Here is a 230686-nt window from a genome sequence, read left to right as displayed (position 1 = left end):
CTTCTTGCAGCCAGGGTCCTTGCAGTTCTCCGGTGCTCAGATTGAGGCGCACTTGCCCCCGTAAGCCCGAACGCCCACTATGCTACACCCCGCGTAATGGACTCTGGTTTGACATTTCATCTCTCCTCTGCGTATACTTTGGCTAGCATTACTTCTAAGAAGGAGCAGTATGGGCAGCCCTGGCATGATGTAACAACCGAGCTATTCGCCTGTGAAGAGGATAGCAAATTCATGTCGCCACAACTCACTACGCGCAGAAGCGCAGGTGAGTCTCTACCCATACGTGCTTTTTGATTCAGGAAGGAATGTTACTCCATGTCTTTACTCTTGCATCTCCCGCAGGATGTGCTTGCCAGGCTCAAGTCCGATCCCACTATACCCGCTACCGTACCCACGCTTCTAGATGCCCTACTGCTCAGCATCCAGCAGATGCTTGGGCAAAACCTTGTCGGCCTCTACCTGCGCGGCTCCCTGGCAATGGGCGATTTTGATCCCCTGGCCAGCGACGTTGACTTCTTCGCAGTCACCGAGCATCTGCTTACAGAGGCGGAGTTCACTGACCTAACCACTATGCATGATACGCTTGCAAGGCTGCCCAATCCATACGCGGTGCACCTTGAGGGAGCCTACATTCCCCGCGTCTCAGTCCGACGTTTCACCCTGGGCGAGCGGCTCCCAACGCTCTACCGCCAGGAGCGTCTAAGATGGTTTGAGCATGACTACAACTGGGTGCTTGAACGCCGGGTTGTGCGAGAGCACGGCTTGACGCTCTACGGTCCCGCACCCACAACACTTATCGACCCTGTGTCAACCAATGAACTGCGTGAGGCTGTGCGCTCAAGAATGCCCGAGTGGCTGCGCTGGGCCAACCAGGCTGACGATCCCGATTGGCAGCTCCACCTGGGGCAGAAGGCCTACGTCATCCAAACCATGTGCCGTGCCCTCTGTACGCTTGCCACAGGCACGCTACCCAGCAAGCCGCAGGCCGTTGCCTGGGCTCTTGCGACCCTGCCCGAACCCTGGCGCAGCACCGTTGTGCGTTCACAGGCCTGGCACGGCAAGCAAACGTTCGATGTATCTCTCAATCCCGAGATACAGCGTTTCATCCGCATGGCCGCGTCTCAGGCCTGACTAGTAAAAACACAGCCTTAATGGTATATTTGTCTAAGGCAACGCTGTTTTCAGATAAATATACTCAAAGCGGCTTGTGAAGGGGAATAACTATTGTAAACCTTCCAGGCCGCTTATCGCTAACTATGCAGCCTGCTTTACACTTTGATTACATTCAGGCATTTATTTATGCTTCTCTATTGTCCATATTTATTTGTTAGGGACAACGATCATGATGCACGACATGGATAAAACCATCGCTAGCCTGCTTGAAGCACTCTCTTTTAGCCCCAATAATATGCGCTTAAAAAAACATGTTGCTGAATTGCTTCAACAGGCAGGCAGGAATGAAGAGGCCCTTCAGCAGTGGCAGGAGATTTTCCAACAGACTGAAGATCCCGAATGCTTAGTCTATTTGGGGACAATCTACTATCAGCTGGAAAATTTTTCTCGCGCTAAAGAGATGCTGACACAGACGCTCTCGACGCGCCCGGCGGCCGACGTTTATCTTATGCTTTCCAGGACCTGTTTCGCTCTAGCCGAATACCAGCAAGCTGGCAACTACTATTTAGAGGCACTTGATCGGGACGCGAGCCTTGAAGACACAGAATACCAGCAGAAGCTAGCGAGCAAGAATGTGAAGGTCCCGCAAAAACTAGGTATTGATGGTGACGGGGGCGCTGGCATGCAGGATGATGCGCTGGAGCGGCCCAGAGTCTCATTTAAGGATGTGGGGGGATTGGAGGAGCTAAAAGAGAATATCAAGATGAACATCATCTACCCCTTCCAGAATCCCAGCCTCTTCAAAACGTTCGGCAAAAAGGTTGGTGGTGGCATCCTACTGTACGGGCCTCCGGGATGTGGCAAAACCTTTCTTGCCAGGGCCACCGCCGGCGAGTGCAACGCCAGATTCATCAACATCGCCATAGATGATATTCTCGATATGTACATCGGCAATAGTGAGAAGAACCTGCACGCGGTCTTTGAACTGGCGCGTAAACACACGCCCGCGATCATTTTTATTGATGAACTGGACGCGCTTGGTGGAAGCCGCCAGCAGATGCGCTATCAAAATAACCGTATGCTCACCAACCAGCTCTTGAGCGAGCTTGACGGTGTCGAGTCTGACAATAGCGAGATCCTGGTGCTGGGCGCAACCAATAGCCCCTGGTTCGTCGACTCCTCGCTCCGCCGACCTGGTCGCTTTGATCGCGTACTCTTCGTTCCACCACCCGATCTACAAGCTCGCGTCGAAATCTTACAGTTGCATCTAAAAGATAAACCTCTAGAGGCGCTCGACTACGTTAAACTCGCGAAAGGGATGGAGAAATTCTCTGGCGCGGATATCAAAGCGGTATGCGATGCCGCAGCGGATATCGCCATTACGAATGCCATGAAGACTGGCAAGGTCCGCCCTCTCTCTATGGATGACATGCTGAGTGCGTTGAAGAAAGTCAGGCCTTCAACTCTGGAGTGGCTACAAACTGCCAAAAACCACGCGACCTATAGTAACGCTGGGGGCGCCTATGATGATATTCTCGATTATTTTCAGCGCCACAAATAAGAGGGAGCAACCTCTATGCCTGTTAGTCAAAAAGTTCTCCGTGATACCCGGGCTATGGGCGACGATCACAAACGGGCTAACTATGCCATACAGGTGCGTCGCTATGATCTCGCCATTGAGATTATGCAGCGTGTGCTTAGCTCCCAGCCCGAAAATAGCGTGGCATTTTTCGTAATCGGTCGCGCTTATACATTGAAAAAAGATCGTATCAGGGCAGAAGAAGCACTGCGCGAATCGCTACGCCTGGATGCCAGTGCCTACTATGTGCATATGCTTTATGGCTCGGTACTCTCGGAAATGGGAAGTGAACATCATGCCAGGGCGGAAGAGGAACTGCTTACTGCGCTGAGTCTAGATCCATCCAGCCCAAATGCCCATCATGCCTATGCAGGTTTTCTGTTCAATCATAAGAAAGATACCGCGCAGGCAAAAGTACACTGTTATGAGGCACTGAAGCATAAACCCTCTGATGTAAGCTATCACTGGTTATTGGGACATATCTTTCAGAAAGAGGGCAGCATAGAGCAGGCGGAGCAGCAGTTTCTGCATGCCTTGAGCCTGGATCCAGAGAACGCCGTTATTCATAACAGCTATGGCGCGCTTTTGTTTAACCAGAAGCAACGCCCCAAAGAGGCCTTTGAGCACTTTAAGATAGCAATTCTGCAAGCGCCAGATTCGCCAGAGTACCGCAGGAACTTCTTGCTTGCCTTGAAAACCAAGCAGAAATTCTACTGGCTCTACTGGCATCATGCCTTGCTACGCAAAAAACTGGGGAGGTTCTACCTTCTCATAAGGCTGACTCTTCTCATAACAGTGTATGTTTGTTGGGTAATGTCCCACAATTTCATACCAGCCCTGCTTCCGGTCGCAAATGTGCTCTTCTGGTCCATGATTCTTGTAAGTGCCTACTTCTTTTTAGCTAATCCGCTCTTCAATCTGTTTTTCAAACGAGGCTGGCTGAAATAGCGCAAGATTTGGCGTTTGGAGTATGCGAGTCAACTATCATAGGGAGGTTTGGCGATGTGGCGATGACGAAAATCCACCTGGATACCGACATTGGAGGAGATATGGACGATGTCTGCGCCCTGGCCATGCTCTTGCGCTGGCCTGATCTTGACATCACAGGTGTGACAACTGTCTCCGATGATCGGGGGCGGCGGGCTGGGTATGTCGACTATATGCTGAAGCTAGCGGGAAGAAATGGTATTCCCGTGGCCGCTGGGGCCGATGTCGCAGGCGGCTATTATCGCTATATACCGGGCTATCCGCCAGAAGAGGAGAATTGGCCCGAACCCATTACGCCCCGTCCAGGTCCGCTGGACGAGGCCCTGGCTCTCCTCAAGCATAGTATTGAACAGGGCGTGATCATCGTTGCCATTGGTCCCTACACCAACCTGGCACTGCTCGATAAGCAATATCCAGGCATACTACGCCAGGCCAACCTCTTTCTCATGGGTGGCTACATCTTTGATCCGCCAGCCGCCTACCCCCAGTTTGCCAGGGAGGACGACTACAATATCCAGTTGGATATCGCCTCGGCGCGCTACGTCCTAAAGCACTCCAACCCAACGTTAATCCCGCTCACTGTCACATGCCAGACCGCCTTGAGGCGAGCGTATCTGCCCGGACTTGCCCAGGCTGGCCCGTTGGGACAACTTATCGTGCGCCAGGCCGAGGTATGCGCAAAGTATGAGCACCATGAACAGACTCATGGACAGCGCAGCCCCGGACTGCCCAGTGATATCATCAACTTCCTGCACGACCCCCTGGCCTGTGCCATCGCCCTCGGCTGGAGCCAGGGCATCGAGTTTGAGACCATACCGTTCTCCGACACTTGGACAAATATGGACAAGCCACATTCACCCGGATCGGTTCCTGCTTCACCGAGGGCAGTTTCACTGAACCATCTCACGACGGATCAGCCAGAGCTGCCCTCTCCGACAGGCGTTTCACCCTTCCCGAGGAACTCCCAGTAGGGACCTGGCTGGCCGCTCAGATACAAGATCGCCAGCGCTGCCAGGTTCAGCGCGGCATTGAGGTCACGATCGATCACCAGCCCACAGGCCGGATGCTCGCAGACATAGATGCGCTCTGAAAGGTCTATCTCTTCTTTGATATGGTTGCAGCCAGAGCACAGTTTGGTGGAAGCAAACCAGCGATCTGCCCACAGCAGGTTTTCTCCTTGCCAGAACGTTTTGTAGCCCATTTGCCGCTTGAACTCGCCTAATCCGACATCGCTGATTGCCAGAGCCAGCTTGTGGTTCTGTGCGCATCCCTGCCACATGGAGGTCTTCAAGCACGACCACGGCAGGACGCCTCTGGGCATCCGAGATGCGAGCCTGGCGCAGCAGTTTTTTCATCTGCTTGGCTTTGACCTTGTTCGCATTGGTTTTCGGCAGGGGCTCTGGGGGCGGCTTCTTCTTCGATCGCTTGCCACGCTTTGGCTTCACCTTGGCTTTCGGCTCTGGCAACGTAGCAGCAATCTCAGCTTTGCGGATTTCACGTTCTTCTGGAGGAAGTTGGGCGCGGGTGAGCTGGCTTGTGCCTTTGTGGAGAGCATCCTCGCGCACATAAGCGACGCGGGCATACTTGCGCGCTACTTTTTGACGGGCTTTGGCGCGGTTCTTGCTCCCTTTCTGTTTCCGGGAGAGCCAGCGATGCAGCCGCTTGATCCGCTTGAGTTCGGATGTGAGGGCTTTGGGGTTGGCAATGGCACGCCCATCGGAGCATTGGGCCAGGGTTTTGATCCCGGTATCTACGCCGATCGGCGGACCAGCTGCCTGTGGGGGATCGGGCACCTGCTCACTCACCTGCACCGAGACAAACCAGCGCCCTGCCTTTTCACTGACCGTGGCCGAGAGCACAGCGACGCCGCCGGTAGGCAAATAGCCACACTCGTGCAGGCGCAGCCGTCCGAAGCGCGGCAGTTCAATGGCTTGCTCGTAAATATGAATACTGCCTGTCATCCGGAAACTGCCCACTCCTTTCCGCTTGGTTTTCGGCTTGGGGAACCCCGGCTTGCCCCTCCACTTGCCTTCTTTCTTGAGGTCACAGCGGCGGAAAAAGTTCCTGTAGGCTTGATCCAGATCGCGTAACGCCTCCTGCGGCGCGGCTTTTGACACCTCGTACATCCAGGGAATCTCGGTTTGCTTGAGCGCGTTCAATTCCCGGTGCAGTTCCATCGCACTGATCCAGCGTTTCTCCTGTTGATAGACCTCTTGCTTGCGTCTGAGCCCCCAATTCCAGGACCAGCGCGCTGCGCCTGCATGCTGTTTGCAGAGGGTGATTTGTTGGTGATTGAGATCTAATTGCGTGCGATAGCCGCGTGTAATCAGCATCGATCCGGTCCTGCCTGCATCTTAAGAACGCCTCATCAAACGCACTCCTCGGTCCGCTCCTCTTTCATGAGAGATTCCACGCACTGCTTGATGCGTTCGGCTCTGTGCCGAGAGCCGCGCCTGCCGTACATCCGGGCCGCCATACTGGTCATGAGGCTGACAACGTCATCAACGAGATCGTCCTGCGTCTCATGGGGAAAGATGGCTTCGATGCGGCGTCCCTGGGCTTCGAGCAGCGTTGTGAGATACCACCACCCAAAACGGGTGCCACGATCGCGGTGTTCGACAAGAATGGTGCCAATACTTGGGTCGGCCAGCAGCTTGAGGAATTTCGGGCGGTTGTCGTTGAGGCCCGATGCAATTTCGACGACTTCTTTGGCCACTGGGTAGCCACGGGCCGCCGCGTAGTTGCGCAGGTGTTGCACCTGGCGCTCGAGATCGCTTTTTTGATCAGCAGAGGACACGCGCGCATACAAGGCGATGCGCCCCGTCTCTGGCTTCTCCGCCACCGGATCGCGCACGATCACCGTCCCTGTGGGCGTTTGGTAGGCATCGAGCGTCCCGGCTTTATACCACCGCCAGGCGGTTTTATAGGTGACTCCAGCTTTTTTGGCATACTGACTTAACTTCATGTCCATAGATTACCATGAAATATCCATATTAGTCAATGTGCTCTAAAATATTTTTAACCCCTCAAATTCGAAACAAGAGATGGCTGGCTCTACGAGCTCCCCGATAGCAATGGGAAGCCCACACGCCTGGTCACCAGAATTGATGGCAACGCCTTCAACGACTATTGGCATATGCGGCTACTATTTCGGGGAATTTTTCAACGACCAGTTTGCCGATCATGCTGCCTTGCTCCAAGGGTAGCATGGGCCTTGCGCAGGTTGGCGGCGTTGATGGGCGAGAGACGCTGGGTGAGGGTGGTCTTGATCTCGCCCGCGTCGACCAGGCCCGCCACGGTATCGAGGATATGGTGTTGCTCGATCATGTCTGCGGTCTGGAAGCGGGGACGGGTGAACATGAGCTCCCAGGCGAAGGTTGCACTCTTGCACTCTACAGAGAACACGATCCAGAAGCGCAAACCGTATGCCTGTGCAAATGAGCAAAACGCCTTTACAAACTAAACTCTGAGGACCTCCAGGGCATTTCCTGGAAAGTCCATGTGTTGCCATCGGGATCGCTGAAGGCCGCGTACTTAATCCCTTGATCATGCTCATCAACCTCGCCTACTTCGACGCCTCGGCTAATGAGCGCTTCGCGAGCCTTGTAGACGTCCCCAACGACCAGGTGCAGACCCCTGAGCGAACCAGGCTGCATTTTAATACCATCGAGGCCGGTACTCAGAACAATCGAGCAAGCCGATCCAGGTGGTGTGAGTTGGACTATTCTAACTGTTTCAGTCGGCCGGATATCCAAGTCCGCGTGAAATCCTACCTTTTCAACATAGAAAGCCTTGGCACGATCAATGTCGGTAACGGGTACTGGCACAAGCTCTAGTTTCATATCCATTGTTTATTGCCTCTTTCCATTTAGCCCCCTGGCATTTTGATTACCAGGGGGAGTTTGCTTTTCTTTCTTTAAGAAGGGCAAGAGTCAGGCGGCCTTGAAATAGGACCGACGACCGTAGAAGATGAAGATGGCGAGCAGGCCCACCACCAGCGGGAGCAGGGCAGAGACGACATCGCCCCCCATAAGCGTTATCACCGTAGCCCCTATCATGATGATTACCAGCCCGGAAGCAGCCAGTGGGGTTAAGAAAGGTTTGATACGCAGGAGGAGAGGCAGGATAAGGCCAAGCGCTCCAGCGACTTCAGCCACGCCGATGAACCGGATAAAGAGGCCAGGCAGCGGTACGCTCATCTGTGAGGTCATCATCTCAATTGGCATGAGCAACTTCATACTGCCAGCAAAGAGAAAGATCAGCGCGAGCAGTGCCTGAACACTCCAGAGCGTGGTGAGCATAACCTTGTTCTGACGTTTCCCCTGGGTATTATTTTCGCTTAACACCTGAAGGCTTGCGACATTGTTCATCTTGATGCTCCTTTATTTCTCGCTATTTACTTGCCCATTTACTTGCAATTTGCAAGTGCAGGTACTATACTATTCCAAAGTCAGGTTCTAAAAGCGGAAATAATCAGCGTATCAATTTTGGCCCTGGTGGATACGGTTTTCGGATACCTGGTAGGTGGTGAGGTGGAGGACGGCAGCCTGTGGCTGCCATCCTCCACCTCACCACCTACCAGGGCGAGCGCCGCGGGCGGGAGTATTAACATGAAACATAAACATCACAGGCGTTCAGACTGCCCCATCAACTTCGCCCTGGAAGTTCTCGGCGATCCCTGGTCGCTCTTGATTATTCGCGATATTGTCTATTTTGGGAAGAAAACCTATACGGAGTTTCTGGCCTCAGAAGAGGGGATCGCGACCAACATTCTCGCCAGCCGCCTGGCCCACCTGGAGCAGCAGGGTATTCTTCTCAAACGGCCTCATCCCACGAACGAGCGCAAAGAGATGTATGCCTTGACGGAGAAGGGCCTGGACTTGATTCCGCTCCTAGTGGAGATGGCCAACTGGAGCGCCGAGCATGATCCCCAGACTGGCGCGCCACCAGACTGGATCGCACTCATGAAGGCCAAACGCGAGCAGATGCTTCCCTTGATCCGCGAAACCGTGCAACAGGGGAGAGCCGTCTTCGCAGGCCCCGACAGCCTGGTCAGCCAGCTTCAATAGAAATGTTTTTTTAGATAGAGAAATGTTTACGTACTGGCTTACTCGCCAGGTGTGTGGCCCGCTACAGATGCGAGTTGTCGAATGAGCAGATGCCTGGGTGTAAGCATAAGTGCGCGGTCACGAAGCCAGCAGGCGAATGGATGCTCCCATTGCCCTATAATCCCGATCTGGCGCGAACGGATGACGACCATATTGGTGCGCTTCAAGCGCTTCTGCTGGTAGACATATAACGCTTCTGCAATAGATTGGGTGTGCTGTAAGCCCTGGGCGAGAACAAAAGCGTCTTCGAGTGCCTGGCAGGCACCCTGGCCCATATTCGGCGTCATCGCGTGCGCCGCGTCTCCGAGCAGGACTACACGCCCTTCGCTCCAATGAGAGAGAGGCTTGAGATCATAAATGTCGTTGCGCAGGATCTCCTCCACAGACGTCTCCTCGATAAGCGTTGTGATGGCTGGATGCCAGCCTTTAAACATTGCCAACAACTCTTCTCTCCGTCCCTCTGGTGCCTCTGTCGCGTTCTCTGGAGCATTGCAGGACGCAAACCAGTAGACACGCTCCCTGCTCAAAGGGACAATACCGAAGCGCAGGCCCCGTCCCCAGAACTCTCCAATCATTTGAGGAACAGCAGCAGCGACACCACGCCAGGCCGTATAGCCTGCATAGCGCTGTATGCTCTGTGGGAAGAGCTGTTGAAGGATAGATGAATGAATGCCATCGGCGCCAATCAGCAGGTGGCCTCGTACCTGTTGTCCATCCGCAAAAGAGACGGTGACGCCATTCTCATCCTGTTCGAAGGCGACGAATCTCGCGCCTAGTTGGAGCGCATCTGATCCCACCTTTTCGCGCAACGCCGCCTGGAACTCTGCGCGATGGATCACAATGGTTGGCGCGCCCAATTTATCCTCAATCTCCGCTGGCGAGAGCGGAGCCAGGAGCTTTCCCTGAGCAGAGTAGAAGCCACTCATAGCCGTTTCAGGTAGACCAAGGTCACGCAACATCTCATCCAGGCCAAGCCTCTGTAAAACCTTCACCGCATTGGGCCAGAGCGTGAGTCCCGCTCCCACGTCCCTGACCTCGCTGGCACGCTCAAACACGCGCACAGAAAAACCAGCTTGCTGGAGCGCCAGCGCCGTCGCCAGGCCTCCGATCCCAGCTCCAATGATCAGGATTGGCAGGCCCTTATCTCTTGTCATCACTATGCTTTTTCATCCTTCCTTCACGGGCAGCATACTCTAGATTTGTAGCGCAAACGCCTAGCGAAGGGTCGTCAGTCACTAGACAGGTATCTCTTCCTCTGTTATCCTGTATTGGCGTCTAAAGCGTCATCAATCGCTGATGTTCTGCATCCCTGCCACTAAGAGAGATGGAAGGAGCCGCTCCATCAATGGATCTATCGCCAGCCTTCTTTGACCTCCAGCTACATTTTGCTGACACCGTTGTCCAGGTAAGCAACCTTAATTTCGAGGAAGCCCTGCTTCACTATACCAATCTCTACCTGCAGTTTGTTGGGCGCTCCTTTGATCCACTTCACCCAATCTGGCAGGCCTATCTTACTGGTCTGCGCAAGGCTCCGGAGAGAGCCATGTGGACCTACTCTTTTTATCAACGCACCAGAGAGCCCCACACTCCATTCCCTTATGGGTGCTTTCGCTACAGTTACCTTCCAGAGGAAAACACAATTCGCTATCACTTTGCAAGTGCAGACACCTCCGATTCTGGCCCGTTGAGCAAGGACAGGATGCCTATTCGGTTACAGGAATTGAAAATGATGTTCACCGAGATCAAGAAACAGTACGGGGATACACCTCTCGTGCGAGGCAATTCGTGGCTCTACAATATCGATGCCTACAAGCGGTTGTTCCCGGCACACTATACGCAAGCGATGGAAGTGGTAGACGATGAGTTCCAGTACATGTCACTCTGGGGACAGTTCTTGCGTCACGACGGCCAGGTTCATAAGTACCTTGTCGACTCTTTGCTCTCGGGTTGCCAGAAGCAGGAGACCTTAGACGGCCTTATGCATTGTTTCCCTTATCAGGTGCTCTCTCCTCAATGCCCTATTACCTCGTTTTACGATTTTTATAAGGTTTAAGCGTCTTTGTGCAAGAGGCGAGGGCATGGGGGAAAGCGCCCTTCTAAGACCACTCAAATTTTGTTGCCTAACGAGGCAAGCTGTGCTATATTTGTTGGGTTACAACTGTTAGGCAACACGATATGTCCCTTCTTTAGCTAGTGACAAGGAACGTCTATGCCCAGGTATGCCCACGCTCAACTATGCTGGTCTGAATACGCCCAGAGCTATCTCCTCTTCATTGGCGACCAGGTCAGCGAACAGACGCTCACGAGTGAGTGGCTTGAGCAAAACGCCTCCTTTGCCTTTCATAGCCGTTCAGGTATTCACTATACCGCCCGCAAGCAGCGGGTGCAACGCGGGAGCAGCTACTGGTATGCGTATCGTCGTCTGCGTGAGCGCATTGTCAAGCGCTATATCGGCAAAACAACAGACCTTACGTATGCGCGTTTAGAGGAAATCGCTCGCTTGCTAGAAGGGATGTCTGATGCGCATCAGCCTGCTTTAGAAGAGCCAGGTCAAGCGCCAGCCACGCTCCAACCGGCTCCCGTTGCAGCGTCTCCGCTCCTCTTATCCAAACTGTCTCCGCCGGGCTTGCATGCCTCTCTTCTCGACCGTTCACGCTTATTGGCACTGCTCGATGCTGGCTGCGAAGTCCCTCTCACGCTGCTCTCGGCGCCTGCTGGGTTTGGCAAGACGACCCTCGTCTCCCAATGGCTGGCGACCCAACACGCCAGCTTGCCCTTTGGCTGGATCTCTCTGGAGGCTTCTGACAATGATCTGCTGCGCTTCTGGCGCTACTTGATCGCAGCCTGCCAGGCGTTTCGAGTGGATCTGCAAGAGGTGTACAGCACCCTGGCCTCCCTGGCTCCACAGCCGCCTTTTCTCCCCTCGTCTCTGGAGACCATGCTAACTACCTTGCTCAACGCTCTGGCTCAATCGTCCACGCAAGGCATTCTGGTGCTGGAGGATTACCATGTGATTACCTCTCCGCTGATCCATGAGACGCTCTCCTTTTTCCTTGAGCATCTTCCAGCTACGCTCCATCTGATCATGATCACGCGTAGCGATCCTCCTTTCTCTCTGGTGCGCCTTCGCGCCCGCAATGCCTTGTATGAAATACGCGCGGCGGACCTGCGTTTCTCGCAGGAAGAGAGCGCGCTTCTGCTCCAACACACGCTCTCTTTCTCACTGGAGACCTCGACGATTCAGCGCCTGCATGCTCAACTAGAAGGCTGGGGGGCTGGACTCCACCTGGTAAAGCTCGCGCTTCAACGAACAAGCACGCACGCCGAGAGCGAGCAGGCGCTGGCTCACTTCCCCCTTGGGAATACCTCTCTCCAGGAATACTTTGTCTCTGAAGTGCTTGTCCTGCAAGCAGAACCAGTGCAGCAATTTCTGCTCCAGACCAGTATCCTCACCCGCCTGACCGCCTCTCTGTGCGACGCAGTAACTGTGCAAGATAACAGCCAGGAAATGCTCATGCAACTGGAACATCTTGACCTGTTTCTGGAACCGCTTCACAACGAAGGGCAATGGTATCGGTATCACGCGCTTTTCGCCGAAGCCATGCGTAATGAGGCCCGGCATCGCCTTGGTGAGGAGCAATTGCGTTATCTCTCTGCTCGTGCCTCACACTGGTATGAAACACGTGGCTATCCTGGCGAGGCTATAGATGCGGCCCTGGATGCCCAGGATTACAATCGAGCCGCTAGCTTGATCGAGCGATCCATTGGAGGGCAGACCTTCCCAGGTGAGATCCAGGAGCCTCATACCTTGTATCGCTGGTTGGAACAGCTTCCAGACGCGCATCTGGAGCAGCAACCCGTTCTCTGTTTGAGCTATGCCACAACACTATTATTTCGGAGCCCTTCATGGCTCCCCGATACCGCAACCCAGTTCTCGATTGAGAAACTCTTGCTTAGGGCAGAACATGGTTTCCGCGTGGCGAACCAGCAAGCGAAGCTTGGAGAACTGTATGCCTTTCGCGCGCTACTTGCCTTGAGACAGGGCGACATGCCAGCCGCACCACAATATGCGAAACAGGCACTGGATTGGCTGCCTCAGCTGCAAGGCAAGCAACCTATCACGCAGGGCACTCACTCTATCTGGCGCGGCCTGAGCCTGAGCATCGTGGCTGAAGAATGGATAGAGGCGGGACACTTCCCAAAGGCTCGCGCTGCCTTGCTTGAATCCCAGGCTCTGTGTGCAGCCGCGGGGAATCACTATTTCCAGCGCGTTGCCATGATTAAGCTTGCCCAGGTCTTCTTTGAGCAGGGGGAGAACCAGCAGGCCACCGCCCTGTATCGCCAGTCCCTCGCTTCAGCCAGGGAGGGCGGACCCATCTATACGCTTTGCAGTGCCTTGTATGGCCTGGCCGCCCTCTGCTACGAACACAATGAGCTGGAAAGCGCCTCGCAATATGCACAGGAAATCATAACCGTCAGTCAGTCTCAGCACCTGGTGTACTACGAGGTGCGGGCAATGTTCATCCTTGCGCGTGTGCAACAGGCACAGGGGCAGGCCGTTGTTGCCCAACAACAACTCGCGGCCCTCCTCGACAAGATACCTCTCTCCTTGCCTCTCCTCTCACAGGAGGTCCAGACGGCCCAGGCGCGTTTAGCGCTCTTCGTGGGCGACCAGATAACCATCCATCGCTGGGCGACTGGCCGCAAGCCTCAGCACATTTTCTCACAGACAATAGAGGAAGACCTACTCGTTGCCCGCTGGTTGCGCAGCCAGGGCAAACTGGAAGAGGCAGCTCACCAGCTTGAGCGCTTGCTTCTTGCGACGCAGGAGGCGCAACATACGCGCCGCATGCTTGAGGTTCAGGTCGAGATGGTGCTGGTCGTTGCCGCAAGTAAACGCAAGACCGAAGCTCTACATCTGCTACGCGAAGTACTTGCGGGGACTTTCGCCGGGAACGCTCAGCGTCTGTTCCTCGATGCTGGAGAGCAGATGGCGATCCTTTTACGCTCCCTCCTGCCCCAGGTTCACGAACAATCTTTGCTTGCCTATATTCGCACCCTTCTGAGCGCCTTTCCTACCCAGGAACAAAGTGGAACTCAAACGTTGGCATCGCCCCTGGTCGAGCCGCTCTCCCCGCAAGAAATGCGCGTCTTGCGCCTGCTCGTCCAGCAGCGTTCAAACCCAGATATCGCCAATGAACTGATTGTCTCGGTCAATACTGTTCGTACTCAGGTCCAGAGCATTTATGCCAAACTGGGCGTCCATACACGCCACGCCGCCAGCGAAGTCGCACGCGAGCTTCACCTGGTCTAATCGTCCCTCTGGCTCCTCCTCTTTTCGTGGCTGCGAATCATGCATGCAATCATCCTCACGCATGAAGCCAATTCATCCATCTAAAAGCTATGATGTGCACATCAAACAAACACATGCTTTCGGAAAGGAAGAGAAAACATCATGATAAGCGCAGCATTCCCCTATCAGAAAAAGCGGCAGCAGATTCTAGGATTAGAGATGGCATATATAGAGGAGGGTCAGGGTGATCCCATTGTCTTCCTGCATGGCAATCCCACATCGTCCTATGCCTGGCGTAATATTCTCCCCCATGTACAGGGGTTGGGGCGCGTTATTGCCCCAGACCTCATCGGCATGGGCGATTCGCAGAAGTTGCCCGAGAGTGGCCCCGATTCCTACACCTTCGTCGAGCATCGCCGCTACCTCGATGCGCTGCTTGAAGCGCTAGATATGCGCGAACGCGTCATCCTGGTTGGACATGACTGGGGCGCGGCCCTGGCCTTTGACTGGGCACGTCGCCACCCGGAAGCCGTGCGCGGCATCGCCTATATGGAAGCAGTTATCGGGACCTCCTCCTGGGATCAGATGCCAGAGATCGTCCGCTCCCGCTTCCAGGCCCTACGAGGTCCAGCAGGCGAGCAAATGGTGCTGGAGCAGAACTCCTTCATCGAGTTCAACCTGCCCGCGACCATTTTGCGCAAACTATCCGAGGAAGAGATGAACGAGTATCGTCGCCCCTTTGCTGAGCCAGGCGAGGCGCGCCGCCCCACGCTCACCTGGCCACGCCAGCTTCCTATTGAGGGCGAGCCGGCCGATGTCGCAGAGATTGTTACCGCCTCCGGTCAGTGGCTCTCCCAGAGCCTTGTCCCCAAGCTACTGATACAGGCCGTTCCAGGAACGCAAGGCTCAGATCAGACTGCGTTCAACCGCACCTGGCCCGCTCAAAGCGAGGTGAGTGTGCGTGGCCACCACACTCCCCAGGAGGACTCTCCCGACGAGATCGGGCAGGCCATCGCCTCCTGGCTTCAAAACCTGAACTAACCATCGATCACTATTGATTTATGTCAAACACACAATAAATATAGGAGAATTTTTCATGAAGACCATTCTTTGGGCAACCTTAACCGCTAATGGAAACTATGCGCAGTCCAGTCCTGAGCATCCACCCAAAATGGAGGCTCTGGGAGATTTCGCGACGCAGGCGAAAGCTGCGGGAAACTTCATTGTTGGACGACGAACATTCGAGGGCATGCAGGCAAGCGGTGGAAACCCCTTTGGTGAAGTTGACATTGTCATCGTTTCTCAGAGCGTCAAAGACATCCCCGGCGTCAAGGTCGCGGGATCGCCCCAGGAAGCCCTCAGCTATCTACAAGGGAAAGGCCATACCACAGCCCTTCTTTCGGGTGGAGCGGATCTGCACAATGCCTTTCTCGGTCAGGGACTTGTCGACGAGGTCATCTTTAACGTCGCCCCTGTAATGGAGGGCAAGGGACTCAACCTCTTGCTCGACACAGGCCACTACCAGTACCAGGATGTGCAGTTGTTGGACTGCAAACCCCTCGGAGGTGGCGTCATCCAACTGCGCTACGCCTTAGGACAAAAATAAAGCTATTCGGTGCACAGGCAGCCACTGAGGCCGCAAGATGCGGCCTCAGTGGCTGCCTGTCTTATTTGCGCAAGATTGGAGTAGTTTCAAGGGCTTTTGGTAGGTTATGATGTTGGTGAGGCTAAATATCGATGAGAAAGGAATAGATCTAAAGATGGAACACCAGGGTTTACAAAATAGTGACCTGCCAGCAGAGCTGTCTGAGCCAGCGCGCCGAGCGCTTCTTGGAGCAGGCTATAGACACCTTGGCCAGCTTACAAAGGTCAGGTCAGCGGAAATTAAACGGCTTCATGGCGTTGGGCCAAAGACGATTACGCAACTGCGTCACGCCCTTAGCCAGCTTGGTCTATCCTTCGCAGACGAGGCGAGCTAGGGACGACGCTGCTAAAGCAGCGTCGTCCCAGCCATTATGACTGCTATATAGAGCTTGGCTGATTCTGTTGAAGCTGGGCGTAGTCGACGCCGGTCAGCTCGATGGAGGCGTCCCAGAGGCGCTCGGCCGTGGGGCGGTCGTACTCGCGCTGAGCTTTGGTCTCGACGCGGGGATGACCACGCATGCTGGAGAAGCCGCCTGGTCCAACTAGCTCGCCGCCGTGGATATCGGACGAGAGGCCCGCGTAGAGCTGGGGCAGCGCTCCCATGGCTGCGGGCTGTCCCACAAACGCCCCAAATTTCTCGTAGAACCAGAGTTCAAGATTGGAGTTGCTGAGCGTGGCACTGGTCGATTGCAAATTGGTGTGCGCGTAGCCGGGATGGGCTGCGACGCTGATAGTCTCCGTGCTTGTGGCGGCGAGACGGCGCTGTAGCTCAAAGGCGAAGAGCAGGTTAGCACGTTTGCTCTGGCCATAGGCCGACCAGCGTGTATAGCCCTTCTGGCTCTGGAGATCATCCAGGTTGACACGCCCCATGGCACGTGCCATGCTGCTCGTGGTCACAACCCGGCTCTTTGGCGTGGCGAGCAGGAGTGGGAGCAGGAGGCCCGTCAGGGCGAAATGTCCCAGGTGGTTGGTGCCAAACTGCATCTCAAAGCCATCTTTGGTCTCGTGACGTGGAATGGCCATAACGCCCGCATTATTGAAGAGCAGGTCCAGTCGCTGGTGTGTCTCCAGGAAGCTAGCAGCGAACTCGCGGATGGCGGCCTGTGATGCCAGGTCGAGCTGCATAAATTTGATAGACGCATCAGGCACACTTTGAAGAACTTCTTCGCGGGCCTTCTCTCCCCGCTCAGGGTTGCGCGCGGCCAGGATGACATGCGCTCCTCTAGCTGCCAGGGCCTGCACCGTCTCCTTACCCAGGCCGCTATTGCCGCCCGTGACCAGCGCGACCTTCCCCCGCAAGTCTGGTATATCGTTTGTCGTCCACTGACTCAAGGCTTCTTCCTCCAGAATAATAGTCTTTCCTGCTTAAAATAGATAAAAGTAAATGCTTACATGGATATATCTCGGCCATATTGTATCATGCCCAATGAGCCACGTCCGCCAGGTATACCCCCAGTAGCCGCGTACATGAGTAGCAAGCTGTTACAAAACAACGTTATTTGCGAATATACTGGCGAGATCTCAAATGTGGAGTAATGCATGCATCAACCAGCCCGGGCACAAGAACAGTCAGTCGCGCTCTATCAGCGCTACGCGCCCGCCGTGTTCGCCTACCTGATATGCCAGGTTGGTTCGCGCGAGGATGCGGAAGACTTGCTACTGGAGGTATTTCTAGCGCTAGTGGAGAAAGGTTCTGCCCTACAAGAGGACGAGCATTTAGTGCGCGCCTATATCTGGTCTGTGGCGCACCACAAGGTGGCCGATCACTTCCGCCACTTTACCAGGCATCCCAGCGTTCCCCTGGCGAACGTCGAGGAGATGCTTTATGAGCGCGATGAGCAGCAGCCAGAGCAGGTCGCCCTGCGCCGCGAGGAGTACGCACAGCTCTATACGCACATGCGAGAGCTGCCAGAGCCACAGCGCGAGATTCTGCAATTGCGCTTTGGTCATGAGCTAAGTTATGGTGAGATCGCACAGATTGTCTCTAAGAGCGAGGCCGCTGTCCGCATGATTCTGCATCGTGCGCTCAAGGTCTTGCGCGGCGCCTATAGTGGGAAACAGACAGGAAGGAGCAGGTAATGTCCGACAACGAACAGGACCTCTTTGCAACTTTTGAACCTGGCGAGCATAACCTGCTCGAAGACGTACAGCGCAGCTATCTCCCCTATGCCCACGCCAACAGGGAATCGCTCTGGCGCGTCCAGGAACGCCTGGAGGCACGCTTGCAGCAGACGCAACAGGAAAAAAGAACTAGCTCCATCAAGGAGTTACCTATACAACGAAAAAGGAAAACTATCATGGATGTTTCATCGAAGAAGGCGGGATGGAGCCGCCCGACACGTATATTAAGCTCTATTGCCGCCGTGCTCATTGTCGCCGCGCTTGTTGGCGGCGCACTTCTTCTCTTTGGGCCAAAGCATCAGTCAGCAATGGTTGGCTCGAAAGCTCCTATACCAACCACCATCGCCACGCATATTCCCAATCCCAGTCCCCCCGAGGTCGGTCCTGGCGCGAGCATTATTACCTCCGCCACCACCACATCGCGTATCGATCCTAATAGCCATATCGCCCTGGACAAGCACCAAGTCTTTGCCCGTGACACCTTGTTCTATGTGACCTATAACATCTCAACGAAGAAGGACGTGGGAAAGATAGCCGTCAAGGTATTTACGAATGGTATCCAGGATAAGGAGCAAGAGACCGCTATTGAGGCGAACCAGAACAAGCATGGGTATATCAGCCTGACATATCCCGTCTCGCTCTCTGGCAAAATAGAACTCTACTGGAATGATCAACTGGCCTATCGCCTCTACTTCGCGGTGAGGTAGCCCGCTACAGTGGCCGTACGCGGCTACTCTCCGCTCTGGAGGAGTAGCCGCGTACGGCCACACTGTAGCAGCTATGGCCCAGGAGGAGGTAACGGTACTCCTGGACGTATTGGCATGGCACATACAGGACTAGAACCAGTAAGCGTCTCTAGCGAGCAAGGAAGGCTGGCAAAAATCCATAAACCCGTCGTCAGAGAGAGACACACTACCAGCAGGATGCTTGCCCATATGATGAGTGACTTTTTTCGGTATGGCTTCTTCATCAAGAGAAAGGCCACAAGGACTATAAAGCACCAGAAACACAAAGGAAAGAAACATAAAATAGCGCTCATTCCGGGGGCTTCTCCGTTGATGTATAGCATCCCTGATTGAAGCCCATCAGACAAAATACTCAAGGCATTTGCAGGGCTAAACTCATATCCATCGGAGAGAATATTAATAGCGGTATAGTAGATAACGAAGACAATGCCAACTAACGTAATAATATTTAACCAACCTGCTCCAAACCTCGCGGGTTGTCGACGAAAAATATTGGAGACGGATCCGCTAATTGGAGACTCAAGAGGTGAAATAGGAGGTTGTTCTTGCATGCATTATCCTTCTATTATATAAGTATACAAGAGAGAGGGTCATACGTAGTGCTAACACACTACAGGCTTTTTAAGCGCGCTGAATACATGTATATTATCATATCTTTTCCAACCGCTAAATCGGCTAGATATGCAACAGTAAGAAGCGAGAAGAATTCATGCCTACTATTCGCTTAGAAACTTACATTGAGGCGCCAGCGGAGCGCTGTTTTGATCTTTCGCTTAATGTTGACGCTCATAGTCATTCTGTAGACCATACCCATGAATGTCCAATCGCTGGCGTGACGACAGGAGTCATGAAGTTAGGCGATACCGTGACCTGGGAGGCCGTCCATTTCGGCATCAAACAGCATCTAACGTCAAAAATTACGGCCTATGAACGGCCTCACCGTTTTGTTGATGAGATGCTTCGAGGAGCCTTTCGGGAAATGAAGCATATTCATGAGTTTGTTCCGCAGTCCTCTGGAACACTCATGATAGATATCTTTACGTTCAGTGCCCCACTGGGCTTCCTTGGGCGCCTGGCTGAAACTCTCGTCCTCACCCGTTATATGAAAAATCTTCTCCTCTCCAGAAACAGCTATTTGAAGTCTGTTGCGGAAGCAGAATAGCCCGCTACTGGCGTACGCGGCTACTCCTCCGCCCTGGAGGAGTAGCCGCGTACGCCAGTAGCGGGCTTATGCTATACTGAGGCAGGTTGCTAGAAGTTTGATTTTTCTAACACCTACCTCACGTGAAGAAGGTTTTTGTTTATATGGATGCGACTCGCTCTCCGATCTTTGATAGCCACTTCCACATCGTTGATCCCCGCTTTCCCATGGTTGCTAATCAGGGATATCTCCCCGACACCTATCGCATCGAGGATTACCAGGCGCGTACCTCCCAATTCGATATACGCGGCGGTGCGATTGTCTCTGGTTCCTTTCAGGCCTATGACCAGGGCTATTTGTTAGAGGCGCTGCAACGCATGGGGCCAGGGTATGTAGGTGTAACCCAGCTTCTGTCTGACGTCTCTGACGAAGTTATCCTGATGCTAAATCAGGCAGGTGTGCGTGCTGTGCGCTTCAACCTGCGCCGTGGGAGCGCGGAGCAGCTCAACTGGCTGGAAGAGATGGCACATCGTATCTACAGCCTGGTGAGTTGGCATGTGGAGCTGTATATAGATTCACGCGAACTGGCCCCGCTTTCGCAGCGCCTACTGGCTCTTCCCAGGGTATGTATTGATCACCTGGGGCTCTCTCGCGATGGCTTTCAGGAACTGCTCAAGCTGGTGGAGGGCGGAGCCTATGTCAAGGCCTCCGGCTTTGGGCGCGTTGATATGGATATATCGACAGCCCTGCGCGAGATTACAAACCGCAATCCCAAAGCCCTGATTTTTGGTACCGACCTGCCCTGCCCGCGCGCCCCTCGCCCCTTCCGCGATGAGGATGTCACGCTGGTTCACGAGGCGCTTGGCGAACAACTTGCACACCAGGTATTTTACGAAAATGCGCTTGCGTTCTATCGCCCTAACGATCGTTAGTTACGTGCCACCCACAGCACGATACTGCCGCTCGCTTTGCCGCTGGTGATATGCAGGCGCCAACATCCAGGATTGGGCGAGTTGAGACTAGCATATGCCACAAATCTGAAATTAGGCTGAATATGTCATATAGAACACGAACTACTCATGGGTACAGACATGGCCCGTCTAATTTCTCAAAAGCTTCATAATTCAGACTGCTGTATGTTCGCCTATGCACTCGCGGCTGGGATGGGGTTGAGGCTGATAGCGCGCAGGTGTGCGTAAGCGCTTATAGCCTGCGACAATAAGATAGGATATGGAGGAGAGTGCGGCAATATAGAAGCTGACTGGCCAGTGCCCCACCAGAGCCAGGAGCAATCCCGCCCAGGTAAAGAGCAGCCCCAGGAGAACCGAGAGAAGCAAGGCTATCATAGGCCGATTAGTCAACTGGTGCGCGACCGCGGCAGGCACAATCAAGAGCGCGAAGACCAGCAGGACTCCCACGACCTGTACAGCCTCCGAGACCGTAATGGCGATAAGCAGGAGAAAAACGATGGAGAGCAGGCGTACTGGCACGCCCCGTGCCTGCGCGACATCGGGATCAATCGAGCTAAACATCAAGGGGCGGAAGATGGCCGCCAGAATGATCAGGGCAATGGCACCCGAGATCAGCGTCACCAGAACATCGCTCGTCGAGACGCTTAAAAGCGAGCCAAAGAGGACACCAACCGTCTGGGTTGCGTACTGGGTATACAGGTTCAAGAAGAGCACACCCAGCCCCAGGGCGAAGGAGAGCACCATCCCGGTCTCGATATCGCGACCGCGCAGGCGCTTATCAAAGATGCCCATCCCGAGGGCTGCCAGGACCGTAAAGAGGAACATACCCATGAGTGAGCTTAGCCCGAGCAGAGCCGCGCCCGTGGCCCCGGCAAAACCGACATGGGAGAGGGCGTGGCCCGCGAAGGACTGCGAGCGCAGGACCACAAAATAGCCAATAATCGCCGTAATGATGGCGACGACCGTTCCCGCCAGGAAGGCGTTACGCACAAATTCCTGGTTCTGATAGAGCTGAAACAATTGAAGTAATGCTGACATCCCGTTCCCCCCATTAATGCGATGAACCGCTAAACTGTATCTCGCCTGCGCGCTCGTCGCTTGCCAACGACTCCTCTAGAGCGTCTTCGCGCCCATGTTTCCCTAGCCAGAGCGGCGAGAGCAGGCGTACTGGCAGGTAAACCATGAAGGCCAGGGCCGTGATAAAGAAGCTCACAGGCCACGGCGTCAGAGCCGCCAGGAAGATGGCCAGCCAGGTATAGCCTACGCTCAGGAGACAAGCCAGGAGGATCGCCTTGACAGGCGAATGCACGATGCGGATGGCCGTCGCGGCAGGCCCCACTAGCAGGGTAAAAATCAGGAGGATGCCCACAACCTTGACGGAGATCGAGATGGTGATGGCAACTATAATAAGGAAGAGCACGCCCAACAGGCGTACCGGAACGCCTCGCGTCTGTGCGACTTCAGGATCGAACGAGCTAAAGAGCAGAGGTCTGAAGAGCAGGACAATGAGTGCCAGGCAGAGCAGGCAGAAGAGGACATTGGTCTGCACATCGAACTGACTGATTCCCAGAATGGTGCCGAAGAGAATGCTGTAGGCGCGTTCCGCATATCCTTTATAGAGTGAGAGGAAGAGGATGCCAAGCGCCAGGGCCAGGGTCATAATGACGCCAATGGCTACGTCCCGCTCGCGTAACTCTTTGCCCAGGAGACCAATGCCAATGCCCGAGCCAACCGTAAAGGCAAGCAGCCCGAAGATGGGATCAATCCCGAGTAAGACGGCTCCTGCGGCCCCCGCGAAACCAATATGGGAGAGCGCGTGGCCTGCAAAGGTCAGACCACGTACAACCAGGAAATACCCCACAAGCGCGGCCATGATCGCGACGCAGGTTCCAGCCAGGAAGGCATTCTGGATAAAAGCATAGGTGAATATATCAAGCATGGTTTGTAGCAGGCCCTTTCCTTGCCAACCTATCCCCAAAACTGCGCCTTCTCTACTAGCGCACGTGTAAATTGATACTGTGTATCGTTTGCTACAGCATAGCATAGAGTTCAAAACGCTGTCAACATAGTGATATCGTGTCTCAACACACCACGAGCGCCTGCAGCGCTCGCCGGGTTAGTGAATATGGTGCGTGCTGGTGGCCTGCGGCCACCAGCACGCACCATATTCACTAACCAAATTAAGGGGAATATTTGTCAGAATGTAACAAAATTGGCTTTCGTGCGACTATATAAATGAGGTGTGTTTCGCGAGGAGATGGCGAGAACTGATACTGTGGGCACTAGCTGTTCTTTGTCTATCTTCTCGATGCCCTCTTTTTCCCCTTTTACAGTAAACTACTACCAGGCCTTCTCGACACAAGGGCACAGCAAGCGGTACACTTGCTGGTATGAATGCTCGAATCTGGAAGGCGAAAGACTCTCTTTCCCACGTGGCTTGACCAATTAAGGAAGATCGCTCTTCGCCTTCCTGGGTTCCTGGAAAACGAATCATTGGAGAGTCGCGCCGTGAGCGCCGCAGTAAAAGGACCCTCTCGCCTCACCAGGAACCGTTGTTTCAGCAGGAGGACCTGCTTATGTGGTTTGCAGGAATCGATTGGGCAGACACCCATCACGACATTCTCGTCCTCGATGAACGAGGGCAAAAACTCGCCTCGTTTCGGGTCATGCACACCTCGAAAGGCCTCGACGAGCTGGCCAGCCGTCTGACAGCCATTTGTGGTCCAGAGCACAAGGCAGAACTGGCCTGCATTGTCGAGACCACTCGTGGCTTGTTGATTACCCACTTGTTGGAAGCAGGTTTTGCTGTCTATCCGGTCAATCCCAAGACGGTGGATCGTAAACGTTCGGCATCGGGAGCCAAAACGGACCAGATCGATGCGTATCTGCTGGCTAAACACGGGCGGTCGGAAATTGCTGATCTGCGGCGACTGGAACCCGATAGCCCGCTGATTGCCGAACTGAAAGCCCTGACACGCGATCAAGATGGCTTGATCCAGATGCAAACCCGCCTGGTCAATCAACTGACCGCCTGTCTCAAAGCGTACTATCCAGTTGCGCTTACTCTGTTTACCAAGGTGCAGCAACCTTCGACCTTGCACTTCTTGCTCGCCTATCCGACCCCGCAGGAGGCGATGAACGCTTCGTGTGAAGAGATTGCTGAGCTGTTGAAAAGCACTGGGTATCCAACGCCAAAGAAGACTGCGGCCTCGATTGTGCACCAGGTGCATCAGCCCCAGTTGACTGCCGATGAAGTGACGTGCAGGACCAAATCGCGTTTGTTGATTGCTCTGATCCGTCAATTGCAGCCCGTGATGGAAGAGATTGCCGCCTATGATCAGGAGATTGAGCGCCTTTTTTTGATGCATGCTGACAGTCATCTCTTTCGCACGCTGCCTCGTGCAGGCAAGCGGATTGCCCCACGACTGTTGGCTGAAATTGGGGATGACCGCTCGCGCTATCAGGATACTGCCAGTTTGCAAGCCTTGGCTGGCACCTCGCCAGTGCCTTATGAAAGTGGCAACTATGCCAAACCGCATCGGCGCTATGCCTGCATCAAACCGTTGCGCAACGTGCTGCAGCAGTTTGCCTGGCAAAGCATCCAGACCGAAGCATGGGCCAGCGAGTACTATGAGCGCAAACGTCGGGAAGGCAAAAGCCACACCGTCGCTGTCCGTGCGCTGGCTAATGTCTGGGTACGCATTCTCTTTGCGCTGTGGCTTAAAGGAGAACACTACCAGTCTGCGATCTTTGAACAAGCCAGACACCTGCATGCGCCTCGTGCAGCGTGAGTGCTCAACCAACCACAGATGAGCGAAGCGCTCCTTCTCCCAGGCAAAACAGGCGCCTGTTTTTTGCCTTTCAACTCGGCATGCCTTTTTTTGACCACGCAAGCTCAGGTGTGTCAAGGAAAGCGCAGCGGCTTGACACGCCTGAGCGGCGTGGTACACTCCTTCATGCCGTGTTGAAAGCATCGTTTTTCCTCCTGTTCTCAATTTTTGCCTTGTTTCAAATTGACCGTTTTTTGACTTGACATAGAGAGTCTTCCTTAGGAGCTACTCCTTCCTCCACAGCACTTGCGGTGCTCCGCAAGGATGGGAGTCTGTGGCGATGGCTGGCTTCGTCGGCCATCGCCACAGACTCCCATCCGACGGTTTTTATAGCAATGACGGGCAGGAAAGTTGTCCCCAAATCAGACAGTTTACCCTCTCTTTATGCTATAGTGGGGATATAGCATTTATTGATGAAATTCAGGAGGGTGAGGTGGAGCAAGAAATCCTCGCTATTTACGACGAACAGAGGCAACCCCTGGGGACACTGCCGCGGGCCGTGGTCCATCAGCAGGGACACTGGCATGAGACTTTCCATTGCTGGTTTTTTCGTCAGGAGGGCGCGCGCACGTATCTTCTCTTTCAGCGGCGGGCGGCCTCAAAGAAAGATTTTCCTCTCAAACTCGATATTACGGCCGCGGGTCACTTGCTCGCGGGCGAGACAGTCAGGGATGGGGTTCGCGAGGTCGCGGAGGAGGTGGGGATAACGGTTGCATACCATGAGTTGCTCCCTGTTGGGGTCATCCCAAGCACGGTTGAAATTGATCAGCTTATTGATCGCGAGTTTTGTCATGTCTACCTGTATCACTACCAGGCACCAACTCCACGCTTTCTCCTTCAGCAGGAAGAGGTTGCGGATATGATTGCGGTAGAATCCACACAGCTCGAAGCTCTCTTCCAGGGGAAGACCAGGGCGATTGAGGGGCGAAGTTGTCTCTACTCATTTACTGAAGGGCCGGTCGTCAAGATAGAGACACAGGATCTCTGCCCCCATCCGCCAACATACGCAAAGCAATTGATGCAAGCGCTTCATCGCTATGCAGGCTGCTAGATGCGAAACTTCTTGCCACGGATGCTCGTGCTATTGCAGGATCCTCAGACGGATCGAAGAAATAGTCCGTTAGCTCAGCAGTCGCGTCCCACATCCAGCCTGGATCTATAAGAAGGGTATAACAAGGAAAAGCCAAATACGTTAAGTATTTTTGTACTAGGGGAAGTAAGGCGTGGTAGAGGAGGACAATTCCCCTCTTTCTACCGAGAAATCCATGGTGGATAGGGATGGCATGAGAGAGCTAGCATGATCCAGGGGCCAGAACACAGAAATGAATGCGAGGGAATAATGGGCAGTTCAGATGCTTCTCAAGCACGCAATATAAAACATCCACAGTATCCACAAGAGCAGATGGTGCTTCAGGCGGAGAAAGAGCCTGCTGCCCAGGGAGTGGAAAGCGGCTCGTCACCCGAGGCAGAGACAATCCAGCAACTAGAGCAGACCCTGCTCAAAACGCGTAAACGCTTCGAGTCCTTTATCAGTGCTGCTGGGCACGAACTACGCACCCCCCTGACCACGATCAAAGGCAATGCTCAGCTTGCCCTGCGGCGCCTGGAGAAACTTCGGCGCAAGGTGGGACAACAGGAACAGATCGACGCGTCCACGCTTGGTGCTGATCTCAAACGCCTTCAGCAGCCGCTTGATTACATTGTCTACCGCGTAAACGAGCAGGACAAAATGATTAGTGATCTCCTGGATGTCTCACGCGTTCAATCGGGCAAGATCTCTATCGTCATGCGCCCCTGCAACCTGGTACAGATTGTACAGAATGCGGTTCAGAATACGCATGAGGCGGCGATGGATCGTGTAATTGACTTGACTGTGCCAGAGGAGGAGTCCCAAATTGCCATTCACGCCGACCCCGAACGTGTGGAGCAAGCCCTGAATGCCTTGCTGAGTAACGCGATGAAATACTCCATGCCAGATCGACCGATCAAAGTGATGCTGACCATAGAAGAGAGAGAGGCATCGCGCGTGGCCCAGGTCCAGGTTCAGGACTATGGCACCGGTATTCCTGCGGATGAACTGGAGAATATCTGGGATATCTCCTATCGCGTCAAAGGGGTTGAGGTGCAGGATGGCTCCTCCGTAGGTCTGGGTCTGGGCCTCTTCCTCTGTCGTGCCCTTATTGAGCGCCAGCAGGGAACAGTAGGGGTACATAGCGTACCAGGCGAGGGATCGCTTTTCTGGTTTACCTTGCCTCTGGCCCAGGAGGAAAGCTAAGCCTCCTCTATCAAAGGCCATAACATAAAACAAGGAGAAATCTATGCCGAGAGCTAGCGTTGAACCGTTGCCAATTCCCGGCCATTTTGCTGCCAGGCCCTTCTGTACCAATCAAGGGCATTTTCTGAACTTTTCTGCTTCGGAAACGGTTGAAATGGTGGCTTCTGGTCAGAGTATTAATACACGTGCCAAAGGTCGTTTTTCGATTCAGACTCTGACTCGGAACTCGGCCCTGCTGTATTTCTTTGGCATAAAAGTGTATGAGTCCCTGGATTCGGCTTATAGCACGCCTATTCGGCCCCTTGCTTCGTTCAACGCGACCGTCACATGCGAACAAGGAGTCTTCGCCTTCAAAAAGCAAAAATTTATAGGGAATGGGAATGAAAACTGGGAGGAGGATTCCTGGCCGTGCTTGCTTTACCATGCACGCTATGTATTTGAACCCGACCCGCTCTATCCACTAATCGCGAACAATCCCGCAAGCCTGCCAGAAGGACAAACGCCAGGCCCAGCCCATTACTACCGTTTGGGAGATCAACAGGAACTTACCAGGAAAGAATTGCTCGATATGGGTATCTCGCCTATTTACGAGCATTGTTTGGAAAAGTAGTCATACTTGAAAGTACTCCCTGTTTATGGATGAACAGCCTTTTGCCTGCCTGCCGGTGCCCTGGTGGATCGTTGGGACCGCAAGCGTATCATGCTGGTCTGCACCTGTTGCTTGATGTTATGCGCGCTCTTAATTGTCGTCTGTCTCGTTTTGCAGTTTCCCCTTGCCATCATGCTTGGCTGCCTCTACGTGTTATCTTTCCTGATTGGAACCTCTTCAGTCTTCTATGGCCTGGCTGAGGTGGTGGCACTCACACGCGTTGTGCCTAAAAGCCAGATTCCCCTGGCCTTGACGCAGAATGAGATTACCTATAGCGCGACAACGCTGCTCGCGCCCCCGCTGGGCAATTTTCTCTTGACTATCGGTCGTGCACTTCCCTTTCTCGCCGATGCCATCTCCTACATAGTATTACTGATCTCGTTGCTATGTATACGAACCTCTTTTCAGGAACAACGCCGCGAGGCGACGCAGGGCATCGCACGCGAGATCTTAACTGGCCTGCAATGGTTGCGCACCCATCCACTGGTCGGCTTCCTGGCCTTCTTCTCTGGTTTCCTTGAGGTGATCGTCATCCTGAATGTATTGCTCATCTCTGCCATTAGACTAGAGGCTGGTTTCCCACAAGGAATAGTAGGAGTGATTCTGGCTGGAGCCGGGATTGGTAACCTGCTTGGAAATGCGCTTGGGACGTATCTTCAACCCCGCCTTCGCTTTGGCTGGGGACTCTGCGCGGTTAGCATCGTCTTTGTACTCGCGTGGCCGTTGTATGGATTGTATACGAACCCGCTCTGGCTCGGTAGTATAGTGGCATTTCTCGCCCTCATCGATTCCGTTGCCTACCTCTTGACGGCAAGCTATCGCCTGGCTGTTGTGCCCGATGCTTTTCAGGGGCGGGTGAGTAGCCTGTATCGTCTCATTCTTTTTGGCTTTGCGTCCCTGGGACCCGCGACTATTGGCGTTGTGCTACAAGTCTATGGTATTGCTACCGCTATAAATATCATTTGGGGCGCGCTTTTCTGTTTCTCATGCGTCATCATTCTATCTCCACAAATACGACGGGCAACTTTTCCACAGGACGAAAACTCCACAAAAAATTTGTAACACCACTCCATTGCTTGAACGTGTTAGCACAGTGACCGGGACATACGACGATGTGTAATGCAGAGTGGTCACGTGCAAAGGAGAAAACTGCATGTTTTTTCACGTTCAAAAGCTGATCAATGAGATCGTTCCTGACGAGCCTGATCCCGCTGCGGCAAATGCATTGCAGGAAGGTCTGGGCGGGCAATTTGGTGAGATGCGCACGATGATGCAGTACCTCTTCCAGAGCTTTAACTTCCGCGGCAAAGCCAAACCCTACCTCGATTTGATTCAGGGAGTCGGGATAGAGGAAATTAGCCATGTGGAGTTGATTGCGACCACCATCAACCGCCTGGTAGATGGCGCGCCTGGCTACAAGACAAAAGGGGGCGCGTTCGATGCCGCGACCCAAAACATGCCTGGACACAATGGTTCCACGCCCTTAAATATGGCCCTGCACCAGGGAAATATTCACCACTTCCTGGTGGCCTCACAGGGTGCGATGCCTATTGATGCCGCGGGCAATCCCTGGTCTGGCTCATATGTCTACAATAGTGGGAATCTCACGCTCGATCTCATCTACAATTTGATGCTGGAGGCAACGGGACGTTTACAGAAATGCCGCCTCTATGAAATGACCGATAATAAAACGGCACGCTCCACCATCTCTTACCTGATTGTACGCGATCACGCGCATGAGAACGTTTACGCCAAGGCCCTGGAATCGCTGGGTATCAACTGGGGAAAAGTCCTTCCCATCCCAAACTTCGATGCCACCAAGTTTCCCGAAGTACGCACACTTATGGAGAAGGGCCTTCATAATCAGCAGTATCACTGGCGGCTTGATGGCTCTGAGATGGCCAAAGTCTTTAAGGGGCAGGCGCCCTCTGTTACTGGCGGACCACTGGAGGTACCCGAGAAACCACCTGAAGGTGTCCCTTTTACGCCTGGTCCTGAACGACCAGAAGAGTTCTCTCCTGGCCTGACACCTGAGATTATGGAACTGGTTGAGCAAGTGAGTAAGCTGAAGTAAGACAACTTCCCATCCTTTAGTATATACTAGAGACTATTCTGGCTCTGTTTGATTACAGTGATCGGGATAGTCTCTCTTTGTAAGCGGTTAACCCCATGAACAACTATCAATATACAACCCCTCCATATAGAACTATCAGGAAAGGCCTACACCATGTCAGTAGCAGAGAACAAAAAAAAGGTGCTTGCCCTCTATAAGGCTTTCAATGAAAGGGACCTGGCAGAGATAGAGCAGGTCTTCGCCGAAAGTTTTGTGGATCACTCAACGCCTGAGCAGGCAGTGGGGCCAGAAGGCGTGCGGACGTATTTTGCAATGTTATATGACGCGATTCCTGATTTGCGTATCACTATCGATGACCTGGTAGCCGAGGGCGACAGAGTTGTGATACGCACAAGCTGGCGGGGCACGTATGCCGAAAGCAAGGAAGCGGTGTATCGAAGCATGATCCAGATCTTCCATGTCGGTCAGGGGAAAATTCAGGGGGAGTGGAATGAGGGCGGAGATTTGCTCCCAAAAGATTGACATCGGTCACCTTGCAATGTATACCATAGCAAGAGATCAGTGATATTTATCTGCACTCCAAGGAGGGGCAATGACCAAACCATTATCCGTGCGTGCTCAAAGTACCGGTACCAGCACCTTTACCATTGACTCTGGCAGCAAGCATCGCATTGTTTTAAGCTCAGTAGAAGAGGATCAGGGTCCCAGCCCGATGGAGGCGCTACTTGGGGCGCTGGCTGGCTGCGCTGGCATTGGCATCCTCTCGATTCTGCGCAAGATGCGTCAGGATGTCACCCATTATGAGATCCGCGTCCATGGCGAGCGTGCCGAGCAAGATCCCAAGATATTTACCGATATTACCGTCGAGCATATCTTTACCGGCACCGGTTTGCGCCCGGAAAGCATTCAGCGCGCCATTGAGCTGGATACTACCAACTACTGCGGCGTCAATATCATGCTTGGAAAGAGTGCCGCAATCAAGCACACCTTTCAAATTCACGAGGCATCTGAGCCAGAGCCACCGCTAGTATGATGCGGGCTGGCGAGCAGGTAGAAGCGCATCACGTTGGCACTGGGCTTCCTGGTTTTATAGTATGATGCGGGCTGGCAGCCTGTGGCTGCCAGCCCGCATCATACTATAAAACCAGGGCGAGCGCCACAGGCGCGAGAAGTCAACCAGTGTGCAGATATGAACCTGTCCAAAGGGGCAAAGGCTTTCTGTCCTCTTGCACAATCCGCAGCGCATCTTTTTCAGGTACAGTACGAGCAGAGAAAACAAAGAACGTACAACTGAAAGGGAGAAGCTTAGCATGCCACATATACAAACCGCTCTAATTACGGGAGCCTCAAGGGGCCTGGGCCTGGCGTTAGCTCGCCAGCTTGCGAAAGAACAGTGGAACCTGGTGATCGATGCGCGTGGAGACGAGGCCCTGGAGGCAACTCGTCAGGAGCTTGCGCGCGAGACGCAGGTAATCGCCATCGCTGGAGATATCACAGACGCTGCGCATCGCCAGGCGCTCGCCGATGCGCTACACACAATTGGTTCTCTCGATGTCCTCGTCAACAATGCCAGCATCCTGGGACCCAGCCCTCAGCCTCAACTGTTGCAGTATCCACTTGAGACGCTGGAACAGGTCTACCGCACCAATGTCATCGCACCTCTGGCACTGCTGCAAACGCTCCAGCCTTCTTTACTGCCAGGTGCCAGGATTATCAATATCACCAGTGATGCCGCCATCGAGAATTACGCGGGCTGGGGTGGCTATGGCTCAAGCAAGGCTGCGTTGGAGCAACTCTCACATATCCTGGCGGCTGAGCAGGAAGCCTGGCGTGTCTACTGGGTCGATCCCGGCGATATGCGCACCCAGATGCACCAGGAGGCTTTCCCAGGCGAGGACATCTCTGATCGCCCGCTGCCAGAGGAGAGCGTCCCGGGCCTGCTTCAACTCATCAAGGGCGACTATCCCAGTGGTCGCTACCAGGCACGCGCCCTGCCGGGGAAGGAAGCACACTCATGACCAGCTTACCTATCCAGACAGCGTTAGACGCATCGCTTGATTTTGTGCTGCCAGCCGAGCTTGAGGCGACCAGGCCGCCTGAAGCTCGCGGCCTGGCGCGCGACGAGGTGCGCCTGATGGTCTCGTATCGCGCCAATGACCATATTCTTCATGACCGCTTCCGTGAGATAGAACACTTTCTGGAGCCAGGCGACCTGCTCGTCGTCAATACCAGTGGAACGATGAACGCCGCGCTCAGCGCGACCCGCGCGGATGGCACTCCATTGGAAGTTCACCTCTCGACACATTTGCCCGCCAATCTGTGGATCGTTGAGGTTCGCCTCAAACAAGGTGAGCGGACGTTCCCTTTCTCTGAGATGCAGGCTGGCGAACGGGTACCGCTGCCAGGAGGAGCCTCGCTGCACCTGCTCACACCATACAGCGCCGGGGAAGGGAGGCTCCAGCCCGCCAGGCAGAGGCTCTGGATTGCGACTATTGAGCTTGCCTCACCACTTCAGGAATATCTCGCGAGCTATGGCTTCCCCATTCGCTATAACTATGTGCCGGAAGCCTGGCCGCTTGAGTACTATCAGACGGTCTACGCGACAGAGTATGGAAGTGCCGAGATGCCCTCGGCGGGGCGCGCCTTTACGCCTGAACTCATCGCGCGCCTGGTTGCTCGCGGTATTCAGATTGTGCCCCTGCTGCTCCACACCGGGGTTTCCAGCCTGGAGGAGCATGAGCCGCCATATGAGGAATATTATCGTGTGCCCGTAGAAACCGCCAAATCCATAAATACTGCTCATGCTAATCATAAACGCGTCGTCGCGGTGGGCACGACGGTTGTACGCGCTTTGGAGACCGTTACGGACGTGGATGGTGTCACGCATCCGGGGGAGGGATGGACACGCCTGGTGATCACGCCACAGCGTGGGCTGCGAGCGGTCAATGCCTTGCTTACAGGCCTACATGAGCCCCGTGCCTCGCACTTGCTCATGCTCGAAGCGCTGGCCGGTCGTGAGCATTTGCGGAAGACCTATGCCGCAGCGTTGCAAGAGCAATATCTCTGGCATGAGTTCGGCGACCTGCATCTCCTACTGCCATAAGGCGGCGGGAGAGGAGTCCCACACTATGGGGGACGACATTGCGGGAGGGCTTTTTGGCTTCTCGATGCTCGGTAAAATGAAAAGAAAGTGGCATGCTAGCTACTGACATGGTCACATCAGTTTTCGAGGAATCGAGGCGTACGCAATGAAACGACAACCTCAATATATGCCAGGCGGAAATGTTCCGTCCTCCTTCGCGGCGCAGCATCCCGCGACACGCCTGCCCGCCTTTTATGCCAGGGCCGTCACGACGCCGCAGCCACGTGTCTTTGCCCAGGCCGCCGAGTATGCGCGTTGGAGCCTGGTCTGGATCCAACTCGCTCTGCTGCTGATTATTCCCGCGGCGCTGGGCCTGCTGCGTAGTGTGCTCAGGGATACCTCCAGCGGGATCGATACACGTTCAAACGTCTTCTTTGGCTTTATGGATGTCCTGACCGTGGGCGCGACCCTCGCGGCCTTTGGCCTCAAGGTCGTCTTTGTGCCACTCCTGTTCTTCGTGGGTGCGGCCTTGCAATACCTGCTGGCGCGGGCCTTTGGCGGTCATGGGCGCTTCGTCTCTCACTGCTTCGATATGCTGCTCTACCAGGTCCCGCTGACATTTATCGGCGCGCTCATTATTACCGTCTTTGTGGCACTGCACTTCTCAACACTTTTCTTCGCTCCCATTATCAGTGTCGCGCTCTTCTTCTATGGTGTCTTTGTCAACACCTCGGTTGTCATGGGCGTTCATGGGCTGAGCCGCGAAAAGTCGATTATAGCCGTGGCTATCCCCTACATCCTTGGCGTTATGGCAGTTTGTGGCCTGCTCGCCGTGCTCGCGCACTCTATCGCGAACATGCTACACATGGCCCATTAAAATTTAGCACGCAAAAATGCGCTTAAATCCGCTCTAGATGCCGGTCCAAACGCTTTTGATATGAGGTTAAAAATGCGAATCTGCTCCTTTATATAGGGATCAGATAAAAGCCATAAAAGCGTAATATATGAGTTGCTCTCTTATGGCTGCTCAGGCCGTGGCTTCGGCCTGGGCCTGGGCACAGATCAGGGCGGTCTGAATAAAGAGTTTGGCTCCTGGTGGCGCTGCATCCTGCGACTTGACCGCGAGACCGATCCGCAGATCCTGAGGGGGATTGAGTGAGAGGGCGACGACTCCCTCAAGTTTACTGGGTAGGAGTTTACGCGGCATCAAGGTAATACCCAGCCCCTCACGGACCATGGCCAGAATCGTCGCGGTATCGCTGGCCTGGTAGCGAATTTGCGATTTATACTTGTCTAGCACGAAGCCAGCTCTGCGCATCAGGTTCAGCGTGCACTGGGTCTTCTCCATCACAAAGCCCTCTTCGCGTAGCTCTTCTGGCATAAGCGTCTTGCGTGTCTGGAGATGATGTCCAGGCGGAAGTAGCACGCAGAGTTCATCAGTCGTGAGCAGCGTTCCATCAATCCCTGGCGCGGGTAGCAATACAAATCCGACGTCAATTACGCCCTGCTCGATCCAGTCTCCCACCTCGTGCATGGATCCCTCAAAGAGCACCACTTCAATGTCGGGATATGCGACGCGAAAGCGCGTCAGCATGCTAGCCAACAAACGCGGAGGAATCATCGATTCGATACTTCCCAGGCGCACCTTCCCCGCTGCCTCGCCACGCGCTACCTTTGCCTCTTGCTCAATCGCCTCGGCCTGGGCCAGGAGGAGGCGCACATGTGGAAGGATCTTTTCTCCAACACGAGAGAGCGAGACAACGCCCTTACGATTGCGCTCCAGCAGCGTCACGCCCAGCTCGCTTTCAAGCGCCGAGAGCGCGTGGCTTACCGCCGATTGTGTCAGGTTAATTGTATAGGCCGCCTCCGTGAAACTGCCCGTTTCGGCCAGGGCCACAAAACTTTGGAGCTGTGAGAAGTTCATATGTATGTCCTTCATAAGTTTATGACAAATATGATTTGCGCTCATTATACAAAATCAAGTATACTGCTGACAAGCAAGTGATGAATGATCAATCCACTTCACCATCTGGGATAGCGTGGTGTGCTGGGAGTGGGGAGTCAGTGCATACGTACCGACTCCCCACTCCCAGCACACCACGGGTGAGAGATTGAAAATAAACTATTGGAGCTATGATGGCTGAAAACATTTTATCCATACAACCTGATGAGCAGAATAATGTACTATCTACTGCTGATGCTCAAGTGGATACGCAGAAACAGGGAGAGAAGCCCTCAGCACGCATTCGGGCACGTCATGTCTTGATTCTAGGTGGGCTGGGAGCGCTGGGGCCGCTGGCGAATGATATGTATGTCCCCTCGCTTCCAGCCTTGAGCCACGATTTGTCGGCCACAACCTCGCAGGCACAGTTGACCCTGAGCGCCTTTATTCTTGGCCTGGCCCTGGGACAGATAGTCGCGGGACCCATCAGCGATGCCCGGGGCAGGCGCAGGCCCTTGCTTATCGGCATCGCCGTCTATGTGCTCACATCGCTACTCTGTGCCATTGCCCCTTCCATGGCGATCCTCATTCCCCTGCGCTTTATCCAGGGCGTAGCGGGCGCGGCTGGCGTGGCGCTGGCCCTGGCGATGGTCAGCGATCTATACAGCGGAATCGCCCAGGCGCGCTTTTTCTCCCTGCTGATGCAGATCAACGGCCTGGCTCCGATGCTCGCGCCGCTGCTTGGTGGACAACTGCTTAGAGTGACCTCCTGGCATGGCATTTTCGTCACCCTCGCACTCGCCGCCGTGTTGCTGCTCGCCGTCTCGGCGCTTGGACTTGGAGAGACACTGCCTGTCAGCCAGCGCCAGCGTGGGGGCATCACAACAACCCTGAGTGCCTTCCGTGAACTGCTAATGGACCGGCGCTTCGTAGGCTATGCCCTCTCCTGTGGCTTTGCCTTTACCGCCTGCATCATCTACATTTCTGTCTCGCCGTTTGTTTTACAGAACATCTATGAGATCTCGCCCCAGTTGTTGGGCATCATCTTCGGCATTAATGCCCTGGGTATCGTCATCATGGCCCAGGTCAATGCCAGGCTGGTTGGCCGTGTTCCCTCACAACATCTCCTGAGCTATGGTTACGCCATGATCGCCCTTGGTGGTGTGGCCCTGCTCGTGGTTGTCCTGAGCGGTATCGGGCTTATCGGCATCCTGCCAGCCTTTTTTATCCTGACCTCCAGCCTTGGTCTCATCATGCCGAACGCGACAACGCTGGCGATGGCAAATACGCGAACGGCTGGAAGTGCCGCCGCCTTGCTGGGTGTCTTGCAACTGGCGATTGGCGCGGTCGTCGCTCCCCTGGTTGGCCTCGGTGGCAGCGCGAGTGCGCTCCCAATGGCGGCCTCTATAGCAGCCTTCGCCCTGGCGACCTTGCTCACCTTCCTCCTCCTCTGCCGCCCCATCCACGCATAGTAGAAAAAAGGTAAAGGGAAGTGAAGGAGAGGGCAGCATTTTGTCCCCCTTCACTCCGGAAGATTGCACGCATGGCTGAGATATGAACCCGTTTTAAGCATACCTAATTGTTCAATTTATCCTTCTTGACAAACTAATGTGATTAGTTTAAAATATAACCACGTTAGTATAAAGGAAAAATGATTTAGCACAAGAAGGTGAGAGCAATGAAAGTTACAGCTGCGGGCAAACATCTTTATCAATTGACCCATCTGGGTAGCGTCAATTGCTACCTGGTACGTGAGGACGATGGTTTTACCTTGATCGATACATCCTGGCCTAGTAGCCAGGCCAAAGCTATCATGCAGGAAGCAGAGAAGCTGGGCCTGCCAATTGTACGCATTCTACTGACCCATGGGCACATCGACCATGTTGGCTCGCTCGATACACTCCACGCCCTGTTACCAGAGGTGCCGGTAGCTATTAGTGCTCGGGACGCTCGTCTCATGGCTGGCGACGTAAGCCTGGACCCCTCTGAGCCCGCAGGAAAGGAGCCTGGCGGCTCTAAGTGCGTAACAAAACCAACCAGTTTTTTGAAGGAAGGGGATCGGATTGGTTCGCTCGAAGTATTCTCAACGCCTGGCCATTCGCCGGGACATGTGGCCTTCCTCGATACCAGGGATAGCGCTCTGATCGCTGGCGATACCTTTCAGACACTGGGAGGGGTAGCCGTTTCGGGAACGCTCGTTCCTCTCTTTCCCCTTCCGGGCCTCTCTGATTGGCGCAAGGAGCTTTCCCTGGAGAGCGCACGCAAGCTGCTGGCACTCAAACCAGATTTGCTGGCCGTAGGTCATGGCCGCATGCTCAACAATCCCCAACCGGCGATGGAGCGAGCAATTCGCAAACTGGAAATGTCATTGGCAAAGGCGAAGGGTAAACAAGCACGTGTCGCATAGAGTGGGTTTGGATAAGGCGGCCGTGGTGGAGGCTGCGGCAAAACTGGTTGATGAGGAGGGGATAGAGGCACTTTCACTGAGCCGCCTTGCCGAGCGTCTGGGAGTGCGAACTCCTTCCTTATATAATCATATTGGAGGGCTACCTGGACTCAAGCAGGAACTCACGCGCTCATGTCTGCGCGATTTATCGGAGACCATTACACGCGCAAGCGTGGGCAAGTCACGTGCAGACGCCATCTTTGCCTTCTCTGATGCCTATCTAGCCTATGCCAGGAAGGCGCCGGGGCGCTATGCTCTTACCCAGCAAGCGCCCTCGCCATCCGACCAGGAGACCCAGGCCATCGCCAGGAAAATTATCGAGGTGATCCGAGCCATCCTCGCACCCTACAACCTGAGTGAAGAAGAGAGTATCCATGCTATTCGCAGCTTGCGCAGCATCGTACATGGCTTTATCTCTCTTGAAGCCGCCGGAGGCTTTGCCCTCCCAGTCGATCGTGACGTCAGTTTCCACTGGCTTATCAATCTATTCATTTCAGGCTTAAACGATTCTCATAAACAATAAACAGGGTTAAGGCTGAGAAATAGTATCTCTTTCACCTACTTTTAAAAGAGTAAACTGACACATAAACCAGGGCTCTGCCTGAAACTATGCTCAGGCAGAGCCCTGGTTTATGTGTCAGGCTGTCATTGGATAAATTGGTTCAACGTCATGCGCTGCTAACGCAGCGCATGACGTTGAACCAATTTATCCAAGCCTCTTTGTCTGCAGGGCGGACTGGGCATATTCCACGATGGCAGAGGCATGGCTATCATATGGGGCCCTGGCCTGGATCTTTTGTGCCAGGGTAATGCAGCGCGGAATGATATAGAGGCGGTCAGTCTCCAGCGCCTTATCAAGGGAACGCAAGGCATACTTTTGGGTCGTCTCTAAGTCTCCCAGAGCCTCATACGCGCTGGCAATATCATGGAGAGCGCTGGCATGGCGATTGCTTGAAAGCGCATTGGCGTCAATCGATGTAAGCTGTTCCAGTGCGAGGACCGGCTCTCCAACTTTTAAGAGACAATTTCCAGCAAAGGCTTTGACGCCCACTGTATTGAAATCTGTGTAATATGGATCATCGGCCTCCGCCAGGTGCGATACGTCATGGGCGATCTCAAGGGCCTGCGCAATCGAGGTCTTACACTCGTCCGCGTTCTCCTCGGTGGCGGCAATCGCGGCATTCACTATCGAGAACCAGCCTCGTATGGGATGCGCCCCGGCATACTCTCGCGCCTGGTCAAGGAGCTGGCGCGCGCCCTGGGGATTTTGCTGCCAGGTAAGATATAAGTGTCCCAGATGCCCGAGAGCTGCCCCCATCAAATATGCATCGCCGCTATACTGGGCCGAGGCTATCGAAGACTCATTCCAGGTGCGCGCCCGACCAAGCTCACGTTTTCTGCTGGTCGCCTGCCGTGCCAGCAATTGAGACTGCGCTTGAATGCGCCACAACTCGCGGCGAGATCCCTCATGGAGGGTATTCTCAAGCGCGCTTTGAATCAGAGCAATATGACCTCTCAGCCCATCCTCAATGGCGACCCCCGCGCGATGCAGGGCGCGATACTGCTGGGTAATGTGCGCCAGGTTTTCAATCGTTGACGCCGACACTTTTTGGATCTGGCCTGGCCTCTCTTGCGTGACGGCAGAAAGATAGAGTGATGCCTCAGAAGAGGTGGTAAGAGCAATCCCTGCCACCCCAAGCGCCTGGAGAAAGAAACGCCGTGAATGATTCATATCAATCTCCTCTTGTTCGAGGTTTTGCGCCGCTACTTGCATCTTCTGGATGATTGCCTGCAACATATCCAGGTCATGCACCTGTTGCCTGATCTCTGGCTCAGGCTGTGATTGGTAAGCAGTCTCGCCTCGTCTACGTTGGGGGACTAAGCCCAGCTCATCGGCTGTTTTCCCATAAAACGCGCAGAGCCGTTGTCGCGACCCTGGATTTAGCGGATACCCCTGCTCAGCGCGCAGGACGGTTCTAAAAGAGACGTTCGCGCCTTCCGCGACTTCCTGCATCGAGAGATTCAGGCTCTCACGAAGTGTGCGCAAAGCATCATTGGTGTGCATCTACTACCTACCTTCGCAATATGACTATTTCACAGTGTACTGATCGCGAGCCACATTGTCGATATAATTTCTTGAAAACAAACCCATCCATAAGTGACTGGCACAAAACTGGCACAAAACTTTCACTTGAGTGACATCGATTCTCCTTGCACTTATACGCATGTTTAATTTATATTATCACAATAAAGGCTCGCTGATTTGTGATTCTTTATGTTGACACTTTTTGAGTATCATTAGAGCGGATGTATTTACCTGCCTACCTCCTACATTTCTGATGCTACGAAAACGGGTCAAACTCAGCTTAATGCCCAAGAAGGAAACAATACTATGAAAACAATTCCCCGACGCGCTTGCTCCTGGCTGTTTTTGCTCATGCTGCTATCGCTCCTACTTGGGGCATGCGGTGGTGGTGGCAGCACAAGCCAAACCCTCCATGTATTGATAGGCTATAACACGACCTTTCATTCCCAGCAGCAGCAGTGGATGCAGCAAATCTCCAACGAGTTCCAGAAATCAACTGGTGCCACTATTGCCTGGGATACCTTTAGTGGTGCCAGCGAGGAACAGACAAAGATACAGAGTTCCATTGTCACTGGAAGCGGCCCCGATGTATTTAGTATGGGCACCACGTTTGTGCCCACTGCTCAGGCCACGAAAGGTTTCACCACCCTCACTGATCAAGACTGGCAGGCTGTAGGTGGAAAAGACAGGTTCTTCAAGCAGCAGCTTTCGATGTCTGGAATATCGCCCAGCGAGCAGATTGCCGTTCCCTGGTTAATGCGCCCTTATGCTATGGTCTACAACAAAGAGCTGTTTCAGAAGGCTGGTATTACTACTCCTCCTACGACCTGGAACGAGTTCATCCAGGACGCTCAGAAGATGACGAATCCCTCCGCTGGCGTTTATGGAACCACAATGGACCCCTCGGATTCGTACGATCCATGGAAGATCTGGTGGATGTTCGCCAAACAAATGGGTGGCAATTTTATTTCCCAGGACCTCAAGACAGCACAAATGAACTCGCCAGAAGCGGTGAACGCCGTCAAGTTCTGGTTTGACTGGGCAAATACATACAAGATAGTCGATCCAAACTCGCTGGCGTGGAAAGCAAGCAATGCCGTGCAAGCCTTCGCCAATGGCAAAGTAGGCATGCTTATTATGGTGACGCCTACGGTCTTGCCGACGCTTCAGAAGTCAGTTGTAGCCAATAAATATGCCTTCGCACCTATGCCAACTGTTCCTTATGGCATGCAGCAGATGCCAGCAAATGGCGTACCCGCCGAGACCATTGTTTCCGGTGATTCACTCGCTGTCGCCGACTATTCTAACGTGAAGGACCTGGCGTTCAAATTTATCAACCTGGTAACAGACAAAGAGCACCAGCTTCAGTGGACCAAAACCTTTGGCGATTTACCTGTGAACGTAGAAGCTGCGAACGAATTGGCAAGCAAGGACACTCAGACTGCGGCCTTTATCAAGGCAGAACAAGGGGGCACGCCCACTCCATTTACTGGCGCCTGGGCTCCACTTCAGATCTCACTGGCCGGTGTGAGCACCAAGCTGGCAAACGAGGCGGTGACAAACCGCTATGATCCATCCCATATCAAGCCACTGCTGGACCAGGCCAATCAACAAATCCAGGGCAAGTTGCACTGAGGATTGAGCCCTGCATGGAGTAGAGGAGACTCGTGCCCAGGTGCGAGTCTCATAACCCTGGGAGGTGACAAAGATGTCTATACAACCTATTTCAGAAAGAGCGCTAGCGACTCCTTTGGCACTGAGGCCTAAACGCGGTAGAAATAATGCCCCTAGCCGACGACCGTTGTGGCTTATGTGGCCAAGTATTGTATTGGTTGTCACAATCATAGGCATTCCTTTTCTGATTGCCGTATATATTAGCTTTCTGAATCTCGATCAGTATACACTGCGGAGTTGGCTTCACGCCCCGTGGGTTGGGCTTAGCAACTACATCTCAGCCCTCACCTCCGGTAATGTGATCGGAGCCTCTGCCCTGACATCTCTAGGGGTGAGTCTCGCTTTTTCCTTGCTGACGACCCTGCTCATCACACCTATTGGTATACTGGCGGCTCTGACTGTCAATACTCAGTATCGTGGCCGTACACTTATTCGCGCACTGTATCTAATTCCGTATGTGATGCCCGGGTTTGTGACCGCGCTCGTATGGCGCATGATGTTCTTGAACAGAACCGGGCTGGTTGACCGCTTTCTTGCCGCGATACATGTAGCAGATATCAACACCTACTGGTTGTTGGGGCCCAATAGTTTCTGGGCCATGGTCATTACGGATGTCTGGGCCTCGTGGGCGTTCATCTACATCATGGTTCTGGCGGGGTTGCAGTCGATCCCTCAAGAGGTCTATGAAGCCGCTGAGGTAGATGGGGCAAACTCCTGGCAGAAACTTACCAGAATTGTCTTGCCACAGCTACGCCCCCTTCTGGGGCTTGCCCTGCTGCTCTCGACGCTGCATCATTTCAACAATTTCACCTTGCCATTTGTGCTATTCGGCACGCCACCTCCTGTACAGGCCGATGTGCTGCCTCTCAATATCTATGTTTCCTCATTCCAGTCATTTGATTTTGGGATCGGTGGTGCTATGTCCGTGATTACACTCATCCTCATGCTAATTCCTGGGTTTATGTATATTCGGGCTTTACGCCTGGGAGAGGCGACAGCATCATGAGAAAACAGAGAGATGCACAGGACATCCTACCGCTGCCAGTACGCGTTGTTGTCATTGCGATCCTGCTGGCCATTGCTTTGATCCCTATAGCCTATACACTCTTGCTCTCGGTCACTCCAGATACTGAGATCAGCACTGGAAGCCTGATTCCGTCCCAATGGGCTTTTAGCAATTATATTGAGATGTGGTCTACGGTAAGCCTCGCGCAAGGCATGAGCAATAGCCTGATTATCTCGGGAATAGCAAGCGTGATTGCGGTGGCTTTGGCTGTTGGTGCCGCTTACGTCATAACCAGGTTCAAGTTTCGCGGACGCCTCATTTACCTGTACTCGCTCATTGGTCTGCAAACGGTTCCGGGTGTAATGCTCCTGCTTCCGATTTTCGTGCTGTTCTCTTCAATACAAGCGCTACTTCATTTGAAGCTCGTGGGAACATACCCAGCGGTAATTATTACCGATCTGACGTTCGCGCTCCCGTTCGCTACCTGGCTCATGGTCTCGTATCTCGGAAGCATACCGGTAGATCTCGAAGAGGCTGCCCTCGTCGACGGAGCCACAAGGTTACAGGCTCTCTGGCGCGTTATTGTACCGCTCGCTCTTCCAGGCATGGTGGTTGCCCTGGTCTTTTCCTTCCTGGCGGGTTGGAACGACGTACTCTTTGCCAGCGTACTCACGTCTCCCGAAACACGAACTATCGCCGTGCAGTTGCAAGCCTTCAGTTCGGCTCAGGAAGGCGGGGCCTTGCCTCTGTATGGCCAGTTGATGGGGGCCGCCATCGTGAGCGCCCTACCGGTGGTCATCTTATACATGGTCTTCCAGCGCTACCTGGTTGGAGGGCTGACCGCTGGCGGAGTAAAGGGATAGAAAGAGAAAGGAAGAATACAATGAAAAAAATTCGCTTTGGCATTATTGGCTGTAATGGAATCGGTCGGACACACGCAAAAGCCATCGCCAGCCTGCCCGATGCGCAACTGGTCGCAACCGCCGATATTGTTCCTGAATACGCCCAGCAGCTGGCGGACGAATTTCAGGTAAAGCCCTATAGTAGCGCGCAGGAGATGCTGGCAAACGAGGAACTCGATGTCGTCGATGTCTGCACACCCAGTGGCTATCACGGAGAAGGCGCTTGCCAGGTCATGCGTTCCGGGCGGCATGTCATTGTTGAAAAGCCGATGGATATCAAGCTGCCAATCATTGAAGAGATGCTACGAGTGCAGCGCGAGACCGGGGTAAAAATGGCCGTCATCAGCCAGCACCGCTTCGATGCCGCCTCCCAACAAGTCCATAAGCTGGTTGAGGAGCATGCTTTTGGCCGCCTGGTGCTCGGGAACGCCATTGTCCCCTGGTGGCGCTCGCAGGCCTACTACGACAGTGGCGCGTGGCGCGGCACCTGGGCGCTTGATGGTGGTGGTATCCTGATGAACCAGTGCATCCACTCGATTGACCTCTTGCAGTGGTTGATGGGGCCAGTAAAGAGCATTCAAGCGTATACGGACACGCTGGCGCATACAATGGAGACCGAAGATGTGGCGGTCGCGGTCCTGCGTTTCGCTAGTGGTGCCCTGGGAACCATCAGCGCCACCACAGCCGCCTATCCCGGCGTTGGCACCCGCGTCGAGGTCTTTGGGACCAGGGGATCCGCGATTATTGAAGACGACCAGCTAGGCTATTTGCACCTGGCCCGCGATGATAGCAAGGAGGTTGGCGCGTACGGCGTTGGCTCCAAAGAGCATGGTCGCCCCAAGGCGGAGACCGCCGCCGCGGCGGGCCAGGAACCCTCTGCGCTCTCCCTGAACAGCCATGCCTTGCAGATAGCCGATATGATGCGGGCCATTCGTGAGGATGGCACCCCGCTCGTTGATGGCTATGCCGCGAAGCATCCCGTCGAGATCATTTTGGGTATCTATGAATCGTCCCGCACACATAAGGAGGTAACGCTATAATGATTCGTCTCTCAGCCTTTGCCGACGAAATTTCACCCGATCTGGATGAGCAGATCGCCGTCCTTAGTAGCGAAAACATTCACTTCATGGAACTGCGTGGTGCCTGGAATACGAATGTGCTGGACTTCAGCGACCAGCAGTTGAAGAGCATTAAGGAGAAGCTGGATGCGCATGGTATCGGCGTTTCGAGCATCGGCTCTCCCATCGGGAAAGTCGCTATCGATAGCCCATTCGACGAACACCTGCGGCGTCTTGAGCGTGCGATTGAGGTCGCGCATGTCATGCAAACACCCTTTATCCGTATGTTCTCCTTCTACCCTCCCAAAGGGAGTGACGCCGCCAATCCACCCGCATACCGCGACGAGGTGCTAAAGCGACTACATGAAATGATCGCGCGCGCGCGCGCGGCGGACGTCGTCCTCCTCCACGAGAATGAGAAGGACATCTATGGTGACACCATCGCGCGTTGTGTCGATCTTTTCCAGAACTGTGGCGACAAAGCGTTTCGCTCAATTCTGGATCCCGCGAACTACATCCAATGCGGACAAACGCCCTATCCCAATGCCTATGAGGCGACCCGCCCCTGGCTCGACTACGTCCATGTGAAAGATGCCGACGCCGAGGGCAAGGTCACACCCGCGGGCGATGGGGCCGCGCGCTGGTCCGAACTTTTGCAGCGCCTGCGGGCCGACGGCTATGATGGCTTTCTCTCACTGGAACCTCACCTGGCCAATGCGAGCCAGTACAAGGGTTTCAGCGGACCAGATCTCTTCCGCCGCGCTTCTCAGGCCTTACAGAAAATGCTCCAGGCCATGGACTGGCAGTACGCTTAAACTTCTCCTGTAGCCGCATACCAGCCCAGGTAGCCACGTACGCCAGTAGCGGATCCGCTACTGGCGTACGCGGCTACCTGGTGGGCTGGTGCGATAATTCTTGCCTGCCTTATACTGCAAGGAGAAGGAAGAGTTGAGAGTCAGTCTTCAGAGAGAAGGGAACCCCTATGTCAAAAACACAAGCGAAACGGGTCCAGGCGTCCACAGAGATCTCCTATCTTCCGATTGAAGCGTATGGCATGATTGGAGATCTCTACACCGTGGCCCTGGTAGGGAAAAATGGCTCAATTGATTGGTGCTGTCTCCCTGATTTTGACTCTCCAAGCGTTTTTGGCGCGCTGCTCGATGCCGAAAAAGGAGGATCATTCCGTATTGCTCCTGTCGGTGAAGAGCCGTTGAGTACGAAGCAAATGTATTTCCCCGAGACAAATATCCTGATAACGCGCTTTATGACGAGCGCGGGAGTCGGCGAAGTGACCGATTTTATGCCCATCAAACGGAGAGGAAGTGAGCATCATGAGCATCACCTCATCCGCATGGTGCATATTGTACGTGGATCGCTCACCTTCCAGCTCACCTTCCGCCCCGCCTTTAACTATGCCCGAGACACGCACACGTTAGAAATGACCAAGCATGGAGCCGTCTTCCGTAGCCCCGCTTTGACGCTGGCCCTCTCCTCCTCAGTACCTCTGACCGACGATGGGCAGCAGGGCGCACTGGCAACGTTTACGCTCACCGAAGATCAATCCGCCATCTTTACCCTGGATAGCGCACGCGACCAGGATCTTCTCCCTCACCCGGTAACGCAGACAGAATATGACGTACAATTTAAGGAGACGCGGCGCTATTGGCTGCGCTGGATCAGCCAATGCCAGTATCAAGGGCGCTGGCGCGAGGCGGTCCAGCGCTCCGCCCTGGCCCTCAAGCTGCTGACGTATGCACCAACAGGCGCCATTGTGGCCGCGCCGACCACCAGCCTGCCCGAAGGCATCGGTGGCGAGCGCAACTGGGATTATCGCTTTACCTGGTTTCGTGACGCAGCCTTTACCCTGGATAGTTTGCTGGCTCTGGGCTTCACTCAGGAGGCCGAAGACTTTATGGGCTGGCTGGGCGCGCGGATACATGAGTTGCATGAGGGGGGAGAACTCCAACCCATGTATACCATCCACGGTGGACACGAGATGCCCGAAATTCATCTTGACCACCTGGAGGGATACCGCCAGAGCCGCCCGGTGAGGATTGGCAATGGCGCTGCCACACAACGCCAGCTAGACATTTATGGCGAGCTGCTAGATGTCATTTACCTCCATACGCATTATCGGGGTCCAAGTTATAAGGGCTGGCAGCAGCTCTGTCAGCAGCTCGACTGGCTGGCTCAGCACTGGCAGGAGCCGGATGAGGGCATTTGGGAGGTACGCGGTGGGACCAGATATTTCCTGCATTCGCGCCTGATGAGCTGGGTGGCCTTTGACCGCGCCCTGCGTATCGCGCGCGAGCGAGGCCTACCCGCCCCACTGGAGAAGTGGCAAGCAATCAGTATGCAAATCTATCACGAGATTATGGAAAAAGGCTGGGATGAGGAGAAAGGCAGTTTTGTGCAGTATTACGGTGGCAAGGCTGTGGATGCAAGCGCGCTGCTGCTCGCGCTGACCGGATTTCTGGATGCTCGCGATCCACGTATGGTGAAGACCATAGAATGCATTCAGCGTGAGCTCACGCATATGCCACATGTCTATCGCTATGATGTCGGCACGGCCGCCGATGACGGCTTAGCGGGCCACGAAGGAACGTTCAACATCTGTAGTTTCTGGTTGATAGAGGTTCTGGCCCAGGCTGGTCGCCTGGAAGAGGCACGCCTCTCCCTTGAACACCTGCTGTCATATGCCAATCATCTAGGCCTCTACTCCGAGGAGCTTGCCGCGACCGGCGAGGCCCTGGGCAATTTCCCCCAGGCCTTCACCCACCTGGCCCTGATCCACGCCTGCCTCAGCGTCGATGAGGCCATGAAGAAGGGAATAAGTCAGCTCTACCTCAGCCTCTAGCGATGTGTCGTTGTAAGGGAGAGCGATGAGGGATCTGGGCTGAAGTGAGAGGTTTGCAGATCCACAATCCCCCTCGTTGCTTCTCCCTCGCTTTAACAGATCAGCTTTTCTTTGCAACACAGCTGCATCCGTACATATACATCGGCCTCTAACCCCTCTGGCAGCGCAATGGTCAGGCGTTTCAGTACCTGCGTTTTATGGTTGGCCTGGCTTTGCTCTTCCAGGTGTTCCAGGCAGAATTGCAATCCCTGGGGCTGTTCGATGGACAGGCGCAAATTATGGTGTTGGCCGTGGAGGATGGCAATGGCTCCGTTGACTTCGCAGTCCAGCCAGGTAATAAAGGCTTCTTCGACCTGGTGGCTTCCCTGAGCAAACTGAAAATGGTCGTGTAGCCAGACACCACCCACCCCGGCTCCTCGCGTGATCACACACAGTTCGCGGCGGGCGCTAAGCAGATCTGGACAGGGGTAGGCTGCGGCAAATTCGAGCGCGATCCGTTTTTCTCCATCCGAGTCGCTGGCGTCCGCGCTTCCCTGGAGCGCTCCGGAGAAAGCGCGGCCAGTCCCCTGCAACAGGCCATCGATGCGTGGGACGCTGTGCCCGTAAGAATTGGCGAAAATGTTCTCGTAACGGCGCGGTCCGAAGTAGTCCCGCGAATAGAGTCCCCGGCCAGGGTCCGTCAGCAGATTTTCGCCGGCGACGTGCAGAAGGAAGCTGCCAACATCATTGTGATTGTGCTCTTCGTCGTTGTGCCCCGCTTTGACGCTCAACACAACCGGCGCCCCCTGCTCAGTTTGCGTTACCAGCCGCGCGGTCCCGCCCGCTGGCAGTCGAGTGCCCTCTGGTGGAACGCAGGCAGGCTGGCTACCGTCCCACCAGAGGATATCGCGCAGCATCATGGGCAGGCGCCAATTGTTGTCCGGGTCTTCTGGCTGGGTAAGCAGATTGAGTAGAGTTAACTCGCCAGTACGCAGCGCCAGACGCGTGATGATGCCAGGATGAAAGCCAACATATTCATCGCAGTCGGCGAAGCTGGCAAAGTTGGCGACAGAGAGTTGCATTTTCGCGGGAAAGGCCGCGATCAGCTTCAACTTCTTGCCCGCGAGCAGATCGATCTGGCCAGCACTACACGCGTACAAAAGCTCTGAGAGAGCCACAAGGTTGAACAGGCCATAATGCCAGTAGGCTACCCCCTCGCTTGAGCTGCCGTCTTCCGCAAAAGCCGTTTCCACAAAGGTGTGCAGCCCGGTGAGTGCAATTTCCAGGGCGCGCTGTATTCGCTCCGGCTCCGGCTCCAGCAGAAGGAAGGTTGCCGCGACCGAACTATTGCAAACGCCATTCCAGTTGCTCGCCCCCTGATACCAGGTATGCAGGTGAAAGAAACGCAGATACGGCTCGAAAATTCTGTGCTCAATCTCCGAGCGGACCCGCTGGCGCACCTCCTCATTAAGAGTCTCGCCGAGCAGGAGGAGAGTTTCGGCCAGCAAATAGCCCGTTTCGGCGACAAAGAGATCGATCAGATCCCGCTCATGGGCCGGAAGCACCCAGTTGCTCTCCTCACAGATGCTCCAGAGATAATCCTGTACAACCTCGCGTAAATCTGTCTGGCCGAGGAACAGACGCAGCGGCGGCGGAGAGGCGTGCCCGCTTGAGAAAATACTCGGCCTCATAGGGACTGCGCTCTCCACTCTCGCGAAATAGGCGATACGCTGTATAGGTGGTCTGCGGGATTGTCTCGATCTCGGCCAGCAGGAACTCCGTCTGCTGGAGCACACGCTGGGTTTGCGGCGCATGCTCCAGCCGCTGCCGCGCTGAACGCGCCTCCTCCACTTCAGGTAAAGCCAGACCTCGCGTGGGCAGCAGTTTTTGCAGTTGTTGTGCTGCCGCGCCGAAAATGGATGATAAAGAAGATGCCATGTGCCCTTGCCTTTCTAATCATCTGTCTGATAGGTTCCAGGAAATATGCTCATCTCTCAATCCAGCCTCTCTTCCTCTCCCAATGAGTACAGACTCTCGGCAACGGGAAGCAATCCGCCTCATCACCGTCGATTTCCCCGCTCCGCTTGATCCATACAGAGACAGAATGTTGTAGCTGGTGTGTTCGTCAATCGCGTTCCGAAGCTGCATATCCATCGCTTCCAGATGCGCATGTTTAATATATCTGGATCTCTAGAAACGCATCCTGCTCATTCCATACGGTTGATGTTCGCAGTTCCGTACAGAGCTTCTGCATTGTCGCCACCACGATCTCCCTCTCTTGATCCCACGCTCGCCGTGCTTGAAAATCTTGAATCACCGTAGGATAGAGCCGTAGCCCCCTGATCCTCTGATCCTCTACCTCCATCAGAAAAATGAAGCTAAGATCGTTGCGCTCAATAGGATCAACCGCATAATCGTCAATAAAATCACCAGCGCAATACAGAATCGGTCTCTCTTTGTACAGCTCGATTCCGCGCACTACATGACCGGAATGGCCAAAAACAATGTCAGCTCCCTGCTCGATCAAAGAATGCGCAAAGGGGACCTGCCCCGCTGGAGGGGTATAACCCCAGTTTGGTCCCCAATGAGCCGATACGATCAGCAGGTCCACCTTCTCTTTCGCTTTCCTGACGATCTCCAAGAGTTCTCCGGCCCGCTCATCCTTCAAGTCAATAGGCACATACCACACTCCGGGCAGTTCTTCAGTTGCCTCCCATTCTGACTGGTTATCCGTCAACGCGATCAGCCCCAACCTTTTCCCCTGTGCTTCCCACACCGCCACTTCGGAGGCCTCAGTCTTCTTTCGGCCAGCCCCCGCAGTGTAAATGCCAGCAGCACGCACCACTTCAAGCGTCTCAAATAATCCTTCGTAATGAAAATCAAGAGCATGATTATTGGCAAGCGACACAGCAGTAATATGAGCCGCCTTGAGGACATCTACATTTTTTGCATCTGAGCGAAAGTGAAACACTTTGGGGGTCGCTCTCCAGAACGATCCATGATCCGCCAGGGCACATTCGAGGTTACAGATGCGCACGTCTGCCTGCTGGAAAAGAGATAATGTATCCCCCCACGGATAGGTTGGAGGCTCTTCCATTAAAATCTGATTTATGAGCCGCCCCAGCATCACATCGCCAACGAAGAGAAGTCGCATATGCCTTCTCCTTCCTCGCTATGAACCATTCAATCTGCCTTGACTCTTACTGCCTTCTCTCCCTTGAATTATATATCTTGCTGTAGATAAATGTATTCAAAGATAAAATTTGTTACGTATTTGATACAATGCACGAGGTGGACCGCTTCCACCTTAAATTCTTTGGTAGACGTCTTTTGCTCTTTTGCCATGATGCTCACGCTCCTTGGTGAAGCTCTCTCTTTTCAAGTTTCCTCACTCCACAAAGGTGGGCCATGGTCAGAATTACTTGCACATTTCATTAGTACGCTTATACCCCGTTCCTCTTGTAAGTCTATTTCTGAATTTGTTGGGTCTGTGTGACATGGACGATCGTGACTTCGCTGGCCGGGATCCAAGCCTGGCGATGGGAGAAGTTGATCTCATACCACAGGGTAGTGGAGTTATCCTGCACGATGGTATACCTGATGAAATTGGTGACGACCGCACTGGAATGGACATATGAAGCTGGTAAGACCGATGTGAAAGAAGAAACGCTAGAGCAAGCTGCCGAGCTGCTCATACTTCGTCGCGATACGTTTCGGATTATTGATGGTGCAGGGCCAAGCGTCGATGACCAGGACGCATCGTCTGAACGTTCGGCACAGGCCGACCTGATTGATGAGGAAAAGGCAAGCCAGGCGCCTTCTCCAAAACCTGAGCAGGATACTTCCCACAAGGGAGTGGAAAGCCAGAAGCAACCTGTCACGCAGCCGAAATGCACCTTCCATGGGGAAGTTCCCATTGATCTCCAGCAATTTCTGGAGAGTGGCGTTCCCCTGGTTGAATGCCCCGATTGTACCAGCACCAGCGCACTTTCTCCACACAAAGGAGTCCTCCACTTTAAATCTCACAAGCGGCGCAAAACGCGCTCAACCTCAACAGAACCACGATGGGCCAGGCGCGAAATGATCTGGGCAGTAGTGAGCGAGTAACGTGTGACACAAAACATTCATTGGCAGTCCAAAGGCGATGATGAAGTCGTAACGTTTTTCAGACGATTGCACTGGTATCCTTGTTTTGTAACTGGTAAATGACCTGAAAAGTGGTTCTGTCTCACTCTTGGTGATTTAGGTTGCTTGCTTTTTTCATCAATAGATCGTTCTACATGCAGAAATCCATAGATGTAGAAGGATCTGGTGAAAATGGAAGTGAAGCAAGTCGCAGCTCTCCCAGAGAGATTAGAAGTGACAGATATTGAGATGGTTGATGGAGTGCTTACCATTATGGCAGTTTCCATACAAGCACGTCCAGCTTGCCCGCTCTGTGGAGAGCCTGCCACACGGGTTCATAGCTATTACACCCGCAAAGTCGCAGACCTTCCTTGTAGTGGACGGCAGGTCCGTTTGTTCATCCACGTGCGAAAATGCTTTTGTGATGCGCCCGACTGTGCCCGAAAAATTTTTGTAGAGCGCCTGACGCCTTTCGTTAACACCTTTGCACGAGTCACACAGCGTTTGTATCAGATCGTGCAGATTATCGGCTTGGCAACTGGAGGGAGGCTTGGCGTGCGTGTCACAGATCGTCTGGAGATACAGACCTCACGCCACACCATTCTCCGACGCATCATGGCGCTGCCTACAGAGCCAGTTGGAGCAGTTTCACAGATTGGCATTGACGACTTTGCTTTCAGGCGTGGTCGCAAATTTGGCACAATCATCGTGGATTTACGCACACATAAGGTGCTCGACGTGTTGCCAGATCGGACGGCTGACACTTCAGCCGCCTGGATGGCAACCCACCCAGAAATTGAAGTAGTGAGCCGAGATCGAGGAGGAGACTACGCTGCCGCAGCCAGGAAAGCGGTTCCAGAAGCCACGCAGACGGCAGATCGGTTTCATGTGTTGAAGAACCTTGGAGAGGCTCTGGAGGGAGTCCTCTCACGTCATCTTGCCGCTTATCGCAGAGGCCAAGCCGAGAAGTCAAGAGCCACTCCCCTCGAAACTACCCAACCTGTCAAGCCGCTGAAATCGAGTCCGAAGGCAGCCGCGCTGAGCCAGGCGAAGCGAGAGGAGCGCCTGGCTACATACGAGCAAGTCGTGGCTTTACGGAAACAGGGCTTCTCGCAGACAGCCATTGCCAACCAGGTTGGAATCGGCCATGCCACCGTTTCGCGCTGGCTGCGCAGTGATGCCTTTCCCCAACAACCACCACGTCCGCGAAAAAGCCGCCTTGATCCCTATCTCAAAGAGGTTACCAAGCGGTGGGAGGCAGGCTGTCACAACATCGCTCAGTTGCATCGGGAGTTGGTTGCTTCTGGTGTTCCCCTGACCTACAAGATTGTATACAAGCAACTGGTTCGTTACCTTCCAGAAGGGCGGAAGAATGCCCAAAGGCCCGATCAGCTTCCACGGCCTCCTGTGCTAGCACGACAAGCTGTCTTCCTGTTTCTTCGCAGACCTTCGGAACTGGAGGCCGACGAACAAGAAACGCTGGCGCTGCTCCAGTCTCTGCACACGGAGATGAAGCTGGCCTACGAGTTGGTTCAGCAATTCGCTCAGATGTTACGCACGCGCACAGGAGAACAGCTCGACGACTGGCTCGAACGGGTAAAAGCCAGTAAGATTCGCGAACTTCAGGGCTTTGTTACTGGTGTGGAACGAGACAAAGAAGCAGTGACAGCAGGGCTTACGCTTCCCCAAAACAATGGTTTGGTCGAAGGGAAAGTCAATAAGCTCAAGCTGATCAAGCGGATGATGTTCGGGAGAGCTGAATTTCCTTTGTTACGCCAGCGCGTGCTCCATGCGCTGTAACGCGCGAAGCCGGAGATCACCCCTTCCACTCGTACCGGGGTGCCGTCATGGCATATTCTCGAAGATGAATGATTTTCCCTTGGCTCACCCGTGCCAGGGATGCTCCCTCAAATCCGCCCAGGCCGCCCTCATGCCGACATTCAAAGTTCCATTCAAAGAAACAGGTCTCATCCGTGGCAAAGAAGGAAGTGATATCCCACCGCGTGACAACATTACCTGGAGCAAACCAGGAATCAATCCATCGAGCGATCATGTCGCTGCCTCTGTAGGTTGGTCCGTAGGATTCAATGATCACGCAGTCGGGATCGAGCGTGCTCAAAATTTGTTCTCGATCTGCTGTTATCCACCCTTGAACATAGGTAAGGATCAACTGGTGAGCAGTTGCATCGGGCATAGGGCCTCCTCTTAAGAAGTGTTCTCGAAAGAGCAGAGTCTTCCACGCCGTATTCTATACTGGCACAACCCCTTTGTCCAGTTCGAGCCCCAAGCAAGCGAGCTGAATCACCAAGAGTGGGCCAGATCCACTTTTCGGGGCATTTACCAGTAACACGCGCCTCACTGGACTCTGGGGAGCCAGGATGCACAAGGTTGGAAACGAGGTTTGGCCCTGAATTCAAGCGGCTTTAAACGAATTTCCGAATAGACCTAAGGAGATACATACTAGGTATTGACAACGTGTGCGAAAGTAAGTGAGAATAAGTAGATGTACGCAGTCGTACCGTTTGCCAAGCAGGTGGATGTCAGCGTGAAAACAGTGCAGCGCTGGGACCGAGAAAGCAGGCTCAAAGCCAAAGGAACGCTTTCTGGGCGTCGCTCCTCTCATGAGGTCGATCTGACCACGGCGCTCAACCTTCCGAAGCTGCCAGCCGCTCGCTGAACGATCGCCACTTGCCGGGTGTCGAGTCCTGCTCAACTGGAATTCCCGCAAAGCGGGAGAAAAGGCGCTCAAGGATGAAAACCGCGCACAAGATCCGGATGAACCCCACCCCTGAACAGGTGGAGTATCTCAAACGAGCCTGTGGCACGAGGCGGTTTGTCTACAACTGGGGACGGGAGCAGTGGGAGAAGCAGTATCAGGCGTATACAGCTGAGCAGGAAACCGTTCCCCAAGAGCAGCGCGTGCTCAAACCGCCACATGCCCTCGCACTCAAGAAGCAATTCAACCAGATCCGGGAGCAGGAGTATCCGTGGACCTATCAGGTGACGAAGTGTGTGGTGGAAGGTGCGTTCGATGACCTCAAGAAAGCGTATGACAACTTCTTTGCGGGCAGAGCGAACTACCCGCAGTACAAGAAAAAGGGGAAGTCGCACGAGTCGTTTTATCTCTCCAACGATAAATTCACCTTGGGAAGCCATTGGATCTCGATTCCCGGACTTGGCCGCTTCATCCTCGATCAGCGCCAAACGAAGAAGGACCGCGGCAAGCTCTTACGCAAACTGGGAACGGTGAACCTCGCCGAAAAACTGCGCTTCGTCGAAAAGGGGAAAGCCACCACACCCAGGAAGAAGCGCAACCAGCGCAAGCACGTCGTGTGCGAACGGGTCAAGATCCTGGGGGCGACGGTCTGCTGTGAAGCGGGGCACTGGTACGTCTCCATCCAAGGAGACATCACACGGGAGCGCCCCACAACGCCCGAAGCAGTGGTGGGGGTGGATGTGGGCGTAAAGCACGCTGCTGTGGTGAGCGATGGGCGCAGGCTTGAGAACCAAAGGCCTTTAGCGCTCCATCTCAAGAAACTCGGCAAGCTGCAACGCCAACTCAGTAAGAAAGAGAAGACGAAAGACCCGCAAACCAGGCGCACCGTGTTCAGTAAGAATTACGAGAAGCAACGACTCAAGGTCGCACGCAAGCATCAGCAGATCGCCAACATCCGGCGGGATGTCCAGCACAAGTTCACGACCGAACTGGCGCGAACCTGTGGGGCCATCGGCATCGAAGACCTCAACATCCTGGGGATGATGGCCAACCGGAAGCTCTCGCGTGCCGTGGCCGATGCCGCGATGGGGCAACTGTTGCAGTTCCTCAAGACCAAAGTGGCCAACGCCGGGGGAGAGCTCTTCATCGCCTCGCGCTGGTTCCCTTCGACCAAACGCTGTTCGTGCTGTGGGCAGGTCAAAAAGCGCATGCCGCTCAAACACCGCACCTATGAGTGCGTGGCCTGTGGGCTGGTGATCGACCGGGATCTCAATGCCGCCTTGAATTTGCTGTGGTTCGCAACAGAAGAGCTTCGCCAGCTTCACGCGTAAAGCTGGCCGTCCTGGAGAGTGGCTACCGCCGGACGTAAAATGCCTGGGGAGTTGATGTGAGACCAAAACGGGAGGGCCGATCCAAAGGTTCCCGTGCGCTGGCTATCGACGATGAAGCAGGAAGAACTGACCGCTCGGGGGTGTTTACACACGTTCGAGTATGAGAAAGGTAGCAGTATACATTGTTGCCCATAATTAAAGCTGTCACTTTTGATGCGGGAGACACCCTAATACACCTCTGGGTGCATAAGACGAGGCGTTTCGCATACTTGTGCGAACAAATTGGCATTACATTAGCACCTGATGCAGCAAAGTTGGCTGCTGTTGCCTGTGAACGCTTTTTTCAAGAGCGCTATAAGGGGCCAAGCAAGCACTTGGAATGGTGGCTAACTTACCATGTAGTTGGGCTTCAGGCTGCTGGCGTTCAAGGGAATCTCAGACAATTGGCTCAAGATATACATGAAGTTTGGAACCAGCTACCAGAGACGTGGGTTCTTGATCCTGAAGCCATTATCACATTGGAATGCTTGCGTCAACGCGGTATTCGTCTTGCTGTAATATCCAACTGGGATGGAAACCTTCGCCAAACTTTGCAGGATCTCAATATCCTTTCCTATTTCGAAATGGTTCTTGATTCGCACGTCGTAGGGGTCCGAAAACCAGATCCTGCGATTTTTCGCATGTTCTCGCAGGCTTGTAAGCTAGAACCCGCGCAATGTATCCATGTGGGAGACAGTCCAGATGCGGATGAATTACTGGCTTTGTCCGTGGGAGCCGTCTCGGTATTATACGACCCACTGGAATGTTTCCCTTCTAAAGGAGGGCACCGCATTTCCGAACTCAGCGATGTAGTAGAGTTCTTGGATAAGGTGTAAATCCCAACAGTATTATGGCAAGAATCCCACAATTATCCTGATGAACACGCTATCCCGAGCGGCTTGCTCACCAGGATAATTGTTGTAAAAGCACCAGTTTAATGTTGTGATTTACAACAACGCCTTGCAGTTCTGTAGACAAGCACGAGTGCTAGCTATTCGTCCTCTCGATGAGCAAGTATCTGATACTGAATCTATCTCTACCAGCTTCGAGAAAAGCGGCCGCAAGTTGAGAAGCTGGCGATGGAGGAACACACAAAACTCCTTGGGAGTTTCCCAAAAAAGCAATGAATGGCCGCCTCGTTTTGACCATTCATTGCTTTGGGTCACATAACAAACTTTTCTGCTCGAATAGAGCCTAATTTACAAAATGGTGATGGAAGAACCCAGATGAGAAGCGGTTTCTCCAGCCTCGGCAGAGAAGATTCCTATGTTTCACGCTGATTTCCCAGGTTTCGCCCTAAAAAGCGTCGAACATTCACGCTATTTACTAATTGCGAGAAATGAGGTCATCACACACTCCAGCGCAAAGTCAGCACTACTCCAATGCAAAGTCAAATTTACTCCAGTGCAAAGTCAAAATCTACAACTACACCTCAGTATGAGTTTTCGCCAAGAACTCAAAGAATTGTCAGGTTTTGGGCGGGAAGTGAGTCATAATAAGTAGACAGGAAAATACCCTTTCAAGCATGCAGGTTCTTTGGTGAAACGGCGTCGCGAACTGCACTCATGAATTTGAATCTTTCAAGAGATATGCAGCGCATCAATAAGTGAGGATAGAGCGAGGGATAAACAAGCAGACAAGGGTGTCTGCTCACAAGGAGCGTGGCAATGGCGTATTTGATTGAGGATCAGTCATTCCCAGATGCCGAGAGGAACGGGAGTGGTGCAGCGGTCGAGAATGAGGTGATCGCACTCGTGACCCAGGCCCAACTGGGCGATATACGGGCCTTTGAAGCTTTGTATGAATTGTACAATAGCCAGATTAGCAGATACCTGAGCCGGATGGTGGGGAATGATGGCGTTGGCTGCGAGCTGACGCAGGAGACCTTTGTCAAGGTCTGGACCTACTTACCCGGCCTGCGCTCACCAACGCATTTTCTCGGTTGGCTCTACCGCATCGCGACCAATTGTGCCTATACCTATTTAAAGAAGCACGCCCGGCACAAAAAAGAGTTATCGCTTGAGATCTACCTGGAACAATCCGATGATCTCTATATCGAAGGGCCTGAGAAGAGGGTTGAAGAGCTAGAACTGCTGCGAATGGCGTTGGAGAAGGTCTCGCCCACCTATCGCCCCTGCCTGATTCTTCATCTCATTGAGGATCTTCCCCAGAACAAAATCGCTGAACTACTTGGTATGAAGGAAACTAGTGTGAGCAAATATGTCAGTCGAGGTTTAAAGGATCTGCGCCAGATCTATCGCAAATATGTGGATACCTATAGCAAACCTGGCATGGGAGGAAAAGCGCAATGAATCTCTTTTCTCAGTGTGCCAGGTGGAAGGAGAAGCTGGCGCTCAAGCCCGAAGATCTCTCCGTCGCCGAACAAGAGGCGTTAGCAGCACACCTGAAAACGTGTGCCTCCTGTCGCCAGGCGCGAGAGGATTATCTGTTTTTTGCTTCAGCACTGAAACGTCTCCCTGCCCCTAGCGTACAGCCCATTCCGCGTATCTCGCTTTTGCTAGAACAACATAGTCAACAACTAAAGCATGAAGATACCCCGGTGCGTAAGTCGGCACAAAGTTTTGCCGACATCCAGTCGCGTATAAACCATCCTAACGTCCATCCAACGCAACGCTGGCAGCGAGTCTTCCCGTTTCTGGCAGTGGCATGTATTCTCTTTGGCGTCATGCTACTGGGGAATTTCTACCTGGCCGCCACGAATTTAGCCAGCCAGGTGGGGGTCGCGGTTACGACCTACCGCCAGCACACAGATTTTGTCAGCGCGGTGGCCTGGTCGCCCGATGGGCAATATGTTGCCTCCGCGAGCTGGGATGGCACCGTCCATGTCTGGAAGGCAAAGTCGGGTGAACTGGTCAGCGTCTATCATGGACATGCAAAAGTCGTTGATACAGTCGCCTGGTCGCCTGATGGACGCTATATCGCCTCGGGTAGCTGGGATCATACCGTCCAGGTCTGGGATGCCTTCACTGGTCAGAATCGCTTGACCTATACCGGACACACTGCGGAAGTCACGACGCTAGCCTGGTCACCCGATGGGCATGATATCGCCTCGGGCAGTTGGGATCATACTGTCCGTGTCTGGACCGCCTATACTGGCCAGACCCTGCTCACCTACGATAATCGCAAGGAACTGGTTAGCACATTAGCCTGGTCACCTGATGGCAAAAAGATCGCTTCGGGTGGGCACGACGACCATGTGCAGATCTGGGATGCCCATACAGGCTATACCTATCTCAACTATGCATACACCATTAGCGATCCCGTAGATAGCCTGGCCTGGTCACCCGATGGCAAGAAAATCGCGACTGGGGGCCGTGATACCACCGTCCAAGTCTGGGATGCCACGACTGGTCAACGCCTCTTAACCTATCATGGGCATAGTGGAGAGGTGATGTCGGTGGCCTGGTCACCCGATGGGAGCAAGATCGCTTCAGGCAGCCGTGATACCACGGTCCAGGTCTGGAACGCCAGTACGGGCCAGACTCTTTTGAGCTATCGAGGGCATAACAATGTTGTCGATGCCGTCGCCTGGTCGCCCAATGGCAAGAAGATCGCTTCAGGCGGTGAAGACCACTCGGTCCAGGTCTGGAACGTAGAACCAGGACCATAGGGTTTCTCATACATAACCGCTGTGAGAAATAGGGACAAATGTACCTTCTCACCGCCTCTATGGCCAATATGGCCTATTTGAATCCATTTGTAGAGTTTGTCCCGTTTCTAATATATGAATACTACGCGCAGAGAAGCGCAAGGAGGGTCTCATGTTTATCTTTGATCGTCAACGTCGTAAAGAAATTGATCAACTCGTAGAGGATTACACTGCCACCCGCAGTATGCCACGCCGCGAGTTTTTGCAGAAAGCCACGGCGGCAGGGCTGAGCGTCAGTGCCGCATCGGCCCTGCTGGCTGCCTGCGGTGGCGTTCCGGCTGGCAATGGCGCAAATAACGGCTCGCCCAGCAAAGTGAAGAGCATCGATCTGTTGACGCAGTGGAGTGGCGAGGAGCTGGACTCCTTCAAGGCCATTACCTCGGCCTTTACCAAGAAAACCAATATCACCGTCAACATCGAGTCTACACGTGACGTCAACGCCGTCCTTTCGACACGTCTGCGGGGCAATAATCCACCCGATGCCGCTGGTATGCCGGGTATTCCCCAGTTCCAACAATATGCCAGCCAGGGGAAACTGGTCAAGCTGGACGCGTTTTTTGATATGAGCAAGATCCAGCAGAACTATGGCAAGGCCTGGATCGACCTGGCATCTTATCAGGGCACGCTCTATGGCGTCCTTCCCAAAGCCAACACCAAAGGGACCGTCTGGTATAGCCCCAAAAACTTCCAGGATGTTGGTGGCTCCATTCCCCAGACCTGGAACGATCTGATCGCGGTCTCGGATAAGATCGCCAATGCCGGCAAATATCCCTGGGCGCTGGGTATCGAGAGCGCGGCCTCCAGCGGCTGGCCTGGAACCGACTGGGTCTCAACGATCTACATCAAAAAGTACGGCCCGGACATGTTCGACCAGTGGACGAGCCATAAGATTCCCTGGACGCATCCCAGTGTCAAGGACGCCTTCCAGATGTTTGGCACCATCGTGCAGGGCAAGCACTATATCAATGGCGCGCCCCAGGCCATTCTGGCTACAAACTTCCAGGATGCGTCCTATCAGCCTTTCGCGACTCCGCCTAAAGCCTACATGTACTTCCTGGGCGACTTTACCGCCGGATTTATCCAATCCCAGTATGCTAGCCTGAAGGCTGGTACCGATTACACCTTCTTTGACTTCCCCAGCATTGAGGACAAGTACAAAGGCAACGTGATCGGTGGCGCCGATATTATCGCGGCCTTCAAAGATAACGATGGTACACGCCAGCTTCTAGAGTACATTTCGAGCGCGGAGGCGCAGACCATCTGGGTCAAACGTGGTGGTGCGACCTCGGTCAACAAGGCCGTCCAGTCGAGCGATTATCCGAATGCTATCGCGAGCAAGGCCGCGCAACAGATGATCAATGCCTCAGCCGTACGCCTGAGCGCGGGCGACCTGGTTCCTGGAGCACTACAGACCGCCTTCTGGAAAGGTATTGTCTCCTTTGTCAGTGATCCCAAGTCGCTGGATAGCATTCTCAGCACACTTGAAAGCTCCGCTCAACAGGCATACCAGTCCTAAGACGTGGTTGGTAGGTGGTGTGTGTGGGTGTGCGCTGGCAGCCGCAGGTTGCCAGCGCACACCCACACCACAGATAAAGGATGCAGGGTATGGCAACACAGCAAGTCACAACATCTCCACGTACAAGGAGAACGCGTAGCTCCAATTACTGGTGGGCGCTGGTATGGATCGCACCCGCCCTCATCCTGGAGATCACGTTCTTCCTGTATCCATTGTTCAATACGGTTATTCTGAGCTTTTACAATAGTACCTCAACCACCTTTGTGGGCCTGAGAAACTATCAGCAGGTATTTACCAATCCGGCATTCCTGGAGGTCATCAAAAATAACCTGCTCTGGCTCGTGCTGGCAACCATCTTAACGGTCGGACTAGGCCTGCTCATCGCGGTCCTGGTGGATCGCGTCAAAATTGAGAGCATTGTGAAATCGGCGCTCTTCCTGCCTATGGCTATCTCGTTCGTTGCGGCTGGCGTTATCTGGCGCTTTGTGTATAAGTTTGATCCCGCCGATCAGCCACAAACGGGACTACTCAACGCCGTGGTCACCTTCTTTGGTGGTCAGCCTCACGCCTGGTTGCAGGACTCGACGCTCAGCAACTTTATGCTGATCCTCGTCTACACCTGGATGTGGACCGGTTTCTGTATGGTCATCATCTCGGCGGCCTTGAAAGGCATTCCAGACGAGATCCTGGAGGCGGCAAAGATCGATGGCGCGAACCGTTTTACGCTCTTCTGGCGTGTGATGGTTCCGATGATCCAGTCGACCCTGGTGGTCGTCCTGACAACCATGATCATCAGCATTCTTAAGATCTTTGACGTGGTCTATATTATGACTGGCGGCAACTTCCACACCGATGTGGTAGCCATGGAGTTCTATAATCAATTGTTCCAGTTTAACAACTATGGCCTGGCAAGTGCCCTGGCGGTTCTGCTACTGATAACGGTTATCCCCGTGATGTATATTAACGTGCGCAGAATACGGGAGGAGGAGGCGTTACGATGAGCACGACAAACACAGAACAGGTCGTCACTTCAGCGCCGAAGCTGAAGGAGCCAAAGCAGGAGCGTTCAAACCTGGGACACTTGCTGGCACGCAGTGTCAGCAGTGGACTCGTGGCTGCCCTGGTCGTCGCGATTGGCCTCCTCTGGTCGGTCCCTACCTTTGGTCTCTTTGTCAGTTCCTTCCGTCCACCCTCCCTGATTAATACGACCGGCTGGTGGACAGGCCTTGTTCCGCCCTGGCAGTTTACCATCCAGAACTATATGGATGTGATCCAGGCTCAAGGCTTTGGACGCGCCTTTCTCAATAGCATTATCATCGCCGTTCCCGGCACAATTTTCCCGCTCCTCGTTGGAGCCATCACAGCTTATGCCTTCGCCTGGATGAAGTTCCCATTACGGAACTGGATCTTCCTGGGGATTGTCGCGCTCCAGATTATTCCGCTGCAAATTGCCCTGGTTCCCGTCCTGGGTCTCTATACCATGTTGGGACTCAACGGCCAGTATGCCGCCGTCTGGCTGGCACATACCGCCTTTGGTCTACCCTTCTCCATCTACCTGCTGCGCAACTTCTTCGCAGCATTGCCAAGCGATCTGATGGAGTCGGCACATATCGATGGGGCCTCGCATGTGCGCATCTTCTGGAACATCATTCTTCCACTCTCGGTGCCAGCACTGGCCTCACTGGCCATCTTCCAGTTTATGTGGGTCTGGAACGATCTGCTAATCTCATTGATCTTCCTGGGAGGTAACCCCCAGAACGCACCGATGACCTTGATCATCGCCAACCTGGTCAACACCTATGGCAATAACTATCAAGTGCTGACCGCGGCGGCCTTCATCTCAATGGCGCTACCCCTGGTCGTCTTCTTCTCGATGCAACGCTACTTTGTGCGTGGCATCCTGGCAGGCTCCGTCAAGGGCTAGCCATCTCTAGCCATCTATAATACCCCGACCCGCGACCGGCAGTCAGTATAGTCCAGCTTTCAACAACCTGGACCAAACTGACTACCGGTCGCCATTTTATAATTCAGCGCCCACATCACTATCTCACCATTGGAGAAGGTGACGCGAAAAACATGGTACTGGCGACCCGGATTAAAGACCGTTGGCTGGGAGCCATTATATTGTTCTGGTATAAGCATATTAGTGCTTCCCTGGGGAATAGTAACTGTACTTGAGCCTGAATTGTTATAGCCAAAGTAGGCATCATATTTATTGCCATGTGGCTGCACGCATTCAAAGACAGGCGAGACATTCCCCTGACCTTGAGCTATCTGGGTCGGAGTGGTCTGCACAGGCTGAGTCGTGGGGGTTGGGATAGGCTTTGGGATCGAGGTTGGCTTGGAAGTTGGTAAGGGGCGAAGCGTAGGGCTGGGCTGGACCGTAGAGGTTGGCGTCACACCCCGTGTGATGACGGGCGTTGGGGTTGGAGCGATTGTCGTCACGACATTTATCTCGACAGCTTGCAGGAGTGGTGGAAGAGCGGGACGCGGTAGGGCAAGAATGGTAGTCACGATGACCAGCAAGGCAAGTAGAGGAAGTAACACCGAGAGCAACAACTTTTTCTTGCTTAGCTTTTTTTCGTGATTGTCGCCAATATTAGGAGCCAGAGCAGGACTGGTCTCCCGGGTTACAGCGGAGAGAGCCGCAAACTCCTGAGTTGGCTCCTCTGGCGAGCCAGCCGCTGATGCGGGAAGAATAAGAGGTGCCTCTTTATCCTCGCCTTTGAGCGCGGCCAGAAAGGACTGGACGTCGGGGAAGCGACGCGAAGGTTCTTTCTCCAGAGCACGTAGCAAAGCCGGATCAACCGAGGCTGGAAGATTCGGTCGTACGCGCGAGGGGGGGACAGGCATCTCATTTTTGTGCTTCTGTAAAAGGGTGGCGCGCGCCGTGCCAGCAAATGGAGCGCGCCCTGTAAGCAACATATACGCGAGGCAAGCCAGGGCGTATTGATCAACCGCCTGGCTGACACGCCCCTCAAACTGCTCAGGGGCCATATATAAGCTGCGCGGAACGGCTTCCTCGATATAGGCGTGATAATCGCTAATGGCCCCAGTCATATTCCGCAGGCGAAAGTCGGTCAGTGCCGCCTCACCCTCCTGGCGGAAGTAGATAGTCTCGGGCGTGACGTTGGCGTGGACTACACCTTGCTCATGCGCGACAACCAGGGCGCTCCCAATCTGTTCAATGATGGCGAAGGCCTCTTCTTGCGCAAAAGGTACCCGCGAGGTGTCCGCAAGCCGGGCCTGGAGCGAAACCTGCTGTGCGGCCTCGGATACCAGAGCCATTCCCTGCTCTCCGATAACCAGCTCATAGGTATCCAGGATATGAGGATGTTCGTTGAGGCTTTTTAGTTTCTCGACTTCATCCTGTAAGCGCTGCTGCTTACGTTCTGAAGCAATATGCGCCATGGGCCAGTTTCTAATGAAGACCGGACGCTTGTCATCACGCGCCGCTCCTCGATAGAGAGTACTATAGTGGCCTCGAAATACAGTCTCTGTGATTTCATATCCATTAAGCTGGATCTTCTCTTGCGGCATACAAACTACCTATACAATAAAGAAAAAATATAAGTGCATGCATAATTATCAATACTATGATGCTACGGTCTATTATAGTGACCTTCTTCGAAATAGCAAGAGGCCTGCCAATTTCTCCCGGGCCTCGCCAAAGATTGCCGAATGGCTGGCAGCGATTTGTCTTTGCGCGTAAAAGCGCGCTATAGTAGGTAGTGAGAACTAGCGCGATGTGGAGAAGCCAGAGGGTGTGGCCCTAGACGCATTAAGTTAAGGGTTTCCAGCGGCCTGGTTGCGTCATCCCACAGGCCCTTCCTGCGTGGGCGAGGGATCGGGCAGTGACCCGACGCTGCTAAAGCACGCGTCTACATATCATGGCGCGACATTCTCCGTACCATGATATGTAGACGCGTGCTTTAGCAGCGTTGGCCAGTAAAGAAGTTGATGTGCCTATGCAAACACTACTTGAGAATATTGCGCACCGTCCCTATCCCTTGCCCAATACGCGCTGGATTATGACTCAGACCTGGAATGATCTGCTCTTCTCGCACTGGCCTGTCAAGCCTGCTCAGTTACGTCCTCTTATTCCGCCAGAGCTGGAACTGGACACCTATGAAGGTGAATGCTGGATCGGTGTGGTACCCTTTACGATGGCTCATATTCGTCTGCGCACTCTCCCCGAGGTTCCTGGTCTTTCCGCGACAGTTGAGCTTAATGTGCGCACCTATGTGCGAGCGCAGGGGATTCCCGGGGTCTATTTCTTCAGCCTAGATGCGAGTAGCCCAATCGCCGTTGCCAGTGCGCGGGCCTTCTTTCATCTTCCTTACTTTAACGCCCAGATGCGGGTCGCGCATGAACAGGATATGACCATCTATTCCAGCCATCGGACTCATCGTGGTGCCCCAACCGCTGATTACCAGGCGCGCTATCGCCCTCTACCACAAGAGGCGCCCACCCGGCCCGGCTCCGTCGAGGAGTGGTTTACCGAGCGCTACTGTCTGTATGCTCTGGATAAGCGGCGTCATCTCTATCGCGGCGATATTCACCATATGCGCTGGCCCCTCTGGCAGGCCGAGCTAGAGAGTGGGGTCAACACCATGGCCCAGGCACATGGGGTCACCCTTCCCGACACACAGCCACTCCTGCACTACTCACACCAGCTCAAGGTCCTGATCTGGCCGCTGCAACGCGTGAAATAAAAAGACAGCCAAAATTATGGGATATACTCAGGTAGACTTTATCCAAATGTTTCAGATGAATTGTGCGGATCAAGCAGCAAAAGCGAGTGTATCCACAAAGCGGTCGAAAAGGACTCGTGGAATTTGAATGGTGTCGGCATCTGTGGACGACACCGAAAAAAAGGCGGAGGGCCAGAGATGCTGACGAACGAGAGCCAGCGTATCCGAAAAGGTCGGCAAGGTTTTGCAGTACCAAGCGGCCTGGCGCACAGGAAACGCTTGAGCATCCAGCAATTGCTGCGCAAAAATGGTGACAAGCGAAAACAGGCCCAACAATGCAGGAGTGGTACGCAGAATCGCCAGATCCGACCATTGGCGTTGCGTCTCGACGCCCAGATGCGCACGCACCTCATGAAAGGTGACTTCGACTGTCCAGCGCAAGACAAACCACTCCACGATCTGAGCCGCCTGAGCGTGGAGATCGGTGCACAGCAAGGCTGTCGGCTCGTATTGGCCAGCAAGGTCACGAATGAGCACCCAACGAATCGCAACAGGGGGAACGGGAGATTGATACCACAGAGCCGTGCCGGTCGCAATCTCCATCTCACGCGTTGTGCCTCCATACCAGGAGAGGGTATGTTTCTCCCACTGCGTCGCGGGATCTTTCAGACGCTGAGCCAACTTGGGTTGCGCGGGGCCTTTGAGCGCTGTGCGACCGCGTTTGCCAGCTTCACGTGCAGGAGCCGGATCATACAAACAGGCATCCAAGCGCAAGCGCGTGATGGCGCTCACCCCAGGCAAGCGGCTGACTTTCAGCAAGAAATCCAGCACGGCATAGGTTCCATCAGCGATGATGACCAGGCTTCGACCAGGGAGCCAGCGAAAGACTTGCAGGATCATCTGCCAGGCCCAATCGGTGATGGTTTTGTGCCGCATGTGGCGCTCCTCATGATAGCGCTCCGAAGGAGCCAGAACGCTCAAAAAAGGCAAGGCCCACACCCGCTGTGCCCACGGGATAGAGGTCAGCAGCATCATCGAGATCCAGCGCAAACCATTCGTTTTCACAAAAAACTCCTTACTACTACGAACGGGATCACGATAGACCCCTCGTGCAGCAATCTTACGGCCTCTTCGGCGTTCTATCGTTTCATCAAGGCCCAGGATGACTGGCTCGTTTCCTGCAACAAACAGACACACCAACAACACCAGCAGGCGCCGACTCAGTTCTCGCGAAGACCAGATGGCGCGATTAAGGACGCGGTGATAGTTCTGGAACTGCTTTTCGTCCGAGCATCCCATCACTCTCAGGATTGCTGCAACGGTTCTCTCTCCGGGGGCCAGAATGGCCCCGATCAAGAGCACTTTGGCCCATTCCCATACGCGCTCGCTGAAAGCCTCTTCAAAATGGCGTAAGACGTGTATAATCCTTGTAGGCAGTGTCAGCATCTCTTCTTTTTCCTTGGTAAGAATTTTAAGGGAAGCTTACTCTGCCTTTCGTTTTTTGTCTATCGATTGGATAAAGTCTACCTCAGAGTATTATTCTCGTAGTAAGGGACAGTGGCTTCATAAGCCTGGCTGTAAATCATTTTATTTTGTGAGTCTGGCCCAATTTAGGTGAATGATGAGCTTATCTGAGGATGGCGCTTCTTTTTCTCCGCAGAGAATGAAGCGCCATGCTTTTCTTGCTGATATGCTTTCACCAAGATTGAGCCAGTTTCCTATGGCTTGAGGTCGAGCACCGCTTTGCCATGCTGCAGATCGACAGGCACCGAGTTCTGATGATGCACGATCAGCCACGTGCCGTTGATCTTACGGAAGCAGGCGGTCCAACGCAGCCAGAGATCGGTCTTCTGCCCGGTGTTCATGGTTCCGCTTATCTGGTTGAGGCTGTGGGCGAATGCAACGTCATAGCCCACAGTAATGGTGGGGTCGTGCATTTCATAGCCGATCGGACCCTGGAACGACGAGAATACTTCTTCCCAAACGTTTCTGAATGCATCTGCTCTCACATATCGCAGCGGGGGCACGATGTCGAACGACACGACCTCCGGCGCGTAGAGAGACATGATGCCTTCGATGTTCTTGTCATGAAGCGATCTGATGCAATCGTCTAGGAGTCCTTGGATTGCTGCTTCATCGTTTTTCTTGTGTTCTTCGACTGCCATTGTTCCCTCCTACTTGTTCTGCATCTGTGCCATCAGATCCCAACCTATTCGCGCATTGGGGACGGTGGGTTGCCAGCTACTGACTGCTTTGAACAAACGATTGGAGATGCGCAGACTGCGGCTGATATCGGCATACTTGGCCCCCGTCATCAGGCGCATCAGCAGATCCGGCAGGACCAGCAGACGTTTGCGACCGACAGCGTGAGCAAGGAGCGTGAACATCTGTGCGCGCGTCACGGGCTCATCATCGACAATGTCATAGACGCCGGAAGGCACCGGTTCGGTCAGCGCAAGCAGCAGAGCACTGATGGCATCCTGCAACCAGATTTGTGGTAGATAGCCAGCACGTGCACCGGGAAGAGCACCAATCCCTTTGCGCGCGTAGTCCAACATCTCCCAGCTTGAAGGCGCTTCCGGCCCGTAAAATGAGCCCAGCCGCAGCGAGATCCCGCGGCGCTGCTTGGTCGGATCGCTTTCTGCGAAGCGCGCCACAGCCTCCTCAGCCTCGACGGTTGAGGAAAGGGTTGCCGTTTTGACGGGAGTTGCCTGGGCATCCAACCAGGTATTGCCGCTGCTTGGGTAGAGAAAATTGAAGCTGGGATAGATGATTGTCTGGACCGTGCCCACGGCCAGCGCGGCTTCGACGAGGTTGCGTGCCCCATCCCGGCGCAGGCGATCATTCTCCAGCCAGGCCGAACGCCGCCCCATCTGCGTCGCGGGGGGGATTTTCGTCGCGAGGTGGTAGATGGCCTCGTGACCAGCCAACACCTGCTTGAGTGCCTCGACATCAAAGAGGTCCACCCGCACCGGATGCGCCCCTGCACGTCGCAAGCGATCATCGTTCTCAGGTGTGCGGCTCATCGCCGAAACCGTATGCCCTGCGGCGACTAATTTGGGGACAAGGGTTTTGCCTAACACACCAGTTGCACCTGTTACAAAAATATTCATGTTTTGCTCCTCTTTATTGTTTCTTTCGTTTTTGCGTAATTGCTTTTTAAGCACTTCTGGAATGGAGACAAGTGAGCCCACAAAAACGTGACAACAGAGCGGCGTCTTTTTTCGTCACGGCAAAAATTGCGGAAAACGCTTGCGCTAACGTATGATAAAAGAGAAAATCGACTATCTTAAGGAGCGCTTGCGGAAAAACTCTATGGATCAAATCCAAACCTATCAACCCCTCCTCTTCTCCTGATGTTTCTCAGGATACTTTTCGCTTTTCTCCAGAAAATTTTTCTAGAAGATTTCTTCAAGCGGCCTAAGAAGCGGCATCATTGATGAAAGGCACTGTTTCTGTTTCTCGCATAACTTTTCCATGTTGTGTTTGGCATTCGTTTTTTAACAAACGACACCGTATGACTGTTTTTTCTCGCATAATTTTTCGTTTCAGGTGGACACCATGTGTAAATTCGTCTGGAACTCCTGGATAGCAAGAGCTTTTTGTCGTCTCATCCTCAGTTCCATGCCGGGTGGTGCGGCTGCGACGCATGGTTTCTTTGGGAAATAAGTTGGTGATTCTTTGCAATTACTCTGTTGAAAGCATTTCTACTTTTTAGCCTGTGGAGCTATTCCAGAGGCACATAGAAAAGAGAGTGAACAAAAAGTCACCAGCATAATTGGTAAGATTCCACCAGTTTATTTCCCAAATTTACACATACGCATATAAAACAGCTGCATCCATAGAAAGAACCTCTTTCAAACTGGCCTGTTGGGGTATCGCTCCGTCAACTGGACCCTTCCGCAAAGGAACGGATGAGGGACAAAGAGCAAGAGGGATACGCCCTCTGCTCTTTGACTGAACGGGGAACCCCGGACTTTTTCAACAGGCTGGGACGATTTCGGGACGCATTTAACGGCCGATTTTGAGAGAGGGAAACTCTCCAGGAGAGAGAACGAGAGACCAGCCCGAGCCTGCATGATCCTCTGCTCGTGGGACGCCCGTGGAAATGCCCGGGGCGCACACGGTTCCAGGGGACGGATTGCTGCCACCTGCGCGCGGTGACCACACGACTTGCGAAGGCACCTGTTCTCCGGGACATCTCAGCGGCCTCACAGCGATGGAGCGTTCCATGCCCAGACTGACATGCTGGTTCGCGGTTCGACCTTTGGGTGTGGTATACTTCTGCGTGTTGGGGATTGGGGGTGGAATACCCAACAGCAAGGGAAGGAAACGATGCCTAAACCATTAGTCCATGCGCTCATCTGGTCACACGAGCACAAGCACTACACCCTCTATAGCCACGGCCAACCCGAGCAAGATTTCCTTCCAGAAGACCAGTCAGCATTTGCTCGCTGGTTGGACGAACACGCCGCTTTTGCCTTTGAGGGGCAAGCGGGAAGTATCTCGGTCCTCAAAGAAGCCCGCTCCCGTGGAAGCGGCTATTGGTATGCCTATCGCACGCACCATCGCCGCACCCGCAAGCGCTATCTGGGACGGACGCAGACCCTCTCGCTGGCTCGCTTAGAGGAGACCTCCAGGATGCTCTTGCCCGAACAGAAGCCTGCCCGCTCGACTTCCCAGGGAATAGCGCTCCTTTCCAGCAAGCTCTCCCCACCGCGCTTGCCGGATGCGCTGGTGGAGCGCGAGCGCTTGCTTGCCGCGCTCGATGAAGCGATTGCCACCAGGCTCGCGCTCGTCTGCGCCCCGGCAGGCTTTGGCAAAACGACGTTGCTGGCCGCCTGGGCCAGTCGGCGAAAGATCCAGATCGCCTGGCTCTCGCTGGATGACCTGGACACGACGCCGACGCGCTTCTGGGTCGCGCTCATCGCCGCCTTGCGCCGTTGCCCCAGCTTCACCCCGAGCTTTGGAGCAAGCCCGATGGCGCTGCTGCAATCACCCCAGCCGCCGCCGCTTTCCACCATGCTCACGGCGTTGCTCCAGGAACTGGAAAACTGTGAGGGGCATGCTGCCCCCATCGTAGTGATTGTGGACGATTATCAGGTGATCCAAGAGCCCGCCATTCACGAGGGCATGAGCTTCTTCCTGGAGCATCTGCCTGCTCACGTCCATCTGATCCTCTCCAGCCGCGTGGACCCGGATCTGCCCCTGGCACGCCTGCGGGTGCGCGGACACCTGACCGAGATCCGTGCAGACGAACTGCGCTTTGCAGAGGGGGAGGCGAGCCAGTATCTGGGCCAGCTGCTCTCCCCTGCGCTCGAAGCCGACGAGGTGCGTAGGCTGGTGAGCCGGACCGAGGGCTGGATCGCTGGCTTGCACCTGGCCGCGCTTACCCTACAGAAACGCGCAGATCGCACGGCCTATCTTGAGGCGTTGACCGGCAGCCAGCGGTATCTCTTGGACTACGTCCAAGAGGAGATCCTGGTCCGTTTGCCTGAGAGCGTGCGCGACTTTCTGCTCAAGAGCGCTCTCCTCTCGCGCCTGGACGCCGCCGCGTGCCAGGCCGTGACCGCTGCACCCACCAGGGCAGCCAGCCAACAGATGCTCGTCTTCCTGGAGCGAGCCAACCTCTTTGTCGTGCCGCTGGATGAGGAGCGACACAGCTATCGCCTGCACGAGCTCTTCCGCGAAGCGCTGCTCGCCGTTCTGCACACGACCCAGCCAGAGAGGGCGCCGCTTTTGCACCGCCGGGCCGCCGCCTTTTATGAGGCAGAGGGCGACGTTCACGAGGCGATAAGCCATGCCCTCCAAGCTGCTGACTACTCTATGGCAGCCAATCTCTTGGAGCAGACGGTCGAAGAGTTCTGGCTGCGTGGAGAGATAGCGACGATGGCCCGTTGGGCACTGATACTGCCAGAGCAGACGGTGCGCGAGCACGCACACCTTTTGCTCACGACAGCGCTCTACCTGCTCTCCACGGTGACTCAGACCACCCAGGACCGGCGCACCAGAAGCTCTCAGGAGGCCCGGCAGCTCATGACACGGGTGCAAACGCTCCTGCGGCTGCCTGGTGGCGAGATTGATCAGGAGATCTCGGCCACAAGAGCAGGCGCCCTCTCTCACACCGAAGGTCGAGAAGCCCAGCCCGGCAAGGACATTCTGCTGCCCCAGCGTCTGCGCCTGCTCCAGATCCACCTGGTCTTTTGGGAAGCCGTGGCCCATGGGGATGATGAGCGTATGAAGAGCATGGAGCAGGAGATCGAGGAGGAGCTTGAGCGCGAGGAGGAGGCGATCTGGCAGCTCGTGCCGCTCGCTTGTAGCTTCCTGCTTCACTACACAGTCCGGAAAGAGGGAGCGAACCTGGTGCCGCGGCTGCTGGCAGCCTATGAGCGGGCGAGCCGGTCGGAAAGCCGCCATGCCACCTACAAGGTCGGGCAATGGCTGGCAATGGCGGCGCTGGAGGCGGGACAACTGCACCTGGCGTATGAGGAGAGCCTGGCGGCTCTTGATCTGATCGGGCAAACAGCAGGCTATGTCCTGCTCAAAGGCTACTTTGAAGTTGTGCTGGCACGGGTGTACTATCAGTGGAACCGCCTGGAGGAAGCACGCAGCTTGCTGGACACGGTCGTGCATGACGCCAGTACCTGGCAGCATCTGGATGTGCTCGCAGAAGGATACATCGAGTTCGTAGGAGTTGCGCTAGCGAGAGGTGCGTGGTCGGATGCTGAGCTCGCGCTGCACGAGCTGGAGCGGTGGATGCAACACGAGCGCTCGGCGGTCTTCTCTGGCTGGTTACCCATCGTGCGAGTGCAGTGGTGGCTGGCGCAAGGACAGCTCAAGGAGGCGTCCGACTGGGTGAGTGGTGTCCTTTTTCCAGAGGGGTCATGGGACAGGAGCCTGTATGATGCCTTCCCGATCGTGATCCGCGTGTATTTCGCCCAGCGGCGCTTTCGGGAGGCATTGAACTTGCTGGAACGCTGGAGCGAACACCTGGATCGACCGGCCAATGTCAGGATCACCATGACGTATCTGGCTCAGTTGCTGGTAGCGCTGCACCAGGCAGGCCAGCACGAGCAGGTACGCGTGATCGCGGAGCGCCTCTTTGCTCTCACGGAGCCAGAGGGCTACCTGCGCGTGTACCTGGATGAAGGCGAACCGATGAAGGAGGCGCTCCAGGCGCTGTTCATCCCACATTCCCAGCAACACGAGTGGGCAGTCTCTACCACGGCCTCCATCACAAAGCTGCTAGCTGCCTTCGAGCAGGAGCAGTCGGGCGCGAGCAGATCGCCAGAGGGGGCAACCACATCCGAGCCTGCGCTTTCCTCGGCTCGGCAGCCATCGGTCATCTCCTCCGCGCCAGGGATTTCATTAACCCGACGCGAACAGGAAGTCCTGAGCTTGTTGGCAGCCGGAGCCTCCAATCAGGACATCGCTCAGGCTCTGGTGATTTCCCTGGACACCGTCAAGAAACATGTCAGTAATCTGTTCGGCAAGCTGGGAGCGGGCAACCGCACACAGGCGGTGGCCCTGGCACGTGCCCGCTCGCTGCTCTAGCGCCTCCTTCTCCCCAACAGGGTGTCTTCCTGCTTTTCAAAACTCCTCCTTTTCTTCCACTTTTGAGGACTGTGTTGGAGGACACGCCCCATCTATACTTACCTCATGATCAGAGCACTCCACCACAACTAAAGGAGGAGACCGATGCACTACCGCATTCACATCCAGGGACACCTTGATTCTGGGTGGCAAGACCGCTTTGCAGGATTACGCATCGAGCGGCAGGAGGCAGGCACCACGCTGCTTGTGGGGACGCTGCCGGATCAGGCCGCGCTCTATGGAGTGCTCTTACAGCTCATCCGGCTGGGTCTGGTACTACTCTCACTTGAAACGAGCCAGTCGGAGGGTGGCGAGGAGGTAGCACAACGCTCTTGAAGGGTGTGCGCCTTCCGCTGGCAAGCCAGGAGCACACGTTCTGCGCACTGTACTGGTTCTCAACACAAGGGAGGGTGTAAATTTTGGCAGGAAGCCAACAGCTTCCAATTACTCTGTTGATCAAAGGATGCACTTCCTTATAGGATAGGCGTCTTTTTAGGAGGAAACTATGACAGTTGAAGACAACAAGAAAAACGATGAAGCCGAAATCAAAAGGGTCATCGAGGGTGGGGTCGAGGCGCTTCGTGCGAAGAACCTCGATGGGGTGATGTCCATGTACGCGCCCGAACTCGTGTCGTTCGACATCGTGCCTCCGCTGCAATACGTGGGAGCAGATGCATACAGGAAACATTGGGGAGAGGCGCTCTCGTCGTTCCCGGGTCCGATCGACTATGAAATTGTTGACCTGTCCATCACGGTGGGCGATGACGTGGCATTCGCCCACAGCTTCAACCGGCTGAGCGCAACCATGGACAATGGGCAGAAGATCGGTAACTGGTTGCGTTGGACCGCGTGCTTTCAGAAGATCAACGGCAAGTGGCTGATCGCGCACATGCAGGCTTCGGTGCCTGTCGATTTGAAGACAGGCCGCGCGGTGCTCGACCTCAAGCCATAGCCATTATTGAATATAAATTTTGAGATGAATCTGGTCACATGTGGACCTTTCTTCTGTTGATGAACGCTTCTCTCAGCAACGAGAGGATCGACTATATGAGGAGAGAGGGGATAGCTCATCAACAGAGTCATCAGCAACCTTCCATCAGGTTCATCTCAAGATGTACAAAAGACAAGAAAGTGAAAACAATCTCAATGACTACCAATCTATCACATTCCGAATTCACGCAACTGGCATCAGAGCAGCAGATCGAGAAGACCGTCCAGGCACTGCAAGCGCACGGCATACGAGTGGTCGTCTTTGATACCAGCGAAGAAGCAAGAACGTATGTGCTTGACCTGATCCCCGATGGAGCGGGGGTCTACGATGCGCCCTCGCGTACCCTGGAGTTGATTGGCCTGGCAGAGCAGATCGAACACGCAAACCACTTTCAATCGGTGCGCGCCCAGTTATCTACGCTTGATTACGCGACGCAGCGCCACGAGATGCGCAAACTGGTAGCTGCCCCCGATGTCCTGGTGGGCAGCATCCACGCGATCACCGAACAGGGCGAGGTGCTCATTGCATCAGCAGCTGGCAGCCAGTTAGGTGCCGCCGTCTTTGGCGCGAGCAAGGTGATCTGGGTGGTTGGCACGCAAAAGCTCGTGCGCACGCTGGAAGATGGACTTCGCCGCATCCGCGAATATAGCCTTCCCTTAGAAAATGAACGTGCTCAGCAAGTATACGGCCAGGCCAGCGCCATCAATAAACTGCTGATCGTCAATGCGGAGCACGAGCCCGATCGTATTACGATGGTCCTGGTCAAGCAGCAGCTTGGCTTCTAGGAGATCTGGTCGCAGAAAAAGAAGTAGAAGAATAAGAAAGGTGCTATAGATATGCAGGATGGAACAACAACAGGAACGCAAGAAAAGCCACGGCAGGCAGTGGTGATTGGTGCAGGCATTGCTGGCCTGCTGGCGACACGAGTTCTTGCGGAGTATTATGAGCAGGTGCTGGTGGTAGAACGAGACGCGTTGCCCGTAGCGCCCCAACCACGTGCAGGCACACCGCAGTCCCATCATCTCCATCGGGTGTTGCCACGTGGCAAGATGATCCTGGAACGCCTGTTTCCAGGTTTTCTCGATGGCTTGCTTGAGCACGGAGCATTCTCGCTGGAGCATACCAAAAGTCTTCTGATTGCCAAGGATGGACGCACGGCCCTCAGCGCTCCCAACGCGACGGGCAAGGATGCATCGTGTAGCCGGGCCCTGCTTGAGTGGGAAATACGTCAGCGGGTGCAGGCGCTTGCAGGCGTGCGTTTTCTGTCCCATCAGGACGTGATTGGCCTCGTCGCGTCATCTGACCGCAAACGCATCGCGGGGATCTGCGTGCGTGAGCATGGACAACTCGCCGAGCGGACAACCATAGCAGCGGATCTGATCGTTGACGCCAGTGGACGTTCCTCCAAACTCACCCACTGGCTCCAGGAACTGGGCTTTCATCTGCCTGAGGATGAGCAGGTGCATTCCGCCATTGGCTATAGCACACGCTATTACCAGTTCCCGGCAGACGCGCATCACGAGTGGAGTAACGCGCTCAAACCGTTCTCTCAGAGCGATGGGGTCGCGTTCTCGCTCCTTGAGGACCACACCTGTGCCGTGATCATCGGCAATATCGGAGGCCATTACCCTCCTACCGATGCCGCGGCGTTTGAGCAACGACTTACCGTCGCCATCGGGTCATACCTCCCCTCGCTGTTGCAAGACGCTCAGCCACTGGACGATCCGCGCGGCTACCGCATCCCGGTGTGTGTGCGCCATCACTTTGAGCAGATGGAGGATTGGCCCAATGGCCTCCTGGTCATGGGAGACGCCTTCTGCAATTTTGACCCCATCTATGGACAAGGCATGAGCGTGGCCGCGATTGAGGCGGAGACCCTGGCGCGTTGTTTACACGAGCAGCAGAGCTATCCTCAACCCGGCTTTGAACGACACGTGCTCCAGCGCATGCAGGAGGCCATCGCCCCGGCCTGGTGGCTCAGTAGTGTCTCTGATCTCAATGCGCCTGGAGTGACCTATACGGGTTCCTCGCCATTGCGAGGCGTCAGGCTGATTCAATTGTACCTCGACCTGTATCTCAAATATGGCCCGGTGCATGATCGGGAATTGATACAAAAAGGAATGCAGGGGCAAACGCACATGCTCAAAAACTTCTTGATGAATGGACTGCTCATCTCACCACGCGAAGTGATCAATGCACGCGTGCTTGCCACCTTACTCGCTGTGGAAGAAGCTTCAGCGGAACGGCAACTGCTGGCAGAGCTTCTCCAGGGCTATCCTCAACGCTTCGAGGCGATCCTCGATGAGATCATCCCCGACTTTTCCCGCTCTTTTGAAGGTCTGCAAGCCTTTGCGCAGGAGGAAGAAGTCTCAGTGTCTCAGTAGTCTGACCGCTTCCCCATTCCTCTCACATCCGCCCCACGCGGCGCTCGATGCGGTTCGTCTGCGCATGAAGGAACGTTCTCGGCAGCGTTCGTTCTTGCTCCTGTACTACCAGAAAGATGGCAAGAGCCAAAGCTCAATTGTGCGTTGATGCGTCGATTGGTAGGAACCCTTGATCATTGCGAAAGATTTTTCTTGTGTCACAAACAGGTCGCCTATTTCGACTCATGTTTCAGGAGTGAAGCAAGAGGGCACAGCGATGCTCTGCAAGGATGGGAGCAATGGTTCTCTGCCGATCTCGCCCAGGTTCAAATGAAACAAGCGTCTATCCCCATGGGAAGACAGAAAACAACGAGAAAAGGACATGTTTATGGCGACACATCCACGTACTCAACCTCCGGTGATCATTGTTGGCGGCGGCCTATCGGGCCTCTCAGCCGCCGCCTATCTTTCACGAGCTGGTCATGCCGTAACGCTTTTTGAGAAGGCCAGTACTCCTGGCGGACGTGCGAGAACCCGCGAGCGGAACGGTTTCTTTTTCAATCAAGGAGCGCATGCGCTCCGTCTGCATGAAGCAGGTGAACGAGTACTGAGCGAACTTGGCGTCTCCTATAGCGGTTCGCAACCGCAGCCCTCCGGGTTCTCCGTACTTGCGGATGGGAAGGTCCATCCCTTGCCGGCCAGAGCAGCATCTCTCTTGAAGGTACCTTTCTTGGCACCCGCCGCCAAAGAAGAGTTGATGCGCGTGTTTGGTCGTGTCAAACACCTGAACGCTGAAGAGCTCCAGGGGAGAAGCCTGCAGGAATGGCTCGAAGAGCAGGTACAGCATCCGCAGGTCCGCCAGTTTCTTCTCGCAAGTGCACGCACCTCAACCTATACCCATGCACCTGATCTGCTCTCCGCCGGTCTGACTCTTTCTCTGCTGAATAGCCAGGGAGTACTCTATCTGGATGGTGGCTGGCAAACCCTGGTGGATGGTCTCCGACAAAAAGCACAGGAGGCGGGAGCACGTCTCATCACGCAGGCCAGGGTCAAGGCGATTGAAGTGGCTGGAGAAAAATATCGCGTGCGTCTGGAGGATGATTCACGCCACGAAGCGAGCGCGGTGTTGCTCGCCACTGATCCAGAAACGGCCTCTGCTCTGGTTGCCGATGGCACGCATGAGGCTCTGAGCCGCTGGGCTGCACAGGCGATTCCGGCTTATGTGGCCTGCCTCGATATCGCTTTGCGCCGTCTCCCCAGAGCAGAGAACCTCGTCACCTACGGCATGGATCGTCCGCTCTACTATTCGGTGCATTCCGCCTCGGCGCACCTCGCGCCGGAGGGGAGCGCTCTGGTCCATCTCATGAAATATCTGCGACCCGGTGAAGCGGCGGAGCCAGAGGCCACACAGCAAGAGCTGGAAGGGCTGATAGATCTCTTGCAGCCTGGCTGGCGTGCTGAAGTCGTAGAGCAGTTCTTCTTGCCGCATATGATTGCCTCCAATGCGATTGTCCAGGCGAGGTTTGGTGGTCTCTCCGGGCGTCCCGGTCCAGTGGTTCCAGGGCTCCCCAATCTGTATATCGCGGGCGATTGGGTCGGCCCAGAAGGGGAAAAGGCTGATGCTAGCTTTGCCAGCGCCAGGAGTGCGGCCAGGCTGATTATAGCTCAGCGAAGCTCCAGACAGAGCGCATCCCTGGTCAGCTCATCGGATGTCATAGACTAAACTGAAGGGGGCTACGTCTCTTTTGCTGTTGCGCGCATAACAGCAAAAGAGACACTTCGCTATGAAAAGATCATCCGCACAACAAGAAACGATGTTCCAGCAGTATAAATCGTTACTCTTTTCCATCGCATACCACATGCTGGGCAGCGTGATGGATGCTGAAGATTGTGTGCAGGAAGCCTTCCTGCAGTGGTATGCCTCGGAACAGGAAGAACCAGTAGAACATCCCAAAGCCTATCTCTGCACACTGGTGACGCGCAGATGTATTGATCGGCTGCGCTCTGCTCAAACGCAGCGTGAAACCTACTTTGGCCTCTGGCTCCCCGAGCCGCTGATCGAAACCACCGATCCGTCCGAACTCTCGGAACTCAACGAATCGCTCTCTCTCGCGTTTCTCCTGCTGCTGGAGCGCTTGTCTCCCATCGAACGGGCCGTCTTTCTCTTACGCCAGGTGTTCGACTACGATTACGCAGAGATTGCGGCCATCGTGGGGAAAAGCGCGGAAAACTGCCGCCAGATTCTGCACCGAGCGCGGCGGCATCTGCCTGCGCGCCCCACCCACACGCCTGCACCTCATGCCGGGCAACGGCAGGTTTTTACGCAGTTTTTCCAGGCGTGGATGAACGGCGATATGGAAGGACTGCTGCAGGTGCTCTCAGACGAAATTGTGCTCCATACCGATGGCGGAGGCAAAGTAAGAGCGACACTCCATCCTTTGTATGGGCCAGATCGAGTGGCTCACCATCTGCTTTGGCTGAAGCCGAAAGTATTCCATGTGATCAAGGTAGCGATCCGACCGACGCTCATCAATGGTCAACCAGGTCTGATTGGCTACCTGGAGAAAGGTCTGGATGAAAAGCAACTTCTCAGCCTAGGACTGGATGGAGAGGAGAACAGCAAAAAGCCGGGTGCGTGGCATCAACGTGCCCCCCAGAAGGGGAAGGCTGCATTTGTCATGGTACTTGCATGTACCGATAACCAGATCCAGGAAATCGATATCATCGTCAACCCTGAGAAATTGCGGCACATTCCCGCCCTCGCGGCTTCCGACAACGGTACTATCGTCTGCTGAGCAATGGAGATTTTCATGATCGCAGTACGTATCATACAAGTGATCGCGGGTCTAGCCGGGTTGGTAGCACTGGCGCTTGGGCTCACCTTCTGGATTGCCCAGCTAGACTTCATCAGCTTTCATCTGCTCTCTGGTCTTCTCGTGACCCTTACTTTGCTGGTCATGAGTAATATAGCTCTCTCTGCTGGCTGTTTCCTGAACATCTGGTTGCTTACCCATTTCATTGTCCAATTTTTTAACAATCTGCCCACTTAATTATCACATTTACACTTTGTGTTATCGTGAAAGCAGACCGCGCTCAATGCCAGTAGCCACCGCTGAGGCGCGCGAATCGACGCCGAGCTTGCTGTAAATACTCGTGAGATGTGATCCAACGGTGCGTAAACTGATCCCAAGCCGAGACGCGATCTCTTTGCTTCGTTCGCCACGTGCTACGGCCTCTAATACTTCACACTCACGCTCGGTCAACTCCTCTGCTTGAGGCCTTGAGGGTGTCGAATGAGGTGCATCTGTGGTTCGGGCCAGAATACGTGCCATGATCTCTGGCTGGAGAAGCAGATCTCCACGGGCCGCCGCGCGAATAGCATGAAACAAGGTCTCACGGTCGGTATCCTTGAGCAGATAACCACATGCGCCTGCCCGTAGCCCGCGTAGCATCAAATTGTCTTCATTGTAGGTCGTCAGAATGACGATGGCGATGTGCGGCCAGCGCTCCCGTATCTGAGTGATCGCCTCCAGACCATCCATGCCAGGCATCCGTAGATCCATCAGCACGACGTCAGGCTGAAGTTCCTCTATCACGCACAGAGCCGCTACCCCATCCGCCGCATCGCCAACCAAGGTAAAGCCTTCACCAGCGATTTCCAACATCATCCGCAGCCCCTCTCGCACGACGAGATGGTCATCCACCACAACGACACGAATATCATCCTGCTTTTCGTTCATCTTCGCCTCCTCTCTGCAGGGGAAGACAGAGGCGGACCGTCGTTCCCTTGTCAGGCTTGCTGCTCACCAGCAGCTGACCATTCATCAGGCGTGCCCGTTCACGCAATCCCAGCAGCCCATAGTGACCTGTTGTGATCTTTGCTGACTCAAAGCCAACCCCATTATCACCTATTTCAAGCGTGATCGCTTCATTCTCGACGCTTGCCCTTATCCAGGCCTGGTTGGCCTGGGCGTGGCGGGCGATGTTGGTCAGCCCCTCGCTGACCATACGTAACAGATGTTCATAATACTCGTCTGGGAACTTTGTTTCCAGAGAACAGGGACAAGGGATACCGGTCGCCATCGTGAAATGTTCCGCTTCTACCTCAATGGCGACGAGTATATCACGCGTCGTAGGTATCTCTGTCCGCAGATCTGTGATCGCGGATCGCGCACTGGTGATCGTTGCCCGCGAACGTGTCATCGCCTGCTGGACGATGGTTCGCGCCTGCTCGCAACGCTGCCTGATCAAGAGCGAGTCGATGGTCTCCAGTTGCATCGTCAGGCCAACCAGCCCCTGGGCCAGCGTATCGTGCAGTTCGCGGGCCATCCGCTGTCTCTCTGTGGTCAACGTCAGATCCTGGACGCGTGCCGCATAGTCTTCGAGCTGGATATGCGCCGTCTCCAATTCGCGCAAGAGGTTTTGATCTCTCTGGTGAGCCCTGGTTTGTTGGATGTAGAGCATGACGCTGGCACAGACGAACGGAATGAGGGCTGAACTTTCCGTGAGGACCGCGATCAGTTTGGGGACCACAGGGAGGTCCTGTTGCGTAGCAGTAAGCAGGTTGAACCCTTGCATAGCGAGGTAAAAAAGCAGGCATCCTGTTGCTGCCACAATGATCAGCGATATCCGTTTGAACAGAATAATTGCCTCAATAGCCAGCATGAGGCACAATCCCAGAAGGGTGTCACCTGACCCCTTTGCCCCGTCGGTCATGAGGTAGATAAGCCAGATACACGCAATCTGGAGCGGGAAATAGAACCACAGATAGCGCCGCTTGACATCCCTGAACAGAGCTGACCAGTGCAGGCCACTATGAAACGCCATCAAGAGCGTAAAAGCAACAAGAGCAAAGATGATGGCGCTTCTGGTATCTTTTGGGAAGAGATTTTCAAGAGAGGGAACGGATGAAAGATTTTCATCATCGTTTTGCAACAGCGTTGCTATGCGCGGCAGCATATATTGGACATAGATGAAGCCGAGCCAGAAGAAAAGAAACCAGTTCAGCGACCTTTTTTGTTGGTCTTGTAGCTCCGGCTTCTTCTCCCCTTTTTTGGTGAAGAGATGAAAAAGCATATGTATCATCGTGTTCCTCGCTCTTCGTGCTTGCAAGGTTCGCCTTTCGAGACGTATTTCAGACATGCAGAGAAGCTCTGCTCAAGTATAGCATGAGTGGCTTCCGGGCTCTACGTCAATTCCAGCAAATGTGCTTGCACGTGTCTGCACCTGTCCACTGCATCTTTCTGCAACCTCTCGCTGCAGACTTTGACGAGAGAAAAGTGCAGGGTTTCTCGATAGCTTTGTCTTTCACTCCCAGCTACACTGATGACTCACGGCATGCAATAGCCGCGAACAAGGGAATTGAAGAAAGAGGTATTCAGACATGGAAACCGAGACGTCCAGAGAGAGAGGACAGGACGATGTCGTCATCGAGGCGATCGATATTCACAAGCACTACGATACCAGTAAGGTCGTGGTGAAGGCCCTGCAAGGAGTAACACTGCGCATCCATCGCAAGGAAGTCGTCGCCATTATGGGACCAAGTGGCTGCGGCAAGACCACGCTGCTCAATTGTCTGAGCGGACTGGATCGAATAACGCAAGGGACCATCAGGATTGCGAACCAGGATATTCGCAACCTGTCAGATCGCCAGCTCACCCTCTTCCGCGCCCGCGAGATGGGCTTTGTCTTTCAGACCTATAACCTACTGCCGGTACTCACCGGATTGGAGAATGTGGAACTCCCGCTGCTGGTCAGCGGTGTCTCTTCCAGGGAGGCCCGTACCCGCGCTCTGGCGAGCATTGAGCAGGTTGGCCTGCTCGGTTGGGCGGATCATCGCCCGGCGGAGATGAGTGGCGGGCAGCGTCAGCGTTTCGCCATCGCGCGGGCGCTGGCAACAACTCCCTCGATTGTGTGGGCGGATGAGCCGACGGGCGCGCTTGACAGCAAGACCAGCCAGGAAATTCTTGATTTGATGCTCACCCTCAATCATGAATTAGGCCTGACCTTTGTCTGGGTCACGCACGCGCTTGAGATTGCTCGCCAGGCCAACCGGATGATCACCATGGCCGATGGCCTGATTCAAGAAGACATCCCCATCAAGGCGCAAGCAAGCGTCGGCACATTCGGGGAGAGAGGAGCACAACGATGAGCTTGACCCTTTCTGGTTTCACCCCAACAACACAGGCCCTGCTGCTTGCTGTTCTGGTAGGAGGGGCCCTGCTAGTGCTTGTGGGTCTGAGCATCAATAATCCACTGTTGTGGCGGATGGGGGTGCGCAATATCCTGCGTCATCGCGCGCAGACGCTCATCATGCTCTGCGGCCTGATGTTCTTTTCCGCTTTTCTTACTGCCTCATTTGGCTTGCAGGATAGCTTCTCTCACTCCATCGTGGCTGATCGTCTGACCAAAGTTGGTGATGTCGATGAGTCTGTCACCGGCCCTTTTACGCAAGGGCAAGTGCAGAGCTCCCTCGCGCAAATTCGGCAGCAAGCGACAGTGCAAGCAGCCACGGCGGTCTACTTCAATGCGCTCGCGGCGAAATTGCACGCACAGCGAGCTGGCATTACCCAGACGAATCAGTATATCCTGGCAGTACCGCCTGACTTTGACCAGGTCTATGGTGCTCTGAAAGATGACCAGGGTCATCCGGTGCCCATCGCGGATCTTCGGCCCAACGAAGTGTTGCTCAGCCATTCAGCAGCGGCGTCATTGGATATCAAACCGGGTGATCGGTTACAGATTACACTCAATGGGCAGAACACGCCGCTAGATGCGACGGTGCGGGCTATTCTCTCGAACGATCCGGTCGTGACTGGTGGCGAGCTCGCTGTCGATGCAGCCTATCCAGAAATACTCTTTCCGCTGGCAACGCTCCAGCAATTTACCCTGCGCTCTGCTCATCAATCTTTGCCCCCGAACACCATCTGTATCAAAAATGTTGGTGGTCCGGGCAATAGCCAGGCTGTGCTCAGCTTCTTAGAGCGGCTCTTTCACACGCCGACTGATACGCGTGCCCCTACTCCCACCCTTTTTCAGAGTACGCTTATTCATCCACTCAACCCTGGGCGGGTAGAGGAGGCGCGCTGGAATCCCGTGGCCGGGAAAAGTGATTTCTTAGATTCATCAGCCGCTCGGCAGTTTGACCTGCTGCTGCCCGTCTTTACAGGCTTGCTGGCCAGTGCGGGTGTATTACTGCTGGTGTTGCTGTGCCTGTTCCTCGCAGCAGATCGACGGGTGGAACTGGGCATAGCGCGGGCGGTCGGCTTGCAACGCCATCACCTGACCCAGACCCTGCTGATCGAGTGCTGCGGCTATAGCTTGCTGGCTGCCATCCCTGGAGTGCTGCTTGGTATGGGCATCCTGGGACTGGAATTACTCACGTTCTCCAACTTACCATCCCTGAGCTTCAGGTCGGCAAGCGTGCCGTTCCATCTCTGGGTAAGCTGGCAAAGCGCGCTGACCGTGATCGGCCTGGGCGTGCTGACGACGCTGGTGGCGACCTATGTGGCAGCCATTCGGATCGGCTATAGCAACATTGTGACGGCAATTCGCAATCTGGACGATCTTCCCGTGCAAACCAATCTCAAGGAGCTTGTGGGCGAACTGACAGACGCGCCAACGATGACACGACGCGGCGCTGCCTTCCTGCGTCTGCTCTGGGCGCTTGTGGTGCGTGGCCCACTTTGCCTGCTGGTGGGGCTCCTGGCCCTGTACCTGGGGCAGGGTCCGAGCGCGGGCTGGCTGGGGAATCTGGGCATTGTCGGGCTGATTGGTGGCGCCGGGCTGCTGCTCACCTGGCTGATGAGCCTCTTCCATCTTCCGGCAGCGCTAGCCCGTTGGCTTGGTGGAACGCTTATTGGCCTGGGCTGGCTGGTGTATGGCCTTCAGGCAGGGACCAGGGTGCTGCTCCTCATTTTTACCACCACGCTGCCGGAGCAGCTCGAGATCTCAGATCTCCTGCCCAACGTCCTGCTCTGTATGCTTGTGCCGCTTGTTGGCATGGTGGTGCTGGTCATGGTGAACAGCGAGAGCCTGGCAACCGCTTTGCATCTGATCATCCAGCGGGTGCGCGGCCTGGCGCCAATCAGCCGTCCCAGCATGGCGTATCCGCTGACGTTTCGCTTCCGTACCGGGGTCGCCACTGCTCTGCTCAGCCTGGTGTTGTTCCTAGTCATCCTCGTGCTGACGAACAATCTCGGGATCGGGCAGCAGACAACCGATACTTCTCAGCCATCGGCTGTACAGCTTGCAGCAACGCAGAATGCCTACACGACGAGCATCACCAGGTTTCTGGTCGCGTACCTGGTCACCGGGGTGGTCTTTGGGGCGCTGATCATCGGAGTGATCGCCAGCCGTGCCGTCGTAGAGCGGCGTCAACAGATTGGCATGCTGCGCGCCATGGGCTTTTCACGCGCATTGGTGCGGCGCTCGTTCTTGCTGGAGACAGGCTTTGTCGTGCTATTGAGCCTGGTCATCGGCTCGACACTGGCATGGTGGCTGGTCTCAGAGATTGCCTACGCCACCTCCAAAAGTTTCGCGATCCCGGTGCTTCCCACGCTTGGCATCTTGCTGGGTTGCTGCCTGGTGTCGTTCGTGTGCACCGTCGTCCCCGCTCAACGCGCTTCCGGCATCTTGCCCGCTGAAGCCCTGCGCTATGAATAACATACATCAGCAGCACCATTCAAGATCGAATGAAGTTTGATGAAATAATGGAAGGATTGAAGCTATGCTGAACGAGGAAGAACAAGCAAAAGAAGGACAAATAGCGGAGCTATTGCAACAAAAGCCACAGCGGCAGACAGGCTGGCGCCTTATGCCTGTTCTCCTTCTGCTGGGTGTGACCGTCATCCTGGGTGGTGGGCTCGTGGCCGTCTGGCGGGTGTACACAACAAACAGTGCGTCACCAACACAAACAGCGAAAAAGGGGGGGCCTAGCACTACTAGCACGAGCAGCGGCTCGGCTCCTTGGGATAACTACCCAGCTGTGTACTGGCAAACATTGAGAGCGCAGTTTGCTCAGGGAATGCATATGACCGAGCAGCAGATACAGGACAACTTCCGCTCTACCGTTCTTGCAACGCAAACTCCTGCCAGTCATGGAGGAGCGGAGATCTCTTCACCCCAGGCGACAGAATGGTTGAACGACCTTGCCCAGACACAGGGGATTTCACAGGACCAGCTCCATACGATAGAGGCTACAGCGGTTCAACAGGCTCATGCAGCACTGGTACAACAGCATGTGTTAACACACCAACAGGCAGATCAGACTATTCACGGGATGAATCAGGATGACATGAATTTGAATATAATAGAGGCATTCCTTAGATCTTCACAAGGAAAGAAGTCTTGAGAGAACTGGTCTCATAGTAAGGAGCGAAGATACTTATGAATAAAGTAAGCGAAAAACCAGCGCTTGCCCAGGGAGAGACAAAGGCGTCTCTCCCCGAGAAGCAGTGGTGGCGGCAAGATAGTGCCAGACTGGTGTGCCTTGTGATTGTAGTGGGCCTGGTCGCGGCAAGTTTTCTGTATCTCACCTGGAGGGCGGCACCTCCCATCGTGTCAGGAAGCTCATCGTGCGGCACGCAATCCCAGTCAGTCGAAAACCCGGCCCCCAGTAGTATACATGCCATCAAACAGGCATATAACTGTATTCTCGATACCTATCCAACCGTTCTCGATCCCCGGAGCCTGCTCCAGCACGCGATGAGCGGGATGGTCAACTACCTTGTTCAACAGCATCAGGACCAGCGCAGCGCTGTCTTGCCCGCGCTGACCGGTGATCGCCAGGTGGACTGGCAGGCATTTGAGCGGACCTATACGACGATGACAGCGCATCTGTCGTCGAACCAGCAAGGACTTGTGGCGGCGGCGATTACCGGGATGGTGGACGGCTTGCATGATGATCATGCCAATTACATGCCACCCCCGAGGGATAATACGAGGGGCGGAGAGTCTGCCCCACCTGGCACGCGGACAGGGCTGGGTATTCATCTCCCTTTCTATAGTCCCGAGCAGTTCGCGCAAAGCTCGCCTCCGCTTTCTATTCGCAGCGTTGATCCCGGCAGCCCGGCGGGGCAGGCTGGCTTGCGACCCGGCGATACCATCATCACGATCAACGGCTTTCCCCCTTTTATCAATCAAAAGCCAGTACAGGCGGTAATAAGCCCGCTCTCGGGTTCGGGGCTGGTCCAGTTACAGATACAGCATCCGGGTGCTGATAGCACGATACGTGTGAGCCTGACTCCTGCCGCGTATCCAGCCGATCCTCTCGTCTCCACCCGGATGCTGTCTGGGAACATCCTGTATGTGCACTTCACCCAATTTCAAAGAGGCGTCTATGAACAGATCAACCAGGCCGTGCAAGAGGCCGGAGCGCAACTCAAGGGCGTGATTCTCGATATGCGCGGGAACGGCGGGGGAGATGCCGAAGAACAGAGGCGTATTATCAGTATGTTTGTCCACAATCAGGTCATCTCAAGCACAGTTGACAGGCAGGGGCAACGCTCAGATATGAGAACGGATGATGGTATCCCATTGTACCATGTGCGCCTGGTTGCGTTGATTGATCGCGGCTGCGCGTCTGCCTGCGAGGCGACCGCTATGGATATTCAAGATCTCCACCTGGGACGCCTGGTGGGAGAAAGAACGGCGGGCATAGCCTCTGGACCGTCCAGTGACTTCTTTCTCGACGATGGGAGCGTCGTAACGGTGCCTGTCGCATTTATGCAAGGACCTGCCGGAGAGGTTATCTCTGGCATCGGCGTGCCGCCCGACGATGAGGTGTATCCCACGCCGGCAGATCTGGCCGCTGGCCATGATCCTGTTCTTGAGAGGGCACTTCAGGTTCTCTAGCAAGGTCTCAGGTTCGAGTTAGTGACGACTCCCCACGGCTACAAGCCGGGGGCTTCTGGAATGACGCGGCTGTGTCGTCCCACAGCAATGAAGACTTCTACAAGGATGTTTTTGCTCCCGTTGTGGTCTCGGTCGATGACCAGACCACAATGGGGACACTCATAGACCCGGACAGAGAGCGGCATCGGCTGGCGATGCCCGCACGCCGAGCAGGTTTGGCTCGTGTAGGCCGGATTCACTCGCACGACTTGCCGCCAAGCCTCTTCCGCTTTGGCTTGCAACCGTCCGAAAAACTGCGACCACGAGACATCAGCAATGCTTTTTGCCAGTTTCGGGTTGCGAATCATATTCCGCACCACCAGCGCTTCCACCGCAAGCAACCCGAATCGTTTCATGAGCTTGCAGACCTCTTGCTCAATGAAGTTCTTTCTTCGATTCCCAATCCGTTCATACACCCGAGCCACCACTTTGCGCTTCTTCGTCCGCTTTTTGCTCCCTTTGGGAGCCTTCGACAGCTTGCGCTGGACACGAGCAAGCGCCGCCGCCTCAGCCCGGAAAAAGCGCGGATTGGCAATCGCTTCTCCGGTCGAGAGATAGGCAAAGGTAGAGAGTCCCACGTCAATCCCAACGGCTTCCCCCGCTTCTGGAAGTCGCGACGAGAGCACTTCTTCCTTTGGGATCTCGACACTGATACTGACAAACCACTTTCCCGTTTGGGTCCGTTGGACAATGGCTGTTTTTGGGGTTCCTTTGATTGGTCGATGCATGATCATCTTGACATGCCCCAATTTCGTGAGGACAAGCGTCCCTTTGTTCCCTTTGGTCCCTGGGAGAAGGTTGAAGCTATTGCCGTACTGTTTAAATGTCAAAGAAGCATAGCGCGAACGCGAGCGAAACCTCGGATATCCTGGCACCTCTCTGTTCTCCACTCGCCGGAAGAAGTCATCGAATGCCCGGTCCACTCGTTTCACTGCATCTTGCAGCACTTGCGATGGCACCTCCCCCCAGTTCCGGTCGGACGCGCTTGCACCCTGGCAATTCGGCACATTGAGATTCATAGGAGAGGGAGATACCAGCCATGCGATAGGCACTTTTGCGTTCATCGAGCGCTGCATTGTAGACCTCACAGCACAAGCCAAGCCACGCTTGAAGCGTGTGCACTTGCTTGTGGGTCGGATAAACTAAGCGCATGGGTCGCCCCATCCGCTCGTCTGCAAAACCGAGCATGAAGATTTCTCTTCACTCGGCTCCTCAATCATATGGCCCTTGTTATGGGTACCATGTCTTTGGTCGTGGCAATGTCGGTGGAGAGCACACTTGTTACTCAGTTCCTCTCCTCCTCCCTCACTTTTAGGAGTGATGTGGTCTATCTCGATTTGATCTCCTTCGCGGAACTGCAAATCGCACCATCTACACTTGCCTTGCTGCTTCAGAAGCAGCATCGCCAGTGTTCCTCTCGTTGTTGGGTGGTTTTTCAGTCGTTGGCTCCAATACATGAGGTTTCCGTCATAGGGGCTGGCAGCACCTTTTACTTTGACATGTCGTTGGATCTTCGTCGCATCATGCCTTCTCAGGTCATAATCTTCGGAGGTTGCAAAGATGCTGTATTGGCCTTCGCCTCTCTTCCAGTACCTTTGCCTAATCCAATGTCTGTTTTTGTTTGGGTGCCTACGAATTGCCCACGACCATAGCTGTTGCTGAAGAATGTAGTCACATCTACTGTACTCAGCCTTGGAGCAGACTGTTCTGTAGTAGTTGGACCATCCCCTGATGATGGCAGAAAGTTCCTTAATCAGTTGTCCTTGCGGCGCTGATCTCCGTTTGTTGATTTGCTGCTTCATCTGGGCTATGTGTCGTTTGACGGCTTCTTTGCTCGGTTTGATGATCGTTTTGAAGCCAAGCGGAGTGCCTTGTGAGTTTGTCCCTGTACGGTTCTTTCCTACCGGATATTGCCGGATGGAAAATCCTAGAAACTCGAATCCCACATTTCCTTCATAGGGTGTGAGCGTGTGGCTTATTCTCGTTTTACTTGGCTTCAGTTCCAGTCCCATGTCCCTTAACCAGTCATTGATTCTTGTTTTCACTTCAAGGATGGTTTCTAGCGTTGAATGAAAGACCACTAGATCATCGGCGTATCGTACCATTTGGGGTTTATCCCTTGTGGTCCTCTTTACGCCTTTGAGAGCCTCTTCCAGCCCGTACAACGCTATATTCATGAGTAAAGGAGAGACAACGCCACCCTGCGGGGTTCCGCTGGTTGTAGGTGTGAATTCCCCCTCTGTCATGACTCCCGATTTGAGCCAGGCCTGGACGGTCTGTCTCAGACGTGGATAGGTCTGAAGTTTTTTCAAGAGTGCTGTCTGGTCAATGTTATCGAAACAGCCCCGGATGTCAGCGTCAAGGACATATTTTGCCTTTTTCCGATATCCAGAAAGATTGCTGCGATAGCATCGTGACAGGATCGTCCAGGGCGAAAACCATAGCTGTTCACCTCAAAGCGAGCTTCCCATTCTGGTTCGAGCGCGGATTTCACAAGACATTGTCGTCCGCGCTCATACATCGTAGGAATCCCTAAAGGCCGTTGTTCGTTTTTTCCAGGCTTGGGGATAAATACCCTTCGGACTGGTTTTACTTTCTGCGGCCATTGTTTGGGATGAATGAGCGATGCCACCTGTCGCCTCTGTTGAGGTTTCAAGTTCTTCACTCCATCAACCCCCGCTGTTTTCTTGCCCTGGTTATCCTGTGAGACGCGGCGTACAGCAAGAAGCCTTGCTGCTTCCGATTTCATCAAGAGCTTTTGAAGTTTTTGGACTGCACGTTGATTGCCACGTTGACTGGCTCGGTAGATTCTCTTTTGGATGCGGTAGACATGCTGCTCAAACTTGCGCCAGGGCAACTTGTTCCAAGCCTCACTCTCAGGGTCAATTTTCTTCTTGATCCTGGGTGCTTTCCTATTTGCTATCGTACTTGATCTTCTACTTTCCATACAACTGTGTCCACGTCAGCCTATCCTCTCGCTTTCCGAGAGGCATTCGCTTCTTGGACAATCCTTCCGTCGTGCTGCTTGCGGTTGGCACCTGCTCATGGTATCGACCCCCATGAGAGCAAACACGCGGTTACTCCGTTCCGTTGCTCTGTTTTTCGCTACCGTAGGTGTGCATTCTCCACCGGAGTCCTGACAGATAGGCAATGGAGCTGTACCATCTCCATTGTGTACTCGACTCGTTCCCGTTTTGGGCTGGCTTGTTATCCTGCGTAAGCCAGTTTTCCGTAACGATGGTTCAGTCATGCATTCGTTTTATCTGCCTTGTTAGACAGGCTTCTCACCGTAGTAGCCAGCTAGAAGGTGTCCTCACATCAGGTTTATGAGGCATCCCCCGTTTCATCCCGCTTCACTGATTGAGGGCCAGTCGCTACAGTGGGGATGATGCTATCCATTCCTATCGAATGAGAGAGGAATTGCGCCTCTCGTCAGAGAAACAGTTGTCAGTGTCTTTCAAAAAAAAAACACCGCTGCTCGTCCCCCATTTATCATGGTTTGGAGCAAAACGGGTCGCACGATAGATGCGAAATTGATAGGTTTTTCGGGGTTTCGCTTCTTTCTTCGGCTTGTTTGATGCGTTCTTCGACATGCTTTTGTTGCTCAATGCACTCTTTGATAACAGCAAGCGGTGCTCCTCCCGTGGTGGTAACACAATACCTCTTGGTCTACAGGGTTGGCAATGTTCGCGTCAAGACAGGAAATTCTTGACGTAGTAGGCGGGAAGAACGACCTTTGACCAGCTTCATGAGACGATGAATGCCACATTGGGGATCGACGCTCACTTGCGAGATGGACCTGTTCAGGCACCACATCGAGTTCTTCGATCTCTGCCTGATGTTCCTGGCAGACCTCACGGGGCATGTGCATGAGTCGTTCGTCGATTCCTTGCACATGCCCCCTTCGCCGATATGCGCGGACACCAGACCACGTGAGAAGGGCAACTAGAGAACACGTTCCGGTTGCTTTTGTAGGTTTCGCCCATAGAAAACAGTATAAACGAAGAGCTACCTTCTGCCAAGAACATATGTTCTTGAAAAACGCTACCCCCATTTCCCTCTCCAACAAGGAACGCGCCCTTCATCCCCATGGCTGATGCAGAGGGGCTTTCGAGCGCGGGGTCGGTAAGACTGTTATTCTACTGGCGCCTCGGTTTGCAGCACGATATCGATAAACTGGCGTGCTAGCAGAGGAATGGTGCCGAAACGCCGGTAGACCAGCGCGTAGATAAACTCCTCCTGCAAATCGGCGATAGGGAGCAGGGTTAGCCCCTCGTGGTGGGCGGAACGCATGAGGGCGGGCGAGATCAGCGTTACTCCACTCCCATGACGCACCAGTTCTTTCAGCGCCTCCACTGAGCTGATTTCCACGCTGGGCGAGATGCTAAAGCCACGCTGCAATAAGATGCGGTCGAGCACTTTGCGCAGCCTGGCTGACTCATCCAATAAAATCAGCGGTTCTTGCAGGATGCACTGCAAGGTGACCTGGTGTGGCTCCAGGTACGCGAGTGGATGCGAGGAGGCCACCAGTACCTGGAGCTGCTGGCGAAAGAGTTCGCGTAACACAACAATCTCTGAACGCACATCGGGATCAAAGATCAGGCCTACATCAACCTCGCCCGTCTCCACCAGCGCGATCACCTCGTCAGTACGATTCACGCTCACTTTTAGGCGCACATCGGGATAAGAGGCGCGAAAGCGCGCGAAGACCTCGGGCAGGACTGCCGTTGCCAGCGATTCATTGCACCCGATGAGCAGCGTTCCACTCTGGCCCTGTTGCAAGCGCGACATCGCAAATTGCCCCTGCTGTAAGGTATCAAGGGCATTCTTGACATAGCTGGCAAACTCCTGCCCGGCGGTCGTAAGCACCACGCGCTGCTTCACCCGGCGAAAGAGCGCGATGCCCAACTCCTCCTCCAGGGCCGCGATCTGGCGACTGAGCGCTGGCTGGGCCACCAGGCATAATTCAGCCGCCTTGCGAAAATTCTGCGTCTGGGCCGCAGTCAAAAAATAGGTTAATTGGCGCAGTTCCATGCTTTTCCTTCAAGGCTTGATAACAAGGAAGCATCACAAACCTAAAAAATAGGTATTAGACATATCAGTATAGCGCCGTTATACTGTTCCGTAAAGACCTGATAATCAACGTAACGCTAAGAAAGAGGTAATTTGCTATGGATCAGGCTACATCCTCCCATCCACGCACACTCTTCGAAAAGATCTGGGAAGCACACGCGATCAGCGAAGAACTGGGGCAGGGTACGCTCCTCTATATTGACCGCCATCTCGTCCACGAGGTGACCTCGCCCCAATCTTTCGCGGCGTTATGGCAGGCCAGTCGGCGCGTGCGTCGTCCAGATGCGACCTTTGGCGTGGTCGATCACAGTATTCCTACCACGCCGGTACAGGTACAGAGCAAACGCAGCAGCGTCCCGGTCGTGGATGCCAAGGCCGCGCTCCAGATTCAGACGTTTGAGCAGAACGCGAAAGAGGCTGGCATCAATTTCTTTGGTGTGGATGACGCGCGCAATGGTATCGTCCATGTGACCGCGCCGGAGCAGGGCATTACCCTCCCAGGCATGACAATTGTCTGTGGCGATAGCCATACCGCGACGCATGGTGCATTTGGTGCCCTGGCTTTTGGTATCGGCACCAGCGAGGTTGAGCATGTGCTTGCTAGCCAGTGCCTGCGCCAGAGCCGCCCCAAAGCCATGGAGGTCCGCGTCGAAGGTCCTATTCCCGCTGGCTGTACCGCCAAGGACCTGGCGCTCTTCATCATTGGCAAGATCGGAACCGGCGCTGGTACCGGCTACTGCATCGAGTTTACCGGTTCCGCCATTCGCTCGCTCTCCATGGAGGGCCGTATGACCCTCTGCAATATGGCGATTGAGGCCGGAGCGCGCATGGGTGTAGTCGCGCCCGACGAGACGACGTTCAACTATTTGCAGGGCCGCCCCTTTGCCCCCAAGGGTGAAGCCTGGGAGAAGGCCACCACCTATTGGAGTAGCCTCAAGACCGATGCCGGCGCGACATACGACAAACAGATCGCCCTGACCACCGAGGAGATGGCTCCCCAGGTTACCTGGGGCACAACCCCCGCCATGGTTGCACCCGTCACCAGCGTCGTTCCCGAACCAGAAGCCTTCTCGGATCCCGCCATCGCACGCCGCGCCCTGGATTACATGGGCCTGGAGCCTGGCACGCCTATCGAGGAGATCAAGCTGGATCGCGTCTTCATTGGTAGCTGCACCAATAGCCGCCTGGAAGACCTGCGCATCGCCGCCTCCATGGTCAAAGGCAAGAAGGTGGCTGACCACGTCCATGCCATGGTTGTACCAGGTAGTGGCCTGGTCAAACGACAGGCCGAGGAAGAGGGACTCAATACGATCTTTACCGAGGCTGGTTTTGAGTGGCGCGAACCCGGATGCAGCATGTGTATCGCCATGAATGGTGACCGCCTGGCACCGGAAGAGCGCTGTGCCAGCACCTCGAATCGAAACTTTGAAGGTCGCCAGGGCAAGGGCGGGCGCACGCACCTGGTCAGTCCCGCCATGGCTGCTGCGGCAGCGATTGCGGGCCATTTCGTCGATATTCGCACCTGGGAATAAGAGCGGAGAGGAGCACTATTCAATGCAAGCATTTACTGAACATACCGGCATCGTTATGCCCCTGGACCGCGCCAACGTCGATACTGACGCCATCATTCCCGCGCAGTATCTGACCTCTGTAGCGCGCACCGGCTTTGCTGAGGGCCTGTTCTCACACTGGCGCTACGCGAACGAGACTACCAAAGAGCCCAATCTCAGCTTTGAGCTAAATATGCCGCGCTATAAGGATGCCAGCGTCCTGGTTACACGCGAGAACTTTGGCTGTGGCTCCTCACGCGAGCATGCTCCCTGGGCCTTAGCCGAGTATGGCTTTTGTACCATCATCGCCCCCAGCTTCGCCGATATCTTCTATAACAACTGTCTGAACATCGGTATCCTACCCATCACCTTAGATGCCGAGACCGTGCAGTCGCTCTTCGAGGAGGTCAATACCACCGAGGGCTATACCCTGCATGTCGACCTCGCGCAGCAAACGGTCACGACACCTGAAGGCCGTGTAGTACGTTTCGAGATCGACAGCTATCGCAAAGAGGCCCTCCTGCTGGGCCTGGATGCCGTAGGCCGCACTTTGCATATGCAGGACAAGATCGCAGCGTACGAGCGCCAGCGCGCCCAGGTAACCCCCTGGCAATTTGCGTAAGAAGCAAGCAGTGGCCCCGGGGAGGAGGCGCGGACATGTTCGCACCCCTCCCCGGGGCCACTGCGTATTTTGGATTGATTACGCTAAGGCCTGGGTAATCTCTTGAATCGTTTACTTCACTTGAGTAGCTTGCCATTTGATCCAGCGTCCACGTGATTCGCAGGAAGCCAGGTGCTCGCTCCGCATTTGACCATTTTGATAGGTATGGAGTAGCAGGCTGGGAGATTGCTGAAATGAATAGCCCTCCTGCTCAATGCGATACAGATCACGCTGTTGTGCGTGTTGGAGTATCTGGTCGAGGATGTTTTTGCGTATCTGTCGTGGAACCTGATTCAAGGTGTAACTGTGATAGATGCAGAGCGCACGATCCCGTGGTATCGCCTCTATCACCTGCGGAAGCGTCATGGAGGCATCACCTCTCACAAGAGTAAGCGTATGCTGGCGTGCCACTTCTATAGCTGACTGCAAAAGCTGCTGGCTATCGCGATGCTCAGGCCAGAGCAGGGCGCGCAACCAGAGCACATCATCCTCATTATGAACATCCAGGGGATTGAGATCGAGTCCCACGCGCGAAGCAACTAGAGGGAATGGTTGCTTAACAGGGATAGGAAAGCTTCCCTCAAACGCAGAAACTATGCGTACTGGTGAACTCTGCAAGCCAAGGGAACGTCCCTCGCCATAATCGTAAGCATAAGTATCCCAGAGTAGATGTAGCCCTGCGCTGGTACCGATCTCGACTAGCGCCAGAGGCTGCCCTTGCAGGCGCTGCCCAAGCACACAGAGTGCCAGCGCCAGGGCCGAGCAGCGTCGGACCTCGTTGATCTGGACTGGGCGTGTCGTTACCAGGTGGATAAGCTCTTCTTTATGTTCCAGGCAGAAGGCGCGAAAAGGAGGATAGCTCTCATGGGGTGGGCGTGGTTGCGCTGTGAGATCGGGATAAAATTCTGCCAGGGGATGTGCTGGCTGCTTGAATAAGAGGAAGTGAACAGCACTGAAAAAGAGATTGGTGACTGTTGTCGAGGTATCCACATTCACAAGCAGAGCCAGCAAGTCAGGGTCCCGGCTAACTTGTTGGCTGAGATAGGCATAAAGAGGAGACGAATTCTCAGGCGACTTCCCCTTATAGATGTAATTCCCATGCTGCTCAAAGTAGCTAGCAAGTTGAGCCAGCTTCTCTGGTAAGGAGGCAGAGGAAGACATTGTGATGGCATCCTTTCCTATGTTTGTTACAATGGCGCGAATACCACTCCTTTAGCCGAAACCCAGACTGGCCTGGCCAAAGATATTGGTTGTACGCGGGCGTGCTATTCTCGTTCCTTTATACATATGTTGAAGCGAACGTTGGATGGTAAAACCATAGCGCGTGAGTAGCGCAAGGGCGTCCCTGTGCTCTGCGGCAACGAAGACTTGAGGCATATCCTGAAATGGCAGGGCCAGTCCCGCTAGCAGTAACCTTTCAGCTATCTCCTGGTTCTGGGCAAGCCAGGGTCCCAGCACATTCGCCTGCGCCAGTAGATATCCGCTGATTTGTCCATGTTCATCGCGCGCGATAAGGGTGCGCTCAGGGTTTTCTGCCCAATGTGTCTTGAGGAGCCTGGCGCGGTCGCTTCCAAACATGGAGGCATCGAAGCTCAGTAACTCTGGAAGATCGGCCTCGGTTGCTGAGAGAATTGGTTCAGCACCGCTGCCCGGTAACTTCACCTGCTGGCTTTTTTTGAGGACAAGCGCCTCACCATCATCATAAAAGCCATAGCGGCGATAGAGGGGCACGCCACTGGGCGAGGCATCGAGGAGTACTGTAGGGCACCCTCGCTCCTCCAGGCAATTGAGAATTGCCTCTAAGAGACGTTGACCAATGCCCTGCCGCTGCTCGCCAGGTGCCACAGACATCATTCCGATGTAGGCAAAATCGTGATAGTCGAGAAAACCACCGAAACCGACAACGGCGTCAGCCTTCTTCGCCACAAATGCCCCGTCTGGCTGGAGATGTAAATAGTAGTAGAGGGTCGTCTTGCGGCTACTCGAACCGTAGGCCGCCTGTATAACGATATCTGTGTTATCTATATCAGTTTCGAGCAGAGGCTGAATTGCAATATGCATACATTATTATCTTTCAAGGTAGAGAAATATAAAATTGACCTCTAACTCCTTCAGGAGCTTTATCAAGCTTATTTTATCACAAGCGTTTGGCCTGCACTGCCTCGTCTCGCTACGCGAGCCTTGGGGTAAGAGGATGTGGGTAGAAAAGGGCAAAGCCTTTTCTACCCACATCCTCTTACTCCTGGCAAGCTTATTTTGCAAGGTGTAATGCTATTGATTGGTGTAGGTGATGTTCCCCCAGGTTTTGCCACCATCCCAGGTATGTAGAAGCTGACTCTCTGTGACGGCCCAGCCATTATTCGCATCGGCAAAGCTCATTTCTTTGAGCTTGCCAGGGCGAACTAAGGCTGTCTGCCAACTCTTGCCGCCATCGGTGGTATAGAAGAGCTTGCCACTCTGCCAATCAGAGACCCAGGCATGGGAGGTATCGGCAATGTAAGTGCTATCGGCGCTCGTTTCGATAGGTAGGGTCGGGAACCAGGATGAGCCACCATCATTGCTGTGATACAGGACCAGGTGGGCATGTCCGTCCGGCGTGGTGACATAGACAGGCAAGAGACCGGTACTTCCAAAGAAGATGGGGGGCGTTGTGCCTATCTGCTGGACAGTAAGATCAACTGGGGGAGTCAATTGCTGTTCCTGCCAGGTAAAACCGCCATCGCGGGAGACATAGAGGCCCGGATCGGTTGGCTGACCAGTCGTACTGCGAATCGTAGCGTACACAGTGCTCGCGTCTTTAAAGGAGAGACCTGACTTGAAGCCACCGAGCGGAAGACCGTTCCTTCCAGCCTGGGATATGAGCTTCCAGGTCTGGCCCGCATCGGTCGTCCGGAAGATGTAAGCGCCCTGGCTCCCAGCTCCAGGAGAGGTAATAGCCTCAAACCAGCCTTCGTTGCCGCTAAAATGCAACATATCAACGCTCGCAGGGTCCTGGACATCGAGCGTTATGCTGCTCCAGGTTTGCCCACCATCGGTCGTATGCTGGATGGTGATCTTGTTCTGGGTCTCCTGAGCGCTAACAACCCAGACATAGAGATTATCAATAAAGGTTCCTCGTGCGGCCTGGTAACCAGGTGCATTAGACGGCGTTACATTCGTCCAGTGCCTCCCGCCATCAGTTGTTTTGAGTATTGCATTGGCCGTCATAGCCCACCCTTGCTGCGTCGTAAGCATGCGAATGGCGGTCAGCGGCCCCTTGACCGAAGAGGGCAGTGTAGTGGTCAGTGTGCTGTTAGCCACGGGTGTCTCTGCGGTAGCGGGCGTTTGAGTAGTTGATAAGGTTGGTGTTGCTGTAGAAGAAGACGCCGAGGTTGTTCCACCACTGCCACATGCCGCGAGCAAAAGAAGCGCAGCCAGAGCTAAAACCGTACTAATAGTTGAGAATATGTTTTTGTTGCGCATAGTACACTCCATCGTGACTTATATTTTTATCTACTCTATGCTTACATAAAACATGGTAGAGTAATTTGAATTGCACACTTACTATAATGCCAGAGAATCATCAAAAGTTGCGGGCAAGTTTTGGAAAGCCCTGCATTGGCGCGAATAAGACCTATGCAATCATTTCAATTGCGTTCTATAATAAAGCTCAAGAATCATATCCTCCCTGTGCCTTATTTAAAACAAGGATAGAAACGATGGCGATGATGATGCACCGCGATAAAGAGCGCTTTCCACTGAGAGAGATTCCGCCCGATTATATAGAACGGGTTTATGCCGGGGTGCTGGGCAAGATGATCGGCGTCTACCTGGGCCGTCCCTTTGAGGGCTGGACCTATGAGCGTATCACGCAAGAGTTGGGCGAGATCAACTACTATGTCCATGATAAACTGGGCGTTCCACTAATCGTGACCGATGACGATCTCTCTGGTACCTTCACCTTTGTGCGCGCCCTCGCCGATTATGGCAATTCGCCTGATCTCAGTGCAGCCCAGGTCGGGCAGACATGGCTTAACTACATTATCGAGCGGCGCACGATCCTCTGGTGGGGCGGGATGGGAACCTCCACCGAGCATACGGCCTATCTGCGCCTCAAAGCTGGTATCCAGGCCCCCGAAAGCGGCTCCAGCAAGCTAAATGGCCAGGTCGTCGCCGAGCAGATCGGCGCGCAAATCTTTATCGATGGCTGGGGGATGGTTGCTCCGGGCAATCCGGCACTGGCGGTGGAGCTGGCCCATAAGGCGGGAAGCGTAAGTCATGATGGCGAGGCAGTCTATGCCGCGCAGGTGATCGCGGCCATGGAGTCGGCAGCGTTCATCGAGCATGACCTGAACACGCTCCTCGATATCGGGCTCTCCTTTATTCCCGCGACCTCGCTTGTGGCCAGGATGATCCAGGATATTCGTGCCTGGCACCAGGAGGATGGCGATTGGCGCAGGACGCGCGAGCGCATCGTAGCCCGTTACGGCTATGAGCGCTATGGTGGTGGCTGTCATGTCATTCCCAATCATGCCCTCATCATCCTCGCGCTGTTGTATGGAGACGACGACTTCCAGCGCTCGCTGATGATCGTCAATACCTGTGGCTGGGATACCGACTGTAACTCGGGCAATGTTGGCTGTCTGCTAGCCATCAAAAATGGTTTGCAAACTCTGGAGGCTGGCCCTGACTGGCGCGGTCCCGTGGCGGACCGCCTCTACCTGCCGACCGCCGATGGCGGAAGTTGCATCTCTGACGCCGTCCAGGTAACCTATCAGATTGTCGACATGGCGCATGCCTTGCGTGATCTCCCTTTCACCCCTCCACCACGCTTTAACTTCTCGCTGCCTGGCTCCTTGCAAGGCTTTCAACTTGAAGGAGAAGAAACGGGCGCAATCCTCGGCAATGTTGTCCATCCTCTAAATAGCACACAACGCTGCCTGGCCGTTTCTTGCCAGGACAAGCAGGAAATCTCGCTGGCAACACCAACCTTCATTCCGCCCTTTGCACAGAACATGCCAGGCTATGAGCTTGTGGCCTCACCTACACTCTATTCTGGCCAGATTGTGAAGGCGCACCTCCTGGCTGACCAGGCGAATACGGCTCCCATACGCGTTCAACTTTTCGTACGGACCTATGGGACAAAGGATCAGCTAGAAACATATTGGGGGCCAACTATTGCGCTGGAACCACAGGCAAAGCAGGTTATGATATGGCAACTTCCTGATACAGCAGGTGAACCCATCATGGAGATCGGCCTTACTCTGCGGAACGAAGCAAGCAGCAAACCAGGGCGAGTCTACCTGGAGAGCCTGGACTGGCGGGGAGCGCCCACCACAGTCCTGGTGTGTCCCGCTCGGCGAGGACAGATGTGGCATCGGGCCTGGACGAACGCTATCGACCAGTTTGAGCCATGGGCGACTGAGTCCTTCCGCCTGGTGCAGAACACTGGACGGGGCATGCTCATTCAGGGGACACGTGACTGGCAGGACTACCGCGTCAGCGCAACCTTCACGCCGCACCTGGCCGAAGTCTTTGGCCTGGCCGCGCGCGTACAAGGCCTTCAGCGCTACTACGCTCTCCTGCTAACCCGCTCAGGGCGGACCCAACTGGTCAAAGTCCTGGACGGGGAACATGTGCTGGCCGAAACGTCATTCCCCTGGGAGCTCTACCAGCCTTACGCACTAAACTTGCAGTTGCAGGGAACGCACATCCAGGCCTGGATCAACGAGCAACTCCTCTTTGATCTCCAGGATACAGAGAATCCCCTGGTGAGCGGAGCCATCGCGCTCATCTGCCAGGAATGCCGCGTTGGTTGCGACACCGTCAGCATCCAACCCGTCTCTTTATAGGCGCAAGTAGCCACGTACACCAGTAGCTAGCCTGATACTGGTGTACGTGGCTACTTGGGTTTACACTTGGGTTATGCTCTCTAGCACAGTCTGGCCATAGGCTGTCTGGGGAAAAGACGTTCGTAACTCATCGAAGTGGATGTCGGCGTTCTCTGTAAGGAGTGCAATGCGGTCAAGCAGGTCCAGGTCTTCGCGTGTTAGTTCCGCCTCGGGCTTTGTAATTAACACGCCCCAGTCGTCATTCCCCAGCATTTCGAGCTTGTTCAGATAGGCAAAGTCTTGCAGGAGGGCGTAGCGGATGGGTGGCATGCCCCTGTCCACATCGCTATCGCCAAAGTCCCACGGCTCAAGCTTGCCCGCCCGGCAGCGCCGCCAGACCTCGCCCGCCAGCCAGAAGGGATCGCCTGCCTTCATATCCAGCAGGTTGAAACCCATATCCCGACCGCGTTGCTGAACCTCGTCGATCATCGGATCCACGCGCACCCAGCGCTCCTGGGTTGCATCCCAGTACTCTGCGAGGCGATGATCAGCGGCGTAGGGTGAACGGAAGTAGCCACCAAATCCGACTCGCGCCCGCGCGGGCACCCCCTGGTAGCGCAGCATAGAGACCAGCAACACGGCGAAATTACGGCAGATCATGCCAATACGATCTACCGGCGGTCGCCGCATGGTCAAAGGCTCCGGTCGGCGCCGCAGGATACGCGCCAGCAAAGCCTCGGTACGCCGCTCTCCAAAGCGTGCGTTATCAATCTCGCCTGCTTCAAGTCCATAGCCCTCGCGCAACAATTCTGTATAAGGTGGAATCAGCAGTCCCTGCACCACACTCACCAGGCCAGCCACATCACGTGGAAGGTCGGCATAGAGATAGGCATACTTGCCCGGGTCCGTCAAAACGCTCTGCTCGCGATAATACGCCAACACCTGGTCGTTTCCATCCATAAACGCTCTTCCTTTCAGCAAATGCCAAGAGACATATGTTCTCCTGGCATTCCAGCATAGCGTCCATCAACTGACACCTTTTGTCAAATTATGTGCAATAACGGAATGTCCCCTACTAAGAGGCTGGCATTCGCACATCTCTGGGAACGGCTCCTCGCAGCAAGGAACCTGGGTAGTGTATTTCTCTACCCAGGTTCCTTCTCTGCTAAAACGTGTCGTTATTTTATGGCTTGCCAGACCCGTACCACCAGATCTGCGCCTGCGGATGCAATGCGCTTACCCTCAGGCGACCAGACGACACCAAAGACGCTGCCGGTATGCCCACGATAGACGAGAGAGGTAATACCCGTTGTGGCGCTAAACACATGTACGGTCTTATCCGTGCTTCCTGAGGCCAGGTAAGCACCATCTTTTGACCAGCTCACAGTGACGACCTCCCCAGTATGCTCCTGGTAGACACGCTGAGTAGTACCACTCGCGCTATCCCAGATGCGCACGGTCTTATCGTTGCTGGCTGTGGCTATTTTCTGACTGTCAGGCGACCAGGCGATGGCGTTGATCAGATCGCTGTGCTCATGATAGTTGTACATCGTGTGCCCGACACTAATATTGATGACCTGTACCTGTGGATTACCGGGAGTGGTAACGGCCCAGGCGAGAAATTTTCCATTGGGTGACCAGGCTACCGCCCCAACAGTATCAGATGCAGCAAGGCGATACACCTTGTTATTCCGCCCATTCGTCTTAATATCCAGGATCTGAATCGTGCCGTTCTCTACACTATAGGCTATCGCCGAGGAATCTGGCGACCAGCTTAACCCTGTGATGCCATGATCATATTTTTGTGAGATGAAGCTTGTTTGACCACTGGCGGCATTCAGGATATACACCAGCCCGGAGCCAGCGTCTCCACCCCCTACATAAGTACCTACAGCAACGTATTGCCCATCAGGAGAATAGGCGACCTCGTGCGTGCCAGGAAACGCGCGTTTCCACAACTCTGTGCCCGTAGACGCGTTCCACACTCGAACGGCTCCATCAAAGCCAACCGAGGCGATACGCTTCCCATCCAGTGACCAGCTAGCGGCGAGCACAACATCGTTATGCCCGGTAAAGGTTGCCAGCTCAGTTCCTGGCCTGGCACTCTTCGTTGTTGATATCTCTTCTGTTCGCGTAACAACTGTAGAAGTGGGGGGGTTGGCGTTGAGAGGGAGCTGGAGACAGAACTCCCTCCCGTGGAGGAGCCACAGGCTGTGAATAGGACCATAAAAAGCACGACAAACCCAGAGAGAAAGAGGATTTTTTTTGGCATACTATCTGTTCTCAACCTTTCCATATCATATTCCCTTCTAGCGTTTTATAGAGAAAATGTGATCCAGGTCATAGTATGCAGTGGGAGTGCCTATGATACCATATCGATTACTCACAGAATACTCATTGTTTACTCATAGAATGCCAAAAACTATGAAATTTAGCCAGATACTCAAAAAAGAACGTACAATTCGCGGCTGGTCACAGGCTATGCTGGCCCAGGAACTGGGCACCACGCCCAATACTATTAGTGCCTGGGAACGCGACGTAAGTATGCCATCACCCTATTTTCGCACAAAACTATGCGCCCTGCTGGGCAAAAATGCCGCCGAGTTAAACCTGGTAGAAGAGGATCTTGAGCCGGCAACCCTCAACCAATGGAAAACAGAGCCATCTCCCATAGCTTCAGAAGATATTACCTATCCCAAACAGAACATCTCTCCAGAGAACTCGGCTATCCTTCCATCATCCAGGGAAGTGCAAGAGGTAGAGAATACAGTCACTTACCCCTCGTTTCCCAGGCGGAAGTGGTTCACAGGCAAACGCGCCCTGTTTGCGCTTGTGTGCTGTCTGCTTGCTCTCTCGATCACTGTGGGACTGGTGCTCTATGTTATTCCAGGTCTACACGCAGAGAAGAATCCCTATGGTGGGCAAGGAGTTCTGGTATTAAATAATAGCCTCCAGGGACCGCATAAACAGACAAACTGGCAGGAGGGCTGGAATGAGAATCACGCCTCCTGTCAGTTTAAGAATGGGGCTTACTACTCGTCGCAACCTCTTGAGGGCTACTTCCACGCCTGCCTGGCCCAGGCAACCAATTTCACTGATTTTACCTTTGAGGTAGAGATGGTCCTGCTCCAGGGAGATTATGGCGGCCTCATCTTCCGCGCAGTTAATAGCGTCGATTCCAAATACTATCACTTTCGTGTCTACCAGGATGGCACCTATATGCTGAAACGCTATGTGAGCAGAGCGGATGATGATGCCTTGTTACTACAGAAAGGTACCGCCCAATCCTTTGCTCGTGGCTATAAACAGAAGAATCGCCTGGCGGTAGTAGTCGATTCCACGCGTATTCATATCTACATCAATGGTCAAGCTATTTTAACAGTAAACGACTCAGCTTATGATCACGGGCAAATCGGCGTCTTTGCTGATAACGATACCCATACCCCTGCGGAGGCAGTATTCAGTCATGCCAAGGTATGGAGTCAGGATGCATAGAAACTTAAGCAGAGAACTATAACGAAACAAGAAACCAGAAGGCTGACTCGCAAGCTTCCTGGTTTCTTTGTATACTAACTCCCTACCATTGAGGTTGTATGCTAACTTTATGCATCAGGGTCAGGACAACTGCCGCAAAGGTTGCAGCACCCAGGATACCAAAGGCACTCAAGGTCAGAGCATCGGGATGGATGATAGATTGACCGCGAAGTGCCTGCCAGGTCAGCAGTGCGATAAGGCTCAGGTAGCCCACTCCCACAATGATAACCAGGGTGACGCGCTGACGCATCGCAAGCCAGGAGCGTGTCATGTTGACAAACCAGCCAACGATGAGCAGTGCTTGCAGGCCATGCAGACCTACGAAGTGTGGGATACGCAGGTCACCTCCAACCGTGCTCCATCCCAGGATGGGCAGGCCGGGGCCACCATCAGGGACACCTACGTTATGTGCGCCCATAATGCCAGCCGATGAGGTGGCAAGCTGAGCAGGAGTGGGGATGAGCATCAGGCAGGCAACGGCCATACCCACGAGGGCCGCAATAACGCTAAAACGTAACGCCCAGTCCCAGGCTCGATCAGCAAGACGCTGGCGAAGCAGCACAACAGCCAAGACGATAGCCGCAGTAAACAAGAAGCCAATGGAACCTCCCATCAGGCGAAAGACCAGGCTATCGAAAGGGGTTGAGAGATTAAAGTGGCTGGTTGTGCCACGCACAACTTGCAAGGTTACCAGGATCATCTCAACTAACAGGCTGATGCCCGTAGTCATGCCAATACCACTTACTAAGCGCCTGTGTCCACGTACAAACGTGAGCAGGTAGACAAAGGTAAAACAGTAGATACTGATTGAGATAGCAAACTTGAGAGGTTTGATCCAGGCAGGAACTCCAGTAATCAACTGGTGATCCACAATCAGTCCAATTACGGCGCTAAGAATAACGGGAAGCATGGCCAGGCCGGTGAGTGTGAGGGCCGCGTTCTCATGCCATGCGCGTCGCAGTAGTTTCGATAGCCTTGAAGGCTCGCTATGCAAAGATGTTGTGCTCAGTGGAGATGTCGCCTGCATGATAGTCTATCCTTTCCTCTGTTCCAGAGTGGAAGCATGTTTTTATGATTGCTAGCGTCTCGCGTGGCTGAGCGGTTCGACCTCTCCGTCACTCTCGACATAGGAAAGTGTAGCTGGAAACAGCTTTTATCAGTAGTGAAGACTATCATGAAGGCAATATGACATTTGTCATACGAGAAGAGCGGCACAGCACCCTGAGCGCCGCAGGCGCGAAAGGTTAAAGGGAGAGGCACGATGCCTCGTGGTTCATACGTATTACCTAAAAGCAAAGATGTGGTAATATACATGATGATAGGTAATGGCTTTAGGTAATACCGTATTTCCCAAAAGGAGCACACATGCCCAGACAGGCTCCCTACCTCCTGCGTTGGTCTCCTCAAGCACAAAAATATGAACTTCTCGACCAGGGATGCTCTCAATCAGGCGATCAGACTCTTGAATATTCCGATCTGCTACATAAGCTGGTTGATATCAGCTCTTTTGCCTTTTACAGCTACACTGGCGCTCACTTTACGGCGCGCAAGGAGAATATTCAGCGCAATGGCCCCTACTGGTATGCTTATCGCTCATCCCAGGGTCGAACGAGCAAACGTTATCTTGGCCGCACGGCTGATCTCTCCATAGGCCATCTGGAAAACATTGCAGAGAGCTTTCTCTCTCCCGCAGATACGCCTATCACCTCCAATGGGCATATGGTTGATAAACCCATAACAGCATCTCAGCACTCCCAACAAGCTCCATCGGGGCAGGATCAACTATTACTGGATACCAAGTTGCGTCCGCCGCGCCTCCCCCTGGAACTGGTGGAGCGACCACGCTTATTTAAGCGCCTCGATAGCTGGTCAGCATACAAGCTCACGTTGCTTATCGCGCCAGCTGGCTCGGGCAAAACGACGCTCGCCACCTCCTGGCTTGCGCAAAATGACTTCCTATCTGAGGCAGCCTGGGTCTCGCTAGACATGAATGATAATGATCCAGCTCGCTTCTGGCGCTATGTCCTGCGCGCTTGCCAGGGCTGGCACTCCCTTCCCGAACCATATATTCTTCCTCTAAACCTGCCCTCACCTCAAACAGGCATCCCGGCGCGTCCCTTCGAAGAGCTACTCATTCCTTTCCTCAACGAAGTGGCGCAACGCTCTCAACATCGCCTGCTTGTTTTAGAAGACTATCATGTCATCACTGAGGCAAGGATTCATGAGACGCTTGACTTTCTCTTCGCTAATCTGCCTGAGACGCTGCATATTCTGCTGCTGACACGCACAGAGCCTCCATTCTCGCTTACTCGCCTGCGCTCACGAGGCGAAATCAGTTCTATTTATGCCAGTGACCTGCGCTTCTCACCCGAGGAAACGGCTGCATTCCTCCAGCCGGTTATTCCAGCGTCACCCTCTACGGAACTCCTGGCCACGCTCGATACGCACCTGGAGGGGTGGGCCGCTGGATTACGCCTGCTCGCGCTCTCCTTGCAGGGACACAAGGCCCAGGCCCAGATAGAGCATATCCTTACCACCTTTCGCGGCAATCACCGCTCCATTCGGGATTATTTCGTCAGTGAGGTCCTCCAGGCTCAGCCCAAGCTGCTACAAGACTTCTTGCTGCACACGAGCATCCTGGCGCGCTTAAATGTTCCTCTCTGTCTGGCTGTCACCGGCCAGCAAGAGAGCGCGAGCCTGTTAGAAAGTATTGCGCGGGCCAACCTCTTTCTGGAGGCCCTCGATGGTACAGGCGAGTGGTACCGCTATCATGCCCTCTTCGCCGAGGCTATGCAGCATGAGGCGCGCCTGCGCCTGGGCGAGGATGAACTACGCACACTGTACCAGAGGGCCAGCCACTGGTTCGCGGAATATGGCCTGCTTACAGAAGGCATTGAAGCGGCATTTAAGGCTAAGGACAGTGAACTAGCCGCGAGATTGATAGAGCAATATATAGAGGCCATGCACGTGCAGGAATTTCGCGAGTTTCACACTCTGCGCCGCTGGCTCACGCAGCTACCCGAAAAAACTCGTCAAAGCTCTCCCCAACTCTGTTTAAGCTATGCCGTAACACTCATCTTTGGTCGCGACGAGCAAGAGGAACCAGATCCATTCCTCGTGGAACAGCTAGAAACGCTGTTGCAACTGGCTGAAGAAGGCTGGCACATACGTAAAGATCTTCCCCATCTCGGACAGGTCTTCGCCTTTCGTGCTCTTTTCTCCTACCAACAAGGCAAGCGCGAGCAATCTGTAAGTTGGGCCAGGCAGGCCCTGGCCTGGCTCCCAGCAACAGAGCCTTTATGGAGAGGTATGAGCCTGGTGGTTCTGGGAATCGAAGCCCTGCAAACAGGACGACTCAACGAGACTAGACAGTTCATTGCAGAGGTCGGCAAGTGCTGGCAAGTTCTCCATAGCTTGCACATTCTAGATAGCATTACGCTTTTTACAGGCATGATCTGCTATGAAACTGGTGAACTACGCCAGGCAGCCCACCAGTTTGAACAGCTTTCTCATAAGAGAACTATCCTTGAAGATGGCCCTGTCGCCCTTGCCGCGCACCTTGGCCTGGCCCAGGTCCTCTATGAGAAGAACGACCTCGACGGTGTACAACGCGAGCTTCAGGCATTCTCAGCCCTTGCCCAAAACTTTCCCATGGTCCCGCAGGACTTCTTCCAGCCATTGGTTGAACTACTTATGGCACGGCTGGAGCATGCCCAGGGAGAAACCAATCAGGCTATAGAGCGTCTGGCCAATACTCTAGCTCAGGTGCACAGCACCCCAGAGGGCCTGCCTCTCTACTTCTATCATGAGACACGCAGCTGGCTTGTCCAGCTCTTTCTCTCGCAGGGAGATATCGCCACAGCGCATTACTGGTTCCAATTCACGCCTCATCCAGATACCTGCGCCACAGCTACATCTTCCGAACCATATTTACTGCCAGCACCAGGGGAGATCGCTATACAAGAACACCCCTCAGAGAGTATGCAAGCATCACCGGATATGCTTGTCCTGGTGCGCGAACAGAGCGTACTACTCATGGCACGCCTGCACCTCGCTCAGGATGAGTGTGAGGCCGCGCTACATCTCCTAAACATCCAGCTTTCCGCGGCCCAGCAGGCTGGCCGGGGACGACACGCCCTGCAAATAAAATTACTGCTGGCCCAGGTCTACGCAGCTCATAAGCAGCTCCCCCAGGCACATCAGACCCTCCTGGAAGCGCTCAAGCAGGGGCATATTGAGGGTTACCAGCGCACATTCCTGGACGAGGGCGAAAAGCTTGTGCCTCTCCTGCGCGATATACTTCCTCATCTACATATTCAACCACTGCGAAACTATGCGCGACAGCTCATTCAGGCCTTTTCACAACACGATGCTAGCCAGTCCATCGTTGTGACCCCCGTTTTTGAACCGCTCTATGAGCCACTGACGAGCCAGGAACAGCGAGTGCTACGCCTGCTGGCAACAGGTCGCTCCAACCCCGAGATCGCCCGCGAACTGATTGTCTCCGTCAATACCATCCGCTCCCAGGTCCAGAGCATCTACCGCAAACTACAAGTCAATAACCGCCACGCCGCCAGCGAGCTTGCCCGCAAGCTACATCTCCTCTAAGACAATATTTACCCTCAGGCGCGGCAGAACGCCTGAGGGTGAATAGGAGACCAAGGATTACGGTGTTGTTACGCTGACGTGATCGAAGGTAGCCTTCTCAAGCACGGTGTTGTGTGAGAGGCCAATATACACATTGGTCGCCATGGTGATGACTTACCTCAGCCACATGATTACTTGTGTTAGCTCACGCAGGTCGTCATAAAGGATGGTGTTGAGGGCGTCTTTTTGCGTTACACTAAGGATAAGTACAGTTTTTTTGAGAAGGTGAGCATCAACATCTTGAGCTGAAAGCGAGGTTGTCTGACATGAACCAGGAACATCTCTCCACGCCTGCACCTTTACGGCGTCTCTTCACCTCCTATTATGAGCGTATGTCGCAAGGCACGGTTGAGAAAACCTATATGGAGCCGCTACGTAAGAAAATTGTCGGGCAGGCAGCGGGACTGGTACTCGAAGTGGGGGCAGGCAACGGCCTGAACTTCGCCTGCTATGATCCCGAGTTTGTCGAGCGCGTAGAGGCAACTGAGCTTGACAACTCGATGCTGAGCTATGCACGCGCACGCGCCCAAAGCGCACCCGTGTCTGTTACCCTCACGCAAGCCAACGTTGAGCAACTTCCCTTCGCCGATGCATACTTTGACTGCATCGTTTGCACACTGGTCTTCTGCTCCGTCAATGATCCCCTACGTGGCCTGCAAGAAATGCGCCGCGTCCTCAAACCTGGCGGCCAGCTACTCATGATAGAGCATGTGCGCGCCCAAAAACGCATGCTCGCCCTGCTACAGGACTTGATTACCCCCCTTACCAGGCTCCTGCTGGGCAATTGCCACTGGAATCGCAGCACGGTACAAACCGTCCAGGAGGCTGGTTTTCAGGATATACGACTTGAACACCTCACGCCCGTAGGCGAGTTGATGCCCCTGGTGATAATACTGGCCAGAGGCTAATATCATACTTTCCAAACAAAAATCATCCCTCGCATCGTCTTGATGGATGATGCTCCTTCATCCTGTTTATCGCTATACTCAAAACAAGACAATCGCGCAGGGGAGATAGATATACCCCTCCATGGAAAGGTTCTATAAGATATGACTCAAGAGACACTTGTTCCTATCGATACAAGCCATATTCCTCACTCAACAGAAACACCTATCATTAGTGTCGAGAACCTGGTAAAACGCTACAAAAAGGCGACAAAGAATGCCGTCGACCAGATCTCTTTTTCGGTCGCGCCTGGCACGCTCTTTGCCCTGCTGGGACCCAACGGCTCCGGAAAAACCACAACCATCTCCATGCTGACCACGACCCTGGCTCTCACGTCTGGCACCATACGTATCGCGGGCTATGATCTGGCAACACAGGCCCACCTGATCCGCAGCCAGATCGGCATTATCTTCCAGAAGCCCAGTCTCGATCTTAACCTGACCGCTGAAGAGAATATACGCCTGCATGCGACCCTCTATGGTCTCTACCCTTACCGACCCCTGTTTCGCTTGATGCCAAAGACTTACCGCGCCCAGGTACAGGAGCTGGCTCATCTCCTGAGCATCGAAGAAAGCCTCTTCAAACCCGTCAAGACGTTCTCTGGTGGCATGAAGCGCAAGCTCGAAATCGTCCGTAGCCTGCTCCACCGTCCCGAGATCCTCTTCCTGGACGAGCCTACTACCGGGTTGGATCCGGAGAGTCGTCGCGAGCTATGGGATCATCTACGGCAAGTACGTGCCGAGAGCGGGACCACCATCTTTCTTACCACTCACTACCTGGAAGAGGCCGAAGGGGCCGATAACATCCTGATTATCAATCGCGGCCAGATTGTTAGCACTGGCAGCCCTCAGCAGATCAAAACCAGCCTGACACAACCTATGCTCTTTATCGACGCACACGAGCGCGAGCAGTTACGCGCGGAGCTACACACGAAAAATATTGATTTTAAAGAAGATGGGTTCTTCTCTATCGCTCTTGAAAACCAGCAGGTACACCAGCTCCTCAAGAGCATCAATACACCCTTGAGCATGGTCCAAACTCATACCCCTTCGCTAGAGGATGCCTATATCCATATCATTAAACAAGAATATATCGATGAGCAAACGGAGGCACACACAAAATGACCAATCCCGTCATTTATCCTGCTAGAGAGCAACGAAGTAACGTCTCTCGCAACTGGAATGCTATCCTGACCATCGCTGGGCGCGACGTCATGCGTTTCCTACGCGACCCGATGCGCCTGGTCTTTACCCTCATTTTCCCCATTATTCTCGTTGGCGGGCTGGCGGGTCCCCTTCAGGGTAATTTTGGGAAAGCGGCGGGCTATAATTTGATTACCTTTAGCATGACTGGTTTGCTCGCTATGTCGCTCTTCCAGAGCACGATGAGCGGCCTGGTCTCACTGATCGAGGACAGAACGAGCGATTTTAGCCAGGAACTCTTTATTGCTCCCATCTCGCGCTATACTATCATCTTTGGCAAAATCTTTGGCGAGTCGCTTGTCGCCCTGGTCCAGGCAGTCATTCTCGTTCTGCTGGGCGTCCTCCTCTTTGGTGTTCCACTCTCGCTCACCAGCCTGCTCCTCGTCATACCCGTCTCATTGATCATCTGCCTCTTTGGAGGCGCGTTTGGCGCTCTGCTCACCTCGCTCTTCAGCGATCAGAGGACAGCGAATATGATTATGCCCTTTCTCCTGTTCCCACAATTCTTCCTCTCAGGCATCTTTCTGCCCACCCGTGGACTTCCCTGGTACCTGACCCTTCTCTCAGAGATTACGCCCATGCGCTACGCGGTGGACCTTGTTCGTGGCATCTTCTACGCGGGCAGGCCAGAGTACAACCAGATCGTCCTGCTCCACCCGCTCATAAACCTGGCCATTATCGCAATACTCTTCACCATCTTCCTCGTCAGCGGCACCATCCTCTTTGTGCGCCGCGAGCGCAACCGTTAAAACCAAATTTGGGATAGACGAACCAATCATGGCTGCACTCAGCCATGATTGGTTCGTGAGGAGAAGCAGCCTTGTGCGCCTCCATGCCTGATCGAGATGCACTCTGCGTTGATCCAGCTTAGGAACGCGCAGCCTGCGTCTTCTCAAAGCCTCCATTTCCCATGTCGGCGTCTCTCTCATCCAGCACAATTTCATACACCGCTGTTTTCTCGCCAGGATATTTGCGGTCGAAGACGATCCCGAAGAAACGACCCACGATGCCTACACGCAACATGCCTCGCGCGCGCCTGGCCTCCTCGGCATACAGGCGGCGCACGGTGCCTTCAATTGTCGGACCAAGCACATCCCCTTTGCGGTTGCCAGGCGCGAGGGTGACGTGTGAATTGTGGGCGAGGCGCTTGACCTTCCAGGTATCCGCTGGCGTCATAAAGTAGAGTTTGCCGTTCGAGGCAACCGTGCCTACCGGGGTGCCGACGCCTATGCCGTTGCGGCGGAAGCTGGTCAGCAGGGTCGTATGACCTTTTCCAGGGGCAGTCAGGTACTCTCGCGTGGTATGAGTCGTTTTTTCGCTCATGATCAGTCCTCTTTCTTGTGCTCAATCTGCTTAAAGTCCTCTAAGAGCAGCAGTCGGTTTCGCCAAACCATATATGTCATTCGTCTATGCGGTTGACATGCTAAAGCATGCATTCACGTCCTAGGAGAGTTTTTTTCTCTCATGCTTCCAGTCAGGAAGGCTGGATACCTGCAAGCAGCCCCTGTACCAGCTCCTCGGCAAACTGCTGTTCCGTCTGGTGAAACGGATCGAAGCCCAGGAATTGCTGGTTAAACACCCTCTGAAAACAGGGGCCCAGCAACAGGGTCGCTATAGTCAAAGAGGGGAGGTGCCGCCCGATGCGCTCCAGGCGCTGTTCCTCCTCAAGATAAGCTGCAAACCGTTCAAAAACGTTGTGCGGGCCCATACCCAACGGTAAGGTCGTGGCGCGAAACTGGGCCAGGAGTTCCTTGTCAGCCAGGAAGGAGACACCCATGGGGAGCAGTTGCTCATAGTAGTGAAGAACTGCCAGCGCGAGTGCGATAAGGTTCTCGCGGACGGTTGCGGTGCCTGCCTGGCGCGTCTGGAACACCTCGTGGAAGGCTGGCAGGTGCTCGGCCATGAGCGCAAAGAAGATGTCTTCTTTATGGTCGAAATGCCGGTAGAGCGCGCTTTCGGAGAGGCCGACCTCGCGTGCGATCTCCTTGGTGGTCACGTGTGCCGAACCTTTCAAGAGCAACAACTTTTCAGCGGCCTCCAGGATCTTCTCTCGTGTTTTTCCCATGCTTCTTTCTCCATGTGCGTGAGTGTTCACTAACATGATAGGTCAGAGATAAGAATCTTGTCAAGAGGTGCCAGAACCATGTCTTGGTAAGATGTTTAAATTGTTAAGCCTGTTTTTGCCAGATGGGGAGCTTGTCAAGGGAGGCAGTGTATCCGATCTCACGCACGGATACCATAATCTTCCATAACCAAAACTTCTCCAATCTTGCTCTTTTGGCGGCCAGCCCGCAAAAGACGCAACCGGTGGATTGCATATTCCTCTTTTTCAGGGTATACTCCTGATACGCAACTTGATGGTTGCATATTGCTTAATCGATAGTTGTATACAATGAGAGAAGGGAACAACTATGAACGCACTTGATATTCTGAAGTCCGGGCATCAAGCGATACTACGAACATTGGAGGGTTTTCCTGACGAGGCCTGGGATAGTTCGGACGCGTGTGGGATGTGGTCGGTGAAAGACATCATCGCGCATTTGACCTCCTACGAGAAAGTTCTGGTAGATGTGCTCGGTACATTCGTCGGGAAAGAGGGGCCTACCCCCTCTTTGAAGAAGTTCAAGGAAATGGACGCTCCTCAATTTAACGAGAGCGAGGTGGCTTTACGTAAGGAGAAAAGCGGACAGGATGTGCTCTTTGAATTTAATGAGGCACATGGACAGGTCATGTCGCTGGCCGCGCAAATCCGCCCAGAGGCGTTTCGGCAGGTAGGTACTCTTCCCTGGTTTGGGGCAGAGTATGCTCTAGATGATTATATTGTTTATACATTCTTTGGTCATAAATGCGAGCACTTTTCCCGGATCGCTGCATTTCGGGACCGTGTAGGTTAGGAAAATAGGGGAATTATGCAGAAGGGAAAGTTGTATGGGAATGGGCTGGAGCTTGCTCTCCGGCCCTGTATCCTAGCTGAAAGAAAGAAAAACCATGTTCCCACCTGTTCCATCGCTGTTGCTTTTTCTGCTTGCCGCCTTCTTGCTAGCGTTTCTTCCCCAATTCGTTGACCAGACTCAAGGGCGCGTCCCGTTGCAGCTCTTCCTGCTCGGCGTCCTGTTCAATGTGCTGGAAATTGCTATCAATGTAACGGTTGCATTGTTGGCGAGTATGCTTGGGCGACGGTTGAAGCGACACCAGAGAGTTTCCATATTGTTTCGGTGGATTACAGGAGGCGTCTTTCTTGGGCTTGGTGTTCGTTTAGCATTCCTGAAGGCCTAACGGTGCGATTTTAAGGCATTCGCTCCGAAAGGCTTTTGATGCGTCATGCTACTGATCGTCTGAGCGTGCACTGGTATTGACGTCTCTTTCCGGAGTGTTTTTGTAAGCATGGAGCTGCTCTGAGAGACTTTTCACCAAGAAAACAGGGTGCTTCGATAGTTGATCAAAGCATAACCATCTATTGCAATGATTATCCTTCTCACTTTAACCTACGCCTGTTTACCAAACAGCGGACTAGGCGGGAGGATGCACTACGAGCATCCTATGCACCTCTCTCTACTGAGAGATGTTCACTCGTGAGATGATTCCAGGAACATCTCTGGGGGATCCCAGAAGCTCAACTGGACGGGAGGCCCGGCATCCTGGATCCTCTGCTGATTCTGCTGTTTCCACGCTTCATGCCGCGTCATGAGGAGCGCCTTGACCTCCGAGGTCGAGCGACATGCCGCCAGTTTCCGATCCCCCCAGCGTCCCGCGAGCGTCTGTGCGGCTTTGCGGTCGGCCTGGTCTGCGTAACCACAGACCAGGCACTTGAAGGTTTTCTGGTTCGGCCGATTAGCGCGATCGACATAATGGCAGCGGGGGCATTCCTGAGAGGAATAGGCGGCTCGGACCGTGTGGGCTGCCATGCCCTGTTTGGCGGCGGCCCAGGCCAGCTGCTCTGGGATATGCCCCAGGTGAGAAGCATACAGATAACTGTTCATCACCCTTGCTTTGAAGCGCATCGAGGCCACATTGAGGTCCTCATAAATGAGTCTGGCATCTCGATGATCTTTGACCAACGCATTGACCGCCCGGTTGATCTCTTGCTTGACGTGACGGCTCAAGCGTTGCGACGTTTCAGAACTTGTCGAAGGAAGCTTGCCCTTTGGGACGCCTTTCTTTTCCAGACAGGCTCGCAGTTTCGCCTTGCGGCGACGCTTTTCCCGATCGTGCTTGTGCTGTCGGGCCATCTTGCCATGAAAACTGCCATACTCTTTATTGGTGGAGGTCGTGAGGAAATGGGCAATGCCCACATCGACGCCTACTGTAGGGGCGTCAGGCTTGGTTTGAAGAGGAACGTCCTCCTCAAAGGAGAGCGTCAGCCACCAGACTCCATTGCGCTTGTGAAGTGTTGTGGATGCATTGAGCGTGCGGCCTTCGAGTGCTCGTTTGTGATAGGAGGCGAGTTTGACTGGGACTCGAAGCGGATTCCCGACATCTAAGGTGGACACGCGCAGCAAGTAGTCGAACGTGGAGTCCTCCGACTTCTCGAGCACCACCACGTTGACATTGGCTTGGATGACTGGCACACGCAGCACAGGGAGATCCCATTCGGTCCAGGTCGGTTCGCGGCGTTTGAAGGCGGACATCCGGCCTTCCGCCTGAGCCTTGGCCTGAGCATAATCAGCCACATCTTCCAGGTACGCCTGATAGGCGTTCGCTCGATTCGTGCGAACGCTTTTGGCAATGCCTGCGGCTTGCTGTATTGCCACTCGATGCAAGCGGTCGGAAAGATCGGTTTTGAAGACGGTTTCTTGGTACTTGTCCGGGCTTGTCTCGGCCTCGCAAAACAGGGTGGTGTACTGTTGGCACAGCGGCAAGTAAACCGCCACAAGCTGATCGAGCGCCTCAAGTTTGCCAGGATTGGCCTCAATGAGACGGATATGGGTCACCGCTCGAGTGATGGTCTGCTTCGTCTTCTTTTTGCGCTTGCGCTTTTTTTTCTCATCAAGCGAGGCTTTTTGGGGTTTCTTGCTCACGGGCGGGTCCATTCTGCTGCAAAGCCGCTAGCACTTGTTCCGTCTTGCGTTTGGCTCGTCTGCGACCATAAAGACGAGCGCAAAACGAGGGAATGATGCTGATAAAATCGCCCATGAGATCATCTTCGGCGGTATCAGCGGTGTTGACGATGACCAGTTTCCGTCCTTGCATAGCCAACAAGGTCTGAATATAGGCCACGCCAAAGCGAGAAGCGCGATCTTTGTGTTCAACCACGATCTGCCCGATTTTGAGATCTGCCAGCAGCGCCAGAAACTTGGGCCGCTGATCGTTGATGCCACTGCCGCACTCTTTGACGACTTTGCTGACCGACCAGCCTTGGGCATTGCACCAGGTCACCAGCCGCTCGGCTTGCCTTTCCAGGTTGCCTTTGTTTTCGCTGCTTGAAACACGAGCATACACAGCGACGGCGTGGACCGGAACCGAGCGAAGCTCCGGCGGATCAATGATCACGGTGCCGGTGGGCAATTGATAGCCGGGAATCTGGCCGCGTTTCCACATACGCCAGGCGCTGTTATAACTGATCCCAATCTTCTTGGCATAACTCGATAACTTCATACATCCAAGTATACTCTATCTGCTTGAGATATGCAAGAGATGATGATACTTTGTGATGGTTGCTTATACAAAATGGATACCTCACGCTCAAATTCTGCAAGCGCGGAGTCTGATGTTACATCGAAGTAAGCCAGAACAAAAGATCGAGCTCCGATCAGGCTTCTTTTAAGGATGGGAGCTGCTTCCTGAGCACTCACCTCGAATGCAGAGACGCGCTCGGTGTGGCGACCACGTGTCAGTGTGGCCTCGCCTGCCACGCGCAGATTGCGCACCCAGTTGACGACGCCGTAGGGCGCGGTCAACCAGCGCTGGCCATCGTATTCAACGAGCGCTACCGGGATTGTATGAGGCTGCCCGCTTTTGCGCCCACGTACAGTAAGCAGAGTCATATTACCCTTCTTCACACCGGCCCGCAACAGAAACGTGTTGATGTTGCGGCCCACACGGAAGAATAGCGTTGGGCGAAATGCTTTTGCCATGAGATGCTACCTTCTTTCTTATCGTTATGCTCGAAGTTCCCGCAGATGTGCAGAGAGTTTTGAGAAGGAAATGCTCATGGAGAGCAGTTGCTGATAGTAGTAAACAACTATCAGCACAAGCGCGACCAGATTCTCTCTTGTGTGCTCCCATAGACTCCTTCTCCATATGTGTGTGAATGCTCACTAACATACTATAACCAGAGATGGAGAGCTTGTCAAGGGAGGCAGTGCATCCGACCTCACGCACGAATACCGTGATCTTCCATGTTGTCACTCAACTGCCAATACTCGATGTTGTTTTGCTCGCAGTACCACTCTCCCCATGCGTGAATCTGGTAGACAATAGGCTCCAGGCTTCGCCCCGACTCGGTGAGTGAGTATTCCACCTTTGGGGGGACCTGAGCATAGACCTGCCGGTGAATGATTCCTGCCTGCTCTAACTCCCGCAATTGGAGGGTGAGCATTTGTTGGGTCGTCGCAGGAATGAGCCTGCGTAACTCTCCAAAGCGTTTGGTTCCGTTGAGCAAACAATAGACAATCTGCAATTTCCATTTTCCCCCAACGATCGAAAGCGTCACTTCGACTGGACACCCCGCCGCTTTCTGCTGCTGTTTCATGACATGCACCTTTCCATAGTATGATTTTCTAGACTACCTCAAATTATTTTGTGTACTTGTTTCTTTCACTGTTATCCTGTATTTTGATTGTAGCAGGACGTGGGAAGCATAACAAGCGAAGCCAGTTTGGGCTGGAGCAAGAAGATCACCTTCTCTCATCCTGAACTAAACTGTCTCTTCTCTCAAGAAGAACAAGCATAGAAAGAACTAGTAGTATGTACAACACCTACCCAGCGAGCTTCACTCGCATGACGCGTCTGTTAGCGGGAGTCAGTATCCTCCCTGCGCTTTTCCTTCCTTTTTATGAGGCCTTTCTCCATGGCGGACGACGCGCCATGGAGATCAACCCGCGCGCCGCTGCGTATATGGCAGCCCATATGATCGGAGCCTACTGTACCATCCTGGCTGGATTTGGGCTGATCGCCATCTACCTGCGCTACCATGAGCGTATGGGCAGGGGCGCGCCTCTCAGCTTGATTCTGGCTCTCCTTGGGCAAATCTCGTATGCGGGCCTCCTGTTTATTGATGGTTTCTTCAATCCCCTTTTTGCGCATTTTGATCCCGCGCTGCAAACCCAGTTCCATTCGCCTGACTTCTTTCAAGCCGTGGCCCAGAGTCCTCTGCTTCAGAGCTTCGGGATCGCCCTCTATACTCCCTTCCTGATGTCTCTCCTCCTTATCGTTGGCTATGGGTTCCTGGGGATTCTTCTCCTGCTAAAACGCATCTTCCCCTGGCCTATTGGGGTGCTGTTTCTCGTCGGTGGTGTGATTCTGGGCATTGACTTGATGGTACCAATGTGGGTCGAGATAGCCGGGTATGCGGCAGAAGGGTTGGCAATTGCCTGGAGCGCTTGGCTCATCTTGCGCGAGAGCCAACCCGTTGCTCGTGCTAAGCCTGTTGCATAAAGGCTGAGGTCAGAATGTCTTAGTCAGTACCCTACGGCGAAAGCCGAGGGCTTGGAGTTGTGTCTGAACTCCACCGCAATTCAGCATACCTTTTCAGGCGTGCGGCTTTGGCTTCATCGTCCGACACAGAAGGCGCGTACTGACAAGAGGCCCGTTCCTCTCCAGTCTTGCCGGAGAAGAAGCGTTCGCATCGCAATGTTTCTTGCACCAACCAGATCGGCATGGAGCGTGTACTGACAATTCTGACAGACGAAGAGCAATCCTTTGTTGGGTCTATTCTCTTTGCAGGTGTGCCCACATTTGGGGCAGGCCTGCGAGGTGTAGTTGGCATCGACCTTGATCGCCATACTTCGATGTAAGAGCGCTTTATAGGCAATCATGCTATGCAACTCAGCGAAGGACCATTTGGAGAAGGTACGATTGGCTTTTCGCTGTTTTGCATTTTTGCCTTTGCGTCGTTTGGTACGCTCTCGAATGTCTGTCAGATGCTCCAGTCCAATCAAGCTTTGAGGGTGCTGTAGGACAATCCGCTTACTCACGACATGATTGGTATTCTGCTTCAACCGTCTCTCTCGTCCACTGATGGCAACGAGCCTTCTTGTCGCTGAACGAGTGCCTTTCTTTTGCAGACGTTTTCTCAGTCGTGCGTAGTGGTTTGCCTTGGGGACAATCTGTTTGCCTGAATGGAAGGTGCAATCCCCTTGCATCGTCGCCGTGACGGCAAGGTATCGCATCCCCACATCCACGCCGGCGACCTGCTTGTGTGTTTCAGGTGTAGGATCAGCCGTCTCAATTGCAAGAGAGACAAGGAGGTAAAATTGTTTCTTGGGCTTGTCATACCAGAGTTTCGATGCACCAATCTCCGCTCCACGCTGGATCAATGCCACATGCTTATTGTAGCCAGTATAGGGCACGATAACACGTCCCTCAAGGGTCAGGATGCTCACCTGCTGCTCTTTCTTGAAGGTGTAGTCTTTCTTGTACTGATAGGTCAACGTGGGGGAGATGAACGTGGGAGCCTTATCAAGCCCTTTGTAGCGTTTCTTGGTCTTCCCTTCCTTACGATGAACAGCATTGTTCTTGACCTTTGTCCAGAGGGTTTTATACGAGGCACCAACTTGGCGAGGAACAGAACAGGCCATTTGCGAAGGCAGATGAAAACGGAGGCGGATCTCTTCGTAGGTGGCATCTTGCAAACGAACAGCATTGCTCATCTTGCCATGCTCAAAGGCGTACTGGCTCACATAGTTGAGAGAATCCCGATACGCCAGTTGCGTTGTACGTAATGCCTTGAATTGCTCGGGCGTTGTATTTAATTTGAGTTTTGCTGTTACTACCGTTTGCATACGCTAAATTATACCATAGTTTTCATCTGACTGTCAACAATACATGAGCAGATGAAAGCATGTCTACGGCGTATTCCACCCAAGCCACCGACAAAGGAACGCCGCATTCCTCCCCATGCCTGAAAGGGCAGGGGCATCCTGCGGCGTTTTGGGTGAATACCGCTGAAACCTGAAAGGAGCAAGATCTATGCAATCATTCACCCATCGCCATAAGGAATCAAGCGAGGCGTCGTCTAAAGCCACACAAGGATATGTCATTGATTTGGGTTGGCGTTACGATCTGATGCTGTGGTGGCAAAATATCCTGTCGCGTGGTAAGTGGCAGGAGCTTCAGCAACACATCACCGACTTGGCCCAGTTTCAACCAGGAGAGGCTGTGCTGGATGTCGGGTGCGGCACCGGGACACTGGCAATCATCGCGAAGCAACACGTGGGTGCGGCTGGCCGCGTGTCTGGCATTGACCCCGGGCTGAAGCAGATCACTCGCGCGCGTTCCAAGGCGGAGAGAGCAGGCCTCTCTATCGACTTCCAGGTTGGCGTGATCGAACAGCTTGCTTTCGCCGACCAGTCGTTCGATATCGTTTTGAGTACCTTTATGATGCACGTTATGCCTGATGATCTCAAGCGTCAAGGACTCGCTGAAATAGCCCGCGTGCTCAAACCGGAAGGGCGTCTGCTGGTGGTCGATTTCAGGCGCCCACAGGAGCATGAGGAGCAATCTGAGCGGCCTGTCCATACAGGTCCCTGGCAGAGTGGAGTTCAAGATCAGCCCGCCTTGATGCAAGAAGCAGGGTTCTTGCAGATAGAAAGCGGGGAGATCAAAACTGGGACGACAAAGCTGCCCGAAGTTGGTTTTGCCAGAGCGCGAAAAAGTCAGTAGTCTGTTTCTTTTCCCGTAATACTCAGGGGCCATATAGAATGTGGGGTGGGAACGCCTTTGGCATTCCCACCCCACATATTGTCTATCCCAAAAATAAAAACAGAGCAGAGGGCATATTTCTTGGTCCCTGTGCTCTGTTTTATAGAAACTGCACAAGCAAGCAGGCCACGCGACCTACCAGTGTGCATCACACCCGAGAAGAGGAAGCGACTAGTGCTTCAGGCCTCTCTTCTGGGAGGTGCGCAACAATGTGCTGCTTGTGCAGCGACTAGGTTCATACATTATACACACCACCTCCTTTCGTTGTTAGTAGTGTATCATCCCAATATATAATTGTCAACCCAGCAAACAGGCAATTTTCCTCTGCGAAAGAGAAATCACTATTTTCTAATCTTTTCTCAGCCATACCCTCACATTTATATCTTGACAAAGAGCTTTCCTATCTGGTATATGATAAGTGATTCACTTGTCATGTTTTCCCTGTGAAAATCATCGTTGTATTGTTCGTGGGATAGCTCAACCGATCTTTTCCTCAGGGCGGATATAGCCCGGTAATCAGGCACAGAGGAGTGTCTGAAGGAGGTAACACGGATGTTTCATTATGCAAAGATCACAAAGATCATGGTTGGCCTTGTAGTGCTTAGCTTCAGTCTCTTGCTTCCCCTCTCTACAGGCACGGCCCATGCCAGTGGAGGCATATGGCACCTCTACACCTACTCCAACGCCTTTCAAGGCAGCCGCAACTACTATGTCTATACTCCGGCTAACTATCAGCCCGGTACATCGGTCCCCATGATTGTCATGCTGCATGGCTGCATGCAGACGCCACAGGACTTCGCGGCGGGAACCCAGATGAACCAGTTGGCGGACCAGCACCAGTTTATCGTCGTCTATCCGCAGGAGCAGTACATCAATAACGCCTCGCTCTGCTGGAACTGGTTCCTCTCAGTCAATCAATACCGCAATAGTGGCGAGGCCGGGATTATTGGCGGCATTACGCAGGCTGTGGAGCAAGATACCAGCGATTGGAGAATTGATACTCATCACGTCTATCTCGCTGGCATGTCGGCGGGCGCGGCTATGGCCTCCAATATGGGCGCGACCTATCCTGACCTCTATGCGGCCATCGGCATCCATTCCGGGCTTGAGTACCAGGCCACCACCAATGCCTATGGCGCGGTCTACGCTCAACTCTACGGTGGACCCAATCCGACCAGCCAGGGGGACGCTGCCTACAATACCATGGGCAGCTACGCCCACGTGGTTCCTGTCATTGTTTTCCATGGCACCACCGATACCGTCGTTAACCCCATCAATGGCAACCAGGCCGTTCAACAATGGATGCGGACAGACTACGACGCCTCCGGCGGCTCTTACAACGCCAGCTTTTCCTCTCCCTCCAGTACCACCAATGGCCAGGTATCTGGCGGTCACTCTTACACCATCAGGCGCTGGAACAACTCCAGCGGGCAGGAGATCGAAGAGTACTGGACCATCAATGGCATGGGCCATGCTTGGTCGGGCGGCAGTAGCTCTGGCTCCTATACTGATCCCTCTGGTCCCAGCGCCACCCAGGCTATATATACCTTCTTTATGAGCCACTCACGTTAAACAGCTCCTGACTTCATACACAAACGGAGCCTATCAATTCTGTTACTCCAGATTGGTAGGCTCCCACAAGACTCATAAGGGGATACATGTCATGTCCAGATTACACAGATACGCCGCCGTCCTGGTTCTACTTATGCTTGGCCTGGCCCCCTTCACTCCTCATGCTCACGCCAGTAGTGGAACCTTCCAGCAGTATACCTATAATGGCTCCGCCGGTAGTCGCCCTTATTATGTCTACACGCCCGCGAATTACCAGGCAGGCACCACAGTCCCACTCATCGTGATGCTGCATGGCTGCACGCAAAATCCTACCGATTTCGCCAATGGCACACAGATGAACGCCCTGGCGGACCAGAAACAATTTATTGTTGTCTATCCTCAGCAAACGAGCAGTTATAATTCAAGCGAATGCTGGAACTGGTTCCAGACGGCCGACCAGGCGCGGGGAAGTGGTGAGCCAGCGATTATTGCCGGGATTGTCCAGACCGTCGAACAGACTACCTCCCAATGGGGCATCGATCCTAATCGCGTCTATGTCGCGGGGATGTCTGCCGGCGCGGCTATGAGCGTCATTATGGGGGCGACCTATCCCGATATCTTCGCGTCTATCGGCGTCGAGTCTGGACTTGAATACCAGGCCGCCACCTCGCTTACCGCCGCCTCAACCGCGCAAACCCAGGGAGGTCCCAATCCAACCCAGCAAGGGCAGGCGGCCTATAACGCCATGGGGAGCGCCGCGCGTGTCGTGCCTACCATCGTCTTCCACGGCACCAGCGACTATACCGTCTATCCCGTCAACGGCGATCAGATTGTGCAGCAATGGATGCAGACTGACCACCTGGCTTCCAACAATACGTATAATGCGAGCTTTAATAGTCCCTCAACCTCGACCAACGGCCAGGTCTCTGGTGGTCGCTCGTATACCACCCAGACCTGGAATGATACCAATGGCAATGAGGTCCAGGAGTACTGGAAGATCAATAGCATGGGTCATGCCTGGTCGGGTGGAAGCAGCAGCGGCTCCTATACCGATCCCCAGGGGCCCAGCGCGACCCAGGCCATGTATACCTTCTTCATGAATCATCCCCAGGGGCAGGCCCCTACGATAAGCGTGTCGCCAGCGGGCGGTACTTATAACGGTTCCGTACAGGTCACGCTCACGGCCAATCCTACCAGCGCGACGATCTACTATACCACCGATGGCTCAACGCCCACTACCAGTTCAACTGCCTACAGTGGTCCGCTGACCTTCACGCAAACAACCACGCTGAAGGCCATCGCCGTTGCTAGCGGACGCACAAGCACCGTGGTTACTCAGACCTATACCATCAATGCCACGGGTCCAACCATCACCGCCTCGCCCTCGGGCAGCACCTTTGGCGGTCCCGTGTCAGTTAGTTTAAGCTCGAACGAGAGCAATACGACCATTCACTACACTACCGATGGCTCGACGCCTACCGCTTCGTCCGCCACCTATAGCGCGCCACTCCGCCTGACGCAAACCACGACCCTCAAATACTTTGGTGTGGATGCCAGCAACAATACAAGCACGGTTCAGAGCCAGGTCTATACCATAACCGCTATTCAGGTCACGGCCAGCCCGCCAGCAGGAAGCTATAGTGGTCCCCAGAGCGTGGTACTCAGCTTGAATATGCCCGGCACGATCTACTATACCGCTGATGGCTCGACCCCGACCACTGGCTCGACACAGTACAGTGGGCCGATCAAGGTCTCAAGCTCGGAAACGCTCAAGTTCTTTGGCAAGGATCAGGTAGGCAATAGCGGTCCTGTGCAATCCCAGGCCTATACGATCAATCCACCACCGACGCATACCATTACCCTCAAATCTATCGCCACTGAAGATGGCTACATCTATCCCAACGATGGCATTCCCGTCGGATCGCTGGCCTATCTCCAGGCAGGCTCAACGCCCTTGAACCAGGCGGAGATAAGCATTCTCTCCTTCGATACGAGCCAGATCCCGGCTGGCTCAACCATTGTCAGTGGTACCGTGACGTTGTACCGCTATGATCCTTACTACTACCTGGGCGACCTCGGCTCCATCAGCCTGGATATCTCGCCCACTGGTGGCTTTAACAACAATAACGCCCTGGAGCAGGTGGACTACAACGCTACGTCGGGCCAGACGAACATTGGCTACTTTAATGTCGTACCCACTCAAACGAATCAGGCAACCACAGATACGCTCAGCCAGGGCGCTTTAGCTTACATCAATCTCAATGGCCATACCCAGTTCCGCGTTCACTTCCAGTTGCCCACCAGCAACAACAATCAGTCAGACGTGATGGATTTTTACAGTGGAGATTCAGGAGGCGCCTATGTCCCGGTCCTGAGCGTACAGTACCAGTAGCAACTTCCTAGCTCCTTCCCCCAGTATAGCCACGTACGCAAGTAGCGGGCAACGAAGGCCCGCTACTTGCGTACGCGGCTACTTCTCCCTGCTAGATGATACAATGAGGGCATAGATGCAGTCTGGTAGCTATATACCAGCGTTGCGTCAGAATTGCTTTTGCGCATCTCTGCGAAATTTATATAGAAGGATACCAATATTTTGCCAGGGGAACGAGAAGAACTCATGCCAAACTTCATGAAGGCACCATGTGACGAAGGCGTAATCCGTTCTGCTTCCAGAACACAACCCTGCGCGCCCAATGTTGGCGTATGGGTTCTTATCGCCACCATCCTAGGATCAAGCATGGCTTTTATCGATGGCTCCGTTGTCAACGTAGCGTTACCCTTTATCCAGAAAGAGCTAAACGCTACCGCCAGCGATGTGCAGTGGATTGTCGAGGCCTATTCGCTTTTCCTCGCCTCTCTCATCCTTGTAGGAGGCTCACTGGGCGACCGCTTTGGACGGCGGCGCATCTTCGGCCTGGGCATTACCATCTTTATCCTGGCCTCGCTCTGGTGTGGCCTGGCCCCCAACGTGCCACAATTGATCCTCGCACGCGCCATTCAAGGCATCGGGAGTGCGTTGCTCGTGCCCGGAAGCCTGGCTATTATCAGCGCGTCATTTAGCGATGAGCAGCGTGGGCGCGCCATAGGCACCTGGTCCGGCTTTACGGCCATTACCTCGGTTGTGGGGCCGGTCCTCGGGGGAATTTTTATTGAGTACGCCACCTGGCGCTGGATCTTCTTCCTCAATGTTCCCCTGGCAGTGATTGTGCTGATTGTGCTCTTCTGGCGTGTACCGGAGAGTCGCGACGAGAGCGCCACAGGGCGACTGGACTGGTGGGGTACATTCCTGGTCACCTTCGGGCTGGGAGCGCTTGTCTACGGACTGATCGAGGCTGGCTCGCTCGGCCTGGGCAATATTACGGTACTGGGTATGCTGGCAGTTGGCCTTGTGCTCCTCTGCGCCTTCCTGCTGGTCGAGGCGCGTAGCGCAAGCCCGATGGTTCCGCTCACGCTTTTCCGCTCATCTACATTTAGCGGTACCAATATCCTTACCTTCTTGCTCTATGGCGCCCTGGGCGTCCTGACCTTCTACCTGCCCTTCAATCTGATTCAGGTGCAGGGCTATCCCGCTGTCTTCGCGGGCGCGGCCCTGGTCCCCTTTGTCTTGATGCTCTTCATCTTCTCACGCTGGACCGGCGCCCTGGTCAATCGCTTTGGCGCGAAGCTGCCGCTGGTCGTGGGACCCACCATCACTGGCCTTGGCTTTATCCTCTTCTCCCTGCCAGGCATTGGGAGTGGGGCCGCAAGCTACTGGACTACCTTCTTCCCCGCCGTCATCGCCATGGGCGCAGGCATGACCATCACCGTCGCGCCCCTAACTACAGCTGTGATGGGGTCCGTTGATTCGCGTCACTCCGGCGTCGCCTCTGGCATTAATAACGCCGTTTCTCGCACTGCTGGCCTACTAGCCATCGCGATCCTTGGCCTCGTGGTCCTGGCCGTCTTCAACAGTAACCTGGATCAGCACCTGGCAACGCTCCACCTCTCGCCCACGATACAAGCAGCAATTGACGTCCAGCGCTCTAAACTGGCGGGCATCAGCATTCCCACAGAGGTAAGTGGCGCTAGCCAGGCCGCTCTCAAGCGCGCCATCAATGAATCCTTCCTGAGCAGTTTCCGCCTGGTCGCCTGGATCTGCGCGGGCCTGGCCTTCGCCAGCGCGCTCAGCGCCTTCTTCCTGGTGGAAGGCAAGCCTGCACCTCAAAAGCAGGAGGCAGGCACATCAGCCCGGCCAACACAAAGCTCGCCGCAGGAAGCCTGATCATAACGACAAAAGGAAGCGACCTCGAGAGGCCACTTCCTTTTGCATAGGGTCAAAGCTCACACCGCATGTGCAAGCATATTCTCGTTCAAATGCGCATAAAAATTACGCGTCTTTGCTAGAAAGAATACGCGTGAGCTTGGTGCCACAAACCGAGCAGGTCCCCTGCATCGCAGGTTTCCCGTTTTTCATCTCGATCTTGTGAGGGTCCTTCATCTCACGCTTTTCCTTACACTTCACGCAATATGCTACGTCTGCCATAGACAGACCTCCTTTCAATGTGAACTGAAACCAAATATACCACACCCACGCAAGTGGCATATATTTGACTATATCGTTCACGTATGTCGAAGCCATTTGGGAGCAGTTTTAGGCTCCTTGAGTACTTTTTGGTGTTACCATAAACTCAACCATACTCAAAGGGCAATCGCTCATACCAGGTTCGGCTGCGTTGTCATCTCTTTGCCCATCTCGACTGAGCGTTGGGTTGCACGCTGGACAGCTTGCACGAATAATTGCTTCCCATGACCTCGATCCAGCACCTCCATCGCGGCCATCGTCGTGCCATTAGGCGACGTCACCTGGCGACGCAGTTCCGCTGGATCTTTTCCTGTTTCTTGCAGCATTTTCGCCACACCAAACACCGTCTGCTCCATGAGCACACGACAATCCTCCTGCGAGAGTCCACAGGCCAGTCCTCCTGCCATCAGGGACTCTATCACATAATAAAAGTAAGCCGGGCCCGTGCCTGAGAGACCTGTAACCGCGTCCATCAACGTTTCTTCGACGCTGACGGCGACACCAATGGCGGCAAAAAGTTGGCGCGCCAAGGCAAGGTGTTCGTCATTGGCCCAGCGACCACGGCAGAGTGCGGTTGCTGACGCCTGCACAAAACTGGAGGTATTCGGCATGGCACGAACTACCGGCACTGCTTCATGAAAATGCTGTTCAATAGTCTCGGTCGCGGCTCCAGCAACCACCGAGATCACAAGCTGCCGCGCGGTTACGTACGGCGCGATCTCCTGTAAAGCCGTGGCCATGTCGAAGGGCTTCACGGCGATAATAATCATGCCAGCTTCGGCAAGCTCTGCCTGTTTCTCCTGGCAGATGCGTACACCATAGGTCTCTCGCAAATGAGCCAGGCGCTCAGAATGTCGCCGATTACTGATGATTATCTGCTCAGCAGGCAAAATGCCAGCGGTAACGATGCCTTTGATCATAGCCTCGCTCATCGAGCCAGCACCCAGGAAAAACAGAGTTTGTTCGCGTTGTATTGCCATTTCAACCTTCTCTCTACTCAATAACCTGGCCGCTGCCATGCCCAACGTATTTGTAGCTGGTCAAGGCCTGGAGTCCCATCGGGCCACGTGCATGCATTTTCTGCGTGCTGATACCGATCTCCGCGCCAAAGCCGAAGACAAAACCATCTGTCAAGCGTGTCGAGGCATTATGGTACACAACCGCCGCATCTACCTGCTCTAAGAACAGCGCTGCCGTTTCCTCGTTCTCGGTGATAATGCTCTCCGTATGCCGCGTACCATAGCGCGCGATATGCTCGATGGCCTCTTGCACATCGTCGACAATTTTGACGGCCATGATCAGCTCCAGGTACTCTGTCCCCCAATCCTGCTCGCTCGCGCTTTCTATATCAGGGACAAGTTGGCAGGTGCGTGCACAACCCCGGATCTCCACACCACGCTCCTGCAAGGCTTTAAGCGCCTGAGGCAGCCACTGTGGCGCGACGTCTGTGTGTACCAGCAGAGTTTCAGCCGCATTACACACAGAGGGTCGCTGCGTCTTGGCATTGATGACAATTTTCGTTGCCATCTCTGGTTGCGCGTCTACGTCAACGTAAACGTGACAATTTCCCACTCCAGTCTCGATGACCGGTACAACGGACGACTCTACAACGGCCTGAATAAGCCTGGCGCCGCCACGTGGAATCACCAGGTCAATGGCATCACGCATCCGGATGAGGTATTCGACGGACTCGTGCTCCACACTCTCTATCAATTGAATGGCTTCTGCGGGAACTTCACTCGCGCGCAAGCCCTCCCGCAGGGCGACAACGATAGCGCGATTACTCTCTAAGGCGTCAGCGCTGCCACGCAAGACCACGGCGTTACTGGTCTTCAGCGCCAAAGTCGCGGCGTCAACAGTGACATTTGGCCGGGCCTCGTAGATCATGGCGATAACGCCCAGAGGCACGCTGCGCCGCTCGACAAGCACGCCATTGCGCAATTGCCAGCGCTCCTGCGTCACTCCGATGGGATCGGGCAAAGCCATGACGGCGCGCACGCCATCGGCAATGCTCTGAATGCGCGCGGGCGTCAAGGTCAGGCGGTCGATGAAACTCTTGGCCGCGCCAGTGGCGCTCACTCTGCTGACATCTTGCGCATTGGCTTGCAGAATTTCATGCTTGCTTGCGACCAGGCTAGCAGCCATCAGTTCTAAGGCTGCATTCTTCTCCTCGCTCGTTTTTCGCGCCAGTTCGCGGGCCGCTATTTTCGCGGCTTGGGCCTGGGTTGCTACCTGCTCTTTTAGAACCTGCGCTGTATCTGTTGAAAACATCTGTTTCTCCTAGGATGGGCAACAAACGACCCACCTCCCAATATCGTGCTCATGGTAACGTTTGGGGCTGCGCCCACAGGCGATCAATCGCCTTCGGACGCGGTAAACCGGGTCCCTACCGAGGGGGAGGGCGCATTTCCCGGCAGAGTTTACTGTGCTGTGGCCACTATCGTTGAGCGATAGAGCGCCAGCGTATCTCTGTGTACAACTTCAGGAACCGTCGTCATGTTTGCCGATGCTAAAGAAGCGATCTCCTGTGAACGCATGCCCTTCAAACGCTGGAGATCGTCCGAGGCATACTGGCTGATGCCGCGTCCCAGTTCACTGCCATCCGGACCGCAAATCGAGACCACGTCCCCCTCTGAAAAATCGCCTTCGATCCGCAAAATGCCGCTTGCCAGCAGGCTTTTATGCTGATGCAACACAGCCTGTACCGCGCCCATATCAATCAGGATTTTTCCCTCGGCATGTGAACCGAAGGCAATCCAGGATTTTTTCCCTGAGAGCGGCCTCTTGCGTGGCTTGAAATGCGTTCCGATCTCCTCGCCACTGAGGATGCGCTGCAAAATGTCGGGCGTCTCGCCATTGGCGATCACCACCTCCACGCCCGCGGCGGTAGCGATCCGGGCCGCTTTGATCTTGGTGCGCATACCACCGGTGGTCCCCAGCGAGCCGCGTGCGCCACCAAGGGTCTCGATGTAGGGCGTAATAGTTTCAACTGTCGCGATAAGACGCGCCTGCGGGTCCTGACGCGGGTTTGCGGTATACAGACCATCGATGTCTGAAAGGATGATATAGTGTTCGGCATCCACTGCCGTGGCGACCAACGCTCCCAACGTATCATTGTCGCCAACCTTGATACCATCGACACTGACCGTATCATTTTCATTGACAATAGGCACCACACCACGCTGCAACAACAAATTCAAGGTATTGCAAATGTTTACGTAACGCGCACGGACACGAAAATCGTCACTGGTGAGCAGCAGTTGGCCTGTCAACAGGTCATACTGCATGAAGAGTTGCTGGTACAGGTGCATCAAATGGACCTGCCCCACAGAAGCGGCCATCTGCTTCTCGGCGACGGATGTGGGATAGCGCGTGCCACTCAAGGCGCCAAAGCCAGCTGGCACTGCTCCCGAACTCACGATCAGCGGTGTAAAGCCATTAGAGCGCAGCCGGGCAATGCCGTCTACCAGGCTTTGCAGCCGCTCCATACGCAGCATATAACTTGCGCTCGTTAAAATGCTGCCACCAATTTTTACGACGATACGGTGTTGCCTACCTGCCATTGTCCAAACTTCCCTTTTCTTGGTCGAACTCACAAAAAAAACGCTCTCTTCGTCGCAAAGGACGAAAGAACGTTTACTTCCGTGGTACCACCTTCGTTAGCAATGAGATGATGAAGAGACATCTCGCTCTGTCAGCACAGCATTGCTCACTTGATTTCCTGATAACGGGGGAACACCCGGCTAGCTCATCGCTACCTGCTCAGAGATGGGTTCGGTCCGCTTAGCGATGGCAGCTCCCAGCTACTAGCTTGCCATTCTCTGTACGCATATATGGACGTACTACTTCCCTGTGACAGCAAAGATATTCAGATTTCTTTAATGTGTACCATATAATGTGCTCTCCTGTCAAGTCTTATATAAATGCTATTCATTTTCATGCTCACTATTTTTCCTGGAAGGATTGAAACATAGTATTGAAGATCACTGAGTTTGTATCAAACTGGTCGGGCGGTGTGCCAAATGAGACACGGTAAGGATGAAGATGATTAGCATATGCGACTTCGATCCTGGCCACGGCCAGTTGCGATCCCTGGGTGCTGATCGTAGCCGTGGACCAGGTTAGCCCATTGATGGTCTCTTTGCCTTGTGCTTCTACCTTATTGTGTTGCACCAGGATATCATTCTGAAGCAAGGTGTCAGGGGACGTTGATTGATTGATCATGGGACTGGCAGTAAAGGAGATGGGGCTTGTAGATGAGGGGCGGAATTCTACCTGTTGTACGTAAATTCCCCCCTGCGTACCCTGTGGAATAACGTTTGCAATCCAGGTAGTGGGATACTGAAGCGTAAAATATGGCGACTGATAGGTCTGCCAGCTCTGCTGCTGAGTCGCAGTCGGCGTCGCTGTGACGGGCATAGCAGTTAGTGTCGCTTGCGTGGTAGCTGTGGAAGTGGTGGTTGGCTGTGAAGCATTTCCAGCTGTTGACTGCGAGCTACACGCGGTAAGCAGCCAGGTCAAGACAAGCATTAAAGTTACTATGCTATGAAGAAAAGCGGGCTGGTTAGAGCGAGCGGGATAAGGGAGTTCAGGCATACTACCCTCCTTCACGATCGGAACAGAAGTTTTAGATCACATTTCTTACACAATGAGCAGACATTCGTAAGCAGGAATTATAGATCAAAGGTCACTTGCTACGATATGAGCTATTTCACACTCTTCATGTTTAAATGGTTTAATCTAGTAGATCTTTTTCCGTTTGGCGCGCAAGAAAGCGATAGCCTGTCTCCTCTTCCTGATTTATACTTACTCATGTACAGAATTCAGGAAAGGGGAAACGCCAGTATGCTTGAAATCCAGATACATAATCAATCTACCCTCGATGAGGAGCAGTGCTGGAATGCTTTGACTACAAGAAGCGCACAGATGGATGGGGCTTTTGTCTTCGCAGTACGCTCCACCGGCATCTATTGCCGTCCATCTTGTCCGGCGCGTCGCCCACAGCGGGAGAATGTGCGCTTCTTTCGCTTGCCCGCAGAGGCCGTCGCGGCTGGCTTTCGCCCATGCCTGCGCTGCCATCCGGATCAGCAGCAGGTGCCTTCTCCTCACACAGAGTTGGTTAAACAAATACGCCAATATATTGAGGATCACCTGGAAACACCCCTGCGCCTCGCCAATTTAAGCACACAGTTTCATATGAGCCCCTACCACCTCCAGCGCACCTTTAAGCAGGTGACGGGCCTCTCGCCGCGCCAGTATACTGAATCGCTCAGGCTGAAGCAGTTCAAAACGCGCCTCCAGGAGGGTGAGCCAGTCACCAGCGCCCTCTATAACGCGGGTTATCAATCGAGCAGCAGCGTGTATGAGCGCACGCCGATGCAACTCGGCATGACGCCAGCGACCTACCAGCGCGGAGGCAAAGGGGTACGCCTGGCCTATACCATCAGCGAAAGCACGTTGGGAAACGTGCTTATCGCCACTACTGAGCGTGGCCTGGCCGCCATCCGCTTTGGTGAGTCCAGGCAGGATCTGGAGGCCGAACTGGCGCGCGAATATCCCCAGGCGGAGCACACATATGACACGGAGCGCCTGCGCCCGTGGCTAGAGCACCTGCAACGTGCCCTGGCGGGCCAGGCAATTGAGACCGATATCCCCCTCGATGTCCAGGCTACGGCCTTTCAATGGAAAGTCTGGCGCGCCCTGCAAGCGATCCCCGCCGGGCAGACACGCTCCTATAGCGAGGTCGCCCAGGCAATCGGCCAGCCCAGCGCTGTACGCGCCGTCGCCCAGGCCTGCGCCGCCAATCACGTCGCGGTCTTCATCCCCTGTCACCGTGTGGTGCGCAATAACGGGCAACTGGGCGGCTACCGCTGGGGCATTGAACGCAAACAGCGCCTGCTTGCCCTGGAGCAAAGCAAATTGTAGGGTCCATGCTGGCATGTACTGTGAGCGAAGCGACATTCGAGCAGTGGGGTATCTGCCTGCCGCTCACGCTCAGCACCCTGCTCGGCTTCGCCATCATTCTCTCCGGCGCCGGCTTTGTTACCAGCCTGCGCCTTCCCGCCAGGAGACCCGGCCTACCCAAGCCTTCCCACAAAGAATATAATGAAACCAATCTGACATCTACGCGGTAAGGAGCAGTTGTGAATAAAATGGTGATGTGTCCAGGCTGTGGGCTCATTCTGCCTTCAACAGAAGAGCAACTCGATGAGCGCGATCATGCCTCCTCTGCATGCAGGCAGGTGTATGATCAACTATCTGCCTATACCCTGTCATTGCAAGATGTAGACTTCCCTCACCAGTTTGCTGTCGATACATATGCCGCACAGCATGCAGGAACAAACCTCAAACCTATTACGTTGACCTTTGCCCTGGTCGGATTATACCTGGCATGTGAGCACAACTATACCGGGAGACAGGTACAAAGAGCACATATGCTTCTCGCGAAAACCCCAAAACAGTGGCCCTCATTTCGCCTACCAGACACCAAAGCAACGCTGAGCGTCCTGGATGTACTCAACGCACCAGAGAGAGAGACAAAGAATCGACATGCTCCAACAATGGGAGATCTGCAGGGCTGTTGCAAAGTCGGGAATAACATGGCAAAAGGAGGAATAAAACAGAACCTTTCGAGCTTTAGGAATGGTTGAGACATCCAATTCCTCGCAACGAAAGGCCTGTTCATGACTATTACAACACGTTCCAGTCGGCTTGCTCTTCCCAATAAGGCACTCCTCTTCGATGTAGAAGTTCTCTCTGGAGAGTTACAACGCGTCAAAGATCATCGAGATCGGCGCGGCGTGCGCTACTCCTTGGCAGACATTCTGCTGATAGGCCTACTAGCGAAGCTAGCAGGGCAGACCAGTAGCCGGGCGATCGCCGACTGGGCTCAGTTGCGCCATCGAGAATTGAGCCACTTGTTTGGCTTGAGGCACCAGAGGATGCCTCACTACAGCACCTGGAGTCGTATCTTAGCGGCGGCAGTTGATCCAGACGAAGTCGAGCAGGTTATTGGTCACTTCTTTGCACATCAGGTTTCTCGCAGGCTGGCCCCAGGCGAAAGGCATCTGTGCTTAGACGGCAAAACCTTACGAGGCACGATTCCTCTTGGAAGTACACAAGGCGTCCATCTGCTTGCGGCCTCCCTCCCCAAAGAGGGCGTTGTCCTGGCACAAGTCCAGGTCAGCACCTCGGGAAGTGAGGTCAGTGCGGCTCCTCTGCTGCTGGCAACTCTCGATTTGCGTGGAACGCTCGTCAGTGGAGATGCCATTTTTGCTTCTCGCAAGCTGAGTCTGAAGATCTTACAAGCCAAAGGAGACTATCTCTGGATGATCAAGGAAAATCAAAAGCAGATGTATCAGGATCTGCAAACACTCTTTGAGCCACCATCCGTGCGTCCTGGCTGGTCAGCTCCTCCCACCGATTTTCGCTCAGCCTCCTCAGTCAACAAAGGGCATGGGCGGCGAGAAAGACGGCAGATCACCGTGAGTAGCGAGCTTTCTCATTACTCAGAGTGGCCTGGTCTCTCGCAGGTCGCGCAAGCTCGAACGACAACGAATCAACGCGCTGGGGAAGGTGGAGCAAGAGGTTCAGTATGGAATCACAAGTTTGCCGACCTCGGTGGCGACCCCCAAACGCCTCCTGGCACTTGTTCGAGAGCATTGGGGCATTGGTGCGATCCGTTTCGCCGAAATGAGCGAAAGCTCAAGGATGGCGAGCAAGGAGAAAGCTCCTTGACAACTGATCGAGTGATGTGGGGCGCAATTCCCCATCCTCTGGGTGAAAGAGGAAACGCGGCTCCCTCACGGTAGCGACTGGTCATCAATCCGTGAAGCAGGGAGAAATGCGGAAGAGCCTGGACCTCGACCAGGTGGTCTCCGCTACACAGGTTCCTACGGTTAGCGCAAGCGAACGCTCGATGAACCGTCGTCACAGTGAAAGAGCCAACGCGAGGTAAGAGGCTCTGACCAAAATGGTCACGGTCACATAGGGGTCGAGAACATCAATGCGGCTCTCGACTTCACCCCCTTGACCCGGCGGATAGAGACGAACCTACGGGAACGCAAAACACTTGATCGGAACGGAATAACTCTGCGAGAACTCTCGCTGGTGGTCGATCTAGCGAGCAGGCAACCAACCGCATGTTCTCGGAGAGAAGGATTGCCGAAGAAGCAAAGGCCTCTGGGAAAGCCAGAGGATACGCTGACGTCGGCACGGTGAGATGGAGGATAGAGCCATGAGTCACAGGAAAGAAACGGAAGCGATGGTTGTCCCCCAACCAATCGAAGACTGGACACAGACGCCCTGGCGTAAGCTAGAACGAACGGTGTACCGACTGCAAAAACGGATCTATCAAGCCTCTCTTCGTGGCAATGACAAAGCAGTTCACAACCTTCAACGGTTACTCATGAAGTCGAAAGCAGCCCGGACGCTGGCAGTACGCAAGATGACGCAGGATAACCAGGGCAAGCGGACGGCTGGAGTCGATGGAATCAAATCTGTCAAACCAGCCCAACGCCTGGCGCTGGTGAAATACCTTCGTCATCACAAGCAGATCAAACCACAGCCAACCAGACGAGTCTGGATACCCAAGCCAGGAAAGGCAGAGAAAAGGCCATTAGGCATCCCGACGATGCTGGATCGCGCTCATCAATGCCTGACAAAATTGGCGTTGGAGCCCGAATGGGAGGCACGATTTGAGGCTGACAGCTACGGGTTTCGTCCTGGTCGCTCAGCTCAGGATGCCATTCAAGCCATTTTCATTTACATCTGCAAACAGCCCAAATATGTGCTTGATGCAGATATCGCGAATTGCTTCAACCAGATCAATCACGAAACACTCTTACACAAACTCCAGACCTTTCCCGCGATGAGGCGCGCCATCAAAGCCTGGCTCAGAGCAGGAGTGCTGGAAGACAACGTGTTCGAGCCAACGACAGCCGGAACTCCGCAAGGAGGTCCACTGAGTCCCTTACTTGCCAATATCGCCCTGCATGGGATGCTGCAAGCTGTTCAACAAGGCTACAAAGGCAAGGATAAGCCCAGGCTGGTTCGCTATGCAGATGACCTGGTGGTGCTGTATCGAACTCGCGAGGGGATTGAACAGGCCAAAAGCAGGCTAGAAGACTGGCTGAAAGACATGGGATTAGAAATGAAGCCGAGCAAAACCCGTATCGCTCACACGCTCGAAGCGCTTGGGGCAGAAGCCCCTGGCTTCGACTTCTTAGGTTTTGAGATCCGACAGTACTCTGTTGGTAAACACCATTCAGGAACTCTGCACGGGAAACGGCTTGGCTTCAAAACACTCATTCGCCCCAGTAAAGAAGCTATCAAACGGCATCGGGAAGGGCTGCGGGCGGTAGTGCTCGCAGGCACAGGGCTTTCTCAAGGCGCGCTCATTGGGCAACTGAACCCAAAGATCCGTGGATGGTCACGCTACTACCGCAGCGTCGCCGCCAAGAAAACTCTCAATGACTGCGACTACCACCTGTTTCCGCTTCTGCTTCGCTGGGCCAAACGCCGACACACACGCAAGTCTGCGAGTTGGATACGAACGCGCTACTGGCGAACAATGGGACAAGATCACTGGCGCTTTGCAACGCCTGATGGACTCTATCTCAGCGATCACGCAGCAACGGCGATCCAACGCCATGTGAAGGTGAAAGGCACGACCAGCCCGTTCGATGGTAACCTGCTCTACTGGGCGAAGAGATTACAACAATCTCATCCGCTCAACAGGAGTAAACTGGGGGCCTTGCTGCACAAGCAACAAGGGAAATGCCGTTGGTGTGAACTGCACTTTACCGAGAACGATTTGATTGAGATCGATCACATCACTCCCCGCAGTGAAGGGGGTACAGATGCACTCAGTAATCTTTTCGCTCTCCATCGGCACTGCCACGATCAACGACATACAAAGAAGCATGTCTGGGGTACTCATGACACGAGCCATCCCATTGAGGAGCCGGATGAGGGGAAAGCTCTCATGTCCGGTTCTGAAGGCGGGCAGGAGGGAGCGATCCCTCTTGCCTAGCTCTCAGAATGGCTTACATTATCGCCGAGACCGGACCTTTCAAGAAGATCATTCTCAGCTGCGAATGGGCCATGCCCCTCATGTGCTCGCTTTACTCAACAACACGGCCATTGGCTTGATGGCTCGTCGGGGCGAAACCAATCTGCCCCATGCACAACGGACGTTTAGCTATCAGTTCGACAAAGCGTTGGCACACATGGCCGCATGAGAGCGACTGATGAACTTTGCAACAGCCCTGGGGGAGATCTGTACTAGCAGTCTGTCTGGAGGACCTGGGAAGCAGAACAGGCGAAGGTTGCGAACCTCGTCCAGGAACGACTCAACATCTCAATAAAATAAAAAGTTAAAAACATGTGTAAACGTCGATTACGTAGCTTCAAGCAAGCTTAGACCCTACATGCCCTTGACGAAAGTGCTCCTCTACCTTAATATATCTGTTATGGATATATCATAAATGGTTACGGCAAGGAGTGCTTAGATGACGAAGGCAGTCGCTCTTCCCGATGATTTCTGGGTTCGCCCAGCTATAACAGGCGACCTGGAGGCGGTCTTGCAGGTGCTTATCGCCCAGGAAATGGCGGATTTTGGGAAGCCGCTCTCTGAGAGGCAGAACCTCTGGAGGAGTTGGCACGCAGAGGGCTTCAATCTCTTGACCGATACGTGGGTGGTAGGAACATCAAGCGGACACATCATAGGCTATGCCTGTGCCAGGGGGAGTGGACACGTCCGGCTCTTTGCCAACGTGTGGCTGCTACCCGAGTACACTGGGAGTGGCATCGGTGGATTTCTGCTTCATTGCGCTGAAATGAGGGCCGGGGAATGGGTCGCCGCAGCCCCGCCAGGCACACGCGTCACCATGGGGGCAAGCTGGATCAGCGAGCGCAATCAGAGGGCGCAGCGACTCCTGGAACACAAAGACTATAAGAAGATCTACAGCTTCGCCCATATGCAACTTGACCTGGACGCTGCGCCAGTGCCAGCTATGCCAGGCGATGGAATCGTGATACGCCCATTTCGCCCTCAGGAAGATGCCCAGGCCTGCTATGAAGCCGATGAGGAGATCGCACAGGATGAGCGCGGACACGTTCGTCTGGCCTTCGAGGAGTGGCGGCGACGGAAGATCTCTGAAGCGACCTTGATGTTCTTAGCCTGGGATGGGAACAAGGTCGCAGGGCTTGTGAGCGGCGAGACGATGGGTGACCAGGGGTGGATTGGTCACCTGGGCGTCCGGCATTCCTGGCGCAAGCAAGGGCTGGGTATGAGGCTCTTACGCCACATACAGCGAGAGTTTTATCAGCGCGGTATGCACAAAATGACATTGAACGTTGACACGCTCAGTTCAACTGGCGCCTTCCGCCTCTATGAGCGCGCTGGAATGCACACCCTCTTCCAATACCACACCTACGAGAAGGAATTGCGGGCTGGGAAAGACCTACGGATACATTGAGACCAGAATAGAGGCGGCCAACGCCGACATCTAGATAAGCAGTGAGGCAACAGTGTCGCAGACGTGCTGCACAATGGCCTGCCCATCCTCTAAAGAGGCACTTTCCTCTGTATAAATGGAGATGATATAGGTCTCCTGGCCCAGAGTCACGATGCCAGAAGAGTTCACGGCCCACTGATCATCGGGTCCAGGCACCCAGCCGTCTTTCATCGCCACAGTGGCTCCATCGGGCGCGCTATCTCCGACCCCGAACCGCTGATCGGATTCAATATGCTCCATCAGGTTGAGCGCGATATCGCGGTCGTGGGCCGTCAGGATTTTGCCTTCCTGGAGGAGCGTCAGCAGATTCACCATGGTCTGCGGCGTAATTGTACTGTATCCCCAGGCATCGTCACTCGGATTGAGCCCACTCACGCCAATCTTTTGCATATAACTTGCAATCCCTGCCGCACCACCGATCTTATCAAAGAAGAGGGCCGAGGCCGAGTCGTTATCGGAGTTCTCAATCATGGTCGTCAGACGATTCATCTCGTCATCATTCGGCTCACGCCCCTGTTGTTCAAGTGTATCGAAGAACGTCAACATAATGGGCACTTTCATTGAGCTGGCTACGATGAATTGAGCATTGTCATTATAGGTATAATAACGCTGGCGCGACACGTCGTAGACCACGGCACCCGCATTGTTGCCGATCCCGGCAAGATACGTTGCCAGAGCTGGTGAAAGCGCGTCCATTGAGGCCCGGCTCGGTGCATTGCCAGGCGCGGTGAAGGTAATGGCGTTCGCTGGCACCCATCCCTCTCCACCACCTTTTGGCGCTGCCCATTGTATATGGTACCAGAGCATGCCTGTGTCCCATTTCGTATCGCCGAGTAGGGTCAGCGGGAAATTCTGCCCGACGTGCGCCACCGCCTGGCCCGCACTTGGAGCGGAGAGGAGGGCTGTATCTCCTTGCGCCCAGATCGTCTGCTTGGCGCTAATCGCGACGGCAGGCAGGCCAATGGTATGCACATAGTCCGTGCCAGTAGCGAGGCGTTGGACCTGAGGCTGACCCGAGGCGTCCACGATGCCTTGATCGAGTACCAACCCATCGCGCTCAAATGCCTGCACCAACAGGTGATGAGTGCCACCATCCTTCGTAATGCTCAGAGAAAGCGCCTCCGTAAGTGGTGGACCAAAATCCGTTTTCCAACCGTCAGGCGAGGCATCAGAACGATTGACATAGCTCCAGAACGGCTGTGGAATGAAATGGCCCACATCCTGTCCGGCGCGTGTACCTCCCTTGACGAAGATGCCCTTCCCACTCACAGAGGCCGTAGCGGTTTGACCCGCCGCTGGCGCCGCCAGCATGAGGTCGGGACTGGTTGCCTTGCGTAGATCAATATAAGTAAAGTGGCTCTTATCACCACCAAGGGGCACCTGGCTGCCAGCCGTAAGCAAGGCCTGGAGCAGCGGCAGGCGCACGATTCCCGTATTGGCGTCCTTCACGCCATTCTTGCTTAATGCAACCAGCGAGGCCTCGTTCCTTTGCGTATGCCCCTGCTGACTTACTGGCAGGAGCAACGCGCCCGATGCAAAGAACTGCAGCCACCCCTGGTCTGTAGGAAACGCAGCGGTCAGCGGGGCTCCCAGGTTTATCGCCCCTCCATGGTTCTGAGTGTAACGCTCAAAGAGTGGGGAGACGCTCAACGCCTGGGCTTCTGGCACCGAGAAGTCAAAGTCTGGCGCGGTAACTTTGCTTTCACCAGCCCACTGGTTGGCTCCATTATTTGCATTTGTGATTACTGTATTGGCGCCACGAAAGACGCAGCCAGAGTACAAAAGTGCCGAACCGCCAAACATTACCATAAGGAGAAGGAGCCTCATCGTTCGTCTGGAAATATGCCTCATCATCAAGCCGTCCTACCCTTCTAATTTTGATAGAATCATACATATAATTACATAAAAATACGCGAAGGAACATTCAAGATTCTATCAATAATTAGCTCATGCAGCCAAAACAGGGACTAAATTCCTGTTCTAGCACACGTCGTTCCTTCTCTAGATTGCAGCGCAATCTATATTGCTTTACTATCTAGATTGTGATACTATATAGCCATGAAAGCAGAAAGACGAACACAATGGCTTCGCGGGGTCCTGGATCTCTGCGTTCTGGGAGTGCTTGCCGATGGCGAATACTATGGGTACGCCATCACGCAGCGCCTGGAGCAAGCAGGGCTGGGACACATTAAAGGAGGCACGTTGTATCCCCTCCTGGCACGGCTCGAGGAAGCTGGCCTGGTCACAAGCCGATGGACAGCTGGAGAACAAGGGCCAGGGCGCAAGTACTACACCCTGACACAACAAGGGAATCACACCTTTAAAGAACAAGCGGGAGATTGGACATCCTTCACTGAGCATGTCGCAACATTAATCTATCCAAGAGGAGAGAAACAAGAATGACTGATACATATCTTGAGCGGCTTTCCGCCTGTCTCCAACGCTATGGGTTGGACAATCACCAGATAAGTGAGATTCTCGCTGAGGTAGAAAGTCACCTGGCGGAAAGCGGGGAAACGCCTCTGGAAGCTTTTGGGCCTCCAGATGTGTACGCTGAAGAGCGCGTGACTGCCCGCGAACGAGTCGCAGGGGGAGAAATGCAGCGCCGCACGTTTAGCGCCTCAGCCTTCGACGAGATGGCCATTTTGCAAGAAGCAGGCAAGGCGGGTTGGGAACTCACGGATGTCGCCGCATTTGCTCTGTATTGTCAGCGCCCCTGGAATCCCGGGAACATCCAGCAGTGGGAGCCCGTCGCATTGGCCTCAACCGTAACGCGATTATCGACGAGATGATGGCCGATCATTGGGAACCGTGTGGAAACTGGACCCCGTTCCACTACTTCAAGCGCCCTGTAAGACCTGCTGCTGAAGAGTAAAAAACGAAAAATGAGGCGTTACCGGCATATGCCGGTAACGCCTCACCTGTAAAGTATCTTCACTCAGTACGCAAGGCGACGATGGGGTCGAGCTGGGCGGCGCGTTGGGCCGGGTAGAAGCCGAAGACGACGCCGACACCAGCGGAGAAGCCGAAGGCCAGCAGAACTGCCAGCGGACTCAGGACAAAAGGCACATTCGTGAAGAGGGCAATGAGAAACCCACCTCCTATGCCTATAAGAATTCCTACCAGGCCGCCGAGCGCGCTGAGCATCAGGGCCTCGATCAGAAACTGGGTCATGACATCACGAGGGCGCGCCCCGATGGCCATGCGGATACCAATCTCACGCGTGCGCTCGGTGACTGAGACGAGCATGATGTTCATGATACCAATGCCACCCACCAGCAAGGAGATGGCCGCTACGCTCACCAGCAGGAAGGTCAGGGCCTGCGTCGTCGTCTGGACTGTGTCCAGGACCTGCGCCTGGTTCTGGATCACAAAGTCGTCGGAGGCTGGATCACCAATATGGTGCTGTTGCTCCAATACCTGCTGAACGGCGCTCTGGGCGTCGGTCATGTGGGATTGGTCGCTGACCAGCACGTCAATTGAGCTGGCAAACTGGGACCCGGTGAGGCGTCTCTGCGCGGTACTGAAGGGTACGTAGACGACATCGTCGGCATCCTGCTGGCCCGCGCTGGCGCCTTTTGAGGCCAGCACGCCCACAACGGTAAAGGGGACGTTGCGGATACGAATTTGCTGTCCCAGCGGGTCAACTCCCTGGGGTGTGAACAAATTGTCCGCGACGGTCTGGCCGATGACGGCGACGGCACCACCACTCTGCTCGTCCGTGTCTGAAATGAAGTTGCCCTCCTGCATCTGCCAGCTATTGATTGTCTGGAACGAGGGATAGACGCCCTGGATGGTCGATGCCCAGTTCTGGCCCTGGAAAATCACCTGGCCGCTGGCGTTCGCAATAGGGCTGACCGCCGAGACGTTGGGTACACGTGAAGAGAGCGCGTCGGCGTCTGCCTGCGTGAGCGTCTGCAGCGAACCCTGGCCCTGGCGAACGCCGCTCGAATTGGCACTTCCCGAGCGAATAACGAGCTCGTTCGGATTAAGCGTCGAGAGGCGCTGGTTGATGACCGCGGCGTTGCTCTGGCTCACCGAGACCATGACAATGACCGCCCCCACGCCAATGATGATACCCAGCGAGGTCAAGAGCGAGCGCATCTTATTAGCACGTAAGGCCACCACGGCACTTGAGAAGCTCTGGTACAGGGCCAGGGTTCCTCGCCGGCGCCTCAGTCGCCCCTCGCCAGGTCCCTTGCGCTCCAGAGGGGAGGTTGCGAGGGGTGGCGTGATCTTCGCCGTCTCTTGATCCACAAAGGCAAACTCTTCAGGCGGGTCGAAGGCTGGTATTTTTATCGTGTCCTGATCCTCAAGCATGATCTCTTGCTGCTCTTCTGGCGTGTTCATGGTAACTCCTCCGTTTCGTCGGGTGCCGACCATGAAGCGAGCTGCTCCTGCGCGGAGAGGGGGAAGGCGTTGACGCTATCTTCGCGAATTTTTCCATCTCGTAGCACCACTTTACGGTGGCAGTAATTCGCGATATCTGGCTCATGCGTGACCAGGATGATGGTCATGCCACGTGCATTGAGCTTCTGGAGCACCATCATGATCTGGGTGCTTGTTTTTGTATCCAGATTGCCAGTCGGCTCGTCAGCCAGAATCATGGCTGGCGAGGTAGCGAGCGCCCGCGCGATGGCGACGCGCTGCTGCTGACCACCCGAGAGCTCCATTGGTCGATGGTTGGCCCGGCTCCCCAGGCCAACCAGCTTTAAGGCCCACAAGGCCCGTTTCTTGCGCCGCTCAGTAGAGACACCAGCATACACCAGTGGCAGCTCGACATTGGAGAAGGCACTCATCCAGGACAGCAGGTTAAAGCTCTGAAAGACAAAGCCAATCTTCTGGTTGCGCACGTCCGCAAGCTCCCCTTTGTTCATCTGGCTCACGGAGATTCCATCCAGGTAGTATTTCCCGCCAGAAGGCCGATCCAGGCAGCCAAGGATATTCATCAACGTCGACTTGCCCGAGCCGGAGGGCCCCATGATCGCGACCATCTCGCCCTTCTTGATCGAGAGATCGACGCCGCGCAGGGCCTGCACCTCCGTCCGCCCCATTTTATAGGACTTCTTGAGGCGCTCCAGGCGAATGATTGGCGCGTTCTCTTCAGCGGTCGAGACTTCCACAGTCTGTTCTTGATCTAGCATGCTTAGTTTCCTCCGCGTCCACCAGTGCCTCCGTTACCGCCAGCACCTCCGTTACCGCCATTGCCACCACGACCGCCAGCGCCACCGTTGCCACCACCACCGCCCAGGCGGAAGAGGCCACCGTTGCCGCCCGTACCACTACCTGAAGTAGTGCTGCTCCCACCAGTCTGGCCGGTCACTACCTGGTCGTTCGCGTTCAAGCCCGAGAGGACCTCGACATACTGCCCGTTATTCAGGCCAATCTTGATCACGGTGGGGGTCAGCTTGCCATCTTTCAGTTGCAGGATAACCCTTGTATCGCTCTGCGCGCCGCCAGTGCCGCCGGTGGATGAACCGTTCAGGTTGTTTCTCAGCAGCGAGAGATACTGGGCGCGATCAATCTCTCCGCTCTGTAAGGCAATACTGGGGAAGCTCAAGGCGGTGGCCGGAATGAGCAGGGCATCGATACGCTGGGCGGTGGTGATATTGACCGTCGCCGTCATGCCTGGATAGACGCGGGCTGAGCCAATGCTCTGATTATCCACCGCCAGCATGACTGTATAGTTCACAACGTTCGAGGTCACCTGGCCAATGGTGTTGATCGAAGCTACCGAGGCGCGGAAGGTCTGCGAGGGGTAAGCCGCGAGCGTAAACTGCGCAGGCTGCCCAACCTGGATGCTACCAATATCGGCCTCGTTGATCTGTGCCGAGACCATCAGCTTGCCCGTATCCGTCAGGATGATAAATCCCTGGCTGCTACTGCTGCTACTGCTGCTGCTGCTGCTACTACTACTGCTACCACCACCGCTACTGCTGCTAACGCTACCAGAGGAGGAGACGTTCTGCCCAATCGTTCCATTAATGGTCGCTACGGTCGCGTCAACCGGGGACTGGAGCACAGCGTTGGTGTTGGCATTCGCCAGGGCGTGCTGGGCTATAGTCAACGACAGCAGGGCTTTATTCAGGTTATCCTGCGCCGAGGTGACTTGATTCTGCGCCGAGACTGCCTGGTTATACGTCGATGTATTGCTACTATCCGCCTGCTTCTGTGCCTGCGCGTACTTATCCTTTGCTTGCTGACAAGTTACTTGAGCATTAGCATCATTACACTTGCTCAAATCACTCTGCTCCTGGTCATATGCCAGATTCAAGTTCGCAGTGTTGACACCTTGCTGCTTGCTCACATTGTTCCAGGCAGTACCAGCCGAGTTGATGGCCGAGTTCAGCGAATCACGCGCCGAGTTGACATCCAGCTGCGCTTGCGCGATGTTATCCTGAAGGGTTGTGGTATCAACAACTACCTTGGCCAATTTCTGCCCCTTGGTCACATGTTGCCCAATCTGGACATCGATCTCGCTGATCTGGCCAGCGGTGCCAAAGTTCAAGGGATACTGCGCGTTCGCGGCCACAGGACCAGTCGCGGAGACCTTTACGCTAATATTCCCGGTCGTCGCCGTCACCTGGGTATACTGAATGGGCTTAGGCTTCGTTGTGCGCCAGTAGAGAACGCCGCCCACCAGCAAAACGACTATCAGGATGACCGATACAATGATCATCCAGCGCGGAAAACGCCGTCTCGCCTTCTCCTCGCCCTCCGGGCCATCCAGGTCTGGCTCTTCTTCATCTAACAAAGGAATATCTTCTATCTGTTCAGCCATATCTCTCATCTTTCATAAAATAATGTGCACCATTAATTTCCTGCTGGGGATTGACTATTGCTTCCGGCTGGCAGGATGGCGATGTTTTGCGCGTCAACGCTGCCGTCCTTCTCGGTGCTTCCGGTCACGGTTACAGTCTCGCCTGCTTTCAAGTCAGAGACGGTCGCGCTACTTATCTGCATAATGTTTGTGGTGCTTGCCAGGTTGATGGTATAGTCATCGCCCTTTGTATCCGTTACCGTCAATATATTATTGTTTAGTTGTCCCACGGTCCCGCTCAACGTATGCGTGCCATTGGCGTTGGTGCGCACGCCACCATTGCCATTGCCATTGCCAGTGGGAGTACGCTGGCGAGCAGGCGCGCAGTTCGCGTTCGGGTTGTTGCCGCGCTGCTGCCGATTGTTCCTGAACGCACCACTATTGCCATCGGTAAGCACGATCTGGGTCGCCGTGTACGTGCTGTTATCGCTATTTTGCTTCACCACAGCGGAGACAAACACGCCTTCCTTCACATCACTGGCCGCTACAGCTTTCTCTTGCGTAAAGCGTGTCGTCTTTTCGAGGTGCGCAGTGACGCTTTTCCCCTGTCGGTTCATCACAGAAAGTGTATTCCCGTCAACGCTCTTGAGCGTCCCGCTCACGGGCCTGAAACGGGCAGAAGAGGTACAATTAGTCGCCGTAGGAGTAGAACTTGCAGCGGTACCTTGAGAGGGGGATGAACCACACCCACTCAGAAGGAGAGCGCAGAGCAAGACTCCCGCCAACCCTCCAATAATAGTCTTATGCAAATTTTGCCCAGACATTGAAATATGTCTCCTTTTCGATACTGACAAGGGGCTGTTCAGTATAGTTACGGCTCCGCAACCACACTGCATGATACAATTAGAACTAATAAAACTCTTCAAAAATATATATGATAGGCCTGTTAAAACACACTTCAAGGATATACCTCTCAAGATGAAAATCTAACACAGAGCCTCAGAAAAAACCTCAAGCAATTGTAAAATCTTTGAAAATTTTCGCTCTATAGATTCTTTTGTGGACAAACAAGCAAAAAGTCGAGCCGTGGCGCATGCCACGGCTCGACTTTTTGCTTGTTATGATATTACACGCGCTGAACAGCGATGGTGACGTTGCCGCCTTCAAGTTCGGCACTGGTGGTATGATAGCCACCGTTGCTCGCGCCAAGCTCCAGCGAGTTGGCCAGCGTCTCGCTGCTGATGACGCTGCTGTGGGAGTTCAGGACGGCTTGCAAGTCCAGCTTGCCCTCCGGTTGCAAGCGCACCTGGATGCGATCCGTGATGCTAAAGCCAGCCGACTTACGCGCGTCCTGGATCAGGCGCACCAGGTCACGGGCAATGCCCTCCTGCGCCAGTTCAGGCGATACCGTTGTGTTGAGGGCGACGACGAGACCGTCGCTCTCCGCCACGGCATACCCCTCGGGCGAGGTGGCGAAGACCAGGACATCCTCAGAGACCAGGTGCAACGTCTGCCCATTGACCTCAAGGGCGACGCTCTCACCCTTCTCCAGCTTGTGGGCGGCCTGGGTGGCAGCCTCGCCCGTCAGGGCGCTCAGGGCGCTCCGGATCTGCGGAATCAGGCGACCATGCTTCTTACCGAGCACCGGCAGGTTCGGCTTGAAGTAGTACTCCACCAGGCCGTCCTCGACGCCCAGGAAGCGCACGCTCTTGATGTTCAACTCGTCGCGCAGCTCGCTCTCGAAGCGACGCAGCCCCTCCACCGTGGCGTTGCTACGCGTCAGGCGAATGAGCAGCTCGCTCAAGGGCTGGCGGATACGCAGCGAGGCATTCTGGCGCGCCGAGCGCCCCAGGTTGACCGTCTCCAGCAGCAGGCCCATATCAGTAACAAGCTGGCTATCCAGGCGCGCAGGATCGGCCACCGGCCACTCGGCCATGTGCACGCTCTGCGGCGCGCTGGAATTCTGGCTGGCAACCAGGTTCTGGTAGAGCGACTCGCTAACATAAGGCGTAAAGGGCGCCATAAGCTTAGCCAGGGTCGTCAGACAGGTGTAGAGCGTGAGGTAAGCGGCGTGCTTATCCTGGTCGCTCTCGGCCTTCCAGAAGCGGCGACGGTTGCGCCTGACATACCAGTTCGAGAGATCCTCGATAAAGCTGACCATCTGGCGCGTAGGACCATGAATATCATAGTTGTCGAGCATGCCAGTGGCATCGCTGATCAAGGCGTTCAGGCGCGCCAAGATCCAGCGGTCGATCAACTGGAGCTCGACGCCCGCGAAAGGATCGCCCTCCGCCGGGGCCTGCCAGCCATCGATATTGGCGTAGGTCACGAAGAAGGCATAGGTGTTCCAGAGCGTCAGCAGGAACTGGCGCTGCATCTCGTTCACCAGCTCGAACGAGAAGTTGCGCGAGTTGTAGGGAGGCGCGGAGGCACACATAAACCAGCGCGTCGAGTCGGCGCCGTAGGACTCCAGCAGCTCCCAGGGATTGACGGCATTGCCGCGCGACTTCGACATCTTCTCGCCCTTGGCGTCCAGGATATGGCCCAGGCAGATCACGTTCTTATACGCCGGGCGATCAAAGAGCAGGGTCGAGATGGCGTGCAGGGTATAGAACCAGCCACGCGTCTGATCGATAGCCTCTGAGATGTAGTCGGCCTGGCCCGCCTGCGCGAAGATCTCCTCGTTCTCGAAGGGATAGTGCCACTGCGCGACCGGCATCGAACCTGAGTCAAACCAGCAGTCGGCGACATCGGGAACACGATGATAGCTGCCACCACACTCGCAGCCCCAGGTGATCTCATCCACATACGGGCGGTGCAGGTCCAGCTCCTTGAGGTCACGCCCGGCCTTCTGCGAGAGGTCGGCGACCGAACCCACCACGTCGGTCTTCTCGCACTTATCGCAGATCCAGATCGGCAGGGGCGTGCCCCAGTAGCGCTCACGGCTCAAGGCCCAGTCAACATTGTTCTCCAGCCAGTTGCCGAAGCGCCCCGTCTTGATGTGTTCGGGAACCCAGTTGATCTGCTCGTTGTTGCTCAGCATCTCGTCGCGGAACTTCGTTGTACGCACATACCAGGAGGGCTTGGCGTAGTAGAGCAGGGGTGTATGACAGCGCCAGCAGAAGGGATAGCTGTGGCGCACGCGCTCGCCCTTGAAGAGCAGGCCGCGCTCCTTCAGGTTGCGTGTGATGACGGGATCGGCCTTTTTAAAGAAGAGGCCGCCGAAGCCCAGTTCATCATAGGCCGAGAGCGTATTACCTGCCAGGTCGACCGAGAAGAGCGTTGGCAGGCCATGGGTCCGCCCGATCTCCAGGTCACCATAGGCGGGCGCGATATGCACCAGGCCCGAGCCATCCTCCAGCGAGACATAGTCGTCGGCGATGACACGGTAAGTGTTCTCCCAATTCACCTGCTCGCCTACCCCTGGAACGCCCTTGAAGAGGTTCTCATAGCGCAGGTCGCGCAACTGGTTGCCCTTGAAGGTCGCCAGGACTGTGTATGCTCCCTCGCCCAGAACCTTGTCGGCCAGGGCCTGCACCAGCAGCAGGCGCTCATCCTTATACTCAACCAGCACATAATCGGCATCGGGCTTGACCGCGACCGCCACATTGGCGGGCAGGGTCCAGGGCGTGGTCGTCCAGACCAGCAGGGCGGCGCCCGCTAGCTCCGAAGCTAATTCATGCCCGGTCTGGCGCACACGGAAGCGCACCCAGACGGAAGGGTCATCGACATTATCCTCAAAGCCCTGCGAGACCTCGTGGTCTGAGAGCGAGGTGCCACAGCGCGGGCAGTGCATCGTGACTTTATAGTCGCGGAAGAGCAGGCCCCGATCCCAGAAGGTCCTGAGAATCCACCACAGAGACTCGATATATTCATTAGTATAGGTGATATAGGGATCTTTGAGGTCGATCCAGTAGGCGATGCGGTTCGTCAGCCGCTCCCACTCCTGGACATAGTTCCAGACGCTCTCTTTACAGGCCTTGTTAAACTCGGCGATGCCATACTTCTCGATATCGGGCTTACCTGAGAAACCGAGCTGCTTCTCCACCTCAAGCTCGACAGGAAGGCCATGCGTATCCCAACCACCGCGTGCGCCCAGGATATACTGGCCCCGCATACGCCGGTAACGGATCACGACATCCTTGCTTGTGCGCGACTCGATATGATGCACGCCCGGGCGGCCATTGGCGGTCGGCGGCCCCTCAAAGAAGACAAACGGCTGCTTCCGGTCTCCATGGGCGAGCACCTTCTCCACCACGCCATGCTCCTGCCACCACTGCTCCACCTGTTGTTCGAGGGCAGGAAATGATTGCCTCGTCTCAATCTCTTTAAACATGCTCTTCAACGCTCCAGATACTGTCTACAACCAACCATGCGCTATTCGGATATTCAGGTAACTTTCTAATGAAACAATCGGAAAAAAGTGCATAAAAAAAAGCCCGCCCCAACTGGGGACGAAGCTTGAAAGGTTCGCGGTACCACCCCTATTGACGTCCCTACACAGCCCTATGAGGGCAAGGCACGTCCACTCGATGAGATGCCAACACATCTCTGCCCTGCTAACGGGGGGCAAGGCCGGTCCGCTTACTTTGTCAGGCGACGTTCAGCGTTCAGCTCAGGAGTGATATTCGGCGCGTCTCCAGTAGCACTCTCATCAGCCGTGCTCTTTCTGTACCGGGCAACCTGCGCGTACTCGTCTCCCTCAACACTTTTCAGTGAGTTCGGTCATCTGCATTATAGCACACCCGTCCACCCTGTAAAAGAGGCTGGTAATAGCAAGATCCCCCGCCCATGCAGGTGCGAAAGGAAGTGCTTCTGAAGGGCGCACCTACCAGGCCCCTCCTGCATGGGCGGCGAGCCTCGTCGCCAGAAAAAAGGCGACTCGTCTCCCCAAAAATGGGCGACTCCAGGGCTACTTCAGCTCACACCATGGGCGACTCGTCTCCCTCAGAGGTGGCGACTCATCTCCCTAACGTTAACGTTATATTATTAAATTTTATTAAAAACGTTAACGTTAGGGAGGTAGCAAGCTACCTGAGCCAGATCTTTGGGGAGACCTCTTAGCAACAGGGCTATTACATCCAGCTTGCTCACCAGCACAATAATCCCCAAGCCTGGCTGGGGCACTTCTGGAGACCCTCTTTGCCCAGCAACGCGGCTCCGTCCGTAATCCAGGGGCTACTTCTACAAGCGCTGCGCGGCCCTACACAAGGCGACCCCAACCGAGACCATTCAGCTTGTAGAGCGCTCTGGCGCCTACACCTATGCCAAACAAAACGCCTAAAAGACATCTTCGCTATGCCCCAGGCAATGTAGGAGGAGGGCTTGGGCATGGTGATTGTTGAGTGCTCAAACAGAGAGCCGCCCTCATTGACGTACACTTCTTAGCGTTACTATACTGAAACAGCCCCAAAAGCTGGTAGGGACCCGCTTTAGCGCGTCCAAAGGCGATTAATCGTCTGTAGGCGCAGCTCAAAACGTCTCCTCTTGAGAGAGTTGCGTTTTTCAAACAAAAACAGGCTTATGCTGTACTGCCATTAATGGCATTTGGACGCGCTAAAGCGGGTCCCTACCACAAGGGAGCGTCTCGCGCGTATGAAGCGTACAATAATTTGAATGGAAGCCCGGAAGGAGTACTTTATTGAAATCGCTCAACGTTATTTTTACGAGCAAGAACCAGGTCGAGGTACACGAAGAGGCTGTACGCGAACTGGGACCCGATGATTTTCTGCTCCAGGCCACGCAGTCCCTCATCAGTACAGGGACCGAGGGCATCTGCTTGAGCCGCAACTTTGAGCCTGGCTCGCACTGGGATAACTGGGTCAAATATCCCTTTCATCCTGGCTATAGCATGGTTGGGCGCGTCATCGCCGTTGGCAAGAATGTCCAGCATGTACGCGAAGGGGATCGCGTGGCCCTGCGCCATAACCACAAGCAATACTCAGTCGTATCCGCCGACGAGGATATTTACCGCATTCCCGAGGGCGTGAGCGACGAGGACGCGACCTGGTTCCACCTGGCGACCATCGTGCAGGTCGGGATCAGGCGCGCCGAGCACCGCCTGGGCGATGATGTGGCGGTAGTGGGCCTGGGCCTGCTGGGTCAGCTCGTCACGCAATATACGCGCCTGCTTGGTGCGCGCCAGATTATCGCCATCGACGTAGCGGAGCAACGCCTGGTCATAGCCCAGGCCCATGGCGCGACCACAGTGCTCCAGATGGGGGTGGAACAGGCCCGTGAGGAGATCTTGCGCCTGACCGAGAACCAGGGCGTCAATGTGGTATATGACGTAACGGGTGCCGCGCCAGTCTTCGCGCAGGCTCTGCCCCTGCTGCGCTCCTTTGGCCGCCTGGTGCTGCTCGGCGATACTGGCACCCCCACGGCACAGCATCTGACCAAAGATGTCATCACAAAGGGGCTGACCATTGTGGGTGCGCACGACATGCACGCCGAGTTCCCATCTAGCGACTCCGCCCACTGGAACAACCTGCGCCAGGCCGAACTCTTCTTCCGCTATTTACAGCGTGGCGATATGCACGTCAACAACCTGATCACGCACCGCTACTCGCCCCACGAGGCACCCAAGGCATACACCTTGCTCCAGGAGCGCCGCGCCAGCGCCATAGGCGTCATCTTCGACTGGACCCGTTTGTAGTAGTTTTTCTTTCTGCTGATTATGTTGGGGAATCCCAACATAATCAGCAGAAAAACCCTTGACTTTTAACTTGCTCATCAGTATACTTCTTTGTAAGCGTTACCGTAACCGATTACGGAACGATATTTATTTCGCGACAGCCCTGTTTCTCTTTCCTTTACACACGCAAACTTCTCTACGTAAGAGACGATGCGTGCGCGACCCTGGTGTATGCGACGTAGCTAACCAATAAGGATAAGATTATGGCAAGGAAGCGTACCATTGGCGATATTGCTCTCCTGGCAGGTGTCTCAAAAGCAACTGTTTCACGTGTTCTCAACCAGAAGCCTGATGTTGATCCAAGCACGCGTGAGCGCATCCTTCGCATTGTCGAAGAAGAAGGCTTTGTCCCAAGCCTGACTGCCGCGGGCCTCGCCCGCAGGCATAGCCACCTGATTGGCGTTCTGGTTCCCTCTTTCACCTGGCCTATGGTCCCCGATATCGTTTGTGGCGTCGCTGAAGCTATCGGCCTTACCCCCTATGAACTCGTGCTCTATAGCATCAATGATAAGACCCGCGCCGACGGCAAGGGCGATGTCATCGATCACATCCTGGCCTCCGACCTTGTCGCGGGCCTGCTCTCGATTCTGCCGGGACTCCCCGCTAAACATGTCATACGCCTGCACCAGTATGGCTTCCCTGTGGTTATGATCGATGACCGAGAGCTTCCTTCGGATGTCCCCTGGATCAGTGCAGATAACCAACAAGGCGCCTATGAGGCAGTATACCACCTGTTGAAGCTCGGCCACCGCCGGATCGCTCACATCCAGGGCCCCGTAGATCTTTACTGTTCCCGCCAGCGCTACCAGGGCTACTGCCGGGCGCTTGAGGATTATGGTATACCCGTCGATCCCACACTCGTTGTCGAGGGCCTGTTTAGGCGTAAATCAGGAATGGAGGCCGCACAGAAGCTTTTCTCGCTTCCACAGGGGCAACGCCCCACGGCTATTTTTGCGGCCAGCGACGATATGGCTTATGGCGTTATAGCATACGCCGAGGAGCATGGTATACGCATTCCCGATGATCTGGCTCTGGTCGGCTTTGATGGCATCTCCTCTTCCGCGCATGTACGACCACCCTTGACGACCGTTAAGCAACCCTTTCAAGAGATGGGGCGACAGGGCGCAAAGCTGCTGATCTCCATGATTGAACACGCCCATCGGCAACGCGCATATATTCCACCGGGTGCCGGTAAACACGCGACATTACTCCAGCCAGAGGACGAGCAGGTTCAGCAAATTCACCTGGCAACCAGTCTCCTGGTACGCGCCTCCTGCGGCGCGAGGCAGAGCCAGGCGGTTTCATCCATAGAACAGGTAACATAAAGTGCTTCCCAGGAATAGCATTGTTCACGAACTTATCTTATAAGATTAGTGTGTCGCCGAGGCCAGGCATGCGACCTCACTCATTGTATGCCTGACCCGGGCGAGTCACCTATAGCGCCCACAGCGCAAATTCATGACTATAGAAAGGAGTTTATATCGAACTTTATCAGTTTAGCAGCTTTTCAATGACGAATGGACTAAACTTGTTTCTTTGTTTTTTTAAGGAGGTTTCAATGACACTGCGATCTCTGACAAGGTTCTTCAAAGCGAAGAAGAACACTGGAGCATTGCTCACCACGCTCCTACTTGTCCTGGGCATGGTCCTGGCCGCCTGCGGTGGTAGCAGCAGCAACGGCAATGGGCAGAACGCGCACAATAATTATCTGACCATCTCAACCGGACCAACCGGCGACTTCACCAAAAACTTCGGGCCTTATACTCCAAACGCTAATCCAGGCACAGTAGGTATGGTCTATGAGACCCTTCTCTACGTCAACGGCTTTAGCGGTAAGGTCACGCCCTGGCTGGCGACCGACTATAAGTTCTCCAGCGATAACAAGACGCTGACCTTCACCACGCGCAAGAATGTCAAGTGGTCCGATGGACAGCCCTTCTCCGCCGCTGATGTTGCTTTTACCCTCAACATGTTTAAGCAATATCCCGCGACGGACACCAACGGCCTCTGGAACTATTTTGACAGCGTGACCGCAACCGATGACAACACCGTCGTTATCGCCATGAAGAAGGTGTACACACCTATTCTCTATAGCGTCGGTGGCACCACCTGGATCGTTCCCAAGCACCTCTGGGCCAATGTGGGCGATCCACAGAAGTACACCAATCCAACTCCTGTGGGTACTGGCCCCTTCACGCTGAAGTCCTTCAGCCCTCAGTTGCTGGACTACACCAAGAATCCCAGCTACTGGCAGGCGGACCAGTTGAAAGTCAATGAACTGCGCTATCCGTCGTACAACTCCAACCAGTCCCTGGAACTGGATATGGACAAAGGTAACCTCGACTGGGTCAGCCTGTTCACACCTAACCTGCAAAAAGGCTATCTCGACCGCGATCCCCAGCACAACAAATACTGGTTCCCCTCGGGCAACAACGTCTCGCTCTACATGAACCTGACGAAGGCTCCATTCAACAATGTCAATGTCCGTAAGGCCATCAGTATGGCGCTGGATCGCGACAAGATGTTCCATGTTGCGGAGAGCAACTTCGAGCCCGTCGCCAACCCGACCGGCCTGATCCTCCCCGCGCAGAAGGATTACCTCAATCCCGAGTATCAGAACCTGACCTACCAGGCCCCCAACGTCTCTCAGGCGACACAACTGCTGGAGAGCGCTGGCTTGAAGAAGGGTTCCGATGGCATCTATGTCGACAAAGACGGCAAGAAGCTCTCCTTCAACCTGAACGTGGTCACTGGCTGGAGCGACTGGGTCACCATGTGTCAGATGGTCAATAGCGACCTGAAGGCTATCGGTATCCAGACCACCGTAAACGCCATTGCATATAACTCCTATGTGAATGCCCTCAATACCGGCAGCTTTGATATGAGCATTGGTAGCGTCGGCAGTGGTCCCTCGCCGTTCTATACCTATAACAACGTGCTCAGCAAGGCCAAGTCCGCTCCTATTGGTGGGACAGCGGTCTCCAACTACGAGCGCTGGGAGGATCCGACGACCGATAATCTGTTAACTCAGTATTCGACGACGACCGATCCCAACGTGCAGAAACAGGCCATTCAGGGTCTGGAGAAGATCATGGTCGAGCAAGTTCCGGTCATCACACTGGTCTACGGTGCGGACTGGAACGAGTACAGCACCAAGAACTTCACAGGCTGGCCCACCGCTGACAATCCGTACGCGGTTCCGCCACCCTGGCAGTACCCTGATGCGGCCATTGTCATACTCCACCTGTCACCTGCACAATAGTCTCTCGTAACACTTGTTCTGGAGAGTTTCTGGGCCTCATCAGCCCAGAAACTCTTCCATGCTTACGTGGTTCATCCAGACGGTAGGGACCAGCTTTAGCGCGTCCGAAGGCGATTAATCGCACTTCGGCGCTAGCCCAAAACGTTCCTGCACCGTATCGCGTAATGGGTCACTTGTTCTCTGGAAAAAGCCAGGCTAGCGCCGCACTGCCATAAATGGCATTCGGACGCGCTAAACCGGGTCCCTACCAACCTGGAGAACCCCTACACATTTTGCAAGAGACTATTTGTCCTATTCACAAAGGAGTTCCTGTATGCGTCACCTGTTACGCCGCCTGGGCTTTTACCTTATCGCCCTGTGGGCGTCGCTCACCCTCAATTTCCTAATCCCGCGCCTGGCGCCTGGCAACCCGGCATTGATCTTTGTGGCTCGCTTCCAGGGTCGCATCAGGCCCGAGGCTATTCACGCAATTGAACTACAATTTGGCATCACCAACGATCCGCTCTGGGTTCAGTATTTCCAGTACCTCAATAATCTGCTCCACGGCAATCTCGGCCTCTCCATCACCTACTTCCCAACGCCAGTGGCGGAAGCCATCGGGCAGGAACTCCCCTGGACACTGGTCCTGGTGCTGGTCTCGCTGGTCCTTAGCTTTGCCCTGGGTACGCTCCTGGGCGTTATCATCGCCTGGCGCCGCAACTCCTTCCTGGATAGCCTGCTGCCACCCCTCATGACCTTTATCTCGGCCATCCCTTACTTCTGCCTGGCCCTGATCCTGCTCTACATCTTTGGTTTTACCCTCAACTGGTTCCCCGTCAGCGGCGGCTATGATCGCTTCATTTCGCCCGACTGGTCGCCTGATTTTATCTCCAGTGCTATCCAGCATGCCATCCTACCCGCCATCACTTTTGTTGTGGCCAGCATCTCGGGCTGGATGCTTGGTATGCGTAATGCTATGATTATGACGCTCTCTGAAGATTATGTGCTCATGGCCCAGGCCAAGGGACTTGCCACGCGCCGCGTCATGATCAACTATGCCGCGCGCAACGCCATTTTGCCCAATATCACCGGTTTCGCTATCGCGCTTGGCCAGGTGGTCGCGGGCCAGCTCTTCCTCGAAATCGTCTTCTCTTATCCAGGCATTGGCTACTCGCTCTTCCAGGCAGTGCAGAACTCGGATTATGCCTTGATGCAGGGCATCTTCCTCATTATTACGGTCGCCGTTATGACCGCCAACTTCCTGGTTGACATGGTCTATACCGTGCTTGATCCGCGTGTTCGCCAAGAAAGGGGTTAAACGTTTATGAGCTCGACTCAACCTGATACAAGCAATACCCAGGCAACAGGCAGCTCAACACATGTCGCGTCACGCACCAGCGTCGAGAGCACCCTGACCGTTGGGGCTTCGGGCATGGCGGGCATCGGAGCGCCGCCTCCCACCACTGGGCGTCTGAGTGATCTCTGGCGCCTGGTCACAATCAATCGCAAGGTCGGCGCGGGCCTGGTCATCCTGGCCATCTTTATCCTTATCGCGCTCTTCGGCCCAGTGTTTATCCATACCGATCCTAACGCCCTCAACGTTGGACCTAACCTGGCTTCGCCCTCGGGCCAGTTCTTGTTCGGCACGACACAAACCGGGCAGGATGTCTTCGCCCAGACCATTGTTGGAGCACGCTCCTCCATCCTCTGGGGCTTCATAACTGGGCTACTTATCACGGCTTTCTCGACCGCCATCGGGCTGATCGCGGGCTACTTCGGCGGGATCGTTGATGATATCCTCTCGATTTTCATCAATATCTTCCTGGTCATCCCTGGCCTCCCCCTGGCTATCGTGCTGGCGGCCTTCTTCCCCGTCAAGGGCGACCTGACCATCGCACTGGTTCTGACCGTAACGAGCTGGTCCTGGAATGCACGCGTTATTCGCGCACAGACCATGTCGATGCGCAGCCGTGATTTTGTGCAGGCCGCTCAATCCAGTGGAGAAAACATCCTTCACATCATCTTTGCCGAGATCCTGCCCAACGAGATTGCGATTGTCATGTCGGGTTTCATTGGCACCGTGATCTACGCCATCCTGGCTGCTTCCGGACTGCAATTCCTGGGCCTGGGCGATATTACCAGTGTCAGTTGGGGCTCCATGCTCTACTGGGTCAATAATAATGACGCCATCCTCCAGGGTGCTTACTGGTGGTTCCTGCCGCCTGCGCTCTGTATCGCTTTCGTGGGCACGGCCCTCACGCTGATCAACTTCGGCGTCGATGAATTCGCCAATCCACGCCTGCGCAACGAACGCAAACCTAAAGGCGAGAAAATCAAAAACCTGGTGGCTTAGTAAGGATAGATATGACGACAACCAGCAACTCCGAACAAACACAGCTCAGCCTGGCAAAGCTCTTCCCGGCTAATTTCCTCTGGGGGGCCGCCACGGCCTCCTACCAGATTGAGGGCGCGACCCATGAGGATGGTCGCGGCCCCTCGATCTGGGACACCTTTGCCGCGACCCCCGGCAAAGTCTACCAGGGCCATAATGGCGATGTCGCCGATGACCACTATCACCGCGTAGACGATGATATCGCGCTCATGACGCGCCTGGGCCTCTCGGCCTACCGCTTCTCCATCGCCTGGCCGCGCATCCTGCCCCAGGGACACGGAGACGTCAACCCCCGTGGGCTGGATTTCTATGAGCGCCTGGTTGATACCCTGCTGAGTAAGGGCATCCAACCTTTCGCGACCCTCTATCACTGGGATCTCCCCCAGGCCCTGGAGGATAAGGGCGGCTGGCGCAACCGCGAGACGGCCTACGCCTTCGCCGAGTATGCAGAAATTGTGGCCCGGCGGCTTGGCGACCGCGTCGCGGGCTGGATTACCCTCAATGAGCCGTGGTGCTCGGCCTATCTAGGCTATGGCAATGGAGTTCACGCACCCGGCGTACAGGATCGTCAGAGCGCGCTGGACGCGGGCCACCACCTCTTACTGGGGCATGGCCTCGCCCTGCCACGTATCCGCGCCCACGTCACAAACGGCGCCCAGGTTGGCATTACCCTGAACTTTACCCCTGGCTATCCCGCCGACGACCGCCCTGAGACTCTGCGCGACCTGGCGCGCTACGACGCCTTCAGTGACCGCTGGCTCCTCGATCCAATCGTTCGGGGCAGCTATCCCGAAGACTTCTTTAAAAACATGGCACTCCAGGCCCCACCCATCGAGGACGGCGACATGGAGATTATATCGGCCCCTATCGACTTCCTGGGCGTCAATAACTATACCCGCAGTGTCATTCGTGGCACCGAGCCCGCGCCCCTGGCCGATGCCTGTCAAATGGTTGCTCCCATTCCCAGTGCTAGCTATACCGAGATGGGCTGGGAGGTCTATCCCAACGCCCTCTCCGAACTCCTGGTACGCTTGCATAAAGAGTATGCCCTGCCAAAACTCTACGTCACCGAGAATGGCTCGGCCTTCCGCGACCAGTGGGGCGGCGGCGAACACGTCCACGATCCACGTCGCCTCTCTTACCTGCAAGAGCATCTCCAGGGCATTGTGCGCGCCATCGAGCAGGGCGCACCTGTCCAGGGCTACTTCACCTGGTCATTGCTGGACAACTACGAATGGGCCGAGGGCTACAGCAAGCGCTTCGGCATCATCTATGTCGACTACGACAGCCAGCGCCGCATCATCAAAGACAGCGGCCTCTGGTACGCCGACCTCATCCAGAAATACAAAGAGGAACAGGCATAGATCTTTGGGCGGGTAAGGGGTGTGGTGACGATGTGGCGAAGCCACATCGTCACCACACCCCTTACCCGCCCAAAGCATTGATTTAATTCACTGTGATAACTTTTATTTCGCGAAAACTGAAGGCCCTGGCACTCAGGGTGGCAGGCTTCCTGTCACCTGTAAGAGAGCGTACCTATCTCTCGGTGGAAGAGGCCCTGTTTAGGACTGAGCGCAACGACCTGGGCGCGCGCCCTGTGACCTATGCCATCGGCGATGTGCATGGAGAAATTACGCTTCTTATGCGTTTGTTGCAACTCCTGCCCCTGCATCCACAGGACACACTGGTCTTTTTGGGGGATTATCTGGATAAGGGCGAGGACTCCCTCGCCACCATACGAGCGTTGCGGAGGCTCCAGCGCCTGCACCCCTCGTGCGTCTTTCTCCGGGGCAACCATGAGGACGCCTGGCTGGAGTGCTGGAATGGCTCAGAGTTTCTTGACGCCCCCAATATGAAAAGTGCGCGCCGCCTCTGGAGGGCCAACAGGAGACATATGCCCGCCGAGATAGGCTACTGGCTGGAGGAGACCCGCCTGGAGTACGAGGACGCGTTCGCCTACTACGTCCACGCTGGCGTCCTGCCCGGCCTGCCCTTCGAAGAGACGCCCGCCGCGCGTAAGATGTGGGGGCCAAGGGGCTTCCTGAAAAGCAACTATGATTGGGGCAAGCTCGTCGTCTTTGGTCACTGGAAGCTAGCGAGGCCGCTAGTCGAGCCAAACAAGATCTGCGTCGACACAGGAGCCTATCGCAGCGGCACACTGACAGCGGTGCGCCTACCAGATCGCCAGATCTTCCAGGCACAACATATCTCTGAAGCCACCCCTCATCGGGACCAAAAAGCCCTGCACCAGCGTCTCCTTATGTGAGATCTTTAGCTGGCACGACGCTGATAAAGCACGCGTCTACATATAATGGTACGGGGCGCCGTACCACCCACACATCACCCCTTAGAAAGGATTCAGCGCCTAAATCATGCTGAAATTTATACGACTCCTCGCGCCCCTCTCGCTCGCGCTGTGCTGCCTGCTGCTCCTGCCAGCCTCCGCGCTCGCGTGCGGCGGACTCTTTGCCAGTACAAACCAGGCAAGGGTCAGCCAGGATACGGAGAGGCTCCTGATTACTGTTGGCGCGCATAGCACGACCCTGTATGAGCAGATACGCTATCAAGGGAAGGCCCAGGATTTCGCCTGGGTGCTCCCTGTACCCGTTGTACCCAGCGTAGACCAGGCGCCGCAAGCCCTCTTCACCTCGCTGGAGCAGCTTACTGCTCCCAGGTTTGTCGTACCTGCTGCCCGCACCTGTGATTACGCAGATATAACACGACCACACTATAGCGGCATGGGAGCAGGCGCGCCCAATACGACGAGTAGCTCCAACGTCAACGTCTATGGCAGTGGAGCGGTTGGCCCTTTCGCCTACGATGTGATTAAATCGGGTGACGCCGGAGCGCTTACCCACTGGCTACAAGCTCACCAGTACGCGGTACCCGCAAGCACTCAGCAGTTTATCCAGCCCTATGTGGCGAAAAACATGTATTTCCTCGCCATGAGGCTCCAGGCCAAAGCGGATACGACCAGTATCGCGCCCGTCAAGATCACCTTTCCCATGGTCATGAAACAGATTATGATCCCTATTCGCCTGGCGGCTACCGACATCAATACGCGGATGAATATGGAGGTGTCGATCCTGGCGAACGAGCGTTTCGCGCCCCAGAACTACCAGGACATCCATATCGACCAGGATCAAATCACTTCCACGCCCAATCCTGGCGCGAACTACTACCAGCTTATAGACACCGCCATTCAGAAGGCAGGGGGCTATGGCTTTGTCACCGAGTATGCCCAACCCGTTGGTCCATACGCGCTGGGCAGCTACCTCAAAGAAATGCCCGAGAACGCCTACCTTACGCGTTTCTATACCAGCTTCACCCCTGATCACATGCAGATTGATCCCATCCTGGCGCCCAAAGCCAACCTCAACCCCGTCAGCCCCTATATCAGCCTGAATTATAGCTCGCCGCCACCGGACTGCACGCTCACCTATGTGAAAAGTGCCGCCTGCGTAGGTGGAGCCGTGGGCGTTCCCTTGCTAGGCATCGTCGCGGGCGCTATCTGGCTCCGCAGGCACTACAAAGCTGCACGACGCGTACTTTAGTAGCGTTTAAAGATCAATCCACCAGAGGGCGCAGCGCTCGCCCTCGTTGGTGGTGTCCTTCACCACCAGTTCTCCGTTCTCCTCTTCAACGCGAATCGAGGGGGGATTCTCCATCACACGCAGCAGGCGACCGCCATTCTTCTGGATCACGCGCACAGAGGAGGGATTCTCGTCTTCAATCGTCATGGAGACACCGGGCAGAGCCAGTTGGCGCGCCTCCTCTAGGAGCAAGGCCAGCTGGCGCGTACCATACCCTTGCCCCCGGTAAGCAGGGTGAATATTGTAGCCGACATGCCCATTAAGCTTCTCGTAAGGCTCCTCCAGATGCGGGCGGAAGCGGATCTCGCCAATGATCTGCACGCCATCCTTGAGCAAAAAATAGGTCTGTTGCCTAGGTAGGCCAACGAGCAAGCCGATGCCCTGCGCCTCATCCTCCAGCTCACGCACAAAGGCAGCGAAGTCTTCGCGTGCCAGCCACATATTGTTATAGTTATACTCCTCGCCGCTGGCAAAATGCGCATCAATCATCGCCAGGTAGGCCTGCGCATACTTGACATCCGGCTTCACTAGCTCTAATCGCTCTTTGTGCTGAGCCATACAGGTTCCCAGTACAGATCTCCTTTATCTATTACTCCCTCTCAAGCGCCTGGCGCAGTTCCTCGGGGAGAGGCTGGGCACGCTCGCTCTTTGGATTCATACACACAATCGCGATCTCACCCTCGGCCACAACATCGCCTACCTGTAGCTCCGAGGCGACCTCCTGCAGCGCGCGCGCGGTAAAGGCCACCTTCCACGAGCTACGCCCCACGTATGCCACTCGCGCCTCCACGCTCAGGAGGTCATCATAGCGCACCGCCCCACGAAAATCGCAGGCCACATGAACCCGAGGGAAGGCCACGCCCCATAGCGCGGTCGCATAGGGGAAACCAATTGCGCGCATCAACTCATGTTCAGCGACCTCAAAATAGCGCAGCATGGCCGTGAAATGGATGCGCCTCGAACTATCAACATCGGGGAAAGGCACGCGAACCTGGACGCTCACTCGTGGCATAACAACTCTCTCCTCTAGCCCCCAGACAGAGCAAATAAGCAACCATTGGCAAAGTATAAGCACATCATAGCATATTAAAGCATATTTCTTTGACAATCAGCCTCTATTCTCGTCTATACTCATGTATATATTTATAACTATTTCGAAGCAGGCTCAATTGCAAAGCCAGCACATAACAAGGAGCGCCCCCACAATGCTATTTTGTGATTATTGTGGTGCCGAAAATAGCGACACCGCTACCCAATGTACCTACTGTCATAGGCCACTTACCTCAAATACTATAACCGCGCATTCCTCCTCTTCGGGGCAACAACAAATGCAGGTCGTTGCCAGCGCGCCGCATTCCTCAAGGCAGAGCACGCCTATTTCCGCCTTGCAAGCGCCCAGTTCGCGCCTGCACCAGAAATACCACATTCTTGAGCAGATTGGCGAGGGTGGCTATGCCTCCATCTATAAGGCTTGCGAGCGAGAAAACCAGCGCCTTTTCGTCGCCATTAAAGCCATCAACCTGGAGGGGATGAGCGCGGAACAGATTATTGATGCCACCGCCACCTTTAATACTGAGCTAACAATCTTAAGCACACTCGACCATCCGGCGATTCCCACCCTCTATGACCACTTCACTGATGCCTCGCACTGGTATCTCGTCATAAGCTTTATTGAGGGACAGACTCTGGAGAAGTATTTCTCGACCCTCGCCCAGGACAAGTATCGCGATCCGCAGACAATATGCACCCTGCTTGAGATCGCTCTTGAGCTGTGTAATGTACTGATGTATATGCACCGCCAGGAGCCAAGCGTGATCTACCGTGATCTCAAGCCCGCCAATATCATGCTTGGTCCCCGTAAACGCGTCACCCTGATCGACTTTGGCATTGCGCGCCACTTCAAGCCTGGCCAGAACAGGGACACGATCCCGTTTGGCTCCCCAGGCTACGCGGCCCCTGAACAATATGGCAAGGCGCAGACAACGCCGCGTTCCGACATCTATAGCCTGGGCGCCCTGCTCCATCAAATGCTCACGGGCGAAGACCCGGCCGACTATCCCTTCGAGTTCCCCGCTATTCACATCATCACGCCCGGTCTTCCCATAGAACTAGGCAGCTTTATCGCTCGTATGCTTGCGCTCAATCCTGAACAGCGCCCCACAAGCATGCTCGATGTTCAGCAACAGCTAGGGAAGGCCCACACCGCCCTCAAGGCGCACCTTAACCATAGAGTATTGACCCCTGCCCCAATTCCAACAAAGATACAGCGCCGAACCGTGCTGGGTTTAGGCGTACTTGGCCTCTCAGCCCTCGCAGCAGCCAGCCTCCCCGCACTCCTCAGCAATCACAGCCAACCTCCAGCCCCAGTCGCCATCCAGGTCCCTACCGACCCCACCTCCACTCCCGTGACCTATGTTACGCCAGACGATCCTATTCCACAAACTCCTAAATTCAGCGAAGCCAAAAGGTTATCAACATGGACATTACCGAGCACTGGTACTGGTACCGCCTTTGCTGATACCAAAGATGTCGCCTACAACATAGTTGCATGTACTGATAATAGTGTTTATGTCCTCTACACTGACTTTAATAGAGGCAGTAACGCCAGAATCATATACACCGGCCACTCACGCCCGGCTAAATACCTTTCCCATTTTTATGGTGACAAAAAGGTTGCTTCCTGTTGTGAGAATGATGCTGACATCCATATATGGGACACTGCAACAGGAGAGCTCATATATCAGGTTCAAGCGCCTAAGCCAGTTATAGCCCTAAGTTTATGCTATAACATGCTTGCTGTGGCCTGCGCTGATAATACCGTTTATCTATATAACTTCTCAAGAATTTCCAGCTATACGCATCCTGTTCCTCAGTATACATATCCAAATGCCAGACAGGTTACTGCCCTTATTTTGCATCTTCCAGTAGACAATAGTCACTTTTATGTAGGAATTGGATACGATGATGGGCTTGTTGAGATCTGGCAAGACGATACAATAATCACTCAGTATGAGCATTCTGGTGCTATTACAACCCTCTCTTGCTGGGATAATCGCATTGCCTCCTCCAGCGCTGACCAGACAGTGAAGATTTATCGGTTTACCAGTCATACATTATTTGCCAACTATCTGGGACATGCACACAAAGTCAGTACTGTCACCTGGCTTACCTACAATGCCCTTGCCTCATTAGATGAGAGCGGAGAGGCACATATCTGGACTATACCTATAGGTAGCATTAACCTCTCAAAACCGCAGGTTACCACTATAGCCGATCCAAATTACAATATGAGTGCATACATCATTAACTCTCAATATTATCTGACCTGCCTTACAAATCCAAATTCGCTTACCACCTATCAAATTTACTAATTTGTAGGGGCCAGAGGCAGGCAACGCCATGCACTGCCTCAGACACTTATTTAATCCCCACGTAAGCGGCGGATGCGCTCGTTGAGGAATGGGGAGAAGTGATCGCGGTAGCGCTCCTGGACCTCTGGCCGTTGCCAATCGTTGCCTGTTACCACCTGGCGACAAACGGGGGTCCCGCAGCAGCATGGCTTGAGGGTCCAGGAGGGGCTTGTGGTGTATAGGGCATAATCTTGCGTCAGCTCCTCCCCTGCCGCAATGTCTCGACGGGCCACAACGGTGGCCTCGTCGCGCATCCACAAGTTGGCGTCGCAGGAATGATTCATACCTCCCAGAGCTGTGGGAACATCGACCAGGTGCAGCCCTTCCCCAATCTGTATGGCATTGTAACGAGCAACCGTCGCGGTATAGGCTTGAAACTCCTCCTCAGTCATAACCGTTCCACCAATACGGACCACGACCTCGCCTGCATGGATCGGCTGGCTGGCGACCATCCCCATTCCATGAATCGATGAGGCCTGGACCTCGGCACGAGGATCATACCAGGTGGTAGAGAGATAGATATTTGAAGGCACAGTTTCTTTCCTCCTGATCCGTCTTCTTCTGCGAAAACTCATCCGACAGCCATGGCGAGCGCTTCACGTCCAGGCTCGCTCATTAAATGTTACAATAAAGAGAAAAGCGAAGGGGAGACACATGAGCAATAACGGCATAGATATCCTGATTCGTGGGGCGCGGATAGTCGATGGCACGGGGAATCCGTGGTTCTATGGAGATGTGGCAATCACCGGGGAGCGCATTCAAGAGATCGCGCCTCCCGGCCATATTTCGCCCGCGAGGGCGCGCGAGGTCGTCAACGCGGAGGGGCTGGTGGTCAGCCCTGGCTTTATCGATATCCTGAGTCACTCGCATGTGCCGCTTATGCGCGATCCACGCGACCTCTCCAAGATCACCCAGGGAGTTACGTTAGAGGTAATGGGCGAAGGCTGGTCCCCAGCGCCCGTGGGAGGCCAGATTACAGATAGCTTCGCCGACCTCTCGCCACAGGAGCGGGAGTTGGTACGCGAGTGGATCGAGCCGGCAAAGGGCTGGACGCGCTTTCGCCACTGGCTTGAGGCGATGGTTGAGCACGGCGTCTCCCCCAATGTGGGATCGTTCCTGGGCGGCGGCACGTTGCGCGAGTATGTCATGGGCCTGCGCATGGGTGATCCTACGCAGGACGAGCTAGAGCGTATGCGCCGCGTGATGGCTGAGGCCATGGAGGATGGGGCCTTTGGCGTCTCCTACGCCCTGATCTATCCCCCCGATACATATACCTCGACTGAGGAGCTGATCGAGGTCGCAAAGGTCGCCGGGCTATACGGTGGGATCTATGTCACACACCTGCGCTCCGAGGGCGAGCAACTGCTAGAAGCCATCGAGGAAGCCATTACCATTGGGCGCGAAGCCAACGTACCCGTCGAGATCTATCACCTCAAGGCCAGCGGCAGCCACAACTGGCAGAAGATGCAACTGGCTATTGAGCATATCCAGCGCGCACGCGAGGCGGGCATCGATGTGACAGCGGACATGTATCCCTATCCTGGCTCGGGAACTGGCCTGAGTTCGGTGCTTCCGCCCTGGCTGGCCGAGGGTGGCTCGATGTACCAGCGGCTCAGCGATCCCGCTGTTCGCGAGAGAGTACGCGCCGAGGTGCTTGACCCCTCGGGCGAGTGGGAGGCCCTGGCACACGGCATCGGTCCCGAGGGCGTCATGCCCATCGGCTTCGAACGGTCCGAGAACCAGCAATATGTGGGGAAACGCCTCTCAGAGATTGCAGAGATGCGGGGGCAGCACTGGATCGATGCCGTGATCGACCTGCTGATCTCAGAGCAACAGCGCATCTTCACCATCTACTTTAGTATGGATGAGGCCAATGTGGCACTCGGCCTGCGCCAGCCCTGGGTCAAGATCTCCACGGACGCGGGCGGCGTCGATCCCACCTGGGCGAGACCTCACGGTCCCACGCATCCACGCTCCTATGGTACCTACCCCCGCGTCCTGGCCAAATATGTGCGCGAGGAGCGGCACCTGGCGCTAGAGGACGCCATTCGCAAGATGAGCGGGGCCGTCGCCGCGCGCCTGGGCTTAAGAGATCGAGGACTACTCCTCCCTGGCTACTACGCCGACGTGGTCCTCTTCGACCCCCAGACCATCGCCGACCGCGCCACCTTCGAGGACGCCCACCAGCTCTCCACCGGCGTGCGCGACGTCTGGGTCAACGGCACGCGCGTCATCCGCAACAGCCAGCACACCGGCGCGACGCCCGGCCACTTCGTCCGTGGCAGCGGCGCCAGGTAGGGGATATGGAGCGTGCTGGCTGCCTGCGGCAGCCAGCACGCTCCATATCCCCTACTTTACTGTAACTCCATGACTTGGGGACGAGTCTAATCCAGTTTGAAAGGGCAATATTGGTCCATCTGCGGCTGCAAACGCTGGTATACCTGCTGCAACGCTTGATCAACCGTCGACGTTCCTAACAGGATCGAAGACTGTGCCGCATCCATTGCATCCGAGTATTGAGCCCCTATCGGAAGTGGTGGGCGGCTCTCAGAAAATTTCATCATGCCAGCGAAGAAGCGCTGATTACCTTGAATGAGCTTATCATCCTGCAACAAGGTCTGCCAGGTAGGGAGATGGCTTGTTACTTTTGTGTAGATGGCCTGCCCCTCTGGACCCGTCATAAATTTCATGAACTTCCATCCGGCGCCTGTGTTATGCGCGCCCTGTGGCATCACCAGCGAGAAGCCTCCCGACCAGGTAAAGGGGGCATCTCCTTTATGTAGCACCGGCAAGTAAGTGATGCCATAATTCAGCTTGGGAGCGTACTGCTGAATGCTTGATAGTGTCCAGTTGCCATCAACCGACATGCCCAGGTGACCGGTAAACAGTGGCGTCTGGCTGGGGGGCGCATTGGGTGGCTGATAGGTAGCTAAAAACGTATCAACCTTGTTATAATCCAACTCTCTGGACCATTGCTGAAAATACCTGAACGCCGTTTCGAAACCTGGCTCGGTTGGTGTCACCTGGCACGTCTTATCGTTGAAGAACTTGGCCGAGAAATCCAGGCCCCAGGTAGCGTGGAACCCCTGACCCGACCAGGGGATCAGGCCTAGCTCGGTATAGTTTCCCTTCGCGTCCGTTTTATCCATCTTCCTGGCAATACTCATCACCTCGTCAACCGTCATGGGGCCATGCGAGGGGTCAAAAAGACCTGGATCAATTCCCGCTTGCCGCAACAAATCCTTGTTATAGTACATGCCACGCGCATCGGTATCCATGGGGAGACCATAGGAATCGCCTCGATATGAGGCCTCCTTCCAGGCAAACGGAAGGTAGTTATTCCCCAGCGTTCCTCCATCCTGCTTCACAAATGGCTGGATGTCCGTTAGCAGACCAATAGCCGCGTACTGGCTGACGGTGAAGCGATCCACCAGGTACACATCTGGCGGTGTGCCTCCGCGTACCGACGTGATGAGCGCTGTCGCATCGCCAGTTGACGGCGATGGCTTGCTCACAATACGCACATGTAAGTCGGGATTTTCCTTCTCAAAGGCCGCTACAATCTGATTCTCGGCTGAGATGTCAATGTCGTCATTGACTGAAGTCCAGAAAACTACTTCATGGGAATCGCTCTGCCCAAATCCACACGCTGAAATAGCCACGGAGAACAGGAGCAGCAACAGAAGGGACGCTCCTGCCTTGAGCATATATCGCTGGACAACCATTGTTTGACTCCTTTTCGCTCAATTTTCGGGGAAGGTCATCTCTGACGCACTAGCGAATACTGCCCAGCGTTACACCACGGATGAAGAAACGCTGAAAGACAAAGAAGAGTAGCGTAACAGGCACGATCACCATAACTGAGGCCGCCATCAAGAGATTGAACTGAATATCATGCGTCGAGCGAAAGGCCTGTAAACCAATGGAGAGCGTTTGCAATGTGTCGTCCTGCAGATAGATCAGCGGTCCCATGAAATCGTTCCATGCTCCGATGGCAGCAAAGATCGCTACAGCCGCCAGGGCGGGCCTGGCCATCGGCGCAACAACTTGCCAGAGGATACGCCATTCGCTGGCCCCATCGATCCGTGCCGCATCCAACAGGTCACGTGGAATCTGGAGCAGAAATTGGCGCAACATAAAGGTGTAGAAAGCGCTTGCAAAGAACGATGGTACGACAAGGGGCAGGTAGGTGTTAATCCAATGCAACCAGGCAAACATATCAAACTGCGGAATGATCGCCAGCGGGAAAGGAATAAAGATGGTTGCCAGGACCAGGTAAAATACCAGGTTGCGCCCCGGCCATTCGATACAGGAAAAGCCATAGGCCACAATCAGATTTGATACCAGGGCTCCTATTACCGTCAGAGCTGTAATCAGGATCGAGTTCAGGAAGTAGCTCGCAAAGGGGATGGTCTGAAAAGCCTTCACGAAGTTATCCCACTCCCAGCTTTGAGGGATGATGGTGGGGGGAATTTGCGCCAATTCTGGATTTGATTTGAGTGCCGTCACAATCATCCAGTAGAGCGGTATCAAGAAGATGACCGACATGACAATCAGGAAGACGCGCGTTAAACTTTTATCAATTAGCTTGCGCGTGGCAATCAGTCGTTTCCGCTGGGCAATAGCACGCTCCCGCTCGGCAAAGTTTGCTGGATTCAGAGCAGCCTTCATAAATTCTTTCTCCTCCTGGGTGACAACAGTTCCTCTATTCCACCGGTCTTATAGACCAGCTTTACGAACTGGAAAGTCGACACTATCTCATCAGACAACGATTGTCTCAGGTTCTCGGAGTTAACTCACAATTTCGTAGTTTACGAAGCGCTGGGAGATTGTATAAACAATCACCGCCAGCAAGAGACCAGCGAGGAAAAGCACAACTGAGAGGGCACACGCATAGCCTAGCTGGGCATAGCTGAAGGCATTTTTGTACATGTAGTACATGTAAAAGAGGGTGCCGTTGTCTGGGCCGCCATTTGTCATAATATAGGCTGGTGTAAAGACCTGGAGGCCGCTACTGATGCCTGTAATCAGGTTGAAGAGGATAACTGGAGAAAGAAGAGGGAAAGTAACACGCAGAAACGACGTCAACCGGTTGGCGCCATCAATGCGTGCAGCTTCATAGAGCGTCTGCGGAATACTATTCAGCCCGGCAAGGAAGATCAGGGCCGTATTTCCCGCTCCTAGCTGGGCCAGAGCTACAATGACGTTTTTGGCTCCCGTCGGATCTCCCAGATAGTTTGTGTTGGGAACACCAAAAAGGCCCAGGAACTCGTTGACGATGCCATATTGAGGATTGATCAGGACAATAAATATGAACGACATCGCAAAAACAGGAATCAATGATGGCAAATATAATGCCGTGCGATACACTGATACCTCTTTTACCACGCGGCTCATCGCCAGGGCCAGTAGCAGACCAATGATAAGGCCTATGGGTACTGCTCTAATCGCGTAAAACACGGTATTATCAACGGATTTCCAGACCAGGGGATCGGTAAACAGGCGCGTGTAGTTCTGCCAGCCTAGCCAGACGGGTGGCTGCAATCCAGAGTAACGCGCAAAGCTCATGACCAACGAGTAGATCAGTGGATAAAGCACAAAGACGAGGAAACCAATGAGCCAGGGACTGATAAAGAGCAGCCCCTTGCGCAATTGAGAAACATCTTGCGATGTCCATTTCGTTCGTGCAATCATCATCTTGCCTCCTTACATTTTGTTAACTACTCAGTTAACAAGAATGACGCGACTATGTATGTAAAGTGTGCGCAAGGGCAAACAGCTCTTACCAGTTCAAACAACTATGTTTCCCTGGTTTGCTGATGCTCAGGCACAGAATGGGTTGCGAGCGCATTCTTTTCCAAAAAGATGAAGGGGGTACCTACACAGCAGCACAGAATGCTCTTTGAGGTTTTTTCTGTAAAGGCAAGAGTTTGTCCATACTCGAGGGCAATTATGATATTGGACAGCATAAATATATCATTAATATTTACTATAACATCATCGATCAGGATATTACAATCTAATAATGTGACTAACTATATACAATTTCGCGACAATTTCGCGACATCATATATTGAAGAGTTTATGCTATGTTTTCATCACTACACATGACGCCGGGGAGGTCCAGCACGAAATCTGCTCCGTAGGCCCGCGTGGCCAGCACTGGATCGATGCCGTTGCCACGCGCCTGGGCCTAAGAGATAGAGTTGTTCGCCTCATCTCATGTAAATCGCTCGTACTCGGCTGGCAGGGCAATGCCAAATTGTTCACAGAGCGCCAAAACGTCATGATAGTCATCTTCATCTAGTTCATAGCCTGAATGGAACTTCACCATCCATTCAGGTGAGATACACTTCACTGAGTATCCCTGTATGGACCCGGTGCCAGTCAAGGAAGCCAACGGATACTCCAGGCCAAAGACAAGCTTTCCGTGAGCATCAAAGGTGTAAGAGTGGAAATCTACCTCATGTCCCCTGTCATCGCCCATCACAAAGTTACAATCCCTGGTATCATCACGAGGCACATCTTTATAACCGCGTGCCTCAAGCAGCGCGCGAAGTTTTGGGACATCCTTGTGCTGGAGAGCAATGTCTAAGTCCGCGTGTGGGCGCGTTTGTCTCCCCAAAAGCGCATCGACACCCCAGCCACCATCAACGAATACCTCAATACCATTCTGCTCACAGAGCCGCATGAGCTCAACAACAGCCTCTCCACTCATTATCACATGGCTTTTTTGTCCAAAACTTTCATATGCTTCCATAGCTATCTAATTTACCTCAACTTTCTCTTCTTGCTCTTCATGCCAGAGGGCACGCATCTCATTGGAATGCTCTAGCAGATAGGCCAGAGTACCCTGGGCCTCTAGCTGGCCGTCTTTGAGCACGAGGATGTGGTCGGCACGGTGCAGGACTGCCCGGCGATGGGTGACGACAAGATAGGTCTGCTCGCGCCGGGCGAAGAGTCTCTGCCAGAGCAGGCTCTCGGTCTCGACATCCAGGGCGCTGGAGAGATCATCCAGGACGTGCAGCTGTGCTGGGCGCGCTAGCATACGCGCAGCGGCGGTACGCTGGGCCTGCCCTCCTGAGAGCTTCATGCCACGTGTGCCGATCTCTGTCCCCACACCCTCGGGGAAGCCCGCGACGTCGCGGTCCAGCACAGCTTGATAGAGTGCCGCCTGGATATCCACCTGCTCCTCGGCCTGTCCAAGCAGGATATTGGCCTGCAAGGTGTCGCTAAAGAGGTGAGGAATCTGCGGCGTGTAGGCTGAGCGTGGCGGAACAAAGAAGGTAGCCGCGTCTGCTACCAGCTTCCCATTCCACTGAATCTCGCCCCGCTCTCTGGGCAACTGGCCCAGTAACGTGCGCACCAGGGTCGTCTTACCCGAGCCAACGCGACCGACAATCGCGGTGAGCGTTCCGCGCCGGAGGCTTAGCTCGATGCCCTCGATTCCCGATCCTCCGGGATGGTGATAGGCAAGGTCGGTGGCCGTAAGATGCTCCAGCCTCTCCTGAAGAGAGTTTATCGTTGTTTCATTGATTGATACTGGTCCCTTCTTCAGTGAGACCGGGTGAGGCTCGACTAGCCTGTGCTCCTGCCCCTGCATTAAGGCCAGCAGGCGCCCAAAGGAGACTCTAACCTGCGCAAGATTGCCCATGTCGGCCCCGATTCCTGATATAGTGCCCCCGATATAGTCGATGTAAAAGATAAAGAGCGTGATATCACCGATGGTCAGGTGAGCCGCACGAGCGTTAAGGGCTGCGAGAAAGAGGACCAGTCCCGTTCCCAGGCCAACCACGTTGCCAAGCACGGCGTTAATAGAGTCATTTTGTAGGCGCTCACGCAACATCTGCGCCAGGCGCAGGCCATTAAGCTGGCGGAAGTGCGCGATAACGGAGCGCTCAGCTCCCGCGACCTGAATGGCCTGCGTCGCTCCCAGAATCTCGCCAATCATACCCGTGACCTTCCCGGTGGCGCTGCGGCTGGCCTCGCGATACTTCTCCACCCTCTTTATCAAGGCTTGGGCAACGACGATGACGAGCGCAAGCGGCACAAGAACCAGCAGGGTAATCAGCGCGTCTATGCGCAGGAGAATGACGATGGCCACGATGGCGAAGAGCCAGGCTCCAAGTAGGCTAATACTCGGCGCATATGCAACGGTCTCCGTATCGTCACGCAGAGTATTGAGCGCCTCGCCTGGCGAAACATTGAGGGCCCGCGCTCCTGGTAGCCGGAAGATCTGCGCGACGACATTGCGGCAGAGCAGGCCACGCACGGGATAATGCTCCTTCAAGGTGTTATCGAAGCCGATAAATTGAATCGCCATCTGCGTCAGAATAAGCGCAAAGAGAGCCACCAGGAGCAGGCTCAGTGCGAGATCGAAGTGAGGCCGCTGGTAAAGTGTATCAAAGAGTCGCTGGAGCAGCAGGCCAGAGATCACCGTTGAGGCATGGGAGATAAAGGAACCGACCACTGCCCTGAGCTTGTAAAAAAGGCGATAGCGCGTTAAGGCTGCGAGCATTGTATATGTCTTCATGCGTAGATCGCTCCATCAACATGCTGTAGCAAGCGTGCGAAATGCGAGCCTGGATTCTGAGCCAGTTCAGCCCGTGAGCCCGCCTCCAGAACCTCGCCATTATCAATAACAAGAATATCGTCCACGTGTTGAAGCGTCTCCAGGCGGTGCGCGATGATGATACCAGTCCGATTGGCAAAAAGCTTGCCCATGGCCTGCCCCATAAGCCTCTCGGTAAGAGGATCCAGGCGTGAAGAGGCCTCGTCGAGCACCACAATGTCTGGTTTAGTCAGGAACACGCGCGCGAAAGCCAGCAACTGCGCCTCGCCAGCCGAAAGCCCCTCGCCACCCGTACCCAGCATGGTCTCCAGCCCCTGGGGCAAGGAGGCATACCAGGGCAGGAGACCGATCTCTTCCAGGACCAAGCGAATATGCTCGTCCGTGATGTCTCGCCTGAAGAAGGTCAGGTTATCGCGAACCGTGGTATTGAATAGCTGTACATCCTGCGTGATCAAGCTGATACGCTGGCGCAACTCGTTCAAACGCATGTCAGTGAGCGGAACCTCGTTCAGGCGAATAGTGCCGGATTGTGGATCGTACATACGAAAGAGCAGGCGCGTAATCGTCGTTTTGCCGCCGCCAGTACGCCCCACAATGCCCAGGACATGCCCGGCTGGCAAGTGGAACGTCATGTCCTTGAGCACTGGCTCATCCGCGCTATAGCCAAAGGCGACATGCTCGAACGTTACCGAAAGTGCTCCCATTGCGGGCTTTGCTCCGGGTCCATCCTGGATAGCCGTGCGCGTCGCGAATAGCCCCTCAATACGTCGAATGCAGGATTCGGATTGATTAAGACTCTGAAGTTGCCACTGCACCTGGTCCAGGGGCTGCATCAGCAGGGAGCTATAGACAAAAATCAGGTAGACTGTGCCGGGCGAGGCCAGCCCTATACTCCAGAGATAGGCACCCAGGACCAGGCCCAGGACCCGCCCCAGGGCGAAGAGCGCCTGAGAGATAATCCAGGGCGAGGCACCAGACCAGCCAGCATGAGAGGTGGTGGCGTACCAGCGATAGAAGCGGTTATAGAAGTGCCGCCATACGTAGCTCATGCCGCCATTGGCGCGGATATCCTCCGTCGCCGCCAGGGACTCACCCAGGAAGCCGAAGAACTCCGCGCTGGCCTGCCGGGCGACCATCCAGCGTGCAACCGTGGGGCGCCGCATCCAGGTCAAGGCCACCACGACCAGCAGGCAGTAGCCACCCATGCTAGCGCCCAGGCGCCAATCGATAGAGGCCAACACGACCAGCATCCCCAACAGCAGCAGGAGATGGAAGAGCATATGCACCAAAAACTTCGAGAAGAAGTTCGAGAGATCGTTGACATCTCCGTCTATACGCTCAAGCAGTTCACCCTGGGTATGCTGTTTATGAAAAGTCTGGTCAAGCGTCAAAACATGCGCCAGCAGATCGGCGCGCAGCTCATTGGTCGCCGTCCAGGCCACCTTCTCGCACAGATACTCTGAAACAACCGAAGCCCCTTGGTTGAGAAATGAGACAAGCAGGTACAGCAACGCTAGCCAGACAAGCCCCTTCCCGATTCCTTGCTGTAACGTCGCATTGATAAAGTCGCCCAGCACCTTTGGGTTGTAGAGTTGTAGGCCAATGCTAATGAGCAGTAGAGCTGACATAAGCAAGACTTTTCCCCATTGGGGCTTAAGATAGCGTGCAAGCAAGCTAAAGTAACGCGTAAAGGGTCGAAAACTCACCACTGCATCCTTTCCTGAAAAATCTCCCTATCTGCACAAATGGGGCATCCCCACGTTATAGGGTCCATGCTGGCATGAGCTAGCCCGACCCGCAGGCCGATATCTGGTGCAGGAACATTGCTGCGCTCGGAGTCCAAGCAAGCTTGGACCCTACAGGCACCATTTATGCATCTTTAAAACGGAACTATTTAGAAACGCAGAAACGCGTAGATTGCATACTGGTGACCGGGCAGGCCTAGGCGCGGAAGAGACGCGCGGAGAAGCCTCTTTGATTGTGTTGGTAGGAAGCGTGGAGAGAAAAGGGTTGGAAAGGAGATAGGCCTCGCACCATTGTCTCACCAAAACTACAACATGCACACAGACAAGTACCTTACATACTCACATCAAATTCATATCAGCTGTACACTCTTCAACAGAGAAGGACAGCGTTATTTGACGCAGAGAGTGGTTACCTGTTTTTTCACCAGCAGCGTGGATGAGTGTACATTAGTAGTGGTCAGGCATACGTGCTTTTGGCCTCCATGAGGAAATTTATGTTTATTGAGATTAACGCATGTTTGCTATTTTGTCAAGTTTTTCGCTTCTGCTCTCAGGGCTTTCATTTCTAAAAAAGGGGTAAAACTTCTCTTTGGAGGGGATTTCGGCTGATCTGGCACGATACGAGCGGGAACCATCATATGGCAACCTCAAAGCGAGGGAACGAGAAAGCGCCTGGATGCTATCCAGGCGCCAAGAGGAACTATTGAGGAAAGCCGCGCTATATATGCGAACTTACTTTCCTTCCTAACAACTACTACTGTATCGCTGCTGGACAACTTTGGCTGAATCCAGCCTGTAAACCCTGGCTGTAGCCCTCATTGAAGCCAGTAGCAGGATTGGTTTGGCGTACTTCTGGCTGCATTAGTCCTTCTGCACATTGAAGTCTGCCGTCTTGGATGCCCTGGGTCATGCCTTGTTGGAAAGCACGAGGGGCTGTTGCCATAGCTTGTTTACAGCTCTGGAATCCCGTGTTTAAACCCTGGAGGTAGCCCTCATTGAAGCCAGGAACAGGTTTAGATTGGAGTGCTCCTGGCTGCTTTAGTCCTTCCGCACACTGAATTCTGCCGTCTAGGATACCCTGAGTCATGCCTCGTTGGAAAGCACTGGTGGATGGAAGTGGTAGTGCTTTTTGTGCTCCTGCGGCTGCCTGTGAGCCAGAACTCTTGAGTCCAGCGGCAGCACCATGTGGAGCCGTACTGATTGCGAATAGGGAGAAACTAAGGAAACTGATGAACACTGCTCCAAACAATTTTGTGCAGAGTTTGTTGTGCATATAAGTTCCTTTCTCGTTTTCACCTCTTATCGATGATTGATCCCTGCCCGTATGAGTAGGCGAGTGCAATTGAACGAACGGTCACCTGTCAACAATACAGAATGACGGATGAGTAGTCTTTTTGCCACCCGAAAACCATCATGGTAATTCTCTCTCGTTCAGTTAGATTCTCCCTATGCATACAGTGACGACCACGAGGTAAAAGTGACAACAATTTCCTCCTCCCAACCACTCTCATACTCAAAGCGAGGGAATGAGAGAGCGCCTGGATGCTATCCAGGCGCCGGGAGGAACTATCGAGGAAAGTAGCACCCTCTTAAACTTACTTTCCTTCCTAACAACTACCACTTATATCGCTGTTGGACAGCTCTGCCGGAATCCAGACGCTAAACCCTGGCTGTAGCCCACGTTGAAGCCGGGGGCGGCACTGGTTTGCCGTACAACTGTCGCCTTTAGTCCTTCCCCGCACTCGAGTTGGCCATCTGAGAAACCAAGATTGAAGGCATTTTGGAATACATTAGGTGTTTGTTGCCCACCAGGTACGTTTTGCCCGACAGGTATGTTACCTCCGCCAGGTACGTTTTGCCCGACAGGTATGTTACCTCCGCCAGGTACGTTTTGCCCGACAGGTATGTTACCTCCGCCAGGGATGTTAGCTCCTACTGCACAGCCCTCCCGGAATCCAGCCGTTAAACCCTGGCTATAGCCTGTATCGAAGCCAAGAGCAGGATTAGATCGGAGTACTGCTGGCGCCGTTCTTCCTTGTGCACACTGGGTCCTGCCGTCTTGGATACCCAGGGTCATACCTTGTTGAAAACCACTAGGGGCTGTAGCTTTTTTACAGCTCTGGAATGCCGAGTTTAAACCCGAGCTGTAGCCCACGTTGTAGAGAGCAGTAATACCTGTTCTGACTACTGTTGGTACCGCAGCTCCAGCCAGGCACTGGCTGTTGCCGTCATTGGTACCATCGGTTATGCCTTCTTGGAAAGTGGTAAGCGGTAGCGGTTTTTGTGCTCCTGCGGTTGCCTGTGAGCCAGAACTCTTGAGTTCAGCGGCAGAAGCGTATGGAGTCGTACTGATTGCGAACATGGAAAAGCTGAGGAAACTGATGACCACTGCCCCAAACAATTTTGTGCAGAGTCTGTTGTACATAAAAGTTCCTTTCCCGCTTTCACCTCTTATAGAGGTGATGGATACATGGCCTGTATGAGTAGGTGAGTGCAATCAAACGGATGACAACTCGTCAGCAATACCGGATGACGAGATGATAGCCTTTCTTACAGGCCGAAACGCTACCGTGCTTCTCCCTCTCGTTCCGTTAAATTCCCCCTATTCATAACAACTACGATCACAAGGCACCTAAACTAAGCAAAAACAAAGGATAAACTTCAAATGGTTAAACCCTACAAATTGCCCTTTCAAGGTATATTTTTTTTATAAGACTAGAGACAAACTCAAGAAACATACATATCTGTAGACTTTAATGCTTCTGCATACCACTTGAATCCGGTAGCAGGCCGGTGTATTGGGCGCGAGGGCGGATGAGCTGGTTGAGCTCTATGACCAGATGAACGAGCCAGTTCCACCTAAATATCCCCTCTATGGACGTGACGCGCATAGGACACGCGCTGGCGTCCATGCTGATGGCCTGAACAAGTTCTGGTGGATGTATGCCCCCTTCAATGTTCCCGAGCTGCTTGGGAGGCCACTTGAGGTCTCGCTTACCAAGGAGAGTGGGCTCGCAGGCCTGATCTTTATACTGCGCCAGCACTTAGGGATAGATGTCGCCAAAAACGATGAGCGCCTACAACAGCTCCATGCCCTGCTGGCACAAGAATTCGACCAGGGGCGACAGACAAGCATAGAATGGGAAGAACTGGCTCCGCCTGCCACACGCTACTTCCGCTGATAGATACAAACGCTACTGGCACTTGTTCAGCAGTAGGCACATACGCCAGTAGCGTTATTGTGCTACACTAAGCACTGGCTATGCACTCCACACAGTTAGATGGTTAAGAGGAAGGAGCCTACTCTATGCCAGCCAGGATATATACACAGCGTCTTGGAAGTGTCGCTAATAAGCAGTTACAGGAAGCTCTGACACGCTTCCAGCTCGGTCCACTGCTCCAGGCCGAGCCTGTTCCCTTTGGAAACTTTGGCCAGAACATCTTTCTGACGACCGCCCAGGGCGAGTTTGTCTTGCGTGGCAAACCCTTGTGGCCGGAGCAATTCGTGCGAGAGCGCTGGTTTATGCAGCAACTGCATGAACACACCGCTGTCCCCGTTCCCTGGCCCTACCTGCATGATCCTGACACTGATATCTTTGGCTGGAGCTATATCCTCATGCCACGCATGCCAGGACTCGCCCTCATCGATCCAGCCATCAGAGGTCAGCTCAGCGATCAGCAGCGCCAGCGAATCGCCGCCGCCCTTGGTGTAACCCTGGCCCAGATGCATGCCCTTACCTGGTCCGCTCCAGGCGAGCACGACGCCACGCACGATACTATCGTACCTTTTCATACCTCCTATGCGGGATATATCACAGAAGAGATCTATCGCCTGCTTTCCCTATCCCGGCAAGCAACCAATCTCACTACGGAGGCCGATAGCTTCTGGGTAGAGGCACTTGTAGAACAGGGCAAACACACGCTTGCTGAGCCGTTTCAGGCGCACTTTGTTATGGGAGATTATAAAGAAGGGAATGTCGTCGTAGAAGAGCGGGACGCCGAATGGCACGTCAGTGGAGTCTTTGATGTGCATGGCCACTTTGGCGACGCGGAAGAGGATCTCGCACGCCCCATCGCCGACTACATGACGCAAGAGAGGCCAGACCTGGCGCATATCTTCCTGAAGACCTATCTCCAGCTCCAGCCACCGCGTCCAGGCTTTGAAGCTCGCTTCCCGCTCTACATGCTCAAAGAGCGCCTCGCCATCTGGGAGTGGGCGCACCGCACAGACATGGTCTGGTGGCAGAAAAACCTCACGCTCCGCGAATGGATCGAACCTTTTCTTTCTATAGCAGGAACATGAAGCCGTGGATAGCCTGACGCTGCTAAAGCACGGTGTCTACATATCATGATACGGCGTCTCACGCCATTATATGTAGACGCGTGCTTTAGCAGCGTCGGCCAGCAATTAAGAATCCGCCGTCATGGACGCTTATTCTGCAGACCAGAGGCCGATGCGGTTGCTCTCGCTGTCAGTGATCTGAGCCATGTAGCCGGGGCTCATCTCGCCGAGTGGCATCTTGGGGATGAGCACACTACCGCCTGCTTCCTCTACCTTCGCCAGTGTGTTGTTTAAATCGCCATGGACCACAAGGTACACACATACACCCTGACCCTCGCCGGGTTTATAGTTCGGGTGCTGGACCAACGCGCCGCTGACGTCGCCCGGCTCCATCGGCAGGAAGACATACGGCATGTCTCCGCCCAGATTCTCCTGGCGCAGCTCCTGTTTAATGCCCAGGATGGTACGATAAAAAGTTTTTGCGCGTTCGATATCACTTGTGGGGATTTCGAACCAGGTAACAAGATTGGCCATATGGTATTATCCTTTCTTCAATGTGACTTATTTTGCCTGAAAAAGTAGAAGCGACACATGTATAGAACGTATATACCATATGGCGCGTGCAAAAACTTCTCGAATCTTGCGCATTACAGGTGCAAACCTATAGGCCACATATTACCTGTCTGCTTGCTTAAGCACGACGATAATATGCCACGCTGCTCCAGATGATGACCAGCATTACAGCCGCGATAATCGTACTAACGATAGGCACGCCCTCAAAAGTGGGTTCACCTGTGATGTGGAAGTGGAAGAAGCCTACGATAAGGAAGATGGCGAAGAGACCAATCATGATCGCGCCCAGAATGCCCGCCGGGGCTCTGCGACCAGCAATGAACTCACCAAGAATACCAATGACGGCCGCAATGATAATCCAAATGATAAATTGGGTGAACGAGACCTCCATGATATACCTCCTGTTGCATAAAAAACATACTCTTCAGGAGATACGCATGTCGCCGCTCATCAGACTCACTTGCTTGTTATATATGCCATAAATAATAAAAATCCCCCAAAAAAGCTAAAAGCCAGGCTCTGCCTTTTATCTCAAAGCCGGCTTCTTCGCTCCAATTCACAGTAGCACTACCAGCCACGATGATGATGGTGGTGGTGATGATGATGATGAAGGCGAGGGCCATAAAAGCCGCCCATATAACGCCTGCGGAAGCCCCATGGGCGCCAGAAGAAGAGTTCACGGCGATAGAGACGAGGGCGCCCCGGATACAGCACGCGCCCAAAGAATAGGCCAACAATCGCCAGTATGACCCTCAGCAAGACTATAAAAAAGACCAGGCCTAAAATCAAGATCAGTAACAGAAACATATGTCTTCCTCCCACAACGGGAACTGGCGGTATCGCTTATATCGTTACAGTGTATATACGCTTTCTTTGGCTAATGGTTAGATATACGCAAGCATCAGATAGAAATCAAACTCCATGCTGTCTTTCCCACCACTCACGGAGACGACAACCTGTGTTGGTTGGCGCTGGCCAGCAGGTATTCATCCAGAACAGAGACGCTCATTGTTTCACCTCAAAAGAAAGCCCTTTTAGCAGATGCTAAAAGGGCTGGTTAGGCTACACCAGTGATAAAATGAAGAAAGACCCAAGACCGAGATACGTGCAAAAACAGGACATAGGCATAAGGTATACATTTTGTATAAGCAACCATCACAAAGTATCATCATCTCTTGCATATCTCAAGCAGATAGAGTATACTTGGATGTATGAAGTTATCGAGTTATGCCAAGAAGATTGGGATCAGTTATAACAGCGCCTGGCGTATGTGGAAACGCGGCCAGATTCCCGGCTATCAATTGCCCACCGGCACCGTGATCATTGATCCGCCAGAGCTTCGCTCGGTTCCGGTCCACGCCGTCGCTGTGTATGCTCGTGTTTCAAGCAGCGAAAACAAAGACAACCTGGAAAGGCAAGCCGAGCGGCTGGTGACCTGGTGCAATGCCCAAGGCTGGTCGGTCAGCAAAGTCGTCAAAGAGTGCGGCAGTGGCATCAACGATCAGCGGCCCAAGTTTCTGGCGCTGCTGGCAGATCCCAAAATCGGGCAGATCGTGGTTGAACACAAAGATCGCGCTTCTCGCTTTGGCGTGGCCTATATTCAGACCTTGTTGGCTATGCAAGGACGGAAACTGGTCATCGTCAACACCGCTGATACTGCCGAAGATGATCTCATGGGCGATTTTATCAGCATCATTCCCTCGTTTTGCGCTCGTCTTTATGGTCGCAGACGAGCCAAACGCAAGACGGAACAAGTGCTAGCGGCTTTGCAGCAGAATGGACCCGCCCGTGAGCAAGAAGCCCCAAAAAGCCTCGCTTGATGAGAAAAAAAAGCGCAAGCGCAAAAAGAAGACGAAGCAGACCATCACTCGAGCGGTGACCCATATCCGTCTCATTGAGGCCAATCCTGGCAAACTTGAGGCGCTCGATCAGCTTGTGGCGGTTTACTTGCCGCTGTGCCAACAGTACACCACCCTGTTTTGCGAGGCCGAGACAAGCCCGGACAAGTACCAAGAAACCGTCTTCAAAACCGATCTTTCCGACCGCTTGCATCGAGTGGCAATACAGCAAGCCGCAGGCATTGCCAAAAGCGTTCGCACGAATCGAGCGAACGCCTATCAGGCATACCTGGAAGATGTGGCTGATTACGCTCAGGCCAAGGCTCAGGCGGAAGGCCGGATGTCCGCCTTCAAACGCCGCGAACCGACCTGGACCGAATGGGATCTCCCTGTGCTGCGTGTGCCAGTCATCCAAGCCAATGTCAACGTGGTGGTGCTCGAGAAGTCGGAGGACTCCACGTTCGACTACTGGCTGCGCGTGTCCACCTTAGATGTCGGGAATCCGCTTCGAGTCCCAGTCAAACTCGCCTCCTATCACAAACGAGCACTCGAAGGCCGCACGCTCAATGCGTCCACAACACTTCACAAGCGCAATGGAGTCTGGTGGCTGACGCTCTCCTTTGACGAGGACGTTCCTCTTCAAACCAAGCCTGACGCCCCTACAGTAGGCGTCGATGTGGGCATTGCCCATTTCCTCACGACCTCCACCAATAAAGCGTATGGCAGTTTTCATGGCAAGATGGCCCGACAGCACAAGCACGATCGGGAAAAGCGTCGCCGCAAGGCGAAACTGCGAGCCTGTCTGGAAAAGAAAGGCGTCCCAAAGGGCAAGCTTCCTTCGACAAGTTCTGAAACGTCGCAACGCTTGAGCCGTCACGTCAAGCAAGAGATCAACCGGGCGGTCAATGCGTTGGTCAAAGATCATCGAGATGCCAGACTCATTTATGAGGACCTCAATGTGGCCTCGATGCGCTTCAAAGCAAGGGTGATGAACAGTTATCTGTATGCTTCTCACCTGGGGCATATCCCAGAGCAGCTGGCCTGGGCCGCCGCCAAACAGGGCATGGCAGCCCACACGGTCCGAGCCGCCTATTCCTCTCAGGAATGCCCCCGCTGCCATTATGTCGATCGCGCTAATCGGCCGAACCAGAAAACCTTCAAGTGCCTGGTCTGTGGTTACGCAGACCAGGCCGACCGCAAAGCCGCACAGACGCTCGCGGGACGCTGGGGGGATCGGAAACTGGCGGCATGTCGCTCGACCTCGGAGGTCAAGGCGCTCCTCATGACGCGGCATGAAGCGTGGAAACAGCAGAATCAGCAGAGGATCCAGGATGCCGGGCCTCCCGTCCAGTTGAGCTTCTGGGATCCCCCAGAGATGTTCCTGGAATCATCTCACGAGTGAGCATCTCTCAGTAGAGAGAGGTGCATAGGATGCTCGTAGTGCATCCTCCCGCCTAGTCCGCTGTTTGGTAAACAGGCGTAGGTTAAAGTGAGAAGGATAATCATTGCAATAGATGGTTATGCTTTGATCAACTATAACATCTCACATCTCTGCTCTGTTTTTGCACGTATCTCGGTCTTGGGTCAGTCGGTTTGGTCCTGCTCAATTGAGTGCCTTCTGAAAGAAAGTGACGATACGCTGGACGTATTCGCTTCTATCTTGTACGATGCCGCTGACATGTGCCATGCCGGGTAGTGTCCACGTCTGTACGTGAGCATCATGGCCTTTGCGTGCGGCAGCGGCCAATTGGAGCATGTTTTCAAAAGGAACCAGGTCATCGGCGGTACCGTGAATGAGCAGCAAGGGGCGCGGCGCGATCTTCGCCACAACGTCGACTGGCCCTACCTGATCATAATCGATGCCATAGAGCAGTTTTGCTGCCAGCAAACACTCTGGCAGCAAAATGCCAGGGACGCCCGACTTCTCGCGAATAAGAGACGAAGCCTCAGCAAAGGCACTGTCGGTGACGACTGCCTGGATGGCCGGTTCTTGAGCGGCGGCAAGCAAGAGCGTCGCTCCCCCGAGAGAATCACCCCAGCCTTCGATGCTGCGTGGACGCCCCAGGTTCGCATAGGGCAATGTTCCCGAACGCAAGAAATCAACAGCCCCAAGGACATCGCGTTGCTCATAGTATCCCAGAGAAAGCCGCGCAGGAGCCGATTCACCATTCCCACGGAGATCGAAGGCTAGCACAGCAAAACCATGCTGCGCTAGTGCTATGCTTGCATCCATTGAGGGGGAGTAGGAACGATTCGCATGCAGGCCATGAACGACAATGATAGCATGCTGTGTGGTGAGATGACCATCAGCGAGGACACCGGGAATGAACCAGCCCTGTAACTGTAGGTGATCCTCACGACTGAAAATGCTGACACGTTGATAGCGTAAGCCAAAATCAGCAGGTGTACTGATAAGGGCGGATGCTGAGGGCTGGGTCAAAAGGGTGGCAAGAACAATGGATAGAATACTATAGAGGGCAAGGAACAAGATCAGAAGAATGACAAAGGTTTTTTTGCGCAAAAAAACGCGGCGCAAGCTTCCCTGAAATGGTGGCTGCAAAGATTTTGGTGACGAAGAACGTTTCAAGGACATACACAAACCTCTATCGTTATTCATCAAGATGTTGAAACACTGATCGTGATGGTGTAACCAGTGTAGTCGATGGATGTCGGCTCCTCCATGGGTCATTTGACCTATTTTTGACACGAGCCTGTCCCTCTCATGCTGTACATTCCGTTGAAAAACCGCAGAGGACAGGGATACTGCTGCTAATAGAGGGTAGCAGCACAAAAAGAGTCAAAAAGCTGGCTTTTTCATCTGCTAAGGTTCTCCAGAACCTAGCCTGGATACTGCTGCTAAGGTTCCAACGTTCACCGATGCATCGGAAATGAGAGAGAAAAAGCAGATAATACTCGTTTTATCTTTCTTACCTATGTCCTAGTTTTACACGTACCTCGGCTCTAGGTCCTATCCACGTGTGGCCGGAGATACGCAAGGTACACTCTCTCCAGTGCGTGTGATTTGTCGTGTTTTAAAGGCTATATATAAAGGTCATTGCGTGTAAAAACAAGAGAGAGAGAAGCGGCACTGTAAACTCTGTTCGTCGCGGCCTTTCTTATGTGTGTTGATGTCAGGGCAGACCGTGGATGGCCCTGTTCTCTTGATAGCAGGTGTTCTAAGTACGACTCTGCTAGACTTGGGGGTTGTTTTTGCTAACTTTTTGCGGCTATAAGATACATCATTCCTCTTGCTTATACTAACTGGAGCATCAGCCAGCCATGCTTATACCGGTCTTCTGTAGAAACCAACTCCGGCCGTATAAGCAAAAATCAGGGACAGCACTCCCATACGCCTTTCACACCCACTTCCCCGGTGGAAGTCTGCTTATACTGATATCGCCCGCCCACATAAGTACCTGGCGCTCCTCGCTCCTCCCTGTGTAGACGCCTTTCCTCTTACGCCTCCCGCTCTTGCCTGTCAGATGACCAATGAGAGGGCTTTCCATGCTGGATGATCCTCCCTCTTGAAAGTGCACAAAAGTACAGCCAAGAGCTTCATATTGCTCTCTTGAGGCATACATAGAGGGTGGAGAGGAGAGAAAGCCGAATACAGTACAACAGCATATACAAAATTGTTTTTCTCACACAGGAGAATATGCTATGTCAACAGCAGCTCTACGCACCGAGCAGCCGGAAATGGGCGACGTTTACCGGCTCTACAAGCGCGATATTGCTGGGTTTTCCCTCCTTTCTCCAGACGAAGTGGTTGGGCTCGCTCAACGTATAGAAGGAGCGGGAAAGCAGCGAGGGACGCGGCTTCAGTTTCGTACCGTCTCTGCTGATGGTGCCAATCCCGATGTGCAACAGGCAAAGAATCGCCTGGTCGAGGCAAACCTCCGACTGGTCCGGAGCGTGGCCTACCAATACCGCGGTTTCGGGGTCGATATCATGGACTTGATCCAGGAAGGCAATATCGGACTCATACACGCCGTCGAGAAGTTCGACCCAACCAAAGGCTATCGCTTCAGCACCTATGCCACCCACTGGATTCGGCAGTATATTTGTCGGGAGCTTGCCAGGCAAATACACAAAATCCGTATCCCCTTGTATCTTCAAGAGCAACTCAGACACCTCCCGGAGGCGCCGACAACTCCAGATGGCCAGGCTATGCAGGACCAGGCTCATGCCAAACTGATGGTAGCGTATGAACGCAGTAAGGCGACGCATGTGAGCTTTGATGCGGTCCCGTTCGAGTTCGAGGATCCGGCTCCTACCCCCGAGCAGTACTGTATGCAGGGGGCTCAACGCCAGCTCCTCCATCAGCTTTTTCTCCGGGCGGGCCTCACACAGCGGGAACGCCAGGTCCTCGTATTACGCTATGGCCTCCAGCAGCAACGCGAGGAGGGGTTAGAAGCGCTCCTTTCCGGGGCTATCTCCGACCAGAAACAGGATGAAAGCACCTATCCGCAAATAGGCACACAATTGGGTCTGAGCCACGAAGCCGTCAGGCAAATTGAAATGCGAGCGCTTCTAAAACTACGCTATCAAGTACAAGCCATGCGGGCCTCCGGTCAGGAGATGGACTATGCAGATTTCGTCTAACCCGACGCCCACGGCGTTCATTCTCGCCTCAGCGCTACAGCGAAAAATAGTCGCTGTAGCGCTGAGGCGAGAAGGGGTAGCATCGCTCCAGTTGTCCCAAACAGGAGTGCACCTGCTCCAGATGTGCCGCTGGGGAAAGATTGCCATTCCTCACCTCTTGATCTGGGAATGGCAACCGAAACCGATCTCCCTCCTCAAGGCATTTCACGAGGTGATGCCGCAGACGCATATTATACTCTATGGACGCCATCAGGGCCGGGAGGGACTGCAGATGGCGCTCACCGGGATGCTCCTTCGCCTCCAGGTGGGAATGAGTATCGGGTACCTGCGCAAACCCTTTCAGCAGAAGGGCTGTCAGGCCTTGCTTGACACTCTCCTCCCTGAGCGTCGCAAAGAGAATGTCGACTCTATTCCCTGCATTGACTGGAAACAGCTCTCTGCTCTCCCTTCGAGGTTTACTTTATGAACAACAGCTTCGACGAAAAGCCCTTCTTCCTACGTGACGATGAGGTGGCGGGGTTTGGCGTTCTCCACTCAGGGCCACTTCCGCCTCCCTTACCGTTTACTTCATCACCCCCCTTTCCAGGAAATAATCCAGGTGATGGTACGGTTGCGGCCGTGTCGGCGACCGCCTCACACACGTCCAACCCACCGCCGGTTGCTTCACCCGCGTTCCCTCAACAGCCACCACAACCGCGGCGCCGGCGAGTACTCACCACCTGGGTCCTGGCCGCGCTGGTAGCGGTTATTTTGTGCATATCCGCAATGACTGCAATCGTGTTCGCTTCGTCAGTCCAGATTACACCGCCACCAGCGGGCAACTCAACAACGACAGTACATCGTCAGGGGACGCAGGGAAACCAGCCTCCGACCCAGCAGCCGACTCGCCCGGCATCACCGGGGTTAACCCCCACGCCAATCTACGTTACGAGCGGAGATCTCCAACTCCCCCAAAACTGGGATCGCAGTAACGCTGATGCGTTGCTCGCCCTACGGACCGCCATTGCCTTTGTTGACCGAGAAATGACCTTGGATTTTCGGGAAGCTGGAACCAGGGCCCACCATGGCGGGACCTTTATAGCAAGCGTCTTCCTGCTGACGCTCGCGGCGAAGATCCGCTTTCAAACCAACGATGTCCGCGCGGCCAACAGCTTGCTGTACGACCAGGTGCAACAGCAACACCTGGTGCAACAGACCATTAACGAGGATGCCTCGATACTTATTTATAAGCATGACCAACAACAGCAACTGGTGACCGTCTCAGTCACCTTCCAGCTCTATAAGAGCCAGCTTGGGCAGGCTGCGAGCGAAGTCAAAGATGTAAACAGGCATCTAATGACTGTTCTCCTACTGCATGTGGAACAAGCGGGACAGGGGCCAGATGCGCCGATGGGTGGGACTGGTTGGTTAGTAAGTAACTACGGACTCGATGTCGCAACCGTTCCTACGCCCCAGCCAGCGTAATCCTCTGTTTCCTCGTGGGAGACTTGCCCAGAGATATGGAAGGGTAGCGGTAGCACCATACGTTGTTACCAGGTGCAGGCCGACAGTGAGCAGAAACACGAGTTGTGCGTGTCCTCTTTGTTGGAGTACATGAAAAGAGAGGCTGGAAATAAAAACCCACCTCTCTTTTCATGTACTCCTGGCTCTCTTCTTGGGGTGATAACATTTTTTCGTGCCATTTTGAGGTAAGGCTAGGATCACTACAAAAATCTATCACAAGGCAACCTTGTGATAGATTTTTGTAGTGATCCTAGCCTTACCTCTGGTTGCCGCTGTTGTGGCGAGCGAGGGTGTGTATAATTATAAAACGGCATGACTTTTAATAAACCGGAGGAAAACTATGGCGACCACCCATCAGCCAGCGCCTGCGCTCAAAAGCGACCGGCGACGCGTGGCGATTCTCCCTATTGGTAGCATCGAACAGCACGGTCCTTATTTACCCGTTGATACTGATGCCAGGATAGCGGAGCTTCTGGCACAAAAGCTTTCTGTAGGCTTGGGCGAGGAAATGGCGCTGTTGCTCCCTGCTCTGCCATTTTCATGCTCCTGGGAGCACGCTGGCCTGGGAACGGTCGCGCTTACAGTCACCACGCTTGCGGCTACGATCCACGACATCGCCAAAAGCCTGATGCGGTGGGAGACACCCTTCCTGTTGCTCCTCGTGAACTGGCACGGGGGGAACGACTTACTTGGAGCCCTGGCGACCGAGATTACGGCGGTCGAGCAGATCCCCTGTGCGGTGATCCCTGGAAGTGCGCAGGTCGGCGCGGCCTGGGAGCGAAGCCGCATGACTACCGCTAAGGATGTCCATGGTGGGGCCATTGAGACCGGCATCATGCGGGCGTACTGGCCCGAGCTGGTCCCCGAGGCGATCTCTGGGGATGCGCACTTCGAGCCCCAAATTGCTCCCGCCAAGACGCAACCGGTGCTGCAGGCGATCGGCTCGTATGGGATTACCCGCCAGGGGATCTGGGGGGCGCCCGAAGACGCGGACCCAGAAAAAGCGAGGATCTTGATCGAGCAGCTGGTTCAGTCGATGGTGGTTCAGGTAAAAGCGCTGTTGGAGCTGGTGGACCAGCATCAGGGGCAGGGAGTGTAGCTGTATGCGTATTGTATCGCGTGAGGAGCTACTCAATGCTCCCCTCCCCCCAGAGTTCCGCCCCGGCACCAAGATGAGGTAAGGCTTTCCCAGTGTAGATCCCAGAATGAAGTGAGTCTGAATCTGTACAATGAAGCGGGCGGTTCCTCTTCGCTTGGAGGAGAGAACGCTCGCTTCATTTATCCAAGTATTAAATTTGACCAATCAAGCGAGCCAAGCGCTCTCGTTCATCTTTGGCATTCGCTACAACGATGGGCATCACCAGCAATTCATCCAGGCCGGATGCCAATAGCTTCTTGAAGTGCTCCGAAATCGCGGCGTCATCCCCTGTGACAACCAGGTTCTCAAGCAGCGCGTCACTCAGCTCACCCTCGGGCGAAACGGGGAAACCCGCCTCGGCAAACATGCTGACATAGGAGGGAAAGTGCCCATAGTACCCCAATTGCTTGCGCGCCGCCACGTTCACCGCCTGCCAATCCTGGCTGAGGGCCACCGGAATATGCGCCACCAGGGGTGGGACCCTCTCTCCCTGACACTTTTTAGCTCATGTAGAACATCTTCAAAGAGGGAAGAAGTGAAGGGAGAGGCGTATCTAGACTCTGATATAATGAACAGCGAAATGAAGGAGAGGAGCCCTACCGCATGAGTGAGAACTGCATTTTTTGCCAGATTATTCACCATCAAGCCCCAGCCTATGTGGTGACAGAAGATGAGCACATTATCGTCTTTCTTTCCAAAGAAAATCACCCGCTGGTCGTGCCCAAGCAACATATTCCCACTATTTATTCCTTGGATGACGTAACTGGTGCCCACATCATGAGAGCAGCAAGAGAGATCGCTCGTGCTGTCAAACTGGGACTGGAGTGCGAAGGGATTTACCTGACGCAAGCTAATGAGTTAGCTGCTGGTCAAGAGGTCTTCCACTTTCATCTGCATATCTATCCTCGCTGGCGCGCTGTCGATTTTCGCTCGCAGCAGACCGCCCACCACATCAGCAAGGCAGACAAGCAGGAGACCTTGCAGAAGATCACCGCATCCCTGTACAGAGAGCAATAGGCTCGGCGCATCAAAAGCGAAGAGAAAAACGCCATTTGACCGACGAACCTCGAAATAATAAACATTTCTTACGTTCGCAGAGACGAGAGGAGTTGCCCGCAAGATCTAACAGATACAGCCTGCCAATGCGGAAAATGCTCTTGTCGCGGCGGTCATGGCGATCATAGCGATCGCGTTTGCCATGATGCATACAGGAGGCAGCCCCATGAACCAGCCACCAGACGGCGAGAAAGAGCACGAGCAGCATCCGATCGATGCGATCCAACCGGCGCACATGACAGCTTTCCCACTGCCACCCACGACTCTTCAAATCCTGGAAGGTGGATTCCACTCGCCACCGCAAGCGATACTCTCGCAAGCGGGCTCCACCTGCGGGACGGTCAGAAATGACCAGCAGAGCTTCTTCCTCATGCGGGTCCCAATAGGCACTCAGGTTGGTCTCAAGCTGTTCCTCCTGCCATAACCGAACGCGTCCATAAAACCGCGAGCCTTGCGTGGCGACCACATCGCAGACCCGACGAGAAGGCAAGAGATGACCAGCAGGCGCGTAGGGCTGGCAGGTATGATGGGCACAAATTCTGAAGAGGTAATGTCAGCCGTATTTCTGACAAAGAGCGACCATCGGAGAGCAGCCAAATGCGCTATCGCCAAGCACAGTGCACTCCGCCTCGCCGATGTGAGGAGCCAGTCGCTTGAACAGCTCTTCAATGCACTCCCACAAGCCTTGATCCCACCTTTGCCAGCCTGGCATGACTTTCCATACCAGCGGTAAAACGCGAGATTGGTGCAGCAGACCGATGTAAATCACTTGCGCATGCTCTTCATAGGAGGTGAGATCGATGACCAGGCGCAACGGGCCTCGCCGAAAAAAGGGCAGCACTTGGGCAAGCAGCGCGTCCCAGGTCTTCTCGGTCTCAATACGCTCATTGCTTAAAAAGCGCTCCAGACGACGCTCGATGCTACTCGCCTTCGCTTCACTCTCGGCTAACAGCTCTTCGGCCACGACCGGGATCACCAGACTCCGGGCTTTGATCACTCCGACCACAAACAGCGCAAGCGTTTTGCTTTGATGCCCATGCAAGTGCGTAAAAAATTCCTTGACCTGGTCCTGCCACACAGTCCATAATGGATTCCTCATGGAGATTGTCCTCTTTCAGCTCACATTTCTGCTTGTAGGACGATCTCTTCTGTTCGCCGACCTCCTCCCAGACACAAAAGTCCTCTCTCAAGCTGCCAGGTACTCGGTGACGCGTGCGTCTCACCCCTTTTGCTCTTATTTACTCGTTATCTTCCATTGAAAAAGTGTCAGGGAGAGAGCCAGTGCCGCCTGCAGGCCGGCGCCGTCCTGGGAGAGGAGGAGATCGCCGCGCTCATACAGACAGGCGTCGAGGCCGTCGACGTCCGCTCGCCCCTGACCTGTCACACGCCGTATGGGCTCTGTCAGCAGTGCTACGGGTGGGACCTTGCCAAACGCCAGATGGTCGCGCGGGGAACGCTGGTGGGGGTGATTGCGGGGCAGTCCATCGGGGAGCCGGGAACTCAATTGACCATGCGCACCTTCCATAGCGGCGGGATCGCGCATGCGCAGGGCGACATTACGATGGGCCTGCCCCGCGTCAACGAACTGTTAGAAGCCCGCCTCCCCCATTCCTGTGCGCCACTTGCGCAAGAAACCGGAACGGTTCACCTTCACTCCGCTCCAGGAGATACACAACACACCCTCACCCTCTTACCAGCAGGGCAAACGCTTCCCGCCGCTGGGCAGGGGCACCGCTACCGTATCCCGTTCGGTATGCCCCTGTTGGTGCGGGCCAGCCAATGGGTCGAGAAGGGGACGCCTCTGGCTGATGGGCCGCTGAATCTCAAGGATCTGCTCCGCTTTCAGGGGAAAGAGGCGACCGCGCGCTACCTCATCCGTGAAGTACAGCGTGTCTATAGCGTGGCAGGCGTCTCTATCCACGATAAACATCTGGAGGTGATCGTGCGGCAGTTACTCCGCTATGGCCGGGTCCTTACCTCGACGACACCCCCATGGGCACTTGGAAGCCTGGTAGACACCTACCAGGTGCAGGCCTGGAACCTCGCCCACGGAGCCTCCTGCCCCCTGCGCCCCCAGATCCTCGGCCTCTCGCGTGCAGCACTGCAAACGCCGAGCTGGTTGGGGGCGGCCTCCTTCCAGGAAACCGCTCGCGTCCTGGCGGATGCCGCTATCCGCGCGCGCATCGATCCTTTACGCGGCCCCAAGGAACGCATCATCCTGGGGTTGCCCATCCCAATCCCAAACTCATCCGAGGTGTACAGCGAAAATAATGTTGAAGACACGAAAACAATGTTCAAGACTACCTGAGTAATAAGTAATGCCAAATAATGAATTGATTGACTTGAAATAAGCACGTCTGTACACTCATTCCTAAGGTACAATTTATCTATTGTATTACGTATGTGTTTATGTGGAAAGTGAAGAGGATAGTAATGATACAGAAAATTTCTTCAGGCAAGTTGGCCTCCTTTTTCTCTCATTTACCTCTGCATTGCGCAACTATTGGCATATTCCCACGGGATGCGCAACGAGATGTTCTCCCTCGAGAACTGGCTCTGACCCTCCCACGGGATGCGCAACGAGGTTCAATAGCTGAACAGTAAGTAAAAAAACTGGCAGGAGAGCAGAAAAACTCGTTCGTAAAGAAGAATCCTACAAACTCAGAAAATGGGCAAGCCATGGTTTCTGGTTACTCTTCACGCGACACATCTCGAATACGAGGGCAAAGGAGCAACGCAGAGAAGGCTCATCTAAAAGTCCGATGAGAGACTGACTGGCTCTGTCCTGCTTGAGTTGGAAACCGCTCCCGTTCTTTTCCAGTCACGTCCAGGTCTTGCGCCTCATCACCCACCGGCCAATCATATTCCACGCCGATCTGCTCGCAGCACCATCTTCCCAAGACATACATCTGGCGAAGCATCGGCTCTGACTGGTGCCCCAGTTCCGTCAACGTGTATTCGATCTTTGGAGACGTCTGCGCGGATGTCTGCCGGTGAAGCACTCCCATCTGTTCCAGTTCCCGCAACTGGACGGTGAGCGTCTGCCGGTTCGCCTGGGGCAGAAGCCGCTGTAGCTCGCCGAAGCGTTTGGGGCCACTGAACAGATGATACCAGATCCAAAACTTCCATCTCCCCCCCAGGCTCACGAGCCAATCGTATTGCGGGCCAATCTGCTCGCTGTACCACTTTTCCCATGTTCTCATCTGACACAAGAGCGACTCTAAACTCCATCCCAGTTCCGTAAGCGAGTATTCCACTTTCGGGGGCACCTGGACATAGGCCTGTCGGCCAAGCAATCCCGTCTGCTCTAACTCCCGCAATTGGATCGTGAGCATCTGTCGGCTCACCTCGGGCAAGAGCCGCTGGAGTTCGCCAAAACGTTTGGGTCCACTCAATAACTGATGCAGAATCCCAAACTTCCATTTGCCTCCCAGACCGTCCCCGCCGAGCGGGCAGACGGTGGTCTTCTTCTGCCTTGGCATGAACATTGCTCCTTTCAAAAGAAGTTCTTTCGCTCTTCTGTCAGATAAAATTGCGTACTTGTTTCCATCCTCTCCCTCCGGTACAGTTTGCTTGTACCAAGTAGTACGGAGAGCCAACTATTCAAGTTGCTTCAAAAAGGAAGGAGGTCTCGTGCTATGTCAAGCACTGACCCAGTTGAGACCCATGAGAGCACACTCCGTCTTCGTGACGGGCGAACTCTCGGCTATACAACCTACGGCATGCCGACCGGCAAAACCTTACTCTACTTTGGTGGTTCTCGCCTGGAAGCGGAAATTCTGGCGCGGACAGCACAGCAGTCGGGGATTCGTCTCATTGGCATAGATCGTCCGGGGATGGGGCGATCTCAGTTCCAGGAGGGCCGTCGCCTGTTGGACTGGCCCGCTGATGTGGTCGAGGTAGCTGACCACTTGCAGATTGACCGCTTTGCCATGGTGGGCCTCTCTGGAGGCGGTCCCTATGCCTTAGCGTGCGCGTACAGCATCCCTGACCGCCTGACTGCCTGCGGGATCGTGTCTGGCGTGGGTCCGGTTCGCGCGCGCTTCTACCAACGGCTGCCCTGGCTGCTGATCCCCATCATATGGGTCATGAGCCGTTTTTTTCAGAACGAGGAACAGGCAAGATCGTCTCTGACGCGTTTCACGCGGAGTTGGCCTGAGCCGGACCGCAAGAGTCTCCTCGCTCCTGAAGTCCGCGACCTGTGGGCAGCTTCCATGGTGGAAGTGTTTCGCCAGGGAGCCAGAGGACTGACCTACGATACCCTGTTAGGAGAGGGACGCCCATGGGGGTTCAAGCTCGAAGACATCGCTTTCCCCACGATGTACCTCTGGCATGGTGAACTGGATCAAGATGTGCCCATTGTCATGGGGCGAGCGGTGGCAAGACGGCTTCCCCACTGCAAAGCGACCTACTATCCAGGAGAAGGTCATATCTCTTTGATCGTCAACTACCGGGAAGAGATCGTGACAAGCTTGATGGCAGAAGCGCGCACGGTTCATTGAGGAGTGACGGAAGGATGCCCCATTTACAGGTCAACATCCAGATTACTCCGGAATCGAGGCCCTCAACCCCTTCCTGGATGGGAGAAGTGGTCGTCTTTGCTCATCGCCTCTCTCACGAGGGAATTCTGAAGGCAATCGCAGAAGGGGTGCGTTTCGCCCGCGCACGCTTTGGCCACTACGACGTGATCGATTTTGTTGCCGTTCTCATCGGCTATGCGGTTTCGGGCGAACCCACCCTGCTGGCCTTTTATGAACGGCTTGCCCCGTTTGCCGAGCCGTTCATGACCCAGCGCCGAGATGCGCGTAAAATAGGACATAAGGAAAAAGAGCAAAAGAATGAGAAGTAGCTCTTTGAGCTATGAGGGTCATTCTCTATTTTCTCTGGCGAAAGACTCGGCGAAGCGATTCGACCTGTCGAAGCTCGACCTACTCAATCCCGCGCTGTTTCATCCAGTGGCTCAAGTTCCGGCGGGTTGTTCCGTACTTCTTGGCAATCCAGGTCTTGGTTGCACCGTTGCTCAGCAGTGCCGTGATTTCCACGTGATACGCATCTAGTTTGCTCTTCCCAACCCCCTTGGGGCGACCCAGTGGCATACCCTGCTGCTTGCGAGCGGCGAGCGCTTCGGTGGTCCGCTGCGAGATCAGGTCGCGCTCGATCTCCGCAGCCATAGCGAACGCCACCGCCACAATCTTACTCTGGATACTATTATTGAGCTGCCAGTTGCCTTTGACGGCGTAGACACGGATGCCTTTTTGCAGGGCGAGCGACAGGATTTCCATGCACTCTAACATGCTTCGGCCCAAACGAGATAATTCGCTCACAATAATGGCATCACCCTCCTCGGCCTCCTCCAGAATGGTCGCGATCCGCCGCTTCCTCCAGGAGACTTTTCCAGAGATCTTCTCTTCGACGAATTGGACGTGCCCCAGATGGGCCTCATTGGCCAGCTTCAAAATGTCCAGCTTGTTCTTTTCCAGATCCTGATCGAGTTTGGAAACGCGCAGATAGGCAAACGTCTGTCCTGGCATGCTTTTTCCTCGCTACGTAGATGATGGGAATGAAAACCTCATTTGGTGGGATTATTTTACCCACTTTCGGATAAAAATACCAGTGATTTTTGTGTGCGAAAAGAGGAAAGGAAAATGTTCGTTTCCTTTGCCCACTTTTACATCATGGGCCATTTAATTCCTCAAATTCAGCGCTATTTATTGGAGCAAATGACATATGAGCGTTACCCCCAGAAGGAACTGGCCCACTTTTGGTGACTCTCTTCTTGCAGAGCTATGAAAGGATCTCAAGGAATCGCAACTGAAACAGAGAAAGATGCTTCAAGTCGTCTACTGATGAGCTTTCACTACAAGAGCGAGCCAGATGGGTTTCATTGCCGAATTTCCACCTTTGTGGGATTGTACCCAACGACAAGGAAGAATGAACATGAACAGGTGAGTTTGGCAGGGGACTCCCCTGCCAAACTGGCGCGTCGCAGAGGTTTTGAGCGACGCAGGCGCGCTCGGAGAGACCGTCCGCGACCATCATGGTATGGAAGGACCACACGCCCAGGACGAACATCGCCGTGACAACGGCGGCTAACATCACGCCGGCCAGCCATGCACGGCCAGGAATCCTGGTCACCAGCCAGGCGCCGAGCAGGGCGATCGCGCCGATCGCCGGAACGTAGAACCTGGCCGCCTGCAAGGTGTCTTCGGAAGGATCATTCGTCCAGGAGTACGCGGAGTAGAGGCCCCAGACCGCCAACCACGACGCGGCCAGGGCCAGGCCGACCCACAGATCGCGGCGGGCTGCGGCGCCGGCCTGGCCGTCGGCCCGCCGCAGCACCAGCCTCCGCACGATGATCCACGCAAGCGCTGCCAGCCCGAGCACCAGCATCGGCATGGCCTGCATCAGGTGCGCGGGCATTAACTGCAGATTCGGCACGATAGCGCCGAGGCCGAACTGGATCTCACCGGGCCGGTACCCAGTTGTGAGCGGGCCGCCGTAGACCAGGTCATCGAAGACGGCCACGCCAGCGCCGAAGATCGCTACCGAGGTAAGCCACCAGCACAGCGTGCGGAGGGGCAGCGAAGCTGCCCGCAGCCGCCACGTCACGATCACGGCCACGACGGCGCAGCCGAGGATTACGATGTCGGTATAGCGGACGAAGGTCGCGATCTCAAGAGCCACGAACCCGGCGAGGCCGGCCCAGGTGCGTCGCCGGGAACTGGCCTCGGTTGCCAGCACCGCCCACAGCAGGGTTCCGGAACCCGCCGCGATGAGCGAGGCGTCGGTGAACGTCGGCATGTAATCGCGCCAGGCAAACAGCAGCGCCGCTCCGGATGAGCAGTACAGGCCCACCGCCGCCAGGCCGCCCCAGCGCCCGAGCCAGCGCCGGGCGCCGACGAACAGCCCAAGGCAGGCCAGGGCTCCGTAGAATAGCTGCGCCCACCGGATGATGCCGAGCGCCTGGAACGGTGCCGCGAGGAACGGATAGCCGGGGTCCTTCTCGCTGATATACCGCCCGTTGGACAGTTCGACCCATTGGCTCGGGGTCGGGACTCCGCCGTTGGCACCTCCGAGTCCGGGCCGGCTGAATAGCTGTTCGGTCAGGGCAGTTACCTGCGCGGCTGACAGGCTCAGGAAATGCCCCTCGGTCATCGCCACGATCGATGTCTGGTAGGCATCGTCATCGGGCTCAGCCAGCTGAGGCGCGATGGACAGCACCACGGCGCACAGCACGGCGAACGCGACAACGGCGAGCACTGCTTCCACCGCGGCAAGCGCCTTTGCCGGGTCATAGGCTCCGGCTGGGCGGCGGGCAGGTTTCCGTTCAATGTCTGAATTTATGCTGTTGGGTTGCGGTTGTGCGCTCATCTCTCGTTCCTTTCTGTACATGTGACAATGAAATGAGACAGATCGTGAACATCTTTGACAAGGATGTGGGAGGGCCAGCAATCAGGAGGGAAGAGCCAGCAAAGCTGTAAGAAGCGCAGAGCCACTCCACTGTCCTCTTCTTTTGTAGCCTCATGCTCGTTGTACCGCCCACTTCATTGCCAGATTTCCGCCCACTGATTCTCAAGATTGACACTCTGTGTCAAAGTGTCAGCCTCATCTTTTACTTCGTGCTAACGTCCGACGGAACGTCCGATGGTATGATAACGACATTCGACGCCGTCAGAGAACCATCACTTTTCAATTTGCCGTGCGCCTCGATGGCTTCACCTACGGCGAGCGTAAATCACGGAATGATGATAGCGGAATCTGTATCATTACGCGGGTTCGCAGACAGCAGGCATGAAGCAGCCTACGAAGCAGATCTTGACGATAGAGAGCGAAAAGATACGCATCTTCCCTTTTATGTCGCTTATTATGCGACCAGCATAATGATACAGATTCCGCTATCATCATCCCGTGATTTACACCTGGGCGCGGTCTGCCAACTGCAATTTGGAGAGCATATTACTGGCATACCCGCGCACTGTTTTCTCGCTCAATGTTGGGAATTACAGACTATCCCTCTTCCTCGATGAACTTTCCGTCCTTGAGTTGAAACATCATATCGGCTTGTCTGGCCATGGACAGGTCGTGCGTGACAACGATGACGGTCGTCCGCTGGCTATGGGCCAGACCTTTGAGCAGGTCGAATATCATTTGACCGGTCTGGCTGTCCAGGTTGCCGGTCGGCTCGTCGGCTAGAATCAGGCTCGGTTTATTGGCAAGTGCCCGCGCTATCGCTACCCGCTGCTGCTGGCCGCCACTCAGTTTTCCTGGCTTCCGTTTCATTTGGTCGTCTGTAAACCCTACCGCTCTCAGTAGTTCTACGGCTCGCTCTTTCCGTTTGCGGACCGGTACTTTGGCGGCCTCCATGGGCAACATCACGTTCTCCATGGCCGTCAGGTTCGGTACCAGGTTGTAACTCTGGAAGACGAAACCGATCTGTTTGCTACGGTAACCGATGAGGGAGTGGTCGTGCATCTTGGCGATGTCTTTGCCGTCCATCTCAATACTTCCTTCAGTCGGCTTATCAAGACCACCGAGCAGACTCATGAGCGTGGTTTTGCCGCTGCCGCTCTGGCCGACGATGCTGGCGAACTGGCCCTGGTCGACCTGGAAGCTGACGCCGTTGACGGCGAGTACTTTGATGCCTCCGGCATGAAACATTCGTTTGACGTCTGTAACGTGTAACATGGCTATTCGCTCCTTAATACTTCGGCTGGTCTTATGTTGCTGATGAAGAACGAGGCCAGGGCGCTCCCGACCAGGGCGATGATCACCGCGGCGGCAAGGCCGTAGAGGATGACGCTCCAGCCGATTTGGGCGTGGATGTTTTGGATGGTGCTAAAGCCCGGAGCGCCGCCTTTCCCCGTCGACCCGCCACTATTGATCGAGTTCATGCTGTTGTTGACCAGCGTGGTCGTCACCGGATTGCCGCCCAGCACACCGACCAGCACGCCTATGCCCATACCTAAAAGCGTCAGTGTGAGCGCTTCGGCCATGAACTGAAACATGATACGGATAGTGCTGAACCCTATGGCTTTGAACACGCCGATCTCCCGTTTGCGCTCGCGGACGATCATGATCATGGTGAGCAGGAGAATGACCGCGCCAGCAATGACCGCGCCGATGAGGCTGTAGAGCGAGATATTCTTGACGCTATCCAGCGGTTGCAGCGCAGCGTTGGCCTGGCCGACATCACTGGTGACATCCGCTAACGAATAGAGGGCATTGCTAATGGCCGTGACAGTAGAACTCAGGTTCTCCAGCGAATCAACCGTGGCGGTCGCGCTGGTGATTGCGTCAGTCTTGCCGGTCAGGTGTTGCTCCGTCGGCAAGCTGACAATGATGGTCTGGTTGCCATCCTGCGTATCGCTGTTGAAAATTGCGCTCACAGTCAACGTTTTGTTGTAAGCGGTAAATGTCGAGCTTACCCTTAGGTTATTCTTTTGTGCTATAGCTTTACTAACCATGGCGTCGTTGGTGTCTTTGGAGCCGTCGATAGCATTGCCGCTGGTTATAGTAATCGATGAGGCAAATATGTTGGACGGATTGGTCGGGTCGGTAGTACCCACTATAGGTATGTACAGGCTGAAGCCGCGGGGTGGGTGCCCATTACTGCAGCCGCTGCTAGGTAGACATAATATCGTCCTGCCAACACCGTTGCACGTGCCGTCATTGCAGTGTACAGTGTACGGCGATTTGAGGCTTGTCGTGCCATCGGCCCTCGGCGGCGCACCCGGCACGCCCAGGTCGTTTGTACCTTGCGGTTGCACGCGATCACTTAACAGCTCGTTCACATTCGTCACATGTGCTATCGATTTCACTCTGTTAAGATCACTGGTCTTCAACAAAGCGCCGCCCGCACTGAGTGTAGTGCCGCCCTCGATCGGCATTATGCTCACCGTGTTACCAATCGAGCTCTTAGTCGTCGCAATCTTGCTTTGTACCGCCTGGTGAGCGATGAGCATAACCAGACTCAGGCCGATGCTTAAACCCAAAATTATGACTATAGACAACGTCCGCGTGGCGTTGCGGAACGCGTTTCTCATACCTCGTGTTACTACATTCATACTTTTCCTCGCTCTTTAACTTATTGATGTTTAGACAAAAGTAAACACAGGCAATTCTCTGTTGCAGAAAATTGCCTGCTGGAGTAGGCTTCCAGGTACAACAAACACACCAGGAGCCAATTCCAGAGGAACCTTAACACATGGAAGACGTTTCGTCAGCACGCCTATGACTGCCTGGAACAGCGAGCTGACGCCCTGTTTAGCTTGTGCGACGGCTTGCTGAGCAGCCCACAGGCGCGAAGCTTGCCCGAACTGTCGCAGTTGCCCTTTTTCGAGCGAAAGTGGCCCAGTGTCTATGCGGCCCTGGCCGACGGGAAGATCGATCTTGACCAGTTGCAGGCGTTGTGCGTGTGCGGTGTCCTCGCCGAGTTGCCCACCGAGGAGGTGGTGTGGCTCGCGGTCGATGCCACGCCCGCCGAGCGCCCGGACGCGCAAACCGGCCAGGATCGGGGCTACATTCACGTCTCGAACCTGCCGCTGCGACGCCGGGATGAGGTCCACTACCAGCACCCATGAGAAGGAGACAACCAGCAGCACGAGCAGGGCGAGGGCAAGATGGAGCACGCGCTTCTTGAGGCTGGTGGGAGCAGCCAGCAGGTAGAGCAAGCCGAAGGCGGGCACCACCAGGTACGCCTCCAGCATCTTGATATTGAAGCCGATGCTGACGAAGAGGGCTGAGAAGAGCAACCAGCGCAAACGCCCGGTCTCCGCTGCCCGCATCACTGCCCACGCCCCCAGGAGCAGGCACAGGGTCAGCGTGCTATCGATGGTCGCATTGCGATTGGTCACCACGCTGACCGGGCTGATGGCCAGAGCAAGCGCGACAAGCAGGCCGGCCACGACGCCGAAGTGACGCCGCACCAGATAATAGAGCAGGAGCACGGACAGCACTCCGGCCAGCGCCTGGGGCAGCAGGACGCTGACCGTATTCAAGCCGAAGATCCTGGCGCTCAGGACCTGGAACCAGAAACCCACTGGGGGCTTATCAAGCGAAGTGAAGCCTCCGGGATCGTAGGCGGCAAAAAAGAAATTATGCCAGTTGTCCATCATACTCAGCACAGCGGGCGGATAATACGAACCGAAGCCGTTCTGGCCCAGCCGGTAGAAGTCCATACCGATCGAGAGGAGGAGAATACCTCCTAACGCAAGCCGCTCCCAGAGCATGGGAAAGCGCTGCAGTGTCGGTTTCTGTGGTGCGGTCGGATGCTCAGGCCCAGCCTGCGGATGGGTCGTGGATGTCTCAGCCATAGCTCTTTCTGTTCTCCTTTCACCTGTGTCGCCGGGTATTTCTCGTCGAGAAGCAAGGAAGATCATCACACCGGACAACGATACGGGACAGATACCTGCTCGTCTTCCAAGAAGCGAGAGTGTTCCACTGGCTACTCTAGCAGCCTGTTCTGCCGCCTGTCATCGTGGAACTTACCTTGTAGAAATGTCTGCAAAAGGGATACAAATTACGGTAGTAATTTACTGCCGTAATTTAGGCGTGGGCAGGGGATGGAAGCGATGGTATACTGGTGGGAAAGCTCACAAGCGTCGCTTCTCAAGGAAGGAGGCCCGTCGGATGAACAAGCCATCCCCTATCAGGTCGTCGCTGCGCTGGTTTCTCTTGCTCTGGGTAGGCATGGCGGTTGCCGCATGGCTTGCCGAGAACCTGTTTCTTGGTAATTTCATGGGTACAGCTTCTCTCACACCGGGGAAGCAGGTTGCTGCGAGGCCTCCTCTGCCCCTTTCGCTCACGCTCCTTTTTCTCCTGTTGGTCGCGCTGTATAGCTTCTTGCTCTGGATGGGACTTTCTGACCGGGTACCGCCCAGGTTCTTCTGGTTGTATTTTCTGGGGCAGGGCCTGCTGGTGTTCACCTTGCAGATGGTGGGAGTGCCATTCACTCCCACGCTGGATTTCTACCTGGCACTGGTGCTGTGTGCCCTGACGATGTTCAAACGTGTTGGTCCGATGCTCCTGATTGCCGCAGGCTCCCTCCTTCTCTTTGTGGCCCCGCTGGGCATGAAAATCTTCTCTATCATTTCCTTGGGGACAAGCCTGGCGACTTTTTGGTTCACTATCTGGAACCAATCCGATGTCACCACGATGGTCTTTTTTGTGCTCGGCTACGTCCTCGTGTATCTCCAGCAAGCGCACGCACAGGCGCAGCTCGAACAGGCGCATCGAGAGTTACAGGCAGCTCATCGCGAGCTTGCTGCTTCGGCCAGGCAGATTGAAACGCTGACCCGGCTCGCCGAACGCCAGCGCATGGCGCGGGAACTGCATGATACGCTGCTGCAGGACATGACCGGGATGGTCATGCAATTGGAAGTCACCTCTGCTCAGATGGATCGGCAGAACTACCTCCAGGCGCAACAGGTTCTCAGCCAGACACTCTCCAGCGCGTATACAGCCCTGGTGGATGCGCGTCACGCCATTCGTGATATGCGCGCGAAGACCCCTCGCATTGAGCAGTTCGTCGCGTCCGTTCAGGAAGAGATCGCGCATTTTTTCCAGATGACCGGGATCGCGTGCCATACCGAACTGGATGACCTGGTGCATACTCCACCTCAGCACTGCGAGCATGTCCTGCGCGTCATTGGAGAAGCGTTAAGCAATGCCACACGTCATGCCAAGGCCCGGCACGTGAACGTCGAAGCGAGGGTCGTGGAAAAGTGGCTGGAGGTCACGGTGCAGGACGATGGCCAGGGCTTTGATCCTGAAAGCTCGGAGCTCCACTCCGGGCATTATGGCTTGCTGGGCTTGCAAGAGCGCGCGCAGCTGGTCGGGGGAAGCTTGTTGCTCAGCAGTGCGAAGGGAGCAGGAACTACCCTCCGCTTCCGTGTTCCTCTCGCCACATCTCACGATCCAGCCCACCCTCTCAAGCAGGAGGTCTCACCGTCTTTGAGTGGAGAGGGGCACACGGATGTCTGAGAAGATTCGTGTCGTCATCGCCGACGATCACCCGGTGGTCCGCACGGGCCTGCGCTTGAGGCTCGACATGGAGGAATGGATCGAGCTGGTCGGGGAGGCCGCTGACGGCGTCGCCGCGATCCACCTGGTCAGCGAGCTGGTGCCCGATGTCGTGTTGATGGATCTGCGTATGCCCGCAATGGATGGGTTGGAGGCGATTGAGCAGATTCGGGCGACATTCCCGCACATCGCCATCATCGTACTGACCACCTATGATGAAGACGAACTGATGCTGCGCAGCCTGCAAGCAGGCGTGCGTGGCTACTTGCTCAAAGACAGCGGCCTTGAGACGGTCCTGCAAGCAATTGAGCGCGCCGCTCGTGGCGAGATGCTGCTGCAGCCAGAGCTGCTGCAACGAGTCCTGGACTACGCGGCGCGTCGGGCAGCCCCAGCATCACCCCCACCCGGCAACAGCAATGTTCAACTGACCGAGCGTGAGCAGGAGGTGCTGGCCGGAATCGCAACGGGAGAACGGAGCAAGGAGATCGGTGCGCGCCTGGGGATTACCCGCCGCACGGTCGAGTCCTATCTGAACAGCATCTACACCAAATTGGATGTAGACTCGCGAGCCGCAGCAGTCGCGGTAGCGATTGAGCGCGGTCTACTTCCTCGGCGACGAGAAGAACTCTGACTGGTGAGAAGCGACGTCGGGTGCGTGGAGGAAAAGTTCTGTCTCAACGAAAACGTTCTTCCGCCATCTTGGTGAAGGATGGGCGTATGCGCCTGGCTCCTCCCCTCTTGCTCGCTGAGATTCCCAGCGTCTCTGCCATCCTCTTAAAAGGCGTCTCTGTCAATCCCAAAGCGTTGCGGAAGGAATTGGCAGAGGTCCCTGAGCAGGTGAGCGATCGGACCCCGCCTTCTCGCTTGAGCATGATAGTAAATTGGGCCAAACTCATGCGGATTTTTGGGTGAAACCCAGGAAATCAGCGTGAACACTACAGTCGCACTTGTTGGGAACCAGAAGAGATCATTGACAGCAAAGAGCGCGACAATCTAGCGCGCTTCGATGTCAGATTGGAGCCTGGCAGCTGTGCGCTCCAGGTTGGCAATGCTCAAGCTCTCCGTCATGCCAAGATACTGCTTGTAGGTATGACGGCGGACACAACGAGAAGCCGACCAATAGCGCGTCTGTTGACCATCCTTGTATCCTCGATGCCCCGTAAAGCGCCCCATAGGTCCAACGAAACGGAAAGAGGAAAGGGTAGCCAACCAGTCAAACCACGCGCGCGAATTGGGTTCCAGATGGACCTCGCCTTCTTGCGAACTGATGATCACGTAGGTGCCCGGCGCGCTGTATTCGATCAGGGGAGGCATGCGAGACCGAGCGAGTTGTTCAACGGGATGCAGAGGTCTCGGCGCACGCCGTGGACCAGGAGGTTCTTGCTCAACCCCAGGTGTCGGCAGTGCGGAGAGCTGCGTTCCCACCAGTGGTTGCATGAGGGACTCCAGGGTCGTGAGGCGACGCTCAACCGATCTCTCCCGCTCTTGGAGGAGTGCCAGCGTGAGCTGGGCAAACTGCTCCTGAAGCGTAGCGATCTTCGTTTCCAGACCAGACAGTCTCTGGAGCAGGTCTGCTTCAGAGCCTTGGGTGGTGAGGAACGAACAGGCTGTGGAAGCAGACTCCGCCTCGTTTTCAGACACATGGGGAACGCTCACCTGAGACGAAATGAGAGGTGGAGAGGCTGCATCCAATGGCCGAGATGCCTGGAGTGGGCGCCCATGCAAGCTGGCTACTTGTTGCAGGTGTTCCTCCGTCACACATTTGATACGTGCATCCGTCGGGTGAGTAACCAGGAGCATATTGGCCTCTTTGAGCCAGTGGTGGAGGGTCTTGGGATGAATGCCAAGCAGACGAGCACCGTCTGCGACAGGAAGAAGAGTCATACTCTCAGAACTCCTTTCGAGGAAAGACACATGGGAGACAACACGTGCAGAAATTTCCAGGAACTCCAACACTTCCAGGAAATTTCTGCGCGTGTCTAGGAAATGACACGCGCCAGGGCAAAGCCAAGAGAGTAGGAATCAGCCAGGATTAGCCGGCCTTCAAACGACGTTTGATGTGGTAGTAGCTCGCCGTGCTTTGGTGGCAACGACGCCACCACGACCAGGCAAGCACCCGGCGTGTGGACGAAGACAAAGGCCAGATAAGCCATGCAAGCAAATGGCGCACTTCAGGAATGGTCAGGGGAAGTACGGGAGGTTGGGTAGCAGACGCAGAAGTCGTAGGATGACCAGTGGGGAAACGCTCTGCTGCGCAAATTCCTGCAAGGTAAGCAAGAGCCAACAGCACGAGTGTAATGTGCCGGTACCAACCGATGAAGCTCCGCACTTCGTAGTGGTCCATGCCGAGATCTTTGCCGTTTTCAAAATTTTCCTCAACACGCCATCTGGCGCCAATGGCCTTGACCATTGCTGGCAGGGTGGTTCCTTGCGGGGCAAAGACAAAGTAGTACGCTTTCTCTTTGGGATCAGCGAGGCTACGACGAATGAGCAACCAATGTTTTCCATCATCCTCCCACTGGTGCAGCATAGGGATGATTGCCCAGTCGAAAAGTCTGGGGCCTTTGGTGCCTTCGCTCATTGACAGGCGCTGCCAGTTCCCATCGTGAAGGACGGACGCTTCGACCAATGCTGCCTCTTCGCGTCTCCGTCCGGTCGGTGTCTGGAATCCGACAGGTTCATTGCAAGCCACAGCCATCACATAGGGATACCCATGCGCTTCCAACCAGGTACGCAGGTCCAGATTGCCACCGTAGACCGTATCAGCCACGACCCAGGAAATGGGGATCTGAGCCTGGAAAATCCGCTCGATCATCTTTTGAGCCAGTTGTGGCTTTGTCTGGAAGCGAACTGAGTCCGGGATGCCTGCGGCTCGACACCGATCGCGATCCTCACACCAGTCTAAGGGCAGATACAGTTCACGATCAATCAGAGTATGTCCTTTGGCCGTCACATACGAGAATATGTGGAATTGACCCTCGTTCCCTGGAAAAATGGCAGAGGAATCGAGCGTCAAATCCACATATTAGGAGATAAGTGGCAATTGTTTTCAATTCCACTTATCATCAAGAAAGACTCCGACCTGACAATTCTCGACCCGGCCCGTGGTTCCGCAATACTGCAAACCAACACCAGCTGATTTTTTGCCTCGCTTGGGAAAGCAGCTTTCGTCGATGACCAGGATAGCCGACTGCAAGCCCAGTTGTTCAAGCACATACGTACGCAAATCATCGCGCACGCCATCAGTGTCCCAGACGGCTTGCGAGAGCAGGCGTTGCATGCCATCAGGGCGAGCTTCTCCAGCATGTTCAGCCAATTGCCAGCCGTTTTTTCGAGAGATTTCACTCAGGATCCCTTGCAGATACAAGAGGACACGACGACGTGGCTCTGGACGAGCGAAGCGTGCTGCAATGCGCTCGTGCAATAGAAAAAGAGCTTGCGCCCATCGGCAGATATCAGTGGAGGTCGTTTTGCTTCCAGACAGCATGGTATACGGGTCTTGCATCATGAACTTCTCCTTCCATAGAGATCGTTTTCAGTTGTATTTCATCTCTAGTGTCTCACATGAGGGGAAGTTCATGAAGCTTCATTTATGTGTGTTTATCTTTGTTAGTTCAAGAGAAGGAAAAAATGAAAAAGCCACCTTATCCTTTGATGCTCAAATGGTCGATATGATTTTGGGTCGTAAAGAGCCATTTACCTTCTTGATAGGAAATTTCATGAATACTGGCCGCATTGGTGGGAATGGCCGGCTCTTTGTTACTCCATACAGAACCATTCAAAAAGTACGAGAGAATAGTGATTACTCCACCATGTGTGACCACAATGATTTCTGAAGAAATTTGCAGTGTGATCATCTTTTCGCACAGCCCTTCAAATGCGTGCGTAATACGTTGGAAGAACTGTCGAGGGCTTTCGCCATGAGGATAGGGTTCATCCATTTCTAAGGAAGATGCAAAAAGTCCTGGATACAATTGCTCTGCCAGAGAATTTGGCATACCAGCAAGCTCACCATTATTCATCTCACGCCAAAGCGGTGAACTGTGGATGGGCAACTCCATTTCTTGGCTAATGTATTCTGCTGTCTCCCTAGCACGTCTCAAGTCACTACTGATGAGGAACTTGAGTGGTTGCCAGGAGTTGCTGAGATGTTTTGCAAGCAACTGACTCTGCATCTTTCCCTCCTCAGTTAATCCTCGTTGGCTCCAACCTCCGCGATAGCCATGTTCATCTTGCCCATGTCTAACTACGACTATTCTCATACGTGAATCCTTTTTTGATGGGTCTTCTTCTTTGCCTTTATGATGAAGCAAGACAATGCCCGCTCTTCTGAGCATCTATTCTATCAATTTTACCTTGTTCACTTTACTCTTAAGCATACCATTTATAGCTCTCTTGTAAAGAATTGAGCCGTATTTCAGGTCTTCTTCTCTCTGATGGCGAAGCATAATCATGAAGTTCCGTATTCATTTGCAGATCTATTGTTCAGTTTATTAAGTGCAACTGTAGTGGTGAAACTAAGGAATTGACCAATTAGGACTTGGTAAAACTGCTCCACAAGCAGATCGTTCAACTTCATTTTTGTCAATTCGGATAGTCAGCACCACAAGTATTGCGAGCTTTACATGCATCAGCCCATACATGAAAGGGTCTGAAGGTTTGACATTTGGCACGCATGCTTTCCCTTTCGGCCAGAAAAGACGGGAATTCCCCGATCACTAGACCTGGAATTTACAGATGATGCGTGTCACGAGCCACCTACAGAGCCATCGTTCAACTTGCATTGTGGATGATTCCTGGGTTTCGCGCTGATTTTCTCGGTTTCACCTTGAATTCGGTCGGAGTTTCATCCAATTTACTACATGACCCGCAGAATGAGATCAATGTCTCCCGGCTGAGTCCTGGGATAAACACAAGAATACCTCATCATTTTTGCCTGTCAGTTTTGCTTTGACAGAGCACTAGGCCTGACCAGCGCAAATCAAATACGATGCCATGCCAACGCAACCAGCCTCTCAAGGCCCAGGAAGCAACAGGGAAGAGCAACGAATAGTAAACGGGTTTGAGGAAAAATGGACAGAGAAGAAGAAACAGCCAGATTATTAGTACAGACAGCCCTCCCCGTCGTAACAGACATCAACGGCAAACGATTCAGCCATTAATACGTCGCGTACGACGTTCGCGATCTTATGATTATCCTCAACAATCAGTAATCTCATACATCTAGTGTACCGAGAGAAACCTTACAAGAAGCTGACAAACTCAATAGGGCGTACCATAGTTTCCTTGAAAGGAGCCCGCATCCCCAAGTGCTTCGCACTTACGGATTAACAAAGAAGGACGCAAACGTAGCCCCCTTCGCTACCCCGTCCCACCCAACCCTAAGCCATATCCGTTCAGCTGGTTTGCTTTGAGTGGTCCGTTGTTGCCGTGTCGTCGTGGCAAAGAGAGTTTCGTCCGCATCGCTGTCATTGAGTGCGTGCTTGATCTGCCGCTTCAGTTCCTTCTGAGTTTGAGTGTCCTCGCATACTGCCAGGATTGCCGGAAATTCCGCTTGGTCAGGTGGCCAATCCCTTTCCTCAGCATACTTGAGATAGTTTCTGGCTTTACGAACACGAAGAAAGAACGGCTTGGTGCCGTTCCAAATGTCGAGAAAGGAGCGTTGCCGGTTCTTGCCGCTGCCGACTTGCAAGCTCAAGAACAAGTCAGGTTACCACATCGGAAAGTAATCATAAGCTCCTAAGCGGTAGTTCGTCAACTGTTGGATCTGCCGGATACTGTTCAGACTTAGCCCAAGGAAGATGGAGAGAAAAGCCACGCCAAGCACTGCTGAAAAGGATTGAGGTTGTTGGGCCATCCAGGTGCCAAAGAGGGAGGCCAGTCCCATGCGCGTCTCTGAGCCTTTGGGACTGCGCGCGCGCCGCTGCGGGAATATGGGGTCACTCAATAGAACAGGGCAAAAAACTTGAGCAGATGAAAAAAACTGTCACCAACGGCCTTGACAGACAAACGTCCCGGCCAGTTGCGTCTGTTGGTGTCAATAAGCTATCTTAGCGGCAGTACATGACGCCGAAAGATAAAGATATACAGATCATGTGGCAAGGGAGTTTGACTATGACCGCTCTTGAGCGAACGATTTATCGTCGGATGAAACGGAGTTACTCTACCAAAGAACTGATTGAAGCCTATACCCCAACGGAAGAAGAACGCCGCTTTGTCAGCGCGATGACTCGAACGGCGCAAAACCAGTTGAACCTCATGCTCTGGATCAAGCTCTTTCCGTGTCTGGGCTATTTTCCCGCGCTGAGTGATATTCCTGCTCCACTGGTAGACCATGTTCGTCAAGCGCTCAATCTTCCCGCAGAGGTGGTACCTGGATATGACCATGATCGGACGCTGTATCGGCATCATCAGGTGGTGCGCGAGTACTACCAGATCCTCCCCTATGGCAAAGAAGCACGCCGGGTTATCCTCCGCACCCTCCTGCGTGCGGTGCGCACGATGGACAACCCGGCGGATATGATCAACGCGGCCCTGGAAGAACTCATCAAACAGCGCTACGAAATGCCCGCCTTTAGTACCCTGGATCGTCTTACCGGAAGAATTCGCACACTGGTCTATGGACGGATCTGCCGATTGGTGCAGCGCCGTATGACCTCTGACATCCAACATGGCCTGGAAGCACTCTTTGAGGTGCAACTTCCCTCGCATCGCTCTGTTTTCTCTCAGATCAAACTCGTTCCGCCAAGTCCAACCCTCTCACACTTGAAAGTATGGCAAGATCGCCTGGCCTGGCTCATGGAACTGGGGGTGATGGAACCCCTGCTCAAGGATATTCCTCCTGCCATCATCAAACATTTTGCCGCAGAGGCTCGCGCCCTGGATGCCAGCGAACTTCAGGAGTATGCCCCAGCCAAGCGTCTCACCCTGCTTGCCTGTCTCATCAGACAGACGCAGATGAGTACGCAGGATGATCTGATTGATATGTTTGTCAAGCGCATGTCTACTATCCAGGTGCGGGCCAAAGAAGCGCTCCAACTGGCGCGAGATGCCCAAGCCGCGACCACGGCCCAGCTTGTCGAAACGCTCACGCATGTGGTGGAAACAGCGGTGGAAGACAAAGAGCAGGACGATGCAACGGTAGGCCGTCATCTGCGAGAGATCCTGGAGAAGCGAGGTGGTCAAGAACAGCTCTTAGAGCAATGTCAACAGGTTGCAGCCTCACTCACCGATGAATACCAACCCTTGATGTGGTCCTTCTATAAGAGCCATCGCAGAGCGCTCTTCCAGCTTGTTCGTTCCCTTCCCATTCGTTCGACCACGCAAGATCAAGTGCTCATTACCTCCCTGAACTTCATGCTCACGCAGGAAAACCGTCGCAGTCTCTTTGTGCCAGACACACTTGATCTTTCTTTTGCCTCTGAGGTCTGGCAACGCCTGATTCGAGTCAAACGCAAAAAGCGCACAAAACTGGTGCGACGGTGTATGGAGGTCTGCATCTTTGCTGCCGTCGCCGACGAATTGAAATCTGGGGATCTGGCGGTCGAGGGATCAGAACGCTTCGCTGATTATCGCGCGCAGTTGCTGCCCTGGGCAATGTGTGAGCCACAAATTGCAGAGTATTGTCAGGAAGTGGGCCTTCCTTCCGATGCCCACACGTTTGTGGCCCAGTTGCGTGAACGCTTGACGGAGGTAGCCGCTCAGGTAGACGCAGCGTTCCCTGGGAACAAATCGCTGGAAATCACGGCCAAAGGAGAACCAGTGCTCAAACGGCTCAAAGCAAAAGCTGTGCCAGCCAGTCGAGTGGCGCTGCAAGAAGCCCTGCGTCATCATATGCCTGATCGATCGGTCCTCGATGTGCTCTGGGATACCAATGAAGAGATTCACTGGACGAGGCATTTTGGACCGATCTCTGGCTCCGACCCCAAGCTAGCGCATCCTGACGAGCGCTATGTCATCACGTCGTTTGCCTACGGTACCAATATGGGGGCCGCTCAAATGGCCAAACATATGCGCAGGATCGTGAGCGAACATGAAATTACCTTTGTGAACCGCCGTCATATCACCCTGGACAAACTGGAGGCAGCCAAGGCTGACCTGATCAACCGCTACGCCCAATATGATCTGCCGAAATGCTGGGGAGATGAAAATGTAGCAGCGGCTGATGGAACGCAGGTAGATCTCTCTGAGAACAACCTGGTGTCTTCCTATCATATCCGCTATGGGTCCTATGGTGGTATTGCCTATCATGTTGTCTCTTCTCTTTATATTGCCTTATACTCCCACTTTTTGAATTGCGGCATGTGGGAGGGGAATTTTTTGATCGATGCCTTGATCGGCAATACGTCTGCTATCCAACCGAAAGTGATTCACTCGGATACCCAGGGACAATCAACCGCTCTTTTTGCCCTCTCCTATTTGTTTGGAATTGAACTCATGCCTCGAATTCGCCACTGGAAAGACCTCAAATTCTACCGTCCGAAGAAAGAGACCGTCTACAAGCATATCGATATCCTGTTTAAAGATACCATCGATTGGGTCTTGCTGGAGACGCACTGGACGGATCTGATGCAGGTAGCGCTCTCCGTTCGTGTCGGAAAGCTGCAACCCTCGATTTTGCTGCGCAAGCTGGGCCATGAGAGTCGGAAAAATCGTCTCTACCAGGCGTTTCGAGAGTTAGGAAGAGTTGTCCGCACCATCTTTTTGCTCCGGTACATTTCCGATATCCCCTTACGTGAGCAGATCACCAAGACCACGAATATCGCGGAACGCTACAACCAGCTTTGTGAATGGATTCGTTTTGCGTCGGGTGGACTGATGGCCGAGAACGACCCTGAAGAGATGCAAAAACGTGTTCGCTACAATGTTATGTAGACACTTCTCCCAAAACCCACGAACGCCTCGTTTCTTTTACTAAGATCAGGTGTTCTAGAGATGAAGGAGGAATGTTTCATGAAAGTCCAACGAACGAAGCAGAATGACTGCTCCGAAGTGTCGTATCAACTTTTAGATGGAAACGATCAGCCTATCGAAGCCGTCTCCGGCTTCATGCGCCATTTACACGCTCGCGGTTTTTCGCCAAATACGCAGGCCGCCTACGCCTACGATCTGCTTCACTTCATGTCTTTTCTCGAACAGCAGCAGTTGACCTACCTTGACTTCACTCCAATCCATGCACTCGACTTGTTGGCTTATCTGCGCGCCGTCCCGAATCGGAAACAGGTTCAACGACTGGGCCTTGTCCTGTGTACGACCGAGGCCAGCCAGCCTGCTACTCATCTTTCTGCTTCCAGTATTAATCGTATTCTCGCTGCAGTTTCTTCGTTCTATGAATATCTCATCCTTTCTGGGCGATTGTCTGGCAGGGAGAATCCGATACAGAAAACCGATGATCCTGTAACTGCGCGAGTGCCGACGCGCCATCAGCCTTTCATGGGACATGCCAGCCAGCAACGCCCCATTCGTCGCGTAGTCCGAGTCAAAACGATCAGCCGGGTTCCACGCCCGATGAGTGAGGAGCAAATTACTGCTCTGCTGGGTTCACTACGAAATTGCCGGGACAAGGCCATGATCTTGCTCATGCTGCAAGGGGGGTTGAGACCAGGCGAGATCCTCAATTTACATCTGGAGGATATCCAGTATGGGAAAAGGCGTGTGATCGTTCGGTATCGCGATGATCATCCGAAGGGAGTGCGTACCAAATCGCGGCGTGAGCGCGTCGTCGATTTGTACGAACCGGAAACGCTCCTGACACTGAGTACTTATGTGATGCAAGAGCGTCCCCAAGAAGGAGAGAGTTCTCTGGTGTTTCTGGTAGGTGGTCAGGGAAAACGTCGTTTAGAGCCGCTGGGCTATCACGCGCTGGTCAAGTTATTTGAACGCCACTGCGAGCGGCTTAGCATTCGAGAGCCGTGGGTCACGCCTCATGCCCTCCGACATACCCATGCTACACGCATGTGGGAAGGAGGCATGCGAGAGTTAGCCTTGCAGAAACGCTTGGGACATGCTTCGCCAGAATCAACACGGATGTATACCCAGGTATCTGATCCGATGATGGTTGTAGAATATCAACGAGCTCTGGGGAAAGGAGAGAGCCAATGACATCGCTTCTTTCCCACCAGCCAGGAGGTGCGCCGCGCCATGCGCCGGCTGAGGAATATCATGCGTTTGTTCGGCGTCACTACCCCAATCTGGAGACCGAGTACTTTCATCAGAGCTGCTACGCTCAGTTTCTCCAGGCTTATCCAGATCTCCAAATGTGGTTTGAGGCTCCCTTAGTGGAGCGGGTAGGTCGGCTCTATGGAACCGGCCCACGAGAATGGTGTAACCGGGTATCTTATCGAGCTCGTCCCTATCTGTATTTCCTGGTCTCACGAGGATACGCCACGTTGGACTGGGATTGGCTGATCGCCGTGCCAACTATTCACCTGGAGCCATTGCTGCAAGAAACTGGCTTGGCGATGGCGATGCAACAACTCATCGATGAAGGGGTTCATCTTGGCTACAGCCCTCGAAGTTCTCAGCAACGGATGAACTGGGTGATCACACATCTGCTGCTGCATGAAGTGTTTCTTCCTCTCGAGGCTTTGAATGATCGTCACTGTCAGGCACTCATCGACGCCGTCAAGCGTTTTGGCACGCGGGAAGATGTCTCCTCGTTTTTCGGCTCACCGCAGAGATACCGGAAAGCACAGGCAGCGTGGACGGCCGTGCTCTACAAATTTCATGTCATTTTGTATCATCGAGGACAATCCGAGATTGAGCCACGGGTCATCATGCCGCTCTATGCCCACCGACCTACCTTGAAGCCAGGCATGGAAGCTGTGGCAAAGCGCTATATTGCTGCCAGGCAGCTCACTGATCGACCAGGCACGATCCAAGGTCTGGAGCTAGCGCTTCGTCGCTTCATTGGATGGCTTGCAGAAACCCATCCTTTTGTTGAATCCTGGGCTTTGGTCACCCGCGATCATCTCCTGGAGTATGCAAACTTCCTTGATCATGGCGCAACAACGCGAGGAGGAAAGCCGCTTGCCACCAATACCAAACGCGGCCGTCTCTCCAAGCTCTCTCGTTTCTTCAGTGATACCGCTACCTGGGGATGGGAAGAGACACCAGGGCGTTCACTGTTGAGTGTTGGGGATCTGCCCAAACTCCCAGAGCGAGTTCCTCGCTACATTCCCGAAGAAGAGCTGGAACGGCTCATGCAAGCTGTTCATCAACTTGACTGTCCTTACCAACGCGCTGCCCTGCTCATTGCCCGATGGAGTGGAGCGAGGCGCGGTGAGATTCGTCGCCTTGCGCTCAACTGCTTAGACCGCTATCCAGACGGGACAGCCAGGCTCCACATCCCTGTGGGAAAAACAAAGCGAGAGCGTCTCATTCCTTTACATGAGGAGGCTGCCTCGGCCATTCGAGAACTTCAAGCACTCCACCGTGGTCAACGTGGCCTCTCTGATGAACACACTGGCGTTGAGACTCAGTATCTTTTCATGCGAATCGGTAAACTCTATTCAGATACCTATCTCTTCGGCAGTGCACTGCGACTGGCATGCGAAACAGCTGGACTGGTCACCAAGCAGGGAAAGCCAACTGTGACGGCTCATCGATTCAGGCATACAGTGGGCACCCAATTAGCAGAAAAGGGGGCCAGGCTCCACACCATCATGAAAGTGCTTGGTCATACATCGGCGAGCATGTCTATGGTGTATGCACAAATTAGTGATCGAGAGGTCCTCAAAGATTACCAAGCGGTTCTAGGCCCCGGCGCAACTCTTGCAGGACCCTTTGCTGAGACCCTCAAATCTGGCGAGTTACCGGCCTCATCAGTCGACTGGCTCAAGTCAAATTGGCTCAAGACTGAGCTAGAGCTCGGCAGATGCCTGCGCCTTCCCCAAGAAGGTCCCTGTGAGTGCGATCTCTATCTGACCTGCGCCAAGTTTGTGACCTCGCCTGCATACGCACCGAGGCTGCGCCATCGCCACCGAGTCGAACAAGATCTTATTGAAGACGCTATGAAGCATGGATGGCAACGCGAGGTCGAACGGCACCAATGCACGATTCGACGTCTTGAGCAATTGCTTACTGATCTTGGCGAACCGCTTGACGGGCCAGAGGCCACTGACTACAATGATGAACAAAGCACAAACATTACACTATGAGAGGATAGACCCATGGCTCCATCAGAAGCGACGCCACGTATCTCATTCACGCTCTCGGTGTGGGCTGAATATCACCAGTTCTATCTGCAGGATGAACAGGCAGAACTAGACACGCCCGACGATTGGGGAGAACAATTAACCACGCAGATGATCGCGGTGGAGCCTGGGATCGTTGGCGTCGCTACAGTACGGAATATGGATGTCCCACTCCGTGTCGATCTTCTGGATGGTCGACCAAACGACGATTTCAGCGCTTGGGATCATGTGGCAGAGGCAAGTCTGGATGCACCCTCTGGTCAGATTGTGATTGCTGGGTGCATGGACTACTTTCCTGATGCAAAGCGGCTTCCAGTCTCACCTGGCTGCTATCGGGTTCGTATCTATTACGGTGGGCTGGATACGCTAAGTCCAGATGGTTTAGAGGGAGAAGATCATTATCAGGTGGCTGTTTGGCCTGAAAAGCATGCAGATCCTACAATTCCGAAAAAATGGCCATCACTACGAGCATGAATATCTTTAGGATGTAGAGAAGTGTCTACATAACAACATATTTAATGTGTTTCTCGCTTTCTTCTGTGGTAAGCGCGTTGATTTTGCCATCATTGCCGAAAGAGAGCCACTTACTGAAGGCGTTAAATTGTTCCATTTTGTTCGTGGTTTGCTGAATGATTTCGCGGAGTTTGGCATCAGAGATATATTGTAACAAGAAGACCGTGCGAATGACGCATCCCAGCTCGCGGAATGCCTGGTAGAGGCGATTTTTTCGGCTGTAACTGGTTAATTTGCGCAGCAGCATCGAGGGCAAGACCTTGCCCGCTTTCATCGAGAGGACAACACGCAGCAGATCCTGCCAGTGAGTTTGAATCAGTTCCCAATCGATGGCCTCTTCGCAAAAGAGCGACTCGATATGTTGGTAGTGGGTATCTTTGCTGGGACGGTAGAACTTGAGGTCTTTCCAGTTGCGGATACGAGGCATCAGCTTGATTCCTAAGAGATGCGAGAGCGCGAAGACGGGGAGGTTCTGGCCCTGAGTGTCTGCATGAATTGTATCTGGTTGGATATCCGACTGGTTTTTCATTAACCCATCAATGATGTGTACTGCCTCCCAGACTCCGCACGCGATAAAGTGGGAGAAAAGCAGGATATACATGTCACTCACATGATGATAGGCAATGCCTCCAAATCCCCCGTAGCGAATATGTTTCTCCGCCAGCAAATTTTCTTCGGCCAGGTCGTACTGTGTTCCATCGGCGGCAACTCGTTTTCCTGTGCCCCAACAGCGAGGAAGAGGACAGCGGTTAAAACGGTTAATAATGTCCCGGATAGCGGCTTCGAGTTTCTCGACCGTAACATGCCGACGGTTGATGGTCGCCAACATGTCCCCGGTAATCTCTCCATGGAAATGGCGGGCCAGTTGATACGGTCCCAGGTGGCTGGCATACGCAAACGCGGTCAGGATATGGCGTGCCCGCGCATCTTCCATTTTCGGATCGGCACCCGAGAGTGGGCCGAGATGGCGTGTCCACTTGGTCCAGTAATCAATCCGGCACAAGACATCGAGAACATGAGATTCCGGCATGCGTTCGGCGACCGCCGTTTCCAGTTTGGCAAAGCTCCTCGGCGCCGTTTTGCGCAGAGGCTTCTTCAGCATCGGCTCCCCTTTCTCGGTAATCACTAATTCTTGATTCTCTGGCTTCGTGCGATCAACCTCCAGAGCAACCTCTGTCAGCCAGCGCTTGAGATTTTCGACAAAGCCCTGTGCAGACGTTTCAAAGCCCAGTTGCTGACAATATTCAGCCACCTGCGGCTCGCATGCTTCCCAGCTCAGGAGCTGATCGCGATAGTCAGCAAACTGCTCCGAGCCACGAATGCACAGATCTCCGGTTTTGAGTTCTGTTGCCACATACGTCAGGACACAGGTTTCCAGGTGCTGGCGGATAAACCAGTCTTTCCCTCTCCGTCGCTTCTGAACCGTTCGGAGCCAGTCTCCGTTCGCAAAGGAGAGGTCGATGGTAGCTTCGAGATATTTCTTCGGGTCATGTTCATGTTCCAGAATGAACGTCACCGCATTCATTAATGAATGATCTGCTGTTGTTGCGTGAATGTCGAGCACCTTGAGCACCTGAAAGAGCGCTTTCCGGTGACTGGCGTAGAAACGCCAGAGGAACGGTTGATACCGATTGCCGTGATGAGCGCTCACTTGCTCACATTGCTCTTGAAGCGCGGCGATGCCCCCTTCTCGCTGAAAGACCTCGCGCACGAGGCTCCCAACCTTCGCATCGTCCTCCGTTTCGGTGGTGGTTTGGAGCAGATCCGCCAGCACTTCGACTAGGTGCTCGGTGATTTTTCGCTCGCTCGCCCGCAAGCGCTCTAATTCTTCCCTGGCACGATCATGCAGTTTACTCATCCGTTTCAAAAACATGTCGGCAATTTCATCGCGCGTGGAGATGGTTTCCTGATGAATGAGGCAAACCAGAAGGGTCAACCGTTTGGGAAGCGTGAAGTCGCGCAGGTCGTCCGCGTGAAGCGCGCGGGCCTCCGCTGCGAAGTGGGTGATTTTGGCAGGAGCAAGATCTTCCAGGAGTCGCGCCATATTGCCCAGCGAAAGTAACCAGGTGAGTCGCGTCGTCCAGTTCTCCAGATGGGTCAGGGTTGCGCTTTTAGGAGCTTCTCGCAAGCGATTAAACTCGGTGAAATACCCGGTCGGATTGGTCTCAACTAACTTCTCTAATAGTGCTTGTTCCGCTTCGGTGAGCCGTGAAAGCACCGTTTGAAAGATCCGCTGGTGTGCGAGGTTGCGGAGGCGGCGAACCAGAAGATCAAGTGTACTGAACGCTGGAAGTTCACAATTCTCTTTGACCAGTGTTTCGATGGCTACATTGATCAGATCAGCGGGATCGTCCATGACCAGAACCACCTCGCTGATGGCTTTGAGGGCCACATGACGAATATGCTTGATATCTCCGTTGATCTTGAGGTGCGTGCGAATAGCGGCATGATATTTGTAGAGGGTACGCGGCGTAATATCTGGCACCAGATCTTTGGGAAGCTCCATCTCCCCTCGGATATGACTGATGATGGCCCCTGGGATAAGCTTCGGAGCCGGAAAGTAGCCCAGCTTTTGAAAGACTTTCAACAAAATCATCAGAGCGAATTTCTGGTTGGGGCCACGAGCTATCATGCTCACGAAGGCCACGTCTGCTGGCGTTGGGGTGTACAGTTCGATCAGTTCTTTGGGTTGCGGTGCACGGAAAAAACCTGGGTAGGCGGTACGATCAATCGATGTCATCTGCATCCTCTCTGTCTACTTGTAACCTTTATAATCCATATATGCGCATATATGGAGACATCACCGTTCAGTATACTGAGAGGACCAAAAAACAGGCGCAAACCCATATTTTCACCTATTTCTTCCCAAAATACACCAACCCCTTATGCTCAACGCCATCATCATGCTATACTGCTAACGCCAGAAAAAAACAGGCGAAAAAACAGAAACGGGTAAAAACCCATAACGACTATGGCGATCATCCCTCTCTCTCCTGAAGAAGTCTTACCGTACTGGCTTGAGGAATTACAAGCCAACGATCGTGCCAGAGGCACCATTCGTCGCTACAGAAGCGCAGTGGAGGGTTTCCTCGTCTGGTATGAATGCTGTGAGCAACGTTCACTCACCTTTGCAACGCTCACGCCCATCACCCTGGTCGGGTACCGCAATGACCTGCAACGTACCCAACGTCGGGCCACCAGTACCGTGAATGGACAGATCAGTGCTTTACGAGCCTTTTGCGCCTGGCTCACGGAAGAGCACTACCTGGAGACCAACCCGGCGAGACACCTCAAGTTGGTTGGTCGGCAGGAGGTCTCTTCTCGTGAGGGTCTGGATGACGCTCAGGTCAATGCTCTCTTGCGTCAAGCTCGTACCTCTCGCGATCCCTTGCGCAACTATGCCATTGTCCAGGTGCTCTTACAGACAGGTATCCGTCTGGATGAGTGCAGCCAACTCACGCTCGACGACATCGAATTGGGCGAGCGAAGCGGACGGGTCACGATCCGACAAGGCAAAGGCAATAAGGCATGTATGGTTCCCCTTAATGCTTCAGTACGTCAAGCCTTGGCCGAGTACATGGCTTCTCGTTTGAACTGTGATCCAACCGTGAAAGCTGTCGCACGCCACTGGCCAGCTTATTCATCTGATAGCCCCACCATTCCCCTCTGGCTGAGCCAGAAAAAAGGCATCCTCACCACTTCGGCCATGCGACAGATGATTGATGTGCTCGTCCGCGATACAGCTACGCGTGGGCTGGTGCCAGCCCAGACAAGTGCGCATACCTTGCGACACACCTTCGCACGCAACTATCTGGCAGAACATCCCGGCGATCTCGTGGGACTGGCCAGTCTCTTGGGGCATACTTCTCTCGATACCACGAGAATTTATAGCCTACCAACTCTTGAGCAACTCTCCACGCGAGTTGAACAGTTGCGACAAAACGCCTACGCAGAGGAACCTCCTCTGAACTCCATTCCTAAAAGGGGGAGACGGCAAGACAAAAGTGACACTCACACTCAATGAAAATCTCTCTCAGCAGTTACAGGACGCTGCTCTTCAAAACGAGGGAACTGTTGAACCCTTTCTTCGCGTGTTGTACGGTTCGGCAAGGTAGGGGTTATCCCCACAATTGCGGGAGGGCTTTGAGATGCACGGTTAAAAAGACGTAACAATTGAGCACTCATTAAATGTTTCACTGTTCCAATGGTCTGGAAAGCCGGAAAGCGAGGAAATACACGAATGAAAATCCTGTATGTGGAAGATGAAAAATATATGGCAAGAGCCATTGCGCAAGTGCTGAAAAAAAACAACTATAGCGTGGATGTATGCTACGACGGAGAAAGCGGTCTTGACATGGCGCTCACCGATTTATATGACATCATCATCTTAGATATTCTGCTTCCCCAAAAAGACGGTATCAGCGTTTTGCGAGAACTGCGCCGAAAGGGAAGGGAAACTCCGGTGATTCTTCTGACTGCCAAAGGTGATTTAGAAGATAAAGTAGAAGGCCTGGACAGCGGCGCGGATGATTATTTGCCAAAGCCTTTTCAGGCGGAGGAACTGCTGGCGAGGCTACGGGCATTGGGGCGGCGAAAAGGTCAATTCCTCCCCGACGGTTTGCTGCGCTTTGAGGACATCGAGCTCAACCCTCATACATTGAATCTGTATTGCAAAGGCAATTCTTTTCATTTAACTCTGAAAGAAAGCCAGCTTTTGGAACTCCTTATCAGGAACAAAGGGACGCTTCTCTCACCGAACTTGATTATCGAAAAACTGTGGGGCTATGACACAGAAGCCGAGGATAGCCATGTACGTGTGCATGTGGCATTTCTGCGGAAAAAGCTGGCGCTGCTCCAATCTGTTGTAGGCATTAAGAACGTTCGTGGAGCGGGCTACGTTCTCTTCACGGGAGAGGGAAATCAATGAATATGCTAAAAAAACTGCGGAACAGACTGCTTACCTTGCTCACAACAGTGATTGCTCTTGTCCTGCTGATTGCCTTTGCGGTCGTTTATCTCAGCACATACACGAATGTGCAGCAGGAGCAAGGCAAACGGCTTGACGAACTTGCTTCGCTTCCCTTCGCATCGTCTACAAACAACGAAAAGTTTGCAAGGAGCAGCACGATTAACTTTGCGCAAGCTTTTATCCTCTACGTGGATAACAATGGACGCCTGGTAGATAAGTTATCGTATCTGGACATGCCGGATTCCGAATATCAGACCGTTTTGAAAAACATCTGGAATCCACACAAGCTGGGGGGAACCATAGCAATTGAAGGGCGAATATGGCAGTATCGTATTACAAACATCGAAAATGTTGATAAGACAGACGTAGGCAGAGAACCGCCGCCCAATCCAGAGAATCTCGATTATAAGATTTCTTTCATCGATATCACCGATTCAAGCCAATCACTGACACAACTTTTCATGACGTTTTCCATTGTTTGGGTGATTGTGGTGGGCGTTGTCTTTTTGCTCAGCCTGTGTTTCGCCAACCTCTCCATCCGTCCCATCGAGGAAAGCACAAAAAGGCAAAAGCAGTTTGTCGCGGACGCTTCCCACGAACTGAAAACGCCGCTGGCGATTATCAGCGCGAACATAGACGCCATAGAAGCCAGCGGGGAGGAAACCGTGAACAGCCAGAAGGAGTGGATTTCCTCTATCCGCTCGGAAGTATCACGAATGGGCAGGTTGGTGGGCGACCTGCTATATCTTGCGAAAGCAGAGGACGCAAAAGAAAAATTGATGACTTTTGATTTGAGCATCGTCTGCGAAACCGCTGTCGCCTCCATGGAAGCCATCATGTACGAGAAAAACAGACGTCTTTCCACGGAAATTGAAAAAGACGTTTCGGTCAGAGGCGACATGGAGAGAATCAAGCAAGCGGTGCTTATCTTGCTCGACAATGCCGCGAAATATACTGATGAAAATGGCGACATACATGTTACCTTGCAAAAATTGAAGCAACATGCGATTTTTCGTGTAAAGAATACTGGCAAGGGAATCCCACCAGAAGATGTACCGCGCATATTTGACAGATTTTACCGACCGGATTCTTCCCGCTCAAAGGACAGCGGTGGCTTCGGATTAGGGCTTTCCATCGCTAAATCTATTGTAGAACGTGCAGGAGGAAAAATTTCCGCTCAAAGTAATCTGGGGCTCACTACATTTTCAATTGCGCTGAAATCTGAATAAGAAATCTGATGGAAGAATAAGAACATGATCATTGGCCATTGGGAAAACCCAATGGTCAATTTTTTGACGATTAAACATTCATTAAACACTCGCCCCTTATCCTTAGAACCAAGTAAACATGGCTGGCACACTCGCCAATTGTTCAAGGAGGGATCAAGTGTATATTCTCAAGACGCGCTCAAAAATCTTATACGCAACAGAGGCAGGAATATTCTGGTAGCGGCGATATTTTCATCATCGTCGCGACAACCGTGGTGGCTGCTCTCTATTGTGAGTGCCAGGCAGCCTAGACTGTCCGGCTGATGGATATGGTTATCCTCGCATTTCCCACAAAGCAGAAAAGATAAGTGTTTATGGCTTCATTCCTGAGAGGAAGAAAAGGAGTTCCAGATTTGAACCAACTCCAACGATTCGTCTTGACCCATACTCGCCTCGTCGGTATCCTCGCCCTGACGATGGCTCTGCTCGTCAGCATCCTGGGGAGTGGTGTGGGCAGCAGCCTTGCTGCGCGATCCTCCTCCGTGATCCACGCCCGGACCACCTCCACGCTTCCCATCATTGCTCCGGTGATCTCCTGCGACCAGCTTGCGCAGCACGACTTTGGCAGCGTGCCTGACGCGCCAACCAGGATTTTTTGGGCGACGGTGGTGACGGCGACGTCCACCACACCAGAATACTGCGATGTCAACGGCTATATTTCGCCGCAGACGCAGTTCGACCTGAAGCTGCCGACCACCACCTATCAAGGGCGCTATCTGCAAGAGGGCTGCGGTGGCTTCTGTGGCTTCATCCCTCACAACTTCTTTCCGTCCTGTGATGCCCAGTTAGGAGGGGACTTCGCTCTCGCTATTGAAAACGCGGGACATCTCGGTGCCAAGGATACAGATGGTGCCTGGGCCCTCGACGATCTACAACTGCGCCTCGAATTTGGCTCTCTCTCAGAGCACGCGCTGGCCCAGGCAACCAAAGCGATCATCACGACCTTCTACGGCCAGCCACCTAGCTACTCGTACTTCGATGGCTGCTCAAGTGGCGGGCAGGAGGCACTCCAGGAGGCGCAGCGCTATCCAGGCGATTTTGATGGCATCATCGCTGGGGCCCCGGCTAACATCATGGCCCCACTGGTCGCAGAGGTCCAGGTCTGGTACGCGCGCGCCAACCTGGATGCTCAGGGCCATCAGATCTTGACGGCGGACAAACTGCCCGCGCTGCATGCCGCAGTGATGTAAGCCTGTGCTGGCGTTGACGGCCTGATCGATGACCCGCGTACCTGTCATTTCGATCCCGAAAGCCTCCAATGCCCCAGCGGAACAGACACATCTACCTGCCTGACCCCTGCTCAGGTCGAGACGGTGCGCAAGCTGTACGAGGGCCCGGTCGACGCGCAAGGGCGTCATCTCTACATCGGCGGCGAACCCTATGGGTCCGAACTCGCGTGGGCTAGATGGATTATGGCGCCACCGGACGACCCCAAACAGGGCCCTGTACCCGAGGCTCAGGCGTTGGCGGAGAACTATCTCAAGTACATGGCATTCCAGGTGGGCAAGGTGGGTCCCTCCTTGCAGGACTGGCAGTTCACGATCGCCGGCTTCAACGCGCTGCGTCCGATGGGCGAGATCTACAACGCCACCAATGCGGACCTCAGCGCGTTCCGGGCGCATGGTGGCAAGTTGCTCATCTGGCAGGGCTGGGCCGACCAGGCGATCCCACCGTTCGGCACCACCGCCTACTACGACGCGGTGCAGGATCGTATGGGCGGCTTGCAGCAGGTGCAACAATTCGCCCGGCTCTTCATGGTCCCCAGCATGTATCACTGTAACGGTGGGTACGGGCCGAGCCTGTCCGATGCCGATATGATCGCGTCGATGGTGACCTGGGTAGAGCTGGGAATTGCTCCGGAGAAGATCGTTGCCTCCCAAACCACCGGTGGCCCAGGCAGTCCTGGACAGGTAGTCAGAACATTTCCCGTGTTCCCCTACCCTGAGCAGACGAAGTATGCCGGACAGGGGAGCATTAACGACGCGAACAACTACGTGGGCGTCATGCCACAACCTTTGCCTGACGATGACTACAACTGGGTGGGCAATGACCTCTTCAACGCACAGGAAGGGACCAACTGAAACCAACGAGGTCGAGCCGGCGAACGCCTGATGGAACGTTTCACCGGTGGAATGGAACGATCCATTCCGTGCAATGGCAAGCAGGATTTCACAGCAGCGCACGGGAACGTCTCAAGAAGACGTTCCCGTGCGCTGCTGTGAAATCGGTCGAGGTCTCACCCAATTTATTACCTTATCAGGTCATTATTGCAAATTGCTCTAATTCCTACCATTTCGTTATCCGGGAGATACCTCAATAGCAGTTGTGCGCACTTGAATATCAAGCCAAAGCTCTTTCACGAAGAGTGTATGCTTGCAACCTTCTTTCTCTCCAACAACTATACCCCCCCGCAGGGGGTTGACAACGATGATCCCGATGAAGTATAGTGCAAAGGAAACACCCATACCCAGTGGGTATGGGTGTTGCTAGATCGTTAGGAAGATGCGTTTTTTCGCCTCGATCATCAACGCTCTGCCTTCGCTTCCATTCCAGATCATGGTCACTCTTGCCGTTTGCACGAGTGATAGCTTTGACTCCACGAAGAAGGAAACAGCAGAAGTGCTAGAGCTTTCGTTGCGGATAGAGAAGAACGCACATGGTTCTGTGTTGCAAGAGACCAAGGAGAAAGAGAAAGGGTATTTCTATGCGAGCTGAAAAGCAGGAAGTTTGCCACCGACTTCGGTATGTTGAGGGGCACTAGGGTGGTATTCGTAAAATGGTCGAAGAGGACAAGTATTGTGTCGACATCTTACATCAGACCCAAGCCGTACGCAAGGCACTTGAGAAGTTCGAAACGCTTCTCCTCGAAAGCCATTTGCGGACCTGTGTTCCTGAAGGGGTTACGGCTGGCAATGAAGGCACGATTGTTCAAGAGTTACTTCAACTCGTGGATACGTCGCGCTAGCCGTACTTTTCTCTTCTGCCTCTTGCGAATCGTAGGCGCATTGTTCCTCTCTCTGAAGCGTGCATTCACAGAGAAAGTACAACCTAAAGGAGTTTGCATGAAACGTTTTCTCGTCGTTTTTCTGCTGCTGACATTTGCTCTTATCCTGGTTGGGTGCGGACAGACAACGAGCACCTCGAAGGGGCAGACAGTGAACGTTACCCTCTCTGAGTTTAAGATAGAAACGTCTGTTTCGGCGTTTCAGCCAGGCACGGCATACCAATTTTCCGTCACGAATACGGGTAAGACCGACCATGAGTTTATGATTCTGCCCTCTTCTCAGGGAAATATGAGCGGTATGTCAATGGATGAGATGGACAAAATGGCGCTCGCGAGCATCGGTACGATTCATCTGGGGGAAACCAAAACGCTTGAGTATACCTTTCCATCTTCTACCGCTGGAACACAACCTGAGTTTGCCTGTTATCTCCCGGGGCATTATGAGGCAGGAATGAAACAAGACGTTCATATTCGTCAGTAATAGGTATGATATTCCTCACCCTTCCGATTTCGCACACGATGCGGAGATCGCGGGGGCGAGGAATTGGTCCTCTTAGGGCTCCCGCCTAAATAAGCTGATCAGAAGAGGGCAAAGCGTGCGGGAGAATGGTATAGTTCCATTCACCGTGAAACGTGTCCCTGAGAAGACGCAAAGCTGCCAGTTCCTTGTCAGTGACTTTTGTTCCTGTCGGATAGGTCTGGCTATCCTTCTGAGCTGTGACGGTTAAGCCCTCGGTGGTGGTCGTATGAGAAATCAGCTCCAACACCACTTCCAGGGAGGTGAGGGGTGTGGCGCGCCAGTTGATCGAAATGAAAGAAAACAGCCGGTGCTCAATCTTCTTCCACTTGCTCGTGGCAGGCGGGTAATGCGCCACCGTGATGGCAAGCTGTTCTTCATCAGCCAATTCTTGGAGTTTCTTCTTCCACAAGCGATTTCTGACCCCGTTGGAACCTCCTCCATCGGCTGTAATCAAGAGCGCCTTCTTCCCTGGATAGAGGGCTTTGCCCCGCTGCTGCCACCAACGTCGGATACTTTCTACCGCAAACTCAGCGGTGTCATGATCGATGCCTACATTGACGAATCCGTGATTGTGAACCAGATCGTAGATCCCATAAGGGATAGCTTTGCCATTGGCCAGCGAGAGAAAGTCATACACATTCACCTCGGTCGCTTCCCCTTTCGCTTGCCACTCGGCCCCATTGTTCTTGAACTGGCCCAGCAATTCTTTCTTCTTACAGTCCACAGAAATAATCGGGTTTCCGTGCTGCTCAAACTCCTGGCATGTAGTGCGGATGTGCTCAAATTGCTCATCGCGATCAGGATGCGATGTTCCCTCAATATTTTTCTTCTTGGCACGCAGGGAGTAGCCACGCGCGCGTAAAATCCGTCGAATGGTGGTCTCAGCCACCTCGTGCCCCATTCGCTCCAAAGCCTCTTTCAGGTGCGCCACGCTCTTCGTCGTCCACTTAAGCAGACTCATCGGATCGCCCTTGGGTTCCAGTAAACTTTCCAGATCGGTCAGCAAACTCGCATCCTTCTCCACTGCTTGCTTGCGTCCTCCCCCCTCCTCGCGCTGTCGGTCCCCCGTGTTATAGCGTTCGCCTGCTTCAACTTCTCGCAAGCCACGCCGGATCGTGTTTTGTGATACCCGTGCTTCTTGTGCGACTTGAGCCACTGACCCTCGCTCCTGTGCTTCCAAGGCCAGATAGTGTCTCCACTGCTTCTCATTGAGCATCTCACGCATGTGCTCATATTTTTCTCTTCGACTGACTTGCATCATGCCCGCTCGCATGACATCTCCCAGTTATGATGTCAAGTTATTTCGGCGATTTCCCTTAGAAGGTGTGCAGAATGACACCAGTTAGGGAGCGGCGCGAGCCAGCCTGGCCACCATCAGTTTACTCATCGCGAGATAGATCAATGCCTCGCTACTCGAATAGGTGCCCTCATAATCGCGGGAGAGCCGACGGTTCTGGGTGATCCAGGCATTGGTGCGTTCCACTACCCATCGGTGGGGAAGGAGGTGGAAACCTGGGGGAATGATCGCATTCCAGTCGACTTCCTCCCCTTCTTTCACCCAGACGGCGCGAATGCCGGTCCAGGGATGATTCACCACCTCCACACGTACCCCCAGGTGCTCTTTGACCCACTGCTCTCGCGTGGTGGCCTGCATACCCGCTATCGACCCAGATCAGCTGGAGACGAGGCAGCGCTCCTTTCAGAGGCAGAAGCAGAACCTTGCCTCCTTCCCGCTCATCGATGTGAGCGTTCAGCACTTTCACCGCGATCACCAGCCCCTGGGTGTCAACCAGCACAAACCGTTTTCTGCCGTGGATTTTTTTTCCCGCCATCAAACCCGCGCTCATCACCGCGCACCGAACTCGTTTTGATCGATTGACTATCGAGAATGGCGGCACTCGGTTCAGGATCGCGCCCAAGGCTTACGCGCAGATCACGTCGCAGGGCTGCATTCACGTGTTCCCAGACGCCTGCCTGTTTCCACAGGCGGAAATAGAGATACACCGTGCTCCAATGCGGCAAATCATGGGGCATCATGCGCCAGGCACACGCACTCCGCAGCACATACAAGATGCCATTGAGGATTTCCCGCCGCGCAATTTCCTGCGGACGTCCGCCTGGCTTCTCTCCTGGAATCAACGGCTCCAGAATCTCCCATTCTTCGTCTGTTACATCTGATGGATACGGCATCCGCAGAGAGTGAGTACTTTCCCATCATCCCGCTCCTTTCGATAGCTTTGCTCGGCTTTTTTCTCTCCTTTCTCTTTTCTATCGGCTAGTTTTCGGCTTTCTGCACACCTTCTAAGAGCCTATATGCTGTCCACCATCTGGCTCTCATCCTTGCTTGACGCTCCTCACCAAATCAGGCCAATCTTCGTTTTGACGCATATCTGTGCGTGTAGCGCTTTCTTTGACCCATAAGGTGTCCTGTGGTCCATTTCTCGAACACATGGCTCATTTTCTGTGAAAATGACGGACTACTGGTCGTGGATATGGGTCAAAACGGACAGGATATGGGTCAAAACTCGTTTTTTGGCCTTTCTTCATATGGATCGGACTCCCCCCCAAGCCACTGACCTATCAGGTGTCCTTTGGTCCAGAAAAGACCCAGGAGCAGGGAGAGGAAATGGACGGAGCATGACAAACGAACGGACTCCTCTCACCTCAGCGAAATGGCCCATTTTTGTACGAATCCTTGTCGTATCCCAACAAGGCAGAAGTCTCGTGTTGGCAAACAACAGCCTGTCCGCCTTGAGGTGGGAGAACCCCAAGACAAAGGGAGTGCGGAGAACTGTCCTTTTTCTGGGACCGTCGTGGAGCTTCAGTCGGCACAGATTCGAGCGACAGGAGTGGAGAAACTCCAGTGTCCGGCGTGCGGAGCAGCCAGAAAGGCGACAATTCGGGGCGAGCTCGTCATCTATCCCCCTCACACGCCGCTGCGCATTGCGCGTGCAAACAAAGGCCCTTTGTGGATCAGGCAAGGGACAACCTGGACCAAGAGGTAGCGAAGAGCGCAGTGTGCTGTCATTTCTCAGGCAAATTGGCGCGTTTCTCTTTTACCTGAGAAATGACATGTGCCACGAAACTTGATCAAGACATGGTTTGCACATACCGTTAGTAATGCTTGCGATAAAAATGAAAGTTTGTAGGTTCCTTAATGGAGAGTTGACGAAAGAGGTATTATTCATGTAAATTTACAGCACCACTTGGAAAGTTTAAGCGCAGTATAAATATTTTAAGGAGTTGAGATTGCTATGGAAGTATTTATCCGTGAAATTGAAAAAAAAGACTACCCTGCGGTTTTGTCTTTGTGGAATGATGAGATTGGCAATAAATGGGTGACTGCTCAAAACATCGCTCCGCATTATGACAGAGTAAAAAACGATGATAATTACAAAACATTTGTAGCTGTAATTGATAACGATGTTGTTGGATTTGTTGCTTCCGTACAAACTTATGCAGTAGGCTTTGAGGAACAACAGATGCAAATTACTGGTATTGCAGTTAAAATCGATAAAAACAATAAAGGCGTTGGAACAAAGTTGATTCAGTTTATCGAGAAATACGCACAGGATAAAGGCATAGTAAATATTTACTTATGTTGTGGGGTAAAACGTACAAATGCACATGCTTTTTATAAGCGTAATGGTTATGACAATCATTCATGGTGTTTTGGTAAAAAACTTTAATTTCCATCAATTAACAATTTTGGTGGAAAGGCGGTGTATTCGAGTGATAAACCGCCTTTGTATATATTCTCCTATTTGCGCTCCTCGCTCTTTAGGGGTTTGACCCCAAAGCACGACGGGCCTAATTATCTCGTAATTGATCTGTGCGGTATCTTTGAGCAGTGGATGGATCTGTTGCCAATCATTCGTAGGCTCTCTACGTTTATATCGACGTTTCGGCACAAGAACCCCTCTCAGTGCTCTACCAGCACCAGGGGCACTTCCGATGAGAAACGACAACTCTCCATGCTTGTAGTGTACTCAAATCTCTTTGCTCTGTGCAATAATTTTATCGCAAGCATTACTAACGGTATGTGCAAACCATGTCTTAATCAAGTTTCGTGCGCTCCTCGCTCGTTCGGGATGCAAAAACGAACCAGTTCTGTCAACCACCCCATTAAGGCACAAACCGTTTCCAATGGCCTTCGGAGACTACTTCGACAACGTCATCAACCACTTGTATGGCGGTCTGATCGTCAATCGCATACGCTGGCACATCCATCCCAGCGGCCCATCTTTCTGCGTCGGCCATGGTATTTTCCGGCAGAGAGGGGTGATCCAGGTGCGGAAATATGGCAAAATCAACCAGTCCCAGCGTTCTATCGCCACCAGTGGGCGGCTTCCACCCGACGAAGTCCTCCCCGATGCGCGGGGCCATCACCATGCTCCCGGCGCTCAGTCCCACCCAGACCGTCTCGGGAAGCTCCGGCAAGAGATCCGCCAGTCCGGACCGCTGCATCCAGTGGCACAGATACAGCGCATCGCCGCCGTTCACCAGCAGGACGTCTGCCTCGCGGACCCAGGGAATCCAGCGGTCTGCACCGATGCTAGGTAGTGCAGTGAGTTCCAGCACGCCCAAGGACTTCCAACCCAGCTCGCACATGGGTGTAGAGGCCTGCCCAGTGATGAAACGCCATGCCCCACCAGGACTGCCCATGGGGTGCCCGTACCCCGCAGTGGGAATGCAGAGGGCGTTGGCCTCGACAATGGGTTTGCCCAGCAGATCAACCAGAGCGTGACGAATGCTGTCATTTTTGATGCCAGCAGAAGTGAGCAGTAATTTCATGATGCATCTCCTTGTTAATTGAAGGGGAGCCTTGCGGCTCCCCAATTGCATATTAAGAACATTCTCCCATCTGCCAAAGCCAAAAACTTCTCCCATCTTGCTCTTTTGGCCATGAAGAATGACCTCCGCGCATTCCAAAGCAGGCTCTTAGTCTGGACCATTTATGAAATTGACCCATATCATGTCCAACTTTTTTTGAACCATATTGTGTCCGAGGTGGCTAAAACGTTTGGCAAATCACAGGTACATTGAGGAACATTTGCTTCCTGATCCAAAACCAGTGTATGTTATCACCGTCTTTGAGAATTTTTCGCGTATGGTTCTGGCCTCAGCCATTACTCCTACACAAACCCAATGGGACTACCTTTCCGTCTTAGCTGAGGCCATCCACCGCTACGGCACTCCAGAAGCGCTGGTCACAGACGGGGGCGGTCAGTTTTACAGTGCCCAAGCTCTTCAACTGTATGATATGTTAGGCATTCGTAAGGAGAGGATTGACCCAGGAGAACCCTGGCAAAATTATGCAGAAACGTTATTTGCGGTACAAATGAGATTAGCGGATTTCGCATTTGCGAAAGCGCGTACCTGGTTGGAAATCCAGCAGGCGCACCGGACCTGGTGGGTCAACTACAACATCGAGCATCACTCTGCCCACCGGGAACGCCAGAACGGGCGCCATAGCCCTGCGGCGGTACTCCGTGGCGTGCTGGGCCGAACGGTCCCTGAAGAGGTCCTCTCGCGCGCGCTGTACGCCACACAGTTTACCCGCCAGATTGATCGGCATGGGTTTGTGAGATTTAAGCACTGGAAGTTTTACGGCGAGCGCGGATTAAGCGGGGAGAACGTCTCGGTTTGGGTCTACGAAGGCAATCTGAAGGTGGAATATCAGGCCACGGCGCTTGCTCTGTACGAACCAGGTGTTGAGAAAAAGACGGGGGAGATTACCGCAGTGAAGAATTCACGGCGCTTGGAAACGCACTTCCATAGCCCTCAAATGGACCTCTGGCAGATCTCGGACACAGAATGGCTGTTGGCGCTACGCAGGCCAGAGCCGGTTGCGCGTCCGAAGCCAGGCAAGGTCGTGGTCTTGGCAGAGCAACTCATCTTGCCTGAGTTTGGCGCGACTGGGTAGCTCGTGCAGAAACAAAAAGCATATTTGAAAATGTTCTCAGGCGAGTATCCCATGACGGCAAGTAACACTAGTAGCTACGCATAATTGTCTATGAGATAATAAATCTCATGAAAAACCTTATCATCGTAGGCGGCACCATGGGCGTTGGCAAAACTGCCACCTGCCGCGAACTGCAGAAAATACTTCCACGGAACGTATTTCTTGATGGCGACTGGTGCTGGGATATGCACCCATTTGTGGTGACAGACGAAACAATAGCGATGGTGGAGGGTAACATCACTCATCTGCTCAATAGCTTCCTGGCTTGTTCGGAGTTTGAGAACATTATTTTTTGTTGGGTGCTTCATGAGCAAAAGATACTAGACAATCTCATTGCCAAACTCAACCTCGATAACTATACAACATATAGTTTTTCGCTTGTTAGCAACAAACAGGCTTTATCCGAAAGGCTGAACCGTGACATAT

197 protein-coding genes, 7 pseudogenes and 1 other annotated feature (2 of these 205 only partly in view) are annotated in these 230686 nt (G+C 54.2%); of the genes and pseudogenes, 120 read left to right on the top strand and 84 right to left on the bottom strand.

All coding sequences use genetic code 11. The features are described from left to right. From KRAC_RS50720 to KRAC_RS50700, 5 genes are all read left to right on the top strand, one after another. Positions 1–64: the final stretch of a hypothetical protein gene (locus tag KRAC_RS50720; protein WP_007920698.1), read on the top strand. Its footprint begins 128 nt before the window's first position; only the last 64 of its 192 coding nucleotides appear in the window; its start codon lies off the left edge, out of view; its stop codon occupies positions 62–64. Between the two features lie 251 nt (positions 65–315). After that, on the top strand, positions 316–1131 hold the full coding sequence (locus tag KRAC_RS50715) for an aminoglycoside adenylyltransferase domain-containing protein (RefSeq protein WP_007920697.1): 816 nt from the start codon (positions 316–318) through the stop codon (positions 1129–1131). A gap of 223 nt (positions 1132–1354) precedes the next feature. Next, positions 1355–2674: an AAA family ATPase gene (locus tag KRAC_RS50710; RefSeq protein ID WP_040447492.1), complete on the top strand. Its 1320-nt coding sequence runs from the start codon at positions 1355–1357 to the stop codon at positions 2672–2674. A 15-nt stretch (positions 2675–2689) separates the two neighbouring features. Further along, positions 2690–3640, top strand: a complete 951-nt coding sequence (locus tag KRAC_RS64215) for a tetratricopeptide repeat protein (RefSeq protein ID WP_007920695.1) — start codon at positions 2690–2692, stop codon at positions 3638–3640. A 62-nt stretch (positions 3641–3702) separates the two neighbouring features. Next, a complete protein-coding gene (locus tag KRAC_RS50700) occupies positions 3703–4650 on the top strand; it encodes a nucleoside hydrolase (protein WP_040447490.1) in 948 nt (315 codons plus the stop codon). Here KRAC_RS50700 and KRAC_RS77485 read toward each other — a convergent pair. The 6 genes and pseudogenes from KRAC_RS77485 to KRAC_RS50675 all read right to left on the bottom strand — a co-directional run bounded on the left by KRAC_RS77485 (position 4593) and on the right by KRAC_RS50675 (position 8049). After that, on the bottom strand, positions 4593–4880 hold the full coding sequence (locus tag KRAC_RS77485; protein ID WP_244422551.1) for a zinc ribbon domain-containing protein: 288 nt from the start codon (positions 4878–4880) through the stop codon (positions 4593–4595). The two genes, KRAC_RS50700 and KRAC_RS77485, sit on opposite strands and share 58 nt — an antisense overlap. Positions 4881–4998: 118 nt before the next feature. Further along, positions 4999–6012 (bottom strand): annotated as a pseudogene (locus KRAC_RS64210) (RNA-guided endonuclease InsQ/TnpB family protein); the annotation flags it as partial. A gap of 35 nt (positions 6013–6047) precedes the next feature. Then, positions 6048–6650 carry an IS607 family transposase gene (locus KRAC_RS50690; protein WP_007920692.1) on the bottom strand — a complete coding sequence of 201 codons (603 nt, stop codon included), beginning with the start codon at positions 6648–6650 and terminating at the stop codon, positions 6048–6050. Between the two features lie 191 nt (positions 6651–6841). Continuing rightward, complete coding sequence (locus KRAC_RS50685; RefSeq protein WP_211221484.1) at positions 6842–7039, bottom strand: hypothetical protein; 198 nt, start codon at positions 7037–7039, stop codon at positions 6842–6844. A gap of 92 nt (positions 7040–7131) precedes the next feature. After that, on the bottom strand, positions 7132–7527 hold the full coding sequence (locus KRAC_RS50680) for a VOC family protein (protein WP_007920690.1): 396 nt from the start codon (positions 7525–7527) through the stop codon (positions 7132–7134). A gap of 84 nt (positions 7528–7611) precedes the next feature. Then, on the bottom strand, positions 7612–8049 hold the full coding sequence (locus KRAC_RS50675; protein ID WP_007920689.1) for a DoxX family protein: 438 nt from the start codon (positions 8047–8049) through the stop codon (positions 7612–7614). A gap of 240 nt (positions 8050–8289) precedes the next feature. Between KRAC_RS50675 and KRAC_RS50670 the strand changes: the two genes are divergently transcribed. Beyond that, a complete protein-coding gene (locus KRAC_RS50670; RefSeq protein WP_007920688.1) occupies positions 8290–8748 on the top strand; it encodes a winged helix-turn-helix transcriptional regulator in 459 nt (152 codons plus the stop codon). Positions 8749–8786: 38 nt separating this feature from the next. Here the strand turns inward: KRAC_RS50670 and KRAC_RS50665 are convergent, their stop codons facing one another. Further along, entirely contained in the window at positions 8787–9941 is a 1155-nt protein-coding gene (locus tag KRAC_RS50665; protein WP_007920687.1) for an FAD-dependent monooxygenase, read from the bottom strand. A 191-nt stretch (positions 9942–10132) separates the two neighbouring features. Here KRAC_RS50665 and KRAC_RS50660 point away from each other — a divergent pair, with 191 nt between their 5' ends. From KRAC_RS50660 to KRAC_RS50640, 5 genes are all read left to right on the top strand, one after another. Continuing rightward, the gene (locus tag KRAC_RS50660; RefSeq protein WP_007920679.1) at positions 10133–10840 is read left to right on the top strand and encodes a hypothetical protein; all 708 of its coding nucleotides are present in this window, start codon (positions 10133–10135) and stop codon (positions 10838–10840) included. A gap of 156 nt (positions 10841–10996) precedes the next feature. Continuing rightward, positions 10997–14101: a winged helix-turn-helix domain-containing protein gene (locus tag KRAC_RS50655; RefSeq protein ID WP_007920666.1), complete on the top strand. Its 3105-nt coding sequence runs from the start codon at positions 10997–10999 to the stop codon at positions 14099–14101. 141 nt (positions 14102–14242) lie between these two features. Then, positions 14243–15121: a haloalkane dehalogenase gene (locus KRAC_RS50650; protein ID WP_007920665.1), complete on the top strand. Its 879-nt coding sequence runs from the start codon at positions 14243–14245 to the stop codon at positions 15119–15121. 55 nt (positions 15122–15176) lie between these two features. After that, entirely contained in the window at positions 15177–15686 is a 510-nt protein-coding gene (locus KRAC_RS50645) for a dihydrofolate reductase family protein (protein ID WP_007920664.1), read from the top strand. 154 nt (positions 15687–15840) lie between these two features. Then, positions 15841–16059, top strand: coding sequence for a helix-hairpin-helix domain-containing protein (locus KRAC_RS50640; RefSeq protein WP_040447485.1), 219 nt, complete (start codon positions 15841–15843; stop codon positions 16057–16059). A gap of 43 nt (positions 16060–16102) precedes the next feature. Here KRAC_RS50640 and KRAC_RS50635 read toward each other — a convergent pair whose 3' ends face one another. Continuing rightward, on the bottom strand, positions 16103–17056 hold the full coding sequence (locus KRAC_RS50635; RefSeq protein WP_007920662.1) for an oxidoreductase: 954 nt from the start codon (positions 17054–17056) through the stop codon (positions 16103–16105). A gap of 207 nt (positions 17057–17263) precedes the next feature. On the opposite strand from KRAC_RS50635, the gene KRAC_RS50630 reads away from it, so the two are divergent. Then, the gene (locus tag KRAC_RS50630; RefSeq protein ID WP_007920661.1) at positions 17264–17803 is read left to right on the top strand and encodes an RNA polymerase sigma factor; all 540 of its coding nucleotides are present in this window, start codon (positions 17264–17266) and stop codon (positions 17801–17803) included. After that, entirely contained in the window at positions 17803–18552 is a 750-nt protein-coding gene (locus tag KRAC_RS50625) for a hypothetical protein (RefSeq protein ID WP_007920660.1), read from the top strand. Before KRAC_RS50630 ends, KRAC_RS50625 begins: the two co-directional genes overlap by 1 nt. A gap of 71 nt (positions 18553–18623) precedes the next feature. On the opposite strand, the gene KRAC_RS73000 is transcribed toward KRAC_RS50625, so the two are convergent. Beyond that, positions 18624–19142: a hypothetical protein gene (locus tag KRAC_RS73000; RefSeq protein ID WP_007920659.1), complete on the bottom strand. Its 519-nt coding sequence runs from the start codon at positions 19140–19142 to the stop codon at positions 18624–18626. Positions 19143–19300: 158 nt separating this feature from the next. Here KRAC_RS73000 and KRAC_RS50615 point away from each other — a divergent pair, with 158 nt between their 5' ends. Continuing rightward, positions 19301–19753, top strand: a complete 453-nt coding sequence (locus KRAC_RS50615) for an SRPBCC family protein (protein WP_007920656.1) — start codon at positions 19301–19303, stop codon at positions 19751–19753. Between the two features lie 143 nt (positions 19754–19896). Continuing rightward, entirely contained in the window at positions 19897–20664 is a 768-nt protein-coding gene (locus KRAC_RS50610) for an amidohydrolase family protein (protein WP_007920654.1), read from the top strand. Between the two features lie 192 nt (positions 20665–20856). Here the strand turns inward: KRAC_RS50610 and KRAC_RS50605 are convergent, their stop codons facing one another. After that, positions 20857–21741, bottom strand: coding sequence for a metal ABC transporter permease (locus tag KRAC_RS50605; protein WP_007920652.1), 885 nt, complete (start codon positions 21739–21741; stop codon positions 20857–20859). Between the two features lie 13 nt (positions 21742–21754). Further along, entirely contained in the window at positions 21755–22642 is an 888-nt protein-coding gene (locus KRAC_RS50600) for a metal ABC transporter permease (RefSeq protein WP_052569286.1), read from the bottom strand. 637 nt (positions 22643–23279) lie between these two features. Here KRAC_RS50600 and KRAC_RS50595 point away from each other — a divergent pair. The 11 genes from KRAC_RS50595 to KRAC_RS50545 all read left to right on the top strand — a co-directional run bounded on the left by KRAC_RS50595 (position 23280) and on the right by KRAC_RS50545 (position 33490). Next, a complete protein-coding gene (locus KRAC_RS50595) occupies positions 23280–24494 on the top strand; it encodes an IS110 family RNA-guided transposase (protein WP_007920648.1) in 1215 nt (404 codons plus the stop codon). Between the two features lie 472 nt (positions 24495–24966). Further along, the gene (locus tag KRAC_RS50590; protein WP_040448297.1) at positions 24967–25584 is read left to right on the top strand and encodes an NUDIX hydrolase; all 618 of its coding nucleotides are present in this window, start codon (positions 24967–24969) and stop codon (positions 25582–25584) included. Between the two features lie 288 nt (positions 25585–25872). Next, the gene (locus KRAC_RS50585; protein WP_007920645.1) at positions 25873–26808 is read left to right on the top strand and encodes a sensor histidine kinase; all 936 of its coding nucleotides are present in this window, start codon (positions 25873–25875) and stop codon (positions 26806–26808) included. 43 nt (positions 26809–26851) lie between these two features. After that, positions 26852–27418: a hypothetical protein gene (locus tag KRAC_RS50580; protein ID WP_007920643.1), complete on the top strand. Its 567-nt coding sequence runs from the start codon at positions 26852–26854 to the stop codon at positions 27416–27418. Positions 27419–27463: 45 nt separating this feature from the next. Then, the gene (locus KRAC_RS50575; RefSeq protein ID WP_083815180.1) at positions 27464–28519 is read left to right on the top strand and encodes an MFS transporter; all 1056 of its coding nucleotides are present in this window, start codon (positions 27464–27466) and stop codon (positions 28517–28519) included. A 91-nt stretch (positions 28520–28610) separates the two neighbouring features. Next, positions 28611–29531, top strand: a complete 921-nt coding sequence (locus KRAC_RS50570) for a manganese catalase family protein (RefSeq protein ID WP_007920639.1) — start codon at positions 28611–28613, stop codon at positions 29529–29531. Between the two features lie 153 nt (positions 29532–29684). Then, positions 29685–30053, top strand: a complete 369-nt coding sequence (locus KRAC_RS50565; RefSeq protein WP_007920638.1) for an ester cyclase — start codon at positions 29685–29687, stop codon at positions 30051–30053. Positions 30054–30123: 70 nt separating this feature from the next. Continuing rightward, positions 30124–30564, top strand: a complete 441-nt coding sequence (locus tag KRAC_RS50560) for an OsmC family protein (RefSeq protein ID WP_007920637.1) — start codon at positions 30124–30126, stop codon at positions 30562–30564. Positions 30565–30841: 277 nt separating this feature from the next. Further along, a complete protein-coding gene (locus KRAC_RS50555) occupies positions 30842–31549 on the top strand; it encodes an SDR family NAD(P)-dependent oxidoreductase (RefSeq protein ID WP_007920636.1) in 708 nt (235 codons plus the stop codon). Continuing rightward, on the top strand, positions 31546–32634 hold the full coding sequence (locus KRAC_RS50550; RefSeq protein WP_007920635.1) for an S-adenosylmethionine:tRNA ribosyltransferase-isomerase: 1089 nt from the start codon (positions 31546–31548) through the stop codon (positions 32632–32634). Before KRAC_RS50555 ends, KRAC_RS50550 begins: the two co-directional genes overlap by 4 nt. Before the next feature lie 145 nt (positions 32635–32779). Then, the gene (locus KRAC_RS50545; protein ID WP_007920634.1) at positions 32780–33490 is read left to right on the top strand and encodes a YIP1 family protein; all 711 of its coding nucleotides are present in this window, start codon (positions 32780–32782) and stop codon (positions 33488–33490) included. Between the two features lie 150 nt (positions 33491–33640). Here KRAC_RS50545 and KRAC_RS50540 read toward each other — a convergent pair whose 3' ends face one another. Further along, on the bottom strand, positions 33641–34537 hold the full coding sequence (locus KRAC_RS50540; RefSeq protein ID WP_007920633.1) for a LysR family transcriptional regulator: 897 nt from the start codon (positions 34535–34537) through the stop codon (positions 33641–33643). Positions 34538–34746: 209 nt separating this feature from the next. Here KRAC_RS50540 and KRAC_RS50535 point away from each other — a divergent pair, with 209 nt between their 5' ends. From KRAC_RS50535 to KRAC_RS50525, 3 genes are all read left to right on the top strand, one after another. After that, positions 34747–36027 carry a multidrug effflux MFS transporter gene (locus tag KRAC_RS50535; RefSeq protein ID WP_244422550.1) on the top strand — a complete coding sequence of 427 codons (1281 nt, stop codon included), beginning with the start codon at positions 34747–34749 and terminating at the stop codon, positions 36025–36027. A 206-nt stretch (positions 36028–36233) separates the two neighbouring features. Continuing rightward, on the top strand, positions 36234–36962 hold the full coding sequence (locus KRAC_RS50530; protein WP_007920618.1) for an MBL fold metallo-hydrolase: 729 nt from the start codon (positions 36234–36236) through the stop codon (positions 36960–36962). 7 nt (positions 36963–36969) lie between these two features. Further along, the gene (locus KRAC_RS50525; protein ID WP_211221482.1) at positions 36970–37524 is read left to right on the top strand and encodes a TetR/AcrR family transcriptional regulator; all 555 of its coding nucleotides are present in this window, start codon (positions 36970–36972) and stop codon (positions 37522–37524) included. A gap of 183 nt (positions 37525–37707) precedes the next feature. On the opposite strand, the gene KRAC_RS50520 is transcribed toward KRAC_RS50525, so the two are convergent. Continuing rightward, complete coding sequence (locus KRAC_RS50520) at positions 37708–39066, bottom strand: helix-turn-helix domain-containing protein (RefSeq protein ID WP_007920616.1); 1359 nt, start codon at positions 39064–39066, stop codon at positions 37708–37710. Positions 39067–39393: 327 nt separating this feature from the next. Between KRAC_RS50520 and KRAC_RS50515 the strand changes: the two genes are divergently transcribed. The 6 genes from KRAC_RS50515 (at position 39394) to KRAC_RS50490 (ending at position 46584) form a co-directional block, all read left to right on the top strand. Continuing rightward, positions 39394–40722 carry an ABC transporter substrate-binding protein gene (locus tag KRAC_RS50515; protein ID WP_007920615.1) on the top strand — a complete coding sequence of 443 codons (1329 nt, stop codon included), beginning with the start codon at positions 39394–39396 and terminating at the stop codon, positions 40720–40722. 175 nt (positions 40723–40897) lie between these two features. After that, a complete protein-coding gene (locus KRAC_RS50510) occupies positions 40898–41767 on the top strand; it encodes a carbohydrate ABC transporter permease (RefSeq protein WP_244422549.1) in 870 nt (289 codons plus the stop codon). After that, entirely contained in the window at positions 41764–42630 is an 867-nt protein-coding gene (locus tag KRAC_RS50505) for a carbohydrate ABC transporter permease (protein WP_007920612.1), read from the top strand. Before KRAC_RS50510 ends, KRAC_RS50505 begins: the two co-directional genes overlap by 4 nt. Before the next feature lie 20 nt (positions 42631–42650). Continuing rightward, positions 42651–43709, top strand: a complete 1059-nt coding sequence (locus KRAC_RS50500; RefSeq protein WP_007920611.1) for a Gfo/Idh/MocA family protein — start codon at positions 42651–42653, stop codon at positions 43707–43709. Then, on the top strand, positions 43709–44542 hold the full coding sequence (locus KRAC_RS50495) for a sugar phosphate isomerase/epimerase family protein (protein WP_007920610.1): 834 nt from the start codon (positions 43709–43711) through the stop codon (positions 44540–44542). Before KRAC_RS50500 ends, KRAC_RS50495 begins: the two co-directional genes overlap by 1 nt. Positions 44543–44709: 167 nt before the next feature. Next, complete coding sequence (locus tag KRAC_RS50490; protein ID WP_007920609.1) at positions 44710–46584, top strand: glycoside hydrolase family 15 protein; 1875 nt, start codon at positions 44710–44712, stop codon at positions 46582–46584. Between the two features lie 92 nt (positions 46585–46676). On the opposite strand, the gene KRAC_RS50485 is transcribed toward KRAC_RS50490, so the two are convergent. The 3 genes from KRAC_RS50485 to KRAC_RS50475 form a co-directional block, all read right to left on the bottom strand. Continuing rightward, positions 46677–48128 (bottom strand): heparinase II/III domain-containing protein, encoded by a 1452-nt coding sequence (locus KRAC_RS50485; RefSeq protein ID WP_007920606.1) that lies wholly within the window; start codon positions 48126–48128, stop codon positions 46677–46679. 13 nt (positions 48129–48141) lie between these two features. Beyond that, the gene (locus tag KRAC_RS72995; protein WP_007920603.1) at positions 48142–48501 is read right to left on the bottom strand and encodes a hypothetical protein; all 360 of its coding nucleotides are present in this window, start codon (positions 48499–48501) and stop codon (positions 48142–48144) included. A 235-nt stretch (positions 48502–48736) separates the two neighbouring features. Beyond that, a complete protein-coding gene (locus KRAC_RS50475) occupies positions 48737–49717 on the bottom strand; it encodes a CapA family protein (protein WP_007920601.1) in 981 nt (326 codons plus the stop codon). Positions 49718–50163: 446 nt separating this feature from the next. Here KRAC_RS50475 and KRAC_RS50470 point away from each other — a divergent pair, with 446 nt between their 5' ends. Further along, entirely contained in the window at positions 50164–50670 is a 507-nt protein-coding gene (locus KRAC_RS50470) for a hypothetical protein (protein WP_157508048.1), read from the top strand. Between the two features lie 210 nt (positions 50671–50880). Further along, positions 50881–52488, top strand: a complete 1608-nt coding sequence (locus tag KRAC_RS50465) for an ISL3 family transposase (RefSeq protein ID WP_007920594.1) — start codon at positions 50881–50883, stop codon at positions 52486–52488. A 16-nt stretch (positions 52489–52504) separates the two neighbouring features. Here the strand turns inward: KRAC_RS50465 and KRAC_RS50460 are convergent, their stop codons facing one another. Further along, the gene (locus KRAC_RS50460) at positions 52505–52882 is read right to left on the bottom strand and encodes a nuclear transport factor 2 family protein (protein WP_007920593.1); all 378 of its coding nucleotides are present in this window, start codon (positions 52880–52882) and stop codon (positions 52505–52507) included. 309 nt (positions 52883–53191) lie between these two features. Here KRAC_RS50460 and KRAC_RS64205 point away from each other — a divergent pair. The 8 genes and pseudogenes from KRAC_RS64205 to KRAC_RS50425 form a co-directional block, all read left to right on the top strand. Continuing rightward, positions 53192–53362 (top strand): annotated as a pseudogene (locus KRAC_RS64205) (IS607 family transposase); the annotation flags it as partial. Positions 53363–53439: 77 nt separating this feature from the next. Beyond that, positions 53440–54735, top strand: coding sequence for an RNA-guided endonuclease InsQ/TnpB family protein (locus tag KRAC_RS50455; protein ID WP_007920591.1), 1296 nt, complete (start codon positions 53440–53442; stop codon positions 54733–54735). Between the two features lie 182 nt (positions 54736–54917). After that, positions 54918–55610 carry an HAD family hydrolase gene (locus KRAC_RS50450; RefSeq protein WP_007920589.1) on the top strand — a complete coding sequence of 231 codons (693 nt, stop codon included), beginning with the start codon at positions 54918–54920 and terminating at the stop codon, positions 55608–55610. Between the two features lie 831 nt (positions 55611–56441). Continuing rightward, on the top strand, positions 56442–57086 hold the full coding sequence (locus KRAC_RS64200; protein WP_007920582.1) for an RNA polymerase sigma factor: 645 nt from the start codon (positions 56442–56444) through the stop codon (positions 57084–57086). Beyond that, positions 57083–58405 (top strand): WD40 domain-containing protein, encoded by a 1323-nt coding sequence (locus KRAC_RS50440; protein ID WP_007920580.1) that lies wholly within the window; start codon positions 57083–57085, stop codon positions 58403–58405. Before KRAC_RS64200 ends, KRAC_RS50440 begins: the two co-directional genes overlap by 4 nt. A gap of 151 nt (positions 58406–58556) precedes the next feature. Beyond that, on the top strand, positions 58557–59960 hold the full coding sequence (locus KRAC_RS50435) for an ABC transporter substrate-binding protein (RefSeq protein ID WP_040447480.1): 1404 nt from the start codon (positions 58557–58559) through the stop codon (positions 59958–59960). A gap of 89 nt (positions 59961–60049) precedes the next feature. Then, positions 60050–60961: a carbohydrate ABC transporter permease gene (locus KRAC_RS50430; RefSeq protein WP_007920577.1), complete on the top strand. Its 912-nt coding sequence runs from the start codon at positions 60050–60052 to the stop codon at positions 60959–60961. Next, complete coding sequence (locus KRAC_RS50425; protein WP_007920576.1) at positions 60958–61884, top strand: carbohydrate ABC transporter permease; 927 nt, start codon at positions 60958–60960, stop codon at positions 61882–61884. Before KRAC_RS50430 ends, KRAC_RS50425 begins: the two co-directional genes overlap by 4 nt. Before the next feature lie 59 nt (positions 61885–61943). On the opposite strand, the gene KRAC_RS50420 is transcribed toward KRAC_RS50425, so the two are convergent. After that, positions 61944–63500: a serine/threonine protein kinase gene (locus tag KRAC_RS50420; protein ID WP_007920575.1), complete on the bottom strand. Its 1557-nt coding sequence runs from the start codon at positions 63498–63500 to the stop codon at positions 61944–61946. 428 nt (positions 63501–63928) lie between these two features. On the opposite strand from KRAC_RS50420, the gene KRAC_RS50415 reads away from it, so the two are divergent. After that, the gene (locus KRAC_RS50415) at positions 63929–64675 is read left to right on the top strand and encodes a YqjF family protein (protein WP_007920574.1); all 747 of its coding nucleotides are present in this window, start codon (positions 63929–63931) and stop codon (positions 64673–64675) included. Positions 64676–64744: 69 nt separating this feature from the next. Here KRAC_RS50415 and KRAC_RS50410 read toward each other — a convergent pair whose 3' ends face one another. From KRAC_RS50410 to KRAC_RS50400, 3 genes are all read right to left on the bottom strand, one after another. Then, positions 64745–66100, bottom strand: a complete 1356-nt coding sequence (locus KRAC_RS50410) for an IS701 family transposase (RefSeq protein ID WP_007920573.1) — start codon at positions 66098–66100, stop codon at positions 64745–64747. A 272-nt stretch (positions 66101–66372) separates the two neighbouring features. Beyond that, complete coding sequence (locus KRAC_RS50405; protein ID WP_007920572.1) at positions 66373–66819, bottom strand: YybH family protein; 447 nt, start codon at positions 66817–66819, stop codon at positions 66373–66375. Between the two features lie 9 nt (positions 66820–66828). Continuing rightward, positions 66829–67767, bottom strand: coding sequence for an NAD-dependent epimerase/dehydratase family protein (locus KRAC_RS50400; RefSeq protein ID WP_007920571.1), 939 nt, complete (start codon positions 67765–67767; stop codon positions 66829–66831). 1222 nt (positions 67768–68989) lie between these two features. On the opposite strand from KRAC_RS50400, the gene KRAC_RS78850 reads away from it, so the two are divergent. The 8 genes from KRAC_RS78850 to KRAC_RS50360 all read left to right on the top strand — a co-directional run bounded on the left by KRAC_RS78850 (position 68990) and on the right by KRAC_RS50360 (position 78651). Continuing rightward, a complete protein-coding gene (locus KRAC_RS78850) occupies positions 68990–72208 on the top strand; it encodes a winged helix-turn-helix domain-containing protein (protein WP_274532193.1) in 3219 nt (1072 codons plus the stop codon). A 144-nt stretch (positions 72209–72352) separates the two neighbouring features. Continuing rightward, on the top strand, positions 72353–72583 hold the full coding sequence (locus tag KRAC_RS50390) for a hypothetical protein (protein ID WP_007920569.1): 231 nt from the start codon (positions 72353–72355) through the stop codon (positions 72581–72583). Positions 72584–72752: 169 nt separating this feature from the next. Beyond that, positions 72753–73199: a YybH family protein gene (locus tag KRAC_RS50385; protein ID WP_007920567.1), complete on the top strand. Its 447-nt coding sequence runs from the start codon at positions 72753–72755 to the stop codon at positions 73197–73199. A gap of 179 nt (positions 73200–73378) precedes the next feature. Beyond that, on the top strand, positions 73379–74023 hold the full coding sequence (locus KRAC_RS50380) for an LUD domain-containing protein (protein WP_244422548.1): 645 nt from the start codon (positions 73379–73381) through the stop codon (positions 74021–74023). Positions 74024–74074: 51 nt separating this feature from the next. Continuing rightward, positions 74075–75622, top strand: coding sequence for an FAD-dependent oxidoreductase (locus tag KRAC_RS50375; protein ID WP_007920565.1), 1548 nt, complete (start codon positions 74075–74077; stop codon positions 75620–75622). A gap of 367 nt (positions 75623–75989) precedes the next feature. Further along, positions 75990–77324, top strand: coding sequence for a phytoene desaturase family protein (locus KRAC_RS50370; protein ID WP_007920564.1), 1335 nt, complete (start codon positions 75990–75992; stop codon positions 77322–77324). 61 nt (positions 77325–77385) lie between these two features. After that, positions 77386–78396, top strand: a complete 1011-nt coding sequence (gene sigJ / locus KRAC_RS50365) for an RNA polymerase sigma factor SigJ (protein ID WP_007920563.1) — start codon at positions 77386–77388, stop codon at positions 78394–78396. A 15-nt stretch (positions 78397–78411) separates the two neighbouring features. Then, entirely contained in the window at positions 78412–78651 is a 240-nt protein-coding gene (locus KRAC_RS50360; protein ID WP_007920562.1) for a hypothetical protein, read from the top strand. Positions 78652–78672: 21 nt separating this feature from the next. Here the strand turns inward: KRAC_RS50360 and KRAC_RS50355 are convergent, their stop codons facing one another. Further along, on the bottom strand, positions 78673–79341 hold the full coding sequence (locus tag KRAC_RS50355) for a response regulator (RefSeq protein ID WP_007920560.1): 669 nt from the start codon (positions 79339–79341) through the stop codon (positions 78673–78675). Beyond that, positions 79322–80686: a sensor histidine kinase gene (locus KRAC_RS64195; RefSeq protein ID WP_007920557.1), complete on the bottom strand. Its 1365-nt coding sequence runs from the start codon at positions 80684–80686 to the stop codon at positions 79322–79324. The genes KRAC_RS50355 and KRAC_RS64195 overlap by 20 nt, the downstream gene beginning before the upstream one ends. A gap of 298 nt (positions 80687–80984) precedes the next feature. Between KRAC_RS64195 and KRAC_RS50345 the strand changes: the two genes are divergently transcribed. From KRAC_RS50345 to KRAC_RS50330, 4 genes are all read left to right on the top strand, one after another. Further along, complete coding sequence (locus KRAC_RS50345; RefSeq protein ID WP_007920555.1) at positions 80985–81752, top strand: ABC transporter ATP-binding protein; 768 nt, start codon at positions 80985–80987, stop codon at positions 81750–81752. After that, positions 81749–84265, top strand: a complete 2517-nt coding sequence (locus tag KRAC_RS50340) for an ABC transporter permease (RefSeq protein ID WP_007920553.1) — start codon at positions 81749–81751, stop codon at positions 84263–84265. Before KRAC_RS50345 ends, KRAC_RS50340 begins: the two co-directional genes overlap by 4 nt. A 64-nt stretch (positions 84266–84329) precedes the next feature. Then, positions 84330–84953 (top strand): hypothetical protein, encoded by a 624-nt coding sequence (locus tag KRAC_RS50335; RefSeq protein WP_007920546.1) that lies wholly within the window; start codon positions 84330–84332, stop codon positions 84951–84953. 35 nt (positions 84954–84988) lie between these two features. Continuing rightward, positions 84989–86455 carry a S41 family peptidase gene (locus tag KRAC_RS50330; RefSeq protein ID WP_007920545.1) on the top strand — a complete coding sequence of 489 codons (1467 nt, stop codon included), beginning with the start codon at positions 84989–84991 and terminating at the stop codon, positions 86453–86455. Positions 86456–86493: 38 nt separating this feature from the next. Here KRAC_RS50330 and KRAC_RS50325 read toward each other — a convergent pair whose 3' ends face one another. The 5 genes and pseudogenes from KRAC_RS50325 to KRAC_RS50310 form a co-directional block, all read right to left on the bottom strand. Then, a complete protein-coding gene (locus KRAC_RS50325; protein WP_244422547.1) occupies positions 86494–87441 on the bottom strand; it encodes an RNA-guided endonuclease InsQ/TnpB family protein in 948 nt (315 codons plus the stop codon). Beyond that, complete coding sequence (locus tag KRAC_RS77470) at positions 87398–87682, bottom strand: helix-turn-helix domain-containing protein (protein ID WP_244422546.1); 285 nt, start codon at positions 87680–87682, stop codon at positions 87398–87400. The genes KRAC_RS50325 and KRAC_RS77470 overlap by 44 nt, the downstream gene beginning before the upstream one ends. Beyond that, a pseudogene (gene ltrA, locus KRAC_RS50320) lies at positions 87637–89441 on the bottom strand (group II intron reverse transcriptase/maturase). The gene KRAC_RS77470 and the pseudogene ltrA (KRAC_RS50320) overlap by 46 nt, the downstream one beginning before the upstream one ends. 545 nt (positions 89442–89986) lie before the next feature. Further along, a pseudogene (gene tnpA, locus KRAC_RS69860) lies at positions 89987–90480 on the bottom strand (IS200/IS605 family transposase). 148 nt (positions 90481–90628) lie between these two features. Continuing rightward, positions 90629–91528 carry a LysR family transcriptional regulator gene (locus tag KRAC_RS50310; RefSeq protein ID WP_007920542.1) on the bottom strand — a complete coding sequence of 300 codons (900 nt, stop codon included), beginning with the start codon at positions 91526–91528 and terminating at the stop codon, positions 90629–90631. 137 nt (positions 91529–91665) lie between these two features. On the opposite strand from KRAC_RS50310, the gene leuC reads away from it, so the two are divergent. Together leuC and leuD are read left to right on the top strand one after the other, a co-directional pair. Continuing rightward, positions 91666–93099, top strand: coding sequence for a 3-isopropylmalate dehydratase large subunit (gene leuC / locus KRAC_RS50305; RefSeq protein ID WP_007920541.1), 1434 nt, complete (start codon positions 91666–91668; stop codon positions 93097–93099). A gap of 22 nt (positions 93100–93121) precedes the next feature. Beyond that, entirely contained in the window at positions 93122–93739 is a 618-nt protein-coding gene (leuD, locus tag KRAC_RS50300) for a 3-isopropylmalate dehydratase small subunit (protein ID WP_007920540.1), read from the top strand. A gap of 111 nt (positions 93740–93850) precedes the next feature. On the opposite strand, the gene KRAC_RS50295 is transcribed toward leuD, so the two are convergent. From KRAC_RS50295 to KRAC_RS50285, 3 genes are all read right to left on the bottom strand, one after another. Further along, on the bottom strand, positions 93851–94939 hold the full coding sequence (locus KRAC_RS50295; RefSeq protein ID WP_007920538.1) for a DUF2332 domain-containing protein: 1089 nt from the start codon (positions 94937–94939) through the stop codon (positions 93851–93853). Positions 94940–94990: 51 nt separating this feature from the next. Next, a complete protein-coding gene (locus KRAC_RS50290; RefSeq protein WP_007920536.1) occupies positions 94991–95839 on the bottom strand; it encodes a GNAT family N-acetyltransferase in 849 nt (282 codons plus the stop codon). A 210-nt stretch (positions 95840–96049) separates the two neighbouring features. Next, positions 96050–97240 (bottom strand): WD40/YVTN/BNR-like repeat-containing protein, encoded by a 1191-nt coding sequence (locus KRAC_RS50285; protein WP_007920532.1) that lies wholly within the window; start codon positions 97238–97240, stop codon positions 96050–96052. Between the two features lie 236 nt (positions 97241–97476). Between KRAC_RS50285 and KRAC_RS50280 the strand changes: the two genes are divergently transcribed. Next, a complete protein-coding gene (locus KRAC_RS50280) occupies positions 97477–99609 on the top strand; it encodes an ADP-ribosylglycohydrolase family protein (RefSeq protein WP_007920530.1) in 2133 nt (710 codons plus the stop codon). Between the two features lie 60 nt (positions 99610–99669). Here the strand turns inward: KRAC_RS50280 and KRAC_RS50275 are convergent, their stop codons facing one another. Further along, positions 99670–100548, bottom strand: a complete 879-nt coding sequence (locus KRAC_RS50275) for a transglutaminase family protein (RefSeq protein ID WP_007920528.1) — start codon at positions 100546–100548, stop codon at positions 99670–99672. A 218-nt stretch (positions 100549–100766) separates the two neighbouring features. Beyond that, positions 100767–101672 (bottom strand): WD40 repeat domain-containing protein, encoded by a 906-nt coding sequence (locus KRAC_RS50270; RefSeq protein WP_274532218.1) that lies wholly within the window; start codon positions 101670–101672, stop codon positions 100767–100769. A 340-nt stretch (positions 101673–102012) separates the two neighbouring features. Between KRAC_RS50270 and KRAC_RS50265 the strand changes: the two genes are divergently transcribed. After that, entirely contained in the window at positions 102013–103083 is a 1071-nt protein-coding gene (locus KRAC_RS50265) for a helix-turn-helix domain-containing protein (RefSeq protein WP_040447474.1), read from the top strand. Between the two features lie 82 nt (positions 103084–103165). On the opposite strand, the gene KRAC_RS50260 is transcribed toward KRAC_RS50265, so the two are convergent. Then, positions 103166–104149: a hypothetical protein gene (locus KRAC_RS50260; protein WP_007920519.1), complete on the bottom strand. Its 984-nt coding sequence runs from the start codon at positions 104147–104149 to the stop codon at positions 103166–103168. Between the two features lie 338 nt (positions 104150–104487). Between KRAC_RS50260 and KRAC_RS50255 the strand changes: the two genes are divergently transcribed. The 4 genes from KRAC_RS50255 (at position 104488) to KRAC_RS50240 (ending at position 110665) form a co-directional block, all read left to right on the top strand. Continuing rightward, on the top strand, positions 104488–107730 hold the full coding sequence (locus tag KRAC_RS50255) for a DUF6788 family protein (protein WP_007920517.1): 3243 nt from the start codon (positions 104488–104490) through the stop codon (positions 107728–107730). A gap of 305 nt (positions 107731–108035) precedes the next feature. Then, positions 108036–108677, top strand: coding sequence for a class I SAM-dependent methyltransferase (locus tag KRAC_RS50250; protein ID WP_007920515.1), 642 nt, complete (start codon positions 108036–108038; stop codon positions 108675–108677). 141 nt (positions 108678–108818) lie between these two features. Then, positions 108819–109838 carry an ABC transporter ATP-binding protein gene (locus tag KRAC_RS50245; RefSeq protein ID WP_007920513.1) on the top strand — a complete coding sequence of 340 codons (1020 nt, stop codon included), beginning with the start codon at positions 108819–108821 and terminating at the stop codon, positions 109836–109838. Beyond that, positions 109835–110665 (top strand): ABC transporter permease, encoded by an 831-nt coding sequence (locus KRAC_RS50240; protein WP_007920511.1) that lies wholly within the window; start codon positions 109835–109837, stop codon positions 110663–110665. Before KRAC_RS50245 ends, KRAC_RS50240 begins: the two co-directional genes overlap by 4 nt. A 118-nt stretch (positions 110666–110783) precedes the next feature. On the opposite strand, the gene KRAC_RS64190 is transcribed toward KRAC_RS50240, so the two are convergent. Both KRAC_RS64190 and KRAC_RS50230 read right to left on the bottom strand, forming a co-directional pair. Beyond that, on the bottom strand, positions 110784–111239 hold the full coding sequence (locus KRAC_RS64190; RefSeq protein WP_007920505.1) for a PNPOx family protein: 456 nt from the start codon (positions 111237–111239) through the stop codon (positions 110784–110786). A gap of 151 nt (positions 111240–111390) precedes the next feature. Continuing rightward, positions 111391–111981 carry a TetR/AcrR family transcriptional regulator gene (locus KRAC_RS50230; RefSeq protein ID WP_007920495.1) on the bottom strand — a complete coding sequence of 197 codons (591 nt, stop codon included), beginning with the start codon at positions 111979–111981 and terminating at the stop codon, positions 111391–111393. Between the two features lie 346 nt (positions 111982–112327). Between KRAC_RS50230 and KRAC_RS50225 the strand changes: the two genes are divergently transcribed. Next, the gene (locus KRAC_RS50225) at positions 112328–112810 is read left to right on the top strand and encodes a maleylpyruvate isomerase N-terminal domain-containing protein (protein WP_007920494.1); all 483 of its coding nucleotides are present in this window, start codon (positions 112328–112330) and stop codon (positions 112808–112810) included. Positions 112811–112904: 94 nt separating this feature from the next. Beyond that, positions 112905–113192 (top strand): hypothetical protein, encoded by a 288-nt coding sequence (locus tag KRAC_RS50220; RefSeq protein ID WP_052569280.1) that lies wholly within the window; start codon positions 112905–112907, stop codon positions 113190–113192. 290 nt (positions 113193–113482) lie between these two features. Here KRAC_RS50220 and KRAC_RS50215 read toward each other — a convergent pair whose 3' ends face one another. The 4 genes from KRAC_RS50215 to KRAC_RS50200 all read right to left on the bottom strand — a co-directional run bounded on the left by KRAC_RS50215 (position 113483) and on the right by KRAC_RS50200 (position 116607). Further along, positions 113483–114934 carry an RNA-guided endonuclease InsQ/TnpB family protein gene (locus tag KRAC_RS50215; RefSeq protein ID WP_040447471.1) on the bottom strand — a complete coding sequence of 484 codons (1452 nt, stop codon included), beginning with the start codon at positions 114932–114934 and terminating at the stop codon, positions 113483–113485. Next, positions 114903–115511, bottom strand: coding sequence for an IS607 family transposase (locus KRAC_RS50210; protein WP_007920492.1), 609 nt, complete (start codon positions 115509–115511; stop codon positions 114903–114905). Before KRAC_RS50210 ends, KRAC_RS50215 begins: the two co-directional genes overlap by 32 nt. Continuing rightward, the gene (locus tag KRAC_RS50205; RefSeq protein WP_007920491.1) at positions 115508–115990 is read right to left on the bottom strand and encodes a nitroreductase family deazaflavin-dependent oxidoreductase; all 483 of its coding nucleotides are present in this window, start codon (positions 115988–115990) and stop codon (positions 115508–115510) included. Before KRAC_RS50205 ends, KRAC_RS50210 begins: the two co-directional genes overlap by 4 nt. Before the next feature lie 239 nt (positions 115991–116229). Continuing rightward, a complete protein-coding gene (locus tag KRAC_RS50200; RefSeq protein WP_007920490.1) occupies positions 116230–116607 on the bottom strand; it encodes a winged helix-turn-helix transcriptional regulator in 378 nt (125 codons plus the stop codon). Positions 116608–116822: 215 nt separating this feature from the next. Between KRAC_RS50200 and KRAC_RS50195 the strand changes: the two genes are divergently transcribed. Further along, positions 116823–117512, top strand: a complete 690-nt coding sequence (locus KRAC_RS50195; RefSeq protein WP_040447469.1) for a hypothetical protein — start codon at positions 116823–116825, stop codon at positions 117510–117512. A 113-nt stretch (positions 117513–117625) separates the two neighbouring features. On the opposite strand, the gene KRAC_RS50190 is transcribed toward KRAC_RS50195, so the two are convergent. After that, positions 117626–118858, bottom strand: a complete 1233-nt coding sequence (locus KRAC_RS50190) for an RNA-guided endonuclease InsQ/TnpB family protein (protein ID WP_007920487.1) — start codon at positions 118856–118858, stop codon at positions 117626–117628. A 187-nt stretch (positions 118859–119045) separates the two neighbouring features. Here KRAC_RS50190 and KRAC_RS50185 point away from each other — a divergent pair, with 187 nt between their 5' ends. The 4 genes from KRAC_RS50185 (at position 119046) to KRAC_RS50170 (ending at position 125589) form a co-directional block, all read left to right on the top strand. After that, positions 119046–119738, top strand: a complete 693-nt coding sequence (locus tag KRAC_RS50185; protein ID WP_007920486.1) for a class I SAM-dependent methyltransferase — start codon at positions 119046–119048, stop codon at positions 119736–119738. A gap of 591 nt (positions 119739–120329) precedes the next feature. Continuing rightward, a complete protein-coding gene (locus KRAC_RS50180) occupies positions 120330–121349 on the top strand; it encodes an extracellular catalytic domain type 1 short-chain-length polyhydroxyalkanoate depolymerase (RefSeq protein WP_007920485.1) in 1020 nt (339 codons plus the stop codon). Between the two features lie 91 nt (positions 121350–121440). Beyond that, positions 121441–123720, top strand: a complete 2280-nt coding sequence (locus tag KRAC_RS50175) for an extracellular catalytic domain type 1 short-chain-length polyhydroxyalkanoate depolymerase (RefSeq protein WP_007920484.1) — start codon at positions 121441–121443, stop codon at positions 123718–123720. A gap of 225 nt (positions 123721–123945) precedes the next feature. Continuing rightward, positions 123946–125589, top strand: a complete 1644-nt coding sequence (locus KRAC_RS50170; RefSeq protein ID WP_007920483.1) for an MFS transporter — start codon at positions 123946–123948, stop codon at positions 125587–125589. Between the two features lie 105 nt (positions 125590–125694). Here KRAC_RS50170 and KRAC_RS74170 read toward each other — a convergent pair whose 3' ends face one another. From KRAC_RS74170 to KRAC_RS50145, 5 genes are all read right to left on the bottom strand, one after another. Continuing rightward, entirely contained in the window at positions 125695–125850 is a 156-nt protein-coding gene (locus tag KRAC_RS74170) for a DUF5679 domain-containing protein (protein ID WP_007920481.1), read from the bottom strand. 170 nt (positions 125851–126020) lie between these two features. Beyond that, positions 126021–126869 (bottom strand): pyrroline-5-carboxylate reductase, encoded by an 849-nt coding sequence (proC, locus tag KRAC_RS50160; protein ID WP_007920479.1) that lies wholly within the window; start codon positions 126867–126869, stop codon positions 126021–126023. Positions 126870–126882: 13 nt separating this feature from the next. Continuing rightward, on the bottom strand, positions 126883–128160 hold the full coding sequence (locus KRAC_RS50155) for a glutamate-5-semialdehyde dehydrogenase (protein WP_007920477.1): 1278 nt from the start codon (positions 128158–128160) through the stop codon (positions 126883–126885). A 149-nt stretch (positions 128161–128309) separates the two neighbouring features. Then, entirely contained in the window at positions 128310–129452 is a 1143-nt protein-coding gene (proB, locus tag KRAC_RS50150; protein WP_007920476.1) for a glutamate 5-kinase, read from the bottom strand. A 382-nt stretch (positions 129453–129834) separates the two neighbouring features. Then, on the bottom strand, positions 129835–130485 hold the full coding sequence (locus KRAC_RS50145; protein ID WP_007920475.1) for a hypothetical protein: 651 nt from the start codon (positions 130483–130485) through the stop codon (positions 129835–129837). A 249-nt stretch (positions 130486–130734) separates the two neighbouring features. Here KRAC_RS50145 and ada point away from each other — a divergent pair, with 249 nt between their 5' ends. From ada to KRAC_RS64185, 7 genes are all read left to right on the top strand, one after another. Then, on the top strand, positions 130735–131814 hold the full coding sequence (gene ada, locus KRAC_RS50140; protein ID WP_040447467.1) for a bifunctional DNA-binding transcriptional regulator/O6-methylguanine-DNA methyltransferase Ada: 1080 nt from the start codon (positions 130735–130737) through the stop codon (positions 131812–131814). 20 nt (positions 131815–131834) lie between these two features. Then, positions 131835–132023: a hypothetical protein gene (locus KRAC_RS50135; protein ID WP_169461050.1), complete on the top strand. Its 189-nt coding sequence runs from the start codon at positions 131835–131837 to the stop codon at positions 132021–132023. Positions 132024–132041: 18 nt separating this feature from the next. Next, positions 132042–132539, top strand: a complete 498-nt coding sequence (locus KRAC_RS50130; protein WP_052569278.1) for a DUF5946 family protein — start codon at positions 132042–132044, stop codon at positions 132537–132539. Positions 132540–132572: 33 nt separating this feature from the next. Next, the gene (locus KRAC_RS50125; RefSeq protein WP_007912856.1) at positions 132573–133700 is read left to right on the top strand and encodes an ISAs1 family transposase; all 1128 of its coding nucleotides are present in this window, start codon (positions 132573–132575) and stop codon (positions 133698–133700) included. 425 nt (positions 133701–134125) lie between these two features. After that, positions 134126–135922 carry a group II intron reverse transcriptase/maturase gene (ltrA, locus tag KRAC_RS50120; RefSeq protein ID WP_007920471.1) on the top strand — a complete coding sequence of 599 codons (1797 nt, stop codon included), beginning with the start codon at positions 134126–134128 and terminating at the stop codon, positions 135920–135922. Continuing rightward, positions 135915–136130, top strand: a complete 216-nt coding sequence (locus KRAC_RS50115) for a hypothetical protein (RefSeq protein ID WP_040447465.1) — start codon at positions 135915–135917, stop codon at positions 136128–136130. Before ltrA (KRAC_RS50120) ends, KRAC_RS50115 begins: the two co-directional genes overlap by 8 nt. Before the next feature lie 270 nt (positions 136131–136400). Then, a complete protein-coding gene (locus KRAC_RS64185) occupies positions 136401–137369 on the top strand; it encodes a GNAT family N-acetyltransferase (protein WP_007920470.1) in 969 nt (322 codons plus the stop codon). A gap of 30 nt (positions 137370–137399) precedes the next feature. Here the strand turns inward: KRAC_RS64185 and KRAC_RS64180 are convergent, their stop codons facing one another. Next, positions 137400–139217 carry a serine hydrolase gene (locus KRAC_RS64180; RefSeq protein WP_157508046.1) on the bottom strand — a complete coding sequence of 606 codons (1818 nt, stop codon included), beginning with the start codon at positions 139215–139217 and terminating at the stop codon, positions 137400–137402. Positions 139218–139466: 249 nt separating this feature from the next. Here KRAC_RS64180 and KRAC_RS50100 point away from each other — a divergent pair, with 249 nt between their 5' ends. Both KRAC_RS50100 and KRAC_RS50095 read left to right on the top strand, forming a co-directional pair. Continuing rightward, positions 139467–139811: a PadR family transcriptional regulator gene (locus tag KRAC_RS50100; protein ID WP_007920468.1), complete on the top strand. Its 345-nt coding sequence runs from the start codon at positions 139467–139469 to the stop codon at positions 139809–139811. Next, positions 139808–140200, top strand: coding sequence for an HAAS signaling domain-containing protein (locus tag KRAC_RS50095; protein WP_007920467.1), 393 nt, complete (start codon positions 139808–139810; stop codon positions 140198–140200). Before KRAC_RS50100 ends, KRAC_RS50095 begins: the two co-directional genes overlap by 4 nt. A 142-nt stretch (positions 140201–140342) precedes the next feature. Here KRAC_RS50095 and KRAC_RS50090 read toward each other — a convergent pair whose 3' ends face one another. The 5 genes from KRAC_RS50090 to ileS all read right to left on the bottom strand — a co-directional run bounded on the left by KRAC_RS50090 (position 140343) and on the right by ileS (position 148504). Then, positions 140343–141758: an ABC transporter permease gene (locus KRAC_RS50090; protein ID WP_007920466.1), complete on the bottom strand. Its 1416-nt coding sequence runs from the start codon at positions 141756–141758 to the stop codon at positions 140343–140345. After that, positions 141755–142552 (bottom strand): ABC transporter ATP-binding protein, encoded by a 798-nt coding sequence (locus tag KRAC_RS50085; protein ID WP_007920465.1) that lies wholly within the window; start codon positions 142550–142552, stop codon positions 141755–141757. Before KRAC_RS50085 ends, KRAC_RS50090 begins: the two co-directional genes overlap by 4 nt. Positions 142553–142554: 2 nt before the next feature. Then, positions 142555–144189, bottom strand: coding sequence for an efflux RND transporter periplasmic adaptor subunit (locus KRAC_RS50080; protein WP_040447462.1), 1635 nt, complete (start codon positions 144187–144189; stop codon positions 142555–142557). 32 nt (positions 144190–144221) lie between these two features. Beyond that, a complete protein-coding gene (locus KRAC_RS64175) occupies positions 144222–144992 on the bottom strand; it encodes a DUF5666 domain-containing protein (protein ID WP_007920463.1) in 771 nt (256 codons plus the stop codon). A gap of 302 nt (positions 144993–145294) precedes the next feature. After that, positions 145295–148504 carry an isoleucine--tRNA ligase gene (ileS, locus tag KRAC_RS50070; RefSeq protein ID WP_007920462.1) on the bottom strand — a complete coding sequence of 1070 codons (3210 nt, stop codon included), beginning with the start codon at positions 148502–148504 and terminating at the stop codon, positions 145295–145297. A gap of 111 nt (positions 148505–148615) precedes the next feature. Further along, positions 148616–148883: a binding site (T-box leader), on the bottom strand. Positions 148884–149809: 926 nt separating this feature from the next. On the opposite strand from ileS, the gene KRAC_RS50065 reads away from it, so the two are divergent. From KRAC_RS50065 to KRAC_RS50030, 8 genes are all read left to right on the top strand, one after another. Then, entirely contained in the window at positions 149810–150823 is a 1014-nt protein-coding gene (locus tag KRAC_RS50065) for a zinc-dependent alcohol dehydrogenase (RefSeq protein WP_007920459.1), read from the top strand. 242 nt (positions 150824–151065) lie between these two features. Beyond that, positions 151066–152187 (top strand): LacI family DNA-binding transcriptional regulator, encoded by a 1122-nt coding sequence (locus KRAC_RS50060; protein WP_007920458.1) that lies wholly within the window; start codon positions 151066–151068, stop codon positions 152185–152187. A gap of 233 nt (positions 152188–152420) precedes the next feature. Further along, complete coding sequence (locus KRAC_RS50055; protein ID WP_007920457.1) at positions 152421–154124, top strand: ABC transporter substrate-binding protein; 1704 nt, start codon at positions 152421–152423, stop codon at positions 154122–154124. Positions 154125–154437: 313 nt separating this feature from the next. Further along, positions 154438–155421 carry an ABC transporter permease gene (locus KRAC_RS50050; RefSeq protein ID WP_007920456.1) on the top strand — a complete coding sequence of 328 codons (984 nt, stop codon included), beginning with the start codon at positions 154438–154440 and terminating at the stop codon, positions 155419–155421. A 6-nt stretch (positions 155422–155427) separates the two neighbouring features. Beyond that, the gene (locus tag KRAC_RS50045; RefSeq protein ID WP_007920455.1) at positions 155428–156456 is read left to right on the top strand and encodes an ABC transporter permease; all 1029 of its coding nucleotides are present in this window, start codon (positions 155428–155430) and stop codon (positions 156454–156456) included. 11 nt (positions 156457–156467) lie between these two features. Then, positions 156468–157859, top strand: coding sequence for a GH1 family beta-glucosidase (locus tag KRAC_RS50040; RefSeq protein ID WP_007920454.1), 1392 nt, complete (start codon positions 156468–156470; stop codon positions 157857–157859). Positions 157860–157951: 92 nt separating this feature from the next. After that, complete coding sequence (locus KRAC_RS50035; RefSeq protein ID WP_040447460.1) at positions 157952–158761, top strand: metallophosphoesterase; 810 nt, start codon at positions 157952–157954, stop codon at positions 158759–158761. A gap of 106 nt (positions 158762–158867) precedes the next feature. Beyond that, the gene (locus KRAC_RS50030) at positions 158868–160049 is read left to right on the top strand and encodes a DUF2330 domain-containing protein (protein WP_007920452.1); all 1182 of its coding nucleotides are present in this window, start codon (positions 158868–158870) and stop codon (positions 160047–160049) included. Between the two features lie 6 nt (positions 160050–160055). Here the strand turns inward: KRAC_RS50030 and KRAC_RS64170 are convergent, their stop codons facing one another. Both KRAC_RS64170 and KRAC_RS50020 read right to left on the bottom strand, forming a co-directional pair. Continuing rightward, entirely contained in the window at positions 160056–160646 is a 591-nt protein-coding gene (locus tag KRAC_RS64170) for a GNAT family N-acetyltransferase (RefSeq protein WP_007920451.1), read from the bottom strand. A 31-nt stretch (positions 160647–160677) separates the two neighbouring features. Beyond that, on the bottom strand, positions 160678–161100 hold the full coding sequence (locus KRAC_RS50020; protein WP_007920450.1) for an acyl-CoA thioesterase: 423 nt from the start codon (positions 161098–161100) through the stop codon (positions 160678–160680). A gap of 193 nt (positions 161101–161293) precedes the next feature. Here KRAC_RS50020 and KRAC_RS64165 point away from each other — a divergent pair, with 193 nt between their 5' ends. After that, complete coding sequence (locus KRAC_RS64165) at positions 161294–163459, top strand: serine/threonine-protein kinase (RefSeq protein ID WP_007920449.1); 2166 nt, start codon at positions 161294–161296, stop codon at positions 163457–163459. A 50-nt stretch (positions 163460–163509) separates the two neighbouring features. Here the strand turns inward: KRAC_RS64165 and KRAC_RS64160 are convergent, their stop codons facing one another. Continuing rightward, the gene (locus KRAC_RS64160; protein WP_007920448.1) at positions 163510–164031 is read right to left on the bottom strand and encodes an SET domain-containing protein; all 522 of its coding nucleotides are present in this window, start codon (positions 164029–164031) and stop codon (positions 163510–163512) included. Positions 164032–164152: 121 nt separating this feature from the next. Between KRAC_RS64160 and KRAC_RS50005 the strand changes: the two genes are divergently transcribed. Further along, the gene (locus KRAC_RS50005; protein ID WP_007920447.1) at positions 164153–165796 is read left to right on the top strand and encodes an N-acyl-D-amino-acid deacylase family protein; all 1644 of its coding nucleotides are present in this window, start codon (positions 164153–164155) and stop codon (positions 165794–165796) included. 86 nt (positions 165797–165882) lie between these two features. On the opposite strand, the gene KRAC_RS50000 is transcribed toward KRAC_RS50005, so the two are convergent. From KRAC_RS50000 to KRAC_RS49975, 6 genes are all read right to left on the bottom strand, one after another. Then, entirely contained in the window at positions 165883–167223 is a 1341-nt protein-coding gene (locus tag KRAC_RS50000; RefSeq protein ID WP_007920446.1) for an ABC transporter substrate-binding protein, read from the bottom strand. Positions 167224–167272: 49 nt separating this feature from the next. Further along, positions 167273–168169: a carbohydrate ABC transporter permease gene (locus KRAC_RS49995; RefSeq protein WP_007920444.1), complete on the bottom strand. Its 897-nt coding sequence runs from the start codon at positions 168167–168169 to the stop codon at positions 167273–167275. A 120-nt stretch (positions 168170–168289) separates the two neighbouring features. Beyond that, on the bottom strand, positions 168290–169195 hold the full coding sequence (locus KRAC_RS49990) for a carbohydrate ABC transporter permease (RefSeq protein ID WP_157508045.1): 906 nt from the start codon (positions 169193–169195) through the stop codon (positions 168290–168292). Positions 169196–169718: 523 nt separating this feature from the next. After that, positions 169719–170216, bottom strand: coding sequence for a nucleotidyltransferase domain-containing protein (locus tag KRAC_RS49985; protein ID WP_040448254.1), 498 nt, complete (start codon positions 170214–170216; stop codon positions 169719–169721). Positions 170217–170264: 48 nt separating this feature from the next. Continuing rightward, positions 170265–172031 (bottom strand): ATP-binding cassette domain-containing protein, encoded by a 1767-nt coding sequence (locus tag KRAC_RS49980; protein WP_007920439.1) that lies wholly within the window; start codon positions 172029–172031, stop codon positions 170265–170267. Continuing rightward, positions 172028–173776, bottom strand: coding sequence for an ABC transporter ATP-binding protein (locus tag KRAC_RS49975; protein ID WP_040448253.1), 1749 nt, complete (start codon positions 173774–173776; stop codon positions 172028–172030). The genes KRAC_RS49980 and KRAC_RS49975 overlap by 4 nt, the downstream gene beginning before the upstream one ends. A 2837-nt stretch (positions 173777–176613) precedes the next feature. Here KRAC_RS49975 and KRAC_RS49960 point away from each other — a divergent pair. Then, positions 176614–176997: a hypothetical protein gene (locus tag KRAC_RS49960; RefSeq protein WP_040447458.1), complete on the top strand. Its 384-nt coding sequence runs from the start codon at positions 176614–176616 to the stop codon at positions 176995–176997. A 125-nt stretch (positions 176998–177122) separates the two neighbouring features. Beyond that, positions 177123–178118 (top strand): phosphotransferase family protein, encoded by a 996-nt coding sequence (locus KRAC_RS49955; RefSeq protein WP_007920434.1) that lies wholly within the window; start codon positions 177123–177125, stop codon positions 178116–178118. 129 nt (positions 178119–178247) lie between these two features. Here KRAC_RS49955 and KRAC_RS49950 read toward each other — a convergent pair whose 3' ends face one another. The 3 genes from KRAC_RS49950 to KRAC_RS49940 form a co-directional block, all read right to left on the bottom strand. Beyond that, complete coding sequence (locus KRAC_RS49950) at positions 178248–178631, bottom strand: VOC family protein (protein ID WP_007920433.1); 384 nt, start codon at positions 178629–178631, stop codon at positions 178248–178250. A 157-nt stretch (positions 178632–178788) separates the two neighbouring features. Next, positions 178789–179061 carry a hypothetical protein gene (locus tag KRAC_RS49945; protein WP_007920432.1) on the bottom strand — a complete coding sequence of 91 codons (273 nt, stop codon included), beginning with the start codon at positions 179059–179061 and terminating at the stop codon, positions 178789–178791. Between the two features lie 176 nt (positions 179062–179237). After that, positions 179238–179477, bottom strand: a complete 240-nt coding sequence (locus KRAC_RS49940) for a hypothetical protein (RefSeq protein WP_007920431.1) — start codon at positions 179475–179477, stop codon at positions 179238–179240. A gap of 404 nt (positions 179478–179881) precedes the next feature. On the opposite strand from KRAC_RS49940, the gene KRAC_RS49935 reads away from it, so the two are divergent. Both KRAC_RS49935 and KRAC_RS49930 read left to right on the top strand, forming a co-directional pair. Further along, complete coding sequence (locus tag KRAC_RS49935; protein ID WP_007904019.1) at positions 179882–180490, top strand: IS607 family transposase; 609 nt, start codon at positions 179882–179884, stop codon at positions 180488–180490. Then, positions 180459–181910 (top strand): RNA-guided endonuclease TnpB family protein, encoded by a 1452-nt coding sequence (locus KRAC_RS49930; protein WP_040441717.1) that lies wholly within the window; start codon positions 180459–180461, stop codon positions 181908–181910. Before KRAC_RS49935 ends, KRAC_RS49930 begins: the two co-directional genes overlap by 32 nt. A 201-nt stretch (positions 181911–182111) precedes the next feature. On the opposite strand, the gene KRAC_RS49925 is transcribed toward KRAC_RS49930, so the two are convergent. Together KRAC_RS49925 and KRAC_RS72990 are read right to left on the bottom strand one after the other, a co-directional pair. Continuing rightward, positions 182112–183101, bottom strand: a complete 990-nt coding sequence (locus KRAC_RS49925; RefSeq protein ID WP_007920430.1) for an alpha/beta hydrolase — start codon at positions 183099–183101, stop codon at positions 182112–182114. Positions 183102–183864: 763 nt separating this feature from the next. Then, positions 183865–184014, bottom strand: a complete 150-nt coding sequence (locus tag KRAC_RS72990) for a hypothetical protein (RefSeq protein WP_007920428.1) — start codon at positions 184012–184014, stop codon at positions 183865–183867. 154 nt (positions 184015–184168) lie between these two features. Between KRAC_RS72990 and KRAC_RS49920 the strand changes: the two genes are divergently transcribed. From KRAC_RS49920 to KRAC_RS49905, 4 genes are all read left to right on the top strand, one after another. After that, positions 184169–185110 carry a sigma-70 family RNA polymerase sigma factor gene (locus KRAC_RS49920; protein WP_007920426.1) on the top strand — a complete coding sequence of 314 codons (942 nt, stop codon included), beginning with the start codon at positions 184169–184171 and terminating at the stop codon, positions 185108–185110. Next, complete coding sequence (locus KRAC_RS49915; RefSeq protein WP_007920425.1) at positions 185094–185576, top strand: hypothetical protein; 483 nt, start codon at positions 185094–185096, stop codon at positions 185574–185576. The genes KRAC_RS49920 and KRAC_RS49915 overlap by 17 nt, the downstream gene beginning before the upstream one ends. Further along, on the top strand, positions 185573–186574 hold the full coding sequence (locus KRAC_RS49910; protein WP_007920424.1) for a hypothetical protein: 1002 nt from the start codon (positions 185573–185575) through the stop codon (positions 186572–186574). The genes KRAC_RS49915 and KRAC_RS49910 overlap by 4 nt, the downstream gene beginning before the upstream one ends. Positions 186575–186953: 379 nt before the next feature. Beyond that, complete coding sequence (locus tag KRAC_RS49905) at positions 186954–187712, top strand: creatininase family protein (RefSeq protein WP_007920423.1); 759 nt, start codon at positions 186954–186956, stop codon at positions 187710–187712. A gap of 190 nt (positions 187713–187902) precedes the next feature. Here KRAC_RS49905 and KRAC_RS49900 read toward each other — a convergent pair whose 3' ends face one another. Further along, on the bottom strand, positions 187903–188220 hold the full coding sequence (locus tag KRAC_RS49900) for an LLM class oxidoreductase (RefSeq protein WP_007920419.1): 318 nt from the start codon (positions 188218–188220) through the stop codon (positions 187903–187905). A gap of 134 nt (positions 188221–188354) precedes the next feature. On the opposite strand from KRAC_RS49900, the gene KRAC_RS49895 reads away from it, so the two are divergent. Next, a complete protein-coding gene (locus tag KRAC_RS49895) occupies positions 188355–188768 on the top strand; it encodes an HIT family protein (RefSeq protein ID WP_007920412.1) in 414 nt (137 codons plus the stop codon). A 10-nt stretch (positions 188769–188778) separates the two neighbouring features. Here the strand turns inward: KRAC_RS49895 and KRAC_RS77460 are convergent, their stop codons facing one another. Together KRAC_RS77460 and KRAC_RS77455 are read right to left on the bottom strand one after the other, a co-directional pair. Beyond that, complete coding sequence (locus KRAC_RS77460) at positions 188779–189297, bottom strand: transposase (RefSeq protein ID WP_040447456.1); 519 nt, start codon at positions 189295–189297, stop codon at positions 188779–188781. Between the two features lie 63 nt (positions 189298–189360). Beyond that, positions 189361–189906, bottom strand: coding sequence for a hypothetical protein (locus tag KRAC_RS77455; RefSeq protein ID WP_040447454.1), 546 nt, complete (start codon positions 189904–189906; stop codon positions 189361–189363). 129 nt (positions 189907–190035) lie between these two features. Between KRAC_RS77455 and KRAC_RS49880 the strand changes: the two genes are divergently transcribed. After that, positions 190036–191115, top strand: coding sequence for a DNA-directed RNA polymerase subunit beta' (locus KRAC_RS49880; RefSeq protein WP_040447452.1), 1080 nt, complete (start codon positions 190036–190038; stop codon positions 191113–191115). A gap of 439 nt (positions 191116–191554) precedes the next feature. Here KRAC_RS49880 and KRAC_RS68020 read toward each other — a convergent pair whose 3' ends face one another. Further along, a complete protein-coding gene (locus KRAC_RS68020; RefSeq protein ID WP_007920410.1) occupies positions 191555–192289 on the bottom strand; it encodes a winged helix-turn-helix transcriptional regulator in 735 nt (244 codons plus the stop codon). A 156-nt stretch (positions 192290–192445) separates the two neighbouring features. On the opposite strand from KRAC_RS68020, the gene KRAC_RS49865 reads away from it, so the two are divergent. Together KRAC_RS49865 and KRAC_RS49860 are read left to right on the top strand one after the other, a co-directional pair. Beyond that, the gene (locus KRAC_RS49865; protein ID WP_007920408.1) at positions 192446–193309 is read left to right on the top strand and encodes an alpha/beta fold hydrolase; all 864 of its coding nucleotides are present in this window, start codon (positions 192446–192448) and stop codon (positions 193307–193309) included. A gap of 14 nt (positions 193310–193323) precedes the next feature. Next, the gene (locus KRAC_RS49860; RefSeq protein WP_007920407.1) at positions 193324–193656 is read left to right on the top strand and encodes a hypothetical protein; all 333 of its coding nucleotides are present in this window, start codon (positions 193324–193326) and stop codon (positions 193654–193656) included. A 79-nt stretch (positions 193657–193735) separates the two neighbouring features. Here the strand turns inward: KRAC_RS49860 and KRAC_RS49855 are convergent, their stop codons facing one another. The 6 genes from KRAC_RS49855 to KRAC_RS80760 form a co-directional block, all read right to left on the bottom strand. After that, positions 193736–194338 carry a recombinase family protein gene (locus KRAC_RS49855; protein WP_007920405.1) on the bottom strand — a complete coding sequence of 201 codons (603 nt, stop codon included), beginning with the start codon at positions 194336–194338 and terminating at the stop codon, positions 193736–193738. A 253-nt stretch (positions 194339–194591) separates the two neighbouring features. After that, positions 194592–196178, bottom strand: coding sequence for a hypothetical protein (locus KRAC_RS49850; protein WP_007920402.1), 1587 nt, complete (start codon positions 196176–196178; stop codon positions 194592–194594). Positions 196179–196720: 542 nt separating this feature from the next. Further along, positions 196721–196798, bottom strand: a complete 78-nt coding sequence (locus KRAC_RS80410) for a hypothetical protein (protein WP_157508190.1) — start codon at positions 196796–196798, stop codon at positions 196721–196723. A gap of 16 nt (positions 196799–196814) precedes the next feature. Continuing rightward, positions 196815–197465 (bottom strand): ABC transporter ATP-binding protein, encoded by a 651-nt coding sequence (locus KRAC_RS49845; protein ID WP_244422590.1) that lies wholly within the window; start codon positions 197463–197465, stop codon positions 196815–196817. Between the two features lie 29 nt (positions 197466–197494). Further along, complete coding sequence (locus tag KRAC_RS49840) at positions 197495–198871, bottom strand: ABC transporter permease (protein WP_007920395.1); 1377 nt, start codon at positions 198869–198871, stop codon at positions 197495–197497. Between the two features lie 30 nt (positions 198872–198901). Beyond that, on the bottom strand, positions 198902–200119 hold the full coding sequence (locus KRAC_RS80760; protein ID WP_007920386.1) for a glycosyltransferase family 39 protein: 1218 nt from the start codon (positions 200117–200119) through the stop codon (positions 198902–198904). 316 nt (positions 200120–200435) lie between these two features. Between KRAC_RS80760 and KRAC_RS49830 the strand changes: the two genes are divergently transcribed. From KRAC_RS49830 to KRAC_RS49820, 3 genes are all read left to right on the top strand, one after another. Beyond that, positions 200436–201788: a sensor histidine kinase gene (locus KRAC_RS49830; RefSeq protein WP_007920384.1), complete on the top strand. Its 1353-nt coding sequence runs from the start codon at positions 200436–200438 to the stop codon at positions 201786–201788. Further along, a complete protein-coding gene (locus KRAC_RS49825; RefSeq protein WP_007920381.1) occupies positions 201781–202458 on the top strand; it encodes a response regulator transcription factor in 678 nt (225 codons plus the stop codon). The genes KRAC_RS49830 and KRAC_RS49825 overlap by 8 nt, the downstream gene beginning before the upstream one ends. An 86-nt stretch (positions 202459–202544) precedes the next feature. Then, positions 202545–202739, top strand: coding sequence for a hypothetical protein (locus tag KRAC_RS49820; protein WP_007920375.1), 195 nt, complete (start codon positions 202545–202547; stop codon positions 202737–202739). A gap of 81 nt (positions 202740–202820) precedes the next feature. On the opposite strand, the gene KRAC_RS49815 is transcribed toward KRAC_RS49820, so the two are convergent. The 4 genes and pseudogenes from KRAC_RS49815 to KRAC_RS72980 form a co-directional block, all read right to left on the bottom strand. Next, positions 202821–203711, bottom strand: coding sequence for a hypothetical protein (locus KRAC_RS49815; protein ID WP_007920374.1), 891 nt, complete (start codon positions 203709–203711; stop codon positions 202821–202823). 148 nt (positions 203712–203859) lie between these two features. Next, positions 203860–205314: pseudogene (locus tag KRAC_RS77445) on the bottom strand (IS701 family transposase). 157 nt (positions 205315–205471) lie between these two features. Next, positions 205472–206140, bottom strand: coding sequence for a histidine phosphatase family protein (locus tag KRAC_RS49800; RefSeq protein WP_157508043.1), 669 nt, complete (start codon positions 206138–206140; stop codon positions 205472–205474). Between the two features lie 1397 nt (positions 206141–207537). Then, entirely contained in the window at positions 207538–207714 is a 177-nt protein-coding gene (locus tag KRAC_RS72980) for a hypothetical protein (RefSeq protein ID WP_157508038.1), read from the bottom strand. 227 nt (positions 207715–207941) lie between these two features. Between KRAC_RS72980 and KRAC_RS49790 the strand changes: the two genes are divergently transcribed. The 4 genes from KRAC_RS49790 (at position 207942) to KRAC_RS49775 (ending at position 214495) form a co-directional block, all read left to right on the top strand. Further along, positions 207942–210701, top strand: a complete 2760-nt coding sequence (locus tag KRAC_RS49790) for a Tn3 family transposase (RefSeq protein WP_007920372.1) — start codon at positions 207942–207944, stop codon at positions 210699–210701. Between the two features lie 78 nt (positions 210702–210779). Then, positions 210780–211928 carry a tyrosine-type recombinase/integrase gene (locus KRAC_RS49785; RefSeq protein WP_007920371.1) on the top strand — a complete coding sequence of 383 codons (1149 nt, stop codon included), beginning with the start codon at positions 210780–210782 and terminating at the stop codon, positions 211926–211928. After that, positions 211925–213985, top strand: a complete 2061-nt coding sequence (locus KRAC_RS68010; protein WP_007920370.1) for a tyrosine-type recombinase/integrase — start codon at positions 211925–211927, stop codon at positions 213983–213985. Before KRAC_RS49785 ends, KRAC_RS68010 begins: the two co-directional genes overlap by 4 nt. A 12-nt stretch (positions 213986–213997) precedes the next feature. Further along, complete coding sequence (locus tag KRAC_RS49775; protein ID WP_007920369.1) at positions 213998–214495, top strand: hypothetical protein; 498 nt, start codon at positions 213998–214000, stop codon at positions 214493–214495. A gap of 25 nt (positions 214496–214520) precedes the next feature. Here KRAC_RS49775 and KRAC_RS49770 read toward each other — a convergent pair whose 3' ends face one another. Further along, positions 214521–217274 carry a Tn3 family transposase gene (locus KRAC_RS49770; RefSeq protein WP_007920368.1) on the bottom strand — a complete coding sequence of 918 codons (2754 nt, stop codon included), beginning with the start codon at positions 217272–217274 and terminating at the stop codon, positions 214521–214523. A gap of 231 nt (positions 217275–217505) precedes the next feature. On the opposite strand from KRAC_RS49770, the gene KRAC_RS49765 reads away from it, so the two are divergent. The 6 genes and pseudogenes from KRAC_RS49765 (at position 217506) to KRAC_RS49740 (ending at position 224256) form a co-directional block, all read left to right on the top strand. Further along, positions 217506–218558, top strand: coding sequence for a tyrosine-type recombinase/integrase (locus KRAC_RS49765; RefSeq protein ID WP_007920366.1), 1053 nt, complete (start codon positions 217506–217508; stop codon positions 218556–218558). A 216-nt stretch (positions 218559–218774) separates the two neighbouring features. Beyond that, positions 218775–219461: a response regulator transcription factor gene (locus tag KRAC_RS49760; protein ID WP_007920364.1), complete on the top strand. Its 687-nt coding sequence runs from the start codon at positions 218775–218777 to the stop codon at positions 219459–219461. Next, positions 219458–220732 (top strand): sensor histidine kinase, encoded by a 1275-nt coding sequence (locus KRAC_RS49755; protein ID WP_007920362.1) that lies wholly within the window; start codon positions 219458–219460, stop codon positions 220730–220732. The genes KRAC_RS49760 and KRAC_RS49755 overlap by 4 nt, the downstream gene beginning before the upstream one ends. Positions 220733–221085: 353 nt before the next feature. Then, positions 221086–222852: pseudogene (locus tag KRAC_RS77440) on the top strand (tannase/feruloyl esterase family alpha/beta hydrolase). 695 nt (positions 222853–223547) lie between these two features. Continuing rightward, positions 223548–223736: a metal-sensing transcriptional repressor gene (locus KRAC_RS64140; protein ID WP_052569265.1), complete on the top strand. Its 189-nt coding sequence runs from the start codon at positions 223548–223550 to the stop codon at positions 223734–223736. 97 nt (positions 223737–223833) lie between these two features. Next, entirely contained in the window at positions 223834–224256 is a 423-nt protein-coding gene (locus tag KRAC_RS49740) for a cupredoxin domain-containing protein (RefSeq protein ID WP_007920359.1), read from the top strand. An 85-nt stretch (positions 224257–224341) separates the two neighbouring features. On the opposite strand, the gene KRAC_RS49735 is transcribed toward KRAC_RS49740, so the two are convergent. Both KRAC_RS49735 and KRAC_RS69845 read right to left on the bottom strand, forming a co-directional pair. Next, on the bottom strand, positions 224342–225568 hold the full coding sequence (locus KRAC_RS49735; RefSeq protein ID WP_007920358.1) for an ISAzo13 family transposase: 1227 nt from the start codon (positions 225566–225568) through the stop codon (positions 224342–224344). Positions 225569–225637: 69 nt separating this feature from the next. Continuing rightward, a pseudogene (locus tag KRAC_RS69845) lies at positions 225638–226485 on the bottom strand (IS5 family transposase). Between the two features lie 1064 nt (positions 226486–227549). Here KRAC_RS69845 and KRAC_RS49725 point away from each other — a divergent pair. After that, positions 227550–227984 carry a GNAT family N-acetyltransferase gene (locus tag KRAC_RS49725; protein WP_007920354.1) on the top strand — a complete coding sequence of 145 codons (435 nt, stop codon included), beginning with the start codon at positions 227550–227552 and terminating at the stop codon, positions 227982–227984. Between the two features lie 436 nt (positions 227985–228420). On the opposite strand, the gene KRAC_RS49720 is transcribed toward KRAC_RS49725, so the two are convergent. Further along, on the bottom strand, positions 228421–229089 hold the full coding sequence (locus KRAC_RS49720; RefSeq protein ID WP_007920352.1) for a Type 1 glutamine amidotransferase-like domain-containing protein: 669 nt from the start codon (positions 229087–229089) through the stop codon (positions 228421–228423). A 229-nt stretch (positions 229090–229318) separates the two neighbouring features. Here KRAC_RS49720 and KRAC_RS49710 point away from each other — a divergent pair, with 229 nt between their 5' ends. Both KRAC_RS49710 and KRAC_RS49705 read left to right on the top strand, forming a co-directional pair. Further along, positions 229319–230221: an integrase catalytic domain-containing protein gene (locus KRAC_RS49710; RefSeq protein WP_007920350.1), complete on the top strand. Its 903-nt coding sequence runs from the start codon at positions 229319–229321 to the stop codon at positions 230219–230221. A 107-nt stretch (positions 230222–230328) separates the two neighbouring features. Further along, positions 230329–230686, top strand: the 5' portion of a protein-coding gene (locus tag KRAC_RS49705; RefSeq protein WP_007920348.1) for an AAA family ATPase. The gene runs 173 nt beyond the window's last position; the window shows 358 of its 531 coding nt (coding positions 1–358); the start codon lies at positions 230329–230331; the stop codon falls past the right edge of the window.

This window comes from Ktedonobacter racemifer DSM 44963, from assembly GCF_000178855.1.
GTDB lineage: Bacteria > Chloroflexota > Ktedonobacteria > Ktedonobacterales > Ktedonobacteraceae > Ktedonobacter > Ktedonobacter racemifer.
Note: the sequence above shows the minus strand (reverse complement) of the source record. Positions and strands in the feature narration are given on the sequence as shown.

Excerpts from the sequence above, each read along its gene's own strand:
- KRAC_RS77485 (WP_244422551.1), bottom strand. The coding sequence starts at position 4,880 with ATGGGCTACAAAACGTTCTGGCAAGGAGAAAACCTGCTGTGGGCAGAT.
- KRAC_RS49775 (WP_007920369.1), top strand. The coding sequence starts at position 213,998 with ATGGCTCCATCAGAAGCGACGCCACGTATCTCATTCACGCTCTCGGTG.
- KRAC_RS50050 (WP_007920456.1), top strand. The coding sequence starts at position 154,438 with ATGCGTCACCTGTTACGCCGCCTGGGCTTTTACCTTATCGCCCTGTGG.
- KRAC_RS49845 (WP_244422590.1), bottom strand. The coding sequence starts at position 197,465 with ATGTTTCATGCCGGAGGCATCAAAGTACTCGCCGTCAACGGCGTCAGC.
- KRAC_RS50430 (WP_007920577.1), top strand. The coding sequence starts at position 60,050 with ATGGCAACACAGCAAGTCACAACATCTCCACGTACAAGGAGAACGCGT.
- KRAC_RS50295 (WP_007920538.1), bottom strand. The coding sequence starts at position 94,939 with ATGTCTTCCTCTGCCTCCTTACCAGAGAAGCTGGCTCAACTTGCTAGC.
- KRAC_RS50085 (WP_007920465.1), bottom strand. The coding sequence starts at position 142,552 with ATGCTAGATCAAGAACAGACTGTGGAAGTCTCGACCGCTGAAGAGAAC.
- leuD (WP_007920540.1), top strand. The coding sequence starts at position 93,122 with ATGCAAGCATTTACTGAACATACCGGCATCGTTATGCCCCTGGACCGC.
- KRAC_RS50385 (WP_007920567.1), top strand. The coding sequence starts at position 72,753 with ATGACAGTTGAAGACAACAAGAAAAACGATGAAGCCGAAATCAAAAGG.
- KRAC_RS50465 (WP_007920594.1), top strand. The coding sequence starts at position 50,881 with ATGGAAGTGAAGCAAGTCGCAGCTCTCCCAGAGAGATTAGAAGTGACA.
- KRAC_RS50675 (WP_007920689.1), bottom strand. The coding sequence starts at position 8,049 with ATGAACAATGTCGCAAGCCTTCAGGTGTTAAGCGAAAATAATACCCAG.
- KRAC_RS50260 (WP_007920519.1), bottom strand. The coding sequence starts at position 104,149 with ATGCAGGCGACATCTCCACTGAGCACAACATCTTTGCATAGCGAGCCT.
- KRAC_RS50625 (WP_007920660.1), top strand. The coding sequence starts at position 17,803 with ATGTCCGACAACGAACAGGACCTCTTTGCAACTTTTGAACCTGGCGAG.
- KRAC_RS74170 (WP_007920481.1), bottom strand. The coding sequence starts at position 125,850 with ATGGCAGACGTAGCATATTGCGTGAAGTGTAAGGAAAAGCGTGAGATG.
- KRAC_RS50020 (WP_007920450.1), bottom strand. The coding sequence starts at position 161,100 with ATGCCACGAGTGAGCGTCCAGGTTCGCGTGCCTTTCCCCGATGTTGAT.
- KRAC_RS50435 (WP_040447480.1), top strand. The coding sequence starts at position 58,557 with ATGTTTATCTTTGATCGTCAACGTCGTAAAGAAATTGATCAACTCGTA.
- KRAC_RS50670 (WP_007920688.1), top strand. The coding sequence starts at position 8,290 with ATGAAACATAAACATCACAGGCGTTCAGACTGCCCCATCAACTTCGCC.
- KRAC_RS50255 (WP_007920517.1), top strand. The coding sequence starts at position 104,488 with ATGCCCAGACAGGCTCCCTACCTCCTGCGTTGGTCTCCTCAAGCACAA.
- KRAC_RS50470 (WP_157508048.1), top strand. The coding sequence starts at position 50,164 with ATGAAATTGGTGACGACCGCACTGGAATGGACATATGAAGCTGGTAAG.
- ada (WP_040447467.1), top strand. The coding sequence starts at position 130,735 with ATGCTTGAAATCCAGATACATAATCAATCTACCCTCGATGAGGAGCAG.
- KRAC_RS49855 (WP_007920405.1), bottom strand. The coding sequence starts at position 194,338 with ATGCCAGGACAGACGTTTGCCTATCTGCGCGTTTCCAAACTCGATCAG.
- KRAC_RS49770 (WP_007920368.1), bottom strand. The coding sequence starts at position 217,274 with ATGACATCGATTGATCGTACCGCCTACCCAGGTTTTTTCCGTGCACCG.
- KRAC_RS49765 (WP_007920366.1), top strand. The coding sequence starts at position 217,506 with ATGGCGATCATCCCTCTCTCTCCTGAAGAAGTCTTACCGTACTGGCTT.
- KRAC_RS50405 (WP_007920572.1), bottom strand. The coding sequence starts at position 66,819 with ATGGCAGTCGAAGAACACAAGAAAAACGATGAAGCAGCAATCCAAGGA.
- KRAC_RS72990 (WP_007920428.1), bottom strand. The coding sequence starts at position 184,014 with ATGGAAAGCCCTCTCATTGGTCATCTGACAGGCAAGAGCGGGAGGCGT.
- KRAC_RS50285 (WP_007920532.1), bottom strand. The coding sequence starts at position 97,240 with ATGCGCAACAAAAACATATTCTCAACTATTAGTACGGTTTTAGCTCTG.
- KRAC_RS50155 (WP_007920477.1), bottom strand. The coding sequence starts at position 128,160 with ATGTTTTCAACAGATACAGCGCAGGTTCTAAAAGAGCAGGTAGCAACC.
- KRAC_RS49720 (WP_007920352.1), bottom strand. The coding sequence starts at position 229,089 with ATGAAATTACTGCTCACTTCTGCTGGCATCAAAAATGACAGCATTCGT.
- KRAC_RS50045 (WP_007920455.1), top strand. The coding sequence starts at position 155,428 with ATGAGCTCGACTCAACCTGATACAAGCAATACCCAGGCAACAGGCAGC.
- KRAC_RS77455 (WP_040447454.1), bottom strand. The coding sequence starts at position 189,906 with ATGAGGAATCCATTATGGACTGTGTGGCAGGACCAGGTCAAGGAATTT.
- KRAC_RS50125 (WP_007912856.1), top strand. The coding sequence starts at position 132,573 with ATGACTATTACAACACGTTCCAGTCGGCTTGCTCTTCCCAATAAGGCA.
- KRAC_RS50000 (WP_007920446.1), bottom strand. The coding sequence starts at position 167,223 with ATGGTTGTCCAGCGATATATGCTCAAGGCAGGAGCGTCCCTTCTGTTG.
- KRAC_RS49820 (WP_007920375.1), top strand. The coding sequence starts at position 202,545 with ATGCGCCTGGCTCCTCCCCTCTTGCTCGCTGAGATTCCCAGCGTCTCT.
- KRAC_RS50195 (WP_040447469.1), top strand. The coding sequence starts at position 116,823 with ATGTACAACACCTACCCAGCGAGCTTCACTCGCATGACGCGTCTGTTA.
- KRAC_RS49985 (WP_040448254.1), bottom strand. The coding sequence starts at position 170,216 with ATGAGTGGAGAGGCTGTTGTTGAGCTCATGCGGCTCTGTGAGCAGAAT.
- KRAC_RS50225 (WP_007920494.1), top strand. The coding sequence starts at position 112,328 with ATGAACGCACTTGATATTCTGAAGTCCGGGCATCAAGCGATACTACGA.
- ileS (WP_007920462.1), bottom strand. The coding sequence starts at position 148,504 with ATGTTTAAAGAGATTGAGACGAGGCAATCATTTCCTGCCCTCGAACAA.
- KRAC_RS64215 (WP_007920695.1), top strand. The coding sequence starts at position 2,690 with ATGCCTGTTAGTCAAAAAGTTCTCCGTGATACCCGGGCTATGGGCGAC.
- KRAC_RS50060 (WP_007920458.1), top strand. The coding sequence starts at position 151,066 with ATGGCAAGGAAGCGTACCATTGGCGATATTGCTCTCCTGGCAGGTGTC.
- KRAC_RS50210 (WP_007920492.1), bottom strand. The coding sequence starts at position 115,511 with ATGAAGTTATCGAGTTATGCCAAGAAGATTGGGATCAGTTATAACAGC.
- KRAC_RS50690 (WP_007920692.1), bottom strand. The coding sequence starts at position 6,650 with ATGGACATGAAGTTAAGTCAGTATGCCAAAAAAGCTGGAGTCACCTAT.
- KRAC_RS50265 (WP_040447474.1), top strand. The coding sequence starts at position 102,013 with ATGAAATTTAGCCAGATACTCAAAAAAGAACGTACAATTCGCGGCTGG.
- KRAC_RS49935 (WP_007904019.1), top strand. The coding sequence starts at position 179,882 with ATGAAGTTATCGAGTTATGCCAAGAAGATTGGGATCAGTTATAACAGC.
- KRAC_RS50030 (WP_007920452.1), top strand. The coding sequence starts at position 158,868 with ATGCTGAAATTTATACGACTCCTCGCGCCCCTCTCGCTCGCGCTGTGC.
- KRAC_RS50650 (WP_007920665.1), top strand. The coding sequence starts at position 14,243 with ATGATAAGCGCAGCATTCCCCTATCAGAAAAAGCGGCAGCAGATTCTA.
- KRAC_RS49860 (WP_007920407.1), top strand. The coding sequence starts at position 193,324 with ATGCCCCATTTACAGGTCAACATCCAGATTACTCCGGAATCGAGGCCC.
- KRAC_RS49735 (WP_007920358.1), bottom strand. The coding sequence starts at position 225,568 with ATGCGAGCGGGCATGATGCAAGTCAGTCGAAGAGAAAAATATGAGCAC.
- KRAC_RS50355 (WP_007920560.1), bottom strand. The coding sequence starts at position 79,341 with ATGAACGAAAAGCAGGATGATATTCGTGTCGTTGTGGTGGATGACCAT.
- KRAC_RS50545 (WP_007920634.1), top strand. The coding sequence starts at position 32,780 with ATGAAACGACAACCTCAATATATGCCAGGCGGAAATGTTCCGTCCTCC.
- KRAC_RS50680 (WP_007920690.1), bottom strand. The coding sequence starts at position 7,527 with ATGGATATGAAACTAGAGCTTGTGCCAGTACCCGTTACCGACATTGAT.
- KRAC_RS50290 (WP_007920536.1), bottom strand. The coding sequence starts at position 95,839 with ATGCATATTGCAATTCAGCCTCTGCTCGAAACTGATATAGATAACACA.
- KRAC_RS50205 (WP_007920491.1), bottom strand. The coding sequence starts at position 115,990 with ATGGCAAAAGCATTTCGCCCAACGCTATTCTTCCGTGTGGGCCGCAAC.
- KRAC_RS50645 (WP_007920664.1), top strand. The coding sequence starts at position 15,177 with ATGAAGACCATTCTTTGGGCAACCTTAACCGCTAATGGAAACTATGCG.
- KRAC_RS50095 (WP_007920467.1), top strand. The coding sequence starts at position 139,808 with ATGACTGATACATATCTTGAGCGGCTTTCCGCCTGTCTCCAACGCTAT.
- KRAC_RS49925 (WP_007920430.1), bottom strand. The coding sequence starts at position 183,101 with ATGTCCTTGAAACGTTCTTCGTCACCAAAATCTTTGCAGCCACCATTT.
- KRAC_RS49980 (WP_007920439.1), bottom strand. The coding sequence starts at position 172,031 with ATGAAGACATATACAATGCTCGCAGCCTTAACGCGCTATCGCCTTTTT.
- KRAC_RS50460 (WP_007920593.1), bottom strand. The coding sequence starts at position 52,882 with ATGCCCGATGCAACTGCTCACCAGTTGATCCTTACCTATGTTCAAGGG.
- KRAC_RS50145 (WP_007920475.1), bottom strand. The coding sequence starts at position 130,485 with ATGCCTGAACTCCCTTATCCCGCTCGCTCTAACCAGCCCGCTTTTCTT.
- KRAC_RS50005 (WP_007920447.1), top strand. The coding sequence starts at position 164,153 with ATGAGCAATAACGGCATAGATATCCTGATTCGTGGGGCGCGGATAGTC.
- KRAC_RS49755 (WP_007920362.1), top strand. The coding sequence starts at position 219,458 with ATGAATATGCTAAAAAAACTGCGGAACAGACTGCTTACCTTGCTCACA.
- KRAC_RS50340 (WP_007920553.1), top strand. The coding sequence starts at position 81,749 with ATGAGCTTGACCCTTTCTGGTTTCACCCCAACAACACAGGCCCTGCTG.
- KRAC_RS49915 (WP_007920425.1), top strand. The coding sequence starts at position 185,094 with ATGCAGATTTCGTCTAACCCGACGCCCACGGCGTTCATTCTCGCCTCA.
- KRAC_RS50510 (WP_244422549.1), top strand. The coding sequence starts at position 40,898 with ATGTGGCCAAGTATTGTATTGGTTGTCACAATCATAGGCATTCCTTTT.
- KRAC_RS64190 (WP_007920505.1), bottom strand. The coding sequence starts at position 111,239 with ATGAGCGAAAAAACGACTCATACCACGCGAGAGTACCTGACTGCCCCT.
- KRAC_RS49865 (WP_007920408.1), top strand. The coding sequence starts at position 192,446 with ATGTCAAGCACTGACCCAGTTGAGACCCATGAGAGCACACTCCGTCTT.
- KRAC_RS49945 (WP_007920432.1), bottom strand. The coding sequence starts at position 179,061 with ATGGAGGTCTCGTTCACCCAATTTATCATTTGGATTATCATTGCGGCC.
- KRAC_RS50595 (WP_007920648.1), top strand. The coding sequence starts at position 23,280 with ATGTGGTTTGCAGGAATCGATTGGGCAGACACCCATCACGACATTCTC.
- KRAC_RS64185 (WP_007920470.1), top strand. The coding sequence starts at position 136,401 with ATGACGAAGGCAGTCGCTCTTCCCGATGATTTCTGGGTTCGCCCAGCT.
- KRAC_RS50655 (WP_007920666.1), top strand. The coding sequence starts at position 10,997 with ATGCCCAGGTATGCCCACGCTCAACTATGCTGGTCTGAATACGCCCAG.
- KRAC_RS50375 (WP_007920565.1), top strand. The coding sequence starts at position 74,075 with ATGCAGGATGGAACAACAACAGGAACGCAAGAAAAGCCACGGCAGGCA.
- KRAC_RS49940 (WP_007920431.1), bottom strand. The coding sequence starts at position 179,477 with ATGTTTCTGTTACTGATCTTGATTTTAGGCCTGGTCTTTTTTATAGTC.
- KRAC_RS64175 (WP_007920463.1), bottom strand. The coding sequence starts at position 144,992 with ATGTCTGGGCAAAATTTGCATAAGACTATTATTGGAGGGTTGGCGGGA.
- KRAC_RS49740 (WP_007920359.1), top strand. The coding sequence starts at position 223,834 with ATGAAACGTTTTCTCGTCGTTTTTCTGCTGCTGACATTTGCTCTTATC.
- proB (WP_007920476.1), bottom strand. The coding sequence starts at position 129,452 with ATGGCAGGTAGGCAACACCGTATCGTCGTAAAAATTGGTGGCAGCATT.
- KRAC_RS50615 (WP_007920656.1), top strand. The coding sequence starts at position 19,301 with ATGCCTACTATTCGCTTAGAAACTTACATTGAGGCGCCAGCGGAGCGC.
- KRAC_RS64180 (WP_157508046.1), bottom strand. The coding sequence starts at position 139,217 with ATGGTAATGTTTGGCGGTTCGGCACTTTTGTACTCTGGCTGCGTCTTT.
- KRAC_RS50600 (WP_052569286.1), bottom strand. The coding sequence starts at position 22,642 with ATGCTTGATATATTCACCTATGCTTTTATCCAGAATGCCTTCCTGGCT.
- KRAC_RS50605 (WP_007920652.1), bottom strand. The coding sequence starts at position 21,741 with ATGTCAGCATTACTTCAATTGTTTCAGCTCTATCAGAACCAGGAATTT.
- KRAC_RS50310 (WP_007920542.1), bottom strand. The coding sequence starts at position 91,528 with ATGGAACTGCGCCAATTAACCTATTTTTTGACTGCGGCCCAGACGCAG.
- KRAC_RS49995 (WP_007920444.1), bottom strand. The coding sequence starts at position 168,169 with ATGAAGGCTGCTCTGAATCCAGCAAACTTTGCCGAGCGGGAGCGTGCT.
- KRAC_RS50565 (WP_007920638.1), top strand. The coding sequence starts at position 29,685 with ATGTCAGTAGCAGAGAACAAAAAAAAGGTGCTTGCCCTCTATAAGGCT.
- KRAC_RS73000 (WP_007920659.1), bottom strand. The coding sequence starts at position 19,142 with ATGCAAGAACAACCTCCTATTTCACCTCTTGAGTCTCCAATTAGCGGA.
- KRAC_RS50540 (WP_007920633.1), bottom strand. The coding sequence starts at position 34,537 with ATGAACTTCTCACAGCTCCAAAGTTTTGTGGCCCTGGCCGAAACGGGC.
- KRAC_RS49895 (WP_007920412.1), top strand. The coding sequence starts at position 188,355 with ATGAGTGAGAACTGCATTTTTTGCCAGATTATTCACCATCAAGCCCCA.
- proC (WP_007920479.1), bottom strand. The coding sequence starts at position 126,869 with ATGGCAATACAACGCGAACAAACTCTGTTTTTCCTGGGTGCTGGCTCG.
- KRAC_RS50130 (WP_052569278.1), top strand. The coding sequence starts at position 132,042 with ATGGTGATGTGTCCAGGCTGTGGGCTCATTCTGCCTTCAACAGAAGAG.
- KRAC_RS77470 (WP_244422546.1), bottom strand. The coding sequence starts at position 87,682 with ATGCTCGGTTTTGCAGACGAGCGGATGGGGCGACCCATGCGCTTAGTT.
- KRAC_RS50100 (WP_007920468.1), top strand. The coding sequence starts at position 139,467 with ATGAAAGCAGAAAGACGAACACAATGGCTTCGCGGGGTCCTGGATCTC.
- KRAC_RS50530 (WP_007920618.1), top strand. The coding sequence starts at position 36,234 with ATGAAAGTTACAGCTGCGGGCAAACATCTTTATCAATTGACCCATCTG.
- KRAC_RS50515 (WP_007920615.1), top strand. The coding sequence starts at position 39,394 with ATGAAAACAATTCCCCGACGCGCTTGCTCCTGGCTGTTTTTGCTCATG.
- KRAC_RS49990 (WP_157508045.1), bottom strand. The coding sequence starts at position 169,195 with ATGATGATTGCACGAACGAAATGGACATCGCAAGATGTTTCTCAATTG.
- KRAC_RS49840 (WP_007920395.1), bottom strand. The coding sequence starts at position 198,871 with ATGAATGTAGTAACACGAGGTATGAGAAACGCGTTCCGCAACGCCACG.
- KRAC_RS50585 (WP_007920645.1), top strand. The coding sequence starts at position 25,873 with ATGGGCAGTTCAGATGCTTCTCAAGCACGCAATATAAAACATCCACAG.
- KRAC_RS72995 (WP_007920603.1), bottom strand. The coding sequence starts at position 48,501 with ATGGCATCTTCTTTATCATCCATTTTCGGCGCGGCAGCACAACAACTG.
- KRAC_RS50335 (WP_007920546.1), top strand. The coding sequence starts at position 84,330 with ATGCTGAACGAGGAAGAACAAGCAAAAGAAGGACAAATAGCGGAGCTA.
- KRAC_RS50345 (WP_007920555.1), top strand. The coding sequence starts at position 80,985 with ATGGAAACCGAGACGTCCAGAGAGAGAGGACAGGACGATGTCGTCATC.
- KRAC_RS50410 (WP_007920573.1), bottom strand. The coding sequence starts at position 66,100 with ATGCTGACACTGCCTACAAGGATTATACACGTCTTACGCCATTTTGAA.
- KRAC_RS50170 (WP_007920483.1), top strand. The coding sequence starts at position 123,946 with ATGCCAAACTTCATGAAGGCACCATGTGACGAAGGCGTAATCCGTTCT.
- KRAC_RS50390 (WP_007920569.1), top strand. The coding sequence starts at position 72,353 with ATGCACTACCGCATTCACATCCAGGGACACCTTGATTCTGGGTGGCAA.
- KRAC_RS50055 (WP_007920457.1), top strand. The coding sequence starts at position 152,421 with ATGACACTGCGATCTCTGACAAGGTTCTTCAAAGCGAAGAAGAACACT.
- sigJ (WP_007920563.1), top strand. The coding sequence starts at position 77,386 with ATGAAAAGATCATCCGCACAACAAGAAACGATGTTCCAGCAGTATAAA.
- KRAC_RS50330 (WP_007920545.1), top strand. The coding sequence starts at position 84,989 with ATGAATAAAGTAAGCGAAAAACCAGCGCTTGCCCAGGGAGAGACAAAG.
- KRAC_RS50700 (WP_040447490.1), top strand. The coding sequence starts at position 3,703 with ATGACGAAAATCCACCTGGATACCGACATTGGAGGAGATATGGACGAT.
- KRAC_RS50360 (WP_007920562.1), top strand. The coding sequence starts at position 78,412 with ATGATCGCAGTACGTATCATACAAGTGATCGCGGGTCTAGCCGGGTTG.
- KRAC_RS50190 (WP_007920487.1), bottom strand. The coding sequence starts at position 118,858 with ATGCAAACGGTAGTAACAGCAAAACTCAAATTAAATACAACGCCCGAG.
- KRAC_RS50555 (WP_007920636.1), top strand. The coding sequence starts at position 30,842 with ATGCCACATATACAAACCGCTCTAATTACGGGAGCCTCAAGGGGCCTG.
- KRAC_RS50535 (WP_244422550.1), top strand. The coding sequence starts at position 34,747 with ATGATGGCTGAAAACATTTTATCCATACAACCTGATGAGCAGAATAAT.
- KRAC_RS50490 (WP_007920609.1), top strand. The coding sequence starts at position 44,710 with ATGTCAAAAACACAAGCGAAACGGGTCCAGGCGTCCACAGAGATCTCC.
- KRAC_RS64140 (WP_052569265.1), top strand. The coding sequence starts at position 223,548 with ATGGTCGAAGAGGACAAGTATTGTGTCGACATCTTACATCAGACCCAA.
- KRAC_RS64165 (WP_007920449.1), top strand. The coding sequence starts at position 161,294 with ATGCTATTTTGTGATTATTGTGGTGCCGAAAATAGCGACACCGCTACC.
- KRAC_RS68020 (WP_007920410.1), bottom strand. The coding sequence starts at position 192,289 with ATGCCAAGGCAGAAGAAGACCACCGTCTGCCCGCTCGGCGGGGACGGT.
- KRAC_RS78850 (WP_274532193.1), top strand. The coding sequence starts at position 68,990 with ATGCCTAAACCATTAGTCCATGCGCTCATCTGGTCACACGAGCACAAG.
- KRAC_RS50230 (WP_007920495.1), bottom strand. The coding sequence starts at position 111,981 with ATGGGAAAAACACGAGAGAAGATCCTGGAGGCCGCTGAAAAGTTGTTG.
- KRAC_RS50370 (WP_007920564.1), top strand. The coding sequence starts at position 75,990 with ATGGCGACACATCCACGTACTCAACCTCCGGTGATCATTGTTGGCGGC.
- KRAC_RS50665 (WP_007920687.1), bottom strand. The coding sequence starts at position 9,941 with ATGACAAGAGATAAGGGCCTGCCAATCCTGATCATTGGAGCTGGGATC.
- KRAC_RS49815 (WP_007920374.1), bottom strand. The coding sequence starts at position 203,711 with ATGACTCTTCTTCCTGTCGCAGACGGTGCTCGTCTGCTTGGCATTCAT.
- KRAC_RS50640 (WP_040447485.1), top strand. The coding sequence starts at position 15,841 with ATGGAACACCAGGGTTTACAAAATAGTGACCTGCCAGCAGAGCTGTCT.
- KRAC_RS50550 (WP_007920635.1), top strand. The coding sequence starts at position 31,546 with ATGACCAGCTTACCTATCCAGACAGCGTTAGACGCATCGCTTGATTTT.
- KRAC_RS50570 (WP_007920639.1), top strand. The coding sequence starts at position 28,611 with ATGTTTTTTCACGTTCAAAAGCTGATCAATGAGATCGTTCCTGACGAG.
- KRAC_RS50275 (WP_007920528.1), bottom strand. The coding sequence starts at position 100,548 with ATGGATGGAAACGACCAGGTGTTGGCGTATTATCGCGAGCAGAGCGTT.
- KRAC_RS50710 (WP_040447492.1), top strand. The coding sequence starts at position 1,355 with ATGGATAAAACCATCGCTAGCCTGCTTGAAGCACTCTCTTTTAGCCCC.
- KRAC_RS50180 (WP_007920485.1), top strand. The coding sequence starts at position 120,330 with ATGTTTCATTATGCAAAGATCACAAAGATCATGGTTGGCCTTGTAGTG.
- KRAC_RS50520 (WP_007920616.1), bottom strand. The coding sequence starts at position 39,066 with ATGCACACCAATGATGCTTTGCGCACACTTCGTGAGAGCCTGAATCTC.
- KRAC_RS50240 (WP_007920511.1), top strand. The coding sequence starts at position 109,835 with ATGACCAATCCCGTCATTTATCCTGCTAGAGAGCAACGAAGTAACGTC.
- KRAC_RS50455 (WP_007920591.1), top strand. The coding sequence starts at position 53,440 with ATGAAAACCGCGCACAAGATCCGGATGAACCCCACCCCTGAACAGGTG.
- KRAC_RS64170 (WP_007920451.1), bottom strand. The coding sequence starts at position 160,646 with ATGGCTCAGCACAAAGAGCGATTAGAGCTAGTGAAGCCGGATGTCAAG.
- KRAC_RS49950 (WP_007920433.1), bottom strand. The coding sequence starts at position 178,631 with ATGGCCAATCTTGTTACCTGGTTCGAAATCCCCACAAGTGATATCGAA.
- KRAC_RS50220 (WP_052569280.1), top strand. The coding sequence starts at position 112,905 with ATGTTCCCACCTGTTCCATCGCTGTTGCTTTTTCTGCTTGCCGCCTTC.
- KRAC_RS50175 (WP_007920484.1), top strand. The coding sequence starts at position 121,441 with ATGTCCAGATTACACAGATACGCCGCCGTCCTGGTTCTACTTATGCTT.
- KRAC_RS50200 (WP_007920490.1), bottom strand. The coding sequence starts at position 116,607 with ATGAAACAGCAGCAGAAAGCGGCGGGGTGTCCAGTCGAAGTGACGCTT.
- KRAC_RS50495 (WP_007920610.1), top strand. The coding sequence starts at position 43,709 with ATGATTCGTCTCTCAGCCTTTGCCGACGAAATTTCACCCGATCTGGAT.
- KRAC_RS50475 (WP_007920601.1), bottom strand. The coding sequence starts at position 49,717 with ATGCGACTTCTCTTCGTTGGCGATGTGATGCTGGGGCGGCTCATAAAT.
- KRAC_RS64195 (WP_007920557.1), bottom strand. The coding sequence starts at position 80,686 with ATGATACATATGCTTTTTCATCTCTTCACCAAAAAAGGGGAGAAGAAG.
- KRAC_RS68010 (WP_007920370.1), top strand. The coding sequence starts at position 211,925 with ATGACATCGCTTCTTTCCCACCAGCCAGGAGGTGCGCCGCGCCATGCG.
- KRAC_RS49830 (WP_007920384.1), top strand. The coding sequence starts at position 200,436 with ATGAACAAGCCATCCCCTATCAGGTCGTCGCTGCGCTGGTTTCTCTTG.
- KRAC_RS50630 (WP_007920661.1), top strand. The coding sequence starts at position 17,264 with ATGCATCAACCAGCCCGGGCACAAGAACAGTCAGTCGCGCTCTATCAG.
- KRAC_RS50400 (WP_007920571.1), bottom strand. The coding sequence starts at position 67,767 with ATGAATATTTTTGTAACAGGTGCAACTGGTGTGTTAGGCAAAACCCTT.
- KRAC_RS50560 (WP_007920637.1), top strand. The coding sequence starts at position 30,124 with ATGACCAAACCATTATCCGTGCGTGCTCAAAGTACCGGTACCAGCACC.
- KRAC_RS50580 (WP_007920643.1), top strand. The coding sequence starts at position 26,852 with ATGCCGAGAGCTAGCGTTGAACCGTTGCCAATTCCCGGCCATTTTGCT.
- KRAC_RS50280 (WP_007920530.1), top strand. The coding sequence starts at position 97,477 with ATGGCGATGATGATGCACCGCGATAAAGAGCGCTTTCCACTGAGAGAG.
- KRAC_RS80760 (WP_007920386.1), bottom strand. The coding sequence starts at position 200,119 with ATGGCTGAGACATCCACGACCCATCCGCAGGCTGGGCCTGAGCATCCG.
- KRAC_RS50440 (WP_007920580.1), top strand. The coding sequence starts at position 57,083 with ATGAATCTCTTTTCTCAGTGTGCCAGGTGGAAGGAGAAGCTGGCGCTC.
- KRAC_RS49955 (WP_007920434.1), top strand. The coding sequence starts at position 177,123 with ATGCCAGCCAGGATATATACACAGCGTCTTGGAAGTGTCGCTAATAAG.
- KRAC_RS49760 (WP_007920364.1), top strand. The coding sequence starts at position 218,775 with ATGAAAATCCTGTATGTGGAAGATGAAAAATATATGGCAAGAGCCATT.
- KRAC_RS49905 (WP_007920423.1), top strand. The coding sequence starts at position 186,954 with ATGGCGACCACCCATCAGCCAGCGCCTGCGCTCAAAAGCGACCGGCGA.
- KRAC_RS50500 (WP_007920611.1), top strand. The coding sequence starts at position 42,651 with ATGAAAAAAATTCGCTTTGGCATTATTGGCTGTAATGGAATCGGTCGG.
- KRAC_RS72980 (WP_157508038.1), bottom strand. The coding sequence starts at position 207,714 with ATGGGACTGGCCTCCCTCTTTGGCACCTGGATGGCCCAACAACCTCAA.
- KRAC_RS50080 (WP_040447462.1), bottom strand. The coding sequence starts at position 144,189 with ATGGCTGAACAGATAGAAGATATTCCTTTGTTAGATGAAGAAGAGCCA.
- KRAC_RS50425 (WP_007920576.1), top strand. The coding sequence starts at position 60,958 with ATGAGCACGACAAACACAGAACAGGTCGTCACTTCAGCGCCGAAGCTG.
- KRAC_RS50505 (WP_007920612.1), top strand. The coding sequence starts at position 41,764 with ATGAGAAAACAGAGAGATGCACAGGACATCCTACCGCTGCCAGTACGC.
- KRAC_RS49790 (WP_007920372.1), top strand. The coding sequence starts at position 207,942 with ATGACCGCTCTTGAGCGAACGATTTATCGTCGGATGAAACGGAGTTAC.
- KRAC_RS49825 (WP_007920381.1), top strand. The coding sequence starts at position 201,781 with ATGTCTGAGAAGATTCGTGTCGTCATCGCCGACGATCACCCGGTGGTC.
- KRAC_RS49910 (WP_007920424.1), top strand. The coding sequence starts at position 185,573 with ATGAACAACAGCTTCGACGAAAAGCCCTTCTTCCTACGTGACGATGAG.
- KRAC_RS50040 (WP_007920454.1), top strand. The coding sequence starts at position 156,468 with ATGACGACAACCAGCAACTCCGAACAAACACAGCTCAGCCTGGCAAAG.
- KRAC_RS49920 (WP_007920426.1), top strand. The coding sequence starts at position 184,169 with ATGTCAACAGCAGCTCTACGCACCGAGCAGCCGGAAATGGGCGACGTT.
- KRAC_RS49725 (WP_007920354.1), top strand. The coding sequence starts at position 227,550 with ATGGAAGTATTTATCCGTGAAATTGAAAAAAAAGACTACCCTGCGGTT.
- KRAC_RS50660 (WP_007920679.1), top strand. The coding sequence starts at position 10,133 with ATGGATCTATCGCCAGCCTTCTTTGACCTCCAGCTACATTTTGCTGAC.
- KRAC_RS50245 (WP_007920513.1), top strand. The coding sequence starts at position 108,819 with ATGACTCAAGAGACACTTGTTCCTATCGATACAAGCCATATTCCTCAC.
- KRAC_RS50715 (WP_007920697.1), top strand. The coding sequence starts at position 316 with ATGTCTTTACTCTTGCATCTCCCGCAGGATGTGCTTGCCAGGCTCAAG.
- KRAC_RS50610 (WP_007920654.1), top strand. The coding sequence starts at position 19,897 with ATGGATGCGACTCGCTCTCCGATCTTTGATAGCCACTTCCACATCGTT.
- leuC (WP_007920541.1), top strand. The coding sequence starts at position 91,666 with ATGGATCAGGCTACATCCTCCCATCCACGCACACTCTTCGAAAAGATC.
- ltrA (WP_007920471.1), top strand. The coding sequence starts at position 134,126 with ATGAGTCACAGGAAAGAAACGGAAGCGATGGTTGTCCCCCAACCAATC.
- KRAC_RS50420 (WP_007920575.1), bottom strand. The coding sequence starts at position 63,500 with ATGCCGCAAGAGAAGATCCAGCTTAATGGATATGAAATCACAGAGACT.
- KRAC_RS64200 (WP_007920582.1), top strand. The coding sequence starts at position 56,442 with ATGGCGTATTTGATTGAGGATCAGTCATTCCCAGATGCCGAGAGGAAC.
- KRAC_RS50685 (WP_211221484.1), bottom strand. The coding sequence starts at position 7,039 with ATGTTCACCCGTCCCCGCTTCCAGACCGCAGACATGATCGAGCAACAC.
- KRAC_RS50185 (WP_007920486.1), top strand. The coding sequence starts at position 119,046 with ATGCAATCATTCACCCATCGCCATAAGGAATCAAGCGAGGCGTCGTCT.
- KRAC_RS49850 (WP_007920402.1), bottom strand. The coding sequence starts at position 196,178 with ATGAGCGCACAACCGCAACCCAACAGCATAAATTCAGACATTGAACGG.
- KRAC_RS50250 (WP_007920515.1), top strand. The coding sequence starts at position 108,036 with ATGAACCAGGAACATCTCTCCACGCCTGCACCTTTACGGCGTCTCTTC.
- KRAC_RS50415 (WP_007920574.1), top strand. The coding sequence starts at position 63,929 with ATGCAAACACTACTTGAGAATATTGCGCACCGTCCCTATCCCTTGCCC.
- KRAC_RS49785 (WP_007920371.1), top strand. The coding sequence starts at position 210,780 with ATGAAAGTCCAACGAACGAAGCAGAATGACTGCTCCGAAGTGTCGTAT.
- KRAC_RS50090 (WP_007920466.1), bottom strand. The coding sequence starts at position 141,758 with ATGAACACGCCAGAAGAGCAGCAAGAGATCATGCTTGAGGATCAGGAC.